Origin of the sequence: Paenibacillus sp. FSL H7-0442, assembly GCF_038593105.1 — a bacterium.
Taxonomy (GTDB): Bacteria; Bacillota; Bacilli; order Paenibacillales; family Paenibacillaceae; genus Paenibacillus; species Paenibacillus polymyxa_D.
On record NZ_CP151963.1, the window covers coordinates 5,159,430 to 5,390,115 of the forward strand.

The 230,686-nt window shown below is 46.3% G+C and carries 206 protein-coding genes, 1 pseudogene and 3 riboswitches (1 of these 210 running past the window's edge); of the genes and pseudogenes, 44 read left to right on the top strand and 163 right to left on the bottom strand.

Going from position 1 to position 230,686, the window contains the following annotated elements:
- Positions 1 to 8,625: the 3' portion of an adhesin gene (locus MHH57_RS22795; RefSeq protein ID WP_342434552.1), read on the top strand. Its footprint begins 2,451 nt before the window's first position; the window shows 8,625 of its 11,076 coding nt (coding positions 2,452-11,076); its start codon lies off the left edge, out of view; it ends in the stop codon at positions 8,623 to 8,625.
- 158 nt (positions 8,626 to 8,783) lie between these two features.
- On the opposite strand, the gene MHH57_RS22800 is transcribed toward MHH57_RS22795, so the two are convergent.
- From MHH57_RS22800 to MHH57_RS22865, 14 genes are all read right to left on the bottom strand, one after another.
- The gene (locus tag MHH57_RS22800; RefSeq protein ID WP_013312263.1) at positions 8,784 to 8,981 is read right to left on the bottom strand and encodes a cold shock domain-containing protein; all 198 of its coding nucleotides are present in this window, start codon (positions 8,979 to 8,981) and stop codon (positions 8,784 to 8,786) included.
- A gap of 311 nt (positions 8,982 to 9,292) precedes the next feature.
- The gene (gene pseC / locus MHH57_RS22805; RefSeq protein WP_342434553.1) at positions 9,293 to 10,477 is read right to left on the bottom strand and encodes a UDP-4-amino-4,6-dideoxy-N-acetyl-beta-L-altrosamine transaminase; all 1,185 of its coding nucleotides are present in this window, start codon (positions 10,475 to 10,477) and stop codon (positions 9,293 to 9,295) included.
- A gap of 30 nt (positions 10,478 to 10,507) precedes the next feature.
- Entirely contained in the window at positions 10,508 to 11,455 is a 948-nt protein-coding gene (locus MHH57_RS22810; protein ID WP_342434554.1) for a GDP-mannose 4,6-dehydratase, read from the bottom strand.
- A gap of 26 nt (positions 11,456 to 11,481) precedes the next feature.
- Positions 11,482 to 12,531, bottom strand: coding sequence for a pseudaminic acid synthase (pseI, locus tag MHH57_RS22815; RefSeq protein WP_342434555.1), 1,050 nt, complete (start codon positions 12,529 to 12,531; stop codon positions 11,482 to 11,484).
- Positions 12,524 to 12,991, bottom strand: coding sequence for a GNAT family N-acetyltransferase (locus MHH57_RS22820; protein WP_342434556.1), 468 nt, complete (start codon positions 12,989 to 12,991; stop codon positions 12,524 to 12,526). Before MHH57_RS22820 ends, pseI begins: the two co-directional genes overlap by 8 nt.
- Before the next feature lie 15 nt (positions 12,992 to 13,006).
- The gene (gene pseG, locus MHH57_RS22825) at positions 13,007 to 14,050 is read right to left on the bottom strand and encodes a UDP-2,4-diacetamido-2,4,6-trideoxy-beta-L-altropyranose hydrolase (RefSeq protein ID WP_342434557.1); all 1,044 of its coding nucleotides are present in this window, start codon (positions 14,048 to 14,050) and stop codon (positions 13,007 to 13,009) included.
- Positions 14,047 to 14,781 carry a glycosyltransferase family protein gene (locus MHH57_RS22830; protein ID WP_342434558.1) on the bottom strand — a complete coding sequence of 245 codons (735 nt, stop codon included), beginning with the start codon at positions 14,779 to 14,781 and terminating at the stop codon, positions 14,047 to 14,049. The genes pseG and MHH57_RS22830 overlap by 4 nt, the downstream gene beginning before the upstream one ends.
- Positions 14,782 to 14,807: 26 nt before the next feature.
- Positions 14,808 to 15,803, bottom strand: a complete 996-nt coding sequence (locus MHH57_RS22835; RefSeq protein WP_342434559.1) for a UDP-N-acetylglucosamine 4,6-dehydratase family protein — start codon at positions 15,801 to 15,803, stop codon at positions 14,808 to 14,810.
- Positions 15,804 to 15,824: 21 nt separating this feature from the next.
- The gene (locus tag MHH57_RS22840; RefSeq protein ID WP_342435186.1) at positions 15,825 to 17,615 is read right to left on the bottom strand and encodes a 6-hydroxymethylpterin diphosphokinase MptE-like protein; all 1,791 of its coding nucleotides are present in this window, start codon (positions 17,613 to 17,615) and stop codon (positions 15,825 to 15,827) included.
- A gap of 115 nt (positions 17,616 to 17,730) precedes the next feature.
- The gene (locus tag MHH57_RS22845) at positions 17,731 to 17,997 is read right to left on the bottom strand and encodes a hypothetical protein (RefSeq protein ID WP_342434560.1); all 267 of its coding nucleotides are present in this window, start codon (positions 17,995 to 17,997) and stop codon (positions 17,731 to 17,733) included.
- Positions 17,998 to 18,074: 77 nt separating this feature from the next.
- The gene (gene fliS / locus MHH57_RS22850) at positions 18,075 to 18,458 is read right to left on the bottom strand and encodes a flagellar export chaperone FliS (RefSeq protein ID WP_342434561.1); all 384 of its coding nucleotides are present in this window, start codon (positions 18,456 to 18,458) and stop codon (positions 18,075 to 18,077) included.
- Positions 18,459 to 18,475: 17 nt separating this feature from the next.
- Positions 18,476 to 19,999 (bottom strand): flagellar filament capping protein FliD, encoded by a 1,524-nt coding sequence (gene fliD / locus MHH57_RS22855; protein WP_342434562.1) that lies wholly within the window; start codon positions 19,997 to 19,999, stop codon positions 18,476 to 18,478.
- Between the two features lie 12 nt (positions 20,000 to 20,011).
- Positions 20,012 to 20,356 carry a flagellar protein FlaG gene (locus MHH57_RS22860; protein ID WP_342434563.1) on the bottom strand — a complete coding sequence of 115 codons (345 nt, stop codon included), beginning with the start codon at positions 20,354 to 20,356 and terminating at the stop codon, positions 20,012 to 20,014.
- 178 nt (positions 20,357 to 20,534) lie between these two features.
- Entirely contained in the window at positions 20,535 to 21,302 is a 768-nt protein-coding gene (locus tag MHH57_RS22865; RefSeq protein ID WP_342434564.1) for a flagellin, read from the bottom strand.
- 273 nt (positions 21,303 to 21,575) lie between these two features.
- On the opposite strand from MHH57_RS22865, the gene MHH57_RS22870 reads away from it, so the two are divergent.
- Both MHH57_RS22870 and MHH57_RS22875 read left to right on the top strand, forming a co-directional pair.
- Positions 21,576 to 22,979 (top strand): carboxypeptidase-like regulatory domain-containing protein, encoded by a 1,404-nt coding sequence (locus tag MHH57_RS22870; RefSeq protein ID WP_342434565.1) that lies wholly within the window; start codon positions 21,576 to 21,578, stop codon positions 22,977 to 22,979.
- Between the two features lie 163 nt (positions 22,980 to 23,142).
- A pseudogene (locus MHH57_RS22875) lies at positions 23,143 to 23,884 on the top strand (HTH domain-containing protein).
- 75 nt (positions 23,885 to 23,959) lie between these two features.
- Here the strand turns inward: MHH57_RS22875 and csrA are convergent.
- From csrA to MHH57_RS22945, 14 genes are all read right to left on the bottom strand, one after another.
- Positions 23,960 to 24,202 carry a carbon storage regulator CsrA gene (gene csrA / locus MHH57_RS22880; RefSeq protein WP_342434566.1) on the bottom strand — a complete coding sequence of 81 codons (243 nt, stop codon included), beginning with the start codon at positions 24,200 to 24,202 and terminating at the stop codon, positions 23,960 to 23,962.
- On the bottom strand, positions 24,202 to 24,651 hold the full coding sequence (fliW, locus tag MHH57_RS22885; protein ID WP_342434567.1) for a flagellar assembly protein FliW: 450 nt from the start codon (positions 24,649 to 24,651) through the stop codon (positions 24,202 to 24,204). Before fliW ends, csrA begins: the two co-directional genes overlap by 1 nt.
- A gap of 78 nt (positions 24,652 to 24,729) precedes the next feature.
- Positions 24,730 to 25,638, bottom strand: a complete 909-nt coding sequence (flgL, locus tag MHH57_RS22890) for a flagellar hook-associated protein FlgL (protein ID WP_342434568.1) — start codon at positions 25,636 to 25,638, stop codon at positions 24,730 to 24,732.
- 22 nt (positions 25,639 to 25,660) lie between these two features.
- Positions 25,661 to 27,241: a flagellar hook-associated protein FlgK gene (gene flgK, locus MHH57_RS22895; protein ID WP_342434569.1), complete on the bottom strand. Its 1,581-nt coding sequence runs from the start codon at positions 27,239 to 27,241 to the stop codon at positions 25,661 to 25,663.
- A 15-nt stretch (positions 27,242 to 27,256) separates the two neighbouring features.
- Positions 27,257 to 27,757: a flagellar protein FlgN gene (locus MHH57_RS22900; RefSeq protein WP_342434570.1), complete on the bottom strand. Its 501-nt coding sequence runs from the start codon at positions 27,755 to 27,757 to the stop codon at positions 27,257 to 27,259.
- Positions 27,758 to 27,767: 10 nt separating this feature from the next.
- Positions 27,768 to 28,043 carry a flagellar biosynthesis anti-sigma factor FlgM gene (gene flgM, locus MHH57_RS22905; protein WP_342434571.1) on the bottom strand — a complete coding sequence of 92 codons (276 nt, stop codon included), beginning with the start codon at positions 28,041 to 28,043 and terminating at the stop codon, positions 27,768 to 27,770.
- A 195-nt stretch (positions 28,044 to 28,238) separates the two neighbouring features.
- Positions 28,239 to 28,649, bottom strand: coding sequence for a TIGR03826 family flagellar region protein (locus tag MHH57_RS22910; protein WP_039271507.1), 411 nt, complete (start codon positions 28,647 to 28,649; stop codon positions 28,239 to 28,241).
- A gap of 747 nt (positions 28,650 to 29,396) precedes the next feature.
- The gene (locus MHH57_RS22915; protein WP_318627928.1) at positions 29,397 to 29,864 is read right to left on the bottom strand and encodes a LysM peptidoglycan-binding domain-containing protein; all 468 of its coding nucleotides are present in this window, start codon (positions 29,862 to 29,864) and stop codon (positions 29,397 to 29,399) included.
- Positions 29,865 to 30,247: 383 nt separating this feature from the next.
- Positions 30,248 to 30,814 (bottom strand): ComF family protein, encoded by a 567-nt coding sequence (locus tag MHH57_RS22920; RefSeq protein WP_342434572.1) that lies wholly within the window; start codon positions 30,812 to 30,814, stop codon positions 30,248 to 30,250.
- Positions 30,815 to 31,161: 347 nt separating this feature from the next.
- Positions 31,162 to 33,279 (bottom strand): helicase-related protein, encoded by a 2,118-nt coding sequence (locus MHH57_RS22925; protein WP_342434573.1) that lies wholly within the window; start codon positions 33,277 to 33,279, stop codon positions 31,162 to 31,164.
- 200 nt (positions 33,280 to 33,479) lie between these two features.
- Entirely contained in the window at positions 33,480 to 33,920 is a 441-nt protein-coding gene (locus MHH57_RS22930) for a hypothetical protein (protein WP_039271515.1), read from the bottom strand.
- Positions 33,921 to 34,089: 169 nt separating this feature from the next.
- Complete coding sequence (locus MHH57_RS22935; RefSeq protein WP_340886602.1) at positions 34,090 to 34,812, bottom strand: response regulator transcription factor; 723 nt, start codon at positions 34,810 to 34,812, stop codon at positions 34,090 to 34,092.
- 4 nt (positions 34,813 to 34,816) lie between these two features.
- Positions 34,817 to 35,977, bottom strand: coding sequence for a sensor histidine kinase (locus MHH57_RS22940; protein ID WP_013312293.1), 1,161 nt, complete (start codon positions 35,975 to 35,977; stop codon positions 34,817 to 34,819).
- A 47-nt stretch (positions 35,978 to 36,024) separates the two neighbouring features.
- Positions 36,025 to 38,742, bottom strand: coding sequence for a stalk domain-containing protein (locus MHH57_RS22945; RefSeq protein WP_342434574.1), 2,718 nt, complete (start codon positions 38,740 to 38,742; stop codon positions 36,025 to 36,027).
- A 266-nt stretch (positions 38,743 to 39,008) separates the two neighbouring features.
- Here MHH57_RS22945 and MHH57_RS22950 point away from each other — a divergent pair, with 266 nt between their 5' ends.
- The 3 genes from MHH57_RS22950 to MHH57_RS22960 are packed head-to-tail and all read left to right on the top strand — an operon-like array spanning position 39,009 to position 44,489.
- The gene (locus tag MHH57_RS22950; RefSeq protein ID WP_029514596.1) at positions 39,009 to 40,418 is read left to right on the top strand and encodes an efflux RND transporter periplasmic adaptor subunit; all 1,410 of its coding nucleotides are present in this window, start codon (positions 39,009 to 39,011) and stop codon (positions 40,416 to 40,418) included.
- Positions 40,415 to 43,531 (top strand): efflux RND transporter permease subunit, encoded by a 3,117-nt coding sequence (locus MHH57_RS22955; RefSeq protein WP_342434575.1) that lies wholly within the window; start codon positions 40,415 to 40,417, stop codon positions 43,529 to 43,531. Before MHH57_RS22950 ends, MHH57_RS22955 begins: the two co-directional genes overlap by 4 nt.
- Positions 43,532 to 43,586: 55 nt before the next feature.
- Positions 43,587 to 44,489, top strand: coding sequence for a helix-turn-helix domain-containing protein (locus MHH57_RS22960; RefSeq protein ID WP_342434576.1), 903 nt, complete (start codon positions 43,587 to 43,589; stop codon positions 44,487 to 44,489).
- Between the two features lie 129 nt (positions 44,490 to 44,618).
- On the opposite strand, the gene metK is transcribed toward MHH57_RS22960, so the two are convergent.
- The 53 genes from metK to MHH57_RS23225 all read right to left on the bottom strand — a co-directional run bounded on the left by metK (position 44,619) and on the right by MHH57_RS23225 (position 105,290).
- Positions 44,619 to 45,821: a methionine adenosyltransferase gene (metK, locus tag MHH57_RS22965; protein ID WP_013312298.1), complete on the bottom strand. Its 1,203-nt coding sequence runs from the start codon at positions 45,819 to 45,821 to the stop codon at positions 44,619 to 44,621.
- 331 nt (positions 45,822 to 46,152) lie between these two features.
- Positions 46,153 to 46,443: an alpha/beta-type small acid-soluble spore protein gene (locus MHH57_RS22970; RefSeq protein WP_341162923.1), complete on the bottom strand. Its 291-nt coding sequence runs from the start codon at positions 46,441 to 46,443 to the stop codon at positions 46,153 to 46,155.
- Between the two features lie 143 nt (positions 46,444 to 46,586).
- Positions 46,587 to 47,165: a hypothetical protein gene (locus tag MHH57_RS22975; protein WP_341162922.1), complete on the bottom strand. Its 579-nt coding sequence runs from the start codon at positions 47,163 to 47,165 to the stop codon at positions 46,587 to 46,589.
- Positions 47,166 to 47,210: 45 nt separating this feature from the next.
- Positions 47,211 to 48,752, bottom strand: a complete 1,542-nt coding sequence (locus MHH57_RS22980; protein WP_341162921.1) for a stalk domain-containing protein — start codon at positions 48,750 to 48,752, stop codon at positions 47,211 to 47,213.
- Between the two features lie 99 nt (positions 48,753 to 48,851).
- Positions 48,852 to 51,218, bottom strand: coding sequence for a copper amine oxidase N-terminal domain-containing protein (locus tag MHH57_RS22985; RefSeq protein WP_340933431.1), 2,367 nt, complete (start codon positions 51,216 to 51,218; stop codon positions 48,852 to 48,854).
- 540 nt (positions 51,219 to 51,758) lie between these two features.
- Positions 51,759 to 53,105: an efflux RND transporter periplasmic adaptor subunit gene (locus MHH57_RS22990; RefSeq protein ID WP_069010000.1), complete on the bottom strand. Its 1,347-nt coding sequence runs from the start codon at positions 53,103 to 53,105 to the stop codon at positions 51,759 to 51,761.
- 19 nt (positions 53,106 to 53,124) lie between these two features.
- Entirely contained in the window at positions 53,125 to 56,262 is a 3,138-nt protein-coding gene (locus MHH57_RS22995) for an efflux RND transporter permease subunit (protein ID WP_342434577.1), read from the bottom strand.
- A gap of 352 nt (positions 56,263 to 56,614) precedes the next feature.
- Positions 56,615 to 60,634 carry an S-layer homology domain-containing protein gene (locus MHH57_RS23000; protein ID WP_039271533.1) on the bottom strand — a complete coding sequence of 1,340 codons (4,020 nt, stop codon included), beginning with the start codon at positions 60,632 to 60,634 and terminating at the stop codon, positions 56,615 to 56,617.
- Positions 60,635 to 60,824: 190 nt separating this feature from the next.
- Entirely contained in the window at positions 60,825 to 61,955 is a 1,131-nt protein-coding gene (locus MHH57_RS23005) for an MraY family glycosyltransferase (protein WP_029514606.1), read from the bottom strand.
- Between the two features lie 137 nt (positions 61,956 to 62,092).
- Positions 62,093 to 62,854, bottom strand: a complete 762-nt coding sequence (locus MHH57_RS23010; RefSeq protein WP_029514607.1) for a WecB/TagA/CpsF family glycosyltransferase — start codon at positions 62,852 to 62,854, stop codon at positions 62,093 to 62,095.
- An 8-nt stretch (positions 62,855 to 62,862) separates the two neighbouring features.
- On the bottom strand, positions 62,863 to 63,999 hold the full coding sequence (gene csaB / locus MHH57_RS23015; RefSeq protein ID WP_069010003.1) for a polysaccharide pyruvyl transferase CsaB: 1,137 nt from the start codon (positions 63,997 to 63,999) through the stop codon (positions 62,863 to 62,865).
- Positions 63,975 to 65,990 carry a DUF5693 family protein gene (locus tag MHH57_RS23020; RefSeq protein ID WP_342434578.1) on the bottom strand — a complete coding sequence of 672 codons (2,016 nt, stop codon included), beginning with the start codon at positions 65,988 to 65,990 and terminating at the stop codon, positions 63,975 to 63,977. Before MHH57_RS23020 ends, csaB begins: the two co-directional genes overlap by 25 nt.
- Before the next feature lie 259 nt (positions 65,991 to 66,249).
- Positions 66,250 to 67,968, bottom strand: a complete 1,719-nt coding sequence (locus MHH57_RS23025; RefSeq protein ID WP_069010005.1) for a phospho-sugar mutase — start codon at positions 67,966 to 67,968, stop codon at positions 66,250 to 66,252.
- A gap of 98 nt (positions 67,969 to 68,066) precedes the next feature.
- Positions 68,067 to 68,513 carry a 3-hydroxyacyl-ACP dehydratase FabZ gene (fabZ, locus tag MHH57_RS23030; protein ID WP_342434579.1) on the bottom strand — a complete coding sequence of 149 codons (447 nt, stop codon included), beginning with the start codon at positions 68,511 to 68,513 and terminating at the stop codon, positions 68,067 to 68,069.
- 766 nt (positions 68,514 to 69,279) lie between these two features.
- Entirely contained in the window at positions 69,280 to 69,492 is a 213-nt protein-coding gene (locus MHH57_RS23035) for a DNA-directed RNA polymerase subunit beta (protein ID WP_069010007.1), read from the bottom strand.
- Between the two features lie 10 nt (positions 69,493 to 69,502).
- Positions 69,503 to 70,330: a flagellar hook-basal body protein gene (locus tag MHH57_RS23040; RefSeq protein ID WP_342434580.1), complete on the bottom strand. Its 828-nt coding sequence runs from the start codon at positions 70,328 to 70,330 to the stop codon at positions 69,503 to 69,505.
- A gap of 13 nt (positions 70,331 to 70,343) precedes the next feature.
- Complete coding sequence (locus MHH57_RS23045) at positions 70,344 to 71,228, bottom strand: flagellar hook-basal body protein (protein ID WP_069010009.1); 885 nt, start codon at positions 71,226 to 71,228, stop codon at positions 70,344 to 70,346.
- Positions 71,229 to 71,349: 121 nt separating this feature from the next.
- Positions 71,350 to 72,348, bottom strand: coding sequence for a rod shape-determining protein (locus MHH57_RS23050; RefSeq protein WP_023990703.1), 999 nt, complete (start codon positions 72,346 to 72,348; stop codon positions 71,350 to 71,352).
- Between the two features lie 171 nt (positions 72,349 to 72,519).
- Positions 72,520 to 72,807, bottom strand: coding sequence for a sporulation transcriptional regulator SpoIIID (gene spoIIID / locus MHH57_RS23055; RefSeq protein ID WP_007432737.1), 288 nt, complete (start codon positions 72,805 to 72,807; stop codon positions 72,520 to 72,522).
- Positions 72,808 to 73,008: 201 nt separating this feature from the next.
- On the bottom strand, positions 73,009 to 73,749 hold the full coding sequence (locus MHH57_RS23060; protein WP_209947806.1) for a M23 family metallopeptidase: 741 nt from the start codon (positions 73,747 to 73,749) through the stop codon (positions 73,009 to 73,011).
- Positions 73,750 to 73,819: 70 nt separating this feature from the next.
- Positions 73,820 to 75,247: a stage II sporulation protein D gene (gene spoIID / locus MHH57_RS23065; RefSeq protein WP_340933442.1), complete on the bottom strand. Its 1,428-nt coding sequence runs from the start codon at positions 75,245 to 75,247 to the stop codon at positions 73,820 to 73,822.
- Positions 75,248 to 75,475: 228 nt separating this feature from the next.
- On the bottom strand, positions 75,476 to 76,831 hold the full coding sequence (gene murA, locus MHH57_RS23070) for a UDP-N-acetylglucosamine 1-carboxyvinyltransferase (protein WP_029518503.1): 1,356 nt from the start codon (positions 76,829 to 76,831) through the stop codon (positions 75,476 to 75,478).
- 324 nt (positions 76,832 to 77,155) lie between these two features.
- Positions 77,156 to 77,407 carry a DUF1146 family protein gene (locus MHH57_RS23075; protein WP_013373430.1) on the bottom strand — a complete coding sequence of 84 codons (252 nt, stop codon included), beginning with the start codon at positions 77,405 to 77,407 and terminating at the stop codon, positions 77,156 to 77,158.
- Positions 77,408 to 77,753: 346 nt separating this feature from the next.
- Positions 77,754 to 78,167: a F0F1 ATP synthase subunit epsilon gene (locus MHH57_RS23080; protein WP_013312322.1), complete on the bottom strand. Its 414-nt coding sequence runs from the start codon at positions 78,165 to 78,167 to the stop codon at positions 77,754 to 77,756.
- A gap of 69 nt (positions 78,168 to 78,236) precedes the next feature.
- Positions 78,237 to 79,637, bottom strand: a complete 1,401-nt coding sequence (gene atpD, locus MHH57_RS23085; RefSeq protein WP_029518505.1) for a F0F1 ATP synthase subunit beta — start codon at positions 79,635 to 79,637, stop codon at positions 78,237 to 78,239.
- A gap of 121 nt (positions 79,638 to 79,758) precedes the next feature.
- Entirely contained in the window at positions 79,759 to 80,625 is an 867-nt protein-coding gene (atpG, locus tag MHH57_RS23090; protein ID WP_023990707.1) for an ATP synthase F1 subunit gamma, read from the bottom strand.
- 175 nt (positions 80,626 to 80,800) lie between these two features.
- Entirely contained in the window at positions 80,801 to 82,315 is a 1,515-nt protein-coding gene (atpA, locus tag MHH57_RS23095; protein WP_029518506.1) for a F0F1 ATP synthase subunit alpha, read from the bottom strand.
- Between the two features lie 19 nt (positions 82,316 to 82,334).
- On the bottom strand, positions 82,335 to 82,880 hold the full coding sequence (locus tag MHH57_RS23100) for a F0F1 ATP synthase subunit delta (RefSeq protein WP_029518507.1): 546 nt from the start codon (positions 82,878 to 82,880) through the stop codon (positions 82,335 to 82,337).
- Complete coding sequence (gene atpF / locus MHH57_RS23105) at positions 82,877 to 83,365, bottom strand: F0F1 ATP synthase subunit B (RefSeq protein ID WP_023990709.1); 489 nt, start codon at positions 83,363 to 83,365, stop codon at positions 82,877 to 82,879. Before atpF ends, MHH57_RS23100 begins: the two co-directional genes overlap by 4 nt.
- A 113-nt stretch (positions 83,366 to 83,478) precedes the next feature.
- Positions 83,479 to 83,703 carry a F0F1 ATP synthase subunit C gene (atpE, locus tag MHH57_RS23110; protein ID WP_025683777.1) on the bottom strand — a complete coding sequence of 75 codons (225 nt, stop codon included), beginning with the start codon at positions 83,701 to 83,703 and terminating at the stop codon, positions 83,479 to 83,481.
- Positions 83,704 to 83,807: 104 nt separating this feature from the next.
- Positions 83,808 to 84,632 carry a F0F1 ATP synthase subunit A gene (gene atpB / locus MHH57_RS23115; RefSeq protein ID WP_209947802.1) on the bottom strand — a complete coding sequence of 275 codons (825 nt, stop codon included), beginning with the start codon at positions 84,630 to 84,632 and terminating at the stop codon, positions 83,808 to 83,810.
- Positions 84,633 to 84,661: 29 nt separating this feature from the next.
- On the bottom strand, positions 84,662 to 85,042 hold the full coding sequence (locus MHH57_RS23120; protein ID WP_069010012.1) for an ATP synthase subunit I: 381 nt from the start codon (positions 85,040 to 85,042) through the stop codon (positions 84,662 to 84,664).
- The gene (locus tag MHH57_RS23125; RefSeq protein ID WP_069010013.1) at positions 85,035 to 85,289 is read right to left on the bottom strand and encodes an AtpZ/AtpI family protein; all 255 of its coding nucleotides are present in this window, start codon (positions 85,287 to 85,289) and stop codon (positions 85,035 to 85,037) included. The genes MHH57_RS23120 and MHH57_RS23125 overlap by 8 nt, the downstream gene beginning before the upstream one ends.
- Positions 85,290 to 85,460: 171 nt before the next feature.
- Entirely contained in the window at positions 85,461 to 86,630 is a 1,170-nt protein-coding gene (wecB, locus tag MHH57_RS23130) for a UDP-N-acetylglucosamine 2-epimerase (non-hydrolyzing) (protein ID WP_069010014.1), read from the bottom strand.
- A gap of 109 nt (positions 86,631 to 86,739) precedes the next feature.
- Positions 86,740 to 87,369 carry a uracil phosphoribosyltransferase gene (gene upp / locus MHH57_RS23135; protein ID WP_013312332.1) on the bottom strand — a complete coding sequence of 210 codons (630 nt, stop codon included), beginning with the start codon at positions 87,367 to 87,369 and terminating at the stop codon, positions 86,740 to 86,742.
- A gap of 356 nt (positions 87,370 to 87,725) precedes the next feature.
- A complete protein-coding gene (locus MHH57_RS23140) occupies positions 87,726 to 88,991 on the bottom strand; it encodes an ABC transporter substrate-binding protein (protein WP_069010015.1) in 1,266 nt (421 codons plus the stop codon).
- A gap of 15 nt (positions 88,992 to 89,006) precedes the next feature.
- Positions 89,007 to 89,843: a carbohydrate ABC transporter permease gene (locus MHH57_RS23145; protein ID WP_069010016.1), complete on the bottom strand. Its 837-nt coding sequence runs from the start codon at positions 89,841 to 89,843 to the stop codon at positions 89,007 to 89,009.
- On the bottom strand, positions 89,843 to 90,724 hold the full coding sequence (locus MHH57_RS23150) for a sugar ABC transporter permease (protein ID WP_029518514.1): 882 nt from the start codon (positions 90,722 to 90,724) through the stop codon (positions 89,843 to 89,845). The genes MHH57_RS23145 and MHH57_RS23150 overlap by 1 nt, the downstream gene beginning before the upstream one ends.
- Before the next feature lie 173 nt (positions 90,725 to 90,897).
- Positions 90,898 to 92,148 (bottom strand): serine hydroxymethyltransferase, encoded by a 1,251-nt coding sequence (gene glyA, locus MHH57_RS23155; protein WP_013312336.1) that lies wholly within the window; start codon positions 92,146 to 92,148, stop codon positions 90,898 to 90,900.
- Positions 92,149 to 92,268: 120 nt separating this feature from the next.
- The gene (locus MHH57_RS23160; RefSeq protein ID WP_029518515.1) at positions 92,269 to 92,856 is read right to left on the bottom strand and encodes a TIGR01440 family protein; all 588 of its coding nucleotides are present in this window, start codon (positions 92,854 to 92,856) and stop codon (positions 92,269 to 92,271) included.
- Between the two features lie 219 nt (positions 92,857 to 93,075).
- Positions 93,076 to 93,157: riboswitch (ZMP/ZTP riboswitch) on the bottom strand.
- Between the two features lie 78 nt (positions 93,158 to 93,235).
- A complete protein-coding gene (locus MHH57_RS23165) occupies positions 93,236 to 93,820 on the bottom strand; it encodes a low molecular weight protein arginine phosphatase (protein WP_029518516.1) in 585 nt (194 codons plus the stop codon).
- A 103-nt stretch (positions 93,821 to 93,923) separates the two neighbouring features.
- On the bottom strand, positions 93,924 to 94,484 hold the full coding sequence (locus MHH57_RS23170) for a manganese efflux pump (RefSeq protein WP_029518517.1): 561 nt from the start codon (positions 94,482 to 94,484) through the stop codon (positions 93,924 to 93,926).
- A gap of 145 nt (positions 94,485 to 94,629) precedes the next feature.
- On the bottom strand, positions 94,630 to 95,877 hold the full coding sequence (locus tag MHH57_RS23175; protein WP_342434581.1) for an L-threonylcarbamoyladenylate synthase: 1,248 nt from the start codon (positions 95,875 to 95,877) through the stop codon (positions 94,630 to 94,632).
- 155 nt (positions 95,878 to 96,032) lie between these two features.
- Entirely contained in the window at positions 96,033 to 96,725 is a 693-nt protein-coding gene (gene spoIIR / locus MHH57_RS23180) for a stage II sporulation protein R (protein WP_069010019.1), read from the bottom strand.
- A 258-nt stretch (positions 96,726 to 96,983) separates the two neighbouring features.
- Entirely contained in the window at positions 96,984 to 98,177 is a 1,194-nt protein-coding gene (locus MHH57_RS23185; RefSeq protein WP_029518520.1) for an FtsW/RodA/SpoVE family cell cycle protein, read from the bottom strand.
- 75 nt (positions 98,178 to 98,252) lie between these two features.
- Entirely contained in the window at positions 98,253 to 99,152 is a 900-nt protein-coding gene (gene prmC, locus MHH57_RS23190; RefSeq protein ID WP_029518521.1) for a peptide chain release factor N(5)-glutamine methyltransferase, read from the bottom strand.
- Between the two features lie 3 nt (positions 99,153 to 99,155).
- Positions 99,156 to 100,223 (bottom strand): peptide chain release factor 1, encoded by a 1,068-nt coding sequence (gene prfA, locus MHH57_RS23195; protein WP_013312344.1) that lies wholly within the window; start codon positions 100,221 to 100,223, stop codon positions 99,156 to 99,158.
- Positions 100,224 to 100,494: 271 nt separating this feature from the next.
- Positions 100,495 to 101,595, bottom strand: a complete 1,101-nt coding sequence (ychF, locus tag MHH57_RS23200; protein WP_013312345.1) for a redox-regulated ATPase YchF — start codon at positions 101,593 to 101,595, stop codon at positions 100,495 to 100,497.
- A 133-nt stretch (positions 101,596 to 101,728) separates the two neighbouring features.
- Entirely contained in the window at positions 101,729 to 102,220 is a 492-nt protein-coding gene (locus MHH57_RS23205; protein WP_029518522.1) for a GNAT family N-acetyltransferase, read from the bottom strand.
- Positions 102,217 to 103,317 carry a type 2 isopentenyl-diphosphate Delta-isomerase gene (gene fni / locus MHH57_RS23210; RefSeq protein ID WP_029518523.1) on the bottom strand — a complete coding sequence of 367 codons (1,101 nt, stop codon included), beginning with the start codon at positions 103,315 to 103,317 and terminating at the stop codon, positions 102,217 to 102,219. The genes MHH57_RS23205 and fni overlap by 4 nt, the downstream gene beginning before the upstream one ends.
- Positions 103,318 to 103,583: 266 nt before the next feature.
- A complete protein-coding gene (locus MHH57_RS23215) occupies positions 103,584 to 104,042 on the bottom strand; it encodes a DMT family transporter (protein WP_029518524.1) in 459 nt (152 codons plus the stop codon).
- 58 nt (positions 104,043 to 104,100) lie between these two features.
- A complete protein-coding gene (locus tag MHH57_RS23220) occupies positions 104,101 to 104,805 on the bottom strand; it encodes a cyclic nucleotide-binding domain-containing protein (protein WP_029518525.1) in 705 nt (234 codons plus the stop codon).
- A 59-nt stretch (positions 104,806 to 104,864) separates the two neighbouring features.
- Complete coding sequence (locus MHH57_RS23225; RefSeq protein ID WP_069010024.1) at positions 104,865 to 105,290, bottom strand: DMT family transporter; 426 nt, start codon at positions 105,288 to 105,290, stop codon at positions 104,865 to 104,867.
- A gap of 230 nt (positions 105,291 to 105,520) precedes the next feature.
- On the opposite strand from MHH57_RS23225, the gene MHH57_RS23230 reads away from it, so the two are divergent.
- Positions 105,521 to 107,017 (top strand): phospholipase D family protein, encoded by a 1,497-nt coding sequence (locus MHH57_RS23230; protein ID WP_069010025.1) that lies wholly within the window; start codon positions 105,521 to 105,523, stop codon positions 107,015 to 107,017.
- Positions 107,018 to 107,052: 35 nt separating this feature from the next.
- Here MHH57_RS23230 and cls read toward each other — a convergent pair whose 3' ends face one another.
- A complete protein-coding gene (gene cls, locus MHH57_RS23235; RefSeq protein ID WP_029518528.1) occupies positions 107,053 to 108,564 on the bottom strand; it encodes a cardiolipin synthase in 1,512 nt (503 codons plus the stop codon).
- Between the two features lie 204 nt (positions 108,565 to 108,768).
- Here cls and MHH57_RS23240 point away from each other — a divergent pair, with 204 nt between their 5' ends.
- Genes MHH57_RS23240 through MHH57_RS23255 form a run of 4 tightly spaced genes read left to right on the top strand, consistent with a single transcriptional unit; the run spans position 108,769 to position 111,051 of the window.
- The gene (locus MHH57_RS23240) at positions 108,769 to 109,362 is read left to right on the top strand and encodes a TetR/AcrR family transcriptional regulator (RefSeq protein ID WP_069010026.1); all 594 of its coding nucleotides are present in this window, start codon (positions 108,769 to 108,771) and stop codon (positions 109,360 to 109,362) included.
- A 44-nt stretch (positions 109,363 to 109,406) separates the two neighbouring features.
- Positions 109,407 to 109,748 carry a multidrug efflux SMR transporter gene (locus tag MHH57_RS23245; protein WP_013312354.1) on the top strand — a complete coding sequence of 114 codons (342 nt, stop codon included), beginning with the start codon at positions 109,407 to 109,409 and terminating at the stop codon, positions 109,746 to 109,748.
- Entirely contained in the window at positions 109,748 to 110,062 is a 315-nt protein-coding gene (locus MHH57_RS23250) for a multidrug efflux SMR transporter (protein ID WP_013312355.1), read from the top strand. Before MHH57_RS23245 ends, MHH57_RS23250 begins: the two co-directional genes overlap by 1 nt.
- 56 nt (positions 110,063 to 110,118) lie before the next feature.
- On the top strand, positions 110,119 to 111,051 hold the full coding sequence (locus MHH57_RS23255; protein ID WP_342434582.1) for a 1-phosphofructokinase family hexose kinase: 933 nt from the start codon (positions 110,119 to 110,121) through the stop codon (positions 111,049 to 111,051).
- A gap of 257 nt (positions 111,052 to 111,308) precedes the next feature.
- On the opposite strand, the gene MHH57_RS23260 is transcribed toward MHH57_RS23255, so the two are convergent.
- The 4 genes from MHH57_RS23260 to MHH57_RS23275 all read right to left on the bottom strand — a co-directional run bounded on the left by MHH57_RS23260 (position 111,309) and on the right by MHH57_RS23275 (position 120,402).
- Positions 111,309 to 111,923, bottom strand: coding sequence for a LysE/ArgO family amino acid transporter (locus MHH57_RS23260; RefSeq protein ID WP_342434583.1), 615 nt, complete (start codon positions 111,921 to 111,923; stop codon positions 111,309 to 111,311).
- A gap of 98 nt (positions 111,924 to 112,021) precedes the next feature.
- Positions 112,022 to 112,750 (bottom strand): molybdenum cofactor guanylyltransferase, encoded by a 729-nt coding sequence (locus MHH57_RS23265; RefSeq protein ID WP_342435187.1) that lies wholly within the window; start codon positions 112,748 to 112,750, stop codon positions 112,022 to 112,024.
- A 144-nt stretch (positions 112,751 to 112,894) separates the two neighbouring features.
- A complete protein-coding gene (locus MHH57_RS23270; RefSeq protein ID WP_342434584.1) occupies positions 112,895 to 118,648 on the bottom strand; it encodes an Ig-like domain-containing protein in 5,754 nt (1,917 codons plus the stop codon).
- Positions 118,649 to 118,665: 17 nt separating this feature from the next.
- Positions 118,666 to 120,402: a 6-hydroxymethylpterin diphosphokinase MptE-like protein gene (locus tag MHH57_RS23275; RefSeq protein ID WP_342434585.1), complete on the bottom strand. Its 1,737-nt coding sequence runs from the start codon at positions 120,400 to 120,402 to the stop codon at positions 118,666 to 118,668.
- 602 nt (positions 120,403 to 121,004) lie between these two features.
- Here MHH57_RS23275 and MHH57_RS23280 point away from each other — a divergent pair.
- Positions 121,005 to 122,213 carry an MFS transporter gene (locus tag MHH57_RS23280; RefSeq protein ID WP_328801087.1) on the top strand — a complete coding sequence of 403 codons (1,209 nt, stop codon included), beginning with the start codon at positions 121,005 to 121,007 and terminating at the stop codon, positions 122,211 to 122,213.
- A 178-nt stretch (positions 122,214 to 122,391) separates the two neighbouring features.
- Here the strand turns inward: MHH57_RS23280 and MHH57_RS23285 are convergent, their stop codons facing one another.
- The gene (locus MHH57_RS23285) at positions 122,392 to 124,110 is read right to left on the bottom strand and encodes a glutamine--tRNA ligase/YqeY domain fusion protein (RefSeq protein ID WP_342434586.1); all 1,719 of its coding nucleotides are present in this window, start codon (positions 124,108 to 124,110) and stop codon (positions 122,392 to 122,394) included.
- Positions 124,111 to 124,278: 168 nt separating this feature from the next.
- Between MHH57_RS23285 and MHH57_RS23290 the strand changes: the two genes are divergently transcribed.
- Together MHH57_RS23290 and MHH57_RS23295 are read left to right on the top strand one after the other, a co-directional pair.
- Positions 124,279 to 125,004 (top strand): copper amine oxidase, encoded by a 726-nt coding sequence (locus tag MHH57_RS23290; RefSeq protein WP_069010030.1) that lies wholly within the window; start codon positions 124,279 to 124,281, stop codon positions 125,002 to 125,004.
- An 84-nt stretch (positions 125,005 to 125,088) separates the two neighbouring features.
- Positions 125,089 to 125,637 carry a GNAT family protein gene (locus tag MHH57_RS23295; RefSeq protein WP_342434587.1) on the top strand — a complete coding sequence of 183 codons (549 nt, stop codon included), beginning with the start codon at positions 125,089 to 125,091 and terminating at the stop codon, positions 125,635 to 125,637.
- Between the two features lie 97 nt (positions 125,638 to 125,734).
- Here the strand turns inward: MHH57_RS23295 and MHH57_RS23300 are convergent, their stop codons facing one another.
- The 13 genes from MHH57_RS23300 to MHH57_RS23360 form a co-directional block, all read right to left on the bottom strand.
- Positions 125,735 to 126,229: a GNAT family N-acetyltransferase gene (locus tag MHH57_RS23300; RefSeq protein WP_069010031.1), complete on the bottom strand. Its 495-nt coding sequence runs from the start codon at positions 126,227 to 126,229 to the stop codon at positions 125,735 to 125,737.
- Positions 126,230 to 126,333: 104 nt separating this feature from the next.
- Entirely contained in the window at positions 126,334 to 127,584 is a 1,251-nt protein-coding gene (locus MHH57_RS23305; protein WP_342434588.1) for an MFS transporter, read from the bottom strand.
- Between the two features lie 46 nt (positions 127,585 to 127,630).
- A complete protein-coding gene (locus tag MHH57_RS23310; RefSeq protein WP_342434589.1) occupies positions 127,631 to 129,766 on the bottom strand; it encodes a molybdopterin oxidoreductase family protein in 2,136 nt (711 codons plus the stop codon).
- 371 nt (positions 129,767 to 130,137) lie between these two features.
- Complete coding sequence (locus MHH57_RS23315) at positions 130,138 to 130,971, bottom strand: formate/nitrite transporter family protein (RefSeq protein ID WP_069010034.1); 834 nt, start codon at positions 130,969 to 130,971, stop codon at positions 130,138 to 130,140.
- A 387-nt stretch (positions 130,972 to 131,358) separates the two neighbouring features.
- Positions 131,359 to 132,720: an FAD-dependent oxidoreductase gene (locus MHH57_RS23320; RefSeq protein ID WP_069010035.1), complete on the bottom strand. Its 1,362-nt coding sequence runs from the start codon at positions 132,718 to 132,720 to the stop codon at positions 131,359 to 131,361.
- A gap of 390 nt (positions 132,721 to 133,110) precedes the next feature.
- Positions 133,111 to 133,587 carry a glutathione peroxidase gene (locus tag MHH57_RS23325; RefSeq protein ID WP_069010036.1) on the bottom strand — a complete coding sequence of 159 codons (477 nt, stop codon included), beginning with the start codon at positions 133,585 to 133,587 and terminating at the stop codon, positions 133,111 to 133,113.
- Between the two features lie 87 nt (positions 133,588 to 133,674).
- Positions 133,675 to 134,478 (bottom strand): (2Fe-2S)-binding protein, encoded by an 804-nt coding sequence (locus tag MHH57_RS23330; RefSeq protein WP_340933475.1) that lies wholly within the window; start codon positions 134,476 to 134,478, stop codon positions 133,675 to 133,677.
- A gap of 12 nt (positions 134,479 to 134,490) precedes the next feature.
- Positions 134,491 to 135,384 (bottom strand): ABC transporter ATP-binding protein, encoded by an 894-nt coding sequence (locus MHH57_RS23335; RefSeq protein WP_029518547.1) that lies wholly within the window; start codon positions 135,382 to 135,384, stop codon positions 134,491 to 134,493.
- Between the two features lie 232 nt (positions 135,385 to 135,616).
- Positions 135,617 to 136,636: an LLM class flavin-dependent oxidoreductase gene (locus MHH57_RS23340; RefSeq protein WP_209947776.1), complete on the bottom strand. Its 1,020-nt coding sequence runs from the start codon at positions 136,634 to 136,636 to the stop codon at positions 135,617 to 135,619.
- Between the two features lie 104 nt (positions 136,637 to 136,740).
- Complete coding sequence (locus MHH57_RS23345) at positions 136,741 to 137,904, bottom strand: AI-2E family transporter (protein WP_069010039.1); 1,164 nt, start codon at positions 137,902 to 137,904, stop codon at positions 136,741 to 136,743.
- A 150-nt stretch (positions 137,905 to 138,054) separates the two neighbouring features.
- Positions 138,055 to 139,068 carry an LCP family protein gene (locus MHH57_RS23350; protein ID WP_013312376.1) on the bottom strand — a complete coding sequence of 338 codons (1,014 nt, stop codon included), beginning with the start codon at positions 139,066 to 139,068 and terminating at the stop codon, positions 138,055 to 138,057.
- A gap of 91 nt (positions 139,069 to 139,159) precedes the next feature.
- Positions 139,160 to 140,062: a cation diffusion facilitator family transporter gene (locus MHH57_RS23355; RefSeq protein ID WP_029518550.1), complete on the bottom strand. Its 903-nt coding sequence runs from the start codon at positions 140,060 to 140,062 to the stop codon at positions 139,160 to 139,162.
- Between the two features lie 157 nt (positions 140,063 to 140,219).
- Positions 140,220 to 141,866, bottom strand: coding sequence for a DEAD/DEAH box helicase (locus tag MHH57_RS23360; RefSeq protein ID WP_341071313.1), 1,647 nt, complete (start codon positions 141,864 to 141,866; stop codon positions 140,220 to 140,222).
- A gap of 350 nt (positions 141,867 to 142,216) precedes the next feature.
- On the opposite strand from MHH57_RS23360, the gene MHH57_RS23365 reads away from it, so the two are divergent.
- The 7 genes from MHH57_RS23365 (at position 142,217) to MHH57_RS23395 (ending at position 146,311) form a co-directional block, all read left to right on the top strand.
- Positions 142,217 to 142,819, top strand: a complete 603-nt coding sequence (locus tag MHH57_RS23365) for a hypothetical protein (protein ID WP_245231655.1) — start codon at positions 142,217 to 142,219, stop codon at positions 142,817 to 142,819.
- Positions 142,820 to 142,858: 39 nt separating this feature from the next.
- Complete coding sequence (locus tag MHH57_RS23370; RefSeq protein ID WP_069010042.1) at positions 142,859 to 143,503, top strand: immunity 50 family protein; 645 nt, start codon at positions 142,859 to 142,861, stop codon at positions 143,501 to 143,503.
- Entirely contained in the window at positions 143,496 to 143,903 is a 408-nt protein-coding gene (locus MHH57_RS23375; protein ID WP_069010043.1) for a hypothetical protein, read from the top strand. The genes MHH57_RS23370 and MHH57_RS23375 overlap by 8 nt, the downstream gene beginning before the upstream one ends.
- 178 nt (positions 143,904 to 144,081) lie before the next feature.
- Complete coding sequence (locus tag MHH57_RS23380) at positions 144,082 to 144,711, top strand: hypothetical protein (protein WP_342434590.1); 630 nt, start codon at positions 144,082 to 144,084, stop codon at positions 144,709 to 144,711.
- An 82-nt stretch (positions 144,712 to 144,793) separates the two neighbouring features.
- Complete coding sequence (locus MHH57_RS23385; protein WP_340957153.1) at positions 144,794 to 145,321, top strand: SMI1/KNR4 family protein; 528 nt, start codon at positions 144,794 to 144,796, stop codon at positions 145,319 to 145,321.
- Positions 145,305 to 145,865, top strand: coding sequence for a hypothetical protein (locus MHH57_RS23390; RefSeq protein ID WP_069010045.1), 561 nt, complete (start codon positions 145,305 to 145,307; stop codon positions 145,863 to 145,865). The genes MHH57_RS23385 and MHH57_RS23390 overlap by 17 nt, the downstream gene beginning before the upstream one ends.
- Before the next feature lie 2 nt (positions 145,866 to 145,867).
- Positions 145,868 to 146,311, top strand: coding sequence for an immunity 26/phosphotriesterase HocA family protein (locus tag MHH57_RS23395; RefSeq protein WP_341040196.1), 444 nt, complete (start codon positions 145,868 to 145,870; stop codon positions 146,309 to 146,311).
- Positions 146,312 to 146,372: 61 nt separating this feature from the next.
- Here MHH57_RS23395 and MHH57_RS23400 read toward each other — a convergent pair whose 3' ends face one another.
- Positions 146,373 to 146,915, bottom strand: coding sequence for a hypothetical protein (locus MHH57_RS23400; protein ID WP_341040197.1), 543 nt, complete (start codon positions 146,913 to 146,915; stop codon positions 146,373 to 146,375).
- 424 nt (positions 146,916 to 147,339) lie between these two features.
- Here MHH57_RS23400 and MHH57_RS23405 point away from each other — a divergent pair, with 424 nt between their 5' ends.
- Together MHH57_RS23405 and MHH57_RS23410 are read left to right on the top strand one after the other, a co-directional pair.
- Complete coding sequence (locus MHH57_RS23405) at positions 147,340 to 147,999, top strand: DNA gyrase inhibitor YacG (RefSeq protein WP_069010047.1); 660 nt, start codon at positions 147,340 to 147,342, stop codon at positions 147,997 to 147,999.
- Positions 147,980 to 148,339, top strand: a complete 360-nt coding sequence (locus MHH57_RS23410; RefSeq protein ID WP_176715670.1) for a hypothetical protein — start codon at positions 147,980 to 147,982, stop codon at positions 148,337 to 148,339. The genes MHH57_RS23405 and MHH57_RS23410 overlap by 20 nt, the downstream gene beginning before the upstream one ends.
- On the opposite strand, the gene MHH57_RS23415 is transcribed toward MHH57_RS23410, so the two are convergent.
- Positions 148,329 to 149,963, bottom strand: coding sequence for a DUF6138 family protein (locus tag MHH57_RS23415; RefSeq protein ID WP_342434591.1), 1,635 nt, complete (start codon positions 149,961 to 149,963; stop codon positions 148,329 to 148,331). The genes MHH57_RS23410 and MHH57_RS23415 overlap by 11 nt on opposite strands.
- 157 nt (positions 149,964 to 150,120) lie before the next feature.
- Here MHH57_RS23415 and MHH57_RS23420 point away from each other — a divergent pair, with 157 nt between their 5' ends.
- Both MHH57_RS23420 and MHH57_RS23425 read left to right on the top strand, forming a co-directional pair.
- Complete coding sequence (locus MHH57_RS23420; RefSeq protein ID WP_340933494.1) at positions 150,121 to 150,897, top strand: SMI1/KNR4 family protein; 777 nt, start codon at positions 150,121 to 150,123, stop codon at positions 150,895 to 150,897.
- A gap of 17 nt (positions 150,898 to 150,914) precedes the next feature.
- Positions 150,915 to 152,336 (top strand): SMI1/KNR4 family protein, encoded by a 1,422-nt coding sequence (locus tag MHH57_RS23425; RefSeq protein WP_342434592.1) that lies wholly within the window; start codon positions 150,915 to 150,917, stop codon positions 152,334 to 152,336.
- Positions 152,337 to 152,404: 68 nt separating this feature from the next.
- Here MHH57_RS23425 and MHH57_RS23430 read toward each other — a convergent pair whose 3' ends face one another.
- A complete protein-coding gene (locus tag MHH57_RS23430; protein WP_342434593.1) occupies positions 152,405 to 153,019 on the bottom strand; it encodes a TetR/AcrR family transcriptional regulator in 615 nt (204 codons plus the stop codon).
- 25 nt (positions 153,020 to 153,044) lie between these two features.
- The gene (locus MHH57_RS23435; protein WP_049817033.1) at positions 153,045 to 154,529 is read right to left on the bottom strand and encodes an NAD(P)/FAD-dependent oxidoreductase; all 1,485 of its coding nucleotides are present in this window, start codon (positions 154,527 to 154,529) and stop codon (positions 153,045 to 153,047) included.
- A 320-nt stretch (positions 154,530 to 154,849) separates the two neighbouring features.
- Between MHH57_RS23435 and MHH57_RS23440 the strand changes: the two genes are divergently transcribed.
- The gene (locus MHH57_RS23440) at positions 154,850 to 156,085 is read left to right on the top strand and encodes a PHB depolymerase family esterase (RefSeq protein ID WP_029518566.1); all 1,236 of its coding nucleotides are present in this window, start codon (positions 154,850 to 154,852) and stop codon (positions 156,083 to 156,085) included.
- Positions 156,086 to 156,381: 296 nt separating this feature from the next.
- On the opposite strand, the gene modB is transcribed toward MHH57_RS23440, so the two are convergent.
- Both modB and modA read right to left on the bottom strand, forming a co-directional pair.
- Positions 156,382 to 157,047, bottom strand: a complete 666-nt coding sequence (modB, locus tag MHH57_RS23445) for a molybdate ABC transporter permease subunit (protein WP_029518567.1) — start codon at positions 157,045 to 157,047, stop codon at positions 156,382 to 156,384.
- A 3-nt stretch (positions 157,048 to 157,050) separates the two neighbouring features.
- Positions 157,051 to 157,911: a molybdate ABC transporter substrate-binding protein gene (gene modA / locus MHH57_RS23450; RefSeq protein ID WP_029518568.1), complete on the bottom strand. Its 861-nt coding sequence runs from the start codon at positions 157,909 to 157,911 to the stop codon at positions 157,051 to 157,053.
- 270 nt (positions 157,912 to 158,181) lie between these two features.
- On the opposite strand from modA, the gene MHH57_RS23455 reads away from it, so the two are divergent.
- Positions 158,182 to 159,144: a helix-turn-helix transcriptional regulator gene (locus MHH57_RS23455; RefSeq protein WP_342434594.1), complete on the top strand. Its 963-nt coding sequence runs from the start codon at positions 158,182 to 158,184 to the stop codon at positions 159,142 to 159,144.
- Positions 159,145 to 159,578: 434 nt separating this feature from the next.
- Here the strand turns inward: MHH57_RS23455 and MHH57_RS23460 are convergent, their stop codons facing one another.
- Positions 159,579 to 159,938 carry a hypothetical protein gene (locus MHH57_RS23460; RefSeq protein ID WP_318627954.1) on the bottom strand — a complete coding sequence of 120 codons (360 nt, stop codon included), beginning with the start codon at positions 159,936 to 159,938 and terminating at the stop codon, positions 159,579 to 159,581.
- A 113-nt stretch (positions 159,939 to 160,051) separates the two neighbouring features.
- Between MHH57_RS23460 and MHH57_RS23465 the strand changes: the two genes are divergently transcribed.
- Both MHH57_RS23465 and MHH57_RS23470 read left to right on the top strand, forming a co-directional pair.
- On the top strand, positions 160,052 to 160,294 hold the full coding sequence (locus MHH57_RS23465; RefSeq protein ID WP_318627955.1) for a helix-turn-helix transcriptional regulator: 243 nt from the start codon (positions 160,052 to 160,054) through the stop codon (positions 160,292 to 160,294).
- A 142-nt stretch (positions 160,295 to 160,436) separates the two neighbouring features.
- Positions 160,437 to 160,706: a helix-turn-helix transcriptional regulator gene (locus MHH57_RS23470; RefSeq protein WP_039271640.1), complete on the top strand. Its 270-nt coding sequence runs from the start codon at positions 160,437 to 160,439 to the stop codon at positions 160,704 to 160,706.
- A gap of 154 nt (positions 160,707 to 160,860) precedes the next feature.
- Here MHH57_RS23470 and MHH57_RS23475 read toward each other — a convergent pair whose 3' ends face one another.
- From MHH57_RS23475 to MHH57_RS23525, 11 genes are all read right to left on the bottom strand, one after another.
- Positions 160,861 to 161,736: a cysteine ABC transporter substrate-binding protein gene (locus tag MHH57_RS23475; RefSeq protein ID WP_029518573.1), complete on the bottom strand. Its 876-nt coding sequence runs from the start codon at positions 161,734 to 161,736 to the stop codon at positions 160,861 to 160,863.
- Positions 161,737 to 161,873: 137 nt separating this feature from the next.
- The gene (locus MHH57_RS23480; RefSeq protein ID WP_029518574.1) at positions 161,874 to 162,629 is read right to left on the bottom strand and encodes an amino acid ABC transporter ATP-binding protein; all 756 of its coding nucleotides are present in this window, start codon (positions 162,627 to 162,629) and stop codon (positions 161,874 to 161,876) included.
- An 18-nt stretch (positions 162,630 to 162,647) separates the two neighbouring features.
- Positions 162,648 to 163,325: an amino acid ABC transporter permease gene (locus tag MHH57_RS23485; protein ID WP_342434595.1), complete on the bottom strand. Its 678-nt coding sequence runs from the start codon at positions 163,323 to 163,325 to the stop codon at positions 162,648 to 162,650.
- Positions 163,306 to 163,971 carry an amino acid ABC transporter permease gene (locus MHH57_RS23490; protein WP_029518576.1) on the bottom strand — a complete coding sequence of 222 codons (666 nt, stop codon included), beginning with the start codon at positions 163,969 to 163,971 and terminating at the stop codon, positions 163,306 to 163,308. The genes MHH57_RS23485 and MHH57_RS23490 overlap by 20 nt, the downstream gene beginning before the upstream one ends.
- Before the next feature lie 219 nt (positions 163,972 to 164,190).
- On the bottom strand, positions 164,191 to 165,639 hold the full coding sequence (locus MHH57_RS23495) for a SulP family inorganic anion transporter (RefSeq protein WP_340886665.1): 1,449 nt from the start codon (positions 165,637 to 165,639) through the stop codon (positions 164,191 to 164,193).
- A gap of 288 nt (positions 165,640 to 165,927) precedes the next feature.
- A complete protein-coding gene (locus MHH57_RS23500; RefSeq protein ID WP_250260217.1) occupies positions 165,928 to 166,332 on the bottom strand; it encodes a PIN domain-containing protein in 405 nt (134 codons plus the stop codon).
- Positions 166,333 to 166,572: a hypothetical protein gene (locus MHH57_RS23505; protein ID WP_226002551.1), complete on the bottom strand. Its 240-nt coding sequence runs from the start codon at positions 166,570 to 166,572 to the stop codon at positions 166,333 to 166,335.
- A 64-nt stretch (positions 166,573 to 166,636) separates the two neighbouring features.
- Complete coding sequence (locus MHH57_RS23510) at positions 166,637 to 167,209, bottom strand: hypothetical protein (RefSeq protein WP_029518579.1); 573 nt, start codon at positions 167,207 to 167,209, stop codon at positions 166,637 to 166,639.
- Positions 167,210 to 167,231: 22 nt separating this feature from the next.
- Positions 167,232 to 168,902 carry an AarF/ABC1/UbiB kinase family protein gene (locus tag MHH57_RS23515; RefSeq protein ID WP_069010059.1) on the bottom strand — a complete coding sequence of 557 codons (1,671 nt, stop codon included), beginning with the start codon at positions 168,900 to 168,902 and terminating at the stop codon, positions 167,232 to 167,234.
- Position 168,903: 1 nt separating this feature from the next.
- Positions 168,904 to 169,263 carry a phasin family protein gene (locus MHH57_RS23520; protein WP_013312404.1) on the bottom strand — a complete coding sequence of 120 codons (360 nt, stop codon included), beginning with the start codon at positions 169,261 to 169,263 and terminating at the stop codon, positions 168,904 to 168,906.
- A 103-nt stretch (positions 169,264 to 169,366) separates the two neighbouring features.
- A complete protein-coding gene (locus tag MHH57_RS23525; protein ID WP_069010060.1) occupies positions 169,367 to 170,005 on the bottom strand; it encodes a ThuA domain-containing protein in 639 nt (212 codons plus the stop codon).
- A gap of 439 nt (positions 170,006 to 170,444) precedes the next feature.
- On the opposite strand from MHH57_RS23525, the gene MHH57_RS23530 reads away from it, so the two are divergent.
- On the top strand, positions 170,445 to 170,894 hold the full coding sequence (locus MHH57_RS23530; protein WP_025721620.1) for an AbrB/MazE/SpoVT family DNA-binding domain-containing protein: 450 nt from the start codon (positions 170,445 to 170,447) through the stop codon (positions 170,892 to 170,894).
- A gap of 135 nt (positions 170,895 to 171,029) precedes the next feature.
- Here the strand turns inward: MHH57_RS23530 and MHH57_RS23535 are convergent, their stop codons facing one another.
- From MHH57_RS23535 to MHH57_RS23625, 19 genes are all read right to left on the bottom strand, one after another.
- On the bottom strand, positions 171,030 to 172,487 hold the full coding sequence (locus MHH57_RS23535) for a cobyrinate a,c-diamide synthase (protein WP_069010061.1): 1,458 nt from the start codon (positions 172,485 to 172,487) through the stop codon (positions 171,030 to 171,032).
- Positions 172,480 to 173,568 (bottom strand): cobalamin biosynthesis protein, encoded by a 1,089-nt coding sequence (locus MHH57_RS23540; RefSeq protein WP_069010063.1) that lies wholly within the window; start codon positions 173,566 to 173,568, stop codon positions 172,480 to 172,482. Before MHH57_RS23540 ends, MHH57_RS23535 begins: the two co-directional genes overlap by 8 nt.
- Complete coding sequence (cobM, locus tag MHH57_RS23545) at positions 173,561 to 174,355, bottom strand: precorrin-4 C(11)-methyltransferase (protein WP_013373518.1); 795 nt, start codon at positions 174,353 to 174,355, stop codon at positions 173,561 to 173,563. The genes MHH57_RS23540 and cobM overlap by 8 nt, the downstream gene beginning before the upstream one ends.
- Positions 174,352 to 175,068, bottom strand: a complete 717-nt coding sequence (gene cobI / locus MHH57_RS23550) for a precorrin-2 C(20)-methyltransferase (protein ID WP_039271654.1) — start codon at positions 175,066 to 175,068, stop codon at positions 174,352 to 174,354. The genes cobM and cobI overlap by 4 nt, the downstream gene beginning before the upstream one ends.
- 31 nt (positions 175,069 to 175,099) lie before the next feature.
- On the bottom strand, positions 175,100 to 176,356 hold the full coding sequence (cbiE, locus tag MHH57_RS23555) for a precorrin-6y C5,15-methyltransferase (decarboxylating) subunit CbiE (RefSeq protein WP_341162862.1): 1,257 nt from the start codon (positions 176,354 to 176,356) through the stop codon (positions 175,100 to 175,102).
- Positions 176,349 to 177,494, bottom strand: a complete 1,146-nt coding sequence (locus tag MHH57_RS23560; RefSeq protein WP_342434596.1) for a cobalt-precorrin-5B (C(1))-methyltransferase — start codon at positions 177,492 to 177,494, stop codon at positions 176,349 to 176,351. Before MHH57_RS23560 ends, cbiE begins: the two co-directional genes overlap by 8 nt.
- Before the next feature lie 79 nt (positions 177,495 to 177,573).
- Positions 177,574 to 178,218 (bottom strand): precorrin-8X methylmutase, encoded by a 645-nt coding sequence (locus MHH57_RS23565; RefSeq protein ID WP_069012857.1) that lies wholly within the window; start codon positions 178,216 to 178,218, stop codon positions 177,574 to 177,576.
- 168 nt (positions 178,219 to 178,386) lie between these two features.
- Entirely contained in the window at positions 178,387 to 179,166 is a 780-nt protein-coding gene (gene cobK / locus MHH57_RS23570; RefSeq protein ID WP_069012858.1) for a precorrin-6A reductase, read from the bottom strand.
- Positions 179,163 to 180,239 carry a sirohydrochlorin chelatase gene (locus MHH57_RS23575; protein ID WP_342434597.1) on the bottom strand — a complete coding sequence of 359 codons (1,077 nt, stop codon included), beginning with the start codon at positions 180,237 to 180,239 and terminating at the stop codon, positions 179,163 to 179,165. Before MHH57_RS23575 ends, cobK begins: the two co-directional genes overlap by 4 nt.
- A 92-nt stretch (positions 180,240 to 180,331) precedes the next feature.
- A complete protein-coding gene (gene cobJ / locus MHH57_RS23580; protein ID WP_342434598.1) occupies positions 180,332 to 182,128 on the bottom strand; it encodes a precorrin-3B C(17)-methyltransferase in 1,797 nt (598 codons plus the stop codon).
- Positions 182,129 to 182,438: 310 nt separating this feature from the next.
- Positions 182,439 to 182,626, bottom strand: a riboswitch (cobalamin riboswitch).
- Positions 182,627 to 182,682: 56 nt separating this feature from the next.
- Entirely contained in the window at positions 182,683 to 183,237 is a 555-nt protein-coding gene (locus MHH57_RS23585; RefSeq protein WP_340886685.1) for a TIGR00730 family Rossman fold protein, read from the bottom strand.
- 201 nt (positions 183,238 to 183,438) lie between these two features.
- Positions 183,439 to 184,290: a uroporphyrinogen-III synthase gene (locus MHH57_RS23590; protein ID WP_322251549.1), complete on the bottom strand. Its 852-nt coding sequence runs from the start codon at positions 184,288 to 184,290 to the stop codon at positions 183,439 to 183,441.
- Between the two features lie 101 nt (positions 184,291 to 184,391).
- On the bottom strand, positions 184,392 to 185,546 hold the full coding sequence (locus tag MHH57_RS23595; RefSeq protein WP_069012109.1) for an endospore germination permease: 1,155 nt from the start codon (positions 185,544 to 185,546) through the stop codon (positions 184,392 to 184,394).
- Between the two features lie 42 nt (positions 185,547 to 185,588).
- Positions 185,589 to 185,813, bottom strand: coding sequence for a hypothetical protein (locus MHH57_RS23600; protein WP_029518596.1), 225 nt, complete (start codon positions 185,811 to 185,813; stop codon positions 185,589 to 185,591).
- Positions 185,806 to 187,023 (bottom strand): Ger(x)C family spore germination protein, encoded by a 1,218-nt coding sequence (locus MHH57_RS23605; protein ID WP_069012107.1) that lies wholly within the window; start codon positions 187,021 to 187,023, stop codon positions 185,806 to 185,808. The genes MHH57_RS23600 and MHH57_RS23605 overlap by 8 nt, the downstream gene beginning before the upstream one ends.
- A complete protein-coding gene (locus MHH57_RS23610) occupies positions 187,023 to 188,648 on the bottom strand; it encodes a spore germination protein (protein ID WP_342434599.1) in 1,626 nt (541 codons plus the stop codon). The genes MHH57_RS23605 and MHH57_RS23610 overlap by 1 nt, the downstream gene beginning before the upstream one ends.
- 180 nt (positions 188,649 to 188,828) lie before the next feature.
- Positions 188,829 to 189,167, bottom strand: coding sequence for a hypothetical protein (locus MHH57_RS23615; protein ID WP_069012102.1), 339 nt, complete (start codon positions 189,165 to 189,167; stop codon positions 188,829 to 188,831).
- A gap of 14 nt (positions 189,168 to 189,181) precedes the next feature.
- A complete protein-coding gene (locus tag MHH57_RS23620; protein ID WP_069012100.1) occupies positions 189,182 to 189,895 on the bottom strand; it encodes a pirin family protein in 714 nt (237 codons plus the stop codon).
- 69 nt (positions 189,896 to 189,964) lie between these two features.
- Positions 189,965 to 190,822 carry a LysR family transcriptional regulator gene (locus MHH57_RS23625; protein WP_039271679.1) on the bottom strand — a complete coding sequence of 286 codons (858 nt, stop codon included), beginning with the start codon at positions 190,820 to 190,822 and terminating at the stop codon, positions 189,965 to 189,967.
- A gap of 182 nt (positions 190,823 to 191,004) precedes the next feature.
- Here MHH57_RS23625 and MHH57_RS23630 point away from each other — a divergent pair, with 182 nt between their 5' ends.
- A complete protein-coding gene (locus MHH57_RS23630) occupies positions 191,005 to 191,982 on the top strand; it encodes a DMT family transporter (protein ID WP_245248900.1) in 978 nt (325 codons plus the stop codon).
- A gap of 95 nt (positions 191,983 to 192,077) precedes the next feature.
- On the opposite strand, the gene MHH57_RS23635 is transcribed toward MHH57_RS23630, so the two are convergent.
- From MHH57_RS23635 to MHH57_RS23660, 6 genes are all read right to left on the bottom strand, one after another.
- Positions 192,078 to 194,066 carry a methyl-accepting chemotaxis protein gene (locus MHH57_RS23635; RefSeq protein ID WP_318627968.1) on the bottom strand — a complete coding sequence of 663 codons (1,989 nt, stop codon included), beginning with the start codon at positions 194,064 to 194,066 and terminating at the stop codon, positions 192,078 to 192,080.
- Positions 194,067 to 194,219: 153 nt separating this feature from the next.
- A complete protein-coding gene (locus MHH57_RS23640; protein WP_029518604.1) occupies positions 194,220 to 194,627 on the bottom strand; it encodes a DoxX family protein in 408 nt (135 codons plus the stop codon).
- A gap of 118 nt (positions 194,628 to 194,745) precedes the next feature.
- Positions 194,746 to 195,606 (bottom strand): M56 family metallopeptidase, encoded by an 861-nt coding sequence (locus MHH57_RS23645; protein WP_029518605.1) that lies wholly within the window; start codon positions 195,604 to 195,606, stop codon positions 194,746 to 194,748.
- Between the two features lie 2 nt (positions 195,607 to 195,608).
- Positions 195,609 to 196,022, bottom strand: a complete 414-nt coding sequence (locus MHH57_RS23650) for a BlaI/MecI/CopY family transcriptional regulator (RefSeq protein ID WP_013312429.1) — start codon at positions 196,020 to 196,022, stop codon at positions 195,609 to 195,611.
- Positions 196,023 to 196,168: 146 nt separating this feature from the next.
- A complete protein-coding gene (locus MHH57_RS23655) occupies positions 196,169 to 197,008 on the bottom strand; it encodes a response regulator transcription factor (RefSeq protein WP_025720336.1) in 840 nt (279 codons plus the stop codon).
- Entirely contained in the window at positions 196,984 to 197,379 is a 396-nt protein-coding gene (locus MHH57_RS23660; protein WP_023990809.1) for a transcriptional repressor, read from the bottom strand. Before MHH57_RS23660 ends, MHH57_RS23655 begins: the two co-directional genes overlap by 25 nt.
- A gap of 187 nt (positions 197,380 to 197,566) precedes the next feature.
- On the opposite strand from MHH57_RS23660, the gene MHH57_RS23665 reads away from it, so the two are divergent.
- Positions 197,567 to 197,860, top strand: coding sequence for a hypothetical protein (locus MHH57_RS23665; protein ID WP_049817035.1), 294 nt, complete (start codon positions 197,567 to 197,569; stop codon positions 197,858 to 197,860).
- Here MHH57_RS23665 and MHH57_RS23670 read toward each other — a convergent pair.
- Genes MHH57_RS23670 through MHH57_RS23685 form a run of 4 tightly spaced genes read right to left on the bottom strand, consistent with a single transcriptional unit; the run spans position 197,848 to position 202,046 of the window.
- The gene (locus MHH57_RS23670) at positions 197,848 to 198,057 is read right to left on the bottom strand and encodes a hypothetical protein (protein ID WP_029518606.1); all 210 of its coding nucleotides are present in this window, start codon (positions 198,055 to 198,057) and stop codon (positions 197,848 to 197,850) included. The two genes, MHH57_RS23665 and MHH57_RS23670, sit on opposite strands and share 13 nt — an antisense overlap.
- Positions 198,054 to 199,166 carry a GerAB/ArcD/ProY family transporter gene (locus tag MHH57_RS23675; protein WP_029518607.1) on the bottom strand — a complete coding sequence of 371 codons (1,113 nt, stop codon included), beginning with the start codon at positions 199,164 to 199,166 and terminating at the stop codon, positions 198,054 to 198,056. The genes MHH57_RS23670 and MHH57_RS23675 overlap by 4 nt, the downstream gene beginning before the upstream one ends.
- Before the next feature lie 26 nt (positions 199,167 to 199,192).
- Positions 199,193 to 200,368, bottom strand: a complete 1,176-nt coding sequence (locus MHH57_RS23680; RefSeq protein ID WP_342434600.1) for a Ger(x)C family spore germination protein — start codon at positions 200,366 to 200,368, stop codon at positions 199,193 to 199,195.
- Between the two features lie 43 nt (positions 200,369 to 200,411).
- Complete coding sequence (locus tag MHH57_RS23685; RefSeq protein WP_165145998.1) at positions 200,412 to 202,046, bottom strand: spore germination protein; 1,635 nt, start codon at positions 202,044 to 202,046, stop codon at positions 200,412 to 200,414.
- Between the two features lie 224 nt (positions 202,047 to 202,270).
- Between MHH57_RS23685 and MHH57_RS23690 the strand changes: the two genes are divergently transcribed.
- Positions 202,271 to 203,362: a diguanylate cyclase gene (locus MHH57_RS23690; RefSeq protein ID WP_165145995.1), complete on the top strand. Its 1,092-nt coding sequence runs from the start codon at positions 202,271 to 202,273 to the stop codon at positions 203,360 to 203,362.
- Between the two features lie 67 nt (positions 203,363 to 203,429).
- Here the strand turns inward: MHH57_RS23690 and MHH57_RS23695 are convergent, their stop codons facing one another.
- Together MHH57_RS23695 and MHH57_RS23700 are read right to left on the bottom strand one after the other, a co-directional pair.
- Positions 203,430 to 203,903: an Rrf2 family transcriptional regulator gene (locus tag MHH57_RS23695; protein ID WP_029518611.1), complete on the bottom strand. Its 474-nt coding sequence runs from the start codon at positions 203,901 to 203,903 to the stop codon at positions 203,430 to 203,432.
- A 66-nt stretch (positions 203,904 to 203,969) separates the two neighbouring features.
- Positions 203,970 to 206,924 (bottom strand): glycoside hydrolase family 3 C-terminal domain-containing protein, encoded by a 2,955-nt coding sequence (locus MHH57_RS23700; protein WP_209947721.1) that lies wholly within the window; start codon positions 206,922 to 206,924, stop codon positions 203,970 to 203,972.
- Positions 206,925 to 207,160: 236 nt separating this feature from the next.
- Here MHH57_RS23700 and MHH57_RS23705 point away from each other — a divergent pair, with 236 nt between their 5' ends.
- The 4 genes from MHH57_RS23705 (at position 207,161) to metE (ending at position 213,222) form a co-directional block, all read left to right on the top strand.
- Positions 207,161 to 207,631: an AbrB/MazE/SpoVT family DNA-binding domain-containing protein gene (locus tag MHH57_RS23705; RefSeq protein ID WP_029518613.1), complete on the top strand. Its 471-nt coding sequence runs from the start codon at positions 207,161 to 207,163 to the stop codon at positions 207,629 to 207,631.
- A gap of 293 nt (positions 207,632 to 207,924) precedes the next feature.
- Positions 207,925 to 209,874, top strand: coding sequence for an anaerobic ribonucleoside triphosphate reductase (locus tag MHH57_RS23710; RefSeq protein ID WP_029518614.1), 1,950 nt, complete (start codon positions 207,925 to 207,927; stop codon positions 209,872 to 209,874).
- Positions 209,871 to 210,368 (top strand): anaerobic ribonucleoside-triphosphate reductase activating protein, encoded by a 498-nt coding sequence (gene nrdG, locus MHH57_RS23715; RefSeq protein ID WP_039271699.1) that lies wholly within the window; start codon positions 209,871 to 209,873, stop codon positions 210,366 to 210,368. The genes MHH57_RS23710 and nrdG overlap by 4 nt, the downstream gene beginning before the upstream one ends.
- A gap of 179 nt (positions 210,369 to 210,547) precedes the next feature.
- A riboswitch (cobalamin riboswitch) is annotated at positions 210,548 to 210,744 on the top strand.
- Between the two features lie 159 nt (positions 210,745 to 210,903).
- Positions 210,904 to 213,222 (top strand): 5-methyltetrahydropteroyltriglutamate--homocysteine S-methyltransferase, encoded by a 2,319-nt coding sequence (gene metE, locus MHH57_RS23720; protein ID WP_342434601.1) that lies wholly within the window; start codon positions 210,904 to 210,906, stop codon positions 213,220 to 213,222.
- A gap of 87 nt (positions 213,223 to 213,309) precedes the next feature.
- Here the strand turns inward: metE and MHH57_RS23725 are convergent, their stop codons facing one another.
- Entirely contained in the window at positions 213,310 to 213,843 is a 534-nt protein-coding gene (locus MHH57_RS23725) for a hypothetical protein (RefSeq protein WP_342434602.1), read from the bottom strand.
- A gap of 382 nt (positions 213,844 to 214,225) precedes the next feature.
- Here MHH57_RS23725 and MHH57_RS23730 point away from each other — a divergent pair, with 382 nt between their 5' ends.
- From MHH57_RS23730 to MHH57_RS23750, 5 genes are all read left to right on the top strand, one after another.
- Complete coding sequence (locus MHH57_RS23730; RefSeq protein WP_342434603.1) at positions 214,226 to 214,555, top strand: PadR family transcriptional regulator; 330 nt, start codon at positions 214,226 to 214,228, stop codon at positions 214,553 to 214,555.
- Positions 214,548 to 215,099, top strand: a complete 552-nt coding sequence (locus MHH57_RS23735; protein ID WP_342434604.1) for a DUF1700 domain-containing protein — start codon at positions 214,548 to 214,550, stop codon at positions 215,097 to 215,099. The genes MHH57_RS23730 and MHH57_RS23735 overlap by 8 nt, the downstream gene beginning before the upstream one ends.
- A 4-nt stretch (positions 215,100 to 215,103) precedes the next feature.
- Complete coding sequence (locus MHH57_RS23740; RefSeq protein WP_342434605.1) at positions 215,104 to 215,955, top strand: DUF4097 family beta strand repeat-containing protein; 852 nt, start codon at positions 215,104 to 215,106, stop codon at positions 215,953 to 215,955.
- Between the two features lie 119 nt (positions 215,956 to 216,074).
- On the top strand, positions 216,075 to 216,794 hold the full coding sequence (locus MHH57_RS23745) for a 3-ketoacyl-ACP reductase (RefSeq protein WP_039271709.1): 720 nt from the start codon (positions 216,075 to 216,077) through the stop codon (positions 216,792 to 216,794).
- A gap of 185 nt (positions 216,795 to 216,979) precedes the next feature.
- Positions 216,980 to 217,417, top strand: a complete 438-nt coding sequence (locus MHH57_RS23750) for an AbrB/MazE/SpoVT family DNA-binding domain-containing protein (RefSeq protein WP_029518622.1) — start codon at positions 216,980 to 216,982, stop codon at positions 217,415 to 217,417.
- Positions 217,418 to 217,486: 69 nt separating this feature from the next.
- Here the strand turns inward: MHH57_RS23750 and MHH57_RS23755 are convergent, their stop codons facing one another.
- Entirely contained in the window at positions 217,487 to 217,945 is a 459-nt protein-coding gene (locus tag MHH57_RS23755) for a hypothetical protein (protein ID WP_029518623.1), read from the bottom strand.
- 120 nt (positions 217,946 to 218,065) lie between these two features.
- Here MHH57_RS23755 and MHH57_RS23760 point away from each other — a divergent pair, with 120 nt between their 5' ends.
- Entirely contained in the window at positions 218,066 to 218,227 is a 162-nt protein-coding gene (locus MHH57_RS23760) for a hypothetical protein (RefSeq protein ID WP_176715742.1), read from the top strand.
- 25 nt (positions 218,228 to 218,252) lie between these two features.
- Here MHH57_RS23760 and MHH57_RS23765 read toward each other — a convergent pair whose 3' ends face one another.
- The 12 genes from MHH57_RS23765 to MHH57_RS23820 form a co-directional block, all read right to left on the bottom strand.
- The gene (locus tag MHH57_RS23765) at positions 218,253 to 219,416 is read right to left on the bottom strand and encodes a nitric oxide synthase oxygenase (protein ID WP_165145974.1); all 1,164 of its coding nucleotides are present in this window, start codon (positions 219,414 to 219,416) and stop codon (positions 218,253 to 218,255) included.
- A gap of 150 nt (positions 219,417 to 219,566) precedes the next feature.
- Entirely contained in the window at positions 219,567 to 220,043 is a 477-nt protein-coding gene (locus MHH57_RS23770; protein WP_039271713.1) for a Dps family protein, read from the bottom strand.
- 365 nt (positions 220,044 to 220,408) lie between these two features.
- Entirely contained in the window at positions 220,409 to 222,136 is a 1,728-nt protein-coding gene (locus tag MHH57_RS23775; protein WP_342434606.1) for an adenine deaminase C-terminal domain-containing protein, read from the bottom strand.
- A gap of 28 nt (positions 222,137 to 222,164) precedes the next feature.
- Entirely contained in the window at positions 222,165 to 223,223 is a 1,059-nt protein-coding gene (locus MHH57_RS23780) for an ABC transporter ATP-binding protein (protein WP_342434607.1), read from the bottom strand.
- Between the two features lie 16 nt (positions 223,224 to 223,239).
- Complete coding sequence (locus MHH57_RS23785) at positions 223,240 to 224,028, bottom strand: ABC transporter permease (RefSeq protein WP_013312456.1); 789 nt, start codon at positions 224,026 to 224,028, stop codon at positions 223,240 to 223,242.
- Positions 224,029 to 224,034: 6 nt separating this feature from the next.
- A complete protein-coding gene (locus tag MHH57_RS23790; RefSeq protein WP_013312457.1) occupies positions 224,035 to 224,856 on the bottom strand; it encodes an ABC transporter permease in 822 nt (273 codons plus the stop codon).
- Between the two features lie 27 nt (positions 224,857 to 224,883).
- A complete protein-coding gene (locus tag MHH57_RS23795; protein ID WP_342434608.1) occupies positions 224,884 to 225,813 on the bottom strand; it encodes a nucleoside hydrolase in 930 nt (309 codons plus the stop codon).
- Complete coding sequence (locus tag MHH57_RS23800) at positions 225,813 to 226,886, bottom strand: extracellular solute-binding protein (RefSeq protein WP_342434609.1); 1,074 nt, start codon at positions 226,884 to 226,886, stop codon at positions 225,813 to 225,815. The genes MHH57_RS23795 and MHH57_RS23800 overlap by 1 nt, the downstream gene beginning before the upstream one ends.
- Before the next feature lie 175 nt (positions 226,887 to 227,061).
- Positions 227,062 to 227,406: a hypothetical protein gene (locus MHH57_RS23805; RefSeq protein WP_029518631.1), complete on the bottom strand. Its 345-nt coding sequence runs from the start codon at positions 227,404 to 227,406 to the stop codon at positions 227,062 to 227,064.
- 402 nt (positions 227,407 to 227,808) lie between these two features.
- Positions 227,809 to 228,120, bottom strand: coding sequence for a hypothetical protein (locus MHH57_RS23810; RefSeq protein WP_342434610.1), 312 nt, complete (start codon positions 228,118 to 228,120; stop codon positions 227,809 to 227,811).
- 32 nt (positions 228,121 to 228,152) lie between these two features.
- The gene (locus tag MHH57_RS23815; protein ID WP_039271722.1) at positions 228,153 to 228,449 is read right to left on the bottom strand and encodes a WXG100 family type VII secretion target; all 297 of its coding nucleotides are present in this window, start codon (positions 228,447 to 228,449) and stop codon (positions 228,153 to 228,155) included.
- Between the two features lie 39 nt (positions 228,450 to 228,488).
- On the bottom strand, positions 228,489 to 229,949 hold the full coding sequence (locus MHH57_RS23820) for a hypothetical protein (protein ID WP_342434611.1): 1,461 nt from the start codon (positions 229,947 to 229,949) through the stop codon (positions 228,489 to 228,491).
- An 80-nt stretch (positions 229,950 to 230,029) separates the two neighbouring features.
- Here MHH57_RS23820 and MHH57_RS23825 point away from each other — a divergent pair, with 80 nt between their 5' ends.
- On the top strand, positions 230,030 to 230,377 hold the full coding sequence (locus MHH57_RS23825; RefSeq protein ID WP_342434612.1) for a hypothetical protein: 348 nt from the start codon (positions 230,030 to 230,032) through the stop codon (positions 230,375 to 230,377).
- The last annotated feature ends 309 nt before the right edge of the window (positions 230,378 to 230,686 follow it).

A 230,686-nucleotide genomic window follows, 5' to 3' on the forward strand; every position in this document is an offset into this window, starting at 1 on the left:
GTAGATTCCCTACCACCCGGGGGTGGATTAAACGATCAGGGCCTGCTCCAATATTCATATCAGTTGCAAGACGGAAGAACCCTCTCGGGCTCGCTTTTTTCCAATATTGTTTCCGTATCGATTTCGCTTCCCAACGTAGCCGTAACCAAGTCTGCGGGATTCACATCCGTTAGTGTTGGCGAAACGCTGACCTACAGCGTGAACGCCGTTAATAACGGAATTGACCCCATCACAAACACCGTGATTACCGATCCACTCCCCGGCAGCGTGTCATTTGTACCCGGAAGCGTAACCGTTGGTGGTTCACCTGTGAGCACAGTCGATCCAAGAAGTGGCATTCCAGTCGGTACCATTGGCGCAGGCGCATCCGTGCAGGTGTCCTATGCCGTGCTAGTCAACGCCGTTCCGTCCGTACAGCCGCTGCAAAACACAGCCAGTGTCAGCTTCACCAGCGGTGCTTTTACCGGAACATCCCAGACGAATACCGTCTCTGTGCCGGTTTATCAGCCTCGTATCAGTGTGGTCAAATCTGCAAATACAACAGTAGCTACGATAGGCGACACAATTCTGTATACATTGTTGGTCGCGAACAACGGTAACTATAATGCTTCTGTAACGCTGACAGATGTTATTCCTGCCGGTTCCACATTTATGGAGAACAGCGTAGTAATCAATGGTGTTAGTCAGCCTGGAGCCAGTCCAGCAGCAGGCATTTTCATCGGAACCGTGTCGCCGCAAAGCCCTATCACACTGACATTTCAAACCGTAGTAGCCTCTCTTCCAACACCATCTCAACTGACAGACCAGGCCACCGCCGCCATTTCCTTTACGTTGCCTGATGGGCGGGTGCGAACAGATAGCACATCGTCCAACGTGCTATCCATTCCTGTGTCTGCGCCGAATGTGTCCATTTCGAAGACTGCAAACCGTTTCACCGCCATTCCAGGTGATTCGGTATTATACACCCTGACCGTACTTAACAACGGAATCCAGACCGTGAACAATGTGGTCGTTTCCGATCCTATCCCGGCCGGCTCTCAATTCACTGCGGGTAGCGTAACGCTGAATGGCTCCACAATAGCCAGTGGAGATCCTTCTTTAGGTATCGTAATTGGGAGCATTGCCGCTGGAGGGGGAGCTACGATCACCTTCAGGGTAACGGTATCCTCTCCATTACCAAGTCCACCGCAGCTCACCAATCAATCGCGTGTCAGCTACACGAGCGGTGCTTTTTCCGGCGTGTCAGTATCTAACCCGGTGACAGTAGCCGTCAATGCTCCAGTGCTAACTGTAAGTAAAACTGCTGACCTCCTACGGGCAACGGTTGGCGATATCGTAACGTATTCCGTGGCGGTAACCAACCATGGTAACATAGCTGCTGCTGCCACATTGACAGACAATATTCCCGCAGGCTCAGCACTAGTACCGAACAGTGTGGTCGTCAGCGGTGTTCCTATTCCTGGTACCAGTCCCGAAGCAGGTCTGTCTATTGGCTCCATTGCACCTGGAGCCGTAACTCAAACAACTTTTCAGGTGGTGATTACTTCCGTGCCTTTACCTCCCCAACTCACCGACCAGGCGAATATCAGCTTTTCCTTTCAACCGCCGGATGGCCGGATTGTTAACGGCAATGTTTCGTCCAATATTGTCACAATTCCTGTATCGTCACCCAATGTGCAGGTCAGTAAAAGCACCTCGGCAACTGATGCCGTTCCTGGTGATACGATAACCTATACTATTACAGCTACCAATAGTGGCATCGAAATCATAACAGATGTTCGTGTGACCGATACCATTCCGACAGGCTCCTCTTTTGTTCCTGGCTCCGTTATCGTAAATGGAACAACGCTGCCGTCAGCCAGCCCCTTAACGGGGATTCCAATTGGCTCCATCGCTGCTGGAGCGTCAACAACCGTTACCTTTTCCGTGTCTGTCAACAGCCTGCCTGACCCACCTCAGCTGAGTGATCAGGCTACAGTTTCTTTTACCAGTGGTACACTGAACTTCACATCACTCTCCAACACCGTTGTCGTCCCTGTTTACCAGCCTATTATCAGTCTTGTTAAAACCGCAAATACGAGTCAAGCAACGGTAGGCGACACCGTAGTCTATACACTCACTGCCCAAAATACAGGTAATCTAGCAGCAACCGCCACCTTCACCGATGCCATTCCATCTGGTTCCTCCTTTATACCGAATAGCGTCACCGTGAACGGTCTGCCTGTTGCTGGAGCCAATCCCCAATCAGGGGTAATAGTCGGAAACATTGCAGCGGGGGCTTCTGTTTCTCTTACCTTTCAAGTGGTCATTAACGCTGTCCCCACTGGCCTGGGCCTGTTAAATCAAGGTTCGGCCACATTCACTTTCCAGCCACCTGACGGTCGCACATTAAACGGAAGCGTCCAATCCAATCCGGTGTTCATTCCTGTATCCAATCCAGATGTCACCGTGACCAAAACAGTCAATCAGACTTCTGTAGCCTTTGGAGACACCATTACGTACACCATTACCGCAGCAAACGGAGGCATTGAACCTGTAACAGGGACGGTCTTTATCGACCCGATAGCTGATGGCACTACTTTTATACCTAACTCCGTACAAGTCAACGGTATCACTATACCAGGAGCCAACATTGCTACAGGTGTGTCCGTAGGCACTGTTCCAGCTGGCAGCTCAGCAACGGTTACCTTCCAGGCCACAGTAACATCCTTGCCAGCATCAGGTTTGTCAACAGATCAGGCAACGGTATCCTTTAATTCCGGGGCTTTTGTAGGTCAATCCGTCTCGAATCAAGTCAGCCTGCCTGTATTACAGCCGATCTTGAATGTGACCAATACCCTCAGTGCGGATCGTGCTACCGTAGGGAATACACTTGGTTTTTTCATCACTGTAACCAATACCGGCAACGCGCCTGCAGAAACGGTCGTGCTTGATCTGTTATCCAGCTCGCTTAGCCTGAATCAAAATAGCGTATTGGTCAACGGTGCGCCCATTCCCGGAGCGGACCCTATTACAGGCATCAATATCGGTTCAATCGCACCAGGCGCGACGGTAACCGTCTCGTTTAGCGCCGTGGTCATATCAGTACCACCTGGCTCTATACTGACCAACCAGGCCACTGTGAACTACACGTTCCAATTGCCAGATGGACGAACGTTGACTGGAAGCGGAGCAGCCCTGCCTGTATCCATTCCAATCTCGTCACCGAATGTAACAGTCACAAAGGCAGCCGAGGTGGCTGTCGCTGTCGTGGGCGATTCTGTCCCATATGTCATAACTGCGTTCAATAACGGACTCGATCCGGTTACTAGCGTAATCGTTACGGACACCATTCCTTTCGGAACCGCCTTTGTCCCGGGCAGCGTTACAATTAATGGTACTCCTGTTGTTACAGCCAACCCACAAAATGGCATTCCTGTCGGAACGCTTGGAGCTGGTGGCGGAGCCACGATTCGCTTTTTGCTTAACGTACAATCCCTGCCGACACCGGCGTCCATCACTAATGAAGCAACCGTCAGCTTTACTTCAGGTGCATTTAATGGATTTTCGGTATCCAATCCCGTTACCATCCCTGTGTATCAACCGATCGTCACTGTAACTAAAAGCGCGGGAGCGGGAAGAGCTACAGTTGGAGATACTGTAACCTATACATTCTCCGTTACGAACTCTGGAAACATCGGTGCAGATACCGTACTTAGTGATCCCATCCCGGCAGGGGCTGCTTTTATACCTAATAGTGTAGTGATCAATGGCACCGCCGCACCTGGTTCAGATCCAAGTGTTGGGATTCCATTAGGTATCATAGGTGCAGCTACGACCGTTACTCTGACCTTTCAGACAGTCATTACCTCACTGCCCGCATCAGGTACATTGGTCAATCAGGCGACCGCAGCTTACAGCTATCAACCTCCAGATGGTCGTGTCCTGACTGGAAGTGCAGTATCTCCGTCCGTGACCGTCCCTGTCTCTTCGCCGGATGTGGACGTTACCAAAACAGCCTCTGCTACGGATGCCGTAGTCGGAGATACCATTACGTATACTGTCGTCGCTACGAATAACGGAATCAGTCAAGTCGTCAATGCCGTTGTATCTGATCAGCTGCCGCCCGGCACCAGCTTTGTTTCTGGCAGTGTAACCGTGAATGGCACATCTGTACCTACTGCATCACCAAGCTCAGGTATCCCTGTTGGCACCATTGCAGTAGGTGGCTCGGCAGCCGTTACATTCCAGGTCTCCGTCGTTAGTCTGCCGCAGCCGCCGCAAATAACTAATCAAGCAACCGTCAGCTTTACTTCGGGCGCGTTGACCTCGTCTTCGCAATCCGATCCGGTGACCTTGCCTGTTTATCAGCCAATCATCGGCCTGACCAAAACCGTCAATACCGTCAATACACAGATCGGATCAACATTGGTCTATACCCTGACACTCACCAATACCGGAAATATTGCCGTTATACCTGTGCTGTCGGATAACATTCCTACTGGCTCTGAGCTACTGCCTAACAGCGTAGTCGTTAATGGCATCCTTGTACCAGGAGCTTCGCCAGTTACAGGCATAACGTTCGGATCACTGGCCCCTTCAGGCAGTATTACAGTGAGCTTCCAAACCATCGTCTCGTCTCTGCCAGTTCCGCCTATATTAACCGACCAAGGGCAAGCGAATTTTACGTACTCACCACCAGATGGTAGGGTGCTGAGTGGTTCCGTCACATCCAATACAGTCAATGTTGCTGTGTCTGCACCTAATATTCAGGTGACGAAAACATCCAGTCTGGCAGCCGCTGTAATCGGAGATACGATCAGATATACACTGAGCATCACGAATAGCGGTGTGGATTCAGTCACAGATACTGTCGTGACCGATACAATTCCTGCAGGTACCTCCTTCGTTCCGGGCAGTGTCCTCATCGACGGAGTAGCCTTCCCTAATGCCTCTCCGATTGCTGGAATTGCCATTGGAAACGTCGCACCTGGAAATACATTCGTCGTCAGTTTCCAAACGACTGTCCAGTCTTTGCCGCAGCCACCCCTGCTCACAGATATTGCAGCCGTCACGTTTACTAGCGGAACGTTCACTGGCACTGCCTTTTCCGATCCACTCATCGTACCTGTGTTCCAACCGCTAATTGCAATTACTAAAGCATCCAGCACTCTTAACGCCTCCGTCGGCGATACACTGACGTACACGATTACGGCCGTAAATAGCGGCAATATTGCAGCAGCGCTTACCATCAGCGATAACATCCCGATCGGATCGACTTTCCTTGCCAACAGTGTCAGCATTGCTGGCAGTCCGCAACCTGGATTGTCCATCGAAACGGGCGTTCCCGTTGGATCCGTGTTGCCAGGCGGAACGGTATCCGTAACGTTCCAAACCGTTATCAATACTCTGCCTAATCCACAGGTACTGGTCGATCAGGCATCAGGCTCATTCACTTTCCAACCACCAGATGGCAGAACAGTATCCGGATCTGCGGTATCCAACACAGTTAGTATCTCTGTATCTTCGCCAGATGTGAGCATTGTCAAAGGAACAGCAGCTACAGACGCCATTGTCGGCGATATCATCACCTATACCTTGGCCGTTTCCAACAATGGAATCAGTACCGCCAATAATATAGTGGTTTCAGATATCATTGCAGCAGGAAGCTCCTTTGTGAATGGCAGTGTTACTGTAAATGGAACCTCCTTCCCTGATGGAAATCCTGGATTTGGTATTGCCATCGGTACGCTCGCTCCAGGAGCTGTTACTACCGTTACGTTCCAGGCTCGAGTTGATTTCTTGCCCACATCGGCACAATTAACCAATCAGGCATCCGTTAGCTTTACCAGCGGGGCATTTACTGGCAGTTCAACATCTAATGTGGTAACTATTCCAGTCTTCCAGCCGATTCTGACAGCAGTCAAAACAAGCAATACTAATAATGCCACCGTCGGAGACATCATCACTTATACGATTGTCGTATCCAACACGGGTAACATTGCAGCCTCAACTACAGTAAGCGACAATATTCCAGACGGCTCTGTATTCCTTCCCAACACCGTCTCGATTAATGGCATTGCAGCTCCCGGTGCAAGCCCGGTTTCCGGCATCCCGACTCCAGCCATACCACCAGGACAATCGGCAACTGTCACTTTCCAAGTGCTGGTATCTTCCATCCCTGCAACCGTACTGCTGGTTGATCAGGCCGAGGTAGACTATCGCTTTAATGCACCAAATGGGCGAGAGGCAGGCGGTTTCCGTTTATCCAACATTGTTGAGGTTGCCGTGTCACCGCTAGACATCACATTAAGTAAAAGCGTAAGCTCACCTTTCGCCACTACTGGCGAAACCTTAACGTATGAACTCGTGATCTTCAACGAGGATACAAATACCGTGCAAGATGCCCGTTTGCTGGATACTTTGCCAGAAGACATCGAGTTTATTACAGGTTCAGTTCAGATTAATGGATCTACGGTAACAGAAAGCGATCCCGGCACCGGTATACCTTTGCCACCGTTAGAAGCGAATTCCAAGACTGTCATATCCTTTGATGTCCGTATCACAGCGACAGAACAGCCAGGACCACGTACGAATCAGGCACGCTTGTTACTCTCAAATGGTGAAGAAGCGAGTGCCGTTTTGTCCAATGCTGTCACCATTGCCTTACTTCAGCCTGTAGTGAAACTGACGAAAATAGCCAGCACGGAGAGCGTACAGCCAGGTCAAAGCATCACCTATTCCATCATTGCAGAAAATACTGGGAATATCGGTGCATTTGGCTTGTTAACGGACTCACTGCCATCGGAGCTTTCTTTTGTTTCTGGCTCTGTTTCGGTTAATGGAATCCCTCAATATGGCGTCAGTCCAGGGCAAGGCATTGCCCTAGGCACTATCGCACCAGGAGAAAAGACGACTACCGTCTTCTCCGCGCTTGTCGTTCGTGCCTCCGAGTCTGGCACACTGGTGAATCAAGCTTCGCTGGCTTACTCCTACCAGCTGCCGGACGGACGAAGCACGAATCTGGTAACTGCTTCACCTTCTGTCTCGGTTAAAGTAGCCCCTACTGCTAAAGGAGCCTTGTCAGCCGTGCTACGCACAACAGTGTCTACTGTCGCATTAGGCGATGCTGTGCCTTATCAGTTGACTCTTGTTAATGATGGAGGCTCGGTCATTACCGATGTAGTGTTAGCCGATTACGTACCGAATGGAACCATCATAAACCCGAGTAGCTTGAGAATTAGCGGTTCTCCACCTGCTTCTAGCAAGCCGGGTGAACCATTATTTATCGGCAGCTTGCAGGCAGGACAGACAATTGATGTATCCTACAGCGTGAACGTTCAGTCTCTGCCTCTCGGAGGACGTCTAAACAATAGCGTGCGGCTTCAATATGCTGGCAGTGACGGTGCTAGCGAGGTTACCAGCAATACCGTGACTATAGCTGTTTTCGATCCACAGCTTGCCGCAAGTATCTCCACGGAAAATACGGAGGCCATCGCAGGAGAAAGTCTTACCTATACGGTACTGCTCAACAACTTCGGCAACGTAACATCCGAAGTTACACTGCAAAATTTCATTCCTGCCGGGACTCTGTTGATTCCTGACAGCATACAGTTGAACGGTCAATCACTGTCGGGAGCCGATCCAACTATCGGTGTTAGCCTAGGGTATGTGGAACCAGGACAGTCATTGACATTGACTTATCAAGTGACCGTATCGGAGACGCCTCCATCTGGCTACATCGTAAATCAAGCTGCCTTTGCCTACTCGTTTACGCTACCTGGAGGAAGAGTCGTATCAGGGACATTGACTACCAAAGCCGTTACGATCCCAATTGTATCCCCACTGCTCGAATTAGTTAAAAAGGTGAACACCACAGATGCCTCTGTAGGCGACACACTCACCTTCACCATTCAGATTACTAACAAAGGGGGGATCTCTGCACAATATCCGTTGTTCACGGACCCGTTGCCGCATGGACTCATTTATGTACCCAACAGCCTAACTATCCAAGAAAAAGCACAGCCAGGTGCTAATCCCGCCGCAGGTATCACGCTCCCGGATATTGCACCAGGGGAGACGCTCACCCTTACGCTTCAGACGCAAATTCGTGAAGCACCTGCGGATGGAACATTCAGCAACCAGGCCATCATCGAATATACCTCACGTCGTAGTGGAGGAGAGACCATCCAGGAAACCTCCCAGACCAACACCGTTGGCGTGACCGTTATGGCAGCCATTCCTAAACTCACGCTTAGCTCCAGCGCTCTGCGTGTCGGCCAAGAAGATACCCTGTCTTTCACCGTCCATGTGGAAAACATCGGCAATACCCCGCTGGAAGAGCTCTTGCTCACTGCACCATTTGCAGCCGAAGATTTCATTTTGCTGCGAACGGTCACCGTGAATTCTGTGCCGCTTCCGCATCCTAACCTGCTCCAAGATATACCGTTAGGTCGGCTTGACCCAGACCACAAAGCCGTCATCGTATTCTCTTTCGACATCGAATCTGCGCTCCGTGCGTATCTGATCGCCCAAGTTATTCTGCGCTATCAATTCCGTTATCCAGACGGAAGCGTAGAGAATCAATCTGCCTCCTCCAATACCATTTTTGTGGAGATGGCTGACTTTGATGGTTCTCTAGAGTAAAAGTTCTATTGTGTTGAGCTCCTTACCACTGGGTAAGGGGCTTTTTTATGTAATTAGAAAACATAAAAAAGCCCTGGAATAAATTCCAGGGCAGTGCTAGCGCGTTATCCATTGCTAACCATCTTACCAATTATGTAGGTCGGCTATGCCGGGGATGATTATAATTTGGTTACGTTAGCGGCTTGTGGTCCACGTGCGCCTTCGACAATGTCGAACTCCACGTCTTGTCCTTCTTCAAGTGTTTTGAAGCCTTCTGTTTGAATTGCGGAAAAATGTACAAATACGTCGCCGCCGTCAGATGTTTCAATGAAACCATAACCTTTTTCTGCGTTAAACCATTTTACTTTACCTTGCATGCACTAACATTCCCTTCGTCATCAAATGAAGTGAAGCTCTCGCCCACATTTCCGACTATACCATCCAAAGTTATCCATTGTCAATTGGAATTGATAATGTTTTCATACATTTTTTTACCACAAATTAGATTCGATATTGATTTAGTCAAGGGCAGTAAATGCAAAAAATAAAGGAGCTTCTCAGCTCCTTTACCCTAAAAAAATTAATTTGAATCCAAAAATTAAAATAAATTTCTCCGACAAATCGACTTGATCACAGAAAAATATCCTGCATCTCATACAAAAAAGTAGTTTTGTTACATTTATTCGGATTATCTTGTATATCGGGTCCATATCTTACGAACCGCCTGGATTACATCCTGTACGTCCTGATCTGTCATCTTAGGAAAGAGAGGGAGTGTTACTGTTGTCCGATAATACTCCTCAGCGTTCGGGCACAGCCCTTTCTCATACCCGAGGTGTTGGTAATAAGGTTGTAGATAAACAGGAATGTAATGCACATTTACACCAATATTTTCAGAACGTAGTGCCTCAAATATTGTTTTCCGATCTACTTTAAAATGCTCAGGTTGCCAACGGATAACGTACAAGTGCCAGCTGGAGTGGGCCCCGACAAGTTGTTCAGGAAGAACAATACCTGTCAACTCACTCAAAGCTTCATTATACGTCCGAGCGATTGTTCGACGTTTATCTACAAATGTATCCAGCCTGTCCATCTGGGAATGACCTAATGCAGCCTGGATATCTGTCATACGGTAGTTATATCCCAGTTCCTGCATTTCGTAATACCAAGGGCCGTCGTTTTTTGTCAATTCCTGTGGATCTCGTGTCATACCGTGGCTACGGAACAGTAACAATTTTCGATAAAATTCCTCAGAATTTGTCGTAATGATGCCACCTTCGCCTGTCGTAATATGCTTGACCGGATGGAAACTGAACATAGTCATGTCCGCCCATGAACCTACTTTGCTCCCTTGGTAATCTGCTCCCAAAGAATGAGCAGCATCCTCAATTAACACCAGCCCATGATCCCGGCATAGCATCGATATCTTGTCTAGTTCAGCTGGCTGACCTGTAAAATCGACGGCTATGACCGCCCGGGTATGCTCAGTAATCCGCTCAGCAATCCGTTCCGCATCAATGTTGTAGGTATCCATTTTAATGTCTGCAAACACTGGTGTTCCACCTTGGTATAGCACACAGTTACTACTAGCGAGGAACGTAAGTGGTGTTGTGATGACCTCATCACCTTGTCCGATTCCTGCAGCAAAGCATGCCCCATGCAGTGCGGCAGTTCCGTTGGTAAACGCCACCGCATACTTGGCACCCACATATTCAGCAACCTTGTTTTCAAACTGCTGAATCGCAGGCCCCTGAGTAATAAAACCACTACGGAGTACACCCACTACAGCTTGAATATCTTCATCATCAATCCATTGCTGTCCATAGGGCAGCAGTGTTTCACGCACAGGTCCAGACAATAAATCATCGGACATCCTGTTAACCCCCTCTATACTTAAAACAAACTAAATCATGCCACTCTCACGAATCCATCTTGTAGTACGCTTAATACCTTCTTCCAAACTAATATGTGGTTCCCAACCAAGTAACTCCTTCGCCTTCGTTGAGTTACACAGAAGCTTTTGAATTTCACTTTGCGGATGGATATGCTCCACATGCTTGATACGCGACGAGTCCCCACTAATAAGCAACGCTAGATCATTCACAGAAATATCCTGCCCCAATCCCGCATTGACAACCTGACCGTTGACACGATCGCTAAAACCCGTCTCTACAACGAAGCGAGCGCAATCCTCAACATACAGAAGATCACGGGTTTGTGTGCCTTCCCCATAGATATTAAGATCTTTACCTTCCAAGTGGTTTTTAATAAAAATAGCAACTACGCCGCCTTCACCACCTGTCTTTTGGAAAGGCCCGTACGTATTAAATGGACGAATAACTACGGTCGGTAAACCATAAGCAAAATAATAGGACAGTACCATATTCTCAGCAGCTACCTTTGCTCCTGCATAAGGAGAAGCAGGTTTGGTAGGATGTAGCTCATTAATACCTTGATTGTCGCTACAGCGGTCATATACCATACATGTACTCATAAAAACTACCTTGGTCTGGTACTTGCGGCACTGCTCCAAGATTGCGAAAGTACCTACCGTATCATTATTAAAAGTAGTTCGCGGATCGTCAATAGAATCCTGTACATTTATAGAAGCTCCCAAATGGTAGCAAATTTCAAACGAATGCTCTTCAAACAACCGTTCCAACAGCGCTTCATCCAAAATACTCCCTTTGATGAATTCCTTGAAGTTGCTGTGTTCGACTAATTCCGACAAATTCTCCTCGCGTCCATTCGACAAATCGTCGACAATCCAAAGCTGATGCCCATCCTCCAGCAGACGCTTGGCGACCCAACGCCCAATGAAACCAGCGCCACCAGTGAGTAGAATATTCATATTTTTTCCTCCTTTATTTTGTGAATTCATAAGATATCCCAACTGATAGGCGTCCCTTTTGATACATTCTTACGAACTGGTTTTCCCAATAACTGATCTATATATTTAGGTGGGAGACCATAACCTGGACGTATTGCCCTAACATTTTTTTCTGTGAGAATATCTCCCGCCTGCAAGTCTTCAGAGATATATAATGATCTTCGGAATTGAAGAGAAGCTTTTTCTGCATCCGTTGCTCCATATGAGATCCCTCCGAGAGATTGCCAAGCTCTTTCAGTTTCCATAACTAGTGACTTCATTTCATCTGGTTCCAACGAGAACGTTGAATCTACTCCCCCATCAGCTCTAGACAAAGTAAAATGCTTTTCTATTACAGTAGCACCTAACGCAACACTAGTAACAGCAACTCCCACTCCCATAGTGTGATCGGACAATCCTACTTGGGTATTAAATAAATCCTTTAAATGAGGAATTGTACGTATATTTGTATTTTCAGGTGATGCAGGATAAGTACTAGTGCATTTTAACAATACAATTTGATTATTTCCTGTTTCTCTCACTGCCAGAACAGCTTCTTCTAATTCTGCTATAGTAGCCATTCCAGTAGAGATAATCACAGGTTTTCCCGTAGAGGCTACTTTTTTAATTAATGGAATATCTGTATTTTCAAATGAAGCTATTTTATAAGCCGGAACATTAAGTGATTCTAAAAAATCTACCGCTGTAGCATCAAAGGGAGTACTAAACCCTATAATCCCGAGCTCATTACATCTCTTAAAAATAGGTTCATGCCATTCCCATGGAGTGTATGCTTCCTGATACAAATTATATAGGCTCTTGCCTTCCCACAGACTATCCTCATCCTTAATAAAAAATTCTCCTGAATTTATATTAAGAGTCATAGTTTCAGCAGTATAGGTTTGGATTTTCAGGGCATCTACCCCCGCAGCTGCCGCTGCTTCCACAATACGCAAGGCACGCTCCAATGATTGATTATGATTTCCTGACATTTCTGCAATGATGAAGGGACGAGTATTGGTGCTTATTTCCCTGTTTAATATGTTAAATTCAGTCAAGACATTCCCCCCTAAGCTCTTTACACATTATTATTTCTTCCTTATTTTTTGAAACGACAGCATAACCCCTCTTACTGAACAATTTAATTGAAGCAATATTGCTTGGCTTTATCAGAGCAGTCAGAATCCTTACTTTATTATTCCAAGAGGTTGTATAAATTTCAATTTCGCATAGTATTTTATTAGCATATCCTTTTTGTCTAAGACTTGGATCAATATTTATGCTAATTACCACTTCATTGTCACTCTTTAAGTCTAACCTAATTACTCCTACTAAGGCTTCATTTTCATAAGCAATGAGTATTTTCCTTGTTTTGGTAGCTAATGACTTTTCAAACCAATGTCTATGCTCTTCATAGGGAATCTCGTCCGTAACAAATGAATTTTTTCTAGTGTCTAAATCATTTCTTAGATTAAAAATGATGATCGAATCATTTAAGGTCGCGCTTCGAAGCTCCATATGATCCCCACTTATTTAAATAGTATACTCCAAGTTTTTAATTACTTTCTCTACTCCTCTGCCGTCAACAATATTAAACGCTGTTAAGCTATCGTTCTTTAAGTCACCTTCATAATCCTTTAAATTGTTAACAATATCAAGATCGTGAACATCGGAGTGGAAACCCAAGAATCTGTCTATCCCTAACTTTTCTCCCATAATAGCATTATGAATCTGATTTTCAGCAACCGCTATAACCAAACCCGGAAGGCCCATACAATATCGTTCCCAAGTCAAAGTCCCCCCAGAGCAAATGGCTAAATCAGCTTTATTCATAATAGCTGCAACAGAATTGGATTGAATATGCAGACTCAACCTTTTTTTTGAATCAACAATCTTTCTCAATTCATTGAGATGAGCATATGATTGACCGACTAGTATATCAAAATCCAGATTACTATCCAGTAACCCTTCTTTATCTAACGCATACAGAGACTTCAGCGTCTCATTAGTAGGATCAGTCCCTCCAAAAGTGACCAATACCCGTCGAATGGTGTCGCTTCTTGTTTTAACTTTCTGACGTTCCTGATGGAATTCATCTCTTAACAAAGCATAACTTGGTCCTATCAATTGTTTTGCATTATTCGTTAATTCATTATATCTTGAATCAGAAATTTCATATAAATTTTGGTCTAAAAGGATATTGCAAATGTGTGCTCGATTAGCTAAATCATCAATTACTAAAAGTTTCTTAGCAGTCCGAGACATTTCTTTTTCCCATATATCACTGATTTGATAATGATCAATAATCATCCAATCAAAACCATTCTGAAAAGCATTATTGACTTTTGAGCTTACATACACAGCATCCTCAATTGACCCTACCGGAAATTTGCTGTTTAAATAGAACGGAATGCAACCAATCTGTTTAATTTTCTCAACTAAGTGATCAGGCATTTGTTGAAAGACAAAAACCACTTCTCTTCCTGAGATTATCAGTGATTTCGCTAAGGCTAAACAACGCATCACATGTCCTGTACCGATTGCAACAGAGGCATCCGCTCTAATCAAAAATTTCATTCTTCCCCCTTGAGCTTCTTCTGCTCCACATGCGAGTTAATAAGGGCAATTTCTGGACGAGTCTCCATTAGTTCCACAATATCCTGCCAATCAAAGCTGTCCCTATCCTTGAAATAGGTATATATCTGCTGAATTAGCTCCCAATCTTCAGTTGTGTCCAAAGTCCAGCGATAATTAGAGTAGTCTTTCGGATAAGTAACGCTTAGCAAAGAGAATTGATCTAGGTTTTGGTAAATATAGGGTGTCACATGCTCTCTTTGCTCCGTACTCTTCGCCTCCAGATGTGCTTTTTCTAGAGAAGCAAAAGAAAACACTTCTGCATCCAATCCTCTTGGGTAAGAACGTTCAATTGTATTGCTGACATAGTCATAAGAGCCCATAATATAATTTTTGATTAGCTCATCAATAATCACAGGATCTATAACAGGACAATCTGAAGTAATGCGGATGATCACATCCGCATTATATGTGACAGCCGCTTCATAGTAGCGTTTTAAAACATCACTTTCACTACCACGATATACTTCAACCTCTGCTTTATGAGCCAGATTTACTATTGTTTCATCTGCCGTTAAGTCAGTAGTTGCCACTACAATTTTATTAATTTGTTTTACTTTCTTTATTCTTTCTACAACCCGCTCAAGTACTGTTACACCCAGCAAATCCAGGCTAACTTTCCCTGGTAGGCGAGTAGATCCCATTCTAGCTTGAATGATCGCTACAATATTCATAAGTTCCCATACTTTCTGTTGTATTTTTATATAAGACTTTCATCATATAACCAATCAACAACAACCGCTTTATTAATGGGATTCATCTCTAACTCAGTAATCTCTTTATTTATAGATTGATTTTCCCCTTGAAAAGCAGGTGGAATGATAAACATATTTTCCGATTCTAACGCAACTAGCTGTTCATCGATAGTCATTAATTCCTCATAACGTTTTTCTCCAGGACGGAGACCGATATATTTAATAGCTACTTTATCACTTAGCTTGTATTTCTCCGAAACCGTCTCTATAAGTGCTTCCGCCAGATCGGCAATTCGCACAACTGGCATCTTCAGGACAAATACCTCACCACCCTGGGCTGCCTCATTAGCCTGCAGGATCAACTCAATCGCTTGCGAAGGAGTCATCATATATCTCAACATCTCTGGATCGGTAATGGTAATTGCACCATTTTCTAAAATTTGTTTTTTAAATAACGGGATAACGGAACCACGAGAACCCATCACGTTTCCGAACCGAACCGAAGAAAATACAGTAGACTTAGAACCCTTTTGATATTCAGAAGCCGAAATCAGGCGCTCCGCGGTTAATTTAGTCGCGCCATAAGTGTTGGTCGGAGAAATGGCCTTATCCGTACTTGTGAAAAGAACCTTTTTCACTCCATTCTCCAGTGCAGCCTGAATGACATTTTGTGTTCCTATTACATTGGTTTGTACAGCCTCAAACGGATTATACTCACACGAAGGCACGTGCTTCATTGCGGCTAAATGGAAAACATAATCAATATCCTCCATTGCCCTCATTAATCTTTGTTGATCCCTCACATCACCAATCAGATAACGCAATTGATTAGAATGAGCCTGAAAATCGATATTCATTTCATACTGCTTATGCTCATCACGGCTGAAAATACGAATTACACTCGGCTCGTCTTTCAAAAGTCTCTGTACCAGTTGGCGCCCTATTGTCCCCGTTCCACCTGTGATTAATATCTTCGTCCCTTTGTAGGTTTCCTTCTGCATGTTGAACACGTCCCTTGTCCTTTAACTCTTTATATGGTCTATTCTACGAATCGATTCTACAAACAACTCTTCAAGCATCGGAATTTTATCCACTATCTCATTCGCTAGCTTTCCTAGGTGTTCGTGTATCATATCGGCTTTACGCGAAAGATTTTGCTCTATAGCGATCAAAGGTTGTTGCTGGTCAAACAAACCAATTTCCAGTGGGAGTATGGTTTCTATAATAGGAACAAACCAATCTCTACTTACAATGCTGGTCCAACGTTGTTCAATTTCAACAATCGCATTATGGCATTTCAGCGGCTTCATTCGGCTCCATCCTCTAATATTCCCAATCGTTTTCAACATGACTTTCAATTCTTCCCTGAATTGAGAAAAATCATTGAGCGTATACTGTATCTTCCCTCTAACCTCTTCGATACGATTTCTATTTATAATAAAGGGCTGATTACGTTGTATATTGGCTATTGCATCGTGCTCAATATGTTCCTCGGCAATCATATTATATACTTCTTCAATCGGCTTCCAAACGGTTCCCTCTAGCGCAGCCCCATTACGAGTCGTATTAATGAATTCAACACTGGATAAGGCAGCAAACAGATTCTCTAGTGCGTCTTTCATAAACAAGAAGCTTTCGTTCGTTGCATTATATCCACCGTGCACGTTCAATACCTGTTGTGGTGCCTTCTCCACGATGGATGCATTGTGGGATGCTTCAATATGTCCTACTCCATCGGCATAGAACTTATTACCTGGGAATGACAAATCCTGTCCCATCAGTACGACACGCCGAGCTCCCAACCATACAGCCGCCTGTATAGCTGAGCCTACGACTGTCGGTGTTGCCGTTATAGCAATCTGTGTACGATCAATTCCTAAATAATACTGCGAAATATGATCATTGCTCAATACGAAATGAACGGTGTCTTTCTGCTTGCGATCTGTAATCCCAAAATAAGAGGTAGACCCATATAATAGTGGTGCTTCCAGCGTCCCAGGCTGAGAAAACACCCTATCATTGATAATACCACCATCCAGCGTGACCGCTAAATGTGGCTGTATCCCCTCTTTAACCAGTGCTTGAATACTAGATCCTGCTGCTATAACAAGCGCATGAGGTTGCACTCGCCTAACCCACTCAATATCTTGCTGAAGCGATGGCCCCGATGCAATAATAAACGCCGTACTACCGGGAAAAGAAAATTTCAAATCATCAATAGAGGGTGAGGATAACATTCCTGCCATCTGATACATACTGTTACGAATCCAGTCCTGTCGAAAAAGATGATGCGTGCGCTGATTTGATTCATAGGTGTGATTATATTCTTCCAACTTTTCTTTAACATCACGTAATACATCCATCTCAACCTCAAGATAATGACGAAGCGCTACGAAAGCCAGTTCACGCTGCATATGGACAGAAGCCATATAAAATAGTGAATTCAATTGCGAATCGCCAATAGCCAGCCAGTACAAATTGGGGTGTTCTAAAAGACTCCGCATATCATAACTGTTAATGGAGTTTAGAAACTGATATTCATCCGGCTCATATACAAAAAGCAACCGGTCAGGGTACATTTCAAGGATGTCAGCAATACCAAGCCCCTGCCCAAATCCATAAACAAAGACACATTCTATATTTTCTACCGATTGCTGAACCGCCTCCAGCCAAATATGATCTTTTTCTATTGGTTCATTATAAGTCTTGTGGTCCTTGACCCCCGTTGGTTCAAGTGAGAGTATTGTACTAGCAACCTGCGGAAAACGATTCTGTATAGCAGTCAGATTTAATGATAAAATTGTCAAGACCATACCACCATTCATAATGATTCTTCTTAATTAGTATATCGGACTGTAACATGAAGGAGTGAACCTTCAAACAAAAAAAATCCCTCCCAGTAATTCCTGAGAGAGATTATAATACCATTTACTTCCGGTGGTCTATAAAAAGACTGTCAACTGAATAAACACGCTGGTAAGCATTTTGTTGAATTCGAATATTACCTTTTTTCTCCATCCAACTCCCCGCTTCATCTTTCAACTTATTCATACGCTTCAATATCGGCCCATCCATATCTAAGATGAATCCAATTTCTTGTTTGTCTTCCTCAGTAAGATAAGCACGATATTTTTCCATTGCATGCACAATTTCCTGTCGACGATCTACAAAAATAACTAACTCTTCCTCTTCCATGATTGAGAGCCGTTTAGTCGTCTCTATTGTCATTTCTTTTAATGCTTGAATAAGGGCTTGCATACTGTTACTGTCCATCAGCTGCCTGTGACCGAGCTTGGAAGTTTGCTCACTTCCATCCAAGCCTCACGAAGATCCGTTAAGTGCTCCTCTACTTCCCGGGCCTTAGACACATCTTTATGAACGTTAGACTCAATCAGACAATGCAACATATATTCGTAAATCCTTAATAAATCCTGTGAAATTGGATAATCAAAATTCAAGGCGGATATTAATTCATGGATAATAGCTTGTGATTTACATAGATTGTAGCTTGCCTTCTCAAAATCTTTATCTAAAATCCCGTCTACACCAGCTCGGGTAAATCGAATTGCCCCATCATACAGCATAATCAGAAGTTTAGGCTTGGAGGCAGTCTGTGCTTGAGCCTGCTGATACTTCTGGTAAGGGGATTGAATCAAATGTATGACCTCCTTATTTATCTAAAGCTGGACAAACTAGAAGAAGTGCTATTATATCTATTAATTGCCGTCTCCATAGTTGTGAATTTTTTGTAGTAGTTCGTTTCAATCATATTCAATCGGGCTGTCATATCAGTTATTCTTCTGTCAATACTCGTTAACTCTGTTCCCATCGTGCTGCTGATAACGAATGAAGCACTAAGATCAGTGCTTACTTTTGAGGTTCCTGCCTTGTCAGCTAACTTTTGCAGCGCAGTATTGGATATTTTTTTCATACGTGCAAAAATCCCGTCTTGATCTGTATATTTATTACTTAGTGCTGTAGCAGAATCCTGCTTGCCGAAAAAGTTGGTCACAATATCAGGATCTTTATCTAAAGCAGCTTTCAGCTTATCTGTATCTAAAATAAGTTTCCCTTTTGTCTGATACGTACCTGTTGTTATACCGAGCTGGGCAAGACTAATTGTTGTACCGTCGTCCATTTTAACTCCCTGAGTCATTGCACTACGCATATCCGCTGCTGCGCTCTGCAAAATACTATCATTTTTAAGCATTCCACTTTTAGCTTTATCAGTCCATTGTTTAACTTCATCATCACTCATGTCCTTTTTTTGGGCAGTTGTTAAAGGTGCATATTTTTTATATCGTTCTTCACTAACTTTGTTATTCAACGTAGAGAGAACATCGTTGTACGCATCAACAAACCCCTGAACCGTTTCAACCAGCTTATCCGTATCTTTGGCCACTTCAATGCGTGTAGAAGTACTGCCACTGGCATTATTAAGTGTAAGTTCGACACCATTCATCGTGAAGGTATTGGAGGATCTTGTGATATCCAAACCATTTACAGTAAGTTTAGCGTCTTCGCCGCCTGTAATGGTACTCCCCAGCTTTAAAGCAGAAAATACTGCTCCATTAAGCCCAATATCTTTGTCTCCAGTCGTTTTACTTGTTAGAGAAATTTTACCTGTGGCAGAGTCATAGATCGCACTCACACCAGCTTGCTTATTTGAATTAATTTTTTGGACAAAGGAATCAATCGTTTCATTGACAGGATCTATTTCTATGGATGCTTCCGAAGCTCCTGAACCAATTTTGACTGTTATTGGAGTGGTTCCTGAAATTCCCGAATCTTTAATATCCTGTAGCTTAACAGTTCCCCAATCGGTCGGTGCAGAAGCAGAACCATTGAGTTCAATAGCTGCAGAAGAAGTAGCGCTTGATGCTGTTGCCAGCGAGGTCACTTTTACATCCAATACTCCACTGGCCGACGAAGATACTTTCGCACTAACTGCACTCGTATTTCCGGTAATATTCGCCTTTTGGGCACTGATTGCACTACTCAAGCTAAGTTTAGACAGTTTATCTTGCGTAAAACTAACCAGTTTCACACTGGTCTCTCGATAGTTTTCACGCTTCCATTCCATTAACTGTTTCTGTTGATTCAGCTTGTCGAGCGGAGCGCTCTCAGCTGTCATCAACTTTTTAACCATAGAATCTATATCCATACCAGATGCCAAACCACTTATTCTTGTTACCATGAACGTTCCTCCCTATACCTTTTTATCAACAATAATCCCAGTAATTTCCATCATTCTCGCTGCCAAATCCAAGATTTTTTCTGGCGGAACCTCACGGATGAGGTCTCCCGTTTCCTTGTTTAAAACTTTAATCATAATGGCATGGGTTTTTTCGTGTACAGATATTTCAAACATTTTTTGCGGACCTTGAATTGCATCAATTGCTTTTTGCAATTGCTGAATGGTTTGCTCGTGTGTTTGCTGTGCTTTTACAGGAATTACAGATTGGGCTGGATCAACAGCCGTCTCCTCCTTTTTCCCGGCAGAAAGATGAATCGGTACTATACCTCCTGCATTGGCTGGTATCAACGGTTCCATAACATAACCCCTCGCTCATAAAATGGTATGCCGTACACTGTATCTCTTCTATTCCTATCGGATGTCCTACTCTATATATCGGTTAATGATTTAGAATATTTATGAAAAACCATATAAAAAAACAAAAAAGGCTCTGCAAAATGCAGAGCCTTTAATAATTCGCTTACTTCCCAAAATCTTAACGAAGCAGGGACAGTACGCCTTGTGGCGCAGAGTTTGCTTGTGCCAGCATGGATTGGGAAGCTTGCAGCAAGATGTTGTTTTTGGACAAAGTAACCATTTCTTTTGCCATGTCAGTATCACGAATACGGGATTCGGAAGCTGTCAGGTTCTCAACTGTAGTGCCCAAGTTGTTGGAAGTGTACTCCAAACGGTTTTGAACAGCACCCAGTTTAGCACGTTGTGTAGCCACTTTTTCAATAGCGTCACTTACGTTTGTCAACGTAGAAGTGGATTTCAGACCAGTGAATCCTGTTGTGGCAACACCACTAACTGTAATTGTAAAAGCTTTATCGTCTGCTTGTACTTTCACGTTTGAAGTGATTTTGATTCCGTTGAATGTTGTGTTTTTCATAATGCTGTCGATTTGCGATCCCAGTGCGTTAAGCTCCATGTTGATATTGCTCTTATCGCTGGAAGAATATGTTCCGTTCAGCTTTTGAACGTTCAATTCTTTCATACGAGAAAGCATGGAGGATACTTCGTTCATTGCACCCTCAGCAGTTTGTGCAAAAGAAATACCGTCTTGAACGTTACGTTGGGATTGTTCCAAACCACGGATTTGTCCGCGCATTTTTTCGGAGATAGAGAGACCAGCAGCGTCATCAGCAGCACGGTTGATACGCAGACCGGAAGACAGCTTCTCCATGTTTTTGCTTGCTGCAGCATTATTCATACCCATGTTACGGTGAGTGTTTAATGCAGGAATATTGTGGTTGATAATCATTTTAAATTTCCTCCCTGAAATGGTTTAATTCCCACGTCCTTGTGGTATGAGCGTCTTCACAGGTCGGCCGCCCTGAAGAATTACCGCTCTAAATTATATATCGACACCTGCCACTGTATTGTTTATAGCATTTCAAAATTTTCAAAAAATCTATTTTGGAAAACAACATGACAAACGTAAATAATTTAATTTAAACCAATAATTGACTATATTGAACTCTAGCTTATATTAAGCTTGTGGTAAAAAATATACTAATTAGGGAGTGTTTCAATTATGCTTCGGAAAACTATTCGTTTGCTATCCGTTTTGGTTCTTACGATAGGTTGGTTCTCAGCATCTTTTAATCCGGCGCTTGCGGGTTCTTCTCAAGCCAAACCTATTCAATTGCCAGCACAATTTCTAAATTCCATGGTTAAGAAAGGCTCAAACACACTTTTAAGCGATCTACATTCAACGCTAATCCGATCCAAATCACTTTCAATCACTAAAGAGGACATCATTTTAAAATCTCCAAAGTTAAATACATTACCAGATACTTCGTCTAACAATAAATTTTCCGTCTCCGCAGTCACATATGATGTTTATAACACTACACCCGATGGAGCAATCTTTATTAAATCAGGTAATTCCGCACAGGGTTATATTACTGCGGAGGGTGAAAGCCGCTGGTTTTTCACACGTGTTGAGACTCCCAATAAGCTGACTGTATTTCTAAATCCAGGGGCATCCACAACAACCGATTACGATCTTCATCTATACAAGCTTGATGAAAGCACAGGAACGCTAAACAAAGTCTCATATTCGACAAAGGGAGCTGGTCAATATGAACAAGCCAGCTATGTTGCAGGGACTGGCTATTATTTCATACTTGTCCAATCATATAAGGGATTTGATATAACTCAGCCCTTTACCGTTCACTCTATTCAATCCGACAGCTATGACAGTAGTGAACCAGATGACAATCCTAGGTTTGCTAAAGATAGGGGATCAGCCACCTTTAGCAGTAGCCAAACGATCGACAATATCCTTGATGAGGATTGGAGTAAGATTAAAGTCCCCTCTGATAGCACCGTCCGTCTCAACCTCAACAACACCTCAGCTTACGGCGAATACCGACTGGACCTATATGACGCTAATTTAACAAGTCTCGGATATCTTAGCCAGAACACAACCGCACAAATAAAGTTATCCGCAGGGGAATATTATATCCGTGTTATTGCACCATCCAAGTTCGATCTCACCACTCCGTATACTTTGACAGTAAGTTATCAAAATGCTGATGTTGCACGGGTGATAACCTCCAACATTACAACAGACGGTGGAGTATACGGTTTTATGAACTACGGTTACGGCCAAAAATGGAGAATAAAAAATAACATCACCATTAGCGGCAGAGCTTTTGATGCCCAAGGCAGTCCTGTAGCAAATGCTATTGTCACCACAAGAATTATTGTGACAATAAACAATAAGGTATTTACAGCAAGCGGAACAACCAGCGAACAAGGATACTTTACGATCCCAGTAAGTGGTTTGACCTCGGCTGCAGGGAAGTATTCTTTCTATAACGGCGTCAGCACGCATTATTTTGATATTATCCCAATCGACTTTTACAGTAGCGGTAAACTACTTAACTCAGATATTAGCAGTCTCTATCATTTCGCTTACCAAATAAGATAATTTAGTACACAGATTGAAAATCATTAAAATTCTTCTAGTTTCATCAGAATATAAAATAAAACAAAAAAAGCTGGCCCTCGCTTAAACTGTACCCTATAGAGTAGACACTTCAAAAAGGTCTCTCTATGGGGTGTTTTTTATGTATACTATGAAAAAGACAGGGATGGGGATACCTATGAGTAATAAAATGTTCACAGTAGAAGAAATAAAACAGCTTTCCGCAAACCCATATGTGAAATCTGTATCTTCTAAAGGAATTACGTATACCAAAGAGTTTAAACAGCTCTTTATCATATCTAATCAACAAGGCAAACTGCCAAGAGATATTTTCAAAGACTGTGGATTTAACGTCCAGATCGTCGAAATGAAGCGCGGATTGAATCTTCTGGGGAAAGGTGGAGATCCTCTTACAGGGAACAAGGTGCCCTAGGTTTGCAGGATGCGAGAGGTAAGCATTCGGGGAGACCGCTGCAATGGGAGATCAGCTTGGAAGAAAAGAATGCAAGACTTGAAGCACAAATCTATCTATTGAAGGCTGAGAACGAGCTGTTAAAAGAGATTCGTCTGGCAGAACGGAGGCTTGATAACCAAGGCATTCCACTTCAAAAAACGCAAGCGAGGGGCCCGTTCCATCAAGATGATTTTAGAGGGACAATTTCAGGTGGTTTACAATCTGAAAAGAATACGGAGGATCATGAAAAAATATGGCATGGTCTGTCCTTTCCGAAGAGCCAATCCATACAAGCGAATGCTGAAGACGACTCAAGGACATCGGACCCTCTCTGGAAGAAGTTAAACGACAATTCAAGTCGTACATGCCCTACTACAACTATTACAGATATCAATGGAACTTAAAAAGGATGACCCCTGTACAATACAGAGATCATCTCCTGCAAGCAATTTAGTCTTTTTTAATTGGTCTTTTACATAGGGTACAGTTTACGCTTGGGTCAGCTTTTCTATATAGAAAAAGAAAGACTTCACTCGATGCGGTTACTGTCCTTTCCCATTTCCAATATTGCAGTTTGAAGCGTTTTAAGATCCATTGCTGCACTCTGGTTATTATCCTGGATTGCGTCGAAAATCTCTTTACGATAAATATCTATATCCTTTGGGGCAGATATTCCAATCTTAATGTTATCTCCTTCAACGGAAAGCACCGTTAGAACAATATTATTCTGAATTACGACAGACTCGCCTTTCTTGCGCGATAATACCAACATTACGCTTCACCGCCTTGCTCTTCCAATTCTAAATCTGACCACAATGCATGTCTGGTCGTATATTCCGAATTTTGCAGAATGATCTGCTTACCTTTTAAATTTTCCATATTAAAAATGATAGGGGCAATTAAGTTGACCGTTATTTTATCTCTATTACTGTGCCAGGTTACAATACAACGAACTGCAATTTGCTCTCGGGCTGTTACATCAATATCTGCAAGAGCATCATTAGACAGCTCAAACTCGTAATCATGTACAAAATCGAAAGGATTGATTGTTATAAAGGAGATTCCGTCCTCTTCTACAGCACTAAAAATACTGAACAACTCGTTATGTTCCTGTAGCTTAAAATCACGTAAATGCTCAAAACCAGGTATGCCTTTCGGGAAAGTAAAAATCAATTCTTCCTTATATTGTTCTTTTTCATTTATTACATGCTTTTGGTTCATATCTCATCCTCCTAGAATAGTAACAAAAAAGCTACAGACCTTGGTCCATAGCTTCAAAATGTCAAAGAAAACGAAATCTTATCTCATAAAATCCATAAGAGATGGCTGCATAATCTGAGCCGATGATTTCAAAGCAGCTTCATATATAGTCTGAGCGGAGGTCGCTTGAATCATTAGGCTTGCTATATCCGCATCCTCTGTTTTAGATTGCAAATTTGTTAAATTTAAATTCCGATCATCCAGGCGCGATTGCACTAGCTCAACGCGATTGGTACGCGCTCCAACTTCTGATAAGCTGGATTGCATTTTGGTATAACGTGATTCGATACCTGTGAGTTGACTTGATATCATCGTTTGGTTTCCACTAGTCAAAGCTGCACTCAAATTATCCATAATTTTGAAAACATTATCAGCTTCCGTTGAAGCTCCAAAAAATTCACTTCCACTAGTATTGACCCGAAATGTGGACTGATCTCCTATTGCATAATTTACAGCACCTTGATCTGGGTCAATTTGGTCATAACTAGTAATGGTACTCGTAAGCTCATAAGGTGCCTGATCATACTTTTGACCATTAAAAATATACTTACCACGGATTTGGCTATTCCCAATATTCGTCATTTGTTCCTTAAGCTGGTCCACCTCCAGTTTAATGGCATCCAATCCAGATTGAGGAACAGTACCACTTGAGGCTTGAACTGTCAACTCTTTTAGACGTTTCATCACATCTCCAGCTTGCTGCATAGTTGAATCCGTAAAATCCAACCAACTCACGGCTGCATCTGCACTGCTGGAGTATTGCTCATTAGAGGCTAGCTCAGATCTATAGCGAAGGGCATAGGTTACACCTACAGGATCGTCTGAAGGTTTATTGAGCTTACGTCCGGTTGTGATTTGATTTTCCATTTTACTCATACTACTGTAGTTACGATTCAGGTTATTGAGCGTCTGCATGCTCATCATCCCCGAGGTTACTCGAATCGCCATACTCTACCTCCTACTAATTTAATTAGAGTCCTACACGGCCTGTACTATTAATCAGCTTGTCCAACAGCTGATCGAACGTTGTCATGAAACGAGAAGACGCACTATAAGCATGCTGAAACTTGATCAAATTGGACATTTCCTCATCCAGAGATACCCCACTGACAGATTGTCTGCTTAAATCTACTTGCTCCGTCAGGAGCTGTGCGTTCTTCGATTGACGTTCCGCTTCCTGAGTCTGAACTCCAAGCTGTCCAGCAATAGAGCTAAAATAGTCATCCACTGATGTTGGACTGGATAAAGCTGGCCCAAAATCAAATTTTACATTTTTTAAGTTAGCCATAGCCATAGCTAAAGCATTGTTCCCGAGTATCACCTTCTCATCGGTCGTTCCTGTTCCGTCTACTCGCAAAGAAGTTGCAATTTTATTAGGATCACTTTGTATGTCGGGATTTAATGTAATATTACCAGCTGTAATCGCGGCACCGTCTTTAGAGGTAAAAAAGGCATCACCTTTGGTAGGAGTTGTCCCACTAATTGTATAGCCCAACTGATGAAGTCCATTGATACCTTGGACAGTAACCTTCAAATCGTTTGTTAAACTCCGGTTATTATTAGCATTAGAGTAGGTAACCGCTGTATTATTTGGCCCTGTATTCAATACCGTTCCTTCAGGAAGCACAGTTCCCTTAGGAAGGGTAACTTCAATATTTCCATTAGCAAGTGTGTTCGCCAATTGGTTCATCTGGTTTTTGTAATCCGCAACATATCTGTCACGTGACAATACCATTCCGTAAACTTCGCCGCCAGTCAAGGTGCCACCTGTAAAAGCAGCCTGAAGACCGTCCGCAGTTACTGGAGTAAGTTCGCTACCAGTTACAACTATCTGTCCAGCTACTGTTACTTGATATCCGTTATCTAATTGAGTAACTTGAACGTTAGCCAGTTTAGACAACTTATCAATCGCATAATCTCGCTGATCTCTTAAATCGTTTGGATTATCCCCTAAAGACTCCAACTTGGTAATATTACCATTCAAATCTGCTACAGATTGCAGAAGAGAATTCATTTCTGTTGTTTTCAAAGTAATATTACTTGTTAAATCAGTCTCCAGTGCATCAATCTGCTTACTTGTTTGATTCAAGGCATCCGTTAAAGCCAACGTAGTCTCTTTTACGATTTTACGGTTAGTTACGTCCTGAGGATCCTGACTCAAATCCGACCAAGCATTCCAGAAATTATCCATTACTTTGCGCATTCCTGTGTCAGAAGGCTCATTCATAATCGTTTCGAGCTTATTCAGAGTATCGTAGCGGATACTCCATCCACCTAAAGAGGAGTTTTCATTACGATACTGATCGTCGAGGAACGTCTGACGAACACGCTCAATAGCAGTGAATTCAACCCCTGTACCCATTTGACCTCGTACAACGGAACGGTTCAAACCATAGGCTTCCATAGATTCCGAGGCCTTCATACTAACCACTTGTCTGGAGTAACCAGCTGTGTTGGCATTCGAGATATTGTGTCCGGTTGTATTTAATGCAGCTGTTTGTGTGTTTAAGCTTCTTTTCGCTGTTTCTATACCATGAAATGTTGAGACCATGTTTTCCTCCTTCAATTAGGCGCGTGTATCAAATAGTCCCGCTCGTACAGTAGAGGTACTTTTGTCAGCTGGACGCTGATAAACTGCTTCAGATTCCGCATAATATGACATACTCTCAATGGAAAAATCAATATAGGAAAGCGCCTGTTGTATAAGCTGTTGATTCAACTCATTTAAATTTTTCAATTCTTCAAGCGTATCCGCTAGATTTTTTTGAATGTGAAGGAGGCGCTGCTTATCTTCTACATCAAACACAAGACGAGACAACTCCGTAATATTGAGATTCAACTTGGACTTAATACCACGTTCCTGCAAAAATTCATATGCTGCCTGCAGGCGTCGTTCATCCAGCTGTTCAATGTGTCTGGACATCTTCGATTCCTGATTCATGACTAGAATGAGCTGATCTACCTTATTTGATATCAGTGCTTCTTTTTTTTGAGTTCCTAATGCAATCAACTGCTCGTGAGCCTCTCTAAGCTGCTCCAGCACATCAATCAATCGCTCTAAAGGCATAATCTTTCACCTAGCTTTCGGAAGACTGCTTGAAGTAAGGTAACAGCTTCTCTGTAATTTTATCGGCATCTACACGATAGGTTCCAGAAGCTACTTGTTGCTTAAGCTCCTGAATTTTCTTAACGCGATCTGCATCACTGCTGCGGTTCAGCATTTCCATCGCTTCCGGAGAAATCGAAACCTCGTCCTTGCGGCGAGACTTCTTAAGCTCCTCTTGACGCCCTGTTTCAATATTTCGTTGGTATGGATTAATAGCTCCGATGCGGTTGGTCTCGTTAATTTTCATAACTTCCACCTTCCTTAGTTATTTGATATGGTCAGAATGTATCAGACGACATAGCGTCGAACATGGTTCGTATTATGCCTCACTTCTTTATTTTGTGCATGGTTGCTAAAATAAAAAAACCGATAAGCTCTATAAAGATTATCGGCGGTATTTGAAACTTTTTGAATAGCTGAATGTGTTTTTAATTCCCCTGTACTACTTTCCACGAAGTTTATCAATCGCGCTGTAGGTACCTGAGCCCATATTATTACTTTGATCCTGATTACTACTTTCGCGTACAGCCTGATGCAGGTCTTTAGTCAGACGTGTTCGACAAGAATCGCACATATGCCCTTCACGAATCGGTATCCCGCATACCTCGCAAGGATACGTCATATTGGGCGCATTAGCAATGGAAATACGTCCCTCGCGTATAAATGTCGTGATTTGCTTTACGGATACCTCAGTAGCCTCCGAAAGCTCATGCATATGAATGCCCTTATTCTCACGTATATGTTTGACACAGCGTTCGTATTCAATTTCAATTTCTTTAATACAGTTCTGGCAGATTCCCCTGACGTTCATAATAAACAGCTTTCCACATCGAGGACAGTTATCCAAATTCATCCTCTGTAGCGCCCCTTTCCAATTTCCGATCTTTAAAATACTTTTATCCTTACATTACCTTATAATGAAGAGCCTCGTCTAGCAAATATTTCAAAAAGAGATTTTCAGATTTTACACAATTGCACATCTTATAAGTTATCATATTAAAAGTATAAGAGAGAATGACCCATCAGCAAAAGTTTCTCTACATCTATATGCATCAATATGCAATGACATAAAAATAAAGAAAGCCCATGAAAGCTAATAACTCAGTCTAGTGTCTGTGTCTATTTATCGTCAAACATTGCTCCGTACTTTAGATAGAAAATAAAATAAGCGCCATTCCAGTTATTTTCGGGAATAGCGCTTCATTATACAATTAAAATAGCTGTATGAATATGAGTAAATGTAGAAATTAATTATCAAGATGAGGGAAAAACCGGGCGAAACAATCCTCAGAAGAATTCATGTTCACCTGTGCCCCGAATGACATCAAGAAAGTCCTGTAAATCCGGGGGAACGGCGCCCATACGAATGCTCCGCACATGGAGTGTGGGTATTCATAAATCTCATGGACCTAACATCATCTCAACTTATAACCTATCTGAAATCAAGCTAGATGCACCAGTGGAAATTTGCAACCCAAAAAAACAAGCTATTTCACAAATAATTATTCAAAAAAGCATTGTTTTAATAGTGGCCTTCCCGTATACTATAGTCAAACGCTTGGTTTAAAAAACATACTTCATTATACATTTATAATGATAATTATTTATTTGTTTTTGTTTGCGGTACTTGCAGTTCTTGGCCTGCTTTAACTAGGTTGTTAATTTTAACCAGTTCTTCAACAGTTACACCGTATTTTTCAGCAATAGAAGCCAGTGTGTCGCCCTCTTGAACATTTACTGTGATTGTATTTACAGTTGCTGGTGTTTCATTTGTAGTTGTTGCTGGTTTTGTGGTTGTTGCTTGATTGTTGTTCTCAGTAGCTGGTTGAGCTGGTGTTACAGTCGCTGCATTTTCAGTAGTTTCAGTTTTAAAAAACTTAGCTTCAAATGCTTTCTGTGCTGCTTCTTGCTGCTCTCTTATGAGTTGGTCTTCCAATTGCTGAATTTCGTCATCGGAGCTGGACTTTGCCATTACTTGACCTGTTGCAAGTGGACTCAACAAAGATACTGCACCTAAACTAACTGCCAACATGCTAGATACTGCTACTTTTTTCATTACGTTTTTCATGATTTATTCTCTCCTCTTTTTAACTTTAAATTTTAATTAACTGCTTTACTACTGAGCGAGACACTCCCAATGTCCGCTCTTTAGTCATTAGCTAATCACTTATAACCAATCATGTTAGCTATCAACAGATAGAAATTGTACTCCTCTTTTCCAAAAAAATCAACCTCTAAATTGAAATATTCTGTTTTCATCCCTCACTTCCTTACTTTTTGTTTGTCTCTATATTTTTTATTATATACCTCTCTCTAGCTTGTTGTCAAATCCTGCTGATTGTACGGCTTAAAAGACTTTTTGCTCTATCATTTAACCCTTCTTTCAAGAGAATTATAACCTTTTTTTCATAGTTTCAAGCGAAATTTATGGGGAATACCAGATATTTAGACTTATGATCTTGCTAAGGTCAGGCAAAAAATAGTCAAATGTATTCCTTGCTCTAATGCCTTTTCTCTCAAAACACGTGCACACGCCTGCAATGTGCTCCCCGTTGTATAAATATCATCAACAAGCAAAACGGTAACGGAAAGCTTATTTTCTGTAACACATTGAGATTTAGCTTTTAAAATAAAAGACTTCAGCAAATTTGTCATATTGGGGTGAACAGAAAACGCATTATTCATTGTGTTCATGCGTTCCTTTTTTGATTTAAAGCTTTGTTTGCCTGTATCTTGCGGACGAGCAAGTAAAGATAGGAAGGGGAGCTTATTCCGCTTAGCAATCTCTTCTGCCAAGATCCGAGCCTGATTGAAGCCTCGCTCTGTCAGCCTCTTCTCACTTACCGGAACATAGGTCACTACATCCACACTCCACAAAGATCGCTTGAAACGAGAATGTTTAAGACCTGCAAACTCATACCTCATCGCCTGATAGGCTCGATTCATGATCTCACCCAGCAGGGAACCATACTTTTCATTCCCGCGATATTTGAACTGCCCAATCCATTCTCTCATCATTGGTGTATAGCTGGTTGCACTCCGATTGCATACATAGTAACGTACTAATCGGTCAAGCCTTATGCAATCCGGGCAAGACGTCGGACGTCCACAATAAACACAACGAATATCGCAAACCCAAGGAATTTGAAGTGAACAAGAAGTACAAATCCCGGGGAATTCGGAAAAATGACCTGTAAGAGTGCCGCAAGCCATACATGTTTGGGACTGGCGATGGAATAACCAATTCAAAAATAGACGGGTTGTTGGAATCATCCCCATATCAGAATGCACCTTTCTTGGTAGCTTACGTACCGACTTTGTTTCAGGTTTCACATTTCCAAAAAAACTTTTTTTATTTAATGTATTTAGTGCTTCGCCTCCTTCAGGTATCCTCTTTTCCGAGCCAGTTCATTCATACGTTTAATCTGTCTAATTGCTCTTTTTTGACCTCGTGTCCATTGGGGGGATGTAAAAATAACAACTCCACATGGGTCATCCTTGGACCTGCCCGCGCGACCAGCCATTTGGACAAGAGAGGCTTCATCAAAAAGACTACTGTCCGCGTCTAATACGTACACATCACTCCGTGGAACAGTTACCCCTCGCTCCAAAATAGTCGTTGTAACCAGAACACGTATTTCAGTAGCTCGAAATAAGCGTACTTTAGCGGTTCTTTCTTCATCCTGTGAGGAGGTGCCCGCAATAGGTACATCAGGCAATTGTTTAATCAGCAGCTTCACAAGTCCCTGAATATGTGAGATTCGTGTCACAAACAGGAAAACCTGTGCCCCACGTTGTATGGATACGCGTAGGCGTTGAATAAAGGATGCGGGAAGCCGACCTTTTTGCAGCCATTGTTGCACTGAAGCAGTCCCCAAACGAAATGGGACAGGTAGAGGATGACGATGAAAACGAACGGGAACCTTGGCGTGTGGCAGCAGACCGCGTGCAGCCTCTTTCTGCAAGGATTGCGGTGGTGTAGCAGACAAATAGATAAACTTTCCCTTCGGCTTACATACTGCTCGTGCAGCAAAGGCAAGCATAGGATCATTGTGATAAGGAAACGCGTCAATCTCATCAATCACAACCAAATCAAAAGCTTGACGATAACGCAATAGCTGATGTGTCGTTGCCAATGTCAACTGTCCCCTTTGCCAGCGTTCTGCGCTTCCCCCATAGAGCGTCACCATGCTCACATCGGGAAAAGCAATGGCCAAACGAGGGGCTAACTCCAGTACCACGTCGCGGCGTGGTGTTGCCACAAGTGCCGTTCCTCCGTGGTCTAGCACATATTGCAAGAGCGGAAACATCATTTCCGTCTTGCCTGCGCCCGTTACGGCCCAGAGCAAAAAACGCTCTACCTTAGTACCAGGCACCTGCTGATCAGCAGCGTTGTGCCTCGCACCTTCGCCAGGTTTCGGCGAAGACTGTCTGCTACGGGCAAGGTTGCTGCCCTGCGAAGTGGCAGCATCTGATCCCCGGCACGCAACCATGTCGCGCCGGAACAACGCCCGGAGCCCACGGCCTTCCGGGCGAAAATGTCCCCGCACTCCGCCGTGCGGTGCGGCTAAAAAGCGCAGCGCCGCTTCGGCGGCGGCACGCTGCGCTGAGCTTAGCCCCCAGCGGTCGAGTTCCGTCGCCGGGGCTATGCCTGCTGTGCACGGCAGCGCGGGTTTCGCTGCACCGCGCAGCAGCAGCGAGCATTCACGGCTGCGTCCAAGTGCGAGACATGTCTCGCAGTAGGCGCACGCCTTACGGCCGCACGATGCGCAGCTCGTGCGGTGCACTATCCCGCTGCCACAACGATTGCAGCGGAGTTCATGCGTACGCGCGGCAGACCAGCGCGTGCGAGGTGCTGGATCGAGGCCAGTAGCAAAGCTTAGTCGGCCTTGCAGATATGCAAGTTGTGCAGCGGATCGCCAAGTACGCTCCAAACCTGGCGCTGCCTCTGCCAGTAGCGCTTCGACTTCTGGAACGAGTAACTGGCGTCCTGACAACAAATTAGCCAGCTCATTCGCTTGTCGTGTTAAACACTCCCTCTCCAATCCATCCATTCCCGTGACGAGGTCCCTTTTTTGAATAGAACGTAAACCTCCCTTTGTTTCTCGTCTCTCATCCCCACTTTCTGTGCGAGAAGTCCAACCTTGTACATGATCCCAAATGCATATATTCTCTACTCCTCCAGATAAAATTCGTTCTCCGTCAAAAGGTTCAAGAGCCAGTTCACTTTTTAGCTGTGCGATAATATAAGCCCACCACTGCCGTTTCCCCCATCGCTCCATACCTACTAATTCCTTAAATGTTTCACACAGCTTTGTTCCCCAGGACAAGGGGAGCTCATCTCCTAATAACACCCACCTTTCGACAACATTCCCCTGCCCCTCATCTGGATTCATCCACCATGTCATATCTACTCGAATATCCACAGTTAATCGGAGATTCCAATTCCCCTTATACCTCACTGCATATACTGCAATTTTCACCTTCCCCTTCTCCTCCCATTCATGACTTTTTGGGTTCTTATCACCCCAGAGAACAGCAAAAAAGCACACTTCTGTGGCTAATAGCCTGAAGTGTGCTTCACATCAAGTAGATCTCAACGATATCCCTATTGTCTTGCCTATACAACTGTTTATAAACATTTATATCCGATTTTGACCACGATGTCCACAATCCCCTGTCGCTAAGGAACAAGCGGGGCGTCCGCCAACGACTTGACTGTTCTAAGATCAATAACAACCTGCTTTTCACCGCCTGACTTCGGTAAAACCGGGTTCCCCGGTGAAAAACGACTTGAAATGACTGAAACATCCATATGACTATAGCGCACTAGCCGTGTCAGAATCGGTAGCGTATCGTCCATAGATTCATCATCCAGTACCGTCACATGTAGCGGCCTCCGGTGCAGCCAGGCAAGTATGTTCAACGAACGCATCACCCATTCCACACGATCTCCGTCATTGGACGTAATCACAATATAGCGAATCGCGCGATGACCTGAAGATATCGCGCATGAATCTTCGCCATTGTGATAAGCCTGAACCGCCTGTCGTATATACATAAGATGCACGACAGCGGCCCCCACACCGTATATAAGCAATATCCAAACCAAGTGAGCCGTCACGAGGGTTCCACCTCCTCCTATAGCGACAATATATGCCGTATAACAGGAAGAGGTGTCACGGTTATGTACTGGGTTTCTGTATGAGCGGACATATCGCCCGGAGTGAAAGGCGGTACAGCATTCATATCTATTAGCAGCTGCATCGTCTAATGCATGAAAAAACTACACTTTACAGCGTAACCCATCCATATTTGATTGAGTTAATAACCGCTTGTGTACGGTCATCAACCTCCATTTTTTGCAAAATACTGCTGACATGGTTTTTGACCGTTTTCTCACTAATGAATAAATATTCACCGATCATCTTGTTGCTCTTACCTTCAGCCATCAGACGCAATACTTCAGCTTCACGACGGGTCAATGGATTATTCTCACCTGCGACAAACTTCACGCCGGCTTCCTTCGTATGACCTTCAGCCATAGCCCCTGTTTCATTCAAGTAGGTCATCCGGCGGAGTTGCTGAATGAGCTTACCTGTTACCTTCGGATGGATAAACGCATAGCCTTCATGAACCGAACGAATAGCATTAATGAGGGACTCGGCCTCCATATCCTTTAACAGATAACCATTGGCTCCCTTGCGCAACGTCTCAAATACATAGCTTTCATCATCATGAATGGATAAAATGATCACTTTGACATCTGGGAACATCTCACGCAGTTTTTCGGTTGCCTCTACACCATTTTCGATTGGCATATTAATGTCCATCAGAACAATATCCGGTTTCTCTACGTTACAGAATTCCAACACTTGAATACCATCGCCACATTCTCCGATGACCTCAATGTCGTCCTCCATATTCAAAATACGTTTAAGTCCTTCACGGAACAACTGATGATCGTCCGCTAAGAGAACTTTGATGGGTGTATTGCTAATTTCCTGATTTTCCATGTTGTTACTCCTTTCCCTTTTCCACGTTGGTTGGGATATGAATCACTATCTTGGTGCCTTGATTCTCAGCTGATTCGATCTCCATTCTCCCCTCGAGCAGTTCAACCCTTTCCCGCATACCAATCAGACCAAAATGCCCATGATCTTTGCTTTTTTGCTGAAAAAGCTCTGGCTTAAAGCCCAAACCATTATCCTGCACCACGATTTTTACAAGCTGCGCCTGATAGGTAATCTCAACAAGCACATAGGTAGGATAAGCATGCTTGGCAGCATTGGTCAAAGCTTCCTGGATCAGACGGTAAATGGCTGCTTCCATCGCGGAAGAGAGACGGTGTTCCTTGCCCCTTGTTTCAAAAAGCGATCTAATCTTCGTTTTTTCTTCAAAATCCTGCACATATTTCCGGAGCGTCGGAATAAGTCCCAGGTCATCCAGGGCCATAGGACGCAAATTGAAAATGACCTTTCGCATTTCCTCAAGACTGGAGCGAACCTGTTTCTTCAAGTCTACTATTTCGTCCTGAACCATCTTAAATTCCTGCTTGGCGATCATTCTTTCTACAATTTCCGTCCTAAGCACTAGATGCGCAAGGAGCTGCGCAGGTCCATCGTGAATTTCACGAGATATGCGTTTGCGCTCCTCTTCCTGAGCCAAAATAATTTTCAGACCAATAAACTGCCGGTTTTTAGCCGATTCGATGATCCGCGTCACTTGTCCCAATTCGCCCGACAAATATTCCAGCACGACTCCCATCTGCGAACCGATGGTTTCGGCGCGCTCGACAGAAGCCTCAACACTTTTGGCCCGCTTTTGAAGATCATCTCTTCTGGCTTTGAGATACATTTCCTTCTCGCGGAAAATCATCACATCGAGTTGAAGCTGTGTTGCCTTCTCATAAGCCTGCTTGATATCCTCTTCCGAATAGCGAACGAAGTCACGGCTGACCTCAGTCAACCGAATGCGGGACCGCCGATAGTTCATTTCCAGCTGGTCCACCTTTTCGATCGTTTCTGCTGTTTCCTTCAAGACGCTCTGGAGCTCCTGATTTAACGTGACCAGCTCGGTCCGGGCCGTGTCCAATATTTCGAACATCTGATATTTGCTGTTCTCCATCACCTGGATGGCATTTTTAATGACTCGGTCTATGATATCGGCTTGAAAGTCCACAAATGTTCTACTCCAATCCTAGCATTTCAAGTATATATCATACCATATCATGATTGAAGGGTGATGGTCTTCGTTTCTTGTTCCCATTTTACAGTCATTCCTAACTGCTCAGACACGAGTCTCAACGGGACTAAAGTCCTACCCCCTAGCACAACGGGTGCAACATCAGTACTTTGACGCTTCCCGTTCAGAACAACTTCTTTTTTCCCTACGATCAAATCCATCAGCACACCACCGCGCATAACGGTGATCCGTTGATCGCCCGCATTCCATTTGGCTTGTCCGCCAAATGCGTCCAGCACATACTTAATCGGAACATACGTTGAACCATCGCGAGTCATCGGAGCTGCATCAATTGTTGTAGGTGTTCCGTTTACTGTCATTGATTTTTGTCCGATCGTCATTTGAGCTGTTCCCTTTTTAAGTCCTTCTGTGCCGACCGTTCCCGGTGTATTAAAAGAAATATTATCAAAAGCAACATTGCCTGTTTTAGCACGCTCGTCCTGACCTTCCGCCACATTGACCACATAAAGACGTTTCAGCTTCGCTGGATACGAAATATTCAAACCGCTCATATCTGCATTAATGGTTTTCCAACCGTTCCAGTCGATCACTTTAGCGAGATCAATATATGCTGTTTTGCCTTGGGCATCCTCTAGCTCCGCACGCAGCCAGTTCAGACTCTTATCCCCTCTGACATCAATTGAGATGGAAGTAGCCGCCTGTTCAAGCGTTTTCCCGGACGTGCCGTTCAATTGGGCGTAAGCATACATTTTACCACTGCCATTTGTCATATCGTAGTTCAGTTCCAGCACTTTGGAATTGGCATGGTCGCCATCTCCTTGTACAACAGCCACTGTGCCGGTAACACCTTCCACATTCGAAGTAAAATCAATCGGATACGAAACATTTTCGAAGTTCTCCCAATTGTTCGTACTTGCTCCGCCAGCAGACAAGAAGACGACAGCGCTGAAACCATCATAGCGACCGATGGCATAGCCCGTTTTCACGCCTGCATCCACCGTATTTACTGTAAGTTGATTGTCCTTAACGCTTCCCTTAAAGCCAATGAACTCCCATTTGAGCGCATCTGACGTAATGCTGACACTCTGTCCATCTTTTGTCTTTGCCGTTACCGGTACAGCGATTTTAGCTCCAGCGGTAAGCGAGCCAGTTCCACTTCCTGCGGTGAGTGATGAAATTTCATCTGCTCCAAGCACGGTGACCTTAGTTGTAGCGCTGGCTGAGCCACTGGATGCCGTTAAAGTAGCCGTTCCCGGTTTGGCTCCCTTCACAACGCCGCCGCTCACTGACACAACAGCCGGGTTGCTGGACTTCCACGTCACTTGTACTTTTGAGGTATCGAATGGATTGTAGTAGTTGTCATAGCCTTTGAAGGAATAGCTTCCGGTCTGACCAATCAGCAGCGTTTTATTGCCCTTGATGGTGAAACCTTTGAGCGTTCCTTTAGGAGCATTGGTATATACCCCCACTCCATTTACGATACTACGTTGCTCTGTACCATATTCCGTATTGAACGTAAGTCCCGCTGTCGTATCTCCCAAATCACGAGTCACCATGGTCGTAGAACCGCCCCCATCGAGGTTCATACCCTTCCAGACGCCAATATCTTTCATCAGCGTTTGCAGCTCGCTCAGGGATACACCAACGCTGTTCCCATTCTTCTCAACGGCAATGACATAAGCGTAACGCTTGTCACGGGAATATCCTAAAGCTGTACGCGCACGCGTCCCGCCTATGCTTGTTGTGCTCCGGGAAAAAGAGGTTTTCTGACCGTCATTTACTAATATGGTATGTCCACCAATCATCATCTGAAGGTTGGAAGGATCTACTTCACTCCCTGTCGATTTAACACGAAGGCGATAGCTCGTTTCTACGGTCTGTCCCACGGTCAGATGCGCTTTGGCATAATCAGCCGCTTTACCGTGAGTACGTAAAATATAGCCATCCTGCGGAACGGTCATATTCAATGTAGCATTGTCGGAGACTTGCGTAACCACACCATTTTGTACCAATACCTCGGTAGGCGTTGTCGAACTGTTTTTGGGCCGCTCAATTGCTTTCCAAGCAGATGTATAAATATACATAGCATTAGAGTGACTATAACTGCCCCCACTCGTCTCAGGCGAATACGAAGCCTTGTTCATCCCCGCCAAAGAGAAAGACGACCCGTCTCCAGCTTTTACTGTTCCTTCAAAAGTAAACTGCTCCACCATCGGAGAACCATCTCTGGTTACAGCAAAGGCATACATGCCCGTTAAATCAGATGGAGTAGACATCAACACACCCTTGGATACTTGTCCACCGATCGGAGCTCCCTCGCTTGAGGTATTAAAATAATCCCCGTTTACACCAGCAACCGCTCCAGTCTCTTTTGCCATGCCGCCTGTGCTCTGCCGGGTCGTAAACTGTCCATTCTTCCCCGTCATGACATCCAGCTTAACGTACGGATTTTGCAAGTCTACTCGAATGATATCAGCCAGTGCTGTTCCTTTGGACCCTTTAAAACGATATTTCAATAATGTTGCACCCGAAGTAATGATCTCTTCTCCCAATTTTACAGTTGAACCAGAGGCTGCACTTGCGATTGGAGCAGACATCCAGCCATTCAAGGGGATTAGAGCCCCAGTTCCAGCAACTGGACCGACCCATAATACCCCTGCCAGTGTTAACACGGCCCATCTTTTAGCGATTCCTCTGCCATTAACTTTCACTTCACTCTGTTTCTTATTACTTAAAAACATTTGGATAATAGCTCCCATCTTCAATGTATTTAAACGGTTTTGTTCCGCGCATGTACTCTATCAATAAACAAAAAAATCCTCTTATGTTAATAGACTTATTATATAGGCAAAAGTTACGAAAGTCCCGTCAACTAATTCATAAAATCTAAAACGATGAATTGACGAATGCAATATCGGCGCACTATAATACATTTGAACTTGTTAGTTCAAATAATACTGATTAGTTCACTTCTCTAATTATGACCCTATCGGAAGGATTGATAATCATGAATAAACAACGGGCCATCATCATATCTACTTTATCCCTGTGCATCGCAATGACCGGATGTTCTACAGAAAAAAAAGATGCCGCTCTAGGTTCATCTGTACAGCCAACCGTTGTGCGGACCGCAATCGTCAAATCAACGCCACTTCATACTGCCTATAACTTGTCAGGCACTCTTCAAGCCTATGAAGAACGTACACTGGCTTTTCAGAACGGAGGTATCGTCGCTAGCGCAGAAATCACTACCGGGACGGCTGTACAGAAAGGTACAACCATTGCCCGTCTAGATGACGCTGACTATAGACTGCAGGTTGCACAGGCGACAGCCTCTATTCAAGAGGCCTTGGCCGGTATAGATAACGCACAGGCTAATTTACAGGCTGCTACCTCCGCGATTCAATCCGCCGATGCCGGCATTACAGGAGCTCGCGCGAATGTTAACAAGGTCAATAAAGGCGCACGTGCTCAAGAGAAACAACAAGCGCAAGCTACTGTAGATAAGGCACAAAGCGCTTATAACAAGGCCAAGACGGATAGCGAGCGCACACAGAAGCTGTTTGAGGCAGGCGCTGCTACCGCATCAGATAATGAAAATGCTCACCTGAATGCTACCGCAGCCCTGAAAGACTTGGAACAAGCCAAGGAATCCCTGTCCCTTTTGCTGGAAGGGGCCACAGCCGAAGATCATCAATCCGCCCAAGCTTCCTTTCAAGATGCGCTTGCAGGTAAAAGCAAAGCCCTAGCGGCCAGTGAACAGGCTGTGGCTTCCCAAAAACAAGCCCATGCCAACTACGAAAAAGCCCTTGTTGCCAAGGGGCAGGCAGAACTTGCACTTTCACGCACACGTCTAATCTCTCCTGTGAACGGTGTAATCTTAGAAAAAATCGTGAATACAGGTGATTTGGTCGCGTCAGGGCAAGCCGTCTATCGCATAGGCACCATCGACCGCCTCAAAGTACTACTTCCTGTACCAGACAGTGAAATTAAGGATTGGAAAAAGGGTCAACAAGTAGAAGTGGCGCTCTATGAAGAGACCCGTCAAGGTACGGTGTCTAACGTCTATCCTTCAACCAGCACCGACACAGGAAGGGTTAACGTAGAGATTGTTATAAACAATCCACAGCGAGACTGGTTACCCGGTCAGGTCATTAAAGCTGCTCAACAGGTGACCGACAAGAATGGGATTCTCGTTCCTGCCGAAGCAGTCATTAACACGGGAAGCAAGCCTTTTATTTTCAAAGACATTCAAGGAAAAGCTGTTAAAACCCCTGTGGAGCTTGGTAATCAGGTTGTAGATAATCAGTTGCAAATCGTATCGGGACTTCGTGAAGGCGAACGTATTATCGTTAAAGGGGCAGAAAACCTGTTTGATGGAAATGCGATTCAGTCGGAGGAAGGCGGACGCCCATGATTGAGTACATCGTAAAAAAACGAAAAATTACATTGCTGTTTTTTGTCATGCTGATTTTGGTCGGAATCTTCGGCTTTTTCCAGTTACCACAGCAGGAAATGCCGGATGTCACCATACAGAATGCTATGGTAACAACAGTCTACCCTGGTGCTTCACCACAAAAAGTAGAAGAAACCGTAACTAAAGAGCTGGAGAAACGCATTAAGGAAGTTGAAGGTGTTAAAACGATTAGTTCGACTTCTGGTAACGGATTCTCCTCTATTTTAATCGAATCCAAAAACGGAGTTGATCCTCAAACGGTTTGGGATGATATGCGTAAAAAAGTGCAAGATGCACAAGCTGATCTTCCTCAAGGCGTTGAAGTACCTGTTGTAAATGACAAACTAACCAGCTCTTTTATCGGCTCCTATACCCTGACGGCTGACTCTTCCACACCGCTGTATAAACTAAATGATTTAACAACGACTTGGAAAGATCAGCTCAATACCATTTCTGGCGTATCTAGCGTCAAATTCAATGGTCTCCCTGATCAAGAAGTACGTGTCCATATTGACAATCAGAAACTTCAGCAATACCAGCTTTCGTGGGGACAAGTGGCTCAAGCGATTCAGGCTCAAATTGATCGGGTCCCTACTGGTAATATTGAATACAACGGACGTACCTATCAACTTATTGTTCGCGAGACCGAAAAAGCTGATGAATTGAATCAGGTCCTTTTGACACGCACCAAAGAGGGTAATCCTGTTTATTTGAGAGATATCGGCATAACGGAGCTGGCCCATCCTAATACAGAATACTTTGCCTATGTAGAGGGTAAACCGGCCATTACGTTAAGTATTGGAGCAGAAACAGGCACAGACATCCCTTCTATGAGCGAAAAGGTCAATACCAAGCTCAAAGAACTGGAAAAAACACTCCCCGCAGGTGTTCACTTTCAAACTCTTTTTGCACAAAAGGATCAGGTAAGCCATATCTTTGACGACTTAAAGCGTGAAACGATTCTTGCGATTGTGGCCGTTATTCTCGTTTGTATGTTGGGGCTGAATTTGCTCACCTCTGCATTTGTTGCACTGGCCATTCCTATTTCGGTTTCGATTGCCATTATCTTTTTGCCTATGTTCGGCATCACTCTAAATCAGATTTCCGTTGTCGGTCTGATCATCGTACTCGGCATACTCGTGGATGATGCCGTAGTTGTAAATGATAATATTGAGCGTAGACTTACGGAATTAGGAGAATCACCCTCAGTCGCAGCTGTAAAAGGTACCAAAGAGGTCATGCTTTCTATTTTGGTTGCAACTCTGGCTACTATCTCAGCTTTCGCGCCATTGTTGTTTCTTCCTGGAAATGTAGGTGCCTTTATTAAACCTATTCCTGCTATTGTCTCCCTAACCATGCTTGCCTCTATGATCATGTCGCTCACCATCATCCCTATTTTTCGAGAATGGTATGAGAAGCGCAGACAGGCTCGTCACCCTCAGGGTAAGTCTAAACCAGCAGGCTTGCTCGGCCAGCAGATTCATTCTTTAAACAAGCTCTATTCACAAAAACTGATGCCTAAGGTTATTCAGCGTCCCTTGTTGACAGCCATGGTCGGACTCATGCTTGGAACAGCCGCCTATGGATTAGTTCCCTTTACCTCAGTTGAACTTTTTCCTGAGTCGGAAGATCCTCATGTCGCACTAAATGTAAAAATGCCTGTAGGCACTTCAATTGCGGAAACCGACCAGGTCGTTAAAGACCTTGCAGGCTGGGTGAAAAAGCAACCTGAAACTTCCAAGGTCGTCTACAGCGCTGGAGGGACTGCCCCACAACTGTTTAGTGACATTAATAGTTCGGGTGGAAATATTAGTTATAACGAAACGGTGGGGCAGATTGCTGTCGTCGGCAAAGAAAACGTATTCGATCTCAATACGACAGTTGATGCTTGGGAACAACATGTTAAGAAATCCTACCCTGGAGTTACAGTTACGATGTATGTTCCTCGTCTCGGGATTCCAGTGGGTAAGCCCGTTTCTATTCGTATCTCAGGTCAGGATCTGAATGAACTGCAAACTCTTGCCCAAAAAGCAAAGGAGCAGATCGCGACAGTAGAGGGCACAACAGGCATCGTGGATGATATAGGAATTGAACGATATGCACTGGAGCTTGAGGTCAACAAACAAGCGATGGATCAATACCTGGTAAGTTACACAGATTTGACTCGCACCCTGCTTCTATTAAAAGAAGGAGCCCAAGTCAGCCAATTTGATACTGGAAACAGTCTGGTAGATATTAAAATGTATTTGAATCACAGCGACGAGGAGCCAAGTAAGCTTTTCCAACAATTAAGTGTAGTTAATGCAGCTGGTAAGCAAATTCCATTAAACCAGCTTGTCCAGATTAAACCGTCATTTGCTATTCAGCAAATCAAGCATTACAATATGGAGCGGACGATTACGGTGGAAGCCGATTTGAACGGACGAACTGCAAGCGAAGCGATGGTTGATGTTGAAGGTAAGCTGGCGCAAATGAAGTTCCCAGAAGGCTACAAATGGGAGGTTGGTGGGGAAACCTCTGACCAATCGACCATATTCAAGGACTTAGGACAGCTGGCGATCGTTGTAGTCTTGCTCATTTTACTCTTGATTACTATGCAATTTTATTCCCTCTCCATTCCTATTATTATTATGACGACCGTGTACCTGGCAGCAGCCGGCGGGATTATTGGTATTTTCTTGACCGGTATGCCTATTGGTTTTATGAGCATCATGGGAATTATTGCACTCGCGGGCATTGTTGTGCGGAATGGGATTGTGTTAATTGAATTTATCGAGGATGCACGACATGAAGGAATGGAATTAAAGGAAGCCGTAATACAGGCGGCCGCTGCTCGCTTCAGACCGATTTTATTGACATCTTTGGCAGCTATTGTAGGTATGATTCCATTAGCACTATTGGGAAGCCTGCTCTTTAAGCCACTGGCGTTTACCGTCATTTTCGGTTTGTTATTCTCGACCTTGTTAACCTTGTTTGTCGTACCGTCCTTGTATATGATCATGGCCAAGTACAAGATGCGCCGTCAACTCAAAAAACAGCAGCACACAGTTATCACACGTGACCAACCTTTGTGATGTATGAAGTGAATTCGATGCTGTCGAGTTGGCCGGTCCCTAGGGGGAAGTATGTATGGAAAGTAAAAAAAATGATATTTTACAGGCGGCCATTCGGCTGTTCTCCAGAAAAGGCTATTATTCAACATCTGTTGAAGAAATAGCCAAAGAAAGTGGGATGGCGAAAGCATCCTTCTATAAATATTTTCAAGGAAAAGAAGAACTCCCTCTAGAAATGTGTATCATTCTGGAAAATAACATTGAACAAGACATCCGGGCTCTCTACAGCAAACCTAATCTTTCTAAGCACGATAAACTGCACGGTTTTATTGTACTTTACTTGAAAAATCTCGTTGAAAACAAAGTGTATCTCATGATGGATCTTCCTGAGCCTTCCATGCTTATTTTTCAGAATGAACAACTCAATTACGCATTCGAGAATCATGAATACAAATTGTACAAATGGGTTCGCGACTGCCTGATTGATATTTTTGGACCGAGCATTGAAGATCATGCATGGGATATGACCTTTGTACTTAAAAGCATTGTGTTTGAATATATTCGCTTCTTTGCCGATCGGATGAATGATGAAACGATTGAACATCTAACACAGTTTATTATCTTCTTATCCAGTTCCTTGGCAACCAGCCTGAACAATGCTGATTCAGCTCCACATTTGTTCTGGAGCAAGCACGGCTGGTTACCTGAAAGTGCTCTAAGTAACCCCTTTGACCAAGGCCGTCAAATTAACAGCCTTCTCCACTCCTTGGAAGACAGTATACTGCTGTCTTCGTGGAGTTCAGAGGAGAAACAGGAGTGTCAGCAAATCTACGCTCATTTAAAGGAAGAGGCTCTGAAATCGAACCCTCAAAAAGGCCTCCTGAAAGCCCTTTTTGCGTATTTGGAGCAGTACAAGGAACTGCAAAAGGTTTGTCGTTTACTTAAAAATTTATTGGACCATGCACCGATATCCGAGTAGTCACTCAGTATTCGGTACTTCGGTGCAAATTCATACTTAACAGCGAAACACATCAAAAAAAGACTGTTCATGCAAAGCATGAAACAGTCTTTTTGGGTTATTGCTTTTATTTTGATAATATACGAGGAATTACAGCCCCGCTTGTTCTTTTAGAATTTCAGCTTTATCTACGCTCTCCCATGGTACATCCAAATCTGTACGGCCAAAGTGACCGTAGGCAGCAGTTTGCTTATAAATTGGACGACGCAGATCCAACATGCGAATGATGCCTGTTGGGCGCAGATCAAAGTTATTTCGGATCAATTCAACTAGCTTCTCATCGCTTACTTTACCCGTACCGTATGTATCGACGTTAATCGAAACAGGCGTAGCTACACCAATGGCATAAGCAAGCTGAATTTCCACTTTGTCTGCCAATCCAGCTGCCACGAGGTTTTTCGCTACATAACGAGCAGCGTAAGCAGCGGAACGGTCCACCTTGGTCGGATCTTTACCGGAGAATGCTCCCCCGCCGTGACGCGCATAACCACCATACGTGTCCACAATAATTTTACGGCCTGTCAGACCTGCATCTCCTTGAGGGCCACCGATAACAAAGCGTCCTGTTGGATTAATGTAATATTTGGTTTGCTCATCCAGTAATTCGGCAGGAACAACTGGCAAAATAACCTTTTCTTTGATATCTGCTTGAATTTGCTCCAAAGTAGTATCTTCCGCATGCTGCGTAGAAACCACAATAGCATCAATACGAACAGGTTTACCATTTTCATACTCTACCGTTACTTGAGTTTTCCCGTCTGGACGAAGATAATTCAGTGTTCCATCCTTACGTACTTCAGACAAACGTCGTGCAATACGGTGAGACATAGCGATAGGCAAAGGCATCAACTCAGGTGTCTCGTTCGTAGCAAAACCAAACATCAATCCTTGATCCCCAGCCCCAATGTTTTCCGTTTCTTTATCTACTTCAGCAGGATCACGGCTTTCCAAGGCAGCATTAACCCCTTGAGCAATGTCCGGCGACTGTTCATTCAAAGAAGTCAATACAGCGCAAGTATTATAGTCGAAACCGTATTTCGCACGTGTATAGCCAATTTCCTTAATCGTATTACGTACAATGGATGGAATATCCACGTATTCCGATTTGGAGCTGATTTCACCAATGACGAGAACGAGACCAGTAGCTACCGATACTTCACATGCTACCCGTGCATTAGGGTCATTAGCCAGAAAGGCGTCCAATACAGCATCGGATATCTGATCACAGATTTTATCCGGATGGCCTTCTGTTACAGACTCGGACGTGAACAAATGGCGGCCTTTTACAGACATGAATTTCAACCTCCCACAATTAAAATACATGAGGATTTATTAAAAAATCCTGACATGGCAATGGCATTATTCAGATACCTTCAAGCTAACAAATGGCGGAAGATATCTTGTTACCTTATTAATAAAAAATGAACCTTTTCCGGTAGGAAAAGGTTGCGTACAAGCCTCAAATGCCATGATATCCTATTTAAAACAAGGTGTCAATTCGTGCAGCCCAATTACAACATTCGAAATTGAGGTAAGTTTACATACAAATCATTTTCGATTCACATGTAAATAACCCTAGTCTATACGCTACTATATAATCAAAAACTTAGAAAATTATTGCTATTTACAATGTACCAAATTCAGATAAGCTACGTTCAGCAGATTGTATCAGTCGCTTAGTAATTTCACCACCAACTGAACCGTTCTGTCTTGAAGTCAAATCACGCCATGCTACATTTTGGCCCCCCGAAAACTCCCCCAATTCTGCAGCAAATTCACTGTCAGCATTGGGATGTATATGAGTATATTGAGGATTATAAACTGGTAGCCCAAACTCAGCAGCGATCTCATACTTCAAATCATCTAACCTGGCACGGCTTTCGGGAATTAATCGTCTTTGACCTCTTGACGCCATCGTATACACCCTCCACTAAACATATTGTCTTTCATGGGGTTAGTGTGTAGCGATTAGGTTCAATTTAGCCAAGAACAATTTACTATCCCAAGCAGTATTTAAGAAAAAGAGCCCACCGAAAGCAGCTTATATACAAAAACAGTTTACTGAACAGTGTAACCGCCTCGTACCATAACGACCAGACCAAACTTCTGACCTTCTTTTACTTGAATACCTCTTCCTTCTCTAGGAAAGGATAATAAATGATTTTTTTCGACAGCCTGATTATGGAAAATTTCCGTTCCAGAAGTAATATCAATAGCACCACTGGTATCCATACTATACACAACAGCATAACCATTTCGTAAAATAAACTCTGACCCTGCTTTGGCAATCAGTTTTTGGCCAGGCTTTACATCAACTACTTTTAAAGCCTCTGTCTGCTCTGGTGTGGAAGTTTTTCCTGCACCAGAAGCTCCTGACGCTGTTGTGTTAGAAGTAGCGTTTGTTGTTGGAGTAGTCGAACTAGTCGTTTTACTACTCGTATTACTTGCTGGTGTTCCACCTTTGATGGCCTGAGCAATTTTTTGGTCAACATAGCTTTTGGTTACGACTGGATCATCAGCTGTACCAGGTTGTCCAGAACTGGAGGCACCATCAACTGAATTGTTCATTAAGGAACCAGCAACAATTCCTCCTCCAAGTAAAACAGCAGCCAATGATACTTTATAGCGTGATTTCATGAAGTCCTCCTACAGCAGGTTATAGCAAGTATAGTTAAGTTTTAATTATTGTGCGCTAGCTCCAGAAGAACCCTGCATAGCCCAAGGCTTATCAAAAGCCAACTTCAAAGTATCAATATTTGTAACTATATCTTCGGCCTGTTGCTCAGCAGTAGTGACTTTCAAATTAGCTTCATAAACCTGAAGCTCTGTAGCCAACCCAACATCAAATTGCTTCTTAGCCATATCAGCCGCACTTCTAGCACTCACCAAGCCAGCTTGAATCTGTGAATATTGGCTTTCCAATGCTTTGATGTTGTTGTAGATTGTTCTTACTGCTTCTTCGAGTTGTCTTTTTGTACCCTCTGTTGCATACTGAGCTTTCTCAACATTAAGCTGTTCGGCTTCGTAAGGTGTGTTACCTGGCGTACTAAAATTGTAAAGCTTCAAGCTCAATTCAGCCAAATCCACTTTTTGCTCACTCAGCCAAATAGCCGTGCTGCTGGTAAGTACTTGGCTTACTTTAGTTTCCACATTATCTTTAAACTCAGAATATACAGGTTTATCCTTTAATTCATAACGTTGCTCTGGTTTGTAACCAATCACTTGGTTCAAAGATACATATGCACTATCTAGATCTTTTTTTGCCTTCTCTAAAGCAGCTTGATTTTGAGTCAACTGATTAGTTGCTTGCGTAACCTCATAATCACTCGACATTTGATTATCTCTTTTAATTTGTGCAACTTTCAGCTTGCGCTCAGCATCTTCAATATTCAATGCAGCCAGTTTAACGGCATTCTGCTTTTGAAGAAGCTTATTGTAAAGATCCTTCACATTGTACTCAATGCCTTCTTTGGTCATATCCAAGTTCTTTTTAGCAGCCTCATAATTAAGGTTCGTTTGAGCATAACCTTTAAAAGCTTTGTCTTGTGCTTCATCACCTGCTTCTGCTGGAACAAAGTTAATATCCTTGCCAGCTTCTTTCATGATTTTTCCGGCTTGATCGATATTCGTTGCTGCTGTTTTAACTGAAGTACTATCAGCTATGGCCAGTTTAACTGCATCATCATAAGTCAAAGAATCATTATAATAGGTATCATAAGTAACTTTGGTCACAGGAGCTGTGAGAGGCTTACTGGATAAACTATTGGTTTGATCAACAGTAGTAGTATTACCATTAGCTTGATTGGAAATGGTCACTGTTCGTGTAGCCTGATCCCAATTTACTTTGGCGCCTAATGATTGGCTCACAAAACGTAAAGGAACGAGTACTTGACCCTTTTGAATTTGAGTAGCTGCATCAAGCTGTACAGGATTACTATTTTTATAAGCAAGTTTAGAACCAACATTTAAAGTTAACGTATCGTCATTTTTAGATGCTGTCACTTTTTTAGCTTTGCTGTCCCAATCGACTTTCGCACCCAAGCTTTCGAAAACTCCACGCAGAGGCACCAAGGTTGTATTTTGACTAACAACCGGGGACTGGGTATATTGCTGAGTTACGCCGTTAATAATAACCTTTATATCACCTGGTTGAGCTCCTGCAAGACTGGCGAACGCAGAAGAAAGAACCAGTGTGGACAGTACTGCCACTCCAAAACGTTTCATAATTTCTCTCCTTTGTCAATAAGACTAATAAAAGAAAAGGGCTCCAAAAGGAACCCTCTTCTCATCTAATTCAGTTAACTCAAAAGAGTTGCTCTTAAATTAGTTGTTGTTTTCAACAGTTACTGTTTTAGCAGTTGCATCGTAGTTAATGGATGCATCCAACGCTCTGCTCACCCAGAAGATAGGCAGTACAGTACGGTTTTTGTTAGTTACAGCTTTAACGTCCATACGAACCACAGAACCGTTAATAGTCAACAGGTTTGTGTTCAGTTTGATTTGAGCAACGCGGTCACCTTTAATCAGGGTAACTGTGGAAGTTGCTTTGTCAAACAGGATGTTTTGTGGGGATACACCCAAAGCTTCAGCTGCATAACGTACTGGCAAGTAAGTGCGTCCGTTTTCAGCATAAGCAGCTACATCAGAAGTTTTACTTTCGCCGTTCACAGTGTAGGAAGTGCTTCCCAGTGTGAAGACAGCTTTAGTTTTAGTAGCACCTGGAGCTGGAGTTCCAACAGTTGCGATTGCTACTTCAGCAGCTGCAGTGTTGTTGTCTTTCCAGTTTTGAGTGTTGTCAGTTGCGCCTTTGTATGCAGTGTAAGAAACTGCGCTACCTTTCAGCTTAGCAACGATGTCGCCTTGAGCTACAGTACGGTCAACAGTCAGCTTAGGAGCCGAGATTGTGATTGTACTTGGAGTAGCAGATTCGCTGTCGATGTAGAAGCTCAGACGGCCTTTGTTGCTTTCGCCGTAAGTATCAGTAGATACGCTCTTCACTTTAACGTCACCAGCTGTAACTTTTACTTCTGGAGTAGAAGCAAAACGTACGCCTGTTGGCAATTCCAAGATTACTTCACGGCTACCGTCTTTCTTAACGAAAGCTTCTTTAGCAGCTTCAGTGATTGTGATATCGCCAACTTGTTGATCGCCCAGACCGATTGTCAGGGTTGGTTTGGAAGCAGCAGCCAGAGTAACTGCTTGTTTCACAGTAGCAACCTTAACAGTACCGCTCAGACCTTGGCTACCAGCAACATCAACGTTCAGATCGCCGGAGAAACCTGGTTGCGTTGCAACTTCAACGTTCTTCAGTTTCAAAGTACCAGCGTCAGTTGTGCTGTTTGCGCTATTGAAAGTCAATTTCAAAGTACGTTTGTCAGAGTCAGTGTAGGAAACTTCTGCTCCACCCAAACCGTTAGTGTTTTCCATAGAACCAGAGAAGTTACTTCCTGGGTTATTGCTTTCAAAAGTCGACTGCCAACGAGCACCTTCAGGCAAACGCAAAGTTACAGTACGTCCTTTTACGAAAGAGCCAGCAACAGTTTCTTTAATTGTAACATCACCAATTTTTTGCTCGTCATGACCAGCAAGGATTGTTGATGGAGTAGCAACAGAAACGCCACCACCGATTTGACCGTAGCTACCTACTACGAGGGAGCTAACATCAGTTGTTGCATTACCAGAGATACTAACAGTAACATCGCCTTCTTTAGCACTGTTTTCATCATCAACATAGAATCCTACAGGCAATTGGAAAGATGTTTGCTCACCACTTACTTTATCCAAGGACAAAGTCAAAGTATCGCCGTCAGTGGAATATTTTACGTTTTCAGGTTTGATATCAGTACCAAACAGAATAGTAGCTGCGGATTTAGGAGCAGAATCCCATTTGAAACCGCTAGGCAATTTCAACTTAATGTTGTTGTTACCCAATGAACCAGCTGTTTCTTCTTTAACTTTCAAAGTTGCAGTAAAGTTTTCTTCACTGGAAACAGTATCAGCTGCGCTCAAAGAAATTTGACCAGAAGAAACCACGTTACCAATCACTACTTCGCCACTAGTCAAACCGCTTGCGGAAGCAGCATCAATAGCAACTTTGATAGGTCCATTGCTAGGTCCAGTAACATTGATTTTACCAAAGTTCAGATAAAGATCAGCAGCATCAGCAGAGTTGCTGAAATTCAATTCAACTTTTGCAGACTTGTTAGTCAGTTTAGTAACTACAATTGCATCTGCATCTTTATATCCAGTAGATTCAAGGTTTTCAGCGTCGTCGTTATCTTTTGCATCAAGATATACACCCAAACCATAAGTAGCGTCAGTAGCAGTTCTTACGCGACTAACACCGTTTCCAGCGCCAGAAAATTCAAAACCTTTTGGCAATGTTACTGTAAACGATGCACCAGGTCTGATGGAAGCTTGGCTAATGCTAACTTTTGCTCTACCCAATTCAACATTCGTTTTTGCACTAGAACCAATACTAGGGCTATTCAGGTTTGATAAGCTAGAAGCTGCATGGATTGCAGTTGGTGCAGTCAATGCTGCGATTGGAGCTGCTACACCAGCAACCAATGTTGCTGTTGCCAGCACGTTAATCATTTTTTTATTAAACTTTGTCATAACCTTTTTTTCTCCTCCTTGAATATAACCAGAAATATTATTTTTGTCTTTTTGTCGGATCTTGTCACTCATCAGTCGTTACACCTCCTTTCCGAGCTTTATGAGAACCCTTATAAAATGATATCTGTGACAATATCACAGAAGCTTGGAATCTAGTTGAAAGAAAGCGTCCATTTATGACGTACTCCAGTATTATACAATGTGATAACAATGCAGTAAAGATTTTTTTTAGCGAATTTTGTCTTTACGCTTTTGTACCCCTTTGTTTCATACTCACCCAATTAGACGTAGCATGGGTTCAAAAAGTTGCGTCTGTTTCAAAAAAAAATTATTTTTTTTGAATTATGTATTCCGCTTTCCACAGTCATAATTATACTATTGAACCTGTTCCTCCGTCATCCTACAACTTTTACCTTATCAACCTTAAATGTACAAGGGTTATTTTCATACATCAAATCGGTCTTTAATGGAGTATATTCGTTAAGAATTATCCATAGAATATATAAAGTACATAAAGTCTATAGATTCCCTTGAAATCTAATACTCTAATACACTTTAGGTAGTAGAAATGACGGAGTAACAGTGATTTACCGTAAATATAGCCGCGACAAATTACTTCACTACATTAATCTTCGCGCCATCCGTAAGCAGACTAACGCCCTTAACGACAACATTTTGTCCTTCAGCAAGCCCCTTGGTTACCTCAACCTGTTTGGCACTTTCCTGGCCTGTCTGCACCTCTACCCGCTTAGCCACTGTTCCTTCCACTACATAAGCATACTTTTTCCCTGCCTGCTCCGTAATGGCATCCTGCGATACCAAAATGTTTTTAGGAACTTCTGATTTCATGTATACAGTTACAACCATCCCTGATTTTAATTCGCCAGAACCATTAGGAACTGATACCTCAACAGGGTATGCCTTCAGATCATTATCCATTACCGGATTGACAGCCGATACTTTGGCCTCAATTCGCTTATTTAACGAGTCCACGCCTACAGTCACAGATGAACCCACCTGCATCTTGAGAAGCTCAGATTCAGAAACGTTAACTTTAGCAATAATAGGATTGGTATTTGCTATTGTAGCAACCGCGGATTGTGCACTAACCATTTGCCCCTGGGTTCCTGTTACTACCGATATCGTACCGGAAATCGGAGCTTTGACCACAGTATCCACCAGTTGGCTACGTGCTGTATCTAAACTGGACTTAGCTTGATTGACAGAAGCACGAGCTACGTCAATGCCTGTTTTCTGTTGGGCAAGACGTAATGATTTTTGAGCATTGCTATATGTTGTTTGCGCACTTTGCTTGGACGTTTGTGCATTGTGAAGTGTGATCTGTGCATTCTCCACTGCAGTTAAAGCCCTTCTATGCGCTATTTGAGACTGCTCTAACTCAGATTGAGATAGAGCACCCGCACTAAACAACTGTTGGTTGCGGTTGAGCGTATTTTGAGCATCACGCACGGAACTCTGAGCATCGACCAGACTGGTCTGAGCTTGGGTGATAGTGTTGTCTTGCTGGACAAGCGCACTTTTGGCTTGATCCACGCTGGATTCTGCCTGCTGTACCGATTGCGCTGCACCTGACTCTGCTTGTTTTAAATTGGCCAGGGCAACCTGGTAAGACTCCTGGGATTGCTTAATCGAGTCTTGCAAGTCCTTTTGGTCTATAGTAAACAATGTGTCGCCTTTATTTACTTTTTGGCCCACTGTAAGGTTAATACTTTGAATTTTACCACTAATTTTCGGAGACACCTGAGCTGTCTCTTTGGGAGCAAAGCTTCCAATAATACCTGTTGAATCGTTAATACTACCTTTAGCCACTTTTGCTACTTGAACTGGAATGGCTTGCTGCGCCGTAGTCGGTGCGGCAGGGGCCTCTCCCCCACCGCAACCAGCTAATGCAACTGATAAAAGCAAAGTTGTAGCAATCAGAGCACTTTTTTTATTCATTATGTTTCTCCACCTCACCTTATATATGAACACTTTTTTGTAGTTTCGCTTCTTTTTTTAATTCTCTCTTCGCTTGTCTTTTTAATTTCCGATTCTTACGTTTTTGTATCATATTATCCATGATGACGTAGACTACCGGAATAAGAATCAATGTAATAACAGCTGCGAAGGATAACCCGAATACAACAACAACTGCCATCGGTGCTTGTGTTTCGTTACCCTCTCCTGTAGCGAATGCCATTGGGATCAAAGCTAGTACAGTAGCCAGCGTGGTCATCAAAATCGGACGCAACCGCTCAGACGCTCCATGAATAATAGCTTCATCCCGATCTTGGCCGTCTTTTCGGAGCTGAATTATAAAGTCAATCATAACTATGGCATTGTTGACGACCAAACCGACGAGCATGATGTAACCCGTCAAAGCTGAAACGCTGAGACTCGCCCCGGTTACAGCTAAACCGATAAGCACACCAATTACCGTAGGTGGAACGGAAAACATAATAACAAACGGTGTGAGCAACGATTCGAACTGTCCTGCCATAACCATATAAATGAGCACGACAGATAGCAAAATAGCTATCGCCAAGTTCATGAAAGACTCTAGCATTTGTTCATTTTGTCCACCACCCGTGTCTGCACTGTAGCCTTCTGGGAAGTGAGTACTCTTCAAAAGAGCATCTATTTTTTGATTAATAGTAAGAATATCCCCTGTTCCATCAATATCAGCTGTAATCTGCACTTGACGCGTTTGGTCTTCACGAGTAACAGTATCGGGTACAGTCCGTTTATCAATACTTACTACAGAAGACAAAGGTACATCAATACCTTGCGAAGTGGTAATCCGTAAGGATTTAAGATTTGACAAATCATGGCGGTTTTGCTCTGGCAACGATATCTTCACATCAATCTGATCTTCACCTGTACGATAGCTTGTGGCGACTGATCCATTAAAAGAAGTATTCACTGCTGATAAAATTTGAGTTGCTGATAAGCCATATCGACTCGCAAGCTCCCGATTAACGGTAATCTCATATTCTTCGCGAACAGCACTCAAGGTACTTTTCACATTGACCGTACCCGGTATGTTTTTTACGTCCGCAACGAGATTGTCTGAAAGTTCTCTCAGGACGTCAATATCGTCACCTTTTAAGTTAATATTAACAGCCGCTCCGCTTGAAAGGCCTGTTGTAGACGCCATTGTAATCTCTGCATCCGGAATGCTATCAAATTTCTTACGAAGGCCCTCAACTACACCATCTGTTGGCTGATGTCCATCCTTCAGCGTTACGCTTAGATCCGCCGAATTAGTTGGAGCTGCCCCTGAATAACCAGAATTGCCACCAGAACCAACAGTCACTGTCATTTTATCTAGATCCGGAACTTTCAAAATTTCTTTTTCTATATCTTGAACAACCTTTTCCGTTTCTTCCAAGACCGTTCCATTAGGAAGTTTCACGTTAATTGTGAATTCCCCAGTATCGGATGCTGGGATAAATTCAGCCTTAACGAATGGAACTAGAGCCCCGGCTGCCACAAACATTAATAAAGTAATAATTAACACAGATTTTCTATGGTTAATTCCCCACTTCAGTATACGGCGATACCCACCCTTAAATTTCTCGAAGCCAATATTAAACCACACAATAGGGTTAACACCCTTATAAGTACCTGAAGAATAAATGGATTCATCTGGCACGGTAGGTAGCCAACGTGATCCCAGCATCGGCACAATCATAAGGGATACAAGCAAGGCTGCAATGTGAGAGAAAATAACGGTTAACGCCAACGGTTTAAATAGAACTCCCGCAATTCCATCAACAAAAACAACTGGTAAAAATACTACGATCTGCGCAAGTGCAGATGCCATAACGGCATTACCCACCTGCTTGGAGCCATCAATAGCCCCTTGTAGCATGCTTTTCCCTTCATGTCGCTGTCTAAAAATATTCTCAATAATAACAACCGCAAAATCGACAAAGGATCCTAACCCCAGAAGCAAACCGCTCAGTGAAATAATATTAATGGTTTGTCCGGTGAAATACATCATCATAAACGTAGCTACGAAGGAAATTGGAATAACGATAGTAGCAATAATGGTAGAACGTATACTATTCAAAAATAACAGCAACACAATAGCTGCGATAATAAGTCCCAATATAGCATGCTCTACTAATGAGTGTACGGAGTCGCTAATGGGTTTGGATGCATCTGTTACCATCTCCAATTGAGTTCCCGGAGGCAATTCCTTCCGTATCGAATCTAAACTTTCCTTCACAGAATTGGCGATGGAAAGGGTATTCCCCCCTGTGGCTTTAGTAACAGAAATATTGATACTTGGCTTTCCGTTATAGGTAGAAATGGTTGTAACATCATCCAAGGAATCTTCAACTGTCGCGATGTCCTTTAGCTTAATGCTTCCCTTCCCTACTGGAATTGGCGTTTCACCCATTTCTGAAACAGCTTTATACTCACCTTGAACCCGAAGTTGAATTTCTGTAGTGCCTCGATAGACCGAACCAGCAGAACCAGCTACGTTATTAGACGATAGCGCCTGGTTAATTTGATCTAGCGTAATGCCATAGCTTTGAAGCTTGGCTTGGTCTACAGTAATCTTCACAAGCCGAGCTTGCCCACCTGACATGTTGGCTGCAGCTACTCCCGCAATTCTTTCAAGCCGCGGCTCAATAATATCTTCAGCAATAGGCTTCAACTTGTTAATATCCTGGTCTCCTGTAAGAGAGAGCGTAATAACCGGCGTTGCGTTGAGATCCACCTTAAGGACACGCGGCGAATTAGCCGCCTTGGGAAGAGACCCTTTAACCCCATCAACTTTATCTCGCATGTCGAGGGTTGCTTGATTGATATCTACTCCCCAGTTAAATTGAATCATGACCATAGATGTTCCTTCTGAAGACTCGGACATGATTTTATCCACGTTCTCAATAGAAGCCAGACTTTTCTCAATAGGTTTAGTAACCAATTCCTCAACTTCTGTAGGCGTTGCATTTGGAATACTAGTCACCACTGCAGCGAATGGCAGCTTCATATCCGGCATTTGCTCTACAGGAAGTCTTAACGCAAAAATACCGCCCCCGATTAGCAAAGCAATAATTAACATAAATACTGTTACAGGACGGCGTATTGAAAACTGAGACATCTCATCACTCCCCACTCACTTCTCTATGTAATATTAAAACACACACATCCTCTACTACGATGAAATAGGCGTAAAGTTTCAGATAAATGTGTAAAAAAAACATATAAAAAAATAATAAACACATTTTGAGATAAAAGCTTAAAAAAAAGCAATTAATTACAGACGTTTAAGCCAAATCCAAAATAAAAAACGTTGTAAGGCTAATCCAAAGTTCTTACCTCATTGATATTATGGCATAGGCCCTTAATTCCAGTCAAATAGCTGATTTATAAAAAACATCCCTCTCATGTATATGAAAGGGAATTTCCATTTCGCATGGAGGGATGTTTAATAATTTCAGGTGTTTTGTTGATTAGATTTTAGGAAGCAGCTTTTTATCAGCCATAACTTTAGCTACAATAATGGCTGCATCTCCACGCAAGGTCAGGGAAGTAGGATTAAACATATATCCTTTTTTCAGATCGCTTGCATCAACAGGTGAACCCGTAATAAAGCCTTTCTTGGCAATAGCCAACACAGATGCCTGTGCATAGTAATCAATTTTGTCCGCATCTTTAAAGGTCTTAGACAGATTCTTCATGATCTTGTCATGATCTGTTTCAAGCTTCAAATTCAATGCCTTAGCGATAATGACTGCTGCATCTTGGCGTGTGATTACATCTTCCGGCATAAAGATTCTTGGTTGCGAACCTTTGACAATACCAGCGCGTGCAGCTGTTTCAATATAACGATAATCATAGAGCGCATCTGCTGATATCGTATTTGGAATAGACACGTCGTCAAAATGCTTCGCTCCGCTGAAATTAAGCGGAATTTGCAGACCTTTGACGATCATAGACGTAAATTCGCCTCTTTTAATGTAGCTGTCAGGTCCAAAGCTATTAATTGGATCCATTGGGTTCATGACACCTTTAGCCAAAATGGCTTCGATGTAATCTCTGGCGTATTTGTGCTTAATGACATCACTATACGTTTCTCCAACTTTAGCAACTACATAGTAACCGAAACGATCAAACGGTACTTTAATGGTGTGTTTTTTCGGATCCACCACACCACCAATGTTCTGCCAGTCTTTAAGATCAGAATCAAAATAGAACACCGACATTTGTTTCCCTGCATCTTGAGCAATACTACTATCATACGTCAGCGTCAATGTAGCACGCTTGGAAGGTACTAACTCGTTAGATGGGTCACGCCAGTAGAAGTTTTTGATCTTGCTACTGTCATTTTGCGACTTGTTAGCCAATTGATAAGGATCAGCACCATATGTCACTGGATCGTAAGCATCCGTTTTGATATCATCTGCGGTACCTGGGTCAATCCAGAATACTGGACTGGACTTGGTAAAACGACTTGGGAAATCCCGGTTGAAGTATCTACTTCCGTCTGCAATCAAGCTCCGCATATCGGACAATGCTTTTTCAGTTTCAAATTCATGACGGTCTACCACACCATCTTCGCTATTTGCTATCGCAAAATACAAAGTATGCCCAGAGAAAACCTGGTTTTTGAATTGCTGTGGTTGATCGTAATCCCGGCGAATTAGACTCGTTCCCTTTGCAAAAGCAAGTGTAAGATTACCATCGAACACTTTGTGCGATGTTTTCATCGCTTCCATGTACTGCTCGCCAGGAATATTTGTAGGCACATATTTAACAGTAATGGTTTGTTTTAGTTTTTCCTTGCCTACTGTAACCACTACATCAATTTTATTATCTTTGTTAGCTTTTAGACCTGTAACGATGGCTTTGTAAGTTGATGGGTAATCAACAGTACCATCATAGTCAGAATCAAATCCTTCTTGAACCGCTTTTTCCTTACCTACCATAACACTATCTGCGTTACCTGCGTTTACAACAACTTGCACAAAGTTTTGATTCACGATCCGTTTTTCAGGAAGCGGACGCAAGATATCAAAAGATGTGGATTGACCGGATACTTGCAGTCGGAAAGTAGCAAACGGCCCGCTCTTGCCACTGTTGTACAAGGTAATGTTATAAGCTACTGGTGTTCCATCTTGCGAAATAGTTTGGTTTTTCAACACAAAGCTGAAATACTTTTTGTCCGGATGGTAGTACACAAGCAGGTCTTTTAAATCTTTATTAGTAAATTTATCTGTAGTAGAACCGGAATTGTATGTTGTCTTAGCATCTTCTGCTGAGAAAAACTCGTTACTCAACGTCCAGTTGAATTCACTGTCATCCGATCCCTTAATCTCCAAAATATATTGATCTTTATTGGCAATATCACTTAACGAACCATTTACCTGATCTGCTTTACCCAAATCGGCAATACTGAAAGTACCAAATACATTGATATTTTTCAGAGATGTATTGTAGTTAGTATCATCCACTTTGGTGAAATTAGCATCTTTTGATTTCGGAGCAATTTCGCTATACTTCGGTGTATTGCTCAAGCCGCTAACTGGTGTAAAAGGGATGATTCCTTGTGTATTTGGAACAGGAATTACTGGAATATTCGTCTGTGTAAAGTTTACTTTTACCGTATTGCTGTACTCAATACCTGGCTTGTACACAAACTTGATTTCATTATTCCCGTTCGCCAAGGCATTGGCTGCGGCTGTCTCTGAGGAAGCAGCAAGCTTGAAGTCCGCTCCTGAACCATCCAGATCAACCAATACATTATTAACATACAGGAATACATTTCGGTTACTTCCAGTGTAATGAATATCCGCTGCGTTGCTCACATCAAGCAATTTACCTTTAAAGTAGCCCAGTTGAGTCAATTTATAGGTATTCAAGTTTGAGCTGGATGTATTTAACGGAATTTGTTGCCCATCATAAATCGTATCGTATTTCATGAACGGACCCTGCAACAGATTCACCGTTGCTTTAATTAATTTGGTCGAGTCGCCATTCAGGTAAAAATTCAGTACGTTTTGTCCTTCTTTAGGCAAAGTGTCTACATAAGCAACGATTTTCTTCACTTGTGTTGACTTACCATTGATTGTCCGAATCACATCTTGAGGTGATCCTACAGTATGAACTGACACACCAGAAAGTTCACTAATTGAAGAAGGTGCACCGTTAACAACGATGAACTCCATACCAACAGGAACAGATGGAGCATCTGTAGTCTTGTTCTTCATAGAGCTTCCAGTTAATTTCAGAGCTTCATCTATAGCAGCTGCTTGATCAGACCCGCTTCCCTTAATTCTGCTCAACAATTGATTATTAAAATCAGGAAGATAGTTAATATCATCAATATACGGCTGAGTGCTGCTGCGCAATGTAAATTGGACAGCCGATGGAGCTGGAGGTGTACTGCTATCCGTATAGGTTATGCCCAGAGATGCCCTGGTCAAATGATCAATAACAGCTTCTGAAGGTACAGTCACCTGAAATGGATATACTTTATAACCATTTGATGTAACCACATTTGCAGTATCAATTGTGGCATCAACTCCAGTCGCACTACCCACAGCGCTACCATTGTTACTCACATCGGTAAAACGCGCATTGATTGTGGCAACTCCTGGATCGGTTGGACCGCCTGGCACCAAAACATTACCTTTTAAAACCACACCACTTGTAGACGATACGGTAAAGTCAGGCGAAGTGGTCAGATCGGCAGAAACATTCCCATCCTTGTTCAAGGTCAAATCAGAGAATTCCGGTTTTCCCGTATAAATCGTAATTTCACGTGTAACTGTAAGAGCCTGAGTTCCGTTATTCACTTTAATATTCACTATATTTTTACCTGGACTGAGTACCACACTACCTGTTAATTTATATGCGGTATAAGAGTTAACTGTATACGTATTACTGCTTTTTGCAGACGTAAGCGTTACACTGTCGGCATTAGGCGCCGTACCTTGAATGACTACTTTAACATCATCCGTACCGCTATTGCGAGCGTCTGTTAACACAGCTGTCTGGTTCTCTACTAATTGCTCTGTTTCACCATTCAGCGTAGCAGACAGATCATAAACCTTGGGTCCATCCTGGTACTCTACGTAAATAGAATCCTTCATCTCAGCCGAGTTTTGGCTACTTTGGAATGTAATTCGGTTCAAACCAGGAAACAGTTTGATGTCTGTAATTTGAAGTGTAGAGCCACTGACCGTAATTCCGCCTTTTTGACTCTCATTTTTATTCACCACATTAAGGGTCGTTCCATTTTTAGAGAGCTGGAATACACTATATGATATCGTGCTTCCGTTCACTCCGTTAATCGTACCGTTAACTGTAATACGGTCGGTGTTCACCGATCTGGCCGAATCCGCATCATACTTCTCATTTGGAAAAATGAAATAAGTTCCTGTCGCAGCATGAGCCGTACCTACCAGGGCCGCCGGCACCAAGCCAATGATGAGACCAACCGTCAGCAACATGGATAGCAATCGTTTCAAATCATTGTCCTCCTTTGATTCTGTCGCACCTTGGGGTACGTAATCATTCAATACTTTTTTTATCGGTAGTAAACATACAAAAAATTAGTAAATTCTCAAAAAAGGAGGGAGTTTTTTTACAGCAAACATCAAAAAAGCCTCCAAACCCGCGGTATACCGCCAAGCTTGAAGGCTTACTTTTAAATTAAAATTATAATTTCGAACGCGTCTGGGAATCTGGCTTAGCCAACAACCGAATCAGTGTGTTAATAACTGGGCGTTTGGTTTTGCCAACAAGACCAATAACCTCTGCACCGATCTGTAGGAAGAACATCATAATACAAATCACGACAAAGGTGACCCAGTTCGCTTCATTAAGCGCAGCAGACGATTGAATCACGGCCAATACACCGAAAAATGCAGCAATACCGTAGATAATCAACACCGTCTGTCTGTGACTGAAACCTAGTTCGCGTAGGCAGTGATGCAAATGACCTTTATCCGGAGAGAAAATCGGTTTTTTCTGCAACTTGCGACGAATGATAGCAAAGAATGTATCTGACAATGGTACACCGATAATAATCAATGGCGTAATAAAAGATACGATAGCAATTTGCTTGAAACCAAGCATGGATAGCATGGCCAGACAGAAACCTAAAAATAATGACCCTGTATCACCCATAAATATTTTTGCAGGATGAAAGTTAAAAAATAGGAATCCGATAATACTGCCCAGCAGCACAAGACAAAGCATAGCTACCATGTAATTACCCATCAATATCGACATCACAAAAATAGTTCCAATCGCAATGCCTGAGACACCTGCAGCCAGTCCATCCAGACCGTCAATCAAATTGATGGCATTCGTTACACCTACGATCCAAAAAATCGTAAGTGGAATGGAAATCCAGCTTTCCAAAGATGAGTATGCATCCTGAAAAGGTACATTTACAAAATCTACACGAATATCAAAAGCAAACACGACCATACACGCAACGGCAATTTGAGCCAAAAATTTCAATTTTGCATTGAGATCGAAACGATCATCGAGAGCACCAATCAGTGTAATCAGCGTACCGCCAATCAGAAAGGCTGCGATAAAGTTAATATCCCGAGAGGACAGCATTCCGTCAGGCACAAAAGGTAACACCGCCAATAAGGACAACAGAAATGCCAAGAAAATCCCCAGTCCGCCAAGACGCGGCATAATTCGGGTATGTACTTTTCGGGCATTCGGTACATCGACGGCTCCAACCTTCACAGCGAATTTCTTGACGAGCGGTGTCAATAACAGGGCAAGTCCCAGTGCCATGATGAACCCAATAATATAGATCAATAACATTTGATCATTCGACCCCCAATTTTAAAGCAATCCCTTTTCAGATGTAACCGCATTGAATTATACTCTGATCAAAAATAAATACCAAGCTTCATATTCTGGCAAATTAGCGGGTTTTGGAGGCAGATTCAAGCTATTTATCACACTTTTGTGACGTTTTCTTTTTCGCGCATCACTTTCGCGGCGAATTTCGGCAGCGCAAGCATTCTTTTGTAACGGCTTGGCTCTTTGAGGAGTCTATATAACCATTCAGCCCGTAGCTTTTGAAACAATTTAGGTGCGCGTTTGGTTCTGCCTGATATAACATCGAAGCTGCCGCCAACCCCCATCATCACCGGTACACCCAACTTTTCCTTATATTTACCAATCCAGGGTTCCTGTGTGTCCGCTCCACGTGCTACAAACAATAAATCAGGATTTGCTTCACGAATAGCTGCAATTACGGCTTCATCCTCTTTTGGTCCAAAAAAACCATCACGCTTGCCACAAACCGTAATTGCGGGATAAAGCTCATGTACCCGCTTTGCGGTCGCTTGAATCACCTCAGATGTTGATCCCAGTAAATAAACCTTCCAATGATAGTTTTCGCCAGCTGCAAGTAATTCATGTAACAAGTCAAAGCCCGCTACACGCTCAGGTACAGGATGTCCTACATAGTTTGCAGCCCACACTACGCCGGTCCCATCCGGGACAATCAGCTCCGCCTGTTTCATCACGTTCATGTACACTGGATCTTCCAATGCTGCCATTACCATTATCGGATTGGCAGTGATCACTTGATGGGGCCGGCGAGACTCCACTGCTTGAATTAATACATTTAATGTATCTTTCATATTAAGCCTTGATACCGGAACACCGAAAATCGGGACGGTAGGCACATTCGTAACCTTATCAACTGTCACTGTATCCATCATCCTTTGCGACACAAGTAATTAACGATATGCTGCGCCGGTAAGCGAGCCTCACTTTTTAACAAAGCAATGGCCGCTCCCTGGCTCTCGATCCATTGACTTCGCTGATCCAGCAACCGCATAGACTCATTAGCCAGTTTTTGTCCATCCAGTGCCTCTGTAGTGCCTACAGGCTGGCTACCGACACGGCTGAGGAAATGATCAATTTTAGGATCATAGGATATCCCCAACGGAGGCACCTGATGGGATGCTGCATAGATCAAGCTGTGTAATCGCATCCCGATCATCAAACTGCAACCACTGACTTCCAAAAGCATCTGTTGAGGATCGGTGACTTGATCACACATGCTTACAATGCTTCCCGTCCCCCTAATATCCCCCAACAAATCCATTACCATCCTTGAAGCCTGCTCGTCATCAGGCAGATGGAAAGGTAAAAAACGTAAGTGTACACGGCGCTCAGCAGCTAATTTTTTTAAGCCCTCCGCGATAGCCTTCAAATCGCGGCGTTCCTTATCCCAGTAACGTACAGATACGCCAACGATCGGGGGTTGATCCTGATCAGTCTCAGTTGCTGCTTTATGCAGCTCGGAACCTCGGGGCAATGGAAGCCCCATTACCGGATCAGGAACAACTTCGACAACCGGGTTCTTTAGTTTCATAGTATCCAGTAGTGCGGCAGACTGCTCATCTCTTACAGAAACATATTCACAGCGCTGAAACACAGAACGGATCATAGGATAAAATATCTTCCGTTGTACTGGACCAATGCCCTGAGCATATACAAACGTCGGCTTTCCAGCCCATTGGGCCAGTTTCAGAATCGCCAGATAATACGGAATACTTTTAGGGCTTGTTGCATCCTGGAGCAGACTCCCGCCGCCACTTATTAGCCCATCGCTGTTTTTAATCGCTCTACGAACTTCCCCCAAACTCATCCGCGGTACAGCTTCTACTCCGTACATTTTCTGTGTCCAAGCAGGGTCAGAAGATAGAACAACAGGCTTGACCGTGATACCCGCCTGACGGCTCTCCTCCTCTAAAGCTGTCAAAATCGACTTGAGCACCGCCTCATCCCCACTATTGTGAAAGCCGTAATAACCCGAGATGATTATCGTTTGAGCTGTGGTGACCATTTCTTCCAACACCCTTCCAGCACTTGCCACACGACAATTGCGATGATTCCCAGCACCAGACCGAAGCCCAATCCTAACAGCCCGCGACTAAGCGACAGTGCCGCTGGAGAGTGAATGTGAGCAAAGGTATCCACCATAGAGGCTTGACCAATAGCAGCTATAATCAGCAAATAGATTGCTTTGCGATATTTCAAACTCAGGAACGCTCCTGCAATAAACAGTGGGTGAGCCATCAAAAATTCCTTATTGCGTGGACGTACGCCAAACGCATTTTCAAGGAAGTTCCGGAATGCCAGCTCCGTATTCGACACTGTGCCCGCATTTCCAGTACGAGTCAAATAGTAATAACCTGCGGCTGCGATAACAGCCAGTGCGATCACCCACAATACAGTAATCGGCGTACGTAGCAGCTTGGAAATCTCCTCTCGTATAGAAACGCCACGATAAAAGAAAATATATATCGCTGCCAAGAAGATCGGCAGAATGTGAAGCAAGCTTACACCTCTGAATTGGTTCAGCACAAGGCTGTAAGCAATACTATTCAACAGAGCAATAACAAATGGTACTGCAGCCAGCGACAAAATCGCTGTCCGTACGTACAGTATAAGCGTTTGAACCAAACGCTGACCTGCAGAAAGTTCAGCCCCCTGTTCACGTTTAATTCTAATCGTGTGCACAGCAATGATCATTGCAACCGTTGGTCCGCTAATCGCCGCGAGTAGGGCTAGACCTTGCTCCATCAAGCTGGAGTTCAAAACATAAAGTCCTGCTGAACCTACCAAACCGAGTGCAAATGCCAGCAAAGTCAATGCCGGGACGAAATAGGACACCATAATGGAGAAGAATGCCAGTGCACCTAGTACGACAATCATTTTCAGATAGCGCTGAATGGACGAATCGACTACTTGGAATGGTTCAGCCTGTCCGAGTTCAAACCCCTTTTTCTCCATCCGTTGTACAGCGTTACCCGGCTTATCCAAGCTGTGGATCAGGTTATCTACCGAATCCTTCACCTTGGCTTCAGCAATACTACGGCTAGGCGCGGTATTCAGATACAACATGCGAATATTACGATCCTTGGTAGCCAGAGCAAAACGATCGGCCAACGTTTCCACATCCAGCGTTGCATCTTTATCGCTCAATGAGTATAAACGCACAACGTTATAGTGGATATCGTAAGCGAGCTTATTGAAGCCTGCTTGCGGTTTTTTTAAGTTTTCGATAGCAGCTAGGCCAATATCGTATTTGTTCAGCAATTTAGCAAATGCCGCTAAGCTATGCTCTTTCTCGTTATCGGTGAAGCCTTTGACTGAATCACCTTCAAACAAAATGCGTTTTACACCATTCTGCTGAAAAGAAGCAAGCATCTCTTCTGTCAACTCCTGGTTATAAGGAAGACTGTCGCTCATCCGTGGAACAATAAAAAATCCTTTGCTCCGAAGCTGCTTCATCGCAATCGGGTCAGGCTGCATGGGCTTGAGGTACGCATCCTCTGGAGATGTTTCCACAACTAACCCTTCCTGTCCCTGATAAGTCCAAGTTTTTACATTTATGTCCAGGCTTGTAAACGTACGTAAAATTAACGGCTTTAATGCCTCCGCATTTTCTTTGTCAGCAAAAACAATATACGTAAAATTCTCATTTGCAGGTGAAAGCCGTTTTTCCATATCGGCAACGTTCTGAGTCGTATAGGTTACGACACGGCCCGCTTTACGGAAATCATCCAACGTACTTTCATACATCGCCATGCTGTTCACACCCGCTTGCTGTAAGCGGTCAAGCTGCTCATTCAGATAGTCCTGCGGATGAGCCTGATACGAGGCTGCCTCCGTCAAATCCCGATAATCGAATACAATCTCTACTTTTTTACTCGAGGATTCTGTCTTCACACGATCGGCGATGACTGGAATGGAAGCCAGCAAGCCGACAGCCACCAAAATCCATAACCATTTTCGAGAAGCCGTATTCCAATACTGCCATTTCTGATACACCAAAGAACCTCCTTAATATTCGGGATTTTGCAAAATTCAATGCTGCCCACCTTGTCGTACTCAACCTTTTGGTAGGTCACTCATTGAATTTTGCAAAATCCTCCGTTGCCGGAATAAGCTTATTTTCCCAAAGCCTCTTCCAGGTTATTCTGCAATACAGAAATGACCTCCACGGCGTACTGCCCTTTGCCGTGAGAGGTCACCGATTACTATATCTTATCCAATTACCTTAACCTATTCTATTATAAAGGGATTTTTCTCAAGCGTCTACGCGAGCCATAACAGCATCGACCAGGTGGCTGATTCTTTGCTCCGCGTCTGACAGCGAGGAACCGCGTACCGCAAAGTATACTTTGATTTTCGGCTCTGTTCCCGAAGGGCGCAGGCAAAACCACGAACCGTCCTCCAGTAAGAATTTGAGTACATTTTCCTGTGGAAGACCGTCCAGACCTTGTGAGTAGTCCAGTACCTTATCTACCTTCACGCCTGCAATCTCTTGAGGCGCGTTGCTACGCCAATCGGTCATTTTGCCCTGAATCTGTGCTACTCCATCCTTACCCTTAAGAGTACGAGACTCCAGCTTCTCAAGGAAGTAGCCAAACTGCTCGTACAGCTCTTGTAAAACATCATAGAGCGTCTTACCTTGTGTGCTGTAATAAGCAGCAGCTTCAGCGATCAGCATAGCCGCCAAGACAGCATCCTTATCGCGAGCGTAATTCCCTGCCAAATAACCATAGCTCTCTTCATAGCCAAACAAGTAGGTGTACTCGCCAGTTTGGTCAAACTGGTTCATTTTCTCGCCAATATACTTGAAGCCAGTTAGCGTGTTAAACACGGTTGCTCCAAAATGTTCGGCAATAACTGCACCCATTTCGCTGGTTACGATGGTTTTGATAACAGCCCCATTATTCGGAAGCTTGCCTGTTTCTTTCAGCTGATTCAATAAGTAGTAAACCATGATCGCACCAGACTGATTACCGGACAATACTACATATTCGCCATCACGGTTTTTCACAACTGCACCCATACGGTCAGCATCAGGGTCTGTTCCGATCAACAGATCTGCACCAATTTTCTCACCTAGCGCAATTGCCAGTTTAAACGCATCGCGTTCTTCCGGGTTTGGCGACTTAACAGTCGAAAATTCAGCATCTGGCAGCTCTTGCTCAGGTACAATATGCACCTGTTCAAAGCCGATTTTCTCCAGTACACGACGAACCGGTACATTTCCAGTGCCATGGAGAGGCGTAAACACAACTTTGAAGTTTTTGCCTGGTCCGGCTGCAATCAGCTCACGGTTCACACTCACACTGGCTACCGTATCTACAAACGCTTCATCTTCCTCTTCTCGAAGCCAAACCAACAATCCCTGTGCCTCTGCTTCCTCACGTGTCAGACTGCGAATGTCAGCAAAAGAAGGAACCTCACGGATATAACTAATTACCTGTTCAGCCTGATCAGGAACAAGCTGACCCCCTTCATCGTTGTATACCTTGTATCCATTATACTCAGGAGGATTGTGACTGGCTGTTACAACGATCCCTCCACTGGCTCCCAAATGACGTACACTAAACGAAAGCTGTGGCGTTGGACGCAAGGAAGGGAACAATTTAGCCACGATACCATTGCCCGCCAGCACCAAAGCTGCATCCAGTGCAAACTCTGGTGAAAAATGACGCGAATCATGCGCAATGACAACCGAAGGTTTGCCTTCTTTACCAGCATGCTGTTCTAAAATATAGCGAGCCAGCCCTTGAGTCGCACGTCCAATGACGTAACGGTTCATCCGGTTACTCCCTGCTCCGATCACTCCACGCAGACCGCCTGTGCCAAATTCCAGCTCTTTGTAAAAGCGATCCTCCAGTTCCTGCTCGTTGCCTTCCAATGCGCGCAACTCCTGTTTGGTTTCTTCATCAATATAAGGGTCTTGCAGCCAGCTCTCAATGCCTTCTAATGCTTTTTTACTCAACTGCGTCATACGGAATTTCCCCTCTCCATTTTTGGTTTATCAAAACAGGATTTCTATGTACACTTGCACTCGGTTCAGACCTCGTGCTTATGTCGGCAGAGCTTTATTTATTGGGGAGGGTCAGATAGAGCAAACATAATTTCGCCCTCAGCTACTACCGTATCGCCTACTTTAGCCGTAGCTTTCCCTTTGCCAAATGCGCCTTTGGAACGAGTGATTTCCACTTCAAGCGTTAACGTATCCCCAGGAACCACCTGTCCTCGGAAACGGAAACCATCCAATCCTGCCAAGAACCCGATTTTGCCACGATTGCCCTCTAGGTGCAGTAATGCGACTGCCCCAACTTGAGCCAGTGCTTCGGTAATCAACACACCAGGCATAACGGGATACCCCGGAAAATGTCCAATGAAATGAGGCTCATTCATCGTTACATTTTTAATGCCTACTGCTCTTTTCCCTTCCTCCATCTCAATAATACGATCAACCAATAAAAATGGCGCTCGATGTGGGATAATCTCCTGAATTTGATTAACATCCAATTGCAATTTGTCCATTTACCTTAATAACTCCTCCCGCTTGCAGGTCTGACTCTGTATCAATCATGAGTTACTGCAAGCATAATATTACCCCGCCTACGCTGTATAAAAACAGCTCTTGGCGGCAACAATGTTAGATATCCTTCACCTACTGCAGAAGTGGAGGTTGAGATAAGGGGCTTTTTCCGCCGGTTATGCAACCTGAGGCGCGAAGAAGCCCTTTTGCCCGTGCTTGGTTTTACCCCGCAGTGTTATAAACTTCCCCATCATTATACAGTTATCAGATGCAAAAAGAAAATTACGCGGAAGTACCATATTGTGTGCTCCTAATATGGTGTAAAGCGGGAATTCATTTGAGCTAAAGGGAGGGACTACGGGGATGGATCATTCTTCCGATCGCTGTTAACCTCGGATTTCCCATTGTATAAGAATTCAAGGGTAAAATCCGAGGTTAAAGGCGAAGCTATCGCTTCTTCAGAACGATTCCATCCCCTCCGCCGAGTTACTTTTAGCTCAAAAGAAAAGCCTCGCTTCAATAATGCTCGCTTGTCGGGAAAGGCGGAACAAAAGTGAAGGCCTCTGCGATGGCCTTCACTGACCGCAATCCATGCGTGGGAGTTTCCTGCCATTGAAGACGAACAAAACCCTGCGCCGTTGGCACAGGGTTTTGTTTTTATATATACTCCCCACACAATGGCGGGGGGTTTATTTTAATAAGAGTGGCACTAATGGCGGGTAGCAGCGGAGCGGGCTTTTCCCGCCACCCCACTCTTTTAAAGTAAACTTAAGGCGCAAAAATAAGATCAATGACATGCTGCCAGGTTCTCCATTCAAATACGCCTGACAACCCTTGCTTACCTACAATTACATATCCTGCAATTAAGCCGCCTAACAGCGATAACAGGAGCAGCAACGGAACTATGAAATAACGAGCAGTACGCCAGCGGGACTTCGTCTTTACAGGCACCGGACGGGAATCAGATTGTTCTTCTTTCATCACCAAATCCTTAAGCCCTCAGATTGTTGGCCATGTTCATCATCGTATCGCTAGAAGTTAATGCCCGTGCCGCCATTTGATACATCCGCTGAACTTGCATCATATCCGTCATTTCGCCCGCTAAATCCACATTAGATTCCTCGAGATAACCGGAACGCACAGATACGTCCGCTGGAACAGCACCTGCCACACCTGCAGCTCCGAATACATTTGCCTCTGTTACACCATTCAACAACACGAACAGGTTATCATCCCGCTGTTCCAGTCCTTCTGGACGCTGTACATCCATTAGCTTGATTCTCTGACCAACTGTCGTAATCCCAGTTCCATTAGCACGAATCAGCAATTCGCCATCCGAGTTAATAGCCACCTTGGAACCCGCTGGAGCAGTCACAGGAACATCATTGTTATCTAGCACGGAGTAGCCTTCAGCAGTGGTCAACATCATCGTCGCACTATCACTCGGATCAGGAATAAAATGAAAGCTACCATCACGGGTCCAAGCTTTTTGCCCATTTCCCTGAACTTCAAACATGGCATTACCCTGGATCGCCAGATCAGTAGGAAGTCCCGTCTCCTTGAGCGGACCTTGCTCCATATTTTTCATGATTGCGGCCGTTTTAACTCCGTAGCCCAAATTATAACCGAGCGGCATGGCCCGTCCATTTTGGAGATACGTTGAAGGCTGTTGTTTCACATTGGCCAATACATCTTCAAAGGAACCCTGTTTACTCTTATAACCAACTGTATTGACATTGGCAATATTATCGGCAATTAAATCCAAACGCTGCTGCACACTGGCCATAGATACCATTGCACCAATCATGGAGTTGTTCATCACTTACCCCCTGTTATACACGGCCTACTTCATTAACGGCCTTGTCCAAGCTTTTATCATAAAATTGAATTACCTTCTGATTCGCTTCGTACGCTCTTAACGCAGCCATCATATCCACCATTGACTGTGAAGCATCTACATTAGATACCTCCAGGTAACCTTGACGAACGGATACAGCATCATTAGCGGTCATCATTCTAGCTGTAGCACCATCAGTATCATTCAGGCGGAAATTCCCATTACCCTCACGAACGAGCTGATACGGACGATCAATGACACTAATACCGAGCGTCGTCCCCAACGTCTGGTTGGACTGGCTATCTACCAATTCGCCCCGCTCATTTACTTTAAGCGCTGAGACAGCCCCGGTCAATTGAATTGGTTTTCCATTCGTATCCAGCACCGCTGAGCCAGTCGATGAAAGCAATGCTCCCGCTCCATTTACTTGAAAATGCCCGTCACGTGTATAACGAACATTACCATTACTGTCCCGCACCGAAAAAAACGCTTCTGGACGGTAGGTGACTTCACCGTTAGCATTGATGAATTTTCCCGCCTGATCAAAAGCCATAGGTTGACCAGTAGCTGGGTCGTTCACATTAATATTGGACTGTATCGCAAAATCCGTCGCTTGTCCACTGTCCTTTAATGCTCCCTGAATGTAAGGGGAGAGGCTTTCCTCAGCAAAAACGCCAGTATTGAGCTTGCCGACCGTACGGTCCGGGTTATCAGGGTTACCACCCGTCATGGAAATAAGCATTTCGGGGAAAGAACGCTGAACACTGTTCTCCTGTTTGTATCCCGTCGTATTCATATTAGCAATATTTTGCGTCACGGTGTCATGGCGTCGTTGTTGTGTCATCAATCCGGCGGCCGCAGTATATAAACCTCTCAACATGTAACGTGCACCCCAATCCTATACTCTGCTAAAATCATATGCTCGCGCGGAGGCACGAAGGCCAAAATGCTAGGCAACCTGCCTGACCGCACACGAGTCTCTTATAGTCACTATCGGCAGATTAGAACTTTTTCTTAACCACATGATCCAAATTATCTAGCATAATTCCTGTACCTTTAACAACACAATGCATCGGATCTTCGGCAACCAGTACGGGAACGCGCAGTTCTTCAGCAAGTAGCTCGTCCAATCCGCTAAGCAAGGCACCGCCACCAGTCAAAATAACACCACGGTCAATAATATCAGCTGACAGTTCCGGTGGGGTCTGCTCCAATACAAACTTGGCCGCAGCAACAATCGCTGACACAGGATCTCTAAGTGCATCCTGCACTTCATCTGCAGATATACTTAACGTTTTGGGCAATCCGGATACCATATCCCGTCCACGGATGTCCATCTCTGCACGACGTCCACTCGGATGCACAGTTCCGATAGCAATCTTGATATCTTCAGCCGTACGTTCTCCGATCAGAAGCTTGTACTTCGTTTTTACATATTTCATGATGGCTGTATCAAATTTGTCCCCTGCCATTTTAATGGAAGAAGCTGTTACGACATCCCCCATAGAGAGGACTGCAACGTCAGTCGTTCCGCCACCAATATCCACTACCATGTTGCCGCTAGGCTCAAAAATATCCATTCCTGCTCCAATGGCAGCCGCTTTTGGCTCTTCCTCCAAAAATACTTCCTTGGCCCCGCTACGTTCCGCCGCTTCACGAATCGCTTTTTGCTCCACTGAGGTAATGTTCGTTGGCGCACAAATTAGAATACGAGGGTGGCTGTACCAGCTTTTCCCCCCCACCCGATTGATAAAATATTTTAACATCGCTTCTGTTACTTCAAAATCGGCGATGACACCATCACGTAATGGACGGATGGCTATGATATTACCAGGAGTACGTCCCACCATACGGCGCGCTTCCTCTCCGACAGCCAGGACTCTTTTTGTATCGCTTTCTATCGCGACAACGGAAGGTTCGTCAAGAACAACCCCCTTCCCTTTGACGTGGATAAGCACGTTGGCCGTACCGAGGTCGATACCGATATCATTACTGAACATATTAAAAAGGCCCCCAAAGTGATATTTTAAAAAGCTAAGATTCGACAAGAAGCGGCAAATATATGTATAAACCTACGGTTACATGTCATTTTTCGTCTTGTACCATCTTTTAACATATCATACTTCAGGGGGTTGATTCAATGGCTTTGCCAGCCAATTCACTATATATTTTTAGGACTTGCCGGAAACGAGAATTTCCCTTCGTTTGCCACTCGTTTTTTTGTACTTAATTTTCGTGGCTTCTCCCCCCCGCAGATGGCGGATGGATTTATGGTATTCAAGAATGTGCTTCACCTGATCGGCAAGATCCGGGTTGATTTCAGGCAGCCGTTCGGTCAGATCTTTATGCACCGTGCTCTTGGAGACACCAAATTCCTTGGCAATCGTACGGACCGTATTCCTTGTTTCCACGATACAGCGACCGATTTTGATGGTCCGTTCCTTGATGTAATCGTGCACGCTCCCGCCTCCCTACTGTGGATAGTTTGGTACATTATATGAGGAGCGTGCCTATATATTCGCGGTTTGGCGGGAAGACATGCTTCGGAAGGCCTATTTATTTGGCAAAAGCAGCTTATGTTTACCTTATGCACAAAAACTACACAAGAAAAAAGCAGGGAATATGGATTCCCCGCTTTGCATGCAAAGCCATGACCAGATTTATTTTTTAGGAAGCAGACCTGCTGGATTCACAGGCTTGTCATCCTGATACACTTCAAAATGCAAATGTGTTTTCAAATCCTTTTCAAGCTCGTTACGACCCGCTGAAGCAATCACATCGTTTTGTTTCACTTGATCGCCTTCTTTTACTTTCAGATCACTCAAGCTTTGGTACACCGTTTTGAGATTATTATCATGCGTAATTTCTACGACATTACCTACCAGCGGATGTTGTTCCACACGAGATACTTTGCCACTCAGGGCGGCTCTTACTTCAAACGCCTGATCGTCAGTCCGGGAAAGATCAATCCCAGTGTTAGCGGTAAATGTTTTATCGTACTCTACCATAGCTGCCGCCTGCTCATCAGCGGTCGCATTCTCATCAAAGAACGGCTTTACGACCTGTACTGCGCCAGCATCTGCCACTGGCCATGCGATATTTTCCGACTGGGCAACGACTTCCACGCTTTCTGGCTGTTGTCCGTTAACATCGGTATTCATTGCACTTGTGCTTTGTACCGATGGACTAGCTGGGTCAGGTTTGAAAGACTTCTGGCTGGCATCCTGATAGACCCACACTAAAGTTAGTATAATGGCTGCTGCGGCAATGTAGGCTGCCGGGTATGCCCACCTTTTGGACAACAGCTTTTTCCACGAAGACGGCCGCGAAGCTCTTCCACCCTGAAAGGTTTTGGGTGTCTCTTCATGGTTTTGGTTCTGGTTTTTATTTTGTTCATTCATTTGCTCATCACCTCAGTAACCAGTGTTACCGGGTGCAACTCTTTTATACTTCAAAGTTTCGAAATATTTACTAACTTAGAATACGAGAGGCTTGCGCAAAAGAAATGCCAGTATAATAGTGAAGGAGTATTTGAGTGGCAGTATGACCTTCTTTGGCCATTCCATTGGCTCCCCACTGACTCATACCAACACCATGACCATAGCCATAGGTTGTTATAGCAATCCGGTCCCCTTCAGCCTTCCACGTAAACTCAGCCGAACGCAACCCCAGTTTGTTACGGATCTCAGGTCCTGTAAAGATTGAGCCACCAACTTCAATTTTCTTGATGCGATGTCCTTCTGTCTTGGAGAGTATACGAATTTCTGGCATACTTCCTCCTCCAGTAGAGGCGGCAATTGCAGTACGACTTAACCCCAATCTATCGAACACGCTTTGACGACTCAGTGTGACGGTTTCTGAATAACGCGGGGCCAACTGCTTGTCCCATGGACTTGATACGCTTCGTAAATAGGGCACTGCCTTCGCCCACACATCCTCTGAATTTTCGGTGTAGCCATTGCTAGTAGAAAAAAAAGATGCCGTAATGGGCTTGCCTTCATATACCATGATCGTATCCTTGGTGTCTCGTACGGCCTGCTGAATTTTAGCCAGCTCTGCGGATTTACCAGAATGTCCCCATTCTCTAGTAAGTTTAGCTTTGGAGATATAAGCCTGATGTTTAACAGTATCCGTCACATCTGCTCCCGCAGGGGCACCGCTAGTGTCATCAGCCAGCAAGCGCCGGGCAATGAAGGTACGCGCGGCAATAGCCTGCGCTTTCAGTGCCTCCCCCTCGAAGCTGGGCGGCATTTCGGCGGCTACTACGCCGACAATGTATTGCTCCAGCGGTAACGTCTCCGTGCGACCGGTGGACGTGACGTACACACGCACGTCCGGCTCTGCCGCCACCGGCACGCTGCGCGTTGGAGCCGCGGGCACCGCTGGCATCGGCGGGACGCCCGGTAAGCGCGTGACGGGCGCCTCACCCTTTGCCGTCACGCTAGGCGCAGCCGGTGCTGCCGTGCGGCTGCTTGGCGGCACCGGCTGCGCCGTCTGGCGAGGCCACGCCATTAGCGCGGGCACAGCCATGGCAAGCACCAGCACCCCTGCCATGGCGGCGAATGGCAGCCATGGGCGGCGGCTGCCCCAGCGTGGGGCACGCCCGGTGGAAGGACGCAGGTGCGGCAGCGGGCTTGCAGCGCGTGTGTCATGGGCCGCTACTCCAGCGATAGGCAGAGCCGTATCAACGGAGTTCACAGCGGAAGGCACGGCTGTTGTACGCCGATTGGGCTTGACGCCAGTCGGCAATGTACCTCTTGCGTCCGACTGCTGTTGCATAAGCTTATTTTTCTGTAACAAGGTAGCTATAGAGCCAGTGTCTTCCTCCGCAAGTGAAGCCTGGCGATGTTCCTTAGGATGATGAATGGGTATACGGATGCGAACCTGTGAATCTTTCATAGGCTGAAACCTCCATCAAAGGGCTAAATGTCCGGCTGAAAGTATAGATATACTCCAGCAGATATTTTCAATCATATGAAGTCGTCCACTTTGATAGAACCATTTTAAGAGAACTGAAAGAATGAAAAAGACTGGCTATAAACAATAAAAAGAACCAAGTCCCTTCGGACTTGGTTCTTCGTTGTTTAAGAATATACGTATGCAACATGAAGCTACATGCGTTAAAGCTTAGGCGAGGGAAGGCTGAATCTTCTTAAACAGATTCCCAGACGCCTCTTCCGGCATTACGCGCTCTGTACTGGGTGAATGATCCAGTTTGGACTCTTCCACGGTCACTCTGTAAATGTCCGCTCCCAATCCGGTCAGCTTCTCAGCCAAATGAACGTAACCACGATCGATGTGATGTACACCAGATACTTCCGTTGTACCTTCTGCAATGAGTCCGGTCAGAATTAACGCAGCACCTGCACGCAAATCTGTAGAGGTTACTTTCGCACCTGTCAGCTTAGCATTACCCGTTACAATGGCAGAACGGCCTTCGACCTTAATCTCCGCATTCATGAGATGAAATTCATCCACATGCATGAAACGATTTTCAAACACGGTTTCCGTAATAATGCTCGTTCCTTCAGCGGCAAGCTGAAGTGCCATCATCTGTGACTGCATATCGGTAGGAAAACCTGGATAAGGCAACGTTTTAACATCAACGGCTTTTAACGGCTTATCTGCAATGACACGAATTCCGTTCTCATCAGGTTGAATGGTTACACCCATTTCTTCCATCTTGGAAATAACCGGACCCAAATGATCGGATATTGCGCCTTCTACATATACGTTCCCGCCTGTGATCGCAGCAGCAACCATATAAGTACCTGCTTCTACCCGGTCGGGAATGACGGTATGTTTTACACCATGCAGCTTCTCAACGCCTTCAATACGAATAACGCCCGTGCCCGCACCACGTACTTTGGCACCCATTCCATTCAGGAAATTTGCGAGATCAACAATCTCAGGTTCCTTAGCAGCATTCTCGATGGTAGTTACGCCCTCAGCAAGAGTAGCGGCCATCATAATATTCTCGGTTGCCCCTACGCTGGCTACATCCAAATAAACTTTAGCTCCACGCAGACGCCCGTTACTTTTAGCTTCAATAAAACCTTGGCCCAGGCTAATTTCCGCGCCCAATGCCTCAAAACCCTTCAAATGCTGATCAATGGGTCGCGTTCCGATTGCGCATCCGCCTGGAAGCGAGATTCTTGTACGTCCCAAACGCGTAAGCAGCGGTCCCATAACCAAGAATGAAGCGCGCATTTTCCTAACCCACTCGTAAGGGGCTTCACAGGAAATTATCTTCCGCGCGTCAACACGAATGACCTCATCTTGGTATGTAACGCCTGCTCCTAAGGACTCCAGCACTTTGTTAATGGTCATCACATCGTCTAGAGGAGGTGCATCAATAATAACACTTTCTCCTTCTTCTCCTAGCAGAGAAGCGGCGATGATCGGCAGAACTGAGTTTTTGGCTCCGCTGACTTTGACACTCCCGGTCAATCTGTTGCCACCGCGGACGATAAATTTGCTCATCTATGGTTCCCTCCGCGCGTCATTTCTCTTTTCCATTCTGGAAAAAAAGAACATATTCCGCTATTTTCATGCCTTGCTTTTTCATTACATAAAAAAACAAGATTTTACTAATACCCTAACTGCCATCATACCACTGATTAAAACAAGTATACAAGCGTTTTTTTGTACTTGACGACCATTGTACTCTAACTGATTCAGCCAGCTATACATGCATGGTTCTTTTGTTTACCATTGTTAACAATATGACGCGATGTTATTCGACAATTCCCGCAGAGACACAGTCATAAGGTCATATAACCCGCCTACTTCATGTTAAAACAAATTCTAGAGCATCTGGCTCCAAGAGATGTAGCTCAACAGGAACCCCGAAACCAACTGTCCCAAAATAATAGCAAGAAACAAGTGCAGCAATCTGCCCTGCGGTCCTTTCGGTTGTCGGATTAACAAATCCAGCTTTAAGCTCTGTAAAGCCCACCAAGCTAATGCTATACAAATGAGCGATACGATCATAGAGATCAGCGCGGTCATACTCGCCGATTGACTTAGCTGTTCTGCCAATTGCTGTTTCCCGTTCAACCTTAATTCCCCCCATCTGCGTCACAGACTTCTTTATAATACTCGGCGAACGCCTAATATGCCAGTGCTATTTCTGTTTTTAGGACATTTATTTCGACAAAATGTGATTAATCACTTCTGTTTCGTGAATTTAAAAGGTACTAAATACCTAGCAGCCAGGCAAGAAATAGGACTGTACATTTGGTAATAACAGCTAAAAAAGAGTCCGATCACAGTGATCGAAGGAAGCAAGGTTCCTCCTCACCCTCTACCGGACATTTTCTGGCAGAAGTTATGAATTGGTCTCCTTGTCGTTCCATCCGTATACTATGCCGAACCCTTTTAAAATTCCACTTAAACTCCAATATTAATTCTTATTGGTTCTGATGCTTGTAGCATTTAGACGGTTAAGCGCCCGTTGCAGAGCTACTTCCGCCCGATGATGATCTATCTGTTCCTGCTTGCTCTGGAGCCGCAGTTCTGCCCGCTCCCTTGCCGCACGGGCACGCTCCACATCAATTTCTTCGGAACGTTCCGCACTCTCAGCCAAAATGACCACTTTATCCTTGCGGACTTCAAGAAAGCCCCCATTGACCGCGATCACTTCAGTTTGACCACCGATTTTAATGCGTATCGGTGCAATCTTCAAGGGAGTGACCAAGGGAAGGTGTCCGGGCAAAATCCCAAGATCGCCTTCCGAGCCGCGAACACTGATGCTGTTTACCTGTTCTGTATAGACCAGGCGCTCCGGCGTCACAATCTCTAGTAAATACGTGCTCACTTGAATCCCTCCTGGAAGCTGTCCGCAGACAGCTCACTTCGTAAGGCTCGCTAATCTTTGCCTGTATGTTTACAGCGTTTTAGCTTTTTCAACTGCTTCTTCGATGGCTCCTACAAAAAGGAAGGCCGCTTCTGGAAGGTGGTCATACTTGCCTTCCAAAATTTCTTTGAAGCTTCGTACAGTTTCTTTAACCGGCACATATTTACCCGGGAAGCCGTTAAATGTTTCGGCAACGTGGAAAGGTTGAGAAAGGAAACGCTGGATTTTACGTGCACGTGCTACCAACATTTTATCTTCTTCACTCAGCTCATCCATACCCAGGATGGCAATGATATCCTGAAGCTCATTGTAGCGGGCCAAAATTTGTTTTACCCCTTGCGCTACATTGTAATGCTCTTCACCCACAACGTCTGGAGCCAAAATCCGGGAGCTTGATGCAAGTGGATCAACCGCCGGGTAAATACCCATTTCGGAAATTTTACGTTCCAGATTCGTTGTAGCATCCAAATGGGCAAACGTTGTAGCAGGAGCAGGGTCAGTGTAGTCATCCGCAGGCACGTAGATCGCCTGAATGGAAGTAACGGAACCTTTTTTAGTAGAAGTAATCCGTTCTTGCAATTGACCCATCTCAGTAGCCAGCGTAGGCTGGTAACCTACTGCTGAAGGCATACGTCCCAACAGGGCAGAAACCTCAGAACCCGCTTGGGTAAAGCGGAAAATGTTATCAATAAAGAGCAACACGTCACGGCCTTCTTGGTCACGGAAGTATTCCGCCATCGTCAGACCTGTGAGAGCTACACGCAAACGTGCACCCGGAGGCTCGTTCATTTGTCCGAACACCATCGCTGTTTTGTTGATGACGCCGGAATCTCTCATTTCATGGTACAAGTCATTTCCTTCACGTGTGCGTTCACCTACACCCGCAAATACAGAAATACCACCATGCTCCTGAGCGATATTGTTAATCAATTCTTGAATGGTTACGGTTTTACCTACACCAGCACCACCAAACAATCCGACTTTACCACCTTTGGCATAAGGAGCCAGCAAGTCGATAACTTTAATACCGGTTTCGAGCATCTCTGCTTGAGTTGTCAGCTCATCGAAAGAAGGAGCTTGACGGTGAATTGGGTTTCTAGCCGTTTCACTCATATCAGCACCATTATCAATTGGCGTTCCAAGTACGTTAAATACGCGTCCAAGAGTTGCTTCGCCGACAGGTACTGAAATAGGTGCTCCCAGATCTATGGCTTCAGCTCCACGAACCAAACCATCTGTGGAAGACATGGCAATACAACGCACACGGTTGTCACCTAGATGTTTTGAAGCTTCGAGCGTCAGGTCAATTTTGACTCCGCTCTCCAGCACAGTCCCAATATGAATGGCATTCAGGATTTCCGGAAGTTGTCCACGTTCAAACTCAACGTCGACAACCGGACCCATGATGCTCACTACGCGTCCTTTGTTCATCTTTTGGTTTCCCTCCTACAAGCTTGCACAGCCGCAAATCCGAACCACTCTGATTTGTTTTGCGCCCGCAATTTATCATAATAGTGTAGACTCTGCTATAAAACAGTCGCTATAAGCCTGATTAAGACTGAGCACTTGCTCCTGCAACGATTTCCGTAATTTCCTGGGTAATAGCCGCTTGACGAGCACGGTTATAGGTCAAGGAAAGCTCACCAATTAACTTGGAAGCATTCTTCGTAGCAGATCCCATTGCCGTCATCTTCGCTCCCAGTTCACTAGCTTTACCATCCAGCAAAGCGCCGTAAATGAGCGTTTCCGCGTAACGTGGCAGCAATACTTCCAGCACTCCTTCTGGTGAAGGCTCATACTCATAGTTAATTGAGGATGAAGCTGTAGCTGAATCCGGTGTCGCCATTGGTAACAGACGGTCAACTGTTGGAATTTGAGTCAATGCGTTGACAAAGCGGTTATAGCATAGATAAAGCTCATCAAATTCTTTAAGTTCAAAGCCTTGTACAGCCTTGCTTGCAATCGTTTTGATATCTGCAAAAGCAGGTGTATCCGACAGATCTGTTACTGATTCAGCGATAGGAAATTCACGACGTCTAAAATAATCCCGTCCTTTTCGCCCAATGATGAAAATCACAAATTCATCCTGTGAACGGTGACGTTCAGAAATCGTCTGCGTAACCTGTCGTAAAATATTGGCGTTATAACCACCAGCCAGACCACGATCAGATGTAATGATGAGATAAGCAGTCTTTTTAACCGGACGCGTTTCCAGCATTGGATGCTTGATGTTATTCGCTCCAGAAGCAATGCTACTCACAACTTCCTTAAGCTTTTCCGAGTAAGGACGAGCCGACTCCGCTTTCTCCTGAGCTTTTCTCAGCTTGGATGCAGCGACCATTTCCATCGCTTTCGTGATCTGCTTCGTACTCTGCACACTTTTAATCTGACGTTTAATCTCGCGCATACCTTTTGCCATGATTTCACCACCTTCAAGCTTTGGCAAAGCCAAAGCTAACTTCGTAAGATTCAAATCCAGCCGGGCATATGTTAAAGGGCCTGTTATTGAGGGTAAAACATGCCAAGGAAGCCAAAACCCGGAGGGCACGCTTCCTTAGAACATCTTTCATCATAAACAGGCAAATTCCAATGTATTATACCGACGTGGCGAATGATTTTTTGAATTTCTCGATAGCTGCCTTCAAAGCCGTTTCGTTATCAGCCACCAAGTCTTTCGTGTCGCGGATAGATTGAAGCACGTCCTGATGGTCAGACACCATGAAAGACAGGAAGTCTTTTTCAAAACGTTTTACATCCGCTACAGGGATATCATCAAGGAAGCCTTTTACAGCAGTATACAAGCTCACTACTTGTTGCTCTACAGCAAGCGGTTGGTTAACACCCTGTTTCAGAATTTCCATCATGCGTGCGCCGCGATCCAAACGGGCTTTTGTGGATTTATCCAAGTCGGACCCGAATTGGGAGAACGCTTGAAGCTCACGATATTGAGCAAGATCCAGACGCAGGGAACCTGCTACCTTTTTCATCGCTTTAATCTGAGCTGAACCACCTACACGAGATACGGAAATACCTACGTTGATCGCCGGACGTTGTCCTGCATAGAACAAGTCAGCTTCCAGGAAGATCTGTCCATCTGTGATGGAGATAACATTGGTTGGAATATATGCAGAAACGTCGGAAGCCTGTGTCTCGATGAACGGCAATGCGGTAAGTGATCCGCCGCCCAACTCATCATTCAGCTTCGCTGCACGTTCCAGCAGGCGAGAGTGAAGATAGAAAACGTCACCCGGATATGCTTCACGGCCCGGTGGACGACGCAGCAACAGGGACAATTCCCGGTAAGCTGACGCTTGTTTAGTCAAGTCATCATAAACAACAAGGACATGCTCGCCTTTGTACATGAAATACTCACCCATAGCGCAGCCAGAGTAAGGAGCAATGTACAGCAATGGTGATGGCTCGGAAGCTGATGCCGTAACGACAATCGTATATTCCAGCGCACCGTGACGACGCAATGTTTCAACAACTTGAGCTACCGTGGATTGTTTTTGACCAATAGCGACATAAATACATTTCATGCCGTTACCTTTTTGGTTCAAAATTGCATCGATTGCGATAGATGTTTTACCTGTTTGACGGTCACCGATGATCAACTCACGTTGACCACGGCCAATTGGAACCATCGCATCAATAGCTTTAATCCCCGTCTGCATAGGCTCATGTACCGATTTACGGGCCATAACGCCTGGAGCCTGACTTTCAACCGGACGGAATTCTGTTGTAGCAATCGGTCCTTTACCGTCTACTGGTTGCCCCAATGGGTTAACTACACGTCCAATCATTGCTTCCCCTACAGGGACCTGCATGATCTGGCCTGTACGTTTTACTTGACCACCTTCACGAATGTCGGAGAATTGACCCAAAATAACAACACCGACATTGCTTTCTTCCACGTTGAGCGCCAAGCCCAATACGCCAGTGTCGAATTCAACCAATTCACCGGCCATAACTTTTTCCAGTCCGTAGACGCGGGCAATACCGTCGCCGACTTCAACAACAGTGCCGACTTCAACGACCTCGATATCATTTTTATATTGTTCAATCTGACTTTTAATCAATGAACTGATTTCCTCAGGTTTGATACTCAAGTGTGTTCACCCCTATCTTCTATACTCGTCTGTTAAAGGATTTCTCGAGACGATCCAGCTTGCCGGCCAGACTGCCGTCGTACAATGTATCGCCGATAACCACTTTTAATCCGCCCAGCAGACTCGGGTCCACTATATTTTCCACACGGATTGTTTTATGTTCACGGGCTCCGAATTCCTCGGCTACCGCTGTTTTTTCCTGATCACTTAAAGCATAAGTCGAATACACCTTTGCATGAGCAAGTCCCAGCTTGTATTCCTGAATATCGAGGTATCCGGCAAGGAGAGATTCGAACAAATCTGCTCTACTACGCTGAATCAACAGTTTGATCGTGTTAATTAGCGAGGCAGACAACTTGCCTTCAAAACTGTTAGCCAGAACTTGAAGCTTGACCGCTTCCGTAATGTTAGGAGAATTAATGAATTTACGGATTTCAGCATCCCCCGATACAGCCTCTACAAAAGCACGTAGCTCCTGCTCGGTTTCCATAATGGTCTGTTCCTGCTCTGCCACTTCAAACAAAGCTTTCGCATACCGTTTGGCTACTACCGTATCCCGGCTCATGCTTTGCCTCCTACCTCTTTAAGGTATTGGTCGACAAGCTCTCCCTGGACTTGGTCTTCCTTGATTTCCTTTTGAATCAGTTTGGAAGCAATTTGTACCGAAGCTTTACCCACTTCGCTGCGCAGTTCGGCAACCGCCTTATTACGCTCGCTTGTGATTTCACGAACAGCTTCGTCTTTCAGGCGGACAGCTTCGTCCTTGGCCTGAACAATAATTTGCTCCGCTTGTTTGTTACCTGTTTGTTTTGACTGCTCAATAATGTCGTACGCTTCCTTACGTGCCTGCTGGAGAGCCTGCTTTTGCTCCTCAACATAAGCAGCAGCCTGTTCACGCGTCTGTGCCGCTTCATTCATTTGCTGTAATACAAGCTGACGCCGCTTCTCCATAACGGAAAAGAGAGGTCCGAATGCATAACGCGTTAGTAACCAGTACAAGATCAAAAATGCAATAATTGTGAAAACGATACTTGTCCAATTTAAACTCAATTGAAGTCACTCCTTTCCGGTGAACGTCAGTCCTAGTTATCCCTTAAGCCAAGCAACAAAGAAGGCGCGGATGGCTGTGGCCTTCCCCGCCAAACCTTGCAAGTTTCAAATTATTATGCCTTAGCGTAGAAAATAAACGCCAGAACGACCCCGATAATAGGCAAGGCTTCAACCAGACCTACACCGATAAACATTACCGTTTGCAAAGTTGATTTAGCCTCAGGCTGACGAGCGATACCTTCAACTGTTTTACTTACAATCAGACCGTTACCAATACCTGCGCCGAGCGCACCCAAACCTACTGCGATAGCTGCTGCTATTAATGCCCAAGCTCCCATTTAAAAAATCCTCCTTAGAGATGTGTATTTGTGTTGTACATGTATTTGCAGTTAAGAGCGAAGCGTACTCCTGAACTTAACTAAAAACCCGAAACTAATTTTAACTAATGCTCTTCTTCATGCGTGTCAATTGCCTGCGAAATATATACGAACGTCAAAATGGTAAAGACGAACGCCTGAATACTGCCGACAAAAATACTGAATCCTTGCCAGACCACGAGTCCCAATACGGAAGCAACCATACCTCCCACACCAAGTGCTGTCATTTTCAGCAGAACACTGATCAAAACTTCGCCGGCAAAAATATTACCGAATAGACGCATACCATGTGTCAACAGTTTTGAGAACTGCTCAATCAAGTTAATTGGCAAAAAGAATGGAAATGGCTGAATGTAATGCTTGAAGTAAGCTTTGGTATTACGGAAAATCCCCAGGAAATGAACCAGGACAAAGATCATCAAAGCCAGTCCAATGGATACCCCTGCATCTGCGGTAGGTGATTTCCACCAGCTGATACCTACATGGGCAGCTTCGCCCGGGTGAGACGCCTGTACTTGTTCTAATGCTTCTTTGACTGGAATGATTTCATGTCCAAATACTTGGGCACTTTGCGCATTATCGAACTCGGTCACAATCCCGAACGGTAAGCCTAGCATATTTCCGACGAAGATGAACATGATCAGCGTCATCCCCAAGGAGAGGAATGGCTTCCCTTTTTTCAAATCCATCGTGCTGGTAATCAGTCCTTGAACGAATTCGACGACCCATTCCATAAAATTTTGCAGCTTGCTTGGATTGTCCACAGACAAATTGCGCGTTGCAGCAAATGCCAGTCCAAATACAATCGCGCAAGTCACAACCAGCATAATAATGACGGACAAGTCAATGTTAAATCCGCCCAATTCGATAATCGGTGATTCATGCAACATGTTTTCTCACCCCTTTCTCAGTTGAGCCATCATTTTTCCTGTAGCGCGAATATGATGCCTATAATTAAAAGAAGAAATTGTCCAGTCACCAGGCTTGCCATTACAGCGATCTCATGGAAATAGGCTGGAAATTCTAGCGCCAGCACTACTGCCAAAATAGAGGTCCCTACTCGAACGCCAAAGCCAATGCCCACCTTTTTCTTCTTGCCTTCACCGGCGGCTGCATTCGCAACCTGTCGAATTTTGTAGGCCATATACAGCACATTAAGACAGCTTACTCCCGTTCCCAGAATGATTCCGTGAGCAATGTCACGATGTTGGGGCATGAAGGCGGAGACCAGGAAACACAGAGCCATAATACCAAGCGCTACGATCCATAACATTTTTTGCATACGGGTCATCTCATTCATGGTTATCCCTCAATACCTTTCCGATCACAAGGGCAATACTTAATGCGCCTACAACCAAGCCTGCGAGAACGCTTACGCCAATCCAAATTCCGGAGCCATCAAGTTTAGCATCGAGCCACTTTCCGGCATAGAAACCACCCAATGTGCATATCGCCAAATCAATGCCGATCGCGCTCACCAATCCAATTGCCTTGAAGGCATTCCCGGTGTTATTTCGGTTGTTGTTTTGCTTGGAAGGTTTGACCACTTTTCCATGTCACCCCTGCAATTCCAGTCCATTTTACTTAAATATAAGATGCTTTGTCAATTGAGATATTTTAGCGCCCTAAAGTATAAAATCAAACGACAAAGCATCTTAAATTGCTGTATCCCTTGGTAACCGTACAGTTTAACTGTATGCTTGCCTTGTAAAGAATAATTATATCGGACGAACACCTTTTGTGAACATTGTGTGAAATTCTTCAGGACGTTCGGATTGAACGCCATAATGGTGCAAAATCGCATTGACAATTCTTACTGATGCTTTTCCATCGCCGTAAGGATTCGCTGCCTGACTCATAGAATCGTACAACGCGGAATCTGTCAAAAGTGCCTTGGTCCGATTGTACACGTTCTCTTCGCTCGTACCCACCAGTTCCAAGGTGCCCGCTTCAATTCCCTCCGGTCTTTCAGTCGTATCACGCAGCACCAGAACAGGTACTCCGAACGAAGGCGCTTCTTCCTGAAGCCCACCGGAATCCGTAAGGATCAGATGTGTATGTGGGTAAAAATTGTGCAGATCCACGACATCCAGCGGATCAATCAGCTTAATACGCGGATGGTTGCCTAAAATCTCAAATGCAGGTTCCTTCACAGCCGGACTCGGATGAACCGGATAAACAATAGCGATATCCTCAAACTCATCTGCAATGCGCTTAACTGCATTAAAAATCTGACGATGCGGTTCCCCTTGGGATTCCCGACGATGTGCTGTCATAAGAATCAGGCGTTTGCCCTGAGCCCAGTCCAGTACAGGGTGCTCGTAATCTTGGCGAACCGTATACTGAAATACGTCAGTTACTGTATTGCCTGTAACATATATTCGCGATTCAGGCTTATTTTCCTTCCGCAAATTTCCAGCCGATAAAGAAGTAGGCGAGAAATGCAGATCAGACAGTACGCCTGTAAGCTGACGGTTCATTTCTTCAGGATATGGAGAAAGCTTGTTCCACGTCCGCAAACCCGCTTCCACATGCCCTACTTCAATCTGCTGCATAAAGGCTGCATAGCTGGCGAGGAAAGTGGTCAGCGTATCGCCGTGAACCAACACGATATCGGGCTTGGCCTCACGCAATACAGGTTCCAGACCTTGAAGTACCCGCATGGAGATTTCATTTAGTGTCTGGCGATCCTTCATTACGTCCAGATCATAGTCAGGGTGAATATTGAAAACTTCCAGAACCTGATCAAGCATCTGGCGATGTTGAGCCGTAACGCATACTACGGACTCGATATGCTCTGGGTGACGCTGAAGCTCCAAAATAAGAGGAGCCATCTTAATCGCTTCCGGACGCACACCAAAAATTGTCATCACTTTGATTTTGGACATTTTCTGTTGAACCCCTTTTCATAATAAATGTCCGCTTCACAGATCTTCCATTATTTAAAATAAGGACCTGTATAACGTCCATAGATTTTGCCGAACCGCCAAAGGCAGTCTACTTGGTTCCGTACAAGCGGTCTCCCGCGTCACCAAGACCCGGAATGATATATCCATGATCATCCAGACGCTCGTCCAGTGCAGCGACATAGATGTCTACATCAGGATGTGCATCCTGCACAGCTTTGACTCCTTCAGGAGCAGCAATCAGATTCATCATTTTAATTTGAGTGCAGCCTCTCTTTTTCAACACATCAATCGCTGCGATCGCCGACCCGCCTGTTGCAAGCATTGGATCAATCACGATCAATTCGCGCTCAGTTACATCTGTAGGCAGCTTCGTATAGTATTCTACGGGTTGCAGTGTCTCAGGATCGCGGAACAGTCCCACATGACCTACCTTTGCTGCAGGCAGCAGCTTTACTACACCATCCAGCATACCCAAGCCTGCACGCAGAATCGGAATAAGACCCAGCATACGTCCGGAAATCACTTTACCTTCTGTCTCAGCAACCGGTGTCTGCACCGTAATGCTTTCCAGCGGGATATCCCGTGTAATTTCATAAGCCATCAATGTTGCTACTTCATCCACCAGCTCGCGGAAATCCTTGGTGTTGGTCCGCACATCGCGGATAAATGTAAGTTTGTGTTGGATCAAAGGGTGATCACAAACCACCAGTTTCGCCATAATATATTCCCTCCGGTATTATCGTCACGTTCTTTCGCACCAGCATATCGAACTATCCTGAGTCGAAAGGATCTATGTAACCTATTTGTACAAACCAAATAAGCACAGATGCAATGCGTGCCTGTAAATCCTGTTTATTATAACATTCCCTTGATTGATTTAACACCTGCCACCGTAACCTTTTGTCAAGGGAAAGATATGACATGTAAAATAATGAATAGGACCGCTTTACGTGTGACTTTCATCACATAAAAACACAACAAAAAGGCTCTGGCGGCCCTTGACCGCCAAAGCCTTAAGGCTTTATACTTCCTGCCCGAGCTATAGCCTTTGCATCCTCATGCAGAGGTATTCTTTTATCTATACTTCAAATTGTCCCATGCCCCCTGAAATTGTTGAAGCATTTCATCCTTTGTGATAACCCCTGCAATATAGGCTTGCATACTGCTGCTTAAATCCTGATTCAGCCCCTTCGGAAAGCGTTGGAAGTTCCAACTCCATATCTTGCCTTCCCTCACATGCCGAGATATTTCTGCACCTAGATCGCCTGTCGTCTCGTCGCTGGACGTAATACTTTTGAAGGCGGGAACAAACTTAAATTCCTTGGTGATATAATGCTTGCCTGTTTCTGATGTGACCAACCAATTGAGAAATTCTTTTGCCTCCTGCTTCACAGGCGAATTTTTGTTGACCACCCAGTTCGAGGCTACTCCCACCGCGAGTCTACCTCCTGTGGAGGGATCATTGTCTATAGGCGCAGGCAGAATACCCAAATTCAAGTTAGGATTAATTCCATCCATTTGTGGCTGCGTCCAGTTCCCCTGGTGCATCATAGCAGCCTTACCTGTGGAAAACAGTGTCACTTGTGTATTGTAATCCGTCGTGAGCGGATTGCGGTTCCCATATTTTATAGTCAGGTCAAGCAACTTCACCCACTGATCGAACACGGGGTTACCAGGGATGCGAGCCGCTCCTTTGTTTAAGTCCTCAACATAACTTTCCGGGTTCGGCTGTCTGGCAAACGGGATATTGATAAAATGGTTCCCCAGAACCCACCATTCCGCATACCCGTTAGCAAAAGGTATAATCCCTGCCGCTTTCAGTCGCTTGGCTGCTTCCTCCAGTTCATCTATCGTCTGAGGTAGTTTGGTTATGCCCGCTTTTTTGAACAAATCCTTGTTATAAACAAAACCAAATCCTTCTAGGTTCATAGGCTGTCCATAAATCTTACCGTTAACCGTCATCGGCTTACGAGCGAAATCGTCCAGATCCTTCACCCATGGCTGATCCGACAAATCCTCCAAGTACTCCAACCACGTATCGCGGTCCTGGTAGCCCTCATTTGTAAAAATGTCCGGCTGATCGCCTGATGCGAATTTAGCCTTCAACGAAGCACCGTAGTCCGTACCACCACCGACAGATTGGATATCCAGCTTGATGCCAGGGTGCGTTTTTTCATATTCTGCCTTCAGCTTATTTAGTGGTTCCGAAATCTCTACTTTGAATTGATAAATGTGTATCGTTTTCGTCTCACTCTGTTGAGCCTTCGTATTTCCACAACCTGCAAGTGTACATGCGAGCAGCACCATCAAGGAGATGACAAGTAACGCTGTTTTTTTCATCGATTATCCCTCCCATCAGCCTTTGACCGCGCCGGCTGCAATGCCAGAAACGATGTATTTTTGCATCACCAGAAAAAACACAACAATTGGCGTGATTCCCAACACCAGTGCTGGCAGCGCCAAGTCCCATTGCTTGGTGTACTGACCAAACAACATATAGGTTGCAATCGGAATGGTACGCAGCTCAGGATCATTCAAAATGAGCGAAGGCAACAGATAGTCATTCCAGATCCATAAGGTATTCAAGATAAGCACGGTTACGAACATAGGCAGCAGCAGTGGACAAACGATGCGAAAGAACACCCCGTACCGGGATGAACCGTCCACCCTTGCCGCCTGCTCGATCTCAATAGGTACCGTTTTAATAAAGCCATGAAAAAGAAAAACGGATAAAGGCGCTCCAAAACCCAGATAACATAAGATCAGTCCCGGTATACTGTTGTTCAAGCTCAATACGTTGGACACTTCCATAAGCGGCAACATAATCGATTGAAAGGGAACTACCATCGCAGCCACAAGCAAACCGAACAGGAACCGGTTAAAACGAGTGTCATGCCGAACCATCTGGTAAGCGGCCATCGAGCTGATGAGCAGCAAAAGCGCATTACTGACGATCGTGACAATCAGTGAATTCCCCAGTGCTGTGGGAAAGTTTATTTTATTCCAGGCGTTAGCATAGTTTTCAAAACGGAAGGTTGTCGGCCACGAAGCGGAATGGGCCAAAATGTCACCAAAGGATTTAACGGAGTTTACGAGCAAAAAATAGAATGGAACCAGAAAAATTAACCCGATCACAATAAGCAATATTTCAGCAACCCATGTGCCCAAACGGTAGTTTGACGTTTTTTCCATTACATTTCGACCTCCTTTTTCTTCGTGAGACGTACCTGAATGCTGGTAATGATCGCAACGACCACGAAGAAAATCATAGCCTTGGCAGTTCCCAATCCAAGTCGATTATTTGTAAACGCTTCATTATATATGTCCAACGCTACAGACTCTGTCGACTTGAAAGGTCCCCCCTTTGTGAGAGCCAAATTCAATTCAAATACTTTAAAGGACCAGGATATCGCCAGGAACAAGCAGACGGTCACCGCTGGCATAATAAGTGGCACTACAATATGACGCAAAATCTGTCTTCGGCCCGCGCCGTCAATTTGAGCCGATTCAATCAGGGCAGACGGGACATTATTTAACGAAGATATGTAAATAACCATGAGATAACCTGCATATTGCCATACAAACACAATGACAGTTCCCCAAAAAGCAGTTGGCCCATCACCCAGCCACGGCAGTTTAAAAAAGGAAAGCCCTGTTGCCTCCCCTACCGCAGAAAAGCCGCGTACAAATATAAATTGCCAGATGAAGCCGAGCAGCAAGCCGCCAATCATATTGGGCATAAAAAATACAGTTCGCAGTGCATTACGGGTACGCAACGGTTTGGTAAGTGCATAGGCTAGGAAAAAGCCAATCAGGTTCGTCAGAATGACACCACATACGGTAAACCGAACCGTAAACCAGAACGCATTACGGAAATCTGGATCGTCCCTAAAAATATGAACGTAATTCCCTAGCCCGAGCCATCGGATATTTTCAGATACTCCATCCCAGTTCGTCATGGAATAATACAGCCCCAGCAGGAACGGAATGACCATAATCAAGACGAAAAACAACGCCATCGGTCCCACAAATACGAGCTGCTGCAATAATTGCGCGGATTTTCTTTGACTCAATGTAATCACTCCTTTGTCGTAGATATAAAGGAAAGCGCGCATAAACCTTTACTGTAATCGCTTATTACCCAAAAATGTAAGTTTCGAGTCGTTTGGAAGCAAAAAAAGGCTGTTCTCCTCCGGCTTACGGAAGGAAAACAGCCTATAATATAAAGATTATGATTGTCGATGAATTAGTATTGAGTTCCTGGATAAATCGGGAACTTATCTGTTAACTCGCCAACCGCTTGGCTTGCTTTGGACAATACAGTATCATCTTTCGGGTTTTTAAGGGTTTCAGCAATGATTTTACCGATTTTGACCATAGCCTCTTCATCCATCCCACGAGATGTTGCAGCAGGTGTACCAATACGAATCCCGCTTGTTACGAATGGACTGGTCGGATCAAAAGGAATCGCATTTTTATTGACCGTGATGCCCACGGAATCCAATACATGCTCCGCTTCTTTACCTGTGATATTCAAATTGCGCGTATCCAACAGCATCAGATGGTTATCCGTACCACCGGATACAATGTTAATCCCCTCAGCCAACAGTGTTTCAGCCAGCACCTGTGCGTTGCGGACTACATTTTGCGCATAGGTTTTGAACGATGGCTGGAGCGCTTCACCCAAAGCAACCGCTTTGGACGCGATCACATGCATCAGTGGCCCCCCTTGAGTACCAGGGAAAATAGCTTTATCAATCGCTTGCGCCCATGCTTTGCGAGTCAGAATCAGACCCCCACGCGGACCACGCAGCGTTTTGTGTGTCGTTGTTGTTACAAATTGGGCATGCGGAACTGGACTTGGGTGAATTCCCGCTGCCACGAGACCTGCGATATGTGCCATATCCACCATGAACAAAGCACCTACATCATTGGCAATGGAAGCAAAAGCTTCAAAGTCAATAGTACGCGGATATGCACTCGCGCCAGCTACAATCAGACGAGGGCGGTGCTTAAAGGCTGCCTTGCGCACTTCATCGTAGTCGATGCGGAAGTTGTCTTCGCGGACACCATAGGCAGCAAAGTTATACAACAAGCCGGAAGCGTTAACCGGACTTCCGTGTGTTAAATGGCCACCATGCGCCAGATTCATACCCAGTACAGTATCTCCAGGTTTGAGAGCTGCCAGATACACTGCCATGTTGGCTTGTGCTCCAGAGTGAGGCTGCACGTTAGCATGCTCAGCGCCGAACAGTTCTTTTGCTCGGTCACGTGCGATGTCTTCAACGATATCTACATGCTCACAGCCACCATAGTAGCGTTTGTTTGGGTAACCTTCAGCATATTTATTCGTCAGCACGGAGCCCATGGCTTCCATTACTGCTTCACTGACAATGTTCTCGGATGCGATTAGCTCGATATTGTGGCGTTGTCGTTTCAGTTCAAGTCCCATTGCTTCCATCACTGCTGGGTCACTTTTACGCAGGTGTTCCATCATGATTGATTACTCCCTCTCCATAGTCAATTGTTGGGTATACAAGCTAACGCCTGCTCCTCTGTTGGGTACCTCATCATCATTGCAAAAACGATTAGTACAAACATGCCGCCATGCCAAATGCTAATCGCAGTTTCCGCCGACTTCTTGCTCCAGACTGTACACCGCCCGTTGTCCGCCAATAAGTGGAGGACGGGTGAACGCCGCTGTCACACGTGCTTCGCCAATCCAACGAAGGCTTGGGCGAAACGGAACAGCAATCGGTCGCAGATGCATGCCAATCAGCGTTTCGCCGATGTCTATCCCGGCATGAGCCTGCACGTTCGCCGCCAAACACGCGTCGCTCATAGAACGATAGGCGACGGTAGCCATAGAGCCTCCTGCTGTACGAACAGGAACAGCCGCAACCTCCATCAGTCCCAGTCGCTCCAGTACAGCCCGTTCAACGACCAACGCTCGGTTCAAATGCTCACAGCATTGAAACGCTACATCAAAGCCATACTGCCTGCGAACGGACTCTACTCCAGATAACAGTTGTTGAGCCACATCGAGCGCTCCCGCCGTGCCAATTCGACTTCCAGCCACTTCACTTGTGCTAACGCCGATAACCAGCAGGCGACCAGCCCTGAGACTGGCTGCTTCTGCGATTTCCCGCACAACAGAAGTGGTCTGTGCTTCTAGCGAAATCTCATGATCCAATTGTCCCACCATTGGAACCTCCTTTGGTTGAACAGCCTCTCAGAGACTAGGCACGGTCTCATGCCCCAAGTTCAACACACTCTCTCCTGATCACAATCTCACTATATTATAGCCGATGTTTCAGATTTCGAGCAGAAAAAATGGAAGAACCTTTGAAGGAATCAACCCTCAGCTAAACATCTGGCATAACTTGTATATGAAAAAAGAGCAGTCCACACCTATGTGGAATTGCTCTTTTGCCCAGGCGACCGGCCGTATATCCGATGCTCCATCGTGGTTAATCCCACTTTTGTCGCCAGTTACATCGGATTCTCATTTTTCCACCTTATCTTAACGGATTAACCATCGAAAATCAACAGATTCCGTACAAAATAGATGAGTAAGAGCGATTTTATTCGGAAGAGGCCTTTAGCTTGTCCAGCAGCTTATGCAGCGCCGTGCGGATTTCCGCAGCTGTGACATCGTAGTCTTCTCGCGAACCGCCAAACGGATCTGAAATATCAAAGCCCGGAATCCGTTGGTGTAATTCAATCATTCGTTCACGCTCCTGCGCCGATAGCTCTTGTCCGAGTGAAGCCATCAACTGCTGTGAAGCATATAAACCGTCCAACTCCTGTACATCATTCAACACCGCATCCCGGTTCTCCACATATTCCTTAAGCGTAAATACTTTGCCCGCCGTTTGGGGAAAGCGCTGAATTACGTGCTGTTTATGTCCTTGCGTCAAGGTTAAGATCAGATGTGCCCACCCGGCAAGCCCGTCGCTCAAAGGGGTTGAGGTGATCTGATCGGATATATCGTGATCACGTAGAACCGCCTCTGCATGTCGGGATATCGGCGTGCCTTCCATCGCTGCCACTCCCGCAGAACGCACTTCCAGTTCTAGTCCATGCTCAGCAGCCAACTTACGCAGCATCCCTTCAGCCATTGGACTGCGACAGGTATTCCCTGTGCATACAAATAAGATATTCTTCAACGTTTTCACCCCCCGTATGTTAAAAAATATATAAACAGAGGATTACTATAATCCTAATCCCTTACTTTAACCCTGCACTTATTTTACACTGTCTGCGCTAAAATCAAAACATAAACATAAAGCCGAATGCCAGCAAAATGGCACCGCCCACTGCTTCCCCGTAATCTCCTAGATTGCGGCTGACCTTGCGACCCAGCAGCAGGCCCAACATCGCCATTGCTCCCCCGCAAAAACCAAATGCCAGAACAGACAGCACCAGATCACTCTGGAACATCCCCAGTGACACTCCTACAGAAAATGAATCCACGCTCACCCCAAGTGCAAACAGCAAAAGACCTAAAGGCGAACGATGATCCAATACCTGTACGCCGTCCCCTTTGAAGGAATTATACACCATATGCCCGCCTAAAAGGATGAGTAGCCCCCCTGCGAAGTAGGTCGTCACATGACCTAATAAAGAACTCATATAATGGCCCGTGAAAATTCCCAGCAATGGCATCAGAATGTGAAAAAAGCCAATAACAGTGCTGATGCGCAGCACGTCTCGCAGGCGTATCCCCTTCATGCCGATCCCTACGCCCAGCGATAACGCATCCATTCCTAGCGCTACCGCCATGATCAGAATCGTTACAACCTGCCCGGCATGGGCAGAGGCTGCCAGCATACTCCATCCCTCCATTATCCGTCTGTTCTTGTACACGTTATGCGGACAAGGGGCAAATCAGTACAAGCATGCACTGAAAGTACCCAATACCGAGACGAGGAGGGAGGAAAAAAATTTAATATAAGAGGCTCTGATTCGACAGAAGCTACAGGCGGACGATTCGGTGACCTGCCGCTTTAAGCAGGCGGTTCATAACGGCGTCGCCCAATCCTTTCAGCGGACAGGATTCCGCCAAAATGTAGGTGACGCCGTCCTCGTCGCAGCGACGCAGCACGCCGTACAGGCGTTGCGCTGCCTCATGGAGCGCGTCTAGCTTGCCTAGCGTGTAGACGCGTTCTCCGGCGTAGCCGGCGGCGTGCTCGTCGAACGCGAGCACTGCCGTGCGCTCCCCGCTGGCGGAAGCCTCCGCCAGCGCGGCGCGAATCCAGCCCGTCACCTCAACGGACGACGGGCCTTGTACCACGCTCAAGCGGCCTCGCGGCGCGTAGTGCGTGTACTTCATGCCCGGCGAGCGCGGCGCCGGGCTGTCCGCGTCTTCCCCGGACGTAGCAGCCAACGCCGGGTCCAGCACGACGGCGCGAGCAACCGCAGCGAGCTGCTCAGCCGTCACGCCGCCGGGGCGCAGGATGGTGACGATTCCGTCGTCACCCGCCTGCACCACCGTGGACTCCAGTCCCACCCCTGTGGGACCTCCGTCTAAAATGCCGCCGATGCGGCCCTCCAGATCCTCCCGCACATGCTGTGCTAGGGTCGGACTGGGTCTTCCCGAACGATTGGCGCTTGGCGCAGCCAACGGACAACCCGCTTCAGCGATCAAGCGCAGCGCTATCGGATGATCTGGCATGCGCACACCAACCGTGTCCAGACCGGCTGTCACACGTGATGACAGTGCCTGCGGCACCACTGGCAATACGAGAGTTAGCGGTCCCGGCCAGAACATATTCATCAGCGCCCGGGCTGTATCGTTTATTTCTGCTACCATACCCTCTAATTGATCAGCATCAGAAACATGTACAATGAGCGGGTTATCGGAAGGGCGTCCTTTGGCAGCGAATACCGCCTCCACCGCTTTTGTACTACGAGCATCGGCTCCCAGTCCGTACACGGTCTCCGTAGGAAAGGCTACCGTCTCTCCAGCTTGGAGGAGTACAGCAGCCTCGCGTATGCCTTTTTCCGCCGCGATCCGAGTCTGTTCAGCCGAAGTTTCGTCAGAAACACCCCCGTCAGTGTTGTTCACAGGAACCAAACATCTGACATCCCACCATTGGGTATGGGAAGACTTCAATGCCTGCTTCAGCTCGCAATTCCCCTGTTCGTCCAGCTTTTGCTCCGATTTTTCCTTTTGCACAAAATCTCCGCGCAAGTCTTGCATTTGATTCAATTTATCACTCATATCAGATCATCCCATATCTTATTGTCGTATACAGGCCAGTGATTTCGCTTGATCCTATAAGGCTACTTTGAAAGATCAGTTTATTTGGCTCTGCCATGTGTATATCTATCGTAAGCTCCATTATAGCATATGGGGAAACTTACACTCCTCAACGTTTAGGCAAACAAGCCACTCACCCAGCTGCACAGTCCCGCAAGTGCATCCCACAGAAAAAAACGCACTTCCGGCTCCTTGTCAGTGGTATTCGTCCGACTATCTCCATGATCCGTTTTTGCTGATACCGTTTGTGCCGCTGCTTCCCCACTGCCTGCATCAATAAAGCACAGCGGAGGAAACAGCACGCACCACCAATTTTGACCTTTTCCTTGCCCCAGCGTAACCCGTAGCGCTTCATAATTCCCTGCCGGGTAGACAAGACCACCGTACATTTTCGTCGGGAAAGGTACGCTCGCCAGTTCCACCTGATGATCATACGCAATGCCGCGACGAGCCAGTTCCGTACCTACCAAACGGTCAATTTCAGGTAAATGAGCATCAATCAATGATCTGGCTTGGTCTAAGCTTTGCGGGTTTTCCAACTCACTCACCCAAGCATTCATCTGCTGCACAATAGCGTCCCGTATTTCGCGTTTAACTAGCTGATCCTCCGGGCGATCCGAGTTGGCCAAAATACGCAGTCGAATGGAGTCGTGTGGAATCACCTCCAGCCCTGTTGTAGTCACTCCTGATGCTAAGGCTCCTCTTGTTCCCATGGTCATAGCAGCATCCGTCTTTTGACCTTCCCAAGACATCATTAATATCGAAATACAAAATAGTATCATTGCAGCTTGCTTTACCCAACTTCTCATCTTCGTCCCCCCAAACCCAAACTCTATCATGTCTATCAGTCTGTCCGGTTTGGGAGAGTCTAAACCTATAAGTCTTGTAAAATATTCATAACCACTTTACAGATTTTCTTCAATACACCCTCGAATCATGCTACACCAAGCTTCAGACCCTCGCCGAGGAATATAAAAAAGCCCAGATTTCACAATCTGGACTCTCGCGTTGCACCGTTTCAACTCACACACAAATACCAATCAGTATCTAGCCACAGTCCACCTGTACTAGGCTTTTTTCGCCTTCGTCAAGTTCAATCTGGAAGGCTGTGGCAGATCATCCTCCAGCTCTTGACCGTGCACCTTAATGCTCATAACCAAGCCGATACTAGCCATGTTAATAAGCAACGAGGTACCACCATAACTTATGAACGGGAGTGTAATCCCTGTAAGCGGCATAATGCCCAGAAACGCACCAATATTCTCAAAAATCTGGTACAGTAACATGGACACAATCCCGACAATAATATACGGTCCGGCGCGATCCCGGCATTCCAGCGAAATCAGGATCATTCGGTGAATCAAAATAAAATATAACAATAGTAGCACTGAAGAGCCTACAAAGCCAAATTCCTCCGCTACGACCACAAAAATAGAATCCGCATACGTATAAGGAACACGCCCGGACTGTACCGAGGTTCCTTGCAAAAAGCCCTTGCCCATCATCCCGCCAGAGGCTATCGCCAACTTGGCATTTTTGGTATGATAAGACGCCTTCGCGGTTGCCTCTTCCGGTACCAACCAAGGGTCCAACCGCTCAACCCAGTGACTACGGCCAATCCCCTTCATAAAGGAATCAATCTCATCGTGAAACGAAATATAAGCTTTGATCCCGCCGCCAACGGCGACTGCAAATACGATGAATCCGATTAACGCATGGGATGCCTTCACATTACCAATCCATAGCATACCAATGACGATGACAATGTAACCGAGCGCATTACCCAAGTCATTTTGTGCCATAACCATGGCAAACGGGACAAAGCTCACCAGAGCCACTGGAAGAACATCCTGAATGAAATACAGCCTGCTCTTGCGCTTTTTGATCAGCATATAAGTCAGAAAAATGATAAGAACCAGCTTGAATACCTCGGCAGGCTGAAGATTCAAGCCACCAATTTTCAGAAAGCCCTGAGAGTTGTTAACCGTCCCACCAAAAAATCCGAGACCCAACAGGAATATTCCGCCTCCATATACGTACAGGGCTTTTTTAATGAATATCCGAAAATCGACCATCGCTAAACCCAAGATCGCCACAAAACCCAATATATAATACCCGATCATCTTTTGGTAGTCGTTGCCGTGCTCTGCCAAGTTCGTAGGGCCCCTACCTGCGCTGTATACCGTTATGATACTAATCGCCATGAGCAAAACCAGAATAAAGATAACCGGACCGTCAATTTTTTTCAATTTCTGAAGCATGATTTCCCCCTGAGCCGTTTCTCGGTCATACTCCTCTTATTCTAAAGGAAAGACTCGCAAAAAGAAAATGCACCACTACTCCGAGACGCCTAGGACATGTCGTTCAATCCCTGCAAGGTCAGGAACGATTATAATGTTCTTCCAATGACCTGCCTGTTCCAGCAGGCCAGCCACGTCTCTGGCCTGTCCCATCCCCAGCTCAAACCCGATTAGCCGAGGCGGAGCCTGAAGGAGTCCGAGCTGCTCCAGCATTGCCCGATATGGGCCGAGCCCGTCAGGACCACCATCTAACGCCATCCGTGGCTCGTGGTCGCGGACCTCCGGCTGTAGGCCAGCGATGTCAGCAGCCGGGATGTACGGCGGGTTGGACACGAGAATGTCCACCGTCGTTCCCGCAAATGGCGCCAGCAGATCGCCCTCGCGGAATTCTACGGCTGCGCCGTTCGCAGCAGCGTTATAAGCCGCTACTTTTAACGCGGCAGCCGAAATATCCCCTGCCGCTACGCGCCAGCTCGGTCGCTCAGCCGCCAGCGTCACGGCAATCGCACCGCTGCCCGCGCCGATGTCGAGCGCCTGAGGAGCACCGCTTGGCCACAGCCGATCGCCGTGCTGGAGTATCGCCTCGACGAGCAGTTCTGTCTCGGGGCGCGGAATCAGCACCGACGGCGAAACCGCGAACGGGCGGCCATAAAATTCCTGCCGTCCGATAATATACTGCGCCGGTTCACCCGCAGCTTTGCGGGCTATGATCCGTTCCCACGCCTCCTTGGCGGTGGAAGGGAACGGATCACCCAGAGCGGCGTAAAACGCCGTACCTTCCAATCCGAGCACATGCTCCAGCAACAAACGGGCATTATGCTGGGGCTCCAGAACGCCACAGCTTCCTAAAAAAGAAGAAGCCTCAACCAAGGCTTCTCTGACACTCATGTTTCGTTCCGGTGACATCCGATACACACAATCGCGCTCGTTCCCCAAAACTTAAACCTCTTGTTCCATCAAATCAGCCTGCTCTGCAATCGTGAGCGCCGATACGATTTCTTCGATCTCCCCGTTCATCACCTGGTCCAGCTTATGCATAGTTAGTCCAATACGATGATCCGTTACACGGCTTTGCGGGAAGTTGTAGGTACGGATACGCTCACTGCGGTCCCCGGTACCTACTTTGCTCTTACGCTCGCCTGCATATTTGGCTTCCTCTTCCTGACGCAACATATCCGAAATACGGGCACGCAAAACTTGCAGCGCCTTCTCCTTATTGGAGTTCTGGGATTTTCCGTCCTGACAGGTTGCCATAATACCTGTTGGCATATGCGTTACACGCACCGCCGACTTGGTCGTATTAACGGATTGTCCGCCCGCACCGCTGGAACAGAACGTATCCACGCGAATATCCTTGTCGGAAATTTCAATATCCACTTCTTCTGCCTCAGGCATAACGGATACTGTAGATGTCGATGTATGAATACGTCCACCTGATTCCGTCGTCGGAATCCGCTGGACGCGGTGTGCGCCGCTTTCGAATTTCATTTTGCTGTATGCACCGCGGCCGTTAATCATGAAAATAACCTCTTTAAAGCCCCCGAGATCATTCATGTTCGCGTCCATCAGCTCTACACGCCAGCCTTGGGTATCGGCATAACGGGTATACATCCGGTACAAATCAGCTGCGAATAGTGCCGCTTCGTCACCACCCGCTGCCCCACGAATCTCAATAATAACGTTCTTATCATCATTCGGGTCCTTCGGCAGCAGCAAAATACGGATTTTTTCATCCAGCTCCCGCTTACGAACACTCAGTTCTTCAATCTCCATTTTGACCATTTCACGCATCTCGTCGTCCAGCTTTTCACCCTGCATGGTTTTTGCAGCTTCCAGCTCTTCAACGACATTTTTATATTCGGTATATGCTTCATAAGCAGGCTGTAAATCAGACTGTTCTTTGGAATAATCTCTAAGTTTTTTGCTATCGTTCGCTACATCCGGATCGCAGAGCAGTTCGCTCAGTTTATCGTAGCGGTCCGCCAATGATTGCAATCGGTCCAACAAGCGATTCACCTCTTCAGTTAAATTAATATGAAGCCAGCTTCAATTTCACTGGCTACAGCTCTTTATTATACCAACTAATTCATGAATTAGCTACAAGAAATACTGACTAATTTAGGATTTTGCAAAAATCCACACGACATGTAATTCAATAAAAAAAGTCGCCGCCTAATATAGGCAGCGACCGCATTATCTAGCACATTTTAGAACACACATACTTGAGACATCGTCTTTTATATATCCGAATCGAGTATTGTACTCTAGAAATTTTATATTAAACATTAAAACGGAAATGCATAACGTCTCCGTCCTGCACTACATATTCCTTACCTTCCAGACGAAGCTGCCCCCGTTCCTTGGCCCCGTTCATCGAACCAGCAGCGACTAAATCGTTGTAGGATACAACCTCGGCACGAATAAATCCGCGTTCAAAATCCGTATGAATTACGCCCGCAGCACCCGGTGCCTTCGTTCCTTTGTGAATCGTCCAAGCGCGTACTTCCTGCACACCTGCTGTGAAATACGTATACAGGCCCAACAAGCGATATGCTGCTTTAATCAAACGGTTCAATCCGGATTCAGCCAATCCCAGCTCCTCGAGGAACATCGCCTTGTCTTCGCCTTCCAGCTCAGCAATTTCAGATTCTACCTTGGCGCTAATCGGCACCACTTCTGCATTTTCAGCCACAGCAAAATCGCGTACCTTTTGCACATATGGATTGCTGTCGGCTTCCGTTACACCATCTTCGCTAACATTAGCGGCGTAGAGTACAGGCTTCATCGTCAGCAAATGAAGATCGCGTACAATCAGCCGTTCTTCATCCGACAATTCTAAGCTACGCGCAGGTTTATCAGCATATAGCGTTTCCTTGATCCGCTCCAGCACTTCAACTTCTTGGGTGTACTGCTTGTTGCCACCCTTCATGTTTTTGCGGGAACGTTCAATACGCTTGTCTACGCTTTCGATATCCGCCAGAATCAGTTCCAAATTAATGGTCTGAATGTCGCTGATCGGGTCAATTTTGCCGTCTACATGGGTAATGTTCTCATCTTCAAAGCAACGTACCACATGTACAATCGCATCCACTTCACGAATATGAGCCAGAAACTTGTTACCCAGACCCTCGCCCTTGCTCGCACCGCGCACAAGTCCTGCAATATCAACAAATTCAAAAGCCGTTGGCACCGTTTTATTCGGCACAACCAGTTCGGTCAACTTATCCAGCCGCTCGTCCGGTACTTCAACGACGCCTACATTGGGGTCAATCGTACAAAATGGATAGTTTGCGGATTCCGCACCCGCCTGCGTTATTGCGTTAAAAAGTGTTGATTTGCCCACGTTCGGCAAGCCCACAATCCCCGCTTTTAAAGCCATAATCAGAACAACTCCCGTTTATATAAAATATGCGTTATGCCATCCGTTAGTTTACCAACCCACATTATATATGAGAACCTATACACGCGGCAAGCATACGGTTATGGAATTCAGGATTTTACTATATCCCTATTTAGATTTCTTTGCTCATCTGGATATCTGTAATCCGATAGCCCGACTTGCGATATACATGCAAAGCTCGCTCATTATGCCCAAATACATGCAACCCGATGCGGACAGCTCCCAGCCTGCGAGCCTCCTGTTCCAAAGCCTCCATCGCCATCGTACCTAGACCCCTCCCCTGGTATGAATCGTATACAAGGATATCCAATAGAAAAGCCTCTTCTCCTTGCACGCCGTCCGTAATATTGAACCAGATGTAGCCAGCTTCCTCCTGACTCTGCCCCCCGTCATCGGAAAACATCAACATATACAGGTGAGCATGAGGTGTGTCTAGTCTCTGTGGCAGGTATTGAGCAAAACTTTCTGCCGCTCGCTCTGGTGCTTCTTCAACCGTCCATGTACCTGCTTGGATTTTCTCATCCGCATAGTCGGCAAGCGAGCGTTGTTCAAATCGATCATATTGCTCCGCATTCATCGGAACCAATGTAATAAGTCCGCTCATCCATTTACCTTCTTTCTTAGTCGAGTCGTATCTTTGAGCCCTTCTATTCCATCTACCCCAATGCCAAACATGACCGTGCGGAGTTCCAGTTCGACCTGCTCCAAACGTGCCTCCAGCGCTTCACTAGAGGCAACCGCAGAACCGAGCAAAGAACGCCCGAAGCCTGCCATGTCAGCTCCCAAAGCAAGCACCTTCGCTGCATTGACACCGTCTCTCAGTCCACCGCTGCCGATCAGAGCACCATGTGGCTGAGCGGCTCTGACTTCCACGATACAATCAGCGGTCGAATTGCCCCAGTCCGCAAACGCCTCCGCCGCCGCGCGACGCACAGGATCAGGGTTACGAAATTTCTCCACTTGGCTCCAGCTTGTCCCGCCTGCACCAGCGACATCAATAAAGGCTGCACCCGCATCATACAGTCTTGATGCCGTCTCGCCATCTATGCCCCAACCTACTTCCTTCACTCCTACAGGCACTGAAAGCTGACGACACAACTCCTCGATACGATTAAGCAGGCCGCTAAAATCCAAATTCCCTTCGGGTTGGAAAATCTCCTGCAATCCGTTCAAATGCAGCACCAACATATCTGCTCCAGCAATGTCTACTGCACGGCGACAATCGTCCACGCCAAATCCGTAGTTCAGCTGCACCGCACCCAGATTGGCAAGGATCGGGATACTGGGTGCCAGACGGCGGACTGCAAAGGTTGGAGCCAATTCTTCCCTTTCCACCGCAGCCCGTACCGAGCCGATGCCCAATGCCCAGCCGCGTCTCTCCGCTGTCTCTGCTAATCGCTCATTAATCGCTCCTGTCTCGGCGCTGCCGCCTGTCATGGAGCTAATAAGCAACGGTGTTCGTACAGCCTGTCCTAAAAAAGTAGTATCCAGGCGAACCTCGTCAAAATGCAACTCCGGCAGAGCGCAGTGCTTAAAGACATACCGCTCCAGCCCGCTGGTGATACCTTGTCCGGCCACATCTTCTTGCAAACAAAGGCGGACGTGCTCAATCTTCCGTTCGCCTGTCCGCGCGGCAGGCAACAAAGAGCCGGATCTGTTAAAGCCGTCAGGTGCTCCTTTTTTATTCTCTGTACTACTCATCTATGTTCCACCTCATCCAAAGTCACTCTGTTTATTGTATCAAGTTCAAGAAGCACAAATAAGACCGTTCCCGAACACGGTAACCGATCTATTTATCGTCTCTTATACAAATATCGTATGCCCTTAAAATGGCTATTTTAAGATACTCTCATTGTATCATGGATGGGAAAATATATACACGATCGTGAACATTTTTTCTCCCCCATAGATCATGTTCAAAATACGCAATAAACCAGTTATTTCGGAAACTTTACAGAAAAGCCGCCCTAATTGAGCTGCCGCTTTTCTGCAAAATGTCCAAATTTAAACACAAGAATACCACCGATAATGACCAATACACCGATCAGCTTGTTAATGGTAAACGGAATTTTCTCTAATCCTAGCCATCCTAATGAATCCCACAACAGGGCGGTCCCTAATTGCGCTGTCAATACAATGGAGATCGCATAGGTCGGGCCAAGTCGCTTCATTCCTTGTACCAGACAGAACACAACACCGACACCAATCATGCCACTGAACCAGTACCACGGCTGCATATGCTGTAAAGCAAATGTATTTTTCCCTTCAAAAATAAGACTCCCGAGTAAGGAAGCCAAGAACCCTGTGCCCAGCACCAATGTTGTTGTGGCCCACGATCCTGTCCGTTCATTCACCTTATTATTGAATATCGTTTGCAGACTGACCAAGGCACCTGCGATAACCGCCAATACAATTCCTAATAACATATGTTAACTCTCCCTTGATGATCCTTGATATTCTTCTGTTTTTTACTACATGCTCCTATTACAATGATTCATAAATATTATGTCCTGCCAGTTCACTCAAACCTTTTCTGTCCCGAATGACAATATAGCCTTTTGTCCGTTCAACCCATCCATCTTCAATCATTTTGCGAATAACACGGTTGAGATGTCTATAGCTGGTTCCGATCAAATTCGCCACATCTACCAGACTGGATGCCCGTAATTCCTCATGAAAAGCTGTATTCGATTCGTCAAAAGAAACCGATAGCAGGTAGCTCGCCAGTCTGACTTCCACCGGATACATGAGATTAAAACTGGAAAAGTCGGAGTCCAGGCAAAACTTTCGCGTGACAACATCCAATAGAAATTGCAGCAAAGGAGCATAGTCTTTGCCGTATTTGTTCATCCATTGGTGGTGAATACCGATCACATAGATCGGAGACACTGCCTCTACCGTGTTGATGACGTGACTATTCCGAATATATTCAACATCTCCTATGACCTCGATCGGTGTTTTGAAGCAAAGGATCAGGGTTTTCCCTTCTGTAGAACTGGTATAAATCTTGACCTTGCCCTGCACCAGTATATATAGATGCTCAATGGGATCCCCCTGTAAACAGAGCTTTTCCCCTTGCTCCAAACGATGCAACGACAAATAAGGATGTAGTGGCTCGTAGAGTATGGATTCCAACTCATGCAGCTGCAAAAAATATTTTAGCTGCTCTTGATCCTGAATTTCTCTCATTCCTAAGCTCACCTTCAATCTCTACATTCTAAGCTTTCTTTACAAGTTAAATTTCTATTTTAAAGCTTCAGAATAATTACACCCGCGATCATCATACCAATACCTATAAATTGTGGCAGCTTCATCTTTTGCTTCACTATACCGAACCATCCCTTAATATCTACCAGAAAGGTTAAACACAACTGCGCAATCAACAACGCCGAGATCGTGAACGTAACCCCAATATGTTGGATCGCCGTGACTTCACTAAATATAATAATAGCTGCAAAGGCACCGCCCCAAAGATACATTGGCTTCACCTGTTTCATTTCAGCCACATTGCCATCCCTTGTAAACATCCAGACTAATGCTGCCAAAATAAACCCTATTAGCTGAGTAACAGCAGCAGCCTGCCATGTACCAATATCCTGACTAATCCGTGTATTCGCTACACCTTGTAGCGTAATACACGCTCCTCCCAGAAAAGCAAACAAGATTCCTCTCATAAATCGTTATTCTCCCCATGTAAATGACTTTTCTATATATTAAATTATAGGGCAGACTCTCTATAAAGGACATATGTCCTCAACGAATAGTAAAACATCCTTCATTTCATTCAGTATCCGCGTCAATCCTGCACACTTGCGTTAATAACTTGACAGTATCCCATCATAAAACTGCATGTTCCGGCACGGTAAAACGGAATGCAGCATCCAATTGAGGAGTTGATCGTCATATGACTACACGTGATCCGCTGCATTCTAAGCCGGAATATCAAAGAAAATCCAGGCATAAGGGCCGTGCCCTTAAAATCGCCATTCTGGTACTTATCCTTTGGCTGATTGCCGTCATGCTGTATCAGACCCATAAACCCTTGCCTCCGTTCGTCTCTTATGAGAGCCAGGAGTATTCAACCCATGAGGTAAACTTCTGGACGGATTTGACCTATCCCACCGGGGATGGTAGTACTGCACAGCATGAAGGACAAATTTTGAAGCGTATGCTCGGGATCATTGATGAAGCCGAGCAATTTATCGTCATCGATCTGTTTCTGTTCAACGACTATAAGCATAAAGGTCAGCACTTCCCCCAAGTTAGCGCACAAATGACCGATCATCTTATTGCCAAAAAGAAAGCTCATCCTGATATGCCTATCTTTTTCATTACAGATGAAGTCAATACCAACTACAATTCTGCTCCCAACCCTTTGTTGGAAAATATGAAGCGAGCAGGGATTCAGGTCGTGCAGACCGATGTAGATCCCCTGCGGGACTCTACACCCATCTATTCGGCGGTGTGGCGTACCTTCTTCCAATGGTTCGGGCAGCAAGGCACAGGCTGGATTCCCAACCTGATGGCCAGTGACGGACCGGATGTTACGGCTCGCTCCTATCTTAAGCTGTTAAACGTCAAGGCCAATCACCGAAAATTGGTTGTCAGCGAACAGACAGCGCTCATTTCTACAGGCAATGTGCACGACGCGAGCGCCTACCACTCCAATGTAGCGCTGGAGGTGAAGGGGCCCATCATCGGAGACATTTTACAAACGGAACAGGCGGTGTTGGACTTTTCGGGCGGTGGGCAGCTTCCTGCCTATACACCACAGGCCGAACCCAAAGTTCCATCGAGTAAGGACAGCTATCGAATCAAATATCTAACTGAGGGCAAGGTGTACACCTCGGTTCTGGATGGCATCGGGCAGACGAAGAAAGGTGACAGCATTCATATGGGCATGTTTTATTTGGCTGACCGCAAAGTATTGAATAGCCTACTGGATGCCTCTGCGCGCGGTGTAAACATCCAATTACTGCTGGACCCCAATGAGAACGCGTTTGGTCAGGAAAAAATCGGCATCCCCAATCGTCCGGTCGCCCAAGAGTTGTCCGATAAATCGGGCGGGAACATTCAAATTCGCTGGTATCATACCACCCATGAGCAATTCCATACCAAACTGATTTATATCGCCAAGGCGCAAGGAGAGCATATCATTTGGGGTGGCTCTACCAATCTGACGCCCCGTAATCTGGATGATTTGAATCTGGAAAATGAATTGTGGGTGGCCGCTCCGGCGGACAGCAAGCTGACCCGACAGGTTGCGGCCTATTTTGATAAGCTATGGAATAATCAGGGGGCTGAATACAGCTTGGATCTAGCAGCTTACGAGGATCATTCAACATTTTGGAAAGATATTATATACCGTCTACAGGATATTTTAGGCTTTACTACATTTTAACTACCGAATAGTGCTGTAGCGAATTCGTTTATGACCTACAACAGCGGTGAAAGCAGCCGCGCGAGCGATTCCATCAAACGTTTGAACAGACGTTTTTTCATGAATTCTTCGCGTACGATCAGACTGGCAGAATGCAAATCTCGTTCGTAGTCTGTTACCATCTGCTGCACACTGTGCGTTTGAATTAACAGAGCGTTAACTTCAAAATTCAAATGAAAGCTACGCATATCCATATTGGCTGTCCCGATGGTCGCAACTTCCCCGTCAATGATGAGGAGCTTGGAGTGGAGGAACCCTTTTTCATATTCATATACCTTGACTCCAACCTCCAGTAACGACTGGAAGTACGAATGAGACGCGAGAAAAGGTAGCCATTTATCCGGTTTTGCGGGAAACAGAATACGTACGTCCAACCCGGACAAGGCAGCCATCCGTAAGGCAGTCAGGATATCTTCATCCGGGATAAAATAAGGAGTGGCAATCCAGACTGATTTTCGGGCGGACGTGATCATGGAGAAAAACAGATTTTTAAGCACTCTCCGCTCATTATCCGGGCCGCTAGCAATAATCTGCACGCCTCCGTCTGTAATGGGTTCAATACTGGGAGACAGATATTCGCTATCGAGCACCGACTCACCCGTCATGTGAAGCCAATCCTGTAGAAATATAAGCTGCAACGTCCGCACAGCTTCGCCCTTCACAATCATATGCGTATCACGCCAAAAGCCGTAGGCTTTGTTGCGGCTGAGATACTCATCTCCCACATTTAGACCACCAATTAATCCGATATTACCGTCGATGACTACAATTTTACGGTGATTACGATAGTTTACCCGGCTGGAGAAGAACAAGATCCGAGCGCCGCCGTACGCAACAACCTCTACTCCTGCATCTCTCATTTCTTTCAAAAATGACTTTGACAACTGAATACTGCCCACCGCATCGTACATAAACCGAACCTTAACACCCGCTTTAGCCTTTTCAATCAAAATTTTCTGAATGCTGGTACCGATATCATCCGAACGGAAAATGTAATATTCCATATGGATATGATGCTGCGCCTTGCGCAGCTCTTCTAGCAAAGTGGAGAAGGTTTCATCTCCATTGTTCAGAATTTGAGTTTCGGTCGCAAAATAAATCGGGGAGCGGGCCAGTCTGCGTGCCAAACGCATCAACTGCTGCTGCTCATCTGTAAAGCAGGTCAGATCCCGTTTGACTCGCAAAGCATCCTTTTCTATGCGGTCGTAAGCCTGTTGGTCACGCAATGCCTTTTTATCATACTTGCGACGCTTGAATACATTTTGCCCAAACAGAAAATAGAGAGGAAGTCCAACAACTGGCAGCAATGCCAGCAGCAAAATCCAGGACATCGTAGTGGAGGGATTACGATTCTCCGTAAAAATAATCAGACTGATGGAGATCACTGTCAGGGTGGAAAAAATACTGATGACAGTTCCTTCATTTTTGCCGATGTAATTAAACAAGCCAAAATAATAAATAATAAACACCATAGCCGCGATCAATACGGCTAGTAAGCTTCGCCTCATAACTAACCTCACTTCCAGTGGACTGCATTCGACAAGTATTCTTCATTATATTGTACATGAGCCCCTTATTTCTTCCCACTTTTTTATTAAAATGTTGATAAAAAAATCCAAAGAAAAGCTTTATACAAAACACAATGATGCTGGGTTGACACTTACTTTTTTTCGTGCAAGAATAAACTAACGAACGTTAGGTAGGTGACAATAATGGGAATGGAAGAGATTCGAAAGGCCGCTCTTTTTCAATTTGCCACCAATGGGTATGAAGGAGCATCCTTGAGCAGTATTGCCGCTGAGGTCGGTATCCGAAAACCGTCTATATACGCGCATTTCCAAGGCAAAGAGGATCTGTTCCTACAGGTAGCGAGGTATGCTTTTCAAGAGCAGAATCTACGTATTTTCGAGTACTTTACGGAACGTAAAGATCAGCCGCTTAAGCATACCCTGCATGACTTCTTGTTTTGGATGGGACAGGAATATGAGAGCAACGACTCAGCCAAGTTTATGCTTCGCTTTTCCTTCTTTCCGCCTGTATCGTTGTATAACGAGGTGCTGGATATTGTTAATCCTTTTCTGGACAAAATGGAGCGAAAATTAACTCGTCACCTCCGTAATGCACGGGATCGGGAACCCTTTGGGCATATGGAGCCAGTGGATGTGGCTTTAGCCTTTATGACACTGGTGGACGGAGTCATGGTGGAGCTCCTGTACAGTGGAAGCGTCAACTACCACCGAAGACTGGACGCTGCATGGCCTATTTTTTGGCGTGGGATTACGTTAACCTCACCTCATGAAGCATGAAGCCGTCGAACTTATAAAATTTATTTTTGAGGAGAATATTCATCATGAATCGCAGTTGGATTTACGTCTTTGTTGGCGGCCTGATTGAGGTCGTATGGGTATCGGGTTTGAAGCATGCGGATTCTATACTCGCCTGGGCTGTAACCGTGCTGGCTGTGGTGGCCAGCTTTTATTTGATCATGAAGGCTGCGAAGCGTTTGCCTGTAGGCACGGTATATGCTGTATTTACTGGACTAGGGACAGGGGGAACGGTCGTAGGCGAAATGCTGCTATTCGGGGAACCGTTTCAATGGTCCAAAACGCTGTTAATCGCCCTTTTGCTGGCAGGTGTGGTCGGCCTGAAGTTAGTTACCGACCGTGATGTTCAGGAAGGGAGTGGCGCATAATGGCTTGGATTGCTTTGGTTATCGCGGGATGCTCGGAAGTATTAGGAGTCATTGGTATGAAGGGAGTTACGGTGGGCAAAGGCTGGAAGTCCTTAGTGCTTATGGTCTTATCCTTTGTTCTTAGCTTTTCCCTGCTCAGCTATGCCATGAAAAGTTTGCCTATGGGAACTTCCTATGCCGTATGGACAGGCATCGGAACGGTTGGCAGCACGATTACAGGCATGTTCTTGTACGGTGAGCAAAAAAGCGTACTGCGTGTTTTATTCATCGCCATGATTCTTGCCGCAGCATTGGGATTAAAGCTGATATCTTAACATAAACGAATGGCATCAAATGTTGCAAATTGCTGATCTTAAAGGAGTGATGCCTTGTGATTACCACCGTAACGCTTAACGCGGCTGTGGATAAAATCTACACGGTTGCAGGCTTCGGTTTGAATGCCGTCCACCGCATTGAAGGCGGCCTGACGGTACCGGGCGGCAAAGGCGTGAATGCCGCCCGCGTCATCCGCTCGCTAGGCGAGCCTGTACGAGCGACCGGGTTTGCTGCCGGACACACCGGACGGCTGCTCATTGACGGGTTGAGTGCAGAAGGCGTAAGCGCCGATTTCATCGAAATGGCACATGGGGAAACCCGTCTCGCCATTACCGTGCTCGACCCGTCCGCGCGCACGCAGACCGAGCTGATTGAGAGCGGACCGACCGTTGGGCCGCTTGAATTAGCCGCACTGCGGCGCAAAATCGAGACCCTTGCCGAGGATTCGGCTTGGGTCGTATTCTCCGGCAGCCTGCCACCCAGCTGCCCGCCCGATCTATACGCCGAGCTGTGCACGCTGGCAAAGGCACGTGGCGCGCGGGTGGCGCTGGACGCGAGCGGTGAGGCGCTGCGCTTGGGGCTGCGCGGAAAACCCGACCTCGTGAAGCCTAACGAGGACGAGGCCGCCCACTTCGCGGGGATCGACGCAGCGCGTCCGGATGCCGCTGAAGCGGCGGCAGCGAAGCTGCTGGACGCCGGAGCGCAGCTGGCCGTCATCTCGCTCGGCGCGAGCGGGGCGCTGGCGGTGACGCACAATGCGCGCTACCGCGTGAGCCTGCCAGACGCGGACATTGTCAGCGCGCTCGGCAGCGGTGACGCCATGGTCGCCGGCCTGGTCACCGGCGCGGCGACGGGGCTGGATCTCCCTGCCATGCTACGGCAGGGAGCGGCCTGCGGCACAGCGGCAGCTCTGCACGCCATGGCCGGGAAGATCGAGCTCCAGGACGTGAAGCGTCTGGAGCAAGGCATTACGGTGACGCTGTTGTAATTCAGCGTCACTTTTTTATTTCATCTACACATTCGCTCATTTTCATACCACAAACACAGTTGTTCCGATTCCGAATGTTCTATATTCCAACTATGCGCTTTTCCGATTTACAATCCATCCAACCCTCGGGACGCCCGAATTGCAGGCGGTATAAATGGTGCAGGCTGTCTGGCCTTTATGCTATTTTTGATCGGTGTTCCCTTTGCTTTGAGCGGGGTGTTCGCTGTATTGAAGTATTTCCTCTAACAAGGATTGGGTCACATACTGGTAATGAAATTTATCGCCATATAAATGGCCAAGCCTAAAATAATCAGTGCCGATATTTTGTTGAGCACAGTCCCAAACTTCCCTTCTGAATCCATACGTCCCACGAGACGCCCCGCCGTTGCCAGACCGATAAACCATATCCAAGATACGGACACGGCGGCTAGACCAAAGGCCCAGCGTTCCCCGCCGTCATATTGAAGGGAGCTGGTTCCAATTACGCCAACCGTGTCCAGTATGGCATGTGGATTCAATAGCGATACCGAAGCGGCAAAAATCATCTGTTGTTTCGGCCGCATCGCCTGACTTTCTCCCGAGGAAGCTGCCTTCGATCTCCATAAAGTCCAGGCCATATACAGCAGAAACAAACAGCCCGCCGCATAGAGTACGTTCGTGAGCCATAGAAATTGCTGTAAAATAAGAGATGCGCCCCCAACCGCAAGCGTGATCAGGATTGTATCACAGACACCCGCTGTAATGACAGCCGGCAGTGCATTGCGAAACCGCGACTGGGACGCCCCCTGATTAAACACAAATACATTTTGTACCCCCAAAGGCAAAATCAAACCCAGTGCCAATAAAACGGCATGGATAATAGCTTCCAGCATGTTATGTACTCCCCTCAAAATCATTACACTTCTTCTCTCTCATCTCCCGTTATTTCCTTCCGTTCTTGATGTGGTTATCGTTCTGGCTTTTCCATATTTTACGCACGCTCGATACGTTTCTGTATATGCTCCAATTGCTCCACTGTGGTCTGATAATCTTGCGGGTAGTTCATATTAAACACAGCTTGCCGCCACATCTCTAAGCTCGCACCTGGCCAATCTCCCGCTGTCTCATAACGAACGTTCAATGAATCTAGCCAGTCAATCAGACGAAGACGGTCACTACGCAGACATTGCTCGGCAGACGGCAACACACTTTGATGATATACACCTAGCAGCGGATGTATACGTCCATCCACAGAGGCGATCACTGCCTGTAATGCTGGTTCTGCTGGCTGGGGCAATGAGCCTTGTCCTGTCAAGGTTGCATGATCTCCTTGTACTTGTTGTTTTCCTTGTTCACTGCTTGTCTCTTGCGCCGCTGTCCAGTTCGTTACGCGAGTAAGCAAAGCGCACAATATCTCTGGCTGCACGAAGGGCATATCGCAGGCAACGACAATGCCCCACTCTGTTCTGGAAGCAGAAAGTCCCGCATGAATGCCGCTCAAGGGGCCTAAGCCAGGATACAGGTCTTTTGTCGTTTCCAGATCAAGCTCCCTATACTGCTGCGTATCCCGAGTCACTACAATAACCCGTTTTGCTACCTGCCCTAGCACAGCTGCTATTCTCTCCAGTACCGTAACGCCTCCCAGCTGAAGCAGCGCCTTGTCCTGTCCCATTCTGTTAGAGCGTCCGCCTGCCACGATAATTCCAGTCACCTCCACCATCACCATCGCACCTCCTTTTTGCTAGACAAATTCTATCATTAAACACGGATACATCTAATAATATCATCTATCTAAAGTATAAAAAAATGGCGATCCACCTGGATCGCCAAAAAAGAGGGTGCCTATTCGTCTAGTTCATTACTTTTAATTCGTGAACTTAATAAGTTGCAAAAATCGTTTTATTATGGAAGTAGCCTCCGCCCGGGCCGCCTGCTGTTTGGGCGCAAGCAAGTCGGGAGAGACACCCTTAATTAAGCCTTGCTCCGTAGCATGCGCCATAGCATCTTGAGCCCAAGGAGAAACAGTGGATGCATCGCTGTAAATCTCTTTATATTTCTCATTAGTAGGATCAGCATTCAGTGTTTGAGCGTAATGTGCAGCCTTTTCGGTAATAACCACGATTTCTTCACGCGTAATTAATCTTTCTGGCCCAAATGACTGATTCCCGTAACCACGGATCAAACCAGCTTCCACCGCAGCTCCAACACTACCAGCATACCAGGCATTTTCTTTCACGTCTGTAAAGGGCTCTGTTAACGGCTTCTCCTGCATACCAAGCCCGCGCACAAGCATTGCCACAAATTCAGCTCTTGTCACCGCCCGATTCGGTTCAAAAATATCAGGCTGAACACCTTGGACAATCAGCTTGTTTGCCAGCATCTCCACATCTTTTTGCGCCCAATGATTTTCTAGATCCTTAAACTTTTTATCTGCTGAGACTACTGCATAAATGCTGTTATGATTTGATTTGATGATTGCCTCCAATTTCCCATCCACATTCTGAATCAACACGGGAACAGACGACAATACACCTGTCTTAGGATCGAACCAAACGGCCGCTATATGCTTAGGATCCACTTCACGATCGAGAATCAATTTCCGTTCTACGTAATGCCCGAAAAATTCAGTGATCTCTTGATCTCCAGCCATAAGCTTAAAATCAACCGGGTTTACCACAACATTCACTAAACCCGTGTCAGCAATAGCTTGTCGCACTTGTGCACCATTTTCGCCTGACAACGCTGAAATTTCGACGATCAGGTCGTCTTCAGGATATAATGAGACCAATTTGCCAACCAATTCAGCAGAAAGAGTGAACTGGGCTACTGCCGTGTGAATGCTAATCGGCACCTTTGTATTTTCTTTCTCATATTTCTTTAAAAAGTCAGAAGGTATACTCACTTTTGCTGCTTTGCTGTATTCCGAGGCATCAACTACCAGTTCTTTCTGGTCAACATTTGTAACATTCAGGGCTTGGCTGGCGTCTCCATCATTTAAATCGATAAACTGAATAGTACCGCCCTTACCTGATGCTGTCTTAGCGTCTGTTAATTTGGCACCAGTCTTTGTCTCCGTTTGTGAAGCCGCAGACGAAGTATCCTGAGCTGACGTTTCTTTATGCTTAGAACGATGTGAGCGCTCATCTCGTACGCGGAACGCCCATTCCTCTGGCGTATGCATCCCCGCATACGGATTCATCGCTATATCCGTCAGCGCTCCCGAGGTGATTTCCACATAGTAAGGCTTCCCTTCTTCCAGACCACCCGATAGCATAAAGTGCGCCAGCTTCTCCTGGCCTGACATCTCATATGTCCTGTTTGAGTCCCCTGCTCCAGATATCCGCAGCTCGCGAACTACGGCTCCTCCCGAAGCTTCGTGCAGTCTTATATATCCGCGGTCCCATCTTACTGACTCATTGAACTCCATGTTAAAATACGCTTTCCCTAGACCCACACCACTTAAATAAAGGCCTTCCGGTGACTTCCACACTAGCTTAGGCGCCGTCTCATCCGCTGTTACGAAGTTCCAAGTACTTTGATCCTTAATTCCGTATGGACTCTGGCCTCCACGATCCACAAACATGCCTGAGCTGACTTCTACATAGTATCGGGTATTGTCCGACAATGGGTGATCCAGCTTCATTGACACGTGCTGACCGCTGATTTGTACCGTGCCTCCTGCAACCGTTCCTCCACTTACGTCGATCCGTCCAGCCTCGGTTCCATCCCACTGATGCACGATAAGATGACCTGTTCCCAGTCTCATCTCTTCACTAAAAATCATGTTCATACTCGGCGTAAGCGCCTGACCGCTTCCCTGCGGATACAGTTGTGTATAATACGGCTGCATATCTCCCGTACGGAATGTCCATTCCTGTGAGGTATGCACCCCCGCATACGGATTCATCGCCATATCCGTCAGCGCTCCCGAGGTGATTTCCACATAGTAAGGCTTCCCTTCTTCCAGACCACCCGATAGCATAAAGTGCGCCAGCTTCTCCTGGCCTGACATCTCATATGTCCTGTTTGAGTCCCCTGCTCCAGATATCCGCAGCTCGCGAACTACGGCTCCTCCCGAAGCTTCGTGTAGTCTTACATACCCGTGATTCCATCTCACCGACTCATTGAACTCCATGTTAAAGTACGCTTTCCCTAGACCCACACCACTTAAATAAAGGCCTTCCGGCGTCTTCGACACCAACTTCGGCGCCGTCTCATCCGCTGTTACGAAGTTCCAAGTACTTTGATCCTTAATTCCGTATGGACTCTGGCCTCCACGATCCACAAACATGCCTGAGCTGACTTCTACATAGTATCGGGTATTGTCCGACAATGGGTGATCCAGCTTCATTGACACGTGCTGACCGCTGATTTGTACCGTGCCTCCTGCAACCGTTCCTCCACTTACGTCGATCCGTCCAGCCTCGGTTCCATCCCACTGATGCACGATAAGATGACCTGTTCCCAGTCTCATCTCTTCACTAAAAATCATGTTCATACTCGGCGTAAGCGCCTGACCGCTTCCCTGCGGATACAGTTGTGTATAATACGGCTGCATATCTCCCGTACGGAATGTCCATTCCTGTGAGGTATGCACCCCCGCATACGGATTCATCGCCATATCCGTCAGCGCTCCCGAGGTGATTTCCACATAGTAAGGCTTCCCTTCTTCCAGACCACCCGATAGCATAAAGTGCGCCAGCTTCTCCTGGCCTGACATCTCATATGTCCTGTTTGAGTCCCCTGCTCCAGATATCCGCAGCTCGCGAACTACGGCTCCTCCCGAAGCTTCGTGTAGTCTTACATACCCGTGATTCCATCTCACCGACTCATTGAACTCCATGTTAAAGTACGCTTTCCCTAGACCCACACCACTTAAATAAAGGCCTTCCGGCGTCTTCGACACCAACTTCGGCGCCGTCTCATCCGCTGTTACGAAGTTCCAAGTACTTTGATCCTTAATTCCGTATGGACTCTGGCCTCCACGATCCACAAACATGCCTGAGCTGACTTCTACATAGTATCGGGTATTGTCCGACAATGGGTGATCCAGCTTCATTGACACGTGCTGACCGCTGATTTGTACCGTGCCTCCTGCAACCGTTCCTCCACTTACGTCGATCCGTCCAGCCTCGGTTCCATCCCACTGATGCACGATAAGATGACCTGTTCCCAGTCTCATCTCTTCACTAAAAATCATGTTCATACTCGGCGTAAGCGCCTGACCGCTTCCCTGCGGATACAGTTGTGTATAATACGGCTGCATATCTCCCGTACGGAATGTCCATTCCTGTGAGGTATGCACCCCCGCATACGGATTCATCGCCATATCCGTCAGCGCTCCCGAGGTGATTTCCACATAGTAAGGCTTCCCTTCTTCCAGACCACCCGATAGCATAAAGTGCGCCAGCTTCTCCTGGCCTGACATCTCATATGTCCTGTTTGAGTCCCCTGCTCCAGATATCCGCAGCTCGCGAACTACGGCTCCTCCCGAAGCTTCGTGTAGTCTTACATACCCGTGATTCCATCTCACCGACTCATTGAACTCCATGTTAAAGTACGCTTTCCCTAGACCCACACCACTTAAATAAAGGCCTTCCGGCGTCTTCGACACCAACTTCGGCGCCGTCTCATCCGCTGTTACGAAGTTCCAAGTACTTTGATCCTTAATTCCGTATGGACTCTGGCCTCCACGATCCACAAACATGCCTGAGCTGACTTCTACATAGTATCGGGTATTGTCCGACAATGGGTGATCCAGCTTCATTGACACGTGCTGACCGCTGATTTGTACCGTGCCTCCTGCAACCGTTCCTCCACTTACGTCGATCCGTCCAGCCTCGGTTCCATCCCACTGATGCACGATAAGATGACCTGTTCCCAGTCTCATCTCTTCACTAAAAATCATGTTCATACTCGGCGTAAGCGCCTGACCGCTTCCCTGCGGATACAGTTGTGTATAATACGGCTGCATATCTCCCGTACGGAATGTCCATTCCTGTGAGGTATGCACCCCCGCATACGGATTCATCGCCATATCCGTCAGCGCTCCCGAGGTGATTTCCACATAGTAAGGCTTCCCTTCTTCCAGACCACCCGATAGCATAAAGTGCGCCAGCTTCTCCTGGCCTGACATCTCATATGTCCTGTTTGAGTCCCCTGCTCCAGATATCCGCAGCTCGCGAACTACGGCTCCTCCCGAAGCTTCGTGTAGTCTTACATACCCGTGATTCCATCTCACCGACTCATTGAACTCCATGTTAAAGTACGCTTTCCCTAGACCCACACCACTTAAATAAAGGCCTTCCGGCGTCTTCGACACCAACTTCGGCGCCGTCTCATCCGCTGTTACGAAGTTCCAAGTACTTTGATCCTTAATTCCGTATGGACTCTGGCCTCCACGATCCACAAACATGCCTGAGCTGACTTCTACATAGTATCGGGTATTGTCCGACAATGGGTGATCCAGCTTCATTGACACGTGCTGACCGCTGATTTGTACCGTGCCTCCTGCAACCGTTCCTCCACTTACGTCGATCCGTCCAGCCTCGGTTCCATCCCACTGATGCACGATAAGATGACCTGTTCCCAGTCTCATCTCTTCACTAAAAATCATGTTCATACTCGGCGTAAGCGCCTGACCGCTTCCCTGCGGATACAGTTGTGTATAATACGGCTGCATATCTCCCGTACGGAATGTCCATTCCTGTGAGGTATGCACCCCCGCATACGGATTCATCGCCATATCCGTCAGCGCTCCCGAGGTGATTTCCACATAGTAAGGCTTCCCTTCTTCCAGACCACCCGATAGCATAAAGTGCGCCAGCTTCTCCTGGCCTGACATCTCATATGTCCTGTTTGAGTCCCCTGCTCCAGATATCCGCAGCTCGCGAACTACGGCTCCTCCCGAAGCTTCGTGCAGTCTTATATATCCGCGGTCCCATCTTACTGACTCATTGAACTCCATGTTAAAATACGCTTTCCCTGGACCCACTCCACTTAAATAAAGTCCTTCCGGCGTCTTCGATACCAGCTTTGGCGCCGTCTCATCTGCTGTCATGAAGTTCCACATGCTCTTATCCCAAACCGCGTTCGATCCCTGACCTCCACGGTCCACAAACATGCCTGAGCTGACTTCTACATAGTACCGGGTATTGTCAGACAACGGATGGTCCAGCTTCATCGACACGTCCTGACCACTGATTTGTACCGTACCCCCTGCAACCGTTCCTCCGCTCACATCTATCCTTCCAGCCTCAGTTCCATCCCACTGATGCATGATAAGATGACCTGTTCCCAGTTCTACATCTTCGCTGAATAACATGGAGAGATTTTCGGACAGTGAAACTCCACTTTCCTGCTGAGGCGATAGCCAGATAAAGTGAGGAGGCTCTTCCATCTGCGCCTGTATATAGACCGATGAAGCCACACTTAGTGGAGAAACACTCGTGGAGAATCCATCCGACATATCTGCATTTTCTATGACTTCACTGTTAGGACTCTCCGCCGCAAACGTCGCTGCCATATAAGGGTTGGCTAGGTTAAATACCTGTGTTGTCAGTACACTTGCCTTAATTATTCGGTTTACATGATTATTATTTCTTTTTTTCTTGCCCATATATGTGCTCCTTTTATTTAGGTATGAATGGAACGGTGAAATTCATGGATTTCACTCTTGATTTCCATATAATCTTGCTGGCATTTCCATATAAAATCCCCGAAGTACAGCAGAATTTGCTCCCCTCTGATCAAAGGATTCCTACTGCTCTGAATGGCGTCCATTTTACTGTATAAAAACTCGTACCGCATACGATGGCGAGGCAGAACATATATTTCAAAAAAACGATTACCTAATAATGAAGAAAATAAGTCGTCAAATTGTCTAAAGGACTCGTTCAGCATATTGGCCTGCTTCAGACTGAGCTTATGTTTGATGCCGAGCAAAGCATGATGAATCTGCTCCATAATCGCTTGAAAAACCTCTTCATCTCGATGAAGCTCTTCAATGTATGACCTCAGAAGCAAGAGATCGTATTCCGAATTACTGCTGGTTTGCAGCCATGAATCGTCAATCGGACTTTTTAACCGCGTCTGGATCATCTCTTCCAATTTATGAAAAATCGTTCCTTTAATAACAGCACCCTCACATGTTGTATTAATAAATTCAGTCTCTTTCGATATATTGATGTAAAATTCCATTTCCGTTTTCATTTTAATAAAAGAATGGTTTGTGACAACCAGTTGGCCATGAACACCATCAACACGCGGTGAACTATCACTAACTGGAATTCCTTGAGAATTGGTAATTCCCTCAGCATAATATTGTTCATCCCGATAAGCTAAATTTTGCCCCACCAACACAATAGGGTCTGCTTTCATCTGGATCAGACATTGGAGTGCAATGACCGCTACAGAAGGAGCATCGTTAATAATCGTTGGTTTATTTCCCTCAGGTGTCCGTAATACGTGCTTGGAGAGTTCATCCTGAGAGATAATGATATGCATAAGACGACCTGGATAATGATCAAGGGTGTGTTTACCGACCGTACTGCCGAAAATAAGTGGAATTGAATCAATTCGCTTGTCGATCACCTTTTGAATTACATTTACGTTATATTCGTTCGGGTCATAACTGAACGTGCCGTGCGGATAAATGTCATGCTCCACCAGCGTGTTCACTGCCGATCCTACTGTAAACAGATAAGCAAGATTGTTCTCACGAATATGTCGCAGGTGCTCAATTTCGTCGTTAAGCGAAGGACCAGCAGATATTACTAAGACTGGCTTGTCCCTAATATGCTCTGAGCCCGCGTGCAGAAAATTCGAACTATGTAAAATATAAGGGAAATTATGAATACTGTTTAACGCCCATTTTTTTTCGTACACGCTATTGATAGCCATTTTGTCCTTTTTGTTTGAGACCATTTTGTACAATATTTCATTAAACTTCTTCAGTTCTGCAGCAAATAAGGGGCGATACGGGAGCCATGGAACAACTAGGACCCCAGATACACGGTCAATCAACCTATGCAGTATATTGATTGTTTCTCCAGTCATTCCTCCTACCATAACCTCTTCGATCATCTTATCAGCCAGCCAGTCGTTTTCATTCAGATGCTGCAAAAAAATATTCATCACACCAATGTCCGGCTCGACGATGGAGAAGCTGGCATTTGGGTGTCTACGCAGAAATTCACGAATATGATACCCAAGTCCTACACCAAAAAAGATCACGTGCGTTTGAGGTTTAACTTCGTTAAAACCTGAAACAAATAATTCTGCTTCCCGCCCAGGTTGCTCTGGATCATGCAAATAATATGATTTTCCCTCACGAGTCAGTACTACGTTGGGCTTGTTGGTTTCAGAAGTCACCAACTCACCTCCTCCTCCTGCTTGAAGCAAAAGAAGCCGAGGAAATCGGTGGTACAAGGAATTGCCTCTACGATGCTGTAATGCCATTTTCCGTTCCTTTCCACCCGATATTTCATAAAACCAACTATATAGGCCAGTCGATTAAACCTATGTAGTTTCTCATGAAGCATAATATTCTGATTTTATGTAATATCTACGACAAGTATTTTTATTCAGAAAAAAATAATCCTAAATTCTCCTGATTATGGATTAAGTATCGGTTATTCTATGTATAAACTTTAGGTCTTAAGAACCTATTTATAAATAAAGATTTTGTAACTAACCAAGCATTTACTTGGACTAACCATATATAGTCTCAAATGCTGTAGTTCGTCTACATGTCGCCCCTTGGAACAACAAAAACAATAACTAGTAAAATAGCGAAATAATTTTTAAGTTTACTTAGATCAATATCAAATTAGTATCTTCTAATAATTATTACATAATTGTTAATTAATTGGTTTGTTAACCCTTTCAACACATGATACATTGGAATAAAGAACCTCCCACAGATCGGCATCGATGCGCAGTTCTCTATCGGGCTAAGAAAGGAATGGCTTGTCTTGCAAAAGAGAGAAATTCAAGAGACTCCTCTATACTCCTTAAAACTGTATAATTTTTTTCTATATGGAGCTATGGTCATTTTCTCCAGCTTCTTCCCGTTGTATCTGCAAGATATCGGCATGGACAAGCTGGAGATCGGGAGTCTGATGGCCATCGGACCTTTTGTATCCGTATTCGCGAACCCTTTTTGGGGCTATACAAGCGACCGAAGCCGTAACCTCCGACGTATTCTGCTATTTATGATTATAGGTACCTTGTTATTGCTGCAAGCTTTATTTCATGTCCATACGTATATCATGATTTATGTGTCGATGATTGGTTTTTATTTTTTTCAAAGCCCTTTATTTGCCCAAAGCAATAGCCTAATTCTCAGCTATATTGAGGGCACAGATCGGAAATTCGGCTCATTCCGTATATGGGGCTCCTTCGGCTGGGCTGTGACAGCGGCAGTTGCCGGCATCGTTATTGACCAAACGGGGATATCCAGCATATCCACCATCTTTACGGTACTTCTTCTGGCTGCATTGATCTGCACCTTGTCGATCCCACCACTAAAAAGCTCTGTGGAGACAGCAACTATTCATTTGCGTGGCTTTGGCAGCGTTTTAATGAACGGATACTTTATATCCTTTATTTTATTGGGCATCCTTGTATCCATCCCAAATTCGATCAACAGCGCCTTTATGTCCCTGTACATCACCGAGCTGGGTGGGTCCAAACAGATGCTTGGTTTTGCTGTTTTTATGTCATCGGTATTCGAAATTATTGTATTTTTGCTGTTTGATCGCTTCTTGAAGAAAAAGATGACCGTGATGGTAGGTTGTTTGGCACTCGTCAGTTTGCTGTTTGCCTTACGGTGGGAACTGATGGCTCTGGCCACAGACCCGATTCAGATCGTGTTTATTCAGGCACTTCATTGCGTCACCTTCGGTGGATACTTCTATGTAGGCACCCAGTTGACCGTCCTATTTACCCCTGCAGCATACCGATCATCCGGACAGGCCGTATATACCTTGACCTGGAGTGGTATATCCGGTATCGTAGCAGGTTTTGCGGGAGGTTGGCTATTCCAGAACTTTGGTGGAGAAATGATGTACCATGCAGGGGTCTTTTTCGCCCTACTTGGCTCTGCGGGATTCGCTATTATGTGGTATATGCTGTACAAGAACGGTTATCAGCCAGGACTGCCAGCGGGCACAAACGAATAGAAAGTGCCCCTTAACAACACTAGAGGAATGAGGTATCCCCTCTTCCCTTCTGGCTTGTTAGCAAGTATCGTCAAATGTATAAAGAGCGTGCATGCGTAAAATAAAGGAGTCTGCCAACGGCAGACTCCTTTTCAACTGGTCGCACGAAGCTACCATCTCTCCCACGCTTTCCAACAGCCTATTGCTTAGGCAATTGGAAAGAGCTCTTCAACGATACAACACGGTTAAATACAGGCTGACCCGGTTTGGAAAGCTTCGGATCGACACTGAAATAACCATGTCGGAAAAATTGGAACTTGTCCTGTGATTGAGCTTCTTTCATGTTCGGCTCGACATAGCCATGAGCAATTTCCAATGAGTTCGGATTCAATTGGTCAAGGAATGTTTTTTCTGATGCATCCTCTTCAATCTCATCCGTGTCCTCTGCGTTAATCAAAGGCTCATACAAACGGAATTCGGCAGGAACCGCTTGAGTAGCCTCTACCCAGTGAATCGTGCCTTTCACTTTACGTCCCGTAAAGCCTGATCCGCTCTTGGTTTCTACATCATAGGTACAGTGGATTTCCGTTACATTTCCGTCTGCGTCCTTAATCACATCGTTGCATTTAATGAAGTAAGCATGCTTGAGACGTACTTCATTACCAGGGAACAAACGGAAGTATTTGCTCGGCGGATTCTCCATGAAGTCCTCACGCTCGATATAAATTTCCCGGGAAAACGGAATTTGACGTGTACCGAGTTCCGGATTTTCAGTATTGTTTTCCGCCTCCAGCATTTCAACTTGTCCTTCAGGATAGTTTGTGATAACCACCTTCAACGGATCTATGACTGCCATGGTGCGGGGTGCCTTAAGCTTCAAATCCTCACGTACAAAATGCTCCAGCACCTGCAAATCGATGACTCCGTAGGCTTTGGAAATGCCTGTCTCATATACGAAGCTGCGGATGGCCTCCGGTGTATAGCCGCGACGACGTAAACCGGAAATCGTCGGCATACGCGGATCATCCCAACCATCTACGTGCTTTTCATCGACCAGAAGCTTGAGCTTACGCTTGCTGGTTACGGTTTGAGCCAGGTTCAGCCGTCCAAATTCGTATTGGTGCGGTACCTTTTCCATCTCACATTCAGCTACAACCCAATCATACAGCGGGCGCTGATCTTCGAATTCCAGCGAACAGAGCGAGTGCGTTACTCCCTCAATCGCATCTTCCAGCGGATGAGCATAGGAGTACATTGGATAGATACACCATGTGTCGCCTGTATTGTGATGTGCTGTGTGTGAAATGCGGTAAATAACCGGATCACGTAAATTAATATTTCCTGAAGCCATATCAATTTTGGCACGCAGCACCTTTTCACCATTTTGGTATTTGCCTGCACGCATCTCTTCAAACAGCTTCAGATTGTCTTCCACACTGCGATCCCGATAAGGGCTATTTTGCCCCGGTTCGGTCAGTGTGCCACGAGTTACACGGATTTGGTCCGCGCTTTGATCATCCACATAAGCTTTACCCTTTTGGATCAGCAGGATGGCACGCTTGTACATTTCTTCGAAATAATTGGAGGCAAAATGTTTTTCCTCCCATTCATAACCGAGCCACTTCACGTCCTCCTGAATGGAGTTCACGTATTCCGTGTCTTCCTTCGCCGGATTGGTGTCGTCAAAACGCAGATTGGTGCGTCCTCCGAATTCATCTCCCAACGAGAAATTGATCCAGATAGCTTTGGCATGTCCAATATGCAAATATCCGTTTGGTTCAGGCGGAAATCGTGTAACAACCTCCTTTACCTTACCCGTACGTAGATCTTCTTCAATAACATTTTTAATAAAATTGGGGGGAGTGATCGGCTTCTCCACGCTAATCAACCTTTCTTCCGTATAATCTGTGTAAAACATGTTCCCTTAAATATACCCTTTCACACCGCATAACTCAATAAAATGAAAATCCTTATGCTCTCTTCAGCAAAAAAAGTGACAAGTTATGAAAAAGAGTTAACATTTTCGGCAAATAAATTCGTTATAGTGTATATATCTTTTATTTTGCCCGGAAAAGGAGACCCACCCGTGTTTAAGCTGCTCATTGTGATCCTGCTGTCTATGCTTTTGTCCTCTTCCGTCATGACTTCCGGCCATCCTTCACCGGACCCGGTGAACGGAACTGTACAATCTCGTCCACTAGCCAGCGCTTCAGAAGACTCATCCGTCCGCTTATATGCTGTTAGTCCGTCACAGGGATTATTCCATTCAGCTGTATTGGAAATCGGCCAACAACGCCACACATTCCGATGGTCGGGCTCGGCAGATATCTCCACCGCACCACAATTATATTATAGGGATGTGAATGGGGATGGTGTGCGTGAAGCCGTCGTGGTCCTCACGCGTGCCTCGGGAACGGGTGTCGAATTGCAGGAGTTGCATATTGTTAACGCACGGACGATGGAAGAATATGCAGTCGAATCGGCAGCAGATGCTGTGTCCCAGCGCGTTCACAGCTCAGTGGAGCCACGTGACCACAACCGCCAGGTTCATATTGCTGTCACGATTGACGGTGTCACACACACGATGGACCCTAAAGCATCAGTATTTTACGATGATCCAGCCCAATTTACAAAGCATCTCGATTTTAGCTCTGTCGTAATGTATGATGCCGAACAGCTTCCTCTGCAAGCCACTGTATCTGGCAGTGTATCCCCAACCGAATTTGTAGGGGATTTGGATCTGAGATATGTATACGAGCATGAACGGTTTCGGGTGGGACCTATTGAATTTGAAGCTTCCTCTCCCTTTTGACGACTCTCGCAGAATAAGGTAGCATGGGATTAAATGCTAGACTGGCTGGTTTAGCGATTTTCCGAGTGAAAGAGGGGATCAATCATGTTTACATATGCGTTGGACGAACGCACAGTCCTTCGGCCGCTCACCAAGGAGCATGTGCAGCCTCTGTTTGAGCTGATCGAAATGTCCCGTGACCGCCTGCGTCAATGGCTTCCATGGGTAGACTCTACCACGGAAATCAGCCACACAGAGCAGTTCGTGCAGGACGCCTTGAAACAAGCCGCAGAGAACGGTAGTCTGACCGCCGGAATTTGGATAGACAACGAGCTTGCTGGCATCATCAGCTACCATGAGATCAATTGGACTCACCGCTCCGTTAGCATCGGATACTGGCTTGGACACGGGTACGAAGGACAAGGTCTAATGACCAGCGCCTGCCGCGTATTCGTTGAATATGCTTTGATGGAGCTGGACTTGCATCGGGTCGAAATCCGCTCTGCAACGACGAACCGCCGTAGCCGCGGTATTCCGGAACGTTTGGGCTTTGTGCTCGAAGGCATTGTACGCGAAGCGGAATTGCTGCCCGACGGCTACATGAACCACGCAGTGTACGGTATGCTCCAAAATGAATGGAAGCAACTTCGGTAATATTGTATTGTACAGCAACGCCGCAGACCTGAGCAGGTCTGCGGCGTTGTTGGTTTAGGCCGGGCATACAACCGAATTGCTGTCTGTAGCCTCCCGCCTATTTTAAGAAATAGGCCATTAACACATCATCTACGAATTGGCCTGCTATGTAAAACTCCTCATGCAAACGTCCTTCAATCGCGAAACCACTTTTTTCATAAAACATAAGGGCTTCCGTGTTGCATGAGAGTACACGCAAACTCAACTTACGTATGCCCTCCGCAGCTGCAATATCCTTCATGGAGTTCATGAGTGCCGTCCCAATGCCTTTGCGATGATAAGCTGGATGTACAGCTATATTTATTTCGAGTACATGACAATTACTAGCCAACAGCGTTGGAGGACGAAATCCAATATACCCGCAGAGTACTTCCTGTTCGATGGCGACCAGTTGAGAGCCTGGAGGCGTATTACGCAGAAACTCCCCGCGCGACTTCCAGGACAGCGAGGCGGGAGCCGTGCGTTCATTCCATACCAATTCATCCAGCGCAATCAGATCAGGAGCATCCTTCATCTCCGAATGACGTATCGTCAAGAGTTGACTTGTAAACAATTCCTTTCAATCCTTCCTGTGAAGGCTTTCCTGAAGCAATAACTACAATCATCCGTCACTTATTGTACCATAATTACAGCATAATACTGCATTTTTATTAGGACTTAAGAACTGGGAACATCCGCCTTGGACGTCATAGTATTCAAAGTATCCGAATGATGCCGGTAACGGTTCAACCAGCTATGCAGGACGAAAAACAGGATCGACAACACCGCTACGCCTGATGCCAGCCAAAGTGTAGGCGGTAACCCACCACCATCATACAACTTCCCCATAATATAAGGCCCCATTACACGTCCGGCTGCGCCAATGCCCCCCACAAGCCCAATGTAAAAGGGTGCACCCCGACCTCCATGATCAGACAGGAATGCTGGAACCGCAGGTGCAATCAGCATTTCTCCCAGGGTCGCCAGAACCATAGCGAATATCATTCCAGTATAGTTCTGTGTGCCCAGCATGACAATATAAGCCGCCAAATAAAATCCTCCGGCCCATGTCATTTGCGTTGAAGCGTGATGAGCGTACTGTCGTTTTATCCAAAAAATAATGGGTTGTGCGGCAAAAATAAGGATACCATTCAGTGTCCATAGTAATCCATACATCGTTTTAGGCAAGCCCTGCTCAATAATATGGGGAGACACTCCTGTATTCCAGATCGAATTGCCGAACCATAAAAAAAGTGAGCCTAACCCCACAAAGAGATACAATCTGGTATCACGAAACAGCAGACGAGCTGGTATTTCCTCTCTTTTCTTCACAGACTTGCTGAGCTGTACTTCTCCCTCTTCCCGATCCACCCTGCTTAGATAAGACCAGAAGAATCCGGCAAATACCGCAGAAGTCATTCCGTTCATCACAAAGCTGAGCTGATAGGAAAGGTCAGCCAGCACGCCACTCAATCCCGTACCCACTGCAACCCCAATATTGTTAGCGACATAAATAATATTAAACAGCTCTCCGCGACGGTCAGCGAAACGAAAACCTACAAACGCCTGAATCGCAGGCACAGATACGACATTAAAAAAGCCGATAAAGCCCATCATGATGACAAACGCCACCCAATGACCGCTGGTAAATGGAAGCGCGAGAAGTCCCAGCGCGTTCATCGCGAGTGAGCCAACAATCAGCTTCTTGGCTCCAATACGGTGATAGAGGGCTCCGCCCAACACTTGACCAAAAATTCCGCCCAGAGACTGCACTAAAATCGCAATTCCTGCATCTCCCATACTACGGTTTAGCTCGTCAAACACATACATGCTAACCAACGGCCACATCAGGGAACTTCCAGCAGAATTAATCAGGCTGGCAATGAGAAACACTTTCACTTCTTTCGGATAAGACTCCAACCATTTCATATCTTTTGTTTCTCCTTTTGCATCTGACGCCATAAAAGGCATAATCTCATTGGCGCTTCACATTCACCACCGTTGAGAAGAAAGTAGCCCCCTGTCCCATATCCGACAGCCGATCAGAGGTTAACACATTGACACGCTGTCTGCGTCCTTTGCCTTCCCACCATAATCCCTGACTAATCACTGTACCGGACAGCATCAGATCGGTGACTTTGGCTTTCAGCTCATACGTCCCCCGATCATTCCATACGGTAACCGGCTCCCCGTCCGCGATGCCTCTTGTCTGAGCATCCTCCGGGTGAATTTGTAGCAAGGGCTCCCGCTCCAGTCGCTGATGCTTGGGCAAGTTAGCGAAAGTAGAAGAATTCAGAAAATTATGGTTTGGCGGTGAAATAAACATTAATGGATACCGCTCGTCCGCTTGCGGTCGGTGCTCTCCGTCGTACCCTTCAATCAGCGGCACATAAGAAGGCATCGCGGGCAGACCTGCTTGTTTCATTTTTTCCGAATATAGCTCAATCTTGCCTGAAGGCGTGGTTAAACGATCCAAATAAGTGGCCTTTGGCGTCATATCAAGCTTTACAAAAGGTGACTTCTTTAAGGATTCCAAGGTCACACCGTTGAGATAAGGGTTCGTTGGATTATCAAGCGCGCCTGCGATCATCTCCTCTTCACTTTCCGTAAAGGCAGCTTCATCAAAGCCCATTGCCCGTCCGAGCAGGCTAAACAGCTCATAATTGCTTTTGCTTTCCCCAAGCGGATCAATGACGGGCTGCTGCATTTGGATATAGTGGTGCCAGTACGATTTGTATAGATCTGTTCCTTCAAAAGAAGACGCGGCAGGCAGCACAATATCTGCATAGCGGGCCGTATCGGTTAGGAATAGGTCATGAACGACTGTGAACAAATCCTCTCGTTCAAATCCTTTAGTCACCCGTTCCGAATCGGGGGCTACAACTACCGGATTACTGCAATATACGAATAACGCCTTAATCGGCTGTTCCTTCTGTAGCAGCGCTTCTCCGATCCGGTTCATGTTAATCATCCGGGCATCCGGGTTCTGTCGCAGATCAGGACGCTCCAGATGGGCGCTGTTAATCTTGGCATAAGCGCCGTTGGAGCGTGACGCTCCCCCGCCGTGCTTCAGCCATTGTCCAGTGAGCGCAGGCAAGCATGTAACCGCACGTACGTTCATACCGCCATTATCATGATGCTGAAGCCCATTACCGATATTGATATACGCTGCTCTTGCAGTTCCGTACATTTCCGCCAAACGGATAATATCCGCTTCCGGCACGCCGGTAATCCGCGAAACTCGCTCTGGTGTATAGGTCTTAACATGCTCGTGCAGTTCCTCATGACCTACTGTGTAGCGATGTAAAAATTCGTCGTCCGTCAGTCCTTGAGCGAACAGTACATTCATAACACCCAGCGCGAGCGCTGTATCCGTCCCCGGATATAACGGAATGAACCAATCCCCCCATTGCGCCGTCCGGTTACGATGAACGTCAATAACGACCACCTTAGCACCTTTTTTACGTGCTTTCTCAGCCAAAACGACCTGATGCATGTTGGTGCTAATGACATTACCACCCCACACAATAATGAGGTCTGCATCCTCCGTGTCCTCCGGGCTGGTGCCGCCCTTAAAACCCATAACGGACGCCCAGCCTTCATTCCCAGCCACGCTGCAAATCGTCTGATCCAGTTGGCTTGAACCCAGCGCATTAAAAAATCGGCGATCCATTCCATCCACACTCAATACGCCCATATTGCCATAAAAGCTGTAGGGGAGAATAGATTCCGGTCCGTCCGTACGGATCAGCTCCTTGAACCGACCTGTAATGGTATTGACCGCCTCCTCCCAGCTAATTCGTTCAAACTTCCCTTCTCCTTTGGGGCCTATACGCTTCAACGGATAGAGCACCCGATCAGGATCATATACCCGCTCCGTCATATTGCGAACTTTGTTACAAATAGCCCCTTTGGTAATGGGATGATCTGGGTTTCCAGTCACCTTGATTATCTTTCCTTTTTCCTTGTGAAGCAGGAGCCCACACGTATCCGGGCAATCTAACGGGCATACAGCCGGAAAAATACCGTCCTGCTGCTCCGTCATCCGCTGTCCCCCTTGTAAGTCTTGTTGAAGCGTGGCCTCACGAGGCGCGCTATTGCGATGATCCATAGTGTTGATGCTCCTTTCCGTTACCGTTTCCAAAAATTACACTGATCTTATCATATCCACAGCTTTGGCCTATGGCAAGAGAAGGATTTTCCCACACAGCCGCTCTCCAAAATATTAAAAAAATCCGTCTGCTGCATAGAGCAAAACGGATTTTTTAAGAATTATAATTTTTTTCAACATCCTGTTTCATCATATCTTACTGAGGGTAAAAAAGATCAAGGCATCATGGACGAGAGCACACTCATCCTCCATGCCAAATCATGGACCACTCCCAAAAAAATCCGCCATGACAGGTTTCGTTCCCCCGGGCCTGTCATGGCGGATTTGCTTTGTTCATTGCTGTTTAAAGTACTGTGATTAGGTAGGATCAATCAACGGATTGGATGTGCAACCGAAGAAGTAGTTGGAGATTCATTCACTGGATGTGCGTTGGCTTGAGGCTTTTTCAGATAGGCCAACCAGTAGGCTCCAGCCACAAACAGGCTACCTCCTACCAAATTCCCCAGCCAGACCGGAATGAAGTTCATAACATAATCTGCCCATGAAAAGTGGCCTGCAAAAATAGCCGCCGGAATGAGAAACATATTGGCAACAACGTGCTGAAATCCAATAGCCACAAAGGCCATGGTCGGGAACCAAATCCCCATAATTTTGCCGCCAATGGAGTCTGTGCTATATGCCAACCATACAGCCAGTGCTACGAGCCAGTTACATCCTATACCCGATATAAAAGACTGCAAAAAGCTTTCGTGTAGCTTATGTCCTGCCATATCCACCACTTTGTCCAGATAAGGGCCCGTTTCTGTCAAACCCAGCACATGCCCAAAGAAAAATGCAACGAATAACGCACCTGCAAAATTACTGAGCGTAATAATCGCCAAATTACGAAACATGACTCCTGTCTTAATCCGTCCTGCCCATCTCGCCAAAGGGACCGCCATCATATTGCCGGTCAGCAATTCTCCGCCGGCGATCAAAACTAATACCAGACCAATAGGGAACACCGCAGCTCCAATAAAGGTGGCAATGCTTCCCCATTCTTTAGGCGCACTTGCAATAACACGTATATCCAGCAAAAACCCGAGTGCAATAAATGCACCTGCCAAAAACCCCAGTACCACCGCCACAGTCCACGGGTTGTTCGCCTTGGCCACTCCTGTTTCCACCGTCTTTTCAGCAATTTGCCCCGGTTTATAGCTCGCCATATATCCCCGCTCCTTTAATATCTATTCACTAAAATATTCTTCTTTCATATTTTATTTAAAATCAGTGATTAAGTTTGTGAAAAAAATCACTTTCGTAACTATAAAAAAAACAGCCCCTGAAAAAAGGACTGTTTTTCTGTATTATTACATCTACTGCGCTACTACGCGCTTTACATTTAATTGTATTCTTCCTTTTCAACTGCTCTTAAGAACCAAAGAACTCCACCAAGGCCTACCATGGCCACGACTACAAGAAAAAGGATATAAAACAAACCCATAAGTTACTTCCCCCCTGATCCTTATGCTACTCTATATTGTACTATAAGGATTCATCCGTACGCCTCAGATTGTTGACAAACTTATGAACAATGTCACAGACAAATCTAATTATACAGTAACTGGGTTCCGTTCAGATATTGTAGGCAATGCTTGTAAACCTGCCGCGTTCAAGAAATTCCAAGGCTTGTTATAGTGCGGCTGGAAGAAGAAATCGACAAAGGCCAACTGGTCAATGGTCATATGGTTTTGAATGGCTACGGATAGCGTGTTAATGGATTGCGTCAAATCCACCTTCGACATAATTTGAGCACCCAGAATTCTCCGCGTCCCCTGTTCATATACCACTTTCAGTAACACTTTTTCGGAGGTTGGCATAAATTCAGGTCGGTAGCTGTCCTCAATGGTTACAGCTTCTACAGTCATGCCTTCATCTGTTGCCGCAGCTTCCGTCATGCCTGTTCCTGCGATATTGTCTTCATAAATTTTGATACCCGAAGTTCCTTGGGTTCCCATGTAGGCAATGGTTGGTTGCACCAGATTACGTGCCACCAGCGTACCCATACGAACTGCGTTGGTTGCCAAAGGGATATAAGCCGTTTTGCCGGTCGGATTATAGCGAATTGCACAACTGTCGCCTGCTGCAAACACGTCCGGGCAACTACTTTGCATATAGTTATCCACAATGATCGCACCGTTAGGCAACATATCTACCTGACCTTTGAGCAGATCCGTTTGAGGTCGGAAACCGATGCAGAGAATAACAAGCTCTGTTTCATATTCTCCTTTAGAGGTCACGACTTTACTTACCTTACCGTTCGTACCCTCAAAGCGACTCACCGTCTCGCCAAGTACCAGCTTAATGCCATGTTCCTTCAGGGAACTTTCAATCCGGTCTGTATACTCATGGTCCAAATACTTATTCAATATACGATCAGCACTGTCGATCAGCGTTACATTTTTACCATTCATTTGGAAAGCTTCTACCAACTCAACACCAATGTATCCAGCTCCCACGACTGTAATGTTCTGTACGTGCTGGGCTTTCTCAATGATATCATTGGAATGATTATAGTTTTTACAGAGCAAAATATGATCAAGTTCAATGCCTTCCAGCTTTGGAATAATGGGCCATGATCCCGTGGTCACAATTAGTTTATCAAATGTGTCTGTAAATTCTTCACCTGTTTGGAGATTACGGGCATGCAGCGACTTGCCAGCCGTATCCACACTCGTTACCTCATGAAGCATCTTGGTCACTACACCCAAGTCAGACAGTTGATCTGGAGACGAATAAAACAGGCCGTGCGGATCTTTGACGACACCACCTACGTACAGCGCAATACCACAAGATAAAAATGAAATATTATCATTACGCTCGTAAACGGTAATTTCTGCATCTGGATAACATTTAGCTGTGTTAACGATAGCTGCTGTGCCTGCGTGTGTACATCCGATAACTGCTACTTTCATGTTGAATTCCTCCTTGGTGTGTGGGCATAAACTGTATAATAATTGTGAATAGTTTCACGTAAACAGCTCGTTAGTGTTTGTGATTTATTTCACTTCATGCACTTATTATAGTGTGATATTTTTCACATTACAATAGCTTTTTGTGATATTCACAATTTGTCCACATTTAAAAAAGAAAGGATATACGAGATCAACTGTTTGCTGAAATGTTTTTTTGCTCCATTCAGTTTCCCCTGTAGGCGGCCTGATTATGCCCATGGAATCGACTTTCACATGATGCTCCCACCTTAGACAAATGCACATGTAGAGAACAAAAAAAGGTCCGCTTCCCGGAGACATGCCGGAAATCAGACCTTTTTAAACATATATTTTGGAATGAAGGCAAAGCTACTATAGCAATTGCTCAATGGCTGCTTTCATCGCTTCTGGTGACTCCTTCGGTTCAAAACGACCCACAGGTACACCTTCACGATTCACAATGAATTTCGTAAAATTCCACTGAATTGTCCCATCTTCCTGTTCTCCAGGCTGTTGCTTTTTCAAATATTCAAACAGAGGCGCTGTATCCGGTCCATTGACGTCCACTTTGGCGAATACCGGGAAATTAACCCCGTAATTCAGTTGGCAAAATTCAGCCGCTTCCTCGCTGCTGCCCGGCTCCTGACCGCCAAATTGGTTGCAAGGAAAGCCTAATACAACTAATCCCCGATCCTTATATTCGTCATAAAGCTTTTGCAAATCCCCATATTGCGGGGTAAGTCCGCATTTACTGGCGGTATTCGCAATAACCAGCACCTTACCAGCGTAAGTATTCAGAGAAACCTCCTGATTCGCTGGTGTTACGGCATTATGTGAATAGACAGACATACAGCATCCTCCTTCGTGTCACTTGGTTTAGGTTACATAACCTATTTTAACCAAAAGGTGACGGACATGCCAACATCCACAGAGACTTTACCGTGATGCCACCACTTCGAGTCTGCGTTCTTCACGTTCGGAAGCGGACATTTTGGGGCAAGTATAACAATACCGCTGACCTCCACCTGTCTTGTAATATTGGCAACAGGACGGTTTCATGTAGGTATTTTCACCAGGGCGGTAAGGATTGTCCAATTCAACGAGACGAACCGTAAACGGATTTCTTTTACGCCCAAATATCTCTCCCTCAAGTTCACGTGTCACATACATATAATCTTGTTCAAAGCGCTCCACATCCTGAGGATCAGTCAACGATGGCTGTACTCTATCCTTAAAATACAGCAATGCCAACGGAAACTGTCCCCACATTTGGCCGATAGATGCGCTCCCCACGGTAGCAATTGCTTCCAACATGGGCCGCATCTGCAAACTGTAAAAGTCTCGTAACACTTGCTGAGCCTGTTTGGAAGAACGGTGATCCCCATTGTTCCACGTATTGTCCAGCTCTGTTAAGTCGATGACCTGAAGACTAATAGAGGGATATTGACCTTCATAACAAATATGAAATCTGAGATTAGAAACGGACAGGTCCCAACGGCGTTCACACAGTGATACCATAAAATGCTGCGCAAACACGAGGCCACGCAACTGGTTCGCAAAGTAAACGGCTGCGGTTAAATCGTCTTCAGCACGCAGAAGATCGCCATAATACTCCATCACAGAGCGGATCTTATCTGGTTCAAGCCATTCGGCCACTGGCCCGGAATATACAGCATCCTCCGGCGTGACTCTCACTATGTTTGCTAGTTGCTCAAGCTGATCGTAATCCAGTGGTTTCATGGTATGTCCCCTTTAACCTCTTGCCGCTACTTGTGCTCTAGCATCACGTCGCTCAGCAACAGAACCCACAGGTTGCTTATCTTCCACATTCATTTCTTTTATGGCTTGGCTTACCGCAGGCTGTCCAGCCAAAGCATACGGAAGACAGAGCGGTACACCTGTACGAGGATCTGTTACAATATCAGCCTCAATCCCGAACACTTCACGCAGCACATCAGGGGACATAACCTCAGTTGGAGTTCCTACCGCCTCAGCTTTCCCTTTTTTGATTGCAATCATATGCTGAGCATACCGGGCCGCATGGTTCAAATCGTGCACGACCATAACAATGGTGCGCTCCTCCGAAGTATTTAGATACTCCAGCAAATGCAGCACTTCCAGTTGATGCGCCATATCTAAAAATGTCGTCGGCTCATCCAGAAACAAAATATCCGTATCCTGCGCAAGTGCCATAGCAATCCAGGCACGCTGACGCTGACCGCCAGAAAGCTGATCAATCGGACGATCGTGGAACTCGCTCATTCCCGTTACTTGAATGGCCCACTCTACCATTTTGCGATCTTCCGCTTTCATGGAACCAAAACCTTTTTGATAAGGAAAACGTCCGTAAGATACCAGTTCCGTCACGGTTAATCCTTCCGGTGCAGTCGGATTTTGCGGCAAAATAGCCAGCTGCTTAGCTACTTCCCGGGTGGATTGCTTATGAATGGATTTACCGTCAAGCAGAACACTGCCGCCCTTAGGATTCATGATGCGAGCCATCGTCTTCAGAATGGTGGACTTGCCAGAACCATTTGCGCCTACCAAGGCTGTGATTTTCCCTTGCGGTATTTCTACGTTCAGATCTTCTACAATCAATCGATCTTCATAAGCAATATCCAGATTTGCCGTTTTCAGACGAAACATGTGGAATCATCCCTTTCCCTTATCCAATATATATAGTCACGGGCTTAACGCACGACTTTCATCAAAACTTCATTCTATCTTTATATAATAAAGATATTGATAATCATTATCAAGTGTTAACTGGTTTATTTCCTATATCATACAGTGCATATCATCCAATATTTTCTCAAAAAATTCAAAAAAAAGATCACAGCTCCTTGAAGCTGTGATCTTTCAAATCCGGCGAATTGCATTATGACTGTACAGAACACAGTCCAAGTACTTCGGCCATGAGACGTATAGATTTCATTTTGGCATCAAAGTCATGAATAATGCTCGCAACCATGATCTCCTGTGCATTATAGTCCTTACTTAATTGCTCAATCTGACGCTTCACCTGTTCGGGCGAACCGACCACCATACGTTTGCGATTCTCACGTATCCGCATCCGGTCAAACGGCGTATACGGATACGCCAGTGCCTTTTCCACGGAAGGTGTTCCAGCGGAGCGCATTCCCTGCTCTAATAGTACAAGAGATAAGTCCATGCTGGAAGCCAAGCGATTGGCCTCCTCTTCGGTATCCGCACAGATCGCAAATACGGCAACAAGCGAACGTGGTTGGTCACTATGCTGGGAAGGCTGGAAGCTTTCCTGGTATTCCTTCATAGCCCCTGTGCCGCCTTCACCATTAATGAACTGCGCAAACGCAAAGCCCACGCCACGCTCGGCTGCCAGACCTGCGCTATCACCACTGGAGCCGAGCAACCACATTTCCGGTACAGTTTCTATAAGCGGCATCGCCTGTAGCGAACCGAAACGGTGATTATTGCCTGTGCTGTCATGTAAATAAGCTAACAGGTCATCCAACTGCTCAGGGTATAGATCTACACCACCTCGCATTTTGCCTTCTTGCAGGGCTCTGGTAGCAATGGGCATTCCTCCAGGCGCCCGTCCCAGACCTAAATCAATGCGTCCCGGATACAATCCCTCCAACACACGAAAGTTTTCCGCTACTTTATAAGCGCTGTAATGAGGCAGCATCACCCCACCCGACCCCACTCGAATGGCCCGAGTACGGGCGGCCAGATGTGAAATCAGTACCTCCGGGCTGGACCCAGCGAGATTTGCTGCAGAATGATGCTCTGATACCCAAAAGCGATGATAACCCAAGCGTTCCGCCTCTATAGCAAGCTCAGCGGTCTTTTGTAATGCCTGCGCATGCGTCATGCCTTCCGATACCGGAGATTGGTCAAGAATGCTGAGTTTTATCATAAAAGTCTGACCTTTCTATTTGGGAATAAGGATAGGCATTAATTATAGCACGCGTAGCCACAGTTACCCAAGAGGGGCCCATATCAATTTTATAGTGGAAAAGTTTATTTTTCGTAAAGACTTGCGTTCCCTTTATCCGCCTCATAGAGATGCGAACGCTTTTTAAAGAAACTATACAAATGTGTAACGATTACTTTCAAGACAGCATACCCCGGAACCGCCAGTACAATTCCCACCACACCAAACAAATTGCCTGCGGTCAGAATAACGAAGATAATCGTGATCGGATGTACCCGAAGAGATTTGCCCATAATTTGTGGAGAAATTAATTTACCCTCAATGAGCTGTACGACTGTCCACACGATAACCATCTTGAGCAGCATAATCGGTGAGGTAACCAAGGCTACAATTAACGCAGGTGTAATGGCAATGACGGGACCTAAGTAGGGGACAACGCTCGTAAAGGATGCAATGACTGCAAGCGTCAAAGAGTAGTCTAATCCAATGATTAGGTAACCAATATACAACAGCGCCCCAATACAGAAGCTGACAATAATCTGCCCACGAATATAGGAACTGACCTGATGATTCATCTCGGTCATAATGCGATCTGTTTCTTTACGAAACATAGGCGGGAGCATTTTCAGGATAAACTGTGGTAGCTTGTGTCCATCTTTTAGCAAGTAGAACAGAATAAATGGAACCGTGGCAATCGCAAGTACCGTTTCTGTAACCACGCCCAAAAAGCTGCCCACACCCGTCCATGCATTATTAATAAAGCTAGATAACTTTTCAGAAGCTTTGGAGGCCAGCTCTGATGGATTAATTTGAATCGTGTTCTGGAACTGGTTTACAAAATCGCTGCCGATCAGTTTCTCGAATTGTCGTTGTACTTGCTCGCTATAGGCAGGGAAATTTTGAATAAGCCCCTGTATTTGATCACGGATCACAGGCACCACCGATGTAACCACAATCGCAATAACCCCTATAATAAGCAAAAACAATACAACAATGGAGTATACTCGTTTCACCTTGTTACGCTCCAGTACATCAACCAACGGGTTGAACAGATAGTACAACACGCCGGATAATATAACAGGGAGAATGATCGTTTTTAACAGCACTATGACAGGTGTGAATATGTATGAAATTTTGGTAAGAACCAAGATATTCAAGCCGATCAGCAGCAGTACCAGCAGGAATAACACAAACTTGTTGTTCAGAAAAAACTTCTTGAATCGGTCTTTCCATGCCGGAGTTATTTCCACACCACATTCCCCTTCTCTTTACACAAATGAGTATACGTTCTTCATAGATACGATATATTTTTGGAACAAAATATACAAGGTTATACCCAAATAAACACAAAAGCAAACAAAGTTGTACGTCATCGTACGAACTTCGCTTGCTTTCGAGGGTTATGGAGTATCATTTATCGTGGTTGCAGCATCCACCGTCGTGGTCACAGGTTTGTTCTCCTGTTCAAAAAGATTCTGTATGAAGCGCTTGAGCTTTCTTTCGTCTACACCCAATACCTGCGCACCCTTAATGGTTTCCCCGCGCACCAATTCATTCGGCGGGATTTGCTGCTTCGCTACTGTTGTTGCATCGATATTAAAGCCCAATGAAGCCAATTGCAGCATTTCCGTAGTACTCAGATTCGTTTCAATATAAGGAGAAATGCTATTTAAAATACTCGGCAGTTTGATTAGAGATGAGGTTGACTGAATTTTACCGCCAAGCTCAGTAATGAATTTGCGTTGCCGCTCCGTACGCGTAAAATCGGAAGTCGCATCATGACGGAAGCGTACATATTGCAAGGCTGTTTTACCGTCCATGTGCTGCATTCCCTTTTTCAAATCAATATCAAACTGGTGTTTATCCGCCTTGGAGGTATAATGCATATCTTTTTCGACATCCAGGTCAATACCACCCACAGAATCAACCAGCGCAATAAAACCATTGAAATCAGTATATACATAATATTGAATTGGTATGCCCAGCAGGTCGCTCACGGTCTGTCTGGTCAAATCCGGTCCCCCGTAGGAAAAGGCAGCATTCAATCGACTTTGCCCATGACCTGGGATATTGACGTAGGTATCACGAAGAATCGACATCAGTGTAGCCTTTTTCGTAACCGGATCAATAGAAGCAACCATAACGGAGTCAGAACGCCCTGAATCCTCTCCACGGGAGTCGCCGCCTAGCAGCAGAATATTCACTCTTTCTGTCCCATCCCATTCCGGTGGGAGCGATACCTCTACAGGTTGTACATTGGTTTGAGTTTGTGCCTGCGGTTTGAATTTCGAATCCTGTCCGGAAGCAACTGAAATTTGATTCGTAAAATGATATATAGAATACGTATAATATCCGCCCACTAAAAGAACCGCCGCAGTCACAGAAATGCCTAACCATTTTAAAAATTTTCGCATATTTTCGGGTAACCTCGCTTTTATTCATCATCGTTCGGCTTTTAAAAGCATACCCTTCCTGCAAGTTATCTGTCAATTCGCGCCGTCTGTTCTAGTGGTCGTCCGCATACCATGGATTCAAATGGACAAGCACCTCATAAACCCGCGGTTCCCGCTTCATGACAGCCCCCTTAATCAGTCGAATAATATCGTGTCCCTGCTGAATCGTCAAAGAGGCATCCACTGAAGCGCGGATATCCACGATAATATAATGGCCGTGCTCACGGGCACGGATACGGTCAATACGTTGAACTTCGGCTACACTCAGTGCGGCTGCGGCGTAGCTCTCAATTTCCTCCGTTGCAATCGCCTTTTCCATAAGCACATCTATGGATTCACGGCCCATTTCCCACGCCAATTTCAGAACTAGCAATGCCACTACGAATCCCGCAATAGGGTCACCGTAAGATAAGATTGAAATGCCCCAGTGCTCCCCAATCAGCCCCAATCCGATACCCAGTACAGCAGCCCCAGAGGCGTACACATCAGCGAGATGATCTTTTGCCGTTGCAATAAGACCCTGACTATTGGCCGCTCTCCCGATACGAATCGTGTAGATATACAGCCACTGTTTCCAGAGCAAGGAAATAATGGCGGCCACCAATGCCAGTATATGCTCCTGTGGCATCGGTTCGAACAGTGCTGCAATCGAATGATAGCCGATGAATATACCCGCTCCAAACAATATGACCGCCACCACGCTTGCACCGATCACTTCTGCCTTGCCGTGACCATAAGGATGGTCCTCATCCGGCGGCTGGCTAGATATGCGCATCGCCCCCAGTGCCGTTGCAGAGGCAATCACGTCCCCAGCATTATGCACACCATCGGCTACCAGCACCTTGCTGTTGAACATAAGTCCTGTAATAATCTTAATGCCGGTTAATAGGATGTTGCTAATCAGGCTGATCCATGCTGAGACCATGGCGCGCTTGCCCATATCCTGTTCCTGCATGATGTATAACCCCTCCAAATTTATCTTTTGAATTTATCTTATGGCGCTGCTCTTTCAGCGGTATGGATGAAGATTACAATAGCCCCGGAAGATGAGCCTCCCCGGGGCTATTATGATAACCATAGTGGAGCATTCTATGAGAATACTCCTATTTTATCTATCTGGACCGTCCGCGACGGCCTCCTTGTCCTTGACCACCACGCGGGCCGCCTTTGGCTTGTCCACCGCGGCCACCTTGGCCTCCGCGCGCAGAACCACTGCTGCTGCGGTCATACCCACCGCGCTCGCTGCTTTGTCCTGCCGAGCGACCTTGGCCTCCTCGTGCGGAACCGCCGCTGCTGCGGTCATATCCACCGCGCTCGCTGCTTTGCCCTGCCGAGCGACCTTGGCCTCCACGTGCAGAACCGCCGCTACTACGGTCATACCCGCCACGCTCGCTGCTTTGTCCCGCCGAGCGACCTTGGCCTCCTCGTGCGGAACCGCTGCTGCGGTCATATCCGCTGCGCTCGTTACTGCCGCGGCTAGAGCGACGTTCGCCGCCTGCACTGTCACGACGGCCCGCCTGTTCGCGGCCGCTGCCCCGGCGTCCACCGCCGGAGTCGTTGCCACCGTAGGAACGGCGGTCGTTTCTGCCCGAACGGCGTTCTCGACCCTGCCGATCAGCCGTATCGGAAGCAGGTCTACGCTGTCCGCCGCCCTCACTGCTGGTGAATGTGACACCAGCAACTTTCTGGATGTTCCGAAGCTCTGGAATATCCCTTGGCGTAGCGAGCGTCACCGCCACGCCTTTGCCTCCGGCACGGCCGGTACGCCCGATGCGGTGGATGTAGCTTTCGGCATCCTGCGGCATGTCGTAGTTGAAGACATGCGTGACGCCTTCTACATCCAGGCCGCGTGCAGCTACATCAGTCGCTACGAGCAATTGGAGTTTCGCTTCACGAAACGCCTTCATCACTTGCTCCCGCTTGTTCTGGGACAAATCCCCGTGAAGCTCACCGCTCTGAAAGCCCATTTCTTGCAGCTCTTCGTTCAGTTTGGCAGCCCGGCGCTTCGTACGGCAGAAAATAACAGCCAAGTACGGACGATCCGTATTCAGCATATCCACCAATGCCTGTTGCTTACCCCGGTCTGTTGTTTGCACAACGACCTGACGGATTTGGCTCACCGGAACGGAAGAAGCGGATTTCACTTTGACATCTACAGGTTCGTTCATATATACACGAGCCAGTTTGCGAATACCGGCTGGCATCGTAGCGGAGAACAGCATCGTCTGTCTCCGGTAAGGAACTTCCTGAAGAATCGTCTCCACATCGTTCAAAAAGCCCATGTGTAACATTTGATCGGCTTCATCCAGGACCAGCATTTTAATGCCGCCTAGATCCAGCGTGCCACGTCTCAGGTGATCCAGCAGTCGCCCAGGTGTCCCAATAATCAGTTGTGCGCCACCTTTCAGTTTACGAAGCTGACGCTCCACGTCCTGTCCTCCGTAAACAGCTAGTAGAGATAAACTCGGCTCCGCAGCAGCCAAGCATTTAGCTTCCTCTGTAATCTGGAGTGCCAATTCACGCGTAGGTGCAATCACAAGCGCCTGCGGGTGCCGCTTGTCCAAATTCAGCTTTTGTAAAATCGGCAGTAAAAACGCAAGCGTCTTTCCGGTTCCCGTATGTGCCTCGGCAATCACATCCTGACCTTCCATCAGCAGTGGAATCGACTCCTGCTGTACAGGAGTTGGAGATGAAATCCCCTGTTCTTTCAAGGCTTCTACCCAATGCTGCTCTACGCCTAATGCTGCAAAATTCTTCAAGTGGTATTCACTTCCCTTATCTGTATTCAATATGTGTCACGTAAAATAGGTTCATGTGCCATATGACATCTATCGTTCCATAGTTCAGAATTCCCATTTTTGTATCGGTTCTCATTCTACCCTTTTCAGGAAGGGAGCTTATCCGTTATCGTTGAATCTGTTCATGTAACCAACATACGGCCGCAATGCGGCTCAGGACCGTTCCATGTATGACTTTCCTAGTATACGCGAAGTTGAACTGGTTTCCAAACGATTTTAATGAACAGGACCACAGTCTATATAAAAGGTGAATTCGATCTTCATGTCATATATTATGGTATAAGAATTGGTAATTCATGAATAAAGGATGGATGCTTGTGGTTAACAACTTGCATTATAATTTTATAATGACCGGTTCCTTGTCGGAGAAGCACACTTTGTTTGCTGAAGAGTGCTTTGCTAACCTGTTCGATTGTTTTGAAACGTTCCTGAATATATCAGGAATCCGCAATACCCGTGTGTCTATCTATCAATCCACGAAAGCCAAACACGGTAAGATTCGCTGGGACAAGCAGGAGTTGCTTCGTATTGTAACCAATGATGAATTGACTCCTTTGATGCTGGTTATAGAGGCGCCTAGTATCAAATCGTCCTATAACAAAGGGACGACGCCGGAAGTGTACATTCTTTTGTCCAATGACCCCATGTCCCAATCATCCAATAATTGCGGCATACTCGTTTCGATCCGTCAGGACGTTTATGAACGTATCAACCAAACAATCGTCGAAGACGTTATGATGCAGCTCAGCCAGTGGATAAAGGCAAACAAAATGTTACATAGCTCGCGCAACTTTTATGCTGGCAGTAAAGCACGCGCCATTATGGATATTCTTCCATTTATGCTCGAACAGGATACCCCGGATATGAAGTATGTTTTTCAATCGTGGACTCCGTTCCCTTTACCACACACTTAAACAATCCGTCATACTATTAACCCCAGGAGGCTGCAATTTATGCAAATTCAAGTTCAAAAGGTTGAAAAAAAAGAGAACGAATATCTCATTCATTATCAAGCCGGGGGAGCGTTGCCGTTCGTTCCGCATGATATTGTTCTGATCCATGGCAAACAGTATTTTATAGGCACGATTTTGAAAGTAGAGCCGGAACAGGCCCTTGTCCGTATTAATCCGGAATATGAAGACCAACTGGCAGGGTCCATCGGACTGGAGCTGGCTTTCTCTCCAACTGTTTCTATTCAAGGTGCAGACAGCATTGTCGAAAAGCTTGGCTATTTCCCTCCCTTTCATTATGACCGAATTACAGCTGCTAATATGACGAAAGACCAGATTACGCTGACGATTGAGCTATCCTACGCTAGCGTGCTTGTCCCTAAATCACCGGATCTGGAGCCTTCAACTGAGGCACCTGTAATCCCTGAAGCTCCAGCAAAAGACGTCCCACGCTATGCAGTAACTTTTACATTTCTGGAAACTAAAGAGCATGTATTAAGCCCTGTAGAAACAGAAAATATCATTTTGCAACTTGACTTCCGTTATGAAGAGGCTGATATGGTCGTTGACATCGATGCCTTGTCGGGGCTGTCAGGCAGCTTTCTGTGCAGAGGCATCCGTGCAGAGATTACGGAACTTCATGAATAAACAAGAAGCCCGTGAGCTGTTGCGCTGTCATTCTTTTATCCATGATGATCTGGAGCATCCCAAAATGCGAAGCGGATTTTTAGGGATGCTTCGCCCCTTCCAAGGCGAACTGATCGAGGACAATTTTCATGAACTCATGACTATCATTGAAGTTCTGGCAGATGAGTTGGAGAAACCATCCATAGAACGAGAGTTGATTGCCGCACTGTGGGGGATTTGCCAATATACACGGGCATGGGCGTTGCATCCTGATGGTATGCTGCAGCGAAATCATCTGCTGACCGTAGAGCAGATCAACACCCTCGACGATTGGATTGATACAATCTCCTATGCGGTTATGGTGCTGCTGGAGGGTGGCGGACCGGAAGAAGCTTTATCGAGCTACAGACATGAGAGTTGATCCGTAGTGATACATATATCTTAGTCAAGGGGGCCGCTTTTGCATTGCTTCGCGTACATAAAAGCATGCCTTTCGCACAACATGCTCTGAAACAATTAGTTGAGCATGAAGAATTCCGTGCATCTGCCAAACGGGAGCTTTCCACATAATCGACAACCAAAGGAGAATCACTCTACTTATGCGTGTAAGAATATTTATATTCATATTTATTATCGGAATTATATGTGTGCCTGCGTATTTTATTATGAGCAGCTTTGGATTATTTCAAAATGAAAAGGTGCTTGTACATTACAAGCTTGCCATTGAGGTAAAGGATAAAAAGTATGATGCCTGGCCTTTAATCAGTAGCTATGCCGCTATAGATAAAAGAGGGGACAGTCGTCAGCTCTACTACCAGGCGGAGGGCTCAGGCTTAGAGTATCTGTTTCAGCTAGCCTATGGACAATATGAACTCCGACCCTCCAAGGAAAATTCTTTTCTGGACGGAGGAGTCCACTATACCATGGATCATCCCGAGTATGTGCGTGAGGAAAAGGAGTATGAGAATGCTAACGACTACACGGAATTAACCCATTTTTATAATCAGCAGGAACGGATGATTTATACCTATAATCCCGAAGCCAAGCTCGATAAAACATACGTCCGTTCCATCATCACCGCTGGGATGACTCGCACAACTGGTAATTCAAGCCGTCCGGTTAAGGATGACTATATCAATATCAGTAAGCTGTTTAAGGATAAGCTAGGAGTGAATGTGAAGGTAGATGTGGATGAGGACAACAAAATCGTCACCCTATCGATGACATGATTTCACATACGATGTACCGCTGCGTCGTCTCATTTCCAAAAAAGAGATTTATGGTTACTAGAATCAAGGGGGCTGGTTGTTGATGTCATTCGCAATTGAATCAGGGCTTTTGCCTGCCCAGATCGCAGCATTGGAGGAACAGATACAGCATATATTGCCCGCTGGCTATAAACGTTTTCTTTCACAATATAACGGATTTTATGTAGCCGCCCCTTTTTATTGCAATGTGCCCTTCGATCGAGTGGATAACGGAGACATTGATTTGACTTGTTTTTTCGGATATGAGGTATCCAACAAAAATCATGACCTTCTAGCGATTAATGATGAATTTCTGGATGAAATCAATCATGTCGAGAGCGCTTTGTTGATTGGTGCAGATGCGGGCGACAATTTTTACGTTCTGACATGTAAGGACTACACCCCGTATGTGTACTACTGGGACCGCACACATCTTCATGCCTATGATGACAAACTGAACTATGATATTGCAGAGCAGGACGAATGCGGACATTTGTATCTGGTGGCAACAGACTTTACAACGTTTTTTAATCAGGTAATTGAACGACTCAACGAGCAGAAAGGAAGGCCTAATGATGACAGAAATACATAATGCTAAGCAGGGACCGGCTTATTTGGAGGGTTGGGTTGTACCCGAAAACCCCGAGGCATGGGTCGAGCAGGAGTGGACAGGTACGCTTCGTTCACAGGCAGGACATACGAAATTCCACATTTTTTATTACGGAGAACTTATGGACGAGCTGATCACTGGTACTGAATTTGCACCCCAACTCATTATTGCAGAAGATGCAGTCACAGGTGAACAGATCGTGATTTTTGACGGAACCCGCCATGGTTACGATGCTCTGCTATGCGAAGTTTATACCAAGGAGCAGCAGAACAATCGCACTCCCCTGCTGCCCTATCTGGACGAAGATGGTGAAGATACTTTCGAGGTAAGCGTAACTGCCTTTTATAATGTTGATTGGGATGACGAGTTTGCAGACGATGTAGATGAGAATGGGCAGTTAGAGCTGATCAATGGCGAACGATGCGATTTTGAAGATGCGAAGCGGAACGGCTATGATGCGATCAGCATTACGATTACCAGCGCTAAAGGTCTAAAAACAGAGATCCTTCAGGAAGAGCTGGCCTGACGATGGTGTTCAAAAGAATCAAGCATCGGGAAGGCGATATTTTTGTTATCCCCCTGCATGACGGCCGATTTGCGGTATGTCAGGTGATCTGCGCACTGTATGGTAGATTCAAAAAAGCGTTCTCCTTCGGGGTTCTATCCATAGGCCAGAATCAAGCGTACGAGGGAGAAACGACATATCTTCCGTTCACAAATTATCGCGGCCGATTTGAAGTTATATTCACCGCCACCCAAAATCTGACGAAAGGAGTATGGCCCATTATCGATCATCGCCCTCTTTCCGAGGAACAACAGCAGCTAAAATATTTTAATTGCGCGGGCCATCTATACTGTGGGGATGAATATATACGCAATCTGGAACTGGAAGAATATAATCAATATACGGTAATGGGCGTGGCTGGATATGAGTTGGTACAGCAATATTTAGCCCAATATGATGACCGCTAGGAAGAATAGCAGCACAAATAACCACCTTGAAGTTTGAATGCCAAGGTGGTTATTTGACCTGTTAAAAGGGTTCAAACGTATATGGGAATGATGATGTACGCTCTGTCCCCAATACCGACTTCACGCGCTCTTCATCCACCAACGCTTCGACGAGGCTATACAAATCCGAGGCTGCATACCGAAAATTGCCCCATGTGCGCAGATTCAAAGCATAGATTGGGAATTCCCCCCGTTCATCAGGCGATTGAATATCCCAGATCAGCAAGTCATCCTCTTCACTGGAAGCGAAAGGGACCGCATGCTCCAAAAGCTCCGGAAAACCATCTGGCTCCAGCGCCGCTTCTTGTAAAACCTCTTCTGATTCCAGCAAATCATCAAACCAAGCCCGCCAATCATGATAACGATGAAGCCATGAATCCGGGTGATCGCCAAGAGGAATATGAATGTTCCATAAGCCGCATAGTCGCCCGTAACCAAGAGTTTTGACATAATCTATATAAGAAGGCGGAAAGCCCATACCATTTTCAAAACGATGCTCTATTAGAAAAGCCTCATCATAGTAAGCCTGGAATTGCGGACGCTGTAGTCCTGTAAAAATGCTCATGCTCGCCCTCTCCTTTCGCGCATCTTTATTCACCTTTTCGCTCTTAGGCACATTGAAAAGGTCTTTTTCAAGTGTTAAAATGGGAATAAGATGTATATTCTAAAAAAGAGTGAAGATGCGTCAACATCCTCACTCTTTGGCAACAGCCGCTTTTAAGGGCGGTGGCTGCAAGTTCACGGTATTCGAAATAGACCGGTTCCTACCACGGGCGGTCTATTTCTTTTTATGGAAGGAAAGAATCAGAATCACCAACGTTGCGAATTGAATCATCAACATTAAGGTGTCTTTAACCTCCACAGGCCTCACCTCCCTCACAGGAGACTAGCCGACCGCCCATCTAAGCCATTCTGTTGTTAAGGAATATTATAACATATGAAATATAAAGAGTGCGTTTTTACGATCTTTCCGAAAAGGAGGAACGAACATGGAGCAAAAACGCTTCAAAGATGAATATGGATACAAATATGACTTTAGCGCCGTGATTAGAAGAGGAGAACAGGTAACTGTTCACTGCCCCCGTTGTCAGGGCCAAGCTTTTATTTCCATATCCAAAAAAGACTGTTATTACGTCGTTCGATGTTCTCATTGTTACTACACATATCAGCAGCCCGAATCTTATACATTCTATGCACGCGGCGTATGCAACCATTGCGAACGGTATTTTAATATCGAAATCCATGATGACCGAACGAAACTCCATAAAAATACAAATATAAACTGTCCGCACTGTGAGACACGCAATCAGGTTCCGGTGCATCGTGTGCAATCACGCGAATGGCATACGAACGTGATCCAAAACGGAAAAGACCCTATTTTCCAGCTCCAGCTGTACTTCCTAGATTACTATCGGGGGAAACCTGTCTGGGCTCTTAACCGGATACACCTGAATTACCTGCTCTCCTATATCTCTGCCGAGTTGCGAGAAAAGCCTGCATCCGGTATGATGCGTACGGCTTCCCACTCCATTCCCAGGTACATTAAGGATGCGAAGAATCGCCAGTCCATCTTAAAGATATTACAAAAGCTACAGCATAAGCCAGCGGCTAAGAGAGGAGTCTCCATACATGAGCATACAAACTTTTGACAGCCTTGAAGCACTGGTCCATGCCGTTGACCAAACAGAAATCAATGAATGGGTATTTGCCAATCTGAAACATGTTCAAAGTAATCCGCTCAATTCTACCTATTACATCATTCCCGAGGAAGAATTGTGGGAACTGGAGGATGCCGGTCTCACCGTCACCAATCATCGTGATGAAAGTATACCTGCATCTCTGCCAGACCATCAGGTGCAATCTTGGCTGGAGGTGGCGACTGTACAGGATGTCATTGAAGTGTTACGCCACAGCGGAAGCGAGCCGGATATTGAACGCATTGCGCAAGGACTGCGATATTATCATGAATATGATGCTTTTATGGAATAAGCGTTTCCAGCAGCTCTTTTACCTCAGGGACAGCCTGCTTCAGGCTGTTTTTTAGTTTCTTCGCGCCACCCCATATACGATAAACAAGCACCTCTTGTTCGTAGTTCTCCAGCTTCTTAAGCTCCTCCACCAATACCTGTGCCTGCTCTACGGTTTCAATTCCGGATGACTTCAGTGGTTTGGCAGACTCGTTGCCTGCCAGTAGAACCCTCGTCCAAACGGGTATCGTGTCCGGTGTCAGTCCGTGTGCGTCAGCAAATACAGCGGCGTAACCGTCCTGTACGGACTGATGTTCACTGTCCACCAGCTTCATATAACGATTCACTAATGGGAAATAGTTCTTTCCTTTTAGGCCCAGTCCCATCACCGCATAGGTTCCCGGCATTGCCGACTTTTCACCGGGCTCTACATCGTTATACCACTTGAACTCTTCCATCACGACCTCAGCATATTCAGCCAGCAACGGATGCAGCGCAGGATATTCAAGTGCATTGGCGAAGAAACGATGCAACGTAGATTTAGCCAACTTGGGTACAGGCAGGTAGTTTTTCACCTTGCTTTTGAACTTCATCCGATATTCCTTGGTAAAGCCCTTTCTTAAAATATCGCATAAATATACGAGTGCTTCTCTATAACTCTCTTCTTCCTCTGAACGAATCTGAACCTCCAGCGTTTGCAAAATATCATTGGCTTGGCAGATGACTCGCTCACTTGTATATAACGCTGGGATGCTTCCTGATCCGTTCTTAAGCCACTGGGCTGCCTGATCCGAACCCAACTGTGCAGCAATCTCCAAATACTTCTGCCGTGCATCGGCATCGGTCGAGCCCACCCGCATCGCGGTAAGCAGGAACATCTCCATGGCTGGCGCGGGAATTTCCGAAGGGAGAATATCGGGCTTCACTTTATAATCCAGTCCATAGCTTTTTTCCCGATCCGCATACTTCAGCAGAAATTCATCCTCAGCCCAATGCTTTAAGCCACTGCTGAGCTGATACCTCCATGCTTCCTCACGCTTGCGGCTGACCTTCACTTTGGCATCCATTCGATTCAGCAACTCATTCATCCGCTGGGCTTTTACAGGGTACAAATGAGGATCAAGCAAGTGTCTCACTAAGAAGAAATCGTCCTCTTCCTTCGGGATAGCTTTACTGGAGGGGTTGAGCTTCTGCTCTACAAACTGTTGGATAGTGGCTAACAGTTGCTGCCGTTTATCTTCATTTAGGAGTGAGAATGTAAAATGATTGGCCTTATTCTCCAAGACCACTTCCAGATGAAAATCCAGTCGATAACGAAAGAACATGGAACTGAATTCTTCCGAATTAAATAGCGCCTCTATCCGTTCCCTAAACACAGGCATCCATTCGTCCTGAACCTGCTGCAGTGTTACCCCCTCCGTAAAACCAGAAATCTCCATGTCCGGTCTACGATGATCCCAATCAAACGGTTCGTAGGTATCCACCCACAGCCCATCCTTCTTACAGGTAACTTTTAAGTATTCATGAATCCCTTCGTGAAGGACACTTTTGATTTGGAATTCGGCGATGCGCTTTTGCTCAGAAGCGTACGCCTCATCAATCGCCTCAAAAATTGGATCTATGTAGGCTTGTACCCCTGATGTCATAAGATGTGTTCCTCCTTCGTCCCCTCACAAATTGTAGTTCCTACGGAATTAAGATAGACTAATCTATAACTATTTTATTTCCTGATTATAGCATATCTCTCATTTACTTTTGGACTCTACCCCTATAGATAGAGTGCCGGAAAGCAGGTGTATTCATATGTATTGGGTTTCCACACAACATACGACGGTGGCTGCCGAAGAACTGACAACTTTCGAACATACCTATGGATTAACTTTACCACCTCCCTATGTAGCATTCCTCACCCGCTATGGGCCTGGTACCTTTTGCGGACTGCTGGTGATTGAACCGCCTGATGCTCAACTATTACAATCCTATGCGGATTACGAACTGTGGAGGCATGATGATAACTGTCCGATCACCGTGCAACAGCTAGGCGAGTGCGTGGTCATCGGTAGCTCCATAGATGGGGATTTCCTAGCGGTGCACCCTCAGGTCGAAGGTTTGCTTTGGCTACCGCGACATTCGGAGGTCATTACTAAGAAGCCATTAGATGTTCAGGTTCCATTTACAGATACACTGGAGCATATACTACAGGATGAATTCGGAAGAATAGAGCCATTCCCCCGTTATTTCGAACCTGTCAGTCTGGATAGAGCAGCAACATTTCTACTATTTAATCCACCCGAGACGGCGGAAGCTTGCGGTTCAGCCCATCCGAACGATCAAGCCTTGCAAATAGCTCCAGCATCTATACAGGTATTGGCTCAGCGTTTTAAACAGCATTTTGACTCAAATCTATGGATTGAAAACGAGCATATCTGCATGGCTTTTCTTCAGACTCTAGGCGGATATGTGCGTTTTAACTATGCATATGGACGCGAAGTGGCGATCATTTATGAACCCACAGCGATAGCACTTCGTGATGAAATTCTAGCATTCTTGCAAAAAGAGCATTGCCAGGTTGTAGAGTAAGAGGAGGACAAATACGAATGACAGTACATTTTGAACGAACCTTAGAAAAGCTGGGACAGATCGCCGATCGTCTGAGACAAGGTGGGATGTCTGACGTGGTATACCAATGGTCGAGGGGGATTTCTACAAGTGAACTAACTGAGCTGGAGGAACGGCTGCAGATGCCTTTGCCTGCCTCCCTGTCTGAGTTGATAAAGCGGTGTGGCAGCTTACATTTGCTATGGTGCCTCCCTCAACACTGTATTGTAGCCGATGAACCGGCTTGTTCATATGAAAGCAGTAATGGCCTTGAACAAGAACCGAATATCCTCGACGATATCACAGGAGAATTTGGCTGGAATCATGAGTATATTGGCTATTTTACATCTTATGGGGAAGATACCGACTCAGCAGCGGACGAGCAACGATATCTGATCCTTAATTATAATGGTGCGGGTGATCCGATACTGCTTGATATGGCGACATCCGCAACAGAGCCAGCGGTGTTCTGTTATGATCATGAGTTGGATCAGTTTACTCTGCTCGCAGAAAATCTACCCGCCTATATAGAAACCATGCTCACCTTGCACGGACTATGGCTGTGGGATTGGTCTAACGTGTCAGACGAGCATGGCATTCAGCTAAACAGTCCACCACTACAACTGTGGCAACGCTGGTTGGACATGTTTTGTACGATGAAGCTGGAGGATGCGCAGTCGTTGGAGACGCTGATCCATTACACCACCATGCATGGCGTAGATCATCCTGCTGTGGTGCAGGCTTTTCAAGCCTATGATCCAAAGGATATTTTTCTTGCCTGGGAGCAGCACTGGCAGAACATTCAACATAGCCAGGTTCCATTCTCTACATGGGCCGTTTGGGTAGGGGAGACCGCAGGGGTTGGGGCTGCTGATTGGGTCCGCTCCTTGTGGGAACCGGAAACCGCGCAAGTATGGACATCTTTAGCGCAAAACAATACCCTACATGCTAAGGGTGCATTTGCGTCCACACGCGCCTATCTGAGCGCCCGCTGCCTACCCGGGCAGGAAGGCTTGGTATGTGTTTGCAATCACCTGCTACAGCATTCGGTTGCAGATGGCAAATTAGAAGGATACACCGCTAATGGGCAGCTACAGCATTTTCATTCACCGCAGGTCATTAACTGGATACGGGATAAGGTCAATCATCCGGTCGATGGCTGGGCAGTACTTTTCGCCTACTCTTGTCCTACAGCTGAGCAGGTGATTGAATGGCTATCCAGTAGTGAGCTTCATCAGAAGATTGCAACGGAGGGGCTAGATATTATGATTCATCGGGATCTTCTGCCCGCTCTGGAAGCAGACGCTTGGGCCAATATCTCAGATCTGCTTCTTGCTTCTTTGCAGCTCGTGATGCTCAAAAAAGATAAACGTCGTATTGAAGCCGTGCTTAAGCAGCTTTCAGATTTGGAACTTCGTTAATCTTTCGGAAGGGTCGTATGCGGATTCACATGTACAGTGATGTGAGGTAAAGAAAGTTAGCCGCTGCATCAGCGGCTTAACCCCTTGAGGAAAGTATCTATAGTAAATGAAATCAATTCATCATTTGATTGTGCCATAGGAAAATCAAAATTCAGGAGCAAAGAAGTCAAGCCGTGCAGCATACTCCATACAGAGCTGGCGAACAAGCGCTCATCTCCTTGAATGATGGAACCCTCCTCCATAACGGCTTTGAGCCCAGCTTCAAGAAACTCAAAGCCTTTAAGGCTCCCACTGTCTATAAGACTAACCAAGCTTACAGATTCCAGGTTGCTGATAAACAGAATGTTGTAATATTCCGGGTTAGCCGTTCCAAAACGAACATACGCATCAGACACCGCCTTCAGTGTGTCCAGAGCGTTCAATCCCGCTGCCTGTGCTTCATCCGCACGTTGCTGAAGAGCCTGCAGAAACAGGGCATTTCCTTCTAGCAGGAGTTCGATTACAATGGCTTCCTTATTTTCGAAATAATGATAAATAGTTGTTGGTGAATATTCAATCTGATCCGCAATTTTGCGCATGGAGACTTCAGCATACCCTTGATTCAGAAAAAGCGATCGGGCGGCCTCAATGATTTTCCGGCGGATCTCATTGCTTTCACGTTCTCGGCGTTTGATATGTTTCATGAGTAGATGTACTTGCCCTTTCTGCCTACCCCAATTTGGCGGCGATACGATCAGCTTCCATTATACCCGATTCCATAACCCCTTGAAACCCGCCCCCAGGCTGTGTCCAGGCCCCTACCAATGATAGACGCTTTACTGCTGATTTGTGCTTGAGCCTTTTTATACCGGACTGCCGAACCGTTTGTGCGTAGCCATAAACAGCCCCGTCGGGATTAGCGGTATAACGCTGCATCGTGCGTGGTGTGCCCAATTCGGCTACCATCACTTTGCTGCTAAAACCCGGATACAGCTGTTCAAGGCATCCCAATATCTGCTGTGTCACGGCTTCTTTTTTGGCTTTGTATTCGGGACGTGCGGCAGGCCAGTTCTCCAATCTGTCCAAAAATGTAATTGCGATGACACCCTTTCCCGGTTCATTGAGCTTAGGGTCCATGGCGTTATAATTCGTGAGCATCCAGTTGCCTTTCGTGTACTGGCCGCTCATCATTACTTCATAATCTGTCTCCGAATCCGGCTCATTACGCAGGATTAAGTCTTCTTCGGTGATGCCAAGCTCATGAGGTTCACATGATAATCCCAGATATAGCTGGGTGAGAGACGTGCCAGTCTCCAAACTGCTGACAGCTTCCAGCTCACGACGGGCAGCATCATGGTTTTCCAGTAGACGGCCATAGGTATGATGGGGACTGATACCAGACACAATCCAGTTGGCTTTATATACATCCCCTTTTTTCAGACGGACACCAGCAGCTTTACCATGTTCGAGTATAATCTCAGATACCTGACTGCGCAGGTGAACTTCTCCTCCCGCTGACTTAATAGCGTCAACCAGTGCATTAGATAAAGCCTGTGCGCCTCCCTCAATGTAATACGTCCCCTCCATGTGGTAGCCGATCCAGGGAATAAAAAAATACAGGGCCGCAAGTCGCTTTGGAGGCAATCCGTAATAGGCCCACAGCGCGGTGAAAAATTCCGTGAAGCGGTCAGATAACCCGAACTGGCTTACAGATTCCCAGGTGGTCATTTGCGTCCAGCGGAGAAAGGTCCCAGCTTTGAGCAGGCCAACCGCCTTGCGCCAGGAAGTGAGAGTAGAAAAAGCAGAAAAGCCTGTTTCAAAACGGCGAATGCCCGCGAATAGACTGTCAATGGCTTTCACCTCAGTAGGAAACATGTTCTTGAGGAGCTGCACATACTCCTGAACATCGGACGGAATATCAATGTTCTGGCCTTCCCAACGAATGGAGTAAGGGTGCTTTTTGCGGAGAGGAACAATTCGCTGGTCCGCATTACAGGCCTTCAGCATCTGACCAAAGCTTCCTTCCTCGAGTCCGCCGACACCATGCAAGGAGACATCAAAAGTGTATCCCTTTCTTGTAAATTCAGTTGCGAAACCGCCAGGCAGAGTATGGCTCTCAAAAACAGCTGTTCGGTAACCGAGCGAAGAGAGTCTTGCTGCACAGGATAAGCCACCCAATCCTGCACCGATGACAATAACATCATATTGGTTCATGATTTCATCCCCCTTTTTTTAACATCGTTATATAAGTTAACAGTGTTAAGTTAAGGAGATTATATACCATAATATTACCGTTGCGAAAGTAAAACTTTTTTAATAAAACATCAAAAAAATGTAGCGCTTTCACTTGTCAGATTCCAATGAAGGTGCTATCCTTCAAGTGGGATTGTTACTGAAAAGGCAAAACCCGAGTACACTTGTGTACCCGGAGTTTGCCTTTTTTTTTAATTTGTATGGATTCCACAGCATACAGTTAACCATCCCGAACATGTAGTAAGCGCTTTAAAAAAATGACACCAAAGGAGATTAATCTCATGCAAAGAAGACGTTTTGCCCCTGTTTTATTATCTTTCGTGTTCCTGCTAACGATCTTTTTCCCATCCTCCAGCTCTGCCGCAGCAGCAACAGATGTCCCAGCGCCACAGGCTACCCTGCTTACACAGGTACAGCCTTTGGGTGAAGTCGTTTCTGCTGTTGTACTGAAATACAGCACCAATATTGACGGGGCATCTTTATCCACGTCTAGCTTTCAGGTTCAATCTGTACTCAATGATGTATATACAGATAGAACCGTGACCGGTGTATATACCAATGATACTGGAGCCATCACCAACCGCAGCACTCATGGTAAATATGTCGTGATTGAGCTGGATACACAAGATAAAAATGCAAGTACCCTTACTTACGATGCAACAAGCGCAGTTAACCGCATCAACACGTTGAATTATATTATTAGTCAAAAGAAAGATATTGCAACTTCAAAGAAAACAGTCATCCCAGCCTCTGCACAGACTGTAAAAGCAACAGATAAAATTACACCGATCGTAGACGATTTCCAAAAAAGCATCTTTGAAAATAAAGAAGGCTTCAAGCTGAACTACTTTACGTTTGAGCCTAAAGTTGAGCCCGGCAAAACCTACCCTCTGGTTGTATTCCTGCACGGAAACGGCGAACGTGGTGACGGAAACGGAGTAAATTTGCTGGCAAACGCCGGAGCTGTTACTTGGGCTTCTCCTGAGCAGCAAGCCAAACACCCATCCTTCGTAATCGCACCACAAAGCCCGATTGACTTGGAACATAAATTCATTTGGGCGGATGAACCACGCAACAGCGCTGTAGCCGATTTGGTACGTGAAACAGCGTTAAAATACCCAATCGACACCGACCGAATCTATATTGTTGGTATTTCTCAAGGAGCTATGGGTACGTGGAGACTGCTGGAAAAGAATCTTGACTTGTTCGCCGCAGGTGTACCCATTGCCGGTTTGACCAACTATGAAAAAGCCGTTAACATGTATGCACCTGTCGATCCTAAACACGTTGAAGTACTGAAAAACGTTCCGATTTGGGCCTTCCATGCTGCAGACGACACCACAGTTAGTCCTAAAAACTCGCAAGAAATGGTAGCTGCCATAAAAGCACAAAACGGTAACCTCATTCATTTTACTGAATACGAAGCAGGGATTATCAAACCTACAGGACACTTCTCCTGGGTACCGGCTCTGCAAAATCAGGATATGATTGAATGGCTGTTTGCACAAAAGAAATAAATGTACAGGCCTGTTGATTAACCACTAAATGGTAAAAGTAAAGTCGCCCACCTTTCAGTTGGTTTGTACCCTTACAAACCAACTGAAAGGTGGGCGACTCCATGAAAAAGTCTATTACGATCCCAACGATTCTTCAATCCATTCCGCTAGCCTGTGGGGTGGTTCATACGTATTCAGTCCTGCGCAAACAGCTTTATAGTCTAAGGCACTACCTCTGCTTCTTTTACTTCCTCTAGGCTATATTAACTTTACTGCTTTCATTGCCTGCATTACACACATCATTACGCTTCATTTGCTCAAGTCTTCCTTCTCGCAACAAGCAGCATAATAAATGAAATTAAGACAATGGCAATCGTCCACGCCCAGGCCATCGTCTGATTCCCTGCATCGACAGCTACATAGATCGCCGTAGGTACCGTCTGCGTCTTATTCGGAATGTTCCCGGCAATCATCAGCGTCGCTCCAAACTCGCCAAGCGACCGTGCGAAGCCCAGTATCGCGGCAGTCAGCAGTGAAGGATAGGACAGCGGCAGCGTAATGTAGCGAAACATCTGCCATTCGCCAGCCCCTGCCGATCTGGCCGAGTCCTCCAGTGAACGGTCCACCGCATCGAATGCCGTCTTCATTGTCTGATAGACGAGCGGGAATGCCACCACGATAGACGCCAGCACCGCCGCCCACCAGGAGAAGATGACTGACGCGTGGAACAGCCATTCGATCCATTGTCCTAACCAGCTTCGACGTCCCAGAATGACCAGGAGCAGGAACCCGACTACCGTCGGAGGCAGCACCAATGGAAGCATGAAAATGGTCTCCAGCACCAGCTTACCACGTATGCGGCTTCGCCTTATCCAGCGGGCCGCCAGTACTCCTAGGACCAGCACGATCACACAGGACAGAGAAGCGACCTGCAGGGATAGCTGTACCGGAGGCCAAAATTCCGCCCAATTCACAGCAGTCAACAACTATTCCGCCTTACGGAAGCCGTACTTTTCCATCACCTGGAGCGCAGACTCGGTTTGCAAATAATCGTAGAATTGACGTGCATCCTCCTCATGACTTGTGGCAGCTACCAAACCGAGCGGATAGGTAATCGGAGAATGAAGCTTGGAGTCCACTGTTAACGCAATGCTTGTATCCTTCGTGGAAAGTGCATCCGTCTTGTATACGAAGCCCGCATCCGCGTTACCTGTTGCTACGTACTGCAGCACCTGTCGCACATCCTTGGCTTGTACCAGCTTCGGCTCCAATTCACTCCACAGCTTTTGATTCGTTAACGCTTCCTGTGCATATTTCCCCGCAGGCACACTGTCAGGAATGCCAATCGCGACTGTCTTGATGTCTTGTCCCTTCAGGTCATCCAGTTTCTTGAGCGCCACTCCATCCTTAGCAGGAACGACTAATACCAGATCATTCGCGAGCAACGTGCTGCTCTTCTTGACAAGGGCTTTTCCCTCAAGCGCCTTCATGCTGGAGGTAGAGGCAGAGATAAAGACGTCTGCGGGCGCTCCTTGCTCAATCTGACGCTGAAGTGCACCGGAGGCGCCGAAGTTAAAGTTCAGCTTCACATTCGGGTGCTCCCGCTCATATCCGGTCTTAATCTCATTCAGGGCGTCCGTCAGGCTTGCCGCTGCAGAGATCGTCAACTCCACCTGTTGCTGGTCCGGTGCCTTCGTGCCTGCTGTATTCTCCGTTGTTGTTTGTGCTGCTGTTGCCGCCGGCTCTACAGGAGCTGCGGGCGCAGCACTCTGGGAACCGCAAGCAACTAACACCACTAGTGCCCATATAGCTACTAGACTTCCAATCGTAGACTTGATTCTTCTCAAATTCCATCCCCCGTTCAATCATGTTTAGTTATAATTAGATATAACTAGTATAAATTCATATCTCATTATAGCTATGAAGGTAATCCTTGTAAACCACCAAAGAGCAGTTGGCAAGTATCACTTATGCCTGTTTAGAAGCTTGATGTTCCTGACTTTTTCGCCAGCCTCTGTTATGCCAGATGATTTGGTGTACAATATATGAGACACTGTGCATGATACATCACAGAAATTGATACATTTCAATCATACTGTTATTAATGGAGGTCTACTATGAATTCTCCTGTATCCTATACGACTGAGGAAATAGCCAAGCTACTGAAGATATCCAAGCTGACCGTCTATGATCTGATCAAAAAAGGAGAGATCCCCTCGTACCGGGTAGGTAAGCAAATGCGGGTGGATGCCAGTGATCTCGAAGCTTACAAGCAGCGCTCCAAAAGCCAACTGCTGAAGCACGACCCATCACCCCCACCCATATCCATGATGATCCCGCCGCATTCGCTATCCGGCGGTTCGACGCAGAATTCCAGTACAGCAGTCATTACTGGCCAGGATATCAGCCTCGACATTCTCGTCAAGCATCTTGAGAGCCAACAGACGTCCATTCGCCCGCTCCGCTCATATGGGGGTAGTCTGGACAGTCTCATCTCTATGTACCAGGGCAAAGCAGACATCGTCAGTACGCATCTGTGGGACGGCGACAGCGGTGAGTATAATTTGCCTTATATTCGCAAAATTCTGAACGGCTTCTCGTACCTCGTCATCCGTCTGTTATCCCGGCAAGCAGGGCTGTATGTCCAGACAGGGAATCCTTATGGTTTGCAGGGCTGGAAGGACTTGGCGCTTCCGGGGCTGCGTTTGGCGAATCGCGAGAAGGGCTCCGGCGCGCGCATCCTGCTCGACGAGCAGCTTCGTCTTCATCACATAGACCGCACTGCCTTGCTCGGATATGAAGACGAATCGACGCATCATATGGCTGTAGCAGGCAAGGTCGCCTCCGGCGAAGCCGATGTTGGTATCGGAATCGAGAAGGCCGCCAGTATTGTGGGGTCCGTGCAGTTTATTCCACTCATTCAGGAGCAGTACGATATCGTCATGCTGCGCACACCAGAGCGACAGGAATGGATTGATCTTATATTGCAGATTCTTCATTCGGACAGCTTCCGGCGGGAACTGGGAGCCATTCAGGGATATGACCTTTCTGAGACAGGAAAGATCTTGCTAGAGACATAGTCCTAAGTACAAAACAACGTTCAGGAACAGTCTTCCTGAGCGTTGGAGTCTATTATGGAACTAAATGTCGCTGTTAATGCTGAACGACTATAATGAAAATCAATGTAGCTTAGCAGGAGTAAGCCTCGGGAGCAGGCTTGCCAAGCGCAGGGAAAATCTCGTCCAACTGCTTCAATAGCAAATTGCACATGATATAAAAAGAATATATGAGTTTGGCTCATACAGTTCTAAAAATAAAAGCGCCAGAACGGTTCGAAATCCGCCTGGCGCTATATTTATTGCATATAATTAAATCTACTAGGATGCAAAAGCATTTGGGGAAATATGTACCTTTATTACGGCAGTGTTCATTTCACCCTTTTACGCTTCTGTGTTACATTATATAAATAAGACGAGAACAAAAATTCGAAGCTGAATTTATGTTCGCCATTTTTTCATAGTCCTTTATTCCGAACTAAATCAAAGTCTATATCTTCTCGACATGTGTTACATAACAACTCGTCTGTAAGAAAACTTAATGCATCCATGTTGCGCAACCGTTCGACTAACTCGGTAATCACATCTATGTCCTCACGTTGTACATATCTGGCAAGAGTGATGCCGCCTGTATCGCCATCAAAATATAGATGCGAATGATGTCTTTCCTTTTTTACATGTCGAAGAGTAAGCACGCTATTGTCGATCATCATGACGTAACGGTCCTTGATTAGATAGCCCTCAAAAAGCTCATACATATGCGGAAGATCACAGGGACCAAGAATGACACTTACTTTTTCAAAATTACCTTTGTTCATTTAGATTAGCTCCCTTCACATCTATTAAATCGGTCTTTACTAAAGATTAGATTTGTAAATTTTATAACTTTTCAAGATTAACCTTTGTGGTTATTTTATAATGAGGTGTATGTATGGGAATTATTTTTAAACTTGAAGAATTACTTCGAGAAATCGGGATTACTAAAAATGCTCTCGCTCGTGAGGCAAAAATCAGACCTAATACCATCTATGAGATGTGTAACAATACATCCAAGCGAATCGAATTTAAAACATTTAATACCGTGATGGAAACACTGATTCGGCTCTCTGGTCGTCCATTAACCCTACATGATGTTCTCGAATATATACCTGAGAATGAATCAGAGAAACACTGATACATTCACAGAATAGTCCGCTGCATCTTATATCTCTGCCCCTGGCAGGGATATTTTTTCCCTTGTTATTTAGCATAATTGTTATCATTATTTCAGAGTACGTGTGACTAGAATCTATACTGATAAAGGAGTATTTTCCATCATGAATGTTCATGAGAGATATCATTTTAAACTTGGCGATATTTTAGAAGAACTTGATATTTCCCGAAATAAACTAGCCGTAGAAGCAAAAATACGTCCGGCTACTGTAATAGATATGGTAAATGGCAAAACCAAAAGACTTGAATTAGAAACACTTGTCCATATACTTGATGCTTTGAACAGAATTGCCCATCAACGAAGATTTTCAAGGACTATTACTCTTGCTGATATTATAGAATACATCCCCGAAGATGAAATGGAGAGACAGTGAGACTATAATATGAGAATGAGGATTACTATTAGCCAAGAGGGCATTTCCATGACGAAATAAAAGGTTGCTAAAGCCCTCTTTTCCCCATATTAAAGAAGCGTTGGGACAGCAAGCCCAACGCTTCTTTATGCTTAATAAGTACCTTATATGATGATTAATCCACTTTGCCGCCCTCTACGACCAATTGATCTGTAAAGCCTTCTCCATAAACGGAGGTCAGTGTGTCCTTGTAGGCTTGATGGACAAAATTTTCCTTACCCAACGTTGCCAACTCATTGTTGATCCAGTCTAACAACTCCTTATTTCCCTTTGCTACTGCGGGTGCAATCGTATCTTGACCACCAAAGGCCGGGATGGTTACGGTAAAGCCGGGGTTGGCCTTTGCCCAGGCGATCAGCTCTGTATTATCGTTGGCAATGGCAACGCCGCGTTTGTCTTTGAGGGCTGAGAAAATCTCTGTGTATTGATCGAATTTGAGCAGCTTGATGTCAGGATAATTTTTCGTAAAATAGGTTTCAGCCGTCGTTCCTTTTGCGACAATCAGCTTTTGATCCGAACCCTTCAATTGGTCAATCGTGGTGATTGGAGCACTATCAGGTGACACAATGCCAAAGGATAATTTCATATACGGATTGGCAAAATCAACTTTTTCTTTACGCTCATCGGTCACCGTAAAGTTAGCCATGATGATATCTACCTTGTTGGATTCCAAATAGGCAACCCGGCTGGCAGCATCCACCAGAACAAATTCCACCTTGGACTCGTCACCCAAGAGATCTTTGGCAAACCGCTTCGCAATATAGACGTCAAAGCCTTGATTTTTCCCTTCCGAATCCACGTAGCCAAAAGGCGGCTTATCTGCAAATACACCGATTCGAATCTTGCCATTCTTTTTAATATCCTCAATCGAAGCAAATTTAGCCGAGCCTGAACTACCGTTGGTATTACCAGCCCCTGCACATCCCACCAAACCAACAAGCAGCAAGCTCAAAGCCAGTAATAACGTCGTGAACTTCATTCCTTTTCTCATCTGTATTCCTCCCCCTGTTTGTCAGCATTTTGCATCATTCGGTTTCTTTCGCTTCTGGGTGCAATATAGAGACCAATAGAAACATGTCGATCTCTATATTGTGATTGGAAGTCGCTCATGGAATTGATGCAAAATGCTCATATCGTTTCGTACTGAAATATATCCAGAAAGTGCTGGGCACGCTCTGTTTCCGGTTGGGTAAAAAATTGCTGCGGCGTAGTCATTTCGCATATCTGTCCTTGATCCATAAAAACGATACGATCTCCTACCGACTTGGCAAATCCCATTTCATGCGTCACGATAATCATGGTCATGCCCTGTTGGGCCAGCTCTCGCATGACATCCAGCACCTCTCTGACCATTTCCGGGTCCAAGGATGCGGTGACTTCATCAAAGAGCATAATTTCCGGATTCATACACAGGGCGCGCACAATCGCAATCCGTTGCTTTTGCCCACCTGATAATTGTCTCGGATACGCATCTTTGCGATCCAGCAGACCCACTCGCTCCAATAGCTGCTCCGCTTGCTCAAGTGCCTCCTGCTTATTTCTCCGCTGAACTTTAAGCGGGCCGAGCAATATATTTTCTAAGACCGTCATATGCGGAAACAGCTCGTAGTTCTGGAACACCATTCCGATATGCTGACGCACCTCACGCCAATTCACTTTCTTGTCCGTCAGGTCTTGCCCTCTATAACGGATATCTCCGCTCTGAACTGGTTCCAGACCATTGAGACATCGGAGGAGTGTGCTTTTTCCACATCCCGAAGGACCGAGAACGACCACGACTTCCCCTTTCGTTACGTCCAGATTAATCTGTTGTAATACTTTTCGGTCTTCGAAGCTTTTGTGCAGCCCTCGAATTTCGAGTAAAACCTCCACAGCCTCTCCCATGACACCCACCCCATCCTGCTAATTTTGCCATCTGCGTTCAAATCTTTTGGAAAGTCTGGATAACGTATAGCATACGAGAAAATATAATATGAAAATAAAGCCATACACCCAAAAGGATGCCGAGGGCGCTTTGATTACACCAAGCTCAATAATCTGCTGTCCGACCTTGACCACTTCTACTACACCGATCAGCACTACTAATGAAGTGGTTTTGATCATCCGTGTCGCCAAATTAATAGAACCGGGAAGCATTCGGCGCACCGCCTGGGGAATGAGTACATGGCGGTATAACTGCCCATATGTCAGTCCCAGTGCCTGCCCGGATTCCACCTGATGCTTGGGCAGTGATTCCAATGCACCCCGAACAAGGTCACCAATCTCGGCTGCTCCCCACAGGCTGAATACGATAATTGCTGTCAATTCTCCGCTGATATTCACATTTAACAAAGGCGTAAATCCAAAATATACAACATACAACCACACCAAAATCGGAATAATGCGGAATGTCTCCAAATATAATCTCAGCACAAACCGAATCGGTCTTGATTGTAAGGTGCGCAGCAATCCCATCAGAATGCCTAATAGAGTACCGATAATAATGGAAAGTAACGCAATCTCCAGCGTAACGAGTAATCCCCCTAATAGACGCTCGAAATTGGAACCTTCAAAGAGCACATTAATCCCCGAATTCAGCATATCGCACCTTCCTTTCCACCCAAGTCAGCAGTATCGACAAAGGTAAAAGCAGGACGAGATATGCCAATACCAGCAGAATTAGCGATTCTGTCGTTTTGTAGTACATACCGATTAGGTCTTTTGCCACATTCATCAAATCTAATAAAGCAATGGCGCCAACAATGGAGGTCTCCTTGAGTAGAAAAATCGCATTCGCTCCCAGAGACGGAACACTGATGGTAAAAGCCTGTGGCAAAATAACATATCTCGCCAGTTGTATCTTGGACAGTCCGAGACTCAGCCCGGATTCCGTTTGCGTTTTACTTACGGCTTCGATTCCACCACGGAACGCCTCAGCCATATAACCCCCGCCCAAAAAGGTCATGCCCACAATGGCACACGTCATTTCGCTCATATGCAGACCTATTTTCGTAAACCCGTAATACAGAAAATATAACTGAACAAGCAGCGGCGTATTTCGGGAAAGCTCAATATAGGCAACAATGATGCCGCTAATTCCCTTCACCTTGTAATACAGTACTATACTGCATAGCAAACCGACGACTAGTGAAAACAGAATAGCAAAAAAGGCGATCTTCAACGTCAGCCACATGGCTTCTCCATATAGCGGCAAGCTCTCTACAATAAAGTCCCAGTCTAAGTTCATATGTGCATACCTTTCAATTTTCAATTATTCCTATGTATTTGCTTTGCTTAATAACAATGATTGTATTCCTGCCCAATTATTACGTCAATACTTTGATGAAAATTTGTCATATTTATCTATGGTTTAGGAAAGAAAAGTGTTGTTTTATTTCAGAAATAAATAAAAAAGCTTGAAATGAATAAATTTCATTTCAAGCTTTGATTTATGCTATACGATTCATCACACGAGTGGCTCTGTAACTACAGGACCGCCGAGCTTCTCTACAATTAAACGGCTTTCCTCATTTAACCCTTGTAGGGTAATAGTTTTACCTGAGTTTCTGTATTTTTGAAGCACCTTGCCAATAGCAGTAACCGCCGAGTGATCCCAAACATGCGAATGGCTAAAGTCCACTACAACGCGGTCCGGGTCATCCGAAGGTTCAAAATGATCAACAAAATGAGACGTTGACGCGAAAAACATCGGCCCCCTGACATGGTACACCTTTTCTTCATGATCCTCAGTCGTACTGATACGGATTTTAGCCATTTTCCAGCCAAAATGCAGAGCACTTAGCAGTACGCCCACGATTACGCCCTTGGACAAATCATGCGTAGCCACCACGATGATCACCGTGACCACCATAATCAACGTATCTGCTTTGGGAACCTTGGCAATGTTTCGCAGCGATTTCCAATCCACAGTTCCAATACACACCATGAACATAACTCCCACTAATGCGCCCATGGGTACTTCCTTCACAACTCCACCAAGTACGAGCAGCAGAAAGGCCAAGAATACTCCTGCCGTAAAAGTGGACAAACGCCCTCTTCCACCTGAGCTGACATTAATGACGGATTGTCCGATCATGGCACAGCCACCCATACCCCCAAAAAAGCCATTTACAAAGTTGGCAATCCCTTGCCCACGGGCTTCCCGGTTTTTATTGCTTTTCGTTTCGGTCATTTCATCCAAAATGCTGGCTGTCAGCAGCGATTCCAGCAGTCCAACCAGTGCCATCGTAAAGGAATACGGCAGCAAGATCCGCAAAGTATGCCACGACCACTCAATTTGCGGCAAGTGGAATGAAGGCAGCGAACTGGTCAGCGTCCCGATATCTCCTACCGTTTTCACATTCAATCCAAATATATACGTAATGATCGTCATGATGATGATTGCCGTCAATGGAGCGGGGATGCTTTTCACAAATCTCGGTAATATATACACAATGAGCAGCGTACCTGCTACCATCGCGTACATGATCCAATTGGCTCCATGAAAATGAGTAAGCTGAGCCATAAAGACGAGGATCGCCAACGCATTCACAAACCCGGTCATGACTGGCTGTGAAATAAAGCTTATAAAGCGACCTATTTTCAAAACACCCAGCAGCACTTGAATAATTCCTGCCAAAATGGTAGCTGCAAACAGATATTCCACGCCATGATCCTTCACCAGACCAACGACCAGTACAGCTACGGCCCCGGTTGCTGCCGAGATCATCGCCGGACGTCCACCTGCAAAAGAGATGACAATGGCCATCGAGATGGAGGCGTACAGTCCGACCATGGGATTGACCCCCGCAATGATCGAGAAGGCAATCGCCTCGGGAATTAGTGCTAGCGCCACGGTCATGCCCGCAAGTATATCGGCCCGGATATTACCGAACCATTGTTGTCTAAGATTCATACTGTCTCGTTCCAGCCTCCTATATTTACAGAGAGTAGCGTGTTGACTCGCAACCCGTGTGGTTTCGGGCATCCGTCCAGCTGCCAATCGCCAAGGCTCTCCTATCATTCAGTTCGTCTCTCTCAAACGACCCGGTCCGTTACATTTAGTCCATCATTATAACGTAAGGGGTTCGCAGAGACGAATGAGTTAAAAGGCTGTTTACAGAAAGAAATCATCTATTCCCTTGGAATATCGTTCATTTACTTCATCTTATTCGTTTTCTTATATTTAAATTTTTTGCAATTCCTAAGATTCTAACCTGCTAAAGTTGATCACCTTAACTTCATACTCAGACTCCGCGAACTGTAGATCTTGATCCGCCGTAACCAGTACCAATTGGTTTATAATAGCTGTCGCAAGAATCAATGCATCTGGAGTCTTGAGCTTTCTTGCAAACTTATCTTTTTGTTCTCTTCTGATACGCCCCGCTTTAATTGCGATGTCTGAATTAACTGCGATAAATTCCCCGCCAAGAAAAGGTATTGAATCTAAGTCAGTATCAGTGGGCAACCCGGCTATAAACTCGGACTGAGTTATAACAGAAAAGAAAATATTCTCTTTGTCTTTCTCAGCTTGTCGTATTACTCTATCCAAAGATGAGTCAAGTCTATGAAGGGCAATAGCTGCATTCGTATCAAATAAATACCCCATCTAATCCCAATCCTCTCTGGATTGTTTAACACTCTCTTCGATCTCAAGTAATTGCTCCTTACTTAGGCTGCCTCGGGAATTTAAAACAGCTTGCAACCCTTTCGGTAACGGGGACTCTAAATCAATAACCTCAGTTTCCCCCTGTTTATTTTCTATAGTAACTTTTGATGGTTCAAACCCAATATCACGAAGGAGATTTAAGAGACGTATTCGATGTATATCCGTTAATTTTTTTGCCACTAAAATCACTCCTTAGCAAAAGATTAGTTTCCGTTCATAGCTTGTTTAATTCGTTTTCTTATATTTAAAATTTTCGCAATTCCTGCACAAGCTCCGATAGGGCTTCAGCAATCTCAGAGTCTGCATGGTGCTGGAGTAAACTCTCAAAGTCAGGCAGTGCTTGCTTCAATAATCGATAGCTATAGTCATAATAACTCCAAAAAGCTACCGGATCATAACCACGTGCTTCTTCCTCTTCCCATTCCAGTTCATCTTCTTCTGGATCGCTGTCTGCTGACCATAGATATTTTTCGTCCAGCAGCATGGTTAGGGATTCAACAGACTTCTGTGAATCCTCTTGTGCATTTTCCATGTCCAATGCTCCAACAACCGCATGGTACAGTTCCAACTCACTCGGCGTGATATCATCCGAATTTCTCGTATGCAAATTACGCAATAAGAAGAGTAACACCCACGGCGTAACCTGCCACAGTGTGCCTTGATGCTCTATCAGATCAGCAATGGCTGCGTACTCCCCATTGGATATCAATTGCGGCAACTCCGTGCCTCTACCATAAGGAGTAGTCAGGCGGTGCCAAGGCACCTCTGCAATTTGGAGACCATCCATTAGGGCAGTGTTCATCTTATGAGTATCCATAACTCTCCTTTCTGGTCGGTATCTAAAACCTTCCCGATTTAAAAATGGAATACAGTAAAAAGGCAACCATTAAGAGAGCGACAACAAAGCCGATTTCAATAGCAGGTACATTCCACAGCATGGTCGCCTGATGATTCAGCGATGAACCGATAATCAGTCCGACCATAATAATGCTGAACGCTAACAGCACGATACTGAATGACAGGCGGTTGCTGATCTGATCCAGCCTGCGCAGAAGCATTTCCAGCTCCGGCACAGTAACCTCCAGCTTAAGCTTGCCCTTGCCGATAATCGAGGCTAAATGCCTCGCCTGTCCTGGCAGTTCCATCAGCGCTTCCACCAGCTCAGTCGCACCGCCGAGCAGCTTGCCTCGGATACGACGACCGCTGAAGCGTTCCTTCAGCAGCCTGTTACCAAAGGGCTCAGCCAAAGCGATAATACTGAGATCAGGGTCCAGATGCTCCACGACCCCCTCCAGTGTCAGCAACGCCTTGCCTAGCAACAGGACGTCCGACGGCAAACCAATCCGATGGCGCTGCGCTGCGCCAAACAGGTCGTTCAAAGCATCACCAATACTGACCTGTGAAAAAGGAACGTCTGAGTAATCTTCGCGTATCTTGTCCAGATCGGCACGTAGCGCATTCAGGTTGGTATCCGGTTCGACCAGCCCCAAACGTGCGATAGACCGAACCATGGCATCGGTATTTTTGCGCATCAGGGCAATAATGAGGGAAGCGAGATGATTCTTCATCTCTTCGCTCAGCCTTCCCGTCATGCCAAAGTCCAAATAAGCGAGACTACCATTTTTCAGAACGAGTAAATTCCCCGGATGGGGATCGGCATGAAAAAATCCCTCTATAAAAATTTGATGCAACATGCTGTTCACCAGCCGCTGCGCCAGTTCTTTCAAGTTATATCCACGGCGTAATAGCTCTTCACGACTACCCAAGTGAGTTCCGTCTAGAAACTCCATGGTCAGTATACGGGAAGAGGTATGATCCCAGTATATTTTCGGAATATAGATATGTGGGTCCTGCTCAAATTGGAGCGCAATCTTCTCTGTATTACGGGCTTCGTGGTTGTAATCCAACTCCTGAATGAGCGATCTCCCCAGCTCCTCTACCATCTGGCGAAGCTGATACCGCTCTACCCATTCCCAGCGCTTGGCTGCCATTGCGGTCAGTTCCCGCAAAATGTCCAAATCTCGCCGAATGATGCGATTAACGCCAGGACGCTGGATTTTAATGGCGACCATTTCGCCGCTGTGCAGCTTGCCCAAATGCACTTGCCCGATCGAAGCAGCGGCCAGCGGAACATCGTCAAAACGAACCAGTATGTCCTCTAATGACGTGTCCAGCTCCTGCTCCAGAATGCCACGCGCCGTTTCAGATGAAAACGGCGGTACCTGATCCTGAAGCTTAACCAGCTCACGGATAATAGGCTCCGGCAGCAGGTCAGCACGTGTGCTTGCCAACTGTCCAAGCTTGATGAATGCAGGCCCCAGATCCTCCAGCACAAGTCGAATCCGTTCACCTAACGTTTTGGACTCGGGAGTTTCTCTCGTCAGCCACTTGCGAGGCAGTGACAGTAGCTGGAACAGTCCCATTTCTTCCACCATATAGCCAAAGCCATGACGCGCCAGCGCCATGGCAATTTCCCGGTAACGACCGGCGTGCTTCATACGAACCGCCATTTTAATCCAGCCGGTTCGCTTCTTCAGCGTCGCTCGAACCCGTAAGCGCCGCCTTTTCTTTTTCCAGCTCCGCTACCTGTTTTTCCAACAATGCCACACGCTGCTCCAAACTTGTGACATCATTTTCGGTAGGTACTTCCAGCTCCTGCAAAATGCGGCTAACCTGTTCGCGGATCACTGTTTTGAATTGTCCCTGTTCCTCTGCCCCTCGTTCGATCAGACGATCGACCAGTGCTTTGGATTCCGAAGGCGCAAGTTCTCCGCGGTTTACAAGATCCTCGACGGCTTTCTCCACCTTTTCTTTGCTGACAACGGTGAGGCCCCACCCCAATGAGATGGCTTTTTTGAACAAATCGCTCATAATATATCCTCCCCTACCTGTGATTACCTACTAGTATAACCTGAAAAGGGGAGCTGCATAAAGCTCGCAGCTCCCCTTCCTCAATGAATGGAATGATCTATGTTTAACCCGGAAAGCGTCCAGCCCACTTAGCAGCCTGAAGCAGCAGCTTACGGTATCTCTCGTGCTGGAAACTTGGCTGATTATGTCCAGGCATCAGGTAGACGACCCGACCCAAGCCATAGGACAGTGACCATGCAGCCGGCCACCACTGACCTTCATACTCGTATTCCATCAGTAGTGTTTTTTCAGTGAATGGATCAAAATCAAAACGATATGGCTCCTCTTGCATCTCGAACGGTTCGATTCCTTCCATAATCGGATGATCCGGCTCTGTTACCTTGAAGGAAAGCTGCTCCGCTGCCGGATGCCGCAGGAAGCGTGCTCCCATGAGCTGTGCTATTTCATAACGTCCTTGCAATGTGATTCCGTTATGCAGCACAAGCAGTCCACCTCCGCCGCTAACATAGGACAGCAGTCCTGCTGTTTGTTGAGGAGACAGAACCTCCTTACGGCTATCACAATACGAGATGCATAGATCGAATGAGGCTAGATTTTCCTTGAGCAGCATTTTACGATTTTCACTGCATTGTACCGTCATCCAATCCTGTAAAATATGGCTAATCTCTTCGTCCACCCCTTGCAGCGGGTGAAACTCCGGATACGAATAATCTCCTAACAACAATGCTTTTCTTTTTTCCATGATAAATCCTCCTTGCCTGACTTGTATATAAGGACTTTAAAGGCGGGGTCCGTGTCATTCATTCTTGTTTGTGGGGTCAAAACGCTCAGAAAATTCTGTTTGGCCCTCATTCATTTCCCATAACACCGCCATCATTGTCCGAGCTACGGCATATATAAATAATTCTACAGACGGCCTATTAAATCCTTTAGCAGAAGATTATAGCATATATGTTCGCTCGGAATAAACTTATTAAAACTTATTCAAAATTTATAAATCTGAACGATGGCGATTCGGCCTCTTTATGGTATACTCGTAAGAAAAAAAGTGCGTCCATGCTTGATTAACAATAAAGGGCCGCTTTTTGTAAGAAATTTATGCTTGCGGTTATAGAATTGATAAGAATTGCCTCAAACCTTATACATTCTATAAATCTTAAAAAACCGGGGAGGTTGCATGAATGAAAAGGACTGGAATGACCCGGCCCTTGGACAGCTTGGGGCGAATTGTGCTTCCTAAAGAGTTGCGCATGACGATGGAGATTGACATCGGCGATCCATTAGAGTTTTTTATTGAAGACCAGACACTCATGCTCCGTAAGTACAAATCAACCAACTGTATATTTTGCGGTGCGGTTGATACTAACACCTATTTTAAAGATCAGTTTATCTGCGATGAATGTGCGGCCTCGATGAAAACGGAAGATTTAGTTCCGGTCACAGCGACTGAAACCCATTCACCCCCACTTAAGCAAAACATGCATATGAAAAAAATTTATCAGCGCACAGACGTTATTTTGGAGAAAATGAGAGAGCTTATGGAAGAACATCCAGCATCTTCACAAAAACAACTCGCCTCCATGCTTGGCGTGAGTCAGGGAAGGATTTCCCAGCTGAAAAAGCTCATGTAAGTGAACCACCAAAAAAGTAATGTATACGCTTCCATACCATGTAAGGTTTAAATCTATTGAAATTTAGAAAAGCCGGCCCCTTTCAGGGAATCGGCTTCTTTTTGTTTATATGAAATGGTGGACTCGTTTGCAAAACTATGGACTGTAAGCCCGGCATTGTTCCACCCAGCGTGCTGCCGCTTTGGGAAGAGAAGCGAGATGAACATGCGTGTAGGCTGCCAAAAGATTCCCTTTCGCATAGCCTTCGCTCTGAAGACCACGCATCCCCTTGGTTTGATAGGCGTAGGAGTAGGGGGCGGATGATTCGTCATAGTGCATGACAGAATAATGAAATTCATGTCCCCGAATGGTCTGTCCAGCCTCCAGCAGTAAGCAATCCTGCAAAGCTGTTGCTTCACGGTATCCCAGTGCGGCCCGTTTCTCCTGCATGCGGACGTCCGACGGAATAACTCCGGCCATGTGATGGGCATTCCCCATACGATCCGTAAGAGTCCGTGCCAGTACCATATAACCGCCGCATTCGGCGAATACTGGCATATCCCGGCTCACCGCGTTGCGGATATCTTCCAAAAAACCCGTATTTGCAGCGATATCTGCGGCAAACTCTTCAGGGAAACCGCCGCCCAGGTATAGGCCGCTTGCCTGCTCAGGTACGCGTTCTCCCGCCAGCGGACTGAAATAGACAATCTCTGCTCCCGCCTGACGCAGCAAATCCATATTTTCCGGGTAGTAAAAATTGAACGCAGCATCTCTGGCGACGGCGATGACGGGACGTTCCCCGGTATCAGCTTCATGCCCTGCTGATGGAAGCCGATTCAGGGAAAATAATGGGTGCTCGGGCGGGCTGGGCGGCGGAGCCGAATCTGCCAATGCCCGCAGTGCATCCAGATCCGTACCCGCGCGGATCAGCTCTGCCGCCCGTTGGAAAAGCGGCTCCAGCTCGCCGCGTTCCACAGCCGGTACTAAACCCAGATGACGCTCGGGAATATCCAGCCCGTCATCACGCTTTAACCAGCCGAGCACAGGGATGCCGCACTCCTGCTCGATCGCCTTTTTGACGATGCCATAGTGCCCTTGGCTACCGCAGCGATTCACAATTACGCCCACAATGCGTAGCTTGGGCTCCAAGCGCTGAAAGCCGAGCACAATAGCGGCGGCGCTTCGTGCCATACTGCGCACGTCGACCACCAGCAATACAGGGCTGTCCGTCAGCATGGCGATTTCAGCGGTCGAGCCGGTATTGCTGAGCGGGTCCTTGCCGTCATACAGCCCCATGACGCCTTCAATCACGGAAATATCCGCGCCTTCGGAAGCACGGATAAAGGTTTCACGCACCGTATCCGGTGAGGTCATCCATGAATCCAGATTACGGGAAGATGTCCCTGTCGCGGCCGTATGATAGGTGGGATCGATATAATCCGGCCCGCATTTAAACCCCTGCACTCGCAGGCCGCTGTCGGCGAACGCCTTCATCAGCCCGAGGGTAACAGTCGTTTTGCCTGCGCCGCTGCCTGTTCCGGCAACAACAATACGGCTTCTGCGCGTAGCGGCAGACGGATCAGACTGTACAGCCTGCTTCATGATGTCAGTCATAGGAAACCCGCGCTACAGACAACGTCATATTGCCGCTTTTTTTCTTCTCCAGCAGCCAATGGTCTGCACCGGAGGACAACAAGGCTGAAGGTTCACTGACCCCATATGCACCAGTGTATTTAAAGACGGTTTCCGATGGATTGGGAAGCTGCACCGTATTCAGCTCTGACGGAGTATACGTCACCAGTTCCCAACCGTATTTGGCGCAAAGGGCAAGTAAGCCCTCTTCGTCCTTTTTCAAATCAATGGTGGCAATATTCCGTACGCTTTTCACGGACAAACGCAGCTCTTGCAAGGTGTTCAGCACACCCGCTTCCAGCTCCTCTAATGCAGTCCCACGGTTGCAGCCAATGCCGAGTACCAAGCTTTTCGGACGGTACAGCACGCCATTAGAAAGAAGTTGCTCCTCTTCCTCCGGCTCCAATAAACGGTCGCTCACGACCAACGCGGCGTTAAACGGTTCTTGTAATGCTTCTGCCGTCGAAGCATATACCTTGATATGTCCAGGTACAGGCTTGTCATAACGCCACCAGTTCCGTTCGCCCGTCTCTTGTATGAGCGCAACAGGCTCCTCGTTCACAACAGCAGCGCTCACGGGAGTGGCCTTGTCGAAGCTATCGACCACCCAACCCAATTCTCGACCCAACATGTCCACCGGAATTGTGCCCTGCACGTCCGATGCAGTTGTGATTACCGCACGTGCGCCCAGCACAGCGGCTACATGGCGGGTCAATTCATTGGCGCCACCCAAATGGCCAGACAATACGCTAATGACATGCTCGCCACGATCATCAATGACAACTACCGCCGGGTCTACCTTTTTATCCACCAAAATTGGTGCAATCATACGAACCACTGCACCGAGAGATATAAATAAAATAATACCGTTATATTGTTTAAATAAATCCGGCAAAATCAGCTTGACCGAGCCTTCGAACAATTGAATGCCACGCTCCTGCTCGTCGCCACGCTCAAATTTGGACATGTAATACACATCCGTACCCGGAAAGCTGGCTCCCAAATTGCGGACCATTTCCACTCCATGCTTCGTGATTGCCACAGCGGCAAATGGATTACTCACCGGGCTTCACTCCCTTCCGGTAGCCATGGGTGAATGACTTATCGTACAGCTTGGAACGATGCGCGTCCTTGTCCACCAGTCCCGGATCGAGCGCCCAGCCTGCCAAAATCATGGCATGCATCGTTATGCCTGCAGCACGCAAATCGGCGGGTAATTGAGCAAGCGTCGTGCGCACGATCTTTTGATCCGGCCAGGTCGCGCGCTGCACAACCGCTACAGGCGTGTCCTCACTCCAGCCTGCTGCCAAAAACTCAACGACCACCTTCTTTGCCAGCGTTGCGCTGAGGAACAGTGCCACTGTACAGTGATGGGATGCCAAGTCACGCAGCTTTTCCCGATCCGGTACAGGTGTACGGCCTTCGGCACGCGTCAGAATGACCGTCTGCGTCAGGTCAGGCACAGTTAGCTCTGCACCCAGCACGGCCGCAGAAGCAAAGACCGAGCTGACGCCTGGTACGATTTCGTATGCTACTCCGCGCTGCTTCAGCAACACCATCTGCTCCAAAATGGCTCCGTACACTGCCGGATCGCCTGTATGTACGCGAGCTACACTGCGTCCAGCCTGCACAGCCTCGCTCATAATCTCGACCTGCCGCTCCAAATCCATGCCTGAGCTTTGCAGTACCTGCGCCTCTGGCTTGGCCGTGGCAATCAGCTCGTCGTTCACGAGTGAATCCGTGTACAATACCACATCGGCCGTGCGTAGAATCCGGGAGCCTTTGACAGTAATCAGCTCCGGGTCGCCGGGACCTGCTCCTACGATATACACTTTGGGCTCCAACGTCATTTGCTCACCACCATTAAACTCAAATATTCAAGCTCCTGTCCGCGCAGCTCACGTGCGTCGCGCCATACCATTTCATAAGGAGAAGTGACCTTGGTAATGACTGATGCACGGTCCCCAAGATGGAGTTCATCCAGCACATCCAAAATCAAATCCAGCACCTTGGCAACCTTGATAAACACGACCGTATCGTGATTCTCAATCGCCCGCTTCATCGCTTCCCGATCATCCGTAGCCGGAATAATACCGACCTGCTGATCTCCGTCTGCCAAAGGCAATTCCAGCGCTGCCGCCGCTCCCAACACAGACGAAATGCCCGGAATAGATACAATCGGCACCTCAGGATGGAGATCCTTCATGAGCCGTGCCAAATGAATAAAGGTACTGTACAGATTAGGGTCTCCCTCTGTGACAAAGGCTACATCCTTGCCTTGGCTCAGTGCCTCCCAGCAAGCAACCACCGTTTTGTTCCACTCACGCTCCAGTACAACCGGGTCCTTGGTCATTGGAAAAATGAGTCCCAGCATCTCCTTTTCCTCCGGGTTGACGTACAACTCCACGATTTCGTGAGCATACGACTTACCTCCCCGGCGTTTCTTCGGATAAGCCACAACTGCACATTCCTGAATCATGCGATACGCCTTGACCGTAATCAGCTCGGGATCACCCGGCCCCACACCTACGCCGTAAAGTGTTCCTGTTGCCGCCGTATTCATGCTGTCTCTCTCCCCCTCTTGAATTACCAGCTTACTCCCCTGCTACTTCGTCAGCCACGTCCACCGACGGCTGCCCTGTAATAACATATATCGGATTGAGTCCGTCAAAACGAGTCATATTCAAAATCGGCTTGCTGCGTGCTGTTTGCAGTAACGTCACTGAAGTATCGAGTCCTGCTGCTTGCATCGCCTTCATCCCATCATGCAGCGTCTCAATCGTTGCAGCATTCACTACAATTCGTCCATCGTTACGCAGACGGGAAGCGCACAGACGAATCAGCTCGGCCAATTCTCCCCCGCTCCCACCGATAAACACCGCATCCGGGTCTGGCAGATCTTCCAGTCCGGCAGGCGCTTTGGCATGAATAACCGGGAAATCGGTGCGGAATTTGATTTTGTTCGCTTCCACATTAGCCAGATCGCCTTCGTTCTTCTCAATGGCAAATACTTGCCCATACTTGGCTAGCCGCGCACATTCCACCGCTACAGAGCCGGAACCTGCGCCGATATCCCATACGATGCTTCGTTCGGTCAGACGCAGCTCGGACAAGCTGAATACGCGTACTTCACGCTTCGTGATCAGTCCTTTTTCCGGCTTGCGCTGGTGAAATTCCGCATCCTCGAAGCCAAATCCCCGACGAATTGCAGGCACATCTTCTCCCTTACGGCGGCGCAAAATCACCACATTCAGTGGTTGGAACGTTCTCTGCGCCATCTCATCCAACGTATAATGCTGATACGCCTCATCCGGTCCGCCCAAATGCTCGCCGACAAAGGCATCATATTCCGTCATGCCATAATGCAGTAGATAGGCAGCGACTGCGGCGGGATGATTGCGGTCGTCCGTCAGCAGCGCGACCTTGTTCTGTCCATCGATCCGCTGCGCCAATCCGGTCATCGGACGGCCATGTACGCTTTCCAGCACCGCATCCTGCCAGCTTTCACCGAGACGCGCAAACGCCAGCTGAACCGAGCTGAGATGCGGCAAAATATCCAAATGTTCAGCCCCCAGCTTGGCGGACAAATAACCTGCAATTCCAAAAAAAAGCGGATCGCCTGACGCAAGCACGACAATATCCTTGTCCTTGCGCAACCGTCCCAATTCTTCTACCACGGCAGATAAGCCGCTCTTTAATGTTCGTTTTTCCCCTGCGAATGCCTTGAAAAAGGCTAGCTGGCGTTCTCCACCAACCAGCAGGTCGGCACTCTCAATGTGCTCCAGCGTCTCCTGCGACAGACCTGCCGCTCCATTTTCACCGATACCAATGACACGAATCACTCTACTCACCGACTCTCGCCCTCCCCAGCACGTTCCCTTTCATCGTTACCAGTACCATTTCCACGACAATTCCACCACCTGCATGGTCCAGACAATGCTGACATCCATAGGTACACAACTTTTCAAAAAAGCTCAGCGCATTCGCTTCGGTCATCATATCTGCCACCTGCGTAGCTGTATTCGCCTCTGCCACTGCCGCTGCAAGCGACTCATCCACACCTGCTTCACGCGCGACCTCAGCCAAAAAGCCAAAGTCCACCGGAGCACTCTTGGAGTGAACCATCATGACACCTTGAGCTACCTTCGACAGCTTGCCAGGCATACCGACGAGAATAATCTTTTTCATTCCCAGCCGTTTCCCATGCTTAATGGCAAAGCCGACAAAATCCCCCATCTGAATAAAGGCCTCTTCCGTCAGCTGATCGTACATTTGCATGGCATATTTTTCACTGCTGCCGCCTGTGGTCAGGACTATTTCCTGGCAGTTCATCGCTTGCGCAACCGATATGGCCTGCACGACACTGGCTTTATAAGCTGACGTGGAAAACGGAACGACCACACCACGCGTGCCTAGTATGGAAATACCGCCAAGAATGCCAAGTCGTCCGTTCAACGTTTTCTTGGCGATTTCTTCGCCGTCCGGTACGCTGATGACGACACGGACACCTTTGGCCGATCCGTGCTCTTCAAGCACGCCTGTCACAGCCTCCGTAATCATCCGTCGCGGCACCGGATTAATCGCTGCTTCCCCGACAGGCACAGGCAGACCGGGCTTCGTTACCCGCCCCACGCCGATGCCACCGTCCAGCTCAATGCCCGGCTCCTCGCGCCAGCTAACAGAGGCGATTATTTTCGCCTGATGCGTGGCGTCTGGGTCATCGCCACCGTCCTTGATCGTCGTGCAGGAAGCTTCGTCCGCGTCCAACACAGGCTCGATCAGCTCAAACGCATGATCGAATCCCGCGGGCAGCGATATCACTGCTTCCTTCGGCGGAATGCCCGTGATGAGCAGTTGTACCGCTCCTTTGGCTACTGCAGCCGCACAAGCTCCTGTCGTAAAGCCTGACCGCATTGGCTTGTCCGGTGCGGGAGCTTCACCGCTTTTCATCCGTTTGGGCTTGTCGGCGGACGCCGCTTCCTTTTCCATGACAATTCCTCCTTAACCTCTTCTGCTGATCATGTTCCAATTCATTTCATTTCATGATACAGCAAACGGACAACCGCATCTAGCGGACAGCCATTAAGGAGATCGCATTCAATGCTGCTACGACAATTGTACTGCCGCCCTTGCGTCCAATATTCGTAATGAACGGAATATCCAGCTTGCGCAGCTCGTCCTTGGATTCTGCCGCCGATACGAAGCCTACGGGCATGCCAATCACCAGTCCGGGCTTGGCCGCTCCTTCTTTCACCAGACGAATCAGCTCCAGCAACGCTGTCGGCGCATTACCAATCGCATAGATACCACCTTCGCTCGCCTGAATCGCTTTGCGCATCGAAATAATGGCGCGTGTCGTATTCAGCCTTTTCGCTTCTTCCATGACGTCAGGGTCAGATATGTACACATGCACATCCCCACCAAATTGACGGATACGATCCTTGCTCAGCCCCGCTTGAATCATCTGCACATCCGCCACTACCTGCTGTCCTGCGCGAATAGCTGCAATCCCGGCTTCAATCGCTTTTGGATGAAACACCATGCTGCGGCCCAGCTCAAAATCAGCAGATGCATGAATGACACGCTGTACAACGGGATATTGCTCTGCTGTAAAAGGATGCTCTCCCAATTCTTCTGTGATCATCTCGAAGCTTTTGCCTTCAATCTCCTGCGGCTGTACCGTTAGCGGTTTAAATTCTGTTTTGAAATCCATGGTAGACCACTCCCTTATGGAAAATTAGAAAATAGTTTAGGAAAATGACAATTCATTGCTACTAAAATCATGGATACCTGTAAAAACACCTGTTTTAAGATGACTATATTTTAAATACATGCCAGAAGTCGTTCCTGATGAACTGGACTCGCAGGGGTAAGGCTCAACTCAAATTGAAGTTTTCTCTTTTGCTGTACGCAGTGCGTTGATGACTCCGTCGAAATGATCAAATACTGTGCCAAATTCCACTTCCGGCCTGGAAATCAAAAGTACGTGAATCCCCAGCTCCAATGCAGATTGAACCTTTTCATCCACTGCTCCCGTGCTTCCGCTTTCCTTGGTGACCATCACGGTCGTGCCATAGTGCTTGTACAATGCTTCGTTCATCTCGCGGGAAAAGGGTCCCTGCATGGCAATAATATTTTTTTGCTCCATGCCCAGTTCGCCGCATTTCTCCATATTGTCCAGGCGCGGCAGCATGCGTATAACCAGACGAATCTCCGGGTCTCCGAGTAAATGCTTGGTGAACGTGCCGAGCGTCTTACTGCCCGTCGTAAGCATTACAGAACCTTTGAGTTGCTTCGCTTCTAATGCGGCTTCTTCATAGGAAGACACGATGTGGAGCAACGGATGATTGTCATATACAAGTCCTGTCCGCTCATAGCGAATATAAGGAACCCCGGACTCGCGAGCGGCTGTCATCGCATTCGCATGTGCTTCTTCTGCAAAAGGATGACTGGCATCAACAACCGCCTGTATTCCAAGCTCCCGAATCATTGCAGCCATTTCATCGGCTGTCATTCGGCCTGTACGTACGTCTAGTCCCGCTTCAGACAAGCTGGCTGCCGCGCTTTCGGTTACGACTGAGGTCAATACGTTGAAGCCATTGTCACGGATTTGCAGCGCCAATTCCCGAGCATCGCTCGTTCCGCATAGCATGAATATCATGAGCCCTTCACCTGCCCGCTTCCATTCACTACAGATGGCGTATGTGAATGCTCGTGATGGTGATCATGGTCATCATGGCTGTGAGCATGGACATGCTCATGAGTGTGATCGTGGCTGTGTGTATGGTGATCATGATGGTCGTGCTCATGTGCATGATGGTGGTGATGTTCATGTTCATGATGATGATCGTGGTCATGGTCATGATCGTGGTCATGATCGTGGTGATGATGGTGGTGCTCCTGCGCCTCCAGGCGGAACTGGCAGTTATCACAATTGGCTGTAACCTTGCCGAACAAACCTTCCTTAGCTCGCTCCAGCACCAGTTCAACCAATTGAGGATGGAAACCAAAATATCCGCCCATCTCCACTTGTAATGCAGGGTGAGCCTCGGCAAATTCCTGGGTCATTTCTCCGATGCGTTTAATCAGCACACCCGTGAACAGAAAATAGGGAAGCACGATAATCTTTTTGGCCCCCAATCGTACACAACGCTCCAATCCATCGGGAAAGGAAGGCTGCGTCACACCGATAAAACTGCTCTCTACCCATGTATAAGGAAGCTTCTCCCACAGCATACGGGTGATTTTGAAAAAGTCACTGTTCGCATCTGGATCGCTACTTCCGCGTCCTAATACAAGTACCGCCGTTTCCTCGTCAGGTACCTCGACAGATGCCTCGACAGCGCTAATCATCCCCGCTGGAACTGCAACCGGCCGGGCCTCTTTCAAGCGACTTTGCAGAATGCTGACGATTTTCTCGTGAACACCAATCGGACGTCCGTATACAAATTCCACCTGCGGATATTTCGCCTTTGCCCGGTCAATAGCCATCGGAATATCAATTTTGGCATGTACCGCTGCGAACAAAATAATCGGAATAAGAACGACACGCGTCGCCCCTTTCTCCACACAAGTTTGCATCCCATCAGCAATGCTGGGACGTGCCAGCTCCAAGAAACAGGTTTCCACGCACATATCCGGTACCCGATCTGCCACTGCCTGTGCAAATTCCAGCAGTTCCTGGTTCCCCTCCGGGTCCCGACTTCCATGTCCAACCAACAATATTGCATCCACTGCTGTTGTTTCCTCCTCTTGAATAGGGATAGCCTGCATGACGCCCTATTTTATATATATGCTTGTATCCCGTTCATCAGGCCTTCAGTCCATTAATCACCACAAACCGCATTCACTTCTACCGTTACTGGTGCATCTTCATGCCGGAACCCCGCAACGACACCTACACGCTTAAAAAATTTATGAAAACGCTCATTCGGATGCCCTTTTTCCTTATATTCAGCGATGACGTTCTCCACGATGTCCGTAATTTGATCACCCGGAATTCCTTCCGCTACAGGCTGAGCGGCATGAGCATTGCGGCCGAATTTTTTGCCACCGAGGAAGAGATCGTACCCACCCTTGCGATAGACGATTCCGATATCCTCTAGTACGGCTCCATAGCAGGCCATACCGCATCCGTTCAAAGCAATGCTCGTTTCCTTGGGTGCCTGTAATCCACCAAGTACAACCTGTAAATGCTCAGCCACAGGCACAGCGTCATCCTTCTCCATATTGCAGAAGTCGCACGCCTTTACCTTAAACACATCGCCAACCGGCATGACAATGAATCGTTCATCCCGCAGCCGCCCGACCAGTTCCTCGGGGTCTGCACACGGCACGCGCAGCACGATCTGATGATCCGGCGTGTATTCCAGCTCGCCATCATCACCCGCTACCTCGGCGAGCAGCGCCATCTGGCGAGCGGTGAATTTCTTGTTTCCCACACCCGGGGAAACACCCACCTCAAACAGCGCAGGCTTGCCAAAGCCGCCTGTCGCCATCCCGGCCGCGGCCCCTGCTCCGGCCACCGCCGACGTTCCGGCGGTGCTCTTGGCGGCAGGCGCTTGCCCGCTCCAGCGAGCGTTGGCTTCGCCAGGCAGCTTACCGCCGATAGCGAGGCGGCTTAGCGCCTCTGCCGCCAGCGATGCCGGGGCTGCGCCGGTTTGCACAGCAGTCGTTGCCTGCACGACAGCCATCACTTGCGGGCGTGCCTGCGTGGCAACCGCAGCGCCGCTCGCGGAGGGTCCAGCGGGCGTAGTCGGGGCTGCTCCTGCCTGCGGTGTACCCTCTTGCGCTCCCAGCGACCACGGCTCCGCTTCCGTGCGGAGACGCTGATGCGGCTTGAGCGCCTGCTCGGTCGCATCCAACGTGTATTTGCGCTGATATCCGCGCGGAGTCACGATCAAACCGTCATACACCGTCGTCGAGGAATTGCCGATGATTACAGTCGTCAGCATCCCGATGTCATGGTTCAGCATATCTTCCAGCGTCGTTACAATAACTTGCTGACGTTCACGATAAGCGCTCTTCACTAGCCCAACCGGAGTCTGCGGATCACGGTAACGCAGCAAAATGGACTGCGTCTCCACAATCTGGCGGGTACGCCGACCACTGCGCGGGTTGTATAATGCAATCACAAAATCAGCCGAAGCCGCAGCTTCTACACGCTTTACGATCGTTTCCCACGGGGTCAGATGATCACTCAGACTAATCGTGCACGCATCATGCATCACTGGCGCCCCCAACAGTGAAGCACAGGACTGTATAGCCGAGATCCCCGGTACGACTTCTACCTCAACCCCGCCCTCGCGTCGCCAGCCTTTTTGCATCAGCACTTCGTACACCAGCCCTGCCATACCATAGACTCCCGCATCTCCACTGGAAATGACAGCTACCTTCTTGCCCATCTCTGCTTGGCGAACCGCCTCCTGCGCACGGCTCACTTCCTCTGTCATCCCTGTGCGTACAATCTCCTGTCCGTTCAACAGCGGACGGATCAAATCAACGTAGGTATTGTAGCCGATAATGACCTCACTTTCGTCCAGCGCATCCAGCGCCCGTTTTGTGATATGTTCCATATCTCCTGGTCCAAATCCAATCACCAACAATTTTCCTAATGGGCTCATCGTACTCCTCCTATTCATCCTTTTCAGGGCAGCTATCCTATCTATTTCAATGATTTATGCACATCGTGTAACTTAAAAAAACCCCATCCTGCCCGGATGGGGTTTCTATGTACGTATCTCTCATCAGACGAACAAACAGCGTAAGAAGACACGATTTGTCTTCCTCCAGCCTGCCGTTGTTTTCCATCTGTCTGTTTACGCTTCAAACGCTGCTGCACGTTCATATCCACGCAACCCTCTAGCCAACATGGAAAAAGCAACGTGTGCCTGATTTCCTGATTTCGTACACCCATCCTCTCCGCGAAGGTTAACGGTGCATACAGATCAAGGTAGGTCTCCTGGCTTGGCATCAACGGATTCTTTCGTCTTCCCCGTTTTTCACGAGTGACCAATTAAAAAAATCCTCTTCCTTACAGTGGCGGGACCGCTCGGGATTTGCACCCGATTCCCTGTTACCCTTTGCTCAACCGCAAAGGCACCTTGTCTGTCCGCTATTTGATTATGGGTCTTATCATAACCTTGCCTCAATCAGTTGTGCAAGCACGAAAAAAGCTTTATTTCAAGTTCTGTGCTTTATTTTTTAACATATGTAGCAATTCGTCCGGGTCTGCGGAGATGCTCAGTAGCGCTGGATGCTCACTCCCGGTAAACCCCTCTTGCACACTATGACGCACCATTTCTACTAACGGGTCAAAATATCCATTCACATTCAGCAGCCCAATGGGCTTGCGATGAATGCCGATTTGCGCCCAGCATAGTACCTCGAACAGCTCTTCAAAGGTTCCCAAACCACCCGGAAGGGCAATAAAAGCATCGGCCATCTCGCTCATTGCCGCTTTACGCTCATGCATGCTTGCTACCTCAATAAATTCGGTAACTCCCCGATGAATGATCTCTGCATCAAATAACAGGGTGGGCATAATGCCAGTGACCTGACCGTCACCCGACAGCATTCCATCTGCCACCTCTCCCATTAGCCCCCTGCTAGAGCCGCCATAGATCAGACGGATATGATGGCGAGCCATGGCTTCTCCCAGTTTGCCTGCTGCCTCAACATATACCGATAAATGTCCAGGTCTGGACCCGGCAAATACGCAAATAGAATTCATTAACGTCTCAGCTCCTGTCCTAAGTAGCATCGAAACTTATTCATTATATTAGATAAACATTTTCGCTATAACAAAAATCTTTGTCGATGCATGTCCAACAAAAAAAGATAAAGACCTCGTAGGCCCTTATCTTTATTTTACTCTGTATCCCGAAATATAAGTTCATTTTTTAGCATCTGCATTTATAATTTTGATCTCATTTCAATGACCATTCATGATCTTCAGACCACAGCCATGCACCGAATCGTTATGTTCAAAATATTTGCCCAGCTCCACCATCATCGCGCCCATGCGCTCTTCGGTTGGAAACACGACTCGATCAATCCCTTCTTCCACAATGGACTGTGCAGTCACCTTCCCTACGGATACAGCAATCACATCCTCACGAAAAGCTTCCAGTAAATCCTCAATTCGATTTTGCTCTCTGGCATATTGGGCCAAAAATCGAATTTGCGGACCACTCGTGAATGTAACGGCATCAACATTACGATGGATAACATCCTCCAGTAACGCCTGCAATTTTGCTTCCTCGGGTGGGATATGCTTATAAGGAAGTACCTGGCGGGTCACTGCCCCCTGCTCGTCCAGCCATTTTACCAACCGTGGGGCTGGATCGCCATGCAGCTGCAACAGCACTTCCTTCCCCTTCAGATCGTATGGGGCGAAAGCTCCTGTCAATCCGATCAAACTTCCGTCCTCGTCTCGTACTGCTGGCGTAAAGCCACGCTTTTTGAGTCCATTGACCGTCTTGTAGCCCCGCGCTGCAATGTTGGAAGATTGCAGCAACTCTATAATCTGCTCAGCCACACCCATATCCTCTGCCATATCGAACAGGGCATCCAGCCCCATGCCTGTCGTGAAGATGTACCAGTCCGGAGGGTTCTTTACCCACGATACAACAGCGTTGCGCAGCTCGATATCATCTAGAAAAACAGTGCCCTGGGCCGGACGATGTACTGGCTCCCCTCCCATCTTCACAACTAGCAGCGCCATTTCGTCTGCTTTACGGGGACCAGCAAGAGCGACTCTCTTACCTGCCATGCGTTGTGCCATTCTGTTTCCTCCCTAGTAGAAGTCGTATTTCTTTCTACCAAGTATACAATCAGAGGGGTAAAAGACAAATAAGAATTACTTTTTCGATGAATACAGGAATCTTATAAGTGGGTGTGTCCTGTTCTGTCTCCCTGCCGGCTTTCTAGCTGACTACTGCTATCCCGCTCTCCGTTAGATGCCTTATCATCTCCGCCTTTCCCTTTAGATTTGGGTCGGAGCAACATCCATAGTACCAAGGGCATAAGTACAAAAAAAATGATCATCACCGCGGTCCACTCCCGGCTGAAATCAAAAACTTGCACGATGTTGGAGAACAGCATAAACGAACAGACATAACCTAACAAACCTACGGGCCAAACCATCAGACTCCCCCAGGCATGGGAGAACATACGCTTTACCGCCAAACTGGTAACGTACAGATCAATTCCGATCTTCGTAAGAAAGGTGGGTACGGTCAGTGCTGCCACGAACAAGTCGAACCGATCCAGAAAGTCCGTTAGCTGCAATTGACGCACCAGTTCATACGATGGATAGAACAGCCGTGACAAGATAGGAACACCAATAACCAACTCCGACTGCAACACCAGCATGATCAGAAAAGCGGTTCCGAGCAAATGCCCATACCACGCACTACGTCCATTATAACTCTTTCCAGAAATCACAAAGGGAACCATCAGGATATCGGCCATATATCCCAGCATGCGCCAGCTGCCCTTGATCACTCCCTCTACTTCTGGATGTAAGTAGGGTCTCAGCATCGAAAAATCCATATTACGCCCAAAAAAAAGTGGCATGGTCAACAGCGTCAAAATCAACATCGGCAAAAAAATCTCGGCCATATTCACGATGGTGCTTATTCCGCCTTTGGCCATAAATACCAGAGTTAACAGCACAATAAGAGAAGTGACCACAATCGGAGTCAGCGGCAAAAGCACAACCTCCACTAAATCTGTGATAATTCTCAAATCCCGTGCAAAAATGATCAGGAATAAAATAAGGTAGACTGCAAGCAGCATACGTCCCAGCACAGGATGAGAGCTCACCATCGCCTGCATTAGATCCTGGTCAGGAAAACGACGCTTGAGTTTCAACATCGCCCAGATCGGCAAGCATAGCACGATAGCCGCAATTATACAGGTCCAGTAGGCATGCTGATTCGCGTGATCCGCTGCCTGCGCCGGAGCATGTATAAGGGTAATACCGACCTCCATCAATACACCCAGCAGTACGATTTGTCTGGTTGTGAACTGTTTCATACAGGTCATCCTCCTTTTATCCGCAGGCATCCAATACACGATTTACAACGTAGGGGGGAGCCACATGTCAATAAAACGGGTCAGCCATGTAGCCACATAAACGGTGCTCTTCGTTGATGTTCCGTAAATCCAGATACCAATGCTAATAACATACAATACTCGAGAGACCCAACGATTGATGGCTGGTGCATTGTTAATATTTTTACGGTCAATCAGATACATGAAGAGCATAGCCAGCACCAAAGGTAACAGAAATACTTTATTCATTCTGGATTTGCTCCTTTTTGACCCCGAATGGTTTGGTGACCGCACCAATATTCTCAATATGCACGACCGGATTTATGGTGATCTCCACCTTGGGATATAGTTGCTCCCATTGAGGTTTAATCCGTTTCCATTCATCCGGGTGACTCGTAATAATAGCCCGGCCCAAACCAAGTACGTCTGAACGATACTTTTGCTGAATCACGTGGACAGCCTCTCCCAGCTCCCTCTTGATTTCCTCGGCTGTCTGCTGCTCCAGCCACTTCAAATTTTCCTCGTTGGAAATATCGAAATTCGTCTCATTTTCCTTCACATTCCCATTGCAGTTCATATGAACGGTCATTCGAATCTCATTCCCCTGAATAAAGGGCTTGATATGGACTCTATTTTCGATGAGATGCACAGATATGTAACCTTTACCCTTGGGAGGGGGGATAAATATCTCTGTCTCCTTGGCTTGCTCCATACCCAACAGCAGAAACCGACTGAGATGGTTATCAATAATCCCTGTTAACCTGTCTTGTCGAAAGACTGCCAATCCATCGATCTGAATATTCGTCTTCTTGTCTTTAAGACTAGCGGGCCCATTCTTCACCAGAGACATTACTGGCACCACCGGGTCAATGCCTTCCAGCAGGACGGAATTCATCAGCAGTTTAACGGAACGAGGTTTTTTCATATAGGAAAAGTTAAGCTCACGCACCATTTCCGCTGGATATTGCTCAATCGGAGCATCTGCCTGAAGCACTTCCATCGCTGACCCCTTCGTGATAACAACCAGGGAAGACAGACGGTTCTGCGGAATACGTGCAATGACATCCATCATTTTGCTAATCCCTTCCCGTGCCAGCGTCTCGCCGAACAGCAGTACCCGCCGATGGGAGTAATTAAGTGTTCGCGAAACCCCGCGCTGTTCCTCGGTACTTGCTCCTCGAAAGCTTGGACCTGTTTTGGACTCCAGATAGTAGGACTTCGTACCGCTTGTACCTCCCCCTCCTCCTGTGCTGCCCGAAGATCCTAGTTGTCCAGGCAAAGCAATTTGCATCGTTACCCGGTATTGATCGCCTTCCTTGTCTAGCCCGGTACCCATCACAAAGGCCACATCGTTCACTTCACGGCGATCCCAGCATCCTCCCAAAAGAACAGAACAAAGCAGCAGACAACAGAGCACAGCCGCTTTACGTATTTTTTGTGTATTCGATTTGGGCTTCATCACCATCCCTCCTCGGTGGTAGGCGTTCCATTCATCTTTTCCTTCGCTCGTTTGTTGTTGTCTTTACCAATCCAGGAAGGACGTTTAGTCATTTTCCACCAAGGTGCACGGACGACGATATCCTTTTGATCCGTATGGTTGTACGGGCTATATCCGCTCATGTAAGGGACACCAAACGATGTTAGCTTGGTTAGATGCGTAGCAATCAGCGTTGTCGCAATAATGATCCCAAACAATCCGAATAAACCCGCCATCAGCATGATTGGAAATCGTAGCAGGCGAACTGTGATGGCAAAGTTAAAGCGTGGAATGGTAAACGAAGCAATACCTGTGAGCGACACAACAATGACTATGGGTGCCGATACAATCCCTGCCTGTACTGCGGCCTGCCCAATTACGAGCGCACCAAGAATACTAACGGCCTGACCGACCGTTTTGGGGAGACGAATCCCTGCTTCACGTAATGCCTCAAAAGAAATTTCCATCATTAACGCTTCCACCAGTGCTGGAAAAGGGATAGATTCACGAGCCGCTGCAATACTTAATATGAGTGTCGTCGGCAGCATATCATGGTGATAGGTCGTAACCGCTACATATATTGCTGGCAGAAAGAGAGCCATGATGAGAAAAAGAAAACGAATCCAGCGCACCATATTACTGATGAAAAAACGTTCGTAATAGTCCTCGCTTGCTTGCATCATCTGCCACATCGTGACCGGCCCAATCAGGGCAAAAGGCGTTCCGTCCACAAAAATGGCAAAACGTCCTTCCAGTAATTGGGCAGTGACGGTATCCGGGCGTTCAGTATATTCCATTTGCGGAAACGGAGAAAAGGGATGGTCCTCAATCAGTTCCTCAATATATCCAGTCTCCAGAACACCATCAATATTAATATCGCTGAGCCTTTTTTTTACATCCTCCACCAGTTTGGGATCTATGATCCCTTCAATATAGGTAAGGACGACGCTCGTTTGAGTTTCTGTTCCGATGGTCATGCTGTACATCTTGAGCTTGGAGGTCTTCAACTTGAAACGCAACAGTGCCGTATTGACGCGAAGGGTCTCAGTGAAGCCCTCACGCGGCCCACGAATAACCGCTTCCGTCTGGGGTTCCTCTACGCCACGGCGGACACCACCCTTGGCGCTAAAAATATAAGCACGAGGCGTACCATCTACAAACAAAGCGGCATTGCCGTCCAGTATCGCTGCTGATACCATCTTCCATTCGTCCATCGTTTTAGTCTGGGACATGGAGATACGAGTTTCATCCAACGGCTCCAATTTGCCGTTCACTTCAGGGTCCTTGAGCATCATGCCCAGAATGACAGGCCGCAGGATATGATCCTGCAAATCCTCCGATTTTACCGTACCTTCAAAATAAGCCAACAACCCTTTGCGTTCAGGGGAAATCATGAGCTCTCGATAGACGATATCAGAGCAATCCTTGAAAATGTCACGCAAAGCAATCAAATTGTTTTCCACATTGCTACGCAGCGGCTGTTCCAGCCACGAAGACTCAGGCAGTCCTTTAGGCACATTGGAATTTCGTGTCTTGCGGTCTGCGGCTGGAATCGCTCTCCGGCTCCACGGTAGCTTCGGCAACTTGGGAAAGCGCCCTTTCTTCATCGTTATTCCCCCTTTACGAATGAGCCGAACAGATAATATGACCTATAGGATGTACCAGCCTGCAAAGGATTATGTATCCAATGAACTCAACATGTTGAACGGATAACAAAAAGACCCTGCAATGATGCAGGGCCTTCGAAAAATCCATTATATATCTGAAGATTTATGATAAAGGAATGATTAATCTCCCCAATACTCCTCGGGATGGTATTCAATCTCAGAACCAGCTTTGAACGTAAGCTCATCTGTCTGATCATGATATTCCACGCTTTCCGGAGTGACGTAATACCAATGCTTCACCACGGGTCCATCATCTACCGGCGTTACAAAACGAAATACGTTCAACTCCCCGCTATAACGCACAATCGCCTCCGCCGTCCCACGCGGCAGCCCTTGAAGCGTGAAGCGAAACACGCCGTCCACCGATTCCAAACGGCAATCGAAAACCTGCTTGCGGCTGTCAGCAAAGCTACGTCCCGTGACGGCATGCTTGATCAGCCATGTTTCCTGCTGCGCCATGTGCGCACCTCCTTTTAGGGCAAATCAATCAACATATAAAAAGCAGACTCCTCTGCTTCCAGTGCTAGCTTTGGCTCCTGCTCAATACGAGCTGAATCGCGCCCTTGCAGAATATGTTCACCGTTCACACGCAGTGAGCCTTCAATGACGAACAGGAACACGCGTCGCCCCTCGGCCTGTGTGAATTCTACTTGCTCTCCAGGCTGAAGCTTGCTTAAATAAATCGTTAAATCCTGGTTGATTGCAGCAATTTCACCCTCTGTGCCCGGTACACGTTTTCCGGCAACGACAGGCAGAAGCTGACCGTGCAGACGCTCAGGATTGAACGCTGTGGCCTCATATGACGGTTTCAGTCCTCTCGTATGCGGGCTAAACCACAATTGCAGCAGACTGACATCCTCCGTTTGTGATGCGTTGTGCTCCGTATGAATGATGCCGTGGCCCGCTGACATTCGCTGAATGCCTCCAAAACGGGTCACTGCTACATGTCCACGGTTGTCTTCATGACGCAGTTCCCCATACAGCACAATCGAAACAATCTCCATATCACTGTGCGGATGCGCCCCAAAGCCCCGTCCCGGTGTGATGACATCGTCATTACAGACACGCATAGGACCAAACGCTGTATTGTTCTCATCCTGATACTCCGCGAATGAAAAGCTGTGACTCCCCCGCAGCCAGCCCTTATCGAAGCTGAATCGGGAAGCCGCCGGATATATTGTAAACATAATAGCCCTCCTTCAGGAAGAAAAATGAGATCAAATCCCTCTCATTGTACCCGAGCCCAAGCGATAAAGCTACGCCTCTGTCTGAGTGATAATCTCATCTATAAAAGACTGCAAGGTACTGGTAACAAAGGCTTCCTTACGTCGGATAAACACCGTTGTTACTTCATTGTACGGCTCAGGCATTGCATGACCGCACACAAGGCCTTGAGACACCAGCCCGCTGATCGAAGATTCGGGAAATACGGTCATTCCAATACCAGCCGCCACACTGCCGATAATCGTCTCAAATGTCCCAAACTCCATAATCTGTTTGGGAATAATTCCTTCCATTTTGAGCCAGGTTTCCAGCCGTCCCCGGTAGCCGCAGCCTTTTTTATATAAGAGAAGCGGACGAGTCGTGAGATCCTCAACGGAAAAATCATCTCCTTGGGATACAAGGACCAGCTTTTCCTGAAATACATCAAACTGTTCAATGAGCGGATGCTTGACCGGCCCGGTCACAAAGGCTCCATCCAGCCGCATTTCTGCAACCTCCTGCACCAGAGACTCTGTAACCCCAGCCTTGAGGGACAACTCGACATCCGGGTACTTGCTATAGTAAGCATGTAAAATGGCCGGGAGGGCAATGACAGTCTCCACAATGCCAATCTCCAGTACCCCCGAAGGTGCAGAGGTATTCTGAAACGCATGTTTCATTTCCTCAAATTGCGATAAAATGCTTTTCGTATATTGCAGCAGACGCTTGCCCTCGGCATTGAGGATCATTCCCCGCTTATGTCTATTAAATAAAGGTGTTTGCAGTTCCTTTTCGAGCAGCTTGATTCTGGCCGTTACATTGGACTGGACATAACTAAGCTCGGCTGCGGCCTTGCTGACACTGCCATGCGCAGCCACCGTCTGGAAAATGTTTAAATCGTTCAGATCCACTACTGCTCCTCCTTATTGTGAAGGGTAAGGGGCCATCAAAATTGACGCGCCTTGTCACTTATTATCATTTTAAATGATCATAATGTTTATTTTCAATCATTTTACCAACAGCTTCCCATCCTTTATGATGTTGTCCATAAGATATGTCCGCTGAGACCGGCAAGGAGGAGCTTTTGCACACCATGAACAGACAAATCATGACCGGATCTTTATTATGCCTAATCGCCAGTATGTCCTGGGGGGCGATGTTTCCGGTTTCGCACATTGCATTACAACACATCAATCCACTGTACTTTTCATTTTTGCGCTATTTATCGGTTACACTCATTTTAGTCGTACTATTGTGGCTCAAAGAGGGAAGGACTGCATTTCGCTTTGAGGGCAAGGGCAAGACGTTGTTATTCTTCGGGACCATGGGATTCACCATTTATAATATGGCCGTTTTCCAGGGACAGCACGCGATGGGGGCAGCAGGCACTCTGGTTGCCTCTATAATGGAAGTGCTAATGCCGATGATTTCTATTGCGATGGTGTGGGTCATGACCCGTAAAATGCCTCCGAGATATACACTAATCAGCATGGTGATTGCGCTGGCCGGGGCTTTACTGGTGATCACGAACGGAAAATGGACCTTTTTCACACTTGCCGGACAACATTTGCTACCGCTGCTGCTTATTTTCGTAGGCGTCGTCGGATGGGTCGTATATTCCATGGGAGGCAGCCATTTTGCAGGATGGTCTACTCTTCGGTATTCAACCCTAACCTGCCTGCTCGGAACTCTCGTCTCCTTCGTAGTCGTCACATTTGCCTCTGCTTTCAACGGGATTGTGGTGCCGGACTGGCAGGCTGTGTGGTCAGTTAAATACGAAATGAGCTTTATGATCCTGCTTCCAGGGTTAGCGGCCCTGCTTAGCTGGAATGCCGGAATCCGAAAGCTATCTCCACTGAACGGAATTCTATTTATTAACTTTGTACCGATTACCACGCTGGTACTCATGTACTTCCAAGGTTATGCTATTAGCCGTTTTGAACTATATGGGACAGTGTTAGTCATTTTCGCACTGATTCTGAACAATATGTTTCAGAGAAGTTCGCTGCGTCCTTCCGACTCACGGGATGTCCGTTTCCGTCTGGACCGCCGCAAGTCCTTCCAACGTTAACTTCTAACTCTGCAAACCAAAAATTATGCTAAAAACATTAAAAAAGCGCCTGGATACAGAGTACAATCTCCTGTATCCGGGCGCTTTTTATCATTTTAGGATTTTCCTTCAACCTGAAAACGTCCAACTAGTTCGCGCAATTCCTCTGCCATTTGGCTCAGGTCCGCTGTAGATGAAGCAATTTCCTCAATAGAAGCAAGCTGTTGCTCAGCTGCTGCTGAGATCGACTCGGTGTTGCTCGCTGCCTCGTCCGAAATGTGGGCAATATCGCTCATAATATCTACGACACCTACAGTCCCTCGTGCCATTTCCTGAGTCACTCCCGTAATGTCATTGATATGCCCCATAGCTCGTTCCACGGCTTGGCTGATTTCCGCAAAGGATTGCTCAGACGTGGTTACCGAATCAATGCCTTCCGTCACCCGTGTCCGCGCTTGATGCATAGCGCCCAGAGCATGATTCATATCCACCTGCATCGCTTCAATGCGCTCCGAGATCAAAGTAGCCGACTTTGCTGATTCCTCAGCCAGCTTACGCACCTCCGTAGCGACCACGGCAAATCCCTTACCATGATCCCCAGCGCGTGCAGCCTCAATGGACGCATTCAGAGCTAACAGATTGGTCTGTTTGGCAATACCGGATATAACGCTGATAATATTCACGATTTCACCGGAACGCTCATTGAGAGAGTCCATGGCCTGTCCGAGATCGTTAACGGTCTCGTCGATGTCATGCATCTTCTGTACAGCCTGCGTAGCAGCCTTACTGCCTTCCTGAGCCGACTCGGCGTTCATCTTCACATGTTCAGATACGCCCACCATACGCTCGGATACGTTCGCTGCTTGCTGAGCAAGCTCCTCCATATTTACAGAACCGTGCTTAACGCTCTGCACCTGACGTTCGCTGCCCACAGCTACTTCCTGGATAGCAATGGTGACATGCTCAATCGCTTGGGTTGTCTGATCTGCACCCGCAGCCAGCTCCTCCGCTGAAGAACTTACCCGATCTGTCGTTTCGTGTACGCTTCGAATCATCGTACGCAAACTGTCGACCATGGTTTGGAAGTGAGAAGACAATTCGCCCACCTCATCCGTTTTTCCGGTTTCCAAATCGCCCGTCAAATCTCCTTCACTGATTCGTTCTGCTGATTTTTGCAGCTTACGAATTGGTACCAGAACAGAACGGGTGATCAGGAAAATCGCGAGTAGCGCAATCACCAATGAGCCAGCCAGCACAAAAATGGTTACATAACGCATGGCAGCCGTGGCATCGCTAATCTCGGATTGATAGAAGGTACCCGCAATTTTCCAACCAGTATCCGTATTCGTTACATAGGTCAAATATTTTTCGTGACCTTCATGCATATATTTAAAGTTCCCGCTCGGCGCAGTATACAACGTATCAAGCACTTTCTCCTGTGGAGATGAGCCCGGTTTAGCCGTAGGATGGACTACAAATTTCTTCGTATGATCCAAAATAATGATATACCCCTCCTGGCCCACTTTGATGGAGGCCAGTTTACGTACACTTTCCAGATTTAGAGAAATCCCGATAACCCCGGACTTGTCGGAAAGCGTCTGAGATACTACGACAACAGGAATACCCGATGAATTAATGATAACAGGCGTAATTGCAACCTTACCGGGCTGCTTCATCGCTTCGATGTACCATGGGCGTGTGCGAGGATCAAAAGTCCCTTCATCCTCCTTGGGCACCCCCCGAATCATCAGCCCCTCCGGTGTACCAACAAAAATATCCGTGGCATCTTCGTGCAAACCCTTGTATTGGATCAGCTTCGGCTGAATCAAAGGGCTGTTTCGACCATCTATCATCGAGCCGTCCAGACGCTCCGCTAAATAACTCGCATCTTTAATTTTACTGGCGATTGCGTATTCAATAATTGAGTTAGCTGTCGCTACCCCCTGATTCGCACTGCCGTGGAGCTGTTTTTCCATAGCATTATATGATGATTTATAGGTCGCAATGGAAATACTTAAGCTCGGAATCAGCAAAACAAGTAAAAAGCCTAAACTTAGCTTGTTCCTGAGTGTCCATATCGTTTTTCTCTTTCGCGTTGTTCCCATGTTTTTTCCCCTTTGCTCATAAAACGATATATTTGAATTACATTCCGTGTTAGTTATATCGGTTGAAAGTAGCAAATGATTTACAATGAAATTTCACAAAGGGGAAAAACAAAAACGCGCCCTATAAGACTAAGGACGCGGTTATATGAACATTTAGACCTGTACGTTAATGTTTTCAGCCTTTTTACGGCCAAATAACTGATCCACTGCCAGAAAGCGTCCACCGACAAGCGCTTGCTGAAGGCTGGTGAACAGAATCAGCAGATCAAATTCAATCGAGCCAAAAGGCTGTCCTTTTTTAGCCGTTAGCAATACACCGATCATAACGATGGTCAATGCCGCTCCAGCCAGTCGTGTTCCGATTCCCAGAACCAGTGCAATACCCCCAACCAGTTCAACCGCAGCGACCACAGGAGCCATCCAGCCAGGGAGTCCGATACTTTGGAAGAAGCCGGAGGTTCCGTCTAGTCCCTGAAACTTTTGTGCACCGTGAACGATAAAAATAACCCCTGTAAAAATCCGTACCAACAATAATCCAATATTCATAAGCGTTTGATTCATTTGCTCATCTCCTTTTAAATTGTATAAAAATTCTGCAATAAACTACACACTGTAGTGTACTACACATTGAGAATCGGTAGCGCAAAAAGCGCCACCTGTAGGAAACATCTTGCCAAACTTAGATTAGCGCCAGTGCAAACATAAGTGTCAACATCACTAGCACATAGCTGGAAAACATAATCGAACGCCAAGGCATTTGAATGACAGGTTCTTGCTGAGGGTCTAAAATACGTGAGATACGATAGTTAATGGACGTTTCTGCAAACGAGGAACAAGCGGCGGAGTTTACCAGGCGAGTATTGGCAGGCGTCATACTCAGAAGCTTGAGCAATGCGCTCCCAATCCCAACTGGTGAACCCGCTCGATGAATCGCTTCGTTATCAGCCAAAATTTCACGGGCCGTCTTATAATGATGGGTAATGTGACGTAGCACCGGCAAGTAAAACAGCTGTTTAGCACATACTTGCAGCAACCAGGTCTTCAACGGATCATAATGTTTCATATGATAGGCTTCATGGTATATGACAGCTTCTTCTTCGTGTTTGTCCAGTACAGACAATAGTGCAGAGGACAATACAATACGTGGCTTCCATAATCCCATGGTGAAGGCGGCTGGCTTGGCATAATCAATGACCCATATCCGATCGGTCCCGAGTTCACCATATCGCTCACCCAGTGCTTCGGTCAGCGGCAGGTCACGCATTCGGTGCAGTCTGCGAAAAGCTGCCCTGGTAGCCATACACTGTCTGACTGCTTCTCCTCCGGCGATAGCGAAGGTAACGAAAACCAGCCCGCTGAGCGCATCCACCATGTAGCCGATTCCGTAATGCTGTAACAAACTTCTGCAAATTTGAAACACGTTATAATTCAATTTCCAGCCGAAAACATGCTGTCCGGCGTACATACCCATCTGTATAAGGGCGAAACCCGAAATCAAGGCGCCTGCTGTAAACAGTAATTTAGAACGTGTTTTCCACATCGCTACATATCCTTTTTCCATTGTTTAATTTTTTGTTCCAGACGTTCGATCAACTTCGGATCGGCCACCTCCAGAGCATCAATCATATGATTGACAGCAAGCGGACCAAATTCGTCCACCAATTCGTGACTCAGTCCCTTGGATTGCTCATCCATGAATTCTTCCCTGCTTAAAACTGGACGATATAAAGACGTTCTCCCACGTATACTCTTACTCAGTATTCCCTTTTCCACTAAACGGTTCATCACGGTCATTACCGTATTGAAGTTAAAGTCCCGATCCCCCTCCAACGCGGTCTGCACTTCTTTGATACTCCGATCCGAAGTGGACCATAAAATATCCATAATTTTGGCTTCCAGAGGTCCGAAAAATCGGTTAAGCCCGGTTTCGCCAGCTTTAAAATTCAGTCGTTTCATAAGAAGCACCTCACACTACCGATTGTAGTGTATATCTCCTGACAAAGTCAACCGTCACACCTAATGTCAGTTTCTTCATGGAATCATATACAAACCGCCGAATGTCTCCATCCGGCGGAAATTCATCGGTATTCATAACTTTCAGTTCAATCTGCCAATCTGTATCCTACACCTCTTACGGTTGCAATATATTCAGGTTCTGCAGGCCGATCATCCAGCTTCTTGCGCAAACTTTTGACATGCACATCTACAACGTTGCTGCCGCCTACAAAATCCGTCTCCCAGATATCGTGCATCATTTGCTCGCGGGAGATCACTTTGCCTTGAGCATCAATCAGCTTCAGCAGCAAATCGTATTCTGTTTTAGTCAGATTCAATTGACTCTCTTCTTTATATACCAGCATTTTATCTCGGTCAATCCAGATGTCCTTGAACACCGTACGACGGCTGGCTTGCGCTGCCTGACGGGAAGTTGCAGGATGGCGTACAATCATCCGTTCAATGTCATGCACCATATGATTGGAAGCCAGCGGCCACACCAGCACCTCTTCTGAAGGAAGCAGCTCATGAGCATGTACAGACACCCGATCCTGAACCACGTACATAACTGGTGTGTCTTTCATGTGTTCTACCTCAAGACGATTGCGAATATCCAGTAATTCACTCTGTGGTTCGGTAGCGGTCAAATCGTAAATCAAGAGATCGCTTCCCAGATGACGCTGCACTTCAGGTTCCCAGCGATGGAAAACCATCACATCAAAACACGCATCTGACAGCGTACGCACCAACCCGTGAACTACACCCGGTACCGAACTGATCAGAATGATACGACGTGTAGTTGGACAATACAAGGGCTCATTGGAAGGAACGGTCTGCACCGTAGGTGTAGAGGGAGCAGCTAACATCGATGTCCAACTGCCCTTCACCCGTCTAGGCATGTCAGCCACTTTGAAACGATTTGTTATCTGATTCGCTTGCTTTGACATTCCTTACACACTCCTCCGAATACGACATGGGCATGGGCAATATTATACCCCGTTTCATGCGCAACCGTGTCAATCCAATCATGTGGGACTTCACTCATCACTTCATCTACTCGGCCGCATACCTGACAAATAATATGCTGATGATCGTCCATCCGCCCGTCATAGCGACTCGCAGCTTCCCCCAGCTTCAATTCACGGATTAATTCCTTATCCGTCAAATAACGCAGTGAATTATATACCGTTCCATAGGCCAGATTATATCCGCGCTCCATCAACCGATTCATAACATCGGCCGCAGTAGGATGATCGTGAGCTTCACGAACCACATCATATACCGCTTGGCGCTGCGAAGTTAAATTTAAAGTTCTCATACCGCACCTCCCTTAACCAACGCAGATTATATTAATTACAAACTTACAATCATATTAAAGATCAATTTAGAATAAGTATAAATCTTAATTTATTTCAAGTCAATGGTATCGGATAAATTGAACGGCTTTGCAACACAATGTATACAGGAGTACATGCTTAGCTTATTTATAATCGGAGGGATATTTTATGAAGATAGTGTGGATATTCACGCTCTTTATGCTGCTAATGCTCGGAACAAGTATATCGATAAAATGGCTTTCTGGTGTTCATCATCCTTGGGAGCCTATTTCATTGGCTTTTTTCACTATGCGACCATCAGAATATGTCGTCCTGGCAGGAATGCTTATAGTGTTCTTTATAAATGTGGGCAAAAAGCCAAGAGGAAACGCATTTCGCTTCCTGTTCTCACAATGGTCACGTTTCCTCAAAGTTCCTACTTCTTCCTCTGATTCTCCGCAACAGAGCCATCAGAAAGAATAAACAAGGGAAAACGCAAACAAATAATGGATGAATATAGATGAGGGACAGTCGTCCAAATTCAAAGTGGCAATCCATGTATTCCGTTCATATTCACTATCCATATTAATAATGACCACATCTCCCAGAATAAAATGGAACATCAAAATGAGCATTTGACCGGTACCGATGTATTTTTTGTCGGCAAGACGATGACTCATGAGACATTTTCCTCTCCTTTTTTATTCCGGGTCTTTCTCAGCCACGACACGATTAGCAGCAAGATAGGAAAAAACACGGCAAATATCGGAAACAGCCATTTCAGCACTAACTCGCCTGTTTGAAGGTGATCTTGATAGCTCAGTGCCATCAATACACAAGAGACTAACATGATAATCCCAAATGGCAGGATCAGTTTATGGTAAGACACTCTCAATACATCCTCTGCGGCTTTAACCGCGGCATAATAGAAGATGAAAATTTTAAAAAAATCAAAGATAATAACGCTCATAACGCCGATGACATCGACTCTGTCGATAAAATCAGATATTTCGACCTTGCTGATCATCGAGAGCAGCGGGTAAGTCGCCCGTTTGAACACATCTTCCCCCAGTGCAAGCACATTGGACAGTGTAACAATAGACAGGAGCAGCCCTCCCAGCAATATAGCAGAGACCCCTACCCCATTGGCACGATAGCCTTTTTTTAATGTGGGGAGAATCATCGCAAACGTAACCATCTCGCCGTACGGTAGCATCACGGCTTGCGAATAAACAACTTGCCATATCGGCTGCCAGCCATGCTCGGCTATGGGCAATATATTGCCGACATCTACAATGCCTGCCAACAAAATTAATATATTCGTAGCCAGGCCCAGCAGTAGCAGCAAAATTAACATGATAATGGCCGTCCGGCCTGCAACCTCGATTCCCAAATACACCACATACATGACAAGTCCAATCATTAAGGCACAAATGACTGTCAACGGCGTATGCTGAAGCGTCCGGTCGGCAATCAGGATCCCCGTGTCCCGAAGATCCCGTGCTCCGCCGTAAAGAAAAAACACGATATATAAAAAAGCAAGCGCACTCCCTGCTTTCTTGCCCAAAAGGGTTCTGCAGTACTGTGTCATTAGCAAGTCGGGAAAACGTCGGTGAAGGCTGCCATAGCATACAAAAAGCATTGCCCCCAAAACCGTGGAAATGAGGATGGCGATCCACGCATCCTTGCCCGCATTCCTTCCGGGAATAGACATCATGGATGTGCCCATCTCAAACAACACCATAAGAGAGATCATCTCTTTTGCACCTATCCGTGTCTTTTTTTTCATGGCCTTCCCTCCTTGCTCTATTTTCACTAGTCTGATTCCCCCTTGGAGTATGGGTTAGTCCGCGACTGAGTGTGTTTCAGTACAGAAGTCACTTGAATACGGACGGTGCTTTCCGCAAAATTACGGCTCCATTCGGAAGAGATTCTTTTCCATTGTTTGGGATAGCTCCTCTCCAGCGCAAGGCCAAAGCCTATTACATCGCTACGGGTACGCTGAACCTCTCTGACTGTTGAAGTGATCACTTTTTTCGTCTCCTCTGTCCATTTCTCCTGCAGTCTTTTCATCGCCTCCGGACTTTGTAAGTTAATCGAGCACTCGGCTTCCTGTACCGCCCCGGTCTGTTTTAGGTTAATCACAAAAACAGGCTCCCCTTGCTCCATCCGTGTGTGTATCTTGGTTGAAGAGAACAAGGTTTCGATGCCAATGGTTTCCCTATCCTTACCGCAGCTCAGTGTTGTTTGGGCACCTTTCACCTTGTTGTTGATCATAGACAGTCCAATGGCCTGATCATCATCCAACCAGCGGACAAGCCGATCCTTTTTGAACACCCCCATTCCCTTAATATGAACAATAGCTTTCGGTAAAATATTGTCCACATTGTTCTTGCTTGAGGCCTGCTCTAAATTCCCATTGACCCCTATGCCCGTCAGCACAGGACCGCCACCCTTATGAGACATGCTGCGAATCACATCGTCGATAGTCACCGCGTAATCCCCGGCATACAAACGCTCCGATGTTTCCAGCTTTCCTGAAATATCATTGGCGGGAATACGACCGATTGCGGTCATGATTGCCAGTACATCCTTCCCAGTATTACCGCGTGCCACCAGCATTTTCACCGGCAGCCGGATTTCTGTAGACCTTTCCAGAGAATCCATCATATCGCCGATTCCAGCCCGTGCCAGCTTTTCACCAATAACGATCAGTTTGGTATGCGCCAAAGAAATGATCCGCGGAACCCTTTGTGAGGCTCTGCGGAGCGCTTGAAACAGATTTTTTCCCTTTTCCCGATACAAAACGACTGGAGTATCTCCTCTCGCTTTGGCTCCGGCGATTTCATCTGCTACGATCACCTGTAGGGAAACCTCATAATCCGACTCCCCAACCAAATCAATTCCTATCCCAGCTACTACTGCTCTCTGGTTTAACTCCACAGAATCCCAGCAACCGGATAACAAGGGAACGAACAGTAGTAAAACCAAACACAGCCCCCCTATTCTCCTCTTAAAAGTTACTGCACTTTGTTCATTCCTCTTCCGCTGATACACCCTGATTGCCCCCCTCCTGCATCGGTGTGGTTTTATCAGAAGAGGAAATCCCGCTTCCATCCTTCATTCTTTTCTGGTTCTTAGATGTAATGCTTTTAGGACGCTTCCTCATCATCCAGAACGGGAGTCGCAATACGGCATCCTTTTGACTCTCCAGCACAAAAGGGCTGAAAGGCGCCATGTAGGGCACCCCGAAAGAACTCAGACTGTTCATATGAGCAATCAGCGCAATCAACCCCAATGTAATGCCGTATAGCCCCATAAACGCTGACAGTATCATGAAAATAAACCGGCACAATCTCCCGGCCACTGCCATGTTATAGGCTGGGATTGCGAAACTGGCTATTCCCGTCAGGGCTACTACAATTGTGAGCAGCGGGGTGACGACTCCGGCTTCCACGGCCGCTTGACCCAACACAAGCGCTCCTATAACGGAAACCGTTTGACCACCCGCACGCGGCATTCGAATACCCGCCTCACGCAAAATCTCAAAGGTAATCTCCAAAATAAACGCCTCTAGAAATGCCGGAAAAGGAACGGATTCCCGCTGAGCCAATATGCTGATCAGTAGTGGAGTCGGTATCATTTCATAATGGTATGTTGTTAAGGCAATGTAGAGAGAAGGCCCTAGAATAAGAATAATGAAGCTGATATATCTAATGAGCCGAACAACAGTCGCCATATCGTAACGCTCTTCATAATCCGAAGAACTCTGAAAAAATTGGGCAAATACTGTAGGCATCACCAGTACAAACGGAGTCCCGTCTACGATGAGCGCCACTCGGCCCTCCATAATATTGCTGCTGATGGTGTCGGGTCTTTCCGTGTTAAAAATCGTTGGGAATGGTGTGAAATGATTTTCTTGTATCATCTCCTCAACCATGCCGGACTCAAATATAGCGTCAATATTGATGTTTTCTATCCGTTTACGAACCTCATCTACGACGCCTGGATTTGCAATGTTCTTCATGTACAGCATGGCCACATTCGTGAGAGACGTGCTTCCCACTTGGAACATCTCCAGTGTAAGATCGGAGCTTTTAATCCGTCGCCGGACCAGAGAAATATTCGTGAATAGGGATTCTACAAATCCCTCTTTCGGTCCTCTGACGACTGTCTGTGTTGTTGGCTCGCTGACTGCGCGTGTCTCTCCCCCACGCGTGCCGCACGCAATCGCTTTTTCGCAGCCTTCCAATAAGATGATCGTGTCCCCCATTAACAGTTGTTCCATCATGGAACTCCAATCATCGCAGTCCTTCACTTCTCCCAGTGCAAGCGCATGACTCTGTATTCTTACGTACAGCGCTTCTGCATTCTCCGCCTCAGCAGCCACTTCAGCAGATGGGCGGCTAAGCATGGATCTCATGATGAGTTCATTCACCGTATCCGTTTTAGCCATACTATCTAGAAACACAATAGCGGCGGGAACCTCCGCCCTCAGCCCCAATTTAAAGCGACGCATCAGAAAGTCTGGGCTATCTGACGTCAATTTCTTAATTTGCCGCAAGTTGGTTTCCAAACAAGCTTCGATTTTTAAATAGCGCGGAGAATTTCCATTGTTCTTACCCGCACCCGACTTTTTATTATGTTTGCGATAGGGATAGCGAATCATGAGCAAACCTCATCTCCAGTAAGGCAGCAATAGATACCGCCCATTTTTCCTTATTCTTGTATCTTTGGAGTATGCTCAATCTATTCCCAGTTATGCACCAAATACGTGAACGAAACGTTATAAGCGTACCCGCGTAATAAATTTCAATAAATTCTTCATTTGCAAGCTTAATGTCAGTTTTTTTGATAAAATGAAGAAATATGCCTCTCGGGAGGGTTAACATCTTGTTCAGTACGTTTTTTGTAAATACCTGTATCCTTGTCACCTTTTTGTACATAACCGGCCTCATATCACAAAGATATAAAATCCGTCTGCACACCTTGAAGCGTAAGATACATTGGATTGGAGGCGCCCTTTTTGGGTGCTACGGCATTGTCATGATGTACTATTCAATTCCAGTAGGATTTAATACGATTGCCGATCTTCGTCATCTGGCCATCGTAGCTACCGCCACTTACATCGGCGGCCCAGCAGCGCTCACGGCTACTCTGTTTATATGTATAGGTAGATTATTGCTGTTTGGTATTAACGCTCAAGCCATCGTAGGCGCTATTTTTATGATACTCGTTGGCCTGGGGTGCGCTTTATTGTCACATCTGTCCTGGTCACGTTTACCCAAGCTGATGATTATGAACGTTTTTGCTTTGGGCATTATATTCTGTCCCCTTATGATTAATTTGAAAAATCTTGATGATGTTCTGCACGTGTATCCGCTCCAATTCTTCATTTCCATGGTCGGTGGATGTCTTCTGTACCTCATTGCTGAATCTATCAACACATCCAATGAGCTGTTACTTCGTCTGGAGCATACCTCCTACACAGACCATCTCACTAATTTAAGCAACAGAAGGCAGCTTGAGTTCTCATTGGAAGAGAAGCTCCCTCAAGCTCGCCAACGTCATGAGCATTTATCAGTACTGGTGTTAGATATTGATCACTTCAAGGAAGTCAACGATACCTACGGACATGCCGCAGGAGATGCAGTGCTGCGCCAGCTTGGACAGATTTTAATGGAAAAATGTCGTCCTAATGATGTAGTCACCCGCAGCGGGGGAGAAGAATTCACCGTACTCTTGCCGAATTGCGCTTTTCGGCAAGCACTTCGCATAGCTAATCAAATTCTTAGCGGAGTAAATCAGTATGAGTTTGTTTTAGCGGACGGGCTTATTCTTAAAGTCACGGTGTCCATCGGCGTGACAACCTTTCCAGGTACCGGGGAAGATATGTCCGGGGCAGCCCTATTGGAGCAGGCAGATAAAGCTCTATACGAAGCTAAAAATGCAGGACGTAACCGGGTTTGCTCATATGAAATATAATTTGAGGCATGACCATTTCATAGAAATAGCCGATACAACCCTCTCTTGAGAGTCGTATCGGCTATTATCATTTTGAATCTTCATTATGATTGCATTTCCCCACCACGAGTGATGTACGCTTGGCAAGCGAAGCCAGCGTATGGGCCCCCCATACTTCCAGCATACGTCGTTCGCTCTCGGCTAAAATTTCGGATACGGCTATCGCCAACTCCTCACAAAAAGGATTGGTTTCCGGTTCATGCATCATACCCGGGAAAATTGGATCACATATTTCAATGGCGTGGTATATATCGGCAAGTGTAATATGGTCGGCCGAACGGGTAAGCACATAGCCTCCCTCACGACCTTCGCGTGCTGCAATCAAATCTGCCTGTACAAGTCGCGTCAGCACCCTGCGCACCAAAGTGACTTCGCAGTCAATGGAACGGGCAATAGAACCGCTGGCACAGAGTTCTCCGTGCTTTTCCAAATAGACAAGCGCCTTTACCGCCACCCCAAGCCATCTGGGCGTTGCGGTGCGTAGTCTTTTTTCACTATTCAAATGAGATGACACCCCTAAGCTGTAGAAACTTCGTTGAATGCATTGTACGTGATGTCAGAAGTAAGTTCAAGCCTGAAAGCCGGAATCCTCTGTAGCATGATCGCCCAAAATAAAATGAGCTAACCGCACTTCCCCGCTCAACAACAGATATACATCACGTATGCCAGAGACTGAATGTACCGCTTCGGAGAGTGTAACCCATGCTTGCGCCCCTCCTGTATTGCCCACGTTCACACGTGCCACGGCTTCACTATCGGGTGCATCCAAACACAGCTCAATTGTGGCATCACTGCTGTTGCCCGACACGCGGCACTGAAGCTCGGTCACACTCACAGTATCCATGTCTACGCCATGAAAGGCAATCCAACCAGAACGTTGAGGTGTGCGCGGACGTACACAGGCCTCCTTTTGCTCCTTGCTTTCATCTAGTACGATGTCGGAGCAATCATCGAAGTTTTCAGCGCGGATACTTCGTCCGGCTTGGCGTGGTGGAATGACTTCGCCTCGAACGTACACAGGGTGCTCCAATCGGATATCCGCTGAGGAAGCACCAGCCAGCAGTGTATATTCACCCGATTCAACGCAATAGCAATCCCGCGTAACATCCCAGATCGCCCAATCCTTCATCCGAATCGTAAAGGAAACCGTTCGCGTCTCACCTGCCTCTAAGCGAATACGTTGAAAACCGCACAATGTCTTCAATGGTCGCTTTACTCGTGAGGCACCAGGCCGTACATAGAGTTGCACAACCTCTTCACCAGCAGCTACGCCCCGATTCGTCACCTCTACCCACACCTGGAGCGTATCCATGGCATCCAGTGCAGCAATAGATGTTACGCTATCCTTCAGGGCATCTGTACGCAGGTCACTATATTCAAAAGGCGAATACGTCAATCCATGGCCAAATGGATACAAGGATACACCTTCAAAATATTGATAGGTACGACCACCGCGAATAATATCGTAATCTTTGATGTCGCCCAATTGATCCTCGCTCTGAACCCAGGTCATGTTCAAACGCCCCGCTGGCGCGTAATCTCCAAATAACACATCCGCTATTGCCGTACCATGCTCTTGTCCCGCATGAGACGTGTATACGATCGCTGGAATATGCTCCTGAACCCAAGGGATGGCAAATGGATAGCTACCCGTCAGAACCACAATCGTATTCGGATTGACGCGATACACTTCCTCGATAAGCCGTTGCTGGGAAGCTGCCAGTTCCAAGCCTGGGCGATCATTCTCTTCCTTTCCATTGATGAGCGGGTGATTTCCAACAAATACAATTGCTGTATCTGCCGCTTGCGCAGCGGCTATCGCTTCCGCTAAACCATCTGACACCGTCTCTACCTGGAATGTTGTATGGCTCTGTCCTGAAACTGTCGAGGCTGTTGAGGCGTTACACTCTACAGCGTTAAGTGCGGATTTTTCAGCCTCCCCTACCTTTAATGAGCCCTCTGTTCCGGCAATGACTGGTTTTCCATTCCATGTCGTCCACAGATGCTCTCCTTGTCCAACAGGAGTCAGCCCAAAGACCTCTTTGACATACCAGCCATACGCTTCATCAGCTGTCACACGAAGCGTTATTTCATCACTCGTCACGTAAGTACCCAGATGCTCATCATGTAACGTCACACTGCCATAGCCCCAATCCGTCATGGTCAATACCGTTGGGTCTCCATCCTGGGATAGGCGCATCTCACCAGAAGAATCAACTGCGAGCTTCGATCCGTCATTCGCCGCCGTCAAGGTCACGCGATCCTTGGCATCAAGGTACACGACGCGTTCCTTCTCGTCCTCGCCTTCCAGCTTGGTACGAATCGCCTCCAGCGGTGTAACCCGGTAGGGCAGCGTACCGGAATACCAGTCGCGGTACACCTCATTGCCATGCGTACCAATGACCGCTACTTTGCCACACCGGGCAGGGTCCAATGGCAAGAGTTCATGCTCATTTTTAAGCAATACGATCTGCTCCCTCGCCGCACGCAACGACAATTCACGGGCTTGCTCTGTCACGAGAGCTTCCTCTCCGATCGAGGCATAGGGGTTGTCTGCAGCCGGATCAAATTCCCCCAACCGAAAACGGACACGGAACGTATGAAACAATGCCCGATCCAAGTCTTCTTCTTGCAGCGATCCTTGTGCCAAAGCTTCTCGAATCGCCCGCTTGGAGAGCTCCGCATCATCTGTAATGCTGTCAATTCCCGCCCGAATAGATTCGGCCACACCTGGCGTGTGGGAATCGTAATACTGATGATCGTTGACAATCCCCATGACATCACCCGCATCACTTACGACAAAGCCGTCCATCCCCCATTCGTCCCTGACAATATCGTTAACCCCATGATATAACGTAGCAGGCGTTCCATTAATCAGGTTGTAGGAAGTCATCATCGACTGGGCGCGGCCTTCCATAAAAGGCTTCTCAAAGGCTCTTAGGTAATATTCTCGCAGGTTTCGTGGATCTATACTGGAGGAGCCACTTCCCCGATCCACTTCATTATTGTTACCCAGAAAATGTTTTAAAGTGGCAACCGCTTTCAAATATACCGGATGATCGCCCTGTATCCCCTTGACTAACTCCTTCGACAGCTCTCCCGTCAAATACGGATCTTCGCCGTAAGCTTCCTCATTGCGTCCCCATCTTGGGTCACGCTCCATATCCACCGTAGGTGCCCACAGGGTCAGACCGTTTAATTTAGGATCACGATGATAGTAGACACGCGCCTCATCTGCGATAACAGAGCCGATTTGACGCATTAACTCCGTATCCCAAGTACATGCCAATCCTACTGGCTGAGGAAATGAAGTCGCCTCACCCAACCATGCTATCCCGTGTGCCGCTTCCGTACCGTGCTTGTAAGCTGCGACTCCCAATCGGTCAATGGCCGGCTGGTATTGCAACATGGATTCGATCTTTTCCTCCAAGGTTAGTCGCGACACGAGATCCCGTACACGCTCATCCAGATGAATCTTCGGATCTTGATATAAATATTCGATATCCGTTGTTTCATGACTCATATCCGTCATCTCCTTATCCCATTTTAAGAATATAATGAAAAGGCATACATGAAAGCGTTTTAATATATCATAGCTAAAAAGGAGTATCCCGGCAACAATACCGAAAACATCCTATACTGGATGAAAGAGAGTCGCAGCATAAAGACAAAAAAAGTTGCATTTTACCTTCAATATACAAAGCTAAAAATAATATTTTTTGGTATAATCAGGATATATCATTGAAGGAGGAAGCGCTGATGAAAAATACCGGAATGACAAGGCCCCTGGATCAATTGGGGCGAATTGTACTCCCTAAGGAAATGCGCACCACAATGGATATCAATATCGGTGATTCGCTTGAATTCTTCGTAGATGAAGAAGGATTTGTATTAAGAAAATACACGGGTGTCTCCTGCAAATTTTGCGGCGCGGTGGATCACTTAACTTATTTTCGGGACAGCTTTATCTGCGCTGATTGCATTCAATTATTAAAGACCGATGAAAATGTGCATGCCACAAGCAATGATGCTATCCAGGCTCAAGAACATACCCAGCCGATCCGAAACAACACAACGTGGCAGCCCAAGCAATCCAGAGTGCAGCAAGGTGAAATGGTAAAAAAGCTTCGCAAGCTAATTCAGGATCACCCGAACCTGCCACAAAAAGTGTATGCAGAAATGCTCGATATCTCCCAAGGCCGGGTGTCCCAGTTGAAAAAGCTACTCTAAACCTTCTAAATCTATATCCCAAAATCATACACAATGTACCGACGACCCTATTCATTTTTTTGTCACAACTTCGATTGCCAGGTATAGAGTAAGGCGCATATCTACGGATGTGCCCCTTACTCTATACCTGGCTTTTTCGTGTCGGCCGCTCTTGCTAATGTGACAATAGTCACATACTCCCGATGTATACGTATATACAATATATAGATCGAAACAATTGGTTATCACTAGATATCATCAATATGTTGTTTTTGTGAAAAATATATATATTTTACTATATGGAGGGTTTTACGATGAAGGTGCTGGAGGAACATCAATTATACGACATCGGCGAGCGGGTCATTGGGGCACAAGATCTGGACATGCTGCGGGAGAATGCAAATTTGAATGGAGAATCGTTCAGCGGCAAAATGAGCAAGCTTGGGTCCGAGTATGCCAAATGGTATGCGCGCCTGCGGGTACTTCCGCCTGAACTGACGAACGCGATTGATCACGGATATGTATATGTTCACGATTTGGACCAATACGCACTCGGAACTACGAATTGTATCTTTATCCCTTTTGGCCGGTTACTACAAGACGGATTCAATACAGGCAATGGCTCTGTACGCACACCGCAAACGATTATGTCCGCCATGGCACTAGTTGCCATAATATTCCAGTCTCAGCAAAATAGCCAATTCGGAGGTGTCTCCGCCAATAAAATAGATTGGGACCTTGCCCCATACGTTGCCCGGTCCTTCCGCAAGCATCTGCGCAAGGGACTTCGGCTGTTCGAGGAAGAGATAGAATCTAGTCTGACTGACGATGAACTACATATGGCCAATCCCCATTTGCAAGAAGCCTGCCCTCGTTCATACGCATTCGCTCGCGAAGAGACGGAGACGGAAACCCGACAGGCTGCTGAATCGCTCATTCATAACCTGAACACCATGAGCAGTCGCGCGGGTGGACAGATTCCATTCACTTCACTGAATTACGGAATGTGCACGTCTGCTGAGGGACGGCTTGTTACTCAATCGCTGCTGGAGGCCACGATTCGCGGCTTGGGTAGCGGGGAAACTCCTATTTTTCCACAGCATATTTTCCAATGCAAAGAGGGAATCAATCAGGCAGAAGGCGACGTCAATTATGATTTGTTCTTACGGGCGGTAGAATGCTCTAGCAGACGGATGTATCCCAATTTTGTGAATGTGGATGCCACCTTCAACCTGCCTTTTTACCGTGCTGATGACCCGGATACCATTATAGCGACAATGGGTTGCCGTACCCGCACCATTTCTGACCGTTTCGGTAGAAATCGGCAGAGTGGTAAGGGAAATCTCTCTTTCAATACCATTAATCTGGTGCGGCTTGGCATTGAGTATGGTATTTGCACAGGCAAACGCCTGACACCTGACCGTGATCGCTTTGATGCGAGACTAGAAGAAGTTATGCGCATTGCGGTGGATGGCCTAATCCATCGCTATCAAATCCAGACCAGCCAGCCGGCCAAAGCCTCGGACTTTATGATGCGCGAAGGGGTATGGGAAGGTGGAGAACAACTAGAGCCAGATGATAAGGTGGGAAGCATACTAAAACACGGTACGCTTTCGATCGGATTCATCGGACTGGCTGAGTGCATGAAGGCACTATACGGAAAACACCACGGGGAGGATGATTTCGTATACCGCGAGGCACAGCGAATCATCACTTCTATGCGCGTGTATTGCGATCGAATGAGTGAATATCACAATTTGAATATTACATTGTTCGCTACGCCTGCCGAAGGTCTGTCGGGCAAGTTCACCTTGCTGGATCAACGTGATTTCGGGATTATTCCTGAGGTAAATGATCGAGAATATTACACGAATTCTTTTCATATTCCCGTGTATTACACGCTCCCGGCTGCTCGTAAAATCAGCTTGGAAGCTCCGTTCCATAACCTATGCAACGCTGGTGCGATATCATACATTGAGCTGGACGGTAATGCGCGGAATAACCCGGATGCGTTTCTTAAAATTGTTCAATACGCGCTGCATCAGAATATCGGCTACTTCTCCATCAACCATCCGGTGGATCGTTGTACAGAATGCGGTTATGAAGGGATTATCGGGACAAGCTGCCCCCAATGTGGCACAGATGAGGAGCACACACACTTTCAGCGCTTACGTCGGGTAACCGGATATCTGACAGGGGATTATACCGTTCGCTTTAATGCTGCAAAACAGGCAGAAGTTCGAGACCGGGTGAAACATAAGTGAATTTGTGTGGCTACATTCCGGAATCTCTGAACGAAGGATACGGCCTGCGCACCGTCGTGTTCATTAGCGGTTGCCGTCATGCCTGTCCCGGATGCTTTAATCCAGCGTCGTGGAGCTTCCGTGCAGGTGAGCCATTCACACCCCAACGACAACAGGAAGTCATTCGTGACATCATGGATAATCCGTTGTTGGATGGACTGACTCTCTGCGGGGGAGACCCGTTTTTCTCAGCAGCAGAATGCTCGCAATTTGTGCGCGACTTCCGTGCGGCCTGTCCCGACCGAACCGTGTGGGCTTACACTGGCTTTGTCTATGAAGATCTACTCACAGATCAGGAGCGACAAGAGCTAGCACTTTTGTGCGATGTGATTGTGGATGGTCGCTTTGTAGAACAGCAAAAGGACCTGACCCTTCCCTTCCGGGGCAGCCGCAATCAGCGTCTAGTAGATGTAAAAGCCAGCATTCAGGCAGGTTACACCGTTTCATTGACTTAAGGCGAAGGTTACTCGGCAAATGCTATATCTAATCTAGGACAAGTCTCCATCATGGATGAGGCTTGTCTTTTTTTGCATATCCCTAACAGATTCCATTGCAGTTTCTATTGCGCATCCTGCAAGTTTCACTTATGATGGTGAACAAGTATACGAGTGCATAATTATTCGTCATACCTTAACCGCATAGCTTGGAGATAGGTGTCTGTTCTATTCAGATCAGGCTTAAAAGGGAAGCCGGTGCAAATCCGGCACGGTCCCGCCACTGTAAACGGGGAACTTTCAGCTGTTCATACAACCACTGGTCGACAGACCGGGAAGGGATGCTGAGAGTCATGATCCGTAAGTCAGGAGACCTGCCTATTTTAACAACATCGCAAGTACCTACGGAAGATAGGGAGGTGTTAAGAGCAGTCACCGTATTTTTGATTTTTTAATCACGGAGGCATTCTTTCCCCTACTTATTTTTAACTCTGGGGGAAGAATGCCTTTTTTGGTACGTAAAAATAAAACAGACACCCACTAGGAGGAAAAGTACATGTCCGTCATTGAATGGCCTGAATTGTCCGGCTTAATTAGCAGTAATCTGGGATATCCGCGTATCGGCGAAAACCGGGAATGGAAGAAAGCACTGGAACGCTTCTGGAACGGCAGTATTAGCGAAAGCGAACTGCAAACGGAGATGAAAAGACTACGGTTGGAGCATCTGAGCAAGCAGCGTGACAAGGGGATTGATCGCATTCCTGTCGGAGACTTCTCCTATTATGATCACATGCTGGATACATCTGTGATGTTTGGCCTGATACCCGAACGGTTCAACCATCGTCCCGCAGGTCCGATTCCTCTGTCCGTGTATTTCGGGATCGCTCGTGGACAAAAGGGAGCAACCGCCAGTGAAATGACCAAATGGATGAACACCAATTATCACTACATCGTTCCCGAATTGGCAAACGCAGTCCCGGTGTTCACTGAAAATAAACCTTTACGGGCTTATCGTGAAGCAAAACAAGAGCTAGGCATTGATGGGAAACCGGTCCTCATCGGCCCCTATTCATTCGTTACCCTTTCCAAAGGCTATGATCGCAAGGAGCTTGCTTCTATTATAAGAACCTTCCTGCCTTTATACACCCGTGTCCTGTCTGAACTAGCAGCAGAAGGTGTTCAGTGGGTCCAAATCGATGAACCTGTCCTGACCACCTCATTCCCAGTAGAGGATCTGGACATTATTCAGGAAGTCTATGAAGCTTTGGCCCAAGCTGCGCCCTCTTTAAATATAATGCTGCAAACTTACTTTGGCAGCCTGGACCATTATGAGCGTCTGTCCGCACTTCCGGTACAGGGACTGGGTCTTGATTTTGTGTATGATGATGGCGAAAATCTCCAGCATATATTGCAGCATGGTTTCCCTAAAGGAAAAACGCTGGGCGCTGGGGTCATTGACGGGCGCAATATATGGCGCAGCGACCTTAACGCTGTGGCTACCCTGCTGGGTCAGTTAGCAGAACAGACCACTGCCGAGCAGCTTATCGTACAGCCATCATGCAGTCTGCTGCATGTGCCAGTCAGTCTGGAAGCAGAGCACAAGCTGGATCGAGAACTGGTGCAAGCGCTGGCTTTTGCCGATGAAAAGCTTGAGGAAATCGCCGTCCTGACGGCTGCACTTGGCAAACACGATCCATCCGCACTCACCAAGCTTGGACAAAGTGCAGATGCGGTAGCCCGTTTCAACAGCTCAGCGGCACGCGTACAAACAGCTGACGATCTGGCTGACTTGCTGGCAAAGGAGCCTCTAACACGCAGCGTTCCTTTCGCCGAGCGTCGTGAGATTCAGCAAAATAAGCTGAAGTTGCCTCCACTGCCTACGACGACCATTGGTAGCTTCCCGCAAACCGCCGAGATCCGCAAGGCCCGCCTGCACTATCGCAAAGGAGAATGGTCTGCCGAGCAATACCGGACGTTCATCCAACAGCAAATCAAGGAATGGATTGATATTCAGGAGGACATTGGCATTGACGTGCTTGTACACGGGGAATTTGAGCGGACCGATATGGTTGAATTTTTTGGCGAAAAGCTGAATGGCTTTGCTTTTACACAAAACGGATGGGTGCAGTCCTACGGCTCCCGCTGTGTCAAACCGCCGATTATATACGGAGACGTCTCCTTCGATCAGCCCATGACTGTGGAAGAAACGGCATTCGCTCAATCGTTAACTTCCAAGCCTGTTAAGGGAATGCTTACAGGCCCTGTGACCATTTTGAACTGGTCTTTTGAACGTAATGATATTCCGCGTAGCCAAGTTGCTTTACAATTGGCTCTGGCATTACGGGCAGAGGTAGAGGCACTGGAACAAGCGGGCATCAGCATGATTCAGGTCGATGAACCCGCAATTCGTGAAGGGCTTCCGCTGAAAAAAGAACAACAGCAAGCCTATCTGGATTGGGCAGTTCAAGCCTTCCTTGTGACCACGGCCACCGTTGAACCTGCGACCCAAATCCATACGCATATGTGCTATTCCGAATTTCAGCATATGATTCAGTCCATCTCCGACATGGATGCCGACGTTATATCTATTGAAACTTCGCGAAGCCACGGAGAACTGATTGTCAGCTTTGAAGATCAGGTATACGACAAAGGCATCGGTCTGGGCGTGTACGATATCCACAGTCCGCGCATCCCCGATGTATCTGAAATGCTAAGCATGATCCAGCGTGCCCTGCGCGTACTGCCATCAGATTTGTTCTGGGTTAATCCGGATTGTGGTCTGAAAACCCGCACCAAAGAGGAATCTGTCGCCGCCTTGCGACAAATGGTACAAGCGGCTCAAGCAGCCCGGGCTGCTTTGGCTGTATCCAACTAATTTTTTATCGTTTCGAATCACGCCTTCATTTTCAACATATTCTGTTCCCCTTTCCGGTCCTTTCTGCTAAAAGCCCGGGAAGGGGATTTATTCTAGGTCATATAATGTATAAGCGCCTTGAATATGCTCCATTTTCATCTGCTTCATATGTACGCCTAAGCCATGTTCTCGATCCCAGGAACAACTAAAATTCAAATACAGTTCATCCTTTGCCGATGAGTCGGAAATCAATATAGACATAAGCTGTATTCGATTCAACAATTGTTCCGGCCGCTCCACATAAGGCGCATATTCATCCGGGTCCTCTCCCCATGTACTGTAAGCATTCCGATACTTTTCCACGATGCCAGCATAATGATGGTGTATGGATTCCAACACTTGAGGATGAATAGCTGATGAATATTCCATATACTGCTCCCATGTCTTTTTTTGCAACAGTGTAGGTTCTTCTATAGTCTGTGCCTGTTCTTCGGAATCGGCTCCCACGATAAATTCGACTTCTACTTCCGAGGGCTGCCCGCAAAAATCAAGTTGCACTACACCACGCAGAACAATCTCCTCAGATACATCCCAAGACTCATCATCCTGTTCCAGTTCCATATACCAATGTTTCCAGCCCATTCTTTATCCACCTCTTCATAAAAAGTAATTTTTAACCCTGTTGAATACTTTACAATCTATCATTTTAATGAATGAAATTAAAGCGGCATCCTATCTGTGCTTCCAGCCATATTTCGATGAATTCCCAAAAAAAAATACTTTTTTCTACAACATTCGCTACTCAATAAAACCTCCAAGGAAGGAAATCTGTCCATTTTGACACAAATATTTTATTATTAAAAATTTAGTACCTTGCATTAATCAGTACATGATGTTAAATTATACCTGACTACTGTTCTATAATTAGTACCCGTGACAAATTATGCACAAACACACGTTTCTTTCCCTTATTCCGAACGACACCTATGAATTATTGATAACATCCAGGAAGGGAGCACCGCTCGTGAATGTGAACATCCAATTCAAAAAAGGGGTACTGGAACTGTGCGTTCTAGTTCTAATTGGACGCAAAGACCGTTATGGCTACGAGTTGGCGCAAGCCGTCTCCCGTCATATTGAAGTAGCCGAGGGAGCCCTATATCCACTGCTTCGCCGTCTGGTATCAGAAGGATACTGCACAACGTATTTACGGGAATCGACCGAGGGGCCTCCTCGCAAATATTATCGGCTGACCGATACTGGCAGTCATTATACAAGAATACTTACGCGGGAATGGAATGATTTTGTCCATAATGTCGCAAGCCTACTGGAGGAAGGAAATTCCGATGAATAGAAAACAGTTTCTTACAGAGGTGGAACAGCGTCTTTCTCCTCTCCCTGCAGAGGTACGCAATGAGCTGCTTAGTGATTTGAGCCAGCATTTTGACTACGGGTTGGTTAATGGCAAAAGCGAAAGTGAGATTGCCAATGAGCTGGGTAACCCAGAGGATATTGCCCGAGAAGCGTTGGATGATCCCAATGCAGCCTGGAACGCTTCTCCTCCGCTTCGCCAGGGAAGCTTCGCACGCAATCTTTTTACTTTCTTAGGGCTACTGTTTCTTAACTTGCTGATCTCCATCCCAATTATGGCTACCCTATGGGTAGTATGGGTTTCATTGACCGTGGTAGCGGTTAGCTTCATTGCAGCCCCCCTTCTCGCCGTTACTGATTATGCGCTAAACAGCACCTTTTACCCGGCCAAATTCTTTTTCTCTATCACGTTGACGGGTATAGGTCTATTGCTGCTGCCTGGAGTACGTTATCTCTTACTCCTTATGGTCAGGGGCACTGTACGATACTGGAAATGGAATCTGACTACCCTGAGGGGAGCTTACTAACAACATGAATAAAAAGTGGTTTATTGCAGCAGGTCTGTGCATTGTCATCGGTGTAGCCGGAATGGTGGCCTACGGTGCCCCATGGAGTCAACAAGTCATGAAGGAAACAACTGCGATTAACAAAAAATGGACGTTTACACGTGGTCAGCTACAGAAGCTGAAGGTGGACAGCTCTGATGATGTCTCTATTTTGTTTACTCCTGGCTCTGGCGACCAAGGTACGATACGCATTAGTGGAGAAGTTCAGACAAAGGTAGCCGACCAAATTCATAATGCCCGAATTGAGAACAGTAAGCTTACGATTCAATCGGAGCCGGCCCCTTCCTTGTCATTCTTTTCGATCACTCCTGATTTGGATCAAACGATTACCGTAGAGATGCCCTCTGGCGAAACACTAACTGACCTACAGGTAGATGCACATTCAGGGAATGTAAAACTTCAGGATGCCTCCGTGCAGAATACTTCCATCACCGCTACTTCAGGCACTGCCGAGATTACAAACCTCCAAAGTACCCACCTGATCGCAAATTTAACATCCGGCAATTTTACAGCCAGTCAGCTTGCAGCAGATATGGAGTTAAAGCTTACTTCAGGTGATGTTACCATTCGCGATTATAGCGGTAATGGCCTTATTTCCCTAACCTCAGGGGAGACAAATATTACGCAACGTGCCGTAGCCAACTTGGAAGTGAATGCTGATTCTGGTGACGTGAAGATTAAGCAAGCTCCCGATTTTAAAGGTGTTTATAATGTCCGCTCTGACTCTGGGAGTATCAATACTCCCGAATCTGTTCCCGGTAGTGTGAACGTGATTAAGGTCGAAACCACTTCAGGGGATATTTATATTTCCAAATAGAGACCTCCAAATGAATGCCTCATCAGAGGCGAAGTTTGGTTCAATGAGTTTAACCTTGTATAATGTAACCATGTGCCCAGATGCACAACCACATTATAGATTAATAAGGAGGAGACTGGATGGAACTTAAGAATAAAACAGCTATTATTACAGGAGCCAGTAAAGGAATCGGTAAAGCAATTGCCGAAACTTTAGCTAAGGAAGGCGTTAACCTGGGATTAATTTCACGCACATTGACTGACCTGCAAAAGCTGCAGGATTCACTGGGGAGTACATACGGTGTGAAAGTGGTGAGTGCTGTTGCAGATATATCGGATCGCTCACAGGCCGCTGCCGCTGTAGCTTCACTAGAACATGAGCTAGGCGCTGTCGACATTTTGATTAACAATGCAGGCATTGCTACCTTTGGCACAGTCGCGGAGATGGACCCCGAAGAGTGGGAACGTATTATTCGCGTAAACCTGATGGGAACCTATTATGTCACACATGCTGTGCTTCCAAGCATGCTGGCACAAAAGAGCGGAAACATTATTAATATTTCCTCGACGGCAGGAGAACGAGGTTTTGCAACAGGCTCGGCATATTGCGCATCCAAATTTGCTTTGATGGGCTTCACAGAAGCACTGATGCAGGAAGTTCGCAAATCTAACATTCGCGTCACCGCGCTGACTCCAAGCACTGTCAATACAGAACTAGCGGCAAACGCAGGATTACCTATTGGTGACGAGGATCGCATGCTTCAACCGCAGGATTTGGCCGATCTGACATTAGCCACATTGAAACTGCCTCCACGGGTTCAATTAAAAGTAGCCGGTATTTGGACAACCAACCCACAGTAATTCGACATGACATCTTAGATTCATTGGCTGTACAATGCTCCGGCAGACGTAATTGTTCGTCATGCCGGAGCTTTTTTTCAGCATAGCTATACCAAAACAAACTGTAATATAAGCGCTTTGTACTTCCAGCATATATACATACAATTCCTACAACTATAAGCGCATTTCAGGAAAGGGGAAAAATGATGAAGAACACAGGAATGACACGGCCATTAGACCATTTAGGCCGCATTGTGCTGCCTAAGGAGCTGCGCAATTCTATGAATATTAATATTGGAGATGCCCTCGATTTTTTTATTACTCCAGAGGGACTGATGATTCGCAAGTATACGGGGGTTTCTTGCTATTTTTGTGGTGCCGTAGATCATTTGAGCTATTTCAGGGATCATCTGATATGTAAAAGTTGTATTGAAAATCTGAAGAGCGATAATCCTTCTAGTCATTTGAGTGAAGCACGTCCTGTCCAGCCCAAGAAAAGAAGGAGTTACAGAAATCAGAATGATCTCCTGAATAAACTAAAACAGCTCATGCAGGAGCACCCTAATGTATCTCAAAAAGAATTAGCCGAAATGCTCGAACTATCCCAGGGACGCGTGTCGCAGCTTAAAAAGCTACTCCTTTAGATCATCCGACCCAATCTCGTCTGTTTTAATCAACAAAAAAAGAGCCTGACGGCTCTCGGATCATCTTTGTTACGCAATGTCAGACTGCTCCATAATCGGGACCCGATAGGCCAGCAAGGACTCGTCTATTACGGCAGAAATAAACGTTGCATCTATTTCAGGCACCAGCCCAAGCGCATAATTCCATGCGTTTTCTTCAATTTGCAGCGCAAGTCGTTGCCGGGTCCCTATCCCACTCTCTTGCTCCAACGCATCGGAGAGGTCCACTAATTCCGTATCGGCGGCGTGCCCAATCTCATGTGCAAGCACAACTGTAAAATACTCCTCAACTCGATCAATGCTGCCGAACATCTGTAAACACTGTGTTTCGATAACGTCTGTATACATGGTAATGGCGTGAGCATTCATAGCATATTTGCCCCCAATCAGCCTTCCACCAGGAAAACGTTTCTCCAGCTTGACTGTCACACCTATAGCAGCCCGTTCCAAAAGCTCAGCGACAATGCGCTCTGCCTGATATCTTTCCAACTTAGCTTCGCTCCTCAAACCAGAATATATAAAGTGATATTTACTCTAAATTCATGAAATTATGGATGTGTTCATACCATACACAGTACGATATTATACCTTTTTACAAAGGAGAATACCATGTCAGAAGATTATTATGTAGGCTGGGGAACACTTGCCCTGATTAATGCCGGCTTGGCACAATCCAAAAATCGGAGCGGGCTAAATTGGTTTTTTCTCTCCCTATTAATAGGACCACTGGCTACCCTATTTATCGTTGCATGGGATAAGCTCGAGTCCTAATGCAGCAATCAGGTCATTCCCATCGTTATCCGGAATGAAAAGGACAGCCTTGGCGTTTCTGCTGAAGCACTGTATCTGATGCTGTATTAGCCTGTCTCGACATATACGACTTCTCTTGAACTCCGAAATTCGGCTTCACAAGCCGATTATCGTAGGAATTATGAAAAATATGCGTTGTCGCCGGGGATAGCGGGGGAATCAGCCATGTCCAATTGCCTGTCAGTGCGCGCCCAGCCTTGGCTTCCCGTTCCTCAAACAGCTTGAATTGTGCCGCTGCGGTATGGTGGTCGACAATGCTGACTCCCGCCTTTTTGAAAGAATGCAGCACAGCAATATTCAATTCCACCAGCGCCCGATCACGCCAAAGCGTTGTTTCACTCGTCGTATCCAGCCCCATCAGCTTAGCCACCTGTGGCAACATATTATAGCGGAAGGTATCCGCAAAATTGCGGGCGCCGATTTCTGTTCCCATATACCAGCCGTTAAAGGGAGCCGCTGTATAGATGATACCGCCAATCTCCAGCGTCATGTCCGAAATCATAGGCACAGCATACCAACGTAATCCCAAGGAAGCGAAACCCGAGATTTCTGGATGCTCAATGGCCACCTCCATTACCAAATGTTCAGGAATATCATATAGCTCGGGAGGCCGCCCGCCTGCTTCCACAACCAGTGGCAATATATCAAAAGGAGTCATCGCTCCTTGCCAGCCCATGTCTTTACAAGTATTGGTAAAATCTACCGAGATCGGGTCCCCGATGACCCCTTGATCGGTTTCATATCCAGCGTAACGAATGAGTTGATGGTTCCAGATGCGGATATTCGGCTGCCCTGGCTTGGAGGCGCGGAATACAGTAAGCGTTGGCTTAATTTTACCGCCATTCGTTCCTATGCGTATATGCTCCAAGAGCTCGCGAACCACTTCCGTTGCATCTGACGCGCCCCGCGCATCCCTGACCAAAAGCTTGTCCCAAAATAAGCGACCGATGCAACGATTGCTATTGCGCCAAGCCATGAGTGCCCCGTGCTCCAGCTCTTCGTACGTATGATCATACATTCCCGTAGTCTCTATGTCGTGACGAATATTAAGAAGCCGGGCCTCCGCTTCATCGCGGCTTCTGCCCAGCTCCTCATAACATGTATATATAAACTGCTCCGCTTCATGCAAAAGCTGTTGTTTCACTTCCATAACACACACCCCATCCCGGAAGCTCTATGACTCTAGAGCCTGTGGTCTTTCACGCCTTCTCGTTATTATACTCCAGTGGCAGAGTGGAACCAACGGGATGTGTGTCTTGTTCACCTGATCTCCATATACATGGAAGTCTATACCAATGGGTTATCCCAAATACGCACTCAGCATCCAGATGTGTTTATCCATTGCTTCTCTTAAGCCGTTAAGAAGATCCTCTGTCGCTTTATCCTGTGCCGCTTCCGCTGCTTCCATCCCATTAGCCAGCTCAACGGTGATGGTTTTAAAATCAGCAACAACGGACTTCACCATATCCTCAGCTGTCTGCTCACCTGCGGACTCCTGAATAGCTGAAAGTTGCAAATGCTCCTTCAAGGTCGCAGCCGGACGGCCACCAATAGCCAACAATCGTTCAGCAATCGTATCTAGATTAGCTGTTGCTTCATTGTAAAGTTCTTCAAATTTAGCATGCAATGTGAAGAATTTAGGTCCTTTCACATACCAGTGGAAATAATGCAGTTTCGTGTACAATACAGACCAGGTAGCTACCTGACGATTCAATGCCTTGTGCAATTCTTGAATAGCCTCTTGTGTAGGTGCGTTCGTATGATTTAATGTACTCATGTTTAAAATCCCCTCTCGTTCAAATATAGTTGGTGTAAAGCTTGGATGCTCGTTAGCAGTAGTGTCTGATTTTCTTCAAAATTCCATGCGTCAATCTAATAAATCTTAATCGATTAATTTAGACTTAATCTAAATCCTGTTTTAATTATAACACTGTGATGATGTTTTTCAAGTCCTTATTCGATTTTAATCATGAAGATTACATGAACTAATTGTAAAGCAAACTCTACATGCAATCGGGTACCCAGAATCAAGACTTGTTTATCTTTTATACATAGGTTACATCAATAGGAGGATAGAAGATGTTAACTTTGTCTGCTAAAGCATCAAAAAAGAGCCGGCCCATAAGAGGGTCGGCTCTTTTATTATTCTTGCATCTCTGAAGTTTCCACGATTAAAGGTACAACCTTGCCAGCATTTACATCAATCAGGCCGTGATCGGTAATTTTCAAGGCCGGGCTGACCGGCAAAGAATGCGTGCTCAGCGACATGATTGGATTGTAATGGCGGTAGCCCAGCGACAGCAAGGCTGAACGCAGCTCCTTCACATGCGCCGCAACCATTTCCAGCGGTCCTTCTGTTAAGATCCCGCCTACGGTTAAAGGCAAATGGGACAGCACCTTGCCATTTTCAACTACGCAAAAACCACCTTGGCTGGCAAGAACCGTATTCGCGGCCAGTATCATATCTTGCTTGTTATGCCCTACGACCAGCAAGTTATGGTTATCGTGCGAATAGGTGGTTGCCACTGCCCCACGTTTAATCGTATCTCCCCCGATCAAACCGTAAGCACGGTTGCCATTCTTTCCATACCTCTCAAACGTAGCAATCAGTCCATGTTCACCATGTTCCCATACCAGTTCCCCCTGCTCTACTTGTGCAGGTGCAATCCGTTCACTTGTAAAAGTAGAGCCATCTTTGACCATCATGACACGGCATTGATGTGTGCCATCAGCTACATCCAACTTTACAGTAAAATCCTGCTCCGTGAGCGGATTGAGCTTCACACTTTGATAAAAGTGGGCGGGAAAGCGGGATTTTATTGGTGCTTGATGGTATTCCTCGAACTTATCGAATACCTTGAGTCCGTCCTTATAGACTTGCTCCACATCAAATTGACCAAGATCCGACAGCAGTACAAAGTCAGCTATTTTTCCCGGTGCAATGGTTCCGCGGTCATGCATACGCATCCGTGCAGCAGGAGTAAACGTAGCTGCATAAATGGCATCCTCAGGCTTCATGCCCATTCCGATTGCTTTACTTACAATATGGTTCAGATGCCCTCGCTCTACGAAAGAGTCTGGCATCACATCATCCGTTACAAAGCAAAAATGCTGTGCCACATCTTCCTGAATAAGATAGTCCATCACTTCAGGGGTCATGGATTTTTCCTGGATTTCAATAAACATCCCTGCAGCCATCCGCGCCTTCATACCTTCAATACTTTGATGAGTATGGTCTGAGCCTATCCCCGCATAGATCAACTGATGCAGGTCCAGATCAAGCAACTGTGGCGTATGACCTTCAATGATCAGCTCCGGGTAGTGCTCACGAACATGGCGTAAGATGCGATTCGTCTTGCTCTCCGGATCACGAATGACATCCACATAGTTCATAATTTCACCCAGGCAGATCATTTCACCGGTTTGCAGCAGCGCATCAATTTCGGGAATACCGATCTCGCCTCCTGAGGTTTCGAGCGGCGTTGCCGGGACAGAGCTTGGGATGCCGTAGAACATATCAGCCACGCAATCCTTGCTGGCTTCCATCATTTCCTGAATGCCTTCCAATCCGAAGACATTCGCCATTTCGTGCGGTTCAGGTACAATCGTCGTTACCCCATTGCGAATCAGCCCATAGGAAAAGGTTGCCGGTGTCACCATTGTGCTTTCGATATGCAAATGGATGTCGATTAGGCCGGGAATCATATATTTCCCGTGCCCTTCGACAATTTCAGCAGCCTCGAAAGACTCCAGACCACGCTGACCGATATACATAAACTTGCCATCAAGTATAGCTACATTGCCTTCTTCGAACGTCTTGTAGTAACTGTTATACACCTTAACTTGTAAAATCATTTTGTCTGCACGCATGATGTATCTCCTTCATCGAACCCGCTGATTATTGGACCAGCACCATTTTATCTGCCGGAAAATGCAGGGTAACCCGCTGACCACTCAGGTAAGGCGTATCCATTTCCTGATTAGCCGTAAAGTTGCCTTTCGCCGTTTCTACCACATACTGATAGCTACGCCCCAGGTAAGTACTTACCTTAATAATACCGGGAAGCTCATTTTCTCCTGTCTCGTTGCCTTCTGTTCGAATGACCAAATCATCCGGGCGAATAGCGCCCTGACGAGCACCCGGCTGGGCCGTACCCTGATTACGCGCTACGCCGAACGAAAGATCGCCTGTATTCAGTCGAATACGATCTCCTTCTTCAGTACGCTCAGCAAAGCTTAGAAAATTATTAAACCCAATAAAACGGGCAACAAATTCGGTCGTCGGATATTTAAAAATGGTCGATGGAGCATCTAATTGTTCGATGTTCCCCTTATTCATAATCGCAACCTGGTCAGAAATCGAAAAACATTCCTCCTGATCATGCGATACGTATACAGTAGTGATGCCCAGTTCCTGTTGAATACGGCGGATTTCCACACGCATATTTACACGCAGGTTAGCATCCAAGTTACTCAGAGGTTCATCAAACAACAGCAGATCGGGTTCAATCACAAGCGCTCGCGCAATCGCAACACGTTGACGCTGTCCGCCTGACAATTCACCAGGGAAACGTTTTTCAAATCCCCTCAGGCTAACCGTATCCAGCATCGTCATAACGCGGCGCTTCACATCATCTTCCTTTACTTTGCGTAACCGCAAACCAAAGGCAACATTATCAAAAACAGACAAATGTGGGAAGAGTGCATAACTTTGAAATACAAAGCCGAAGTTCCGTTTATTCACCGGAACCCGAGTATAATCCTTATCGCCAAATAAAAATGTTCCTTGTTTAGCTTCGAGAAATCCTGCAATGAGACGAAGTGTGGTCGTTTTGCCACAACCACTCGGTCCGAGCAACGAGAGCAATTGCCCCCGTTCGAGCTGCAAATCGAAATCCTGCAAGATCAGTTGGTTGTCATAAGCGACCGATACGCGATCCAGAGTAAGCAGTGCCATAAGGTTGAAGCCTCCATTACCTTTTAGTGAAGTAAGACAATCCCATCAGTCGTTCAATCAAGAACATCAGGATACCGGTCAAAATCATCAGCATAACCGAAATCGCCGCTATCGTCGGGTCAAAATAATTTTCGACGTAAGTCAGCATTTGAATGGGCAGGGTGCTGAAGCCCGGTCCTGTCATGAAGACGGAAATGTCGACATTGTTGAATGATTCCAGAAAGGCAATCAGGATAGCCGCAATAATGCCTGAGCGGATGTTGGGCAGAACCACCTTGAAAAAGGTTTCCAGCCGTCCAGCCCCCAAACTAAGCGCTGCTTCCTCAATCGCAAAATCAAAGTTAGACAAACTGGATGCAATGACTCTAATAATGAACGGCAACATAATCACCGTATGTCCGATCAATAGTCCAGCATATACTGGTAAATGGTACACAATGATCAAATAACGCAGCAGCGTAAAACCAAGCACAATACCCGGTATGAGCAAAGGGGAGAGGAACAAAGCATTCAGCGCATCCTTCCCGCGAAACGAAAAACGACTAAGCGCATAGGCTGCAGGCATACCGATCAGTAGTGCCAAAATGTTGCCTAGCAGAGAGACCACAATGGACGTTTTGAACGTGGACATAAACAAATCCACTTCAAAAATATTTTCATACCAGCGCAGGGAAAAGCCCTGCGGAGGGAATTTTAATACCGTGCCCGGCTCGAAAGAAGTGACCGATATGATCAACAGCGGACCGAGCAGAAAGATGAAGACCAGCAGGCTAAAGAAGCCTAGTCCGTAATGTTTCTCCCGCATATCCACCTACCCCTTCGGATTGAGTTTATGGGCCGCCTTATTTAAGAGACCGACCACGATAAATGTAATAACAATCATAATTGTTGCAATAACAGAAGCTAAAAACCAGTCGTTTAGCGTCATCGCGTTCTGATACAAAAATGTAGCGATAACCCGCTGTTTTCCTCCAAGTAGTGCTGGTGTCGTATATGCAGTCAGGCTGCCCACGAAAACGAGAATGCTTCCAATGATCAGGCCCGGCACAGACAGCGGAAATACGATTTTACGAAATGCGCTGAATCTGGAGGCCCCGAGGCTCTGAGCAGCATGAACAAGATCACCGTCGATATTTTCGAGTACACCAATCAGTGAAATAATCATCAGCGGTAAAAACAAATGAACCAGACCAATAATCATCGCTGCCGGAGTATACAAAATATTCAGCGGCTCATCTACAAGTCCTAAACCGATGAGCACGTTATTTAACAGTCCCTTGCGACCCAGAATGACCATCCAGCTGAATGACCGCACCACCGGACTCGTCAACAAGGGGAAAATAGCCAGCGCTAACAAAATCCCTTTACGACGCGGGGCCTTTTGCGAAATATAATAAGCCGTCGGGAAGCCGAGTAATACGCACACGAGTGTCGTTACGACACTGACTTCCAGCGTAGTCAGCAATATTTTCAGAAAATAAGGGTCCTTGAAGAAATGGAGATAGCCTTCTAGGGTGAATGAGCTGTTCTGTACGAAGGTCGAACCGATCGTCAACACAATCGGAATGACCATGAACACCGCCAGAAAGAGCAGACCTGGCAGCAGCAGCCAATACAAGTATGTTTTCTTCATGGGTAGCTCCTTGCGGTTATCAAAATGTTATTCCTTGTTTAGCACCTGGATAAACAGCTCCAGAAAAGCTTCGCTGTCCACCTGTTCGCATACATTCATATTGTGGCTATGATTGAGGCGGTTCTGTACATCGCCCACTGTTTGTCCGTCACATATGCGACTGGAGGTTTCTACGTCGACATACAACAGCGAGGTATCGACTAACCTCGAATTCAATGCGACACCCACGGCAAGCGGGTCATGAAGCGCACAGGCTTTTACCCCGTTGCGTTCTTCATAACGCTTGGTATAAACGGCCGTGCTTTCAGCTACATAATTACGAATTGCTGGGCGGGTCAGACGAGCAATATGATCCGCAGTCAGCAGAGCCTTCCGTGTTACATCCAGTCCCACCTGTATCAACCGACCAAATCCTGCATGAAATACGATTCGTGCGGCTTCAGGGTCAGCATACATGTTGTACTCCGCTACAGGTGTAATATTGCCGCACCCGTGAATAACACCGCCCATAAAAATGACTTCATCGACGTGATCCGTCAGTTCGGGACACTTCAGCAGCGCCAATGCCAGATTAGTGAGTGGCCCGGTGCAAATGAGCGTCACTTCCCCCGGGTGAGCCATCACGGTATCAATAATGATATCCGGTGCAAAACCTTCGGACGCTGACATGGCTGGGACTACTCCACTCAGTGCGCCTCCAATACCGTCTTCTCCATGGACACGATGCTCGTGCAGGCCTTTACGTATTAAGGGAGCCTCCGCCCCCCGATAAACCGGAATATCCGGTCTATCTAAAAGGTCGAGGATTTTGCATGTGTTCAATGTTGCTTGTTTAAGTGAAACATTACCGCATACCGTAGTAATCGCTTGGATATCCAGCTGATCACTTTTGGCTGCTAGTAAAATACCCAACGCATCATCAATGCCCGTATCTACATCTAATATAACCTTTTTCATTATTGTGCAACTTCCCGGTTCCAGCGATCTGTCCATGCCTTGATATGATCGTTAACGAACTTCATATCCAGCTTGGTCAGCTTGTTCACTACCTCTGTACCGTACGTAATTCCCTCTGTATCCGCACCGGACAGTACCACCTGCGTATTCACCGGGGAATCAACCTTTGCCTTGGCGGATTTTTCTTGAACTTCCTTGCTCAGCTGCCAGTTGATAAATTCCTCAGCCAGCTCCTTCTGGTCGGAGCCTTTCACTACATTAATCGTGTTCATTACTGCGTAAGCACCTTCACTAGGAGCTACAAATTTCGCTCCTGGCACAGCCGCCTGCAAATCTTTGAAGTACATTTCCATGATCGGACCGCCGGCAATTTCCTGCTGACTAAACATGTTCACGAATTCAGATGTTTTACTATAAAACTTAACGATATTCGGACTCAGCTCTTTCAGTTTTCCAAAGGCTTGTTCTTCATTAAACTCCTTACTCCCCGCTACCTTGGAGGCTGCATCTACCATCATTGGTCCGGCAGTCGCCGTAATGTTCGGTAGAGTCACGTTTCCTTTGAACTCATTGCCCCACAGGTCAGCCCAAGAGGTCACATTCTTTTTCACCAGCTCCGGATTATAGGCAATACCGAGACGCCCAACCGTATAAGCAGGACCATACTCCTCACCCAGCGGTGCTTTGGCAATATCATAAATTTGGTTCAGGTTCGGCACCTTGCTACGATCCAGCTTCTCAAACAATCCCTGTTGAATTCCTTGTTGAGCATAATAATCAGACAGATAAATCAGATCGACATCTGTGCTGCCTTGACTGATTTTGTTCAACCGTTCCGCGTTATTTCCAATTTCGACCACGATGTCAACGTTATGTTCTTTTTCAAAAGGCTCGTACACTTCTTTGTTAAAGAAGTCCTCGGAAAAGCCCCATGTGGAAATAACTAGTTTCTTTTTCCCATCAGCTGAACCATCTTTTCCATCTGTCTGACCGCCAGTGGCATTACTGCCGCAACCTGCCAGTACCACGGATGCCAAGGTCACAGCCATAAACCCTTTAAACCATTTCTTCATATGAAACTCCCCCTATTTTTTTATTATGCACACCTTATGACACAAAAAAGAAAAGTACTCTTGTAAAACAAGAATACTTTTCTTCGTAAACAAAGAATAAGTTGATCCCGCTGCGCGTTATAACAGGTTCTCCCCTCAGATAGATCCGAAGCGAAAAGCCGAATATCCAATTTTATTAGGATTCCTTCAGAATGATGTTCGTAATAGCCCACTGCGTTGCTGAATCATAATCACGCAGTAAAGCATCTATATCGAGCTCCATATCCTCAATCAGCTTCTCGCGAAGTCTCTTCTTGTACAGCATGGACATTCGGAAATCCACTTCCAGCTTCAAGCCGGGGGCTTCCACTTCCAATGCTGCCGAGCGTGGAGAACGCCGGTGCTTCGCCACAAAGGTAACAATGTTGTTCTCAACGGTGGCCCGCAGCAGCGTGGTCCCGAAGCCGAACAGTTCCTTTGAAACTTCATTGTAAATCTGGCACATCCGCTTCTTGCTTTCGTTACTGTCGAGCAGCGTCATGAACCCACCCTCATCAGCATATTACGTACAATCAATCTTTCAACACGATAGATTATACATAAATATACGATAAATAGCAAACAAAAATCCCTAATCCAAACACATATGATGCGAAAAAGCGAACAATATGTCGAACTTTGTAGCTTTTCAACATTTTTACACCTTTTTTAACTCATCTTCAAGCTTCCGAACGCTGCTATATTCGCCCACAGGGTAATTTTAAAGTAGACTCCGGTAAATCTCTGGCCAAGGGTTTTATCGTCGTCATTCCAGAGGAAATTTTTTTCCTTCTACTATATATGTAGCTTTTACTTAAATGCATTTAACCGTACCCCGCGGGAGTCCCCTAGCGATTGTACGGTTTTTTATGTTATGTAGCTGACTGGCCAGATGGGAACCCCTTCAAGAAAAAGCCGATTGAATCCACGAGGACACTACAAGAGTAGCCGGCCACAGCAGCATAAAGTTAGCCATGATATACGCCTTCTTAAAAGCATAACGATGATAAAAATACCAACAGCTCCATGATATGAATATTCCTATCGGGTAGCTCATTATGACATAGGCAAAAATATAATTGCTGAGATAATCTCCAGCTGTTGGTGCATCGAAAGAAAATGCGACCACCATCAGCATGGCCGGATAGGCAAATAGCGTTAAGCCATAAACGATATTCAATATAAGTAAAATGACAAATGCATTTTGATCTTTCATGATGTTCTCCTAACTATTGCAGTCCGTCTGTATCACCATTGTGCAGCCCGCTTGCGTCTCTCCTCACGCCGATCAGCTTCTTCCATTTTCCGAATATAACGTTTCAACTGCTCTTTATGCTCGTCCAATTCTTGTATTCGTACCGTGGTTCCTTGGAGAAACACCTCCATTTTACGTGTTAATTCAGCAGCTGATTCTCCCCGCCATTCATGCAGCCTACCATATATATTTTTCATCTGCTGCTCCTGATGCTGAAGTCTTTGCTTTAGCTGCTCGCATTGCTGAACAGCCCTACGCAGATCCCCCAGGCTCAAAGATATTCTGCTCATCTCTTTCGCCTCCCGTTGTGTTCTTCCAGCTGCTCTTTCTTATTGATCCACCATCGTAAATTCCTGGCCCTTACGATCTATATATTCTGCTATCTCTGTAATCGATTCCTGATACCAGCGATTAATCCGATCCAGTGTCGCCGTAGCACTATGCGCAAGCGGGGTCAAAGACTGACTTTCACTTGTCCCGATATGAGCCTGAAATAACTGAATGGACGCACGGGTATCACTGGAAAATCCATGCAAGCTAGAACGCATCTGATTAGCCGCATGCTTTAGCTCCTCAGGTGTTAATTGAATTGTACCCCCATTTTTGTTGCCTACAAAATAAGCTCCACTATTAGCGCGGCCATTTTGTTGGCCTGCTCCCATCAAATTCACACCTAGGGCATTAGCAGCAAACTGCCCGAAGGCACCCATTTGTCCACCATAGCGTTCAACCAGATCGCCCATGACTTGCTTGAGCTCTGCTCGCGCGGCCAGCATCTGCTCGTATGCCTGCACCCGTGGATTGCCTTCCACCAATTGACCGTCCATCGTGTACAGTGGATTGATTATATTGCCGTTTTCATCAAATGTGAAATGATCCATGCTATGTGTCGCTTCTCCCATTACCGAATTATAGAACTTTGTAATCGGATCTTGCTGCATCATAGGCAAAGTAATCGGGACATACACAATGGGAGACCATTTGGGCCCCCAAAAAAAGTTAGCCCACTTATTTTCTCTTTCGACTGGTAATGAAACAGGAATAGTGATTTTAGCTCTATTAGCTGTCTTATAATCATTGTCTATAAAGTAGGTTGTACCCACATGTGGCTGTGCATCATTAGCTCCCGAACCGATAGTATCTTTCGGATTGACATAAGCGACATTCGTCTTTCGAAAATCGCCATTTTCCACCTTCCTTTGAAGATCATCCGGTAACAGATGCACAATGCTTGGTGGATTATAAGCGACTGATGTCAGTCCGTTCCGCACCGCCACATATTCTGCCTCCGCTCCTCCTAGAGAATGGCCTGTGGTCGTTATTTCAGCAGAGGGATACTGTTTTTTTACGACATCATATAGATTCTCAGCTTGTGTAAATTGATTATTCTGGTACTTCTCCTCATATTGAAGAAATGCGCTTTGCACTTGTGGTGGGAGTTTAGCCACCTCTGCCTTATTATTTTCATAATATTGATGGACTTCTTCCAACGTTTTCGCGCGTCCTCCGACGACATCGCTGATATCCGTTCCCCAGTCCATCGCCACGCTCCATTTGGGGCGATCTGGAGGTTCTGTACCCCTATAACCGATGATCACCTGATTGGTCTTCTCGTTAAGGAATACAGTCGCATCGAATCCAGAACCGTTCGTATCATGCAGCATAGCTCCTTCAGGCTCAACAATCTTCCAGTCAGGAAGAATTCTGCTTTTAGAATCTTTGGCAGTCAACTCTCGGTCATAAACTCTATCCGCAATGGTCCAGTATGTTTTATCGTTAATGTAGGTCAAGTTATTCCCACCTTGTCTATTGTGTAAATATATTATAGAGTTATGAAAAAAGGTGATTACCAGAAAAGGAGAATTGTAACTTGAACAGAAAAATCCCACTGATTCTGGCACTTATTTTAATTATTATGTATTTAGGAGGTTGTTCCAGCTTGTCCGACAAAGAGAAAAAAGAATTAGTAGACGTCGCCACTCCCATCGGTGTGGAGTTTATTAAAGAACACTATAATGCCGATTTCATATTAAAGGATTATGCTGTGGATGATCCTGCTGTCCACTTCAGGCTCTATCTATATGGGTACATTAAAGGCCACGAAGACAACAAAATTACCATCTACTATAATTATAAAACCAAAGAAGTGATCGACGTCTCCGGGCCAGATTGGTTTATCGACAGTGAAGTCCCCAAATACAAGACCCCTTCTTCCTGAGAAGGGATACTCATCGAGCATTTCACTTTCAACATATTTGTAATCTATGTTAAAGTCTAATTTTTCCCAAATTAAGAAGTAGTATAATTATAGTGCATCCTATTTACGAGCGATATAGCGGGGAGGAAAAATAAGTATAAAGTCATTGGATACAGTATATCTGGTCACAGTACATAGTTTATGTAGAATAGGTCTTTGTAACTGTATGTTAGGGGAAAATTGCACAGATGAACATCATTTTTAATTTTTACTATTAAAGAGTATGCAATGACAAATGTAGTTAATAAAATTCACCTTTACGGCTACATA

What these genes read in the sequence shown, in the direction of transcription:
- MHH57_RS23645 (WP_029518605.1), bottom strand. Translation starts at nt 195,606, where the DNA reads ATGTGGAAAACACGTTCTAAATTACTGTTTACAGCAGGCGCCTTGATT.
- metE (WP_342434601.1), top strand. Translation starts at nt 210,904, where the DNA reads ATGTCCGTCATTGAATGGCCTGAATTGTCCGGCTTAATTAGCAGTAAT.
- MHH57_RS23420 (WP_340933494.1), top strand. Translation starts at nt 150,121, where the DNA reads ATGTATTGGGTTTCCACACAACATACGACGGTGGCTGCCGAAGAACTG.
- MHH57_RS22860 (WP_342434563.1), bottom strand. Translation starts at nt 20,356, where the DNA reads ATGGAACCGTTGATACCAGCCAATGCAGGAGGTATAGTACCGATTCAT.
- MHH57_RS23465 (WP_318627955.1), top strand. Translation starts at nt 160,052, where the DNA reads ATGGGAATTATTTTTAAACTTGAAGAATTACTTCGAGAAATCGGGATT.
- MHH57_RS22920 (WP_342434572.1), bottom strand. Translation starts at nt 30,814, where the DNA reads ATGATGAGAGAATGGATTGGGCAGTTCAAATATCGCGGGAATGAAAAG.
- MHH57_RS23025 (WP_069010005.1), bottom strand. Translation starts at nt 67,968, where the DNA reads ATGACGCAGTTGAGTAAAAAAGCATTAGAAGGCATTGAGAGCTGGCTG.
- MHH57_RS22990 (WP_069010000.1), bottom strand. Translation starts at nt 53,105, where the DNA reads ATGAATAAAAAAAGTGCTCTGATTGCTACAACTTTGCTTTTATCAGTT.
- MHH57_RS23705 (WP_029518613.1), top strand. Translation starts at nt 207,161, where the DNA reads ATGAAAAATACCGGAATGACAAGGCCCCTGGATCAATTGGGGCGAATT.
- MHH57_RS23295 (WP_342434587.1), top strand. Translation starts at nt 125,089, where the DNA reads ATGTTTACATATGCGTTGGACGAACGCACAGTCCTTCGGCCGCTCACC.
- MHH57_RS22840 (WP_342435186.1), bottom strand. Translation starts at nt 17,615, where the DNA reads ATGGTCTTGACAATTTTATCATTAAATCTGACTGCTATACAGAATCGT.
- MHH57_RS23650 (WP_013312429.1), bottom strand. Translation starts at nt 196,022, where the DNA reads ATGAAACGACTGAATTTTAAAGCTGGCGAAACCGGGCTTAACCGATTT.
- MHH57_RS23805 (WP_029518631.1), bottom strand. Translation starts at nt 227,406, where the DNA reads ATGACGCTGCTCGACAGTAACGAAAGCAAGAAGCGGATGTGCCAGATT.
- MHH57_RS23605 (WP_069012107.1), bottom strand. Translation starts at nt 187,023, where the DNA reads ATGAAGCCCAAATCGAATACACAAAAAATACGTAAAGCGGCTGTGCTC.
- flgK (WP_342434569.1), bottom strand. Translation starts at nt 27,241, where the DNA reads ATGGTCTCAACATTTCATGGTATAGAAACAGCGAAAAGAAGCTTAAAC.
- cls (WP_029518528.1), bottom strand. Translation starts at nt 108,564, where the DNA reads ATGAGGCGAAGCTTACTAGCCGTATTGATCGCGGCTATGGTGTTTATT.
- MHH57_RS23330 (WP_340933475.1), bottom strand. Translation starts at nt 134,478, where the DNA reads ATGAAACCACTGGATTACGATCAGCTTGAGCAACTAGCAAACATAGTG.
- MHH57_RS23350 (WP_013312376.1), bottom strand. Translation starts at nt 139,068, where the DNA reads ATGCGAAAATTTTTAAAATGGTTAGGCATTTCTGTGACTGCGGCGGTT.
- MHH57_RS23740 (WP_342434605.1), top strand. Translation starts at nt 215,104, where the DNA reads ATGAATAAAAAGTGGTTTATTGCAGCAGGTCTGTGCATTGTCATCGGT.
- csrA (WP_342434566.1), bottom strand. Translation starts at nt 24,202, where the DNA reads ATGTTGGTATTATCGCGCAAGAAAGGCGAGTCTGTCGTAATTCAGAAT.
- atpD (WP_029518505.1), bottom strand. Translation starts at nt 79,637, where the DNA reads ATGAACAAAGGACGCGTAGTGAGCATCATGGGTCCGGTTGTCGACGTT.
- murA (WP_029518503.1), bottom strand. Translation starts at nt 76,831, where the DNA reads ATGAGCAAATTTATCGTCCGCGGTGGCAACAGATTGACCGGGAGTGTC.
- MHH57_RS23320 (WP_069010035.1), bottom strand. Translation starts at nt 132,720, where the DNA reads ATGAAAGTAGCAGTTATCGGATGTACACACGCAGGCACAGCAGCTATC.
- MHH57_RS23480 (WP_029518574.1), bottom strand. Translation starts at nt 162,629, where the DNA reads ATGGGAGAGGCTGTGGAGGTTTTACTCGAAATTCGAGGGCTGCACAAA.
- MHH57_RS22985 (WP_340933431.1), bottom strand. Translation starts at nt 51,218, where the DNA reads ATGAGTGACAAGATCCGACAAAAAGACAAAAATAATATTTCTGGTTAT.
- MHH57_RS23045 (WP_069010009.1), bottom strand. Translation starts at nt 71,228, where the DNA reads ATGTTGAGAGGTTTATATACTGCGGCCGCCGGATTGATGACACAACAA.
- MHH57_RS23380 (WP_342434590.1), top strand. Translation starts at nt 144,082, where the DNA reads ATGCGTGTAAGAATATTTATATTCATATTTATTATCGGAATTATATGT.
- MHH57_RS23455 (WP_342434594.1), top strand. Translation starts at nt 158,182, where the DNA reads ATGAATTCTCCTGTATCCTATACGACTGAGGAAATAGCCAAGCTACTG.
- cobM (WP_013373518.1), bottom strand. Translation starts at nt 174,355, where the DNA reads ATGACGTTGGAGCCCAAAGTGTATATCGTAGGAGCAGGTCCCGGCGAC.
- fabZ (WP_342434579.1), bottom strand. Translation starts at nt 68,513, where the DNA reads ATGGACAAATTGCAATTGGATGTTAATCAAATTCAGGAGATTATCCCA.
- MHH57_RS23670 (WP_029518606.1), bottom strand. Translation starts at nt 198,057, where the DNA reads ATGAGTCATCGTCTTGCCGACAAAAAATACATCGGTACCGGTCAAATG.
- MHH57_RS23520 (WP_013312404.1), bottom strand. Translation starts at nt 169,263, where the DNA reads ATGAGCGATTTGTTCAAAAAAGCCATCTCATTGGGGTGGGGCCTCACC.
- MHH57_RS22955 (WP_342434575.1), top strand. Translation starts at nt 40,415, where the DNA reads ATGATTGAGTACATCGTAAAAAAACGAAAAATTACATTGCTGTTTTTT.
- MHH57_RS23810 (WP_342434610.1), bottom strand. Translation starts at nt 228,120, where the DNA reads ATGAAAGATCAAAATGCATTTGTCATTTTACTTATATTGAATATCGTT.
- MHH57_RS22995 (WP_342434577.1), bottom strand. Translation starts at nt 56,262, where the DNA reads ATGTCTCAGTTTTCAATACGCCGTCCTGTAACAGTATTTATGTTAATT.
- MHH57_RS23240 (WP_069010026.1), top strand. Translation starts at nt 108,769, where the DNA reads ATGGGAATGGAAGAGATTCGAAAGGCCGCTCTTTTTCAATTTGCCACC.
- atpE (WP_025683777.1), bottom strand. Translation starts at nt 83,703, where the DNA reads ATGGGAGCTTGGGCATTAATAGCAGCAGCTATCGCAGTAGGTTTGGGT.
- MHH57_RS23005 (WP_029514606.1), bottom strand. Translation starts at nt 61,955, where the DNA reads ATGTTATTGATCTATATTATTGGGTTCATCATGGCACTGGGACTTGCC.
- MHH57_RS23310 (WP_342434589.1), bottom strand. Translation starts at nt 129,766, where the DNA reads ATGGATCATCGCAATAGCGCGCCTCGTGAGGCCACGCTTCAACAAGAC.
- MHH57_RS23535 (WP_069010061.1), bottom strand. Translation starts at nt 172,487, where the DNA reads ATGACTGACATCATGAAGCAGGCTGTACAGTCTGATCCGTCTGCCGCT.
- MHH57_RS23655 (WP_025720336.1), bottom strand. Translation starts at nt 197,008, where the DNA reads ATGTCAAAGCAAGCGAATCAGATAACAAATCGTTTCAAAGTGGCTGAC.
- MHH57_RS23800 (WP_342434609.1), bottom strand. Translation starts at nt 226,886, where the DNA reads ATGAAGAAATGGTTTAAAGGGTTTATGGCTGTGACCTTGGCATCCGTG.
- MHH57_RS23475 (WP_029518573.1), bottom strand. Translation starts at nt 161,736, where the DNA reads ATGAGAAAAGGAATGAAGTTCACGACGTTATTACTGGCTTTGAGCTTG.
- MHH57_RS23700 (WP_209947721.1), bottom strand. Translation starts at nt 206,924, where the DNA reads ATGAGTCATGAAACAACGGATATCGAATATTTATATCAAGATCCGAAG.
- wecB (WP_069010014.1), bottom strand. Translation starts at nt 86,630, where the DNA reads ATGTCCAAAATCAAAGTGATGACAATTTTTGGTGTGCGTCCGGAAGCG.
- MHH57_RS23500 (WP_250260217.1), bottom strand. Translation starts at nt 166,332, where the DNA reads ATGGGGTATTTATTTGATACGAATGCAGCTATTGCCCTTCATAGACTT.
- MHH57_RS22810 (WP_342434554.1), bottom strand. Translation starts at nt 11,455, where the DNA reads ATGAATATTCTACTCACTGGTGGCGCTGGTTTCATTGGGCGTTGGGTC.
- MHH57_RS23560 (WP_342434596.1), bottom strand. Translation starts at nt 177,494, where the DNA reads ATGGAAAAGGAAGCGGCGTCCGCCGACAAGCCCAAACGGATGAAAAGC.
- cobI (WP_039271654.1), bottom strand. Translation starts at nt 175,068, where the DNA reads ATGAATACGGCGGCAACAGGAACACTTTACGGCGTAGGTGTGGGGCCG.
- MHH57_RS22830 (WP_342434558.1), bottom strand. Translation starts at nt 14,781, where the DNA reads ATGAATATTGTAGCGATCATTCAAGCTAGAATGGGATCTACTCGCCTA.
- MHH57_RS22870 (WP_342434565.1), top strand. Translation starts at nt 21,576, where the DNA reads ATGCTTCGGAAAACTATTCGTTTGCTATCCGTTTTGGTTCTTACGATA.
- MHH57_RS23250 (WP_013312355.1), top strand. Translation starts at nt 109,748, where the DNA reads ATGGCTTGGATTGCTTTGGTTATCGCGGGATGCTCGGAAGTATTAGGA.
- MHH57_RS23390 (WP_069010045.1), top strand. Translation starts at nt 145,305, where the DNA reads ATGACAGAAATACATAATGCTAAGCAGGGACCGGCTTATTTGGAGGGT.
- MHH57_RS23035 (WP_069010007.1), bottom strand. Translation starts at nt 69,492, where the DNA reads ATGAAAGAAGAACAATCTGATTCCCGTCCGGTGCCTGTAAAGACGAAG.
- MHH57_RS23470 (WP_039271640.1), top strand. Translation starts at nt 160,437, where the DNA reads ATGAATGTTCATGAGAGATATCATTTTAAACTTGGCGATATTTTAGAA.
- MHH57_RS23410 (WP_176715670.1), top strand. Translation starts at nt 147,980, where the DNA reads ATGAGCATACAAACTTTTGACAGCCTTGAAGCACTGGTCCATGCCGTT.
- MHH57_RS23040 (WP_342434580.1), bottom strand. Translation starts at nt 70,330, where the DNA reads ATGAACAACTCCATGATTGGTGCAATGGTATCTATGGCCAGTGTGCAG.
- MHH57_RS23220 (WP_029518525.1), bottom strand. Translation starts at nt 104,805, where the DNA reads ATGAGAGAAATTCAGGATCAAGAGCAGCTAAAATATTTTTTGCAGCTG.
- MHH57_RS23365 (WP_245231655.1), top strand. Translation starts at nt 142,217, where the DNA reads ATGCTTGTGGTTAACAACTTGCATTATAATTTTATAATGACCGGTTCC.
- MHH57_RS23370 (WP_069010042.1), top strand. Translation starts at nt 142,859, where the DNA reads ATGCAAATTCAAGTTCAAAAGGTTGAAAAAAAAGAGAACGAATATCTC.
- MHH57_RS23355 (WP_029518550.1), bottom strand. Translation starts at nt 140,062, where the DNA reads ATGCAGGAACAGGATATGGGCAAGCGCGCCATGGTCTCAGCATGGATC.
- MHH57_RS23260 (WP_342434583.1), bottom strand. Translation starts at nt 111,923, where the DNA reads ATGCTGGAAGCTATTATCCATGCCGTTTTATTGGCACTGGGTTTGATT.
- MHH57_RS23325 (WP_069010036.1), bottom strand. Translation starts at nt 133,587, where the DNA reads ATGTCTGTCTATTCACATAATGCCGTAACACCAGCGAATCAGGAGGTT.
- MHH57_RS23565 (WP_069012857.1), bottom strand. Translation starts at nt 178,218, where the DNA reads ATGGATTTCAAAACAGAATTTAAACCGCTAACGGTACAGCCGCAGGAG.
- MHH57_RS23285 (WP_342434586.1), bottom strand. Translation starts at nt 124,110, where the DNA reads ATGTTTTACACAGATTATACGGAAGAAAGGTTGATTAGCGTGGAGAAG.
- upp (WP_013312332.1), bottom strand. Translation starts at nt 87,369, where the DNA reads ATGGCGAAACTGGTGGTTTGTGATCACCCTTTGATCCAACACAAACTT.
- cobK (WP_069012858.1), bottom strand. Translation starts at nt 179,166, where the DNA reads ATGATATTCATGCTATGCGGAACGAGCGATGCTCGGGAATTGGCGCTG.
- MHH57_RS22910 (WP_039271507.1), bottom strand. Translation starts at nt 28,649, where the DNA reads ATGAATTTGGATAACTGTCCTCGATGTGGAAAGCTGTTTATTATGAAC.
- flgM (WP_342434571.1), bottom strand. Translation starts at nt 28,043, where the DNA reads ATGAAAATTAACGAGACCAACCGCATCGGAGCTATTAATCCATACCAA.
- MHH57_RS23305 (WP_342434588.1), bottom strand. Translation starts at nt 127,584, where the DNA reads ATGAAATGGTTGGAGTCTTATCCGAAAGAAGTGAAAGTGTTTCTCATT.
- MHH57_RS23600 (WP_029518596.1), bottom strand. Translation starts at nt 185,813, where the DNA reads ATGAATAAAGTATTTCTGTTACCTTTGGTGCTGGCTATGCTCTTCATG.
- atpG (WP_023990707.1), bottom strand. Translation starts at nt 80,625, where the DNA reads ATGGCAAAAGGTATGCGCGAGATTAAACGTCAGATTAAAAGTGTGCAG.
- pseC (WP_342434553.1), bottom strand. Translation starts at nt 10,477, where the DNA reads ATGTCCGATGATTTATTGTCTGGACCTGTGCGTGAAACACTGCTGCCC.
- MHH57_RS22960 (WP_342434576.1), top strand. Translation starts at nt 43,587, where the DNA reads ATGGAAAGTAAAAAAAATGATATTTTACAGGCGGCCATTCGGCTGTTC.
- MHH57_RS22980 (WP_341162921.1), bottom strand. Translation starts at nt 48,752, where the DNA reads ATGAAACGTTTTGGAGTGGCAGTACTGTCCACACTGGTTCTTTCTTCT.
- MHH57_RS23405 (WP_069010047.1), top strand. Translation starts at nt 147,340, where the DNA reads ATGGAGCAAAAACGCTTCAAAGATGAATATGGATACAAATATGACTTT.
- MHH57_RS23665 (WP_049817035.1), top strand. Translation starts at nt 197,567, where the DNA reads ATGAAGATAGTGTGGATATTCACGCTCTTTATGCTGCTAATGCTCGGA.
- MHH57_RS22970 (WP_341162923.1), bottom strand. Translation starts at nt 46,443, where the DNA reads ATGGCGTCAAGAGGTCAAAGACGATTAATTCCCGAAAGCCGTGCCAGG.
- MHH57_RS23510 (WP_029518579.1), bottom strand. Translation starts at nt 167,209, where the DNA reads ATGGATACTCATAAGATGAACACTGCCCTAATGGATGGTCTCCAAATT.
- MHH57_RS23770 (WP_039271713.1), bottom strand. Translation starts at nt 220,043, where the DNA reads ATGAGTACATTAAATCATACGAACGCACCTACACAAGAGGCTATTCAA.
- MHH57_RS23385 (WP_340957153.1), top strand. Translation starts at nt 144,794, where the DNA reads ATGTCATTCGCAATTGAATCAGGGCTTTTGCCTGCCCAGATCGCAGCA.
- MHH57_RS22835 (WP_342434559.1), bottom strand. Translation starts at nt 15,803, where the DNA reads ATGCAGAAGGAAACCTACAAAGGGACGAAGATATTAATCACAGGTGGA.
- MHH57_RS23685 (WP_165145998.1), bottom strand. Translation starts at nt 202,046, where the DNA reads ATGATTCGCTATCCCTATCGCAAACATAATAAAAAGTCGGGTGCGGGT.
- MHH57_RS23245 (WP_013312354.1), top strand. Translation starts at nt 109,407, where the DNA reads ATGAATCGCAGTTGGATTTACGTCTTTGTTGGCGGCCTGATTGAGGTC.
- MHH57_RS23140 (WP_069010015.1), bottom strand. Translation starts at nt 88,991, where the DNA reads ATGAAAAAAACAGCGTTACTTGTCATCTCCTTGATGGTGCTGCTCGCA.
- MHH57_RS23765 (WP_165145974.1), bottom strand. Translation starts at nt 219,416, where the DNA reads ATGGAAGTGAAACAACAGCTTTTGCATGAAGCGGAGCAGTTTATATAT.
- MHH57_RS23615 (WP_069012102.1), bottom strand. Translation starts at nt 189,167, where the DNA reads ATGGCGCAGCAGGAAACATGGCTGATCAAGCATGCCGTCACGGGACGT.
- MHH57_RS23060 (WP_209947806.1), bottom strand. Translation starts at nt 73,749, where the DNA reads ATGAATGAACAAAATAAAAACCAGAACCAAAACCATGAAGAGACACCC.
- glyA (WP_013312336.1), bottom strand. Translation starts at nt 92,148, where the DNA reads ATGATGGAACACCTGCGTAAAAGTGACCCAGCAGTGATGGAAGCAATG.
- MHH57_RS23485 (WP_342434595.1), bottom strand. Translation starts at nt 163,325, where the DNA reads ATGCTGAATTCGGGGATTAATGTGCTCTTTGAAGGTTCCAATTTCGAG.
- MHH57_RS23815 (WP_039271722.1), bottom strand. Translation starts at nt 228,449, where the DNA reads ATGAGCAGAATATCTTTGAGCCTGGGGGATCTGCGTAGGGCTGTTCAG.
- MHH57_RS23775 (WP_342434606.1), bottom strand. Translation starts at nt 222,136, where the DNA reads ATGCGTGCAGACAAAATGATTTTACAAGTTAAGGTGTATAACAGTTAC.
- MHH57_RS23675 (WP_029518607.1), bottom strand. Translation starts at nt 199,166, where the DNA reads ATGAAAAAAAAGACACGGATAGGTGCAAAAGAGATGATCTCTCTTATG.
- atpB (WP_209947802.1), bottom strand. Translation starts at nt 84,632, where the DNA reads ATGTTGCATGAATCACCGATTATCGAATTGGGCGGATTTAACATTGAC.
- MHH57_RS23790 (WP_013312457.1), bottom strand. Translation starts at nt 224,856, where the DNA reads ATGAAGAAAACATACTTGTATTGGCTGCTGCTGCCAGGTCTGCTCTTT.
- MHH57_RS23270 (WP_342434584.1), bottom strand. Translation starts at nt 118,648, where the DNA reads ATGGGCAAGAAAAAAAGAAATAATAATCATGTAAACCGAATAATTAAG.
- MHH57_RS23375 (WP_069010043.1), top strand. Translation starts at nt 143,496, where the DNA reads ATGAATAAACAAGAAGCCCGTGAGCTGTTGCGCTGTCATTCTTTTATC.
- MHH57_RS23630 (WP_245248900.1), top strand. Translation starts at nt 191,005, where the DNA reads ATGAACAGACAAATCATGACCGGATCTTTATTATGCCTAATCGCCAGT.
- MHH57_RS23430 (WP_342434593.1), bottom strand. Translation starts at nt 153,019, where the DNA reads ATGAAACATATCAAACGCCGAGAACGTGAAAGCAATGAGATCCGCCGG.
- MHH57_RS23160 (WP_029518515.1), bottom strand. Translation starts at nt 92,856, where the DNA reads ATGGTGGGACAATTGGATCATGAGATTTCGCTAGAAGCACAGACCACT.
- csaB (WP_069010003.1), bottom strand. Translation starts at nt 63,999, where the DNA reads ATGGTCACCACAGCTCAAACGATAATCATCTCGGGTTATTACGGCTTT.
- MHH57_RS23590 (WP_322251549.1), bottom strand. Translation starts at nt 184,290, where the DNA reads ATGGCACAACGCATGGCAGGTAAGAGAGTCGCTCTTGCTGGTCCCCGT.
- MHH57_RS23415 (WP_342434591.1), bottom strand. Translation starts at nt 149,963, where the DNA reads ATGACATCAGGGGTACAAGCCTACATAGATCCAATTTTTGAGGCGATT.
- MHH57_RS23425 (WP_342434592.1), top strand. Translation starts at nt 150,915, where the DNA reads ATGACAGTACATTTTGAACGAACCTTAGAAAAGCTGGGACAGATCGCC.
- MHH57_RS23205 (WP_029518522.1), bottom strand. Translation starts at nt 102,220, where the DNA reads ATGAGCGGACTTATTACATTGGTTCCGATGAATGCGGAGCAATATGAT.
- MHH57_RS23735 (WP_342434604.1), top strand. Translation starts at nt 214,548, where the DNA reads ATGAATAGAAAACAGTTTCTTACAGAGGTGGAACAGCGTCTTTCTCCT.
- MHH57_RS23120 (WP_069010012.1), bottom strand. Translation starts at nt 85,042, where the DNA reads ATGAATGAGATGACCCGTATGCAAAAAATGTTATGGATCGTAGCGCTT.
- MHH57_RS23710 (WP_029518614.1), top strand. Translation starts at nt 207,925, where the DNA reads ATGAAGGTGCTGGAGGAACATCAATTATACGACATCGGCGAGCGGGTC.
- MHH57_RS22950 (WP_029514596.1), top strand. Translation starts at nt 39,009, where the DNA reads ATGAATAAACAACGGGCCATCATCATATCTACTTTATCCCTGTGCATC.
- MHH57_RS23640 (WP_029518604.1), bottom strand. Translation starts at nt 194,627, where the DNA reads ATGAATCAAACGCTTATGAATATTGGATTATTGTTGGTACGGATTTTT.
- MHH57_RS23265 (WP_342435187.1), bottom strand. Translation starts at nt 112,750, where the DNA reads ATGGTGGAGGTGACTGGAATTATCGTGGCAGGCGGACGCTCTAACAGA.
- MHH57_RS23440 (WP_029518566.1), top strand. Translation starts at nt 154,850, where the DNA reads ATGCAAAGAAGACGTTTTGCCCCTGTTTTATTATCTTTCGTGTTCCTG.
- MHH57_RS23460 (WP_318627954.1), bottom strand. Translation starts at nt 159,938, where the DNA reads ATGAACAAAGGTAATTTTGAAAAAGTAAGTGTCATTCTTGGTCCCTGT.
- MHH57_RS23175 (WP_342434581.1), bottom strand. Translation starts at nt 95,877, where the DNA reads ATGAGTGATAAATTGAATCAAATGCAAGACTTGCGCGGAGATTTTGTG.
- MHH57_RS23340 (WP_209947776.1), bottom strand. Translation starts at nt 136,636, where the DNA reads ATGATAAAACTCAGCATTCTTGACCAATCTCCGGTATCGGAAGGCATG.
- MHH57_RS23215 (WP_029518524.1), bottom strand. Translation starts at nt 104,042, where the DNA reads ATGTTATTAGGAATTGTATTGGCGGTTATCGCAGGTGCCTTGGTCAGT.
- spoIIR (WP_069010019.1), bottom strand. Translation starts at nt 96,725, where the DNA reads ATGAGAAGTTGGGTAAAGCAAGCTGCAATGATACTATTTTGTATTTCG.
- MHH57_RS23435 (WP_049817033.1), bottom strand. Translation starts at nt 154,529, where the DNA reads ATGAACCAATATGATGTTATTGTCATCGGTGCAGGATTGGGTGGCTTA.
- MHH57_RS22900 (WP_342434570.1), bottom strand. Translation starts at nt 27,757, where the DNA reads ATGCCTTTAGAGCGATTGATTGATGTGCTGGAGCAGCTTAGAGAGGCT.
- MHH57_RS23315 (WP_069010034.1), bottom strand. Translation starts at nt 130,971, where the DNA reads ATGGCGAGCTATAAACCGGGGCAAATTGCTGAAAAGACGGTGGAAACA.
- MHH57_RS23785 (WP_013312456.1), bottom strand. Translation starts at nt 224,028, where the DNA reads ATGCGGGAGAAACATTACGGACTAGGCTTCTTTAGCCTGCTGGTCTTC.
- pseG (WP_342434557.1), bottom strand. Translation starts at nt 14,050, where the DNA reads ATGAAATTTTTGATTAGAGCGGATGCCTCTGTTGCAATCGGTACAGGA.
- spoIID (WP_340933442.1), bottom strand. Translation starts at nt 75,247, where the DNA reads ATGAAAGATTCACAGGTTCGCATCCGTATACCCATTCATCATCCTAAG.
- MHH57_RS23585 (WP_340886685.1), bottom strand. Translation starts at nt 183,237, where the DNA reads ATGAATTCTATTTGCGTATTTGCCGGGTCCAGACCTGGACATTTATCG.
- MHH57_RS23610 (WP_342434599.1), bottom strand. Translation starts at nt 188,648, where the DNA reads ATGAAGAAAGGGCGCTTTCCCAAGTTGCCGAAGCTACCGTGGAGCCGG.
- MHH57_RS23225 (WP_069010024.1), bottom strand. Translation starts at nt 105,290, where the DNA reads ATGAGAGGAATCTTGTTTGCTTTTCTGGGAGGAGCGTGTATTACGCTA.
- MHH57_RS23230 (WP_069010025.1), top strand. Translation starts at nt 105,521, where the DNA reads ATGACTACACGTGATCCGCTGCATTCTAAGCCGGAATATCAAAGAAAA.
- MHH57_RS23595 (WP_069012109.1), bottom strand. Translation starts at nt 185,546, where the DNA reads ATGAAACAGTTCACAACCAGACAAATCGTACTGCTGGGTGTATTGATG.
- fni (WP_029518523.1), bottom strand. Translation starts at nt 103,317, where the DNA reads ATGAGTAGTACAGAGAATAAAAAAGGAGCACCTGACGGCTTTAACAGA.
- MHH57_RS23335 (WP_029518547.1), bottom strand. Translation starts at nt 135,384, where the DNA reads ATGTTTCGTCTGAAAACGGCAAATCTGGATATTGCTTATGAAGATCGA.
- fliW (WP_342434567.1), bottom strand. Translation starts at nt 24,651, where the DNA reads ATGAACCAAAAGCATGTAATAAATGAAAAAGAACAATATAAGGAAGAA.
- MHH57_RS23745 (WP_039271709.1), top strand. Translation starts at nt 216,075, where the DNA reads ATGGAACTTAAGAATAAAACAGCTATTATTACAGGAGCCAGTAAAGGA.
- MHH57_RS22945 (WP_342434574.1), bottom strand. Translation starts at nt 38,742, where the DNA reads ATGTTTTTAAGTAATAAGAAACAGAGTGAAGTGAAAGTTAATGGCAGA.
- MHH57_RS22845 (WP_342434560.1), bottom strand. Translation starts at nt 17,997, where the DNA reads ATGGAAGAGGAAGAGTTAGTTATTTTTGTAGATCGTCGACAGGAAATT.
- MHH57_RS23145 (WP_069010016.1), bottom strand. Translation starts at nt 89,843, where the DNA reads ATGGAAAAAACGTCAAACTACCGTTTGGGCACATGGGTTGCTGAAATA.
- MHH57_RS23400 (WP_341040197.1), bottom strand. Translation starts at nt 146,915, where the DNA reads ATGAGCATTTTTACAGGACTACAGCGTCCGCAATTCCAGGCTTACTAT.
- MHH57_RS23750 (WP_029518622.1), top strand. Translation starts at nt 216,980, where the DNA reads ATGAAGAACACAGGAATGACACGGCCATTAGACCATTTAGGCCGCATT.
- MHH57_RS23530 (WP_025721620.1), top strand. Translation starts at nt 170,445, where the DNA reads ATGAAAAGGACTGGAATGACCCGGCCCTTGGACAGCTTGGGGCGAATT.
- MHH57_RS23490 (WP_029518576.1), bottom strand. Translation starts at nt 163,971, where the DNA reads ATGAACTTAGACTGGGACTTTATTGTAGAGAGCTTGCCGCTATATGGA.
- MHH57_RS23185 (WP_029518520.1), bottom strand. Translation starts at nt 98,177, where the DNA reads ATGCTTCAGAAATTGAAAAAAATTGACGGTCCGGTTATCTTTATTCTG.
- MHH57_RS23635 (WP_318627968.1), bottom strand. Translation starts at nt 194,066, where the DNA reads ATGGGAACAACGCGAAAGAGAAAAACGATATGGACACTCAGGAACAAG.
- MHH57_RS22975 (WP_341162922.1), bottom strand. Translation starts at nt 47,165, where the DNA reads ATGAAATCACGCTATAAAGTATCATTGGCTGCTGTTTTACTTGGAGGA.
- MHH57_RS23495 (WP_340886665.1), bottom strand. Translation starts at nt 165,639, where the DNA reads ATGAATCTTAGACAACAATGGTTCGGTAATATCCGGGCCGATATACTT.
- MHH57_RS23660 (WP_023990809.1), bottom strand. Translation starts at nt 197,379, where the DNA reads ATGAGAACTTTAAATTTAACTTCGCAGCGCCAAGCGGTATATGATGTG.
- MHH57_RS23725 (WP_342434602.1), bottom strand. Translation starts at nt 213,843, where the DNA reads ATGGGCTGGAAACATTGGTATATGGAACTGGAACAGGATGATGAGTCT.
- MHH57_RS22865 (WP_342434564.1), bottom strand. Translation starts at nt 21,302, where the DNA reads ATGATTATCAACCACAATATTCCTGCATTAAACACTCACCGTAACATG.
- MHH57_RS23170 (WP_029518517.1), bottom strand. Translation starts at nt 94,484, where the DNA reads ATGCTGGCAGCCTCTGCCCATGCCGGGCAGGTTGTAACGATTCTGATC.
- MHH57_RS23515 (WP_069010059.1), bottom strand. Translation starts at nt 168,902, where the DNA reads ATGGCGGTTCGTATGAAGCACGCCGGTCGTTACCGGGAAATTGCCATG.
- ychF (WP_013312345.1), bottom strand. Translation starts at nt 101,595, where the DNA reads ATGGCTTTAAAAGCGGGGATTGTGGGCTTGCCGAACGTGGGCAAATCA.
- MHH57_RS22820 (WP_342434556.1), bottom strand. Translation starts at nt 12,991, where the DNA reads ATGGAGCTTCGAAGCGCGACCTTAAATGATTCGATCATCATTTTTAAT.
- fliD (WP_342434562.1), bottom strand. Translation starts at nt 19,999, where the DNA reads ATGGTAACAAGAATAAGTGGTTTGGCATCTGGTATGGATATAGATTCT.
- MHH57_RS22935 (WP_340886602.1), bottom strand. Translation starts at nt 34,812, where the DNA reads ATGGAAAATCAGGAAATTAGCAATACACCCATCAAAGTTCTCTTAGCG.
- MHH57_RS23795 (WP_342434608.1), bottom strand. Translation starts at nt 225,813, where the DNA reads ATGAAAAAGGTTATATTAGATGTAGATACGGGCATTGATGATGCGTTG.
- MHH57_RS23050 (WP_023990703.1), bottom strand. Translation starts at nt 72,348, where the DNA reads ATGTTCAGTAATGATATCGGTATCGACCTCGGTACGGCCAACGTGCTT.
- metK (WP_013312298.1), bottom strand. Translation starts at nt 45,821, where the DNA reads ATGTCTGTAAAAGGCCGCCATTTGTTCACGTCCGAGTCTGTAACAGAA.
- MHH57_RS23760 (WP_176715742.1), top strand. Translation starts at nt 218,066, where the DNA reads ATGTCAGAAGATTATTATGTAGGCTGGGGAACACTTGCCCTGATTAAT.
- flgL (WP_342434568.1), bottom strand. Translation starts at nt 25,638, where the DNA reads ATGGCGATTCGAGTAACCTCGGGGATGATGAGCATGCAGACGCTCAAT.
- cobJ (WP_342434598.1), bottom strand. Translation starts at nt 182,128, where the DNA reads ATGAGCCCATTAGGAAAATTGTTGGTGATTGGATTTGGACCAGGAGAT.
- MHH57_RS23620 (WP_069012100.1), bottom strand. Translation starts at nt 189,895, where the DNA reads ATGTTTACAATATATCCGGCGGCTTCCCGATTCAGCTTCGATAAGGGC.
- MHH57_RS23395 (WP_341040196.1), top strand. Translation starts at nt 145,868, where the DNA reads ATGGTGTTCAAAAGAATCAAGCATCGGGAAGGCGATATTTTTGTTATC.
- MHH57_RS23100 (WP_029518507.1), bottom strand. Translation starts at nt 82,880, where the DNA reads ATGAGCCGGGATACGGTAGTAGCCAAACGGTATGCGAAAGCTTTGTTT.
- MHH57_RS23525 (WP_069010060.1), bottom strand. Translation starts at nt 170,005, where the DNA reads ATGGAAAAAAGAAAAGCATTGTTGTTAGGAGATTATTCGTATCCGGAG.
- MHH57_RS22915 (WP_318627928.1), bottom strand. Translation starts at nt 29,864, where the DNA reads ATGAAAAACGTAATGAAAAAAGTAGCAGTATCTAGCATGTTGGCAGTT.
- MHH57_RS23780 (WP_342434607.1), bottom strand. Translation starts at nt 223,223, where the DNA reads ATGGCACTGCTTACTCTGGATCGCGTATCGGTCGCTTATGACAACCAA.
- MHH57_RS22800 (WP_013312263.1), bottom strand. Translation starts at nt 8,981, where the DNA reads ATGCAAGGTAAAGTAAAATGGTTTAACGCAGAAAAAGGTTATGGTTTC.